The sequence below is a fragment of the Proteus vulgaris genome, from assembly GCF_033708015.1.
GTDB lineage: Bacteria > Pseudomonadota > Gammaproteobacteria > Enterobacterales > Enterobacteriaceae > Proteus.
Window position 1 is genome coordinate 57,672 of the sequence record NZ_CP137920.1, and the last position, 230,686, is coordinate 288,357.

The 230,686-nt window shown below is 40.1% G+C and carries 221 protein-coding genes, 16 tRNA genes, 7 rRNA genes and 1 riboswitch (1 of these 245 running past the window's edge); of the genes, 174 read left to right on the forward strand and 70 right to left on the reverse strand.

The features are described from left to right. The 11 genes from SB028_RS00285 to cpxR all read right to left on the reverse strand — a co-directional run. A protein-coding gene (locus tag SB028_RS00285) for a glycosyltransferase family 2 protein (protein ID WP_049199827.1) crosses the window boundary here: on the reverse strand, positions 1-756 show its 5' portion. Its footprint begins 96 nt before the window's first position; only the first 756 of its 852 coding nucleotides appear in the window; its start codon is at positions 754-756; its stop codon lies beyond the left edge, outside the window. Between the two features lie 9 nt (positions 757-765). Next, on the reverse strand, positions 766-1,920 hold the full coding sequence (locus SB028_RS00290; protein WP_069366862.1) for a glycosyltransferase family 4 protein: 1,155 nt from the start codon (positions 1,918-1,920) through the stop codon (positions 766-768). A 5-nt stretch (positions 1,921-1,925) separates the two neighbouring features. Further along, positions 1,926-3,029: a polysaccharide pyruvyl transferase family protein gene (locus SB028_RS00295; protein ID WP_069366861.1), complete on the reverse strand. Its 1,104-nt coding sequence runs from the start codon at positions 3,027-3,029 to the stop codon at positions 1,926-1,928. Further along, positions 3,026-4,537, reverse strand: coding sequence for a hypothetical protein (locus SB028_RS00300; RefSeq protein ID WP_069366860.1), 1,512 nt, complete (start codon positions 4,535-4,537; stop codon positions 3,026-3,028). The genes SB028_RS00295 and SB028_RS00300 overlap by 4 nt, the downstream gene beginning before the upstream one ends. Continuing rightward, complete coding sequence (locus tag SB028_RS00305; RefSeq protein WP_069366859.1) at positions 4,524-5,612, reverse strand: FAD-binding protein; 1,089 nt, start codon at positions 5,610-5,612, stop codon at positions 4,524-4,526. Before SB028_RS00305 ends, SB028_RS00300 begins: the two co-directional genes overlap by 14 nt. A 1-nt stretch (position 5,613) precedes the next feature. Beyond that, positions 5,614-6,159: a dTDP-4-dehydrorhamnose 3,5-epimerase gene (gene rfbC / locus SB028_RS00310; RefSeq protein WP_069366858.1), complete on the reverse strand. Its 546-nt coding sequence runs from the start codon at positions 6,157-6,159 to the stop codon at positions 5,614-5,616. A gap of 2 nt (positions 6,160-6,161) precedes the next feature. Then, complete coding sequence (rfbA, locus tag SB028_RS00315; protein ID WP_049199271.1) at positions 6,162-7,040, reverse strand: glucose-1-phosphate thymidylyltransferase RfbA; 879 nt, start codon at positions 7,038-7,040, stop codon at positions 6,162-6,164. A gap of 26 nt (positions 7,041-7,066) precedes the next feature. Next, complete coding sequence (gene rfbD / locus SB028_RS00320; RefSeq protein WP_069366857.1) at positions 7,067-7,963, reverse strand: dTDP-4-dehydrorhamnose reductase; 897 nt, start codon at positions 7,961-7,963, stop codon at positions 7,067-7,069. Between the two features lie 502 nt (positions 7,964-8,465). Further along, the gene (locus SB028_RS00325) at positions 8,466-9,359 is read right to left on the reverse strand and encodes an ATP-grasp fold amidoligase family protein (protein ID WP_069366856.1); all 894 of its coding nucleotides are present in this window, start codon (positions 9,357-9,359) and stop codon (positions 8,466-8,468) included. Positions 9,360-9,694: 335 nt separating this feature from the next. Then, positions 9,695-11,086: an envelope stress sensor histidine kinase CpxA gene (gene cpxA / locus SB028_RS00330; RefSeq protein WP_069366855.1), complete on the reverse strand. Its 1,392-nt coding sequence runs from the start codon at positions 11,084-11,086 to the stop codon at positions 9,695-9,697. A gap of 13 nt (positions 11,087-11,099) precedes the next feature. After that, positions 11,100-11,798 (reverse strand): envelope stress response regulator transcription factor CpxR, encoded by a 699-nt coding sequence (gene cpxR / locus SB028_RS00335; RefSeq protein WP_069366854.1) that lies wholly within the window; start codon positions 11,796-11,798, stop codon positions 11,100-11,102. A gap of 198 nt (positions 11,799-11,996) precedes the next feature. Between cpxR and cpxP the strand changes: the two genes are divergently transcribed. After that, positions 11,997-12,539, forward strand: coding sequence for a cell-envelope stress modulator CpxP (gene cpxP / locus SB028_RS00340; protein WP_069366853.1), 543 nt, complete (start codon positions 11,997-11,999; stop codon positions 12,537-12,539). Positions 12,540-12,813: 274 nt separating this feature from the next. On the opposite strand, the gene SB028_RS00345 is transcribed toward cpxP, so the two are convergent. Continuing rightward, the gene (locus SB028_RS00345) at positions 12,814-13,794 is read right to left on the reverse strand and encodes a tyrosine-type recombinase/integrase (RefSeq protein WP_318859718.1); all 981 of its coding nucleotides are present in this window, start codon (positions 13,792-13,794) and stop codon (positions 12,814-12,816) included. 66 nt (positions 13,795-13,860) lie between these two features. Beyond that, positions 13,861-14,154, reverse strand: coding sequence for a helix-turn-helix transcriptional regulator (locus SB028_RS00350; RefSeq protein ID WP_318859719.1), 294 nt, complete (start codon positions 14,152-14,154; stop codon positions 13,861-13,863). Positions 14,155-14,278: 124 nt separating this feature from the next. Between SB028_RS00350 and SB028_RS00355 the strand changes: the two genes are divergently transcribed. The 13 genes from SB028_RS00355 to SB028_RS00415 all read left to right on the forward strand — a co-directional run bounded on the left by SB028_RS00355 (position 14,279) and on the right by SB028_RS00415 (position 22,332). Continuing rightward, complete coding sequence (locus SB028_RS00355) at positions 14,279-14,551, forward strand: Cox family DNA-binding protein (protein ID WP_318859720.1); 273 nt, start codon at positions 14,279-14,281, stop codon at positions 14,549-14,551. Between the two features lies 1 nt (position 14,552). Continuing rightward, positions 14,553-14,741, forward strand: a complete 189-nt coding sequence (locus tag SB028_RS00360; protein WP_036908539.1) for a hypothetical protein — start codon at positions 14,553-14,555, stop codon at positions 14,739-14,741. After that, positions 14,738-14,887: a hypothetical protein gene (locus tag SB028_RS00365; RefSeq protein WP_162556743.1), complete on the forward strand. Its 150-nt coding sequence runs from the start codon at positions 14,738-14,740 to the stop codon at positions 14,885-14,887. Before SB028_RS00360 ends, SB028_RS00365 begins: the two co-directional genes overlap by 4 nt. Positions 14,888-14,895: 8 nt before the next feature. Continuing rightward, positions 14,896-15,291 (forward strand): DUF5347 family protein, encoded by a 396-nt coding sequence (locus tag SB028_RS00370; protein WP_072070669.1) that lies wholly within the window; start codon positions 14,896-14,898, stop codon positions 15,289-15,291. Positions 15,292-15,358: 67 nt separating this feature from the next. Further along, a complete protein-coding gene (locus SB028_RS00375; RefSeq protein WP_318859721.1) occupies positions 15,359-15,667 on the forward strand; it encodes a DUF2732 family protein in 309 nt (102 codons plus the stop codon). After that, complete coding sequence (locus tag SB028_RS00380) at positions 15,660-15,881, forward strand: TraR/DksA family transcriptional regulator (protein ID WP_115370556.1); 222 nt, start codon at positions 15,660-15,662, stop codon at positions 15,879-15,881. Before SB028_RS00375 ends, SB028_RS00380 begins: the two co-directional genes overlap by 8 nt. Before the next feature lies 1 nt (position 15,882). Continuing rightward, positions 15,883-16,191 carry a DUF3850 domain-containing protein gene (locus SB028_RS00385; RefSeq protein WP_142836812.1) on the forward strand — a complete coding sequence of 103 codons (309 nt, stop codon included), beginning with the start codon at positions 15,883-15,885 and terminating at the stop codon, positions 16,189-16,191. After that, positions 16,191-17,018: a Dam family site-specific DNA-(adenine-N6)-methyltransferase gene (locus tag SB028_RS00390; RefSeq protein WP_318859722.1), complete on the forward strand. Its 828-nt coding sequence runs from the start codon at positions 16,191-16,193 to the stop codon at positions 17,016-17,018. Before SB028_RS00385 ends, SB028_RS00390 begins: the two co-directional genes overlap by 1 nt. Further along, entirely contained in the window at positions 17,018-17,341 is a 324-nt protein-coding gene (locus SB028_RS00395; protein WP_318859723.1) for a DUF5405 family protein, read from the forward strand. Before SB028_RS00390 ends, SB028_RS00395 begins: the two co-directional genes overlap by 1 nt. Further along, a complete protein-coding gene (locus tag SB028_RS00400; protein WP_318859724.1) occupies positions 17,341-19,707 on the forward strand; it encodes a replication endonuclease in 2,367 nt (788 codons plus the stop codon). Before SB028_RS00395 ends, SB028_RS00400 begins: the two co-directional genes overlap by 1 nt. A 235-nt stretch (positions 19,708-19,942) precedes the next feature. Further along, complete coding sequence (locus SB028_RS00405; RefSeq protein WP_071548748.1) at positions 19,943-20,725, forward strand: TIGR04255 family protein; 783 nt, start codon at positions 19,943-19,945, stop codon at positions 20,723-20,725. 32 nt (positions 20,726-20,757) lie between these two features. Continuing rightward, positions 20,758-21,405, forward strand: coding sequence for a hypothetical protein (locus SB028_RS00410; protein WP_071548747.1), 648 nt, complete (start codon positions 20,758-20,760; stop codon positions 21,403-21,405). Positions 21,406-21,417: 12 nt separating this feature from the next. Next, on the forward strand, positions 21,418-22,332 hold the full coding sequence (locus tag SB028_RS00415; RefSeq protein ID WP_318859725.1) for a hypothetical protein: 915 nt from the start codon (positions 21,418-21,420) through the stop codon (positions 22,330-22,332). Positions 22,333-22,913: 581 nt separating this feature from the next. Here the strand turns inward: SB028_RS00415 and SB028_RS00420 are convergent. Together SB028_RS00420 and SB028_RS00425 are read right to left on the reverse strand one after the other, a co-directional pair. Next, complete coding sequence (locus SB028_RS00420; RefSeq protein WP_318859726.1) at positions 22,914-23,942, reverse strand: phage portal protein; 1,029 nt, start codon at positions 23,940-23,942, stop codon at positions 22,914-22,916. After that, entirely contained in the window at positions 23,942-25,696 is a 1,755-nt protein-coding gene (locus SB028_RS00425) for a terminase ATPase subunit family protein (protein WP_318859727.1), read from the reverse strand. The genes SB028_RS00420 and SB028_RS00425 overlap by 1 nt, the downstream gene beginning before the upstream one ends. Before the next feature lie 169 nt (positions 25,697-25,865). Here SB028_RS00425 and SB028_RS00430 point away from each other — a divergent pair, with 169 nt between their 5' ends. The 24 genes from SB028_RS00430 (at position 25,866) to SB028_RS00545 (ending at position 43,075) form a co-directional block, all read left to right on the forward strand. Further along, on the forward strand, positions 25,866-26,675 hold the full coding sequence (locus tag SB028_RS00430; RefSeq protein WP_318859728.1) for a GPO family capsid scaffolding protein: 810 nt from the start codon (positions 25,866-25,868) through the stop codon (positions 26,673-26,675). Positions 26,676-26,690: 15 nt separating this feature from the next. After that, positions 26,691-27,833: a phage major capsid protein, P2 family gene (locus SB028_RS00435; RefSeq protein ID WP_318859729.1), complete on the forward strand. Its 1,143-nt coding sequence runs from the start codon at positions 26,691-26,693 to the stop codon at positions 27,831-27,833. After that, positions 27,833-28,504, forward strand: a complete 672-nt coding sequence (gene gpM / locus SB028_RS00440; protein ID WP_318859730.1) for a phage terminase small subunit — start codon at positions 27,833-27,835, stop codon at positions 28,502-28,504. The genes SB028_RS00435 and gpM overlap by 1 nt, the downstream gene beginning before the upstream one ends. A 74-nt stretch (positions 28,505-28,578) precedes the next feature. Next, complete coding sequence (locus SB028_RS00445; protein ID WP_318859731.1) at positions 28,579-29,034, forward strand: head completion/stabilization protein; 456 nt, start codon at positions 28,579-28,581, stop codon at positions 29,032-29,034. Then, positions 29,034-29,240 (forward strand): tail protein X, encoded by a 207-nt coding sequence (locus tag SB028_RS00450; protein WP_318859732.1) that lies wholly within the window; start codon positions 29,034-29,036, stop codon positions 29,238-29,240. The genes SB028_RS00445 and SB028_RS00450 overlap by 1 nt, the downstream gene beginning before the upstream one ends. Before the next feature lie 19 nt (positions 29,241-29,259). After that, positions 29,260-29,574, forward strand: coding sequence for a phage holin family protein (locus tag SB028_RS00455; protein WP_232806239.1), 315 nt, complete (start codon positions 29,260-29,262; stop codon positions 29,572-29,574). Beyond that, a complete protein-coding gene (locus tag SB028_RS00460) occupies positions 29,567-29,971 on the forward strand; it encodes a M15 family metallopeptidase (protein WP_318859733.1) in 405 nt (134 codons plus the stop codon). The genes SB028_RS00455 and SB028_RS00460 overlap by 8 nt, the downstream gene beginning before the upstream one ends. Beyond that, entirely contained in the window at positions 29,968-30,498 is a 531-nt protein-coding gene (locus SB028_RS00465; RefSeq protein ID WP_318859734.1) for a lysis protein, read from the forward strand. The genes SB028_RS00460 and SB028_RS00465 overlap by 4 nt, the downstream gene beginning before the upstream one ends. Beyond that, positions 30,461-30,901 (forward strand): phage tail protein, encoded by a 441-nt coding sequence (locus tag SB028_RS00470; RefSeq protein ID WP_318859735.1) that lies wholly within the window; start codon positions 30,461-30,463, stop codon positions 30,899-30,901. The genes SB028_RS00465 and SB028_RS00470 overlap by 38 nt, the downstream gene beginning before the upstream one ends. Further along, entirely contained in the window at positions 30,888-31,523 is a 636-nt protein-coding gene (locus tag SB028_RS00475) for a phage virion morphogenesis protein (RefSeq protein ID WP_318859736.1), read from the forward strand. The genes SB028_RS00470 and SB028_RS00475 overlap by 14 nt, the downstream gene beginning before the upstream one ends. A gap of 65 nt (positions 31,524-31,588) precedes the next feature. Then, positions 31,589-32,215: a phage baseplate assembly protein V gene (locus SB028_RS00480; protein ID WP_318859737.1), complete on the forward strand. Its 627-nt coding sequence runs from the start codon at positions 31,589-31,591 to the stop codon at positions 32,213-32,215. Then, the gene (locus tag SB028_RS00485; protein ID WP_318859738.1) at positions 32,212-32,550 is read left to right on the forward strand and encodes a GPW/gp25 family protein; all 339 of its coding nucleotides are present in this window, start codon (positions 32,212-32,214) and stop codon (positions 32,548-32,550) included. Before SB028_RS00480 ends, SB028_RS00485 begins: the two co-directional genes overlap by 4 nt. A gap of 1 nt (position 32,551) precedes the next feature. Further along, positions 32,552-33,460: a baseplate assembly protein gene (locus SB028_RS00490; RefSeq protein WP_318859739.1), complete on the forward strand. Its 909-nt coding sequence runs from the start codon at positions 32,552-32,554 to the stop codon at positions 33,458-33,460. Next, positions 33,453-34,064 carry a phage tail protein I gene (locus SB028_RS00495; RefSeq protein WP_318859740.1) on the forward strand — a complete coding sequence of 204 codons (612 nt, stop codon included), beginning with the start codon at positions 33,453-33,455 and terminating at the stop codon, positions 34,062-34,064. The genes SB028_RS00490 and SB028_RS00495 overlap by 8 nt, the downstream gene beginning before the upstream one ends. Further along, entirely contained in the window at positions 34,054-35,733 is a 1,680-nt protein-coding gene (locus SB028_RS00500) for a phage tail protein (RefSeq protein ID WP_318859741.1), read from the forward strand. The genes SB028_RS00495 and SB028_RS00500 overlap by 11 nt, the downstream gene beginning before the upstream one ends. An 11-nt stretch (positions 35,734-35,744) precedes the next feature. Next, positions 35,745-36,104 carry a tail fiber assembly protein gene (locus SB028_RS00505; protein WP_318859742.1) on the forward strand — a complete coding sequence of 120 codons (360 nt, stop codon included), beginning with the start codon at positions 35,745-35,747 and terminating at the stop codon, positions 36,102-36,104. A gap of 92 nt (positions 36,105-36,196) precedes the next feature. After that, entirely contained in the window at positions 36,197-37,369 is a 1,173-nt protein-coding gene (locus SB028_RS00510) for a phage tail sheath protein (protein WP_318859743.1), read from the forward strand. A 3-nt stretch (positions 37,370-37,372) separates the two neighbouring features. Next, positions 37,373-37,888: a phage major tail tube protein gene (locus SB028_RS00515; protein WP_286417173.1), complete on the forward strand. Its 516-nt coding sequence runs from the start codon at positions 37,373-37,375 to the stop codon at positions 37,886-37,888. A gap of 19 nt (positions 37,889-37,907) precedes the next feature. Next, on the forward strand, positions 37,908-38,255 hold the full coding sequence (locus tag SB028_RS00520; protein WP_318859744.1) for a phage tail assembly protein: 348 nt from the start codon (positions 37,908-37,910) through the stop codon (positions 38,253-38,255). A gap of 23 nt (positions 38,256-38,278) precedes the next feature. After that, positions 38,279-38,389 carry a GpE family phage tail protein gene (locus SB028_RS20685; RefSeq protein WP_308807857.1) on the forward strand — a complete coding sequence of 37 codons (111 nt, stop codon included), beginning with the start codon at positions 38,279-38,281 and terminating at the stop codon, positions 38,387-38,389. Continuing rightward, positions 38,382-41,243: a phage tail tape measure protein gene (locus SB028_RS00530; RefSeq protein ID WP_318859745.1), complete on the forward strand. Its 2,862-nt coding sequence runs from the start codon at positions 38,382-38,384 to the stop codon at positions 41,241-41,243. Before SB028_RS20685 ends, SB028_RS00530 begins: the two co-directional genes overlap by 8 nt. Continuing rightward, positions 41,243-41,707 (forward strand): phage tail protein, encoded by a 465-nt coding sequence (locus SB028_RS00535; protein WP_318859746.1) that lies wholly within the window; start codon positions 41,243-41,245, stop codon positions 41,705-41,707. Before SB028_RS00530 ends, SB028_RS00535 begins: the two co-directional genes overlap by 1 nt. Continuing rightward, on the forward strand, positions 41,707-42,804 hold the full coding sequence (locus tag SB028_RS00540) for a phage late control D family protein (RefSeq protein WP_318859747.1): 1,098 nt from the start codon (positions 41,707-41,709) through the stop codon (positions 42,802-42,804). Before SB028_RS00535 ends, SB028_RS00540 begins: the two co-directional genes overlap by 1 nt. A gap of 52 nt (positions 42,805-42,856) precedes the next feature. After that, a complete protein-coding gene (locus SB028_RS00545; protein WP_071233994.1) occupies positions 42,857-43,075 on the forward strand; it encodes an ogr/Delta-like zinc finger family protein in 219 nt (72 codons plus the stop codon). 46 nt (positions 43,076-43,121) lie between these two features. Here SB028_RS00545 and SB028_RS00550 read toward each other — a convergent pair whose 3' ends face one another. The 3 genes from SB028_RS00550 to SB028_RS00560 all read right to left on the reverse strand — a co-directional run bounded on the left by SB028_RS00550 (position 43,122) and on the right by SB028_RS00560 (position 45,195). After that, complete coding sequence (locus tag SB028_RS00550; protein WP_196727311.1) at positions 43,122-43,325, reverse strand: hypothetical protein; 204 nt, start codon at positions 43,323-43,325, stop codon at positions 43,122-43,124. A 146-nt stretch (positions 43,326-43,471) separates the two neighbouring features. Continuing rightward, positions 43,472-44,176 carry a hypothetical protein gene (locus tag SB028_RS00555; protein ID WP_318859748.1) on the reverse strand — a complete coding sequence of 235 codons (705 nt, stop codon included), beginning with the start codon at positions 44,174-44,176 and terminating at the stop codon, positions 43,472-43,474. A gap of 293 nt (positions 44,177-44,469) precedes the next feature. After that, positions 44,470-45,195 carry a glycosyltransferase gene (locus tag SB028_RS00560; RefSeq protein ID WP_171729885.1) on the reverse strand — a complete coding sequence of 242 codons (726 nt, stop codon included), beginning with the start codon at positions 45,193-45,195 and terminating at the stop codon, positions 44,470-44,472. Positions 45,196-45,439: 244 nt separating this feature from the next. Here SB028_RS00560 and SB028_RS00565 point away from each other — a divergent pair, with 244 nt between their 5' ends. Further along, the gene (locus SB028_RS00565) at positions 45,440-46,591 is read left to right on the forward strand and encodes a glycosyltransferase (protein WP_069366851.1); all 1,152 of its coding nucleotides are present in this window, start codon (positions 45,440-45,442) and stop codon (positions 46,589-46,591) included. A gap of 60 nt (positions 46,592-46,651) precedes the next feature. On the opposite strand, the gene fabG is transcribed toward SB028_RS00565, so the two are convergent. Further along, positions 46,652-47,407, reverse strand: a complete 756-nt coding sequence (gene fabG / locus SB028_RS00570; protein ID WP_069366850.1) for a 3-oxoacyl-ACP reductase FabG — start codon at positions 47,405-47,407, stop codon at positions 46,652-46,654. Between the two features lie 531 nt (positions 47,408-47,938). On the opposite strand from fabG, the gene pfkA reads away from it, so the two are divergent. Both pfkA and SB028_RS00580 read left to right on the forward strand, forming a co-directional pair. After that, the gene (gene pfkA / locus SB028_RS00575) at positions 47,939-48,916 is read left to right on the forward strand and encodes a 6-phosphofructokinase (RefSeq protein WP_069366849.1); all 978 of its coding nucleotides are present in this window, start codon (positions 47,939-47,941) and stop codon (positions 48,914-48,916) included. Between the two features lie 265 nt (positions 48,917-49,181). Then, on the forward strand, positions 49,182-50,183 hold the full coding sequence (locus tag SB028_RS00580; RefSeq protein ID WP_069366848.1) for a sulfate ABC transporter substrate-binding protein: 1,002 nt from the start codon (positions 49,182-49,184) through the stop codon (positions 50,181-50,183). Positions 50,184-50,290: 107 nt separating this feature from the next. Here SB028_RS00580 and tpiA read toward each other — a convergent pair whose 3' ends face one another. Then, a complete protein-coding gene (gene tpiA / locus SB028_RS00585) occupies positions 50,291-51,061 on the reverse strand; it encodes a triose-phosphate isomerase (protein WP_069366847.1) in 771 nt (256 codons plus the stop codon). Positions 51,062-51,167: 106 nt separating this feature from the next. After that, on the reverse strand, positions 51,168-51,803 hold the full coding sequence (locus SB028_RS00590) for a DUF1454 family protein (RefSeq protein ID WP_069366846.1): 636 nt from the start codon (positions 51,801-51,803) through the stop codon (positions 51,168-51,170). Between the two features lie 97 nt (positions 51,804-51,900). On the opposite strand from SB028_RS00590, the gene SB028_RS00595 reads away from it, so the two are divergent. Then, positions 51,901-52,332, forward strand: a complete 432-nt coding sequence (locus tag SB028_RS00595) for a DUF805 domain-containing protein (RefSeq protein WP_069366845.1) — start codon at positions 51,901-51,903, stop codon at positions 52,330-52,332. 65 nt (positions 52,333-52,397) lie between these two features. Here SB028_RS00595 and fpr read toward each other — a convergent pair whose 3' ends face one another. Next, a complete protein-coding gene (gene fpr, locus SB028_RS00600; protein WP_069366844.1) occupies positions 52,398-53,144 on the reverse strand; it encodes a ferredoxin--NADP(+) reductase in 747 nt (248 codons plus the stop codon). 336 nt (positions 53,145-53,480) lie between these two features. On the opposite strand from fpr, the gene emrD reads away from it, so the two are divergent. Further along, positions 53,481-54,665: a multidrug efflux MFS transporter EmrD gene (gene emrD, locus SB028_RS00605; RefSeq protein ID WP_069366843.1), complete on the forward strand. Its 1,185-nt coding sequence runs from the start codon at positions 53,481-53,483 to the stop codon at positions 54,663-54,665. A 127-nt stretch (positions 54,666-54,792) separates the two neighbouring features. Here emrD and glpK read toward each other — a convergent pair whose 3' ends face one another. Further along, entirely contained in the window at positions 54,793-56,325 is a 1,533-nt protein-coding gene (gene glpK / locus SB028_RS00610; protein WP_069366842.1) for a glycerol kinase GlpK, read from the reverse strand. A 42-nt stretch (positions 56,326-56,367) separates the two neighbouring features. Further along, positions 56,368-57,183, reverse strand: coding sequence for an MIP/aquaporin family protein (locus tag SB028_RS00615; RefSeq protein WP_069366841.1), 816 nt, complete (start codon positions 57,181-57,183; stop codon positions 56,368-56,370). Between the two features lie 294 nt (positions 57,184-57,477). Here SB028_RS00615 and zapB point away from each other — a divergent pair, with 294 nt between their 5' ends. Beyond that, the gene (gene zapB / locus SB028_RS00620) at positions 57,478-57,720 is read left to right on the forward strand and encodes a cell division protein ZapB (protein ID WP_036933299.1); all 243 of its coding nucleotides are present in this window, start codon (positions 57,478-57,480) and stop codon (positions 57,718-57,720) included. 92 nt (positions 57,721-57,812) lie between these two features. Here zapB and rraA read toward each other — a convergent pair whose 3' ends face one another. The 7 genes from rraA to priA all read right to left on the reverse strand — a co-directional run bounded on the left by rraA (position 57,813) and on the right by priA (position 65,832). Continuing rightward, on the reverse strand, positions 57,813-58,316 hold the full coding sequence (rraA, locus tag SB028_RS00625) for a ribonuclease E activity regulator RraA (protein WP_069366840.1): 504 nt from the start codon (positions 58,314-58,316) through the stop codon (positions 57,813-57,815). Positions 58,317-58,425: 109 nt separating this feature from the next. Next, a complete protein-coding gene (locus SB028_RS00630) occupies positions 58,426-59,343 on the reverse strand; it encodes a 1,4-dihydroxy-2-naphthoate polyprenyltransferase (RefSeq protein ID WP_069366839.1) in 918 nt (305 codons plus the stop codon). 97 nt (positions 59,344-59,440) lie between these two features. Continuing rightward, on the reverse strand, positions 59,441-60,775 hold the full coding sequence (gene hslU, locus SB028_RS00635) for an HslU--HslV peptidase ATPase subunit (protein ID WP_069366838.1): 1,335 nt from the start codon (positions 60,773-60,775) through the stop codon (positions 59,441-59,443). 12 nt (positions 60,776-60,787) lie between these two features. Then, positions 60,788-61,318 (reverse strand): ATP-dependent protease subunit HslV, encoded by a 531-nt coding sequence (hslV, locus tag SB028_RS00640; RefSeq protein WP_023583438.1) that lies wholly within the window; start codon positions 61,316-61,318, stop codon positions 60,788-60,790. Positions 61,319-61,431: 113 nt separating this feature from the next. Next, positions 61,432-62,223 carry an SPOR domain-containing protein gene (locus SB028_RS00645; protein WP_069366837.1) on the reverse strand — a complete coding sequence of 264 codons (792 nt, stop codon included), beginning with the start codon at positions 62,221-62,223 and terminating at the stop codon, positions 61,432-61,434. Positions 62,224-62,293: 70 nt separating this feature from the next. Then, positions 62,294-63,289: a DNA-binding transcriptional regulator CytR gene (gene cytR, locus SB028_RS00650; RefSeq protein ID WP_069366915.1), complete on the reverse strand. Its 996-nt coding sequence runs from the start codon at positions 63,287-63,289 to the stop codon at positions 62,294-62,296. Between the two features lie 341 nt (positions 63,290-63,630). Next, positions 63,631-65,832 carry a primosomal protein N' gene (priA, locus tag SB028_RS00655; protein ID WP_069366836.1) on the reverse strand — a complete coding sequence of 734 codons (2,202 nt, stop codon included), beginning with the start codon at positions 65,830-65,832 and terminating at the stop codon, positions 63,631-63,633. 203 nt (positions 65,833-66,035) lie between these two features. Here priA and rpmE point away from each other — a divergent pair, with 203 nt between their 5' ends. Continuing rightward, complete coding sequence (gene rpmE / locus SB028_RS00660) at positions 66,036-66,248, forward strand: 50S ribosomal protein L31 (RefSeq protein ID WP_069366835.1); 213 nt, start codon at positions 66,036-66,038, stop codon at positions 66,246-66,248. Between the two features lie 389 nt (positions 66,249-66,637). Beyond that, positions 66,638-67,942 carry a type II toxin-antitoxin system HipA family toxin YjjJ gene (gene yjjJ, locus SB028_RS00665; protein ID WP_069366834.1) on the forward strand — a complete coding sequence of 435 codons (1,305 nt, stop codon included), beginning with the start codon at positions 66,638-66,640 and terminating at the stop codon, positions 67,940-67,942. 72 nt (positions 67,943-68,014) lie between these two features. Here the strand turns inward: yjjJ and metJ are convergent, their stop codons facing one another. After that, positions 68,015-68,332 (reverse strand): met regulon transcriptional regulator MetJ, encoded by a 318-nt coding sequence (gene metJ / locus SB028_RS00670; RefSeq protein ID WP_006534139.1) that lies wholly within the window; start codon positions 68,330-68,332, stop codon positions 68,015-68,017. Positions 68,333-68,616: 284 nt separating this feature from the next. Between metJ and metB the strand changes: the two genes are divergently transcribed. The 5 genes from metB (at position 68,617) to ppc (ending at position 76,216) form a co-directional block, all read left to right on the forward strand. Next, on the forward strand, positions 68,617-69,777 hold the full coding sequence (metB, locus tag SB028_RS00675; protein WP_069366833.1) for a cystathionine gamma-synthase: 1,161 nt from the start codon (positions 68,617-68,619) through the stop codon (positions 69,775-69,777). Between the two features lie 9 nt (positions 69,778-69,786). Then, positions 69,787-72,225 carry a bifunctional aspartate kinase/homoserine dehydrogenase II gene (locus SB028_RS00680; protein ID WP_069366832.1) on the forward strand — a complete coding sequence of 813 codons (2,439 nt, stop codon included), beginning with the start codon at positions 69,787-69,789 and terminating at the stop codon, positions 72,223-72,225. Between the two features lie 122 nt (positions 72,226-72,347). Further along, positions 72,348-72,866 carry a TIGR00645 family protein gene (locus tag SB028_RS00685; RefSeq protein ID WP_069366831.1) on the forward strand — a complete coding sequence of 173 codons (519 nt, stop codon included), beginning with the start codon at positions 72,348-72,350 and terminating at the stop codon, positions 72,864-72,866. A 78-nt stretch (positions 72,867-72,944) separates the two neighbouring features. Next, the gene (locus SB028_RS00690; RefSeq protein WP_139152025.1) at positions 72,945-73,106 is read left to right on the forward strand and encodes a YtxH domain-containing protein; all 162 of its coding nucleotides are present in this window, start codon (positions 72,945-72,947) and stop codon (positions 73,104-73,106) included. A gap of 473 nt (positions 73,107-73,579) precedes the next feature. Beyond that, positions 73,580-76,216, forward strand: coding sequence for a phosphoenolpyruvate carboxylase (ppc, locus tag SB028_RS00695; protein ID WP_069366829.1), 2,637 nt, complete (start codon positions 73,580-73,582; stop codon positions 76,214-76,216). A 59-nt stretch (positions 76,217-76,275) separates the two neighbouring features. Here ppc and SB028_RS00700 read toward each other — a convergent pair whose 3' ends face one another. From SB028_RS00700 to proP, 3 genes are read right to left on the reverse strand one after another with little or no spacing between them, the layout of a single operon-like run. Beyond that, a complete protein-coding gene (locus SB028_RS00700; protein WP_069366828.1) occupies positions 76,276-77,253 on the reverse strand; it encodes a glycosyltransferase in 978 nt (325 codons plus the stop codon). Positions 77,254-77,291: 38 nt separating this feature from the next. Then, on the reverse strand, positions 77,292-78,722 hold the full coding sequence (gene phrB / locus SB028_RS00705; RefSeq protein ID WP_069366827.1) for a deoxyribodipyrimidine photo-lyase: 1,431 nt from the start codon (positions 78,720-78,722) through the stop codon (positions 77,292-77,294). 10 nt (positions 78,723-78,732) lie between these two features. After that, entirely contained in the window at positions 78,733-80,235 is a 1,503-nt protein-coding gene (proP, locus tag SB028_RS00710; protein ID WP_069366826.1) for a glycine betaine/L-proline transporter ProP, read from the reverse strand. Between the two features lie 706 nt (positions 80,236-80,941). On the opposite strand from proP, the gene SB028_RS00715 reads away from it, so the two are divergent. After that, the gene (locus tag SB028_RS00715) at positions 80,942-81,955 is read left to right on the forward strand and encodes a LysR substrate-binding domain-containing protein (RefSeq protein WP_069366825.1); all 1,014 of its coding nucleotides are present in this window, start codon (positions 80,942-80,944) and stop codon (positions 81,953-81,955) included. Positions 81,956-82,020: 65 nt separating this feature from the next. Here the strand turns inward: SB028_RS00715 and SB028_RS00720 are convergent, their stop codons facing one another. The 3 genes from SB028_RS00720 to SB028_RS00730 are packed head-to-tail and all read right to left on the reverse strand — an operon-like array spanning position 82,021 to position 84,466. After that, positions 82,021-83,199, reverse strand: a complete 1,179-nt coding sequence (locus SB028_RS00720; RefSeq protein WP_069366824.1) for a M20 metallopeptidase family protein — start codon at positions 83,197-83,199, stop codon at positions 82,021-82,023. Further along, entirely contained in the window at positions 83,199-83,648 is a 450-nt protein-coding gene (locus SB028_RS00725) for a hypothetical protein (RefSeq protein ID WP_006534124.1), read from the reverse strand. The genes SB028_RS00720 and SB028_RS00725 overlap by 1 nt, the downstream gene beginning before the upstream one ends. Continuing rightward, on the reverse strand, positions 83,645-84,466 hold the full coding sequence (locus SB028_RS00730) for a DUF3100 domain-containing protein (protein ID WP_023583450.1): 822 nt from the start codon (positions 84,464-84,466) through the stop codon (positions 83,645-83,647). Before SB028_RS00730 ends, SB028_RS00725 begins: the two co-directional genes overlap by 4 nt. Positions 84,467-85,030: 564 nt before the next feature. Here SB028_RS00730 and poxB point away from each other — a divergent pair. Further along, on the forward strand, positions 85,031-86,755 hold the full coding sequence (gene poxB, locus SB028_RS00735; RefSeq protein WP_069366823.1) for a ubiquinone-dependent pyruvate dehydrogenase: 1,725 nt from the start codon (positions 85,031-85,033) through the stop codon (positions 86,753-86,755). 99 nt (positions 86,756-86,854) lie between these two features. On the opposite strand, the gene argE is transcribed toward poxB, so the two are convergent. Continuing rightward, on the reverse strand, positions 86,855-88,018 hold the full coding sequence (gene argE / locus SB028_RS00740; RefSeq protein WP_069366822.1) for an acetylornithine deacetylase: 1,164 nt from the start codon (positions 88,016-88,018) through the stop codon (positions 86,855-86,857). Positions 88,019-88,118: 100 nt separating this feature from the next. Here argE and argC point away from each other — a divergent pair, with 100 nt between their 5' ends. From argC to oxyR, 5 genes are all read left to right on the forward strand, one after another. Then, positions 88,119-89,123: an N-acetyl-gamma-glutamyl-phosphate reductase gene (gene argC, locus SB028_RS00745; RefSeq protein WP_069366821.1), complete on the forward strand. Its 1,005-nt coding sequence runs from the start codon at positions 88,119-88,121 to the stop codon at positions 89,121-89,123. A gap of 19 nt (positions 89,124-89,142) precedes the next feature. Then, complete coding sequence (argB, locus tag SB028_RS00750) at positions 89,143-89,916, forward strand: acetylglutamate kinase (RefSeq protein ID WP_069366820.1); 774 nt, start codon at positions 89,143-89,145, stop codon at positions 89,914-89,916. Positions 89,917-89,991: 75 nt separating this feature from the next. Next, positions 89,992-91,200 (forward strand): argininosuccinate synthase, encoded by a 1,209-nt coding sequence (locus tag SB028_RS00755; RefSeq protein ID WP_069366819.1) that lies wholly within the window; start codon positions 89,992-89,994, stop codon positions 91,198-91,200. A 78-nt stretch (positions 91,201-91,278) separates the two neighbouring features. Then, positions 91,279-92,661, forward strand: a complete 1,383-nt coding sequence (argH, locus tag SB028_RS00760; RefSeq protein WP_069366818.1) for an argininosuccinate lyase — start codon at positions 91,279-91,281, stop codon at positions 92,659-92,661. A 259-nt stretch (positions 92,662-92,920) separates the two neighbouring features. Beyond that, on the forward strand, positions 92,921-93,838 hold the full coding sequence (gene oxyR, locus SB028_RS00765; RefSeq protein ID WP_069366817.1) for a DNA-binding transcriptional regulator OxyR: 918 nt from the start codon (positions 92,921-92,923) through the stop codon (positions 93,836-93,838). Here the strand turns inward: oxyR and sthA are convergent. Further along, positions 93,830-95,227, reverse strand: coding sequence for a Si-specific NAD(P)(+) transhydrogenase (gene sthA / locus SB028_RS00770; protein WP_069366816.1), 1,398 nt, complete (start codon positions 95,225-95,227; stop codon positions 93,830-93,832). The two genes, oxyR and sthA, sit on opposite strands and share 9 nt — an antisense overlap. A 199-nt stretch (positions 95,228-95,426) precedes the next feature. Here sthA and fabR point away from each other — a divergent pair, with 199 nt between their 5' ends. Further along, positions 95,427-96,113, forward strand: a complete 687-nt coding sequence (gene fabR / locus SB028_RS00775; protein ID WP_069366914.1) for an HTH-type transcriptional repressor FabR — start codon at positions 95,427-95,429, stop codon at positions 96,111-96,113. Then, entirely contained in the window at positions 96,113-96,514 is a 402-nt protein-coding gene (locus tag SB028_RS00780) for a YijD family membrane protein (RefSeq protein WP_069366815.1), read from the forward strand. The genes fabR and SB028_RS00780 overlap by 1 nt, the downstream gene beginning before the upstream one ends. A 123-nt stretch (positions 96,515-96,637) precedes the next feature. Here SB028_RS00780 and trmA read toward each other — a convergent pair whose 3' ends face one another. Next, complete coding sequence (gene trmA, locus SB028_RS00785) at positions 96,638-97,735, reverse strand: tRNA (uridine(54)-C5)-methyltransferase TrmA (RefSeq protein WP_069366814.1); 1,098 nt, start codon at positions 97,733-97,735, stop codon at positions 96,638-96,640. 112 nt (positions 97,736-97,847) lie between these two features. Further along, positions 97,848-98,055: riboswitch (cobalamin riboswitch) on the forward strand. Between the two features lie 69 nt (positions 98,056-98,124). On the opposite strand from trmA, the gene btuB reads away from it, so the two are divergent. From btuB to birA, 10 genes are all read left to right on the forward strand, one after another. Next, complete coding sequence (gene btuB / locus SB028_RS00790; RefSeq protein WP_069366813.1) at positions 98,125-99,981, forward strand: TonB-dependent vitamin B12 receptor BtuB; 1,857 nt, start codon at positions 98,125-98,127, stop codon at positions 99,979-99,981. Further along, positions 99,926-100,792 carry a glutamate racemase gene (gene murI / locus SB028_RS00795; RefSeq protein ID WP_069366812.1) on the forward strand — a complete coding sequence of 289 codons (867 nt, stop codon included), beginning with the start codon at positions 99,926-99,928 and terminating at the stop codon, positions 100,790-100,792. The genes btuB and murI overlap by 56 nt, the downstream gene beginning before the upstream one ends. A gap of 397 nt (positions 100,793-101,189) precedes the next feature. Then, positions 101,190-102,732 (forward strand): 16S ribosomal RNA (locus SB028_RS00800). A gap of 84 nt (positions 102,733-102,816) precedes the next feature. After that, a tRNA-Glu gene (locus tag SB028_RS00805) sits at positions 102,817-102,892 on the forward strand. A 366-nt stretch (positions 102,893-103,258) separates the two neighbouring features. Further along, positions 103,259-106,161: ribosomal RNA gene (locus SB028_RS00810) — 23S ribosomal RNA — on the forward strand. A 116-nt stretch (positions 106,162-106,277) separates the two neighbouring features. After that, positions 106,278-106,393 (forward strand): 5S ribosomal RNA (gene rrf, locus SB028_RS00815). Between the two features lie 43 nt (positions 106,394-106,436). Beyond that, positions 106,437-106,512, forward strand: a tRNA-Thr gene (locus tag SB028_RS00820). 51 nt (positions 106,513-106,563) lie between these two features. Then, a 5S ribosomal RNA gene (gene rrf / locus SB028_RS00825) occupies positions 106,564-106,679 on the forward strand. Together the 16S, 23S and 5S rRNA genes with 2 tRNA genes alongside form the textbook arrangement of a ribosomal RNA operon. Before the next feature lie 162 nt (positions 106,680-106,841). Then, on the forward strand, positions 106,842-107,876 hold the full coding sequence (gene murB / locus SB028_RS00830) for a UDP-N-acetylmuramate dehydrogenase (protein ID WP_069368856.1): 1,035 nt from the start codon (positions 106,842-106,844) through the stop codon (positions 107,874-107,876). Next, positions 107,873-108,835 (forward strand): bifunctional biotin--[acetyl-CoA-carboxylase] ligase/biotin operon repressor BirA, encoded by a 963-nt coding sequence (gene birA, locus SB028_RS00835; RefSeq protein WP_069368857.1) that lies wholly within the window; start codon positions 107,873-107,875, stop codon positions 108,833-108,835. Before murB ends, birA begins: the two co-directional genes overlap by 4 nt. 131 nt (positions 108,836-108,966) lie before the next feature. On the opposite strand, the gene coaA is transcribed toward birA, so the two are convergent. Beyond that, on the reverse strand, positions 108,967-109,914 hold the full coding sequence (coaA, locus tag SB028_RS00840; RefSeq protein WP_069368858.1) for a type I pantothenate kinase: 948 nt from the start codon (positions 109,912-109,914) through the stop codon (positions 108,967-108,969). Positions 109,915-110,351: 437 nt separating this feature from the next. Here coaA and SB028_RS00845 point away from each other — a divergent pair. The 37 genes from SB028_RS00845 (at position 110,352) to SB028_RS01025 (ending at position 128,007) form a co-directional block, all read left to right on the forward strand. After that, positions 110,352-110,427 (forward strand) — tRNA-Thr (locus SB028_RS00845). Between the two features lie 15 nt (positions 110,428-110,442). After that, positions 110,443-110,527 (forward strand) — tRNA-Tyr (locus tag SB028_RS00850). Between the two features lie 82 nt (positions 110,528-110,609). Then, positions 110,610-110,684: transfer RNA gene (locus SB028_RS00855), tRNA-Gly, on the forward strand. A gap of 5 nt (positions 110,685-110,689) precedes the next feature. Then, positions 110,690-110,765, forward strand: a tRNA-Thr gene (locus SB028_RS00860). 121 nt (positions 110,766-110,886) lie between these two features. Beyond that, positions 110,887-112,074: an elongation factor Tu gene (gene tuf / locus SB028_RS00865; protein WP_318859710.1), complete on the forward strand. Its 1,188-nt coding sequence runs from the start codon at positions 110,887-110,889 to the stop codon at positions 112,072-112,074. Positions 112,075-112,286: 212 nt separating this feature from the next. Then, positions 112,287-112,484, forward strand: coding sequence for a bacterioferritin-associated ferredoxin (bfd, locus tag SB028_RS00870; RefSeq protein ID WP_069368785.1), 198 nt, complete (start codon positions 112,287-112,289; stop codon positions 112,482-112,484). A gap of 76 nt (positions 112,485-112,560) precedes the next feature. Next, positions 112,561-113,034: a bacterioferritin gene (gene bfr, locus SB028_RS00875; RefSeq protein WP_069368786.1), complete on the forward strand. Its 474-nt coding sequence runs from the start codon at positions 112,561-112,563 to the stop codon at positions 113,032-113,034. A gap of 327 nt (positions 113,035-113,361) precedes the next feature. Continuing rightward, the gene (gene rpsJ, locus SB028_RS00880) at positions 113,362-113,673 is read left to right on the forward strand and encodes a 30S ribosomal protein S10 (RefSeq protein ID WP_001181005.1); all 312 of its coding nucleotides are present in this window, start codon (positions 113,362-113,364) and stop codon (positions 113,671-113,673) included. Positions 113,674-113,705: 32 nt separating this feature from the next. Then, on the forward strand, positions 113,706-114,335 hold the full coding sequence (gene rplC, locus SB028_RS00885; protein ID WP_023583465.1) for a 50S ribosomal protein L3: 630 nt from the start codon (positions 113,706-113,708) through the stop codon (positions 114,333-114,335). A gap of 16 nt (positions 114,336-114,351) precedes the next feature. Further along, positions 114,352-114,957: a 50S ribosomal protein L4 gene (gene rplD, locus SB028_RS00890; protein WP_023583466.1), complete on the forward strand. Its 606-nt coding sequence runs from the start codon at positions 114,352-114,354 to the stop codon at positions 114,955-114,957. Further along, positions 114,954-115,256: a 50S ribosomal protein L23 gene (rplW, locus tag SB028_RS00895; RefSeq protein WP_004246962.1), complete on the forward strand. Its 303-nt coding sequence runs from the start codon at positions 114,954-114,956 to the stop codon at positions 115,254-115,256. Before rplD ends, rplW begins: the two co-directional genes overlap by 4 nt. Positions 115,257-115,275: 19 nt before the next feature. Next, positions 115,276-116,100 (forward strand): 50S ribosomal protein L2, encoded by an 825-nt coding sequence (rplB, locus tag SB028_RS00900; protein WP_006535497.1) that lies wholly within the window; start codon positions 115,276-115,278, stop codon positions 116,098-116,100. Positions 116,101-116,114: 14 nt separating this feature from the next. After that, positions 116,115-116,393, forward strand: a complete 279-nt coding sequence (gene rpsS, locus SB028_RS00905; RefSeq protein WP_004246960.1) for a 30S ribosomal protein S19 — start codon at positions 116,115-116,117, stop codon at positions 116,391-116,393. Between the two features lie 14 nt (positions 116,394-116,407). Then, positions 116,408-116,740 (forward strand): 50S ribosomal protein L22, encoded by a 333-nt coding sequence (rplV, locus tag SB028_RS00910; RefSeq protein WP_006535498.1) that lies wholly within the window; start codon positions 116,408-116,410, stop codon positions 116,738-116,740. A gap of 17 nt (positions 116,741-116,757) precedes the next feature. After that, positions 116,758-117,459 (forward strand): 30S ribosomal protein S3, encoded by a 702-nt coding sequence (rpsC, locus tag SB028_RS00915; RefSeq protein WP_004246958.1) that lies wholly within the window; start codon positions 116,758-116,760, stop codon positions 117,457-117,459. A gap of 12 nt (positions 117,460-117,471) precedes the next feature. Next, positions 117,472-117,882, forward strand: a complete 411-nt coding sequence (rplP, locus tag SB028_RS00920; protein ID WP_006535500.1) for a 50S ribosomal protein L16 — start codon at positions 117,472-117,474, stop codon at positions 117,880-117,882. After that, positions 117,882-118,073 (forward strand): 50S ribosomal protein L29, encoded by a 192-nt coding sequence (rpmC, locus tag SB028_RS00925; RefSeq protein ID WP_004238624.1) that lies wholly within the window; start codon positions 117,882-117,884, stop codon positions 118,071-118,073. The genes rplP and rpmC overlap by 1 nt, the downstream gene beginning before the upstream one ends. Next, a complete protein-coding gene (rpsQ, locus tag SB028_RS00930; protein ID WP_023583468.1) occupies positions 118,073-118,327 on the forward strand; it encodes a 30S ribosomal protein S17 in 255 nt (84 codons plus the stop codon). Before rpmC ends, rpsQ begins: the two co-directional genes overlap by 1 nt. 176 nt (positions 118,328-118,503) lie before the next feature. Beyond that, positions 118,504-118,875: a 50S ribosomal protein L14 gene (gene rplN / locus SB028_RS00935; protein WP_004246955.1), complete on the forward strand. Its 372-nt coding sequence runs from the start codon at positions 118,504-118,506 to the stop codon at positions 118,873-118,875. Between the two features lie 10 nt (positions 118,876-118,885). Beyond that, positions 118,886-119,200 carry a 50S ribosomal protein L24 gene (gene rplX, locus SB028_RS00940; RefSeq protein WP_006535502.1) on the forward strand — a complete coding sequence of 105 codons (315 nt, stop codon included), beginning with the start codon at positions 118,886-118,888 and terminating at the stop codon, positions 119,198-119,200. Between the two features lie 13 nt (positions 119,201-119,213). Next, positions 119,214-119,753, forward strand: coding sequence for a 50S ribosomal protein L5 (gene rplE, locus SB028_RS00945; protein WP_036933223.1), 540 nt, complete (start codon positions 119,214-119,216; stop codon positions 119,751-119,753). 12 nt (positions 119,754-119,765) lie between these two features. After that, entirely contained in the window at positions 119,766-120,071 is a 306-nt protein-coding gene (rpsN, locus tag SB028_RS00950; RefSeq protein WP_006535503.1) for a 30S ribosomal protein S14, read from the forward strand. A 32-nt stretch (positions 120,072-120,103) separates the two neighbouring features. Then, positions 120,104-120,496 (forward strand): 30S ribosomal protein S8, encoded by a 393-nt coding sequence (gene rpsH / locus SB028_RS00955; protein ID WP_004246950.1) that lies wholly within the window; start codon positions 120,104-120,106, stop codon positions 120,494-120,496. Between the two features lie 14 nt (positions 120,497-120,510). After that, the gene (gene rplF, locus SB028_RS00960) at positions 120,511-121,044 is read left to right on the forward strand and encodes a 50S ribosomal protein L6 (RefSeq protein WP_036933221.1); all 534 of its coding nucleotides are present in this window, start codon (positions 120,511-120,513) and stop codon (positions 121,042-121,044) included. A 9-nt stretch (positions 121,045-121,053) separates the two neighbouring features. Next, the gene (gene rplR, locus SB028_RS00965; RefSeq protein WP_023583471.1) at positions 121,054-121,407 is read left to right on the forward strand and encodes a 50S ribosomal protein L18; all 354 of its coding nucleotides are present in this window, start codon (positions 121,054-121,056) and stop codon (positions 121,405-121,407) included. Positions 121,408-121,421: 14 nt separating this feature from the next. Beyond that, a complete protein-coding gene (rpsE, locus tag SB028_RS00970) occupies positions 121,422-121,922 on the forward strand; it encodes a 30S ribosomal protein S5 (protein WP_023583472.1) in 501 nt (166 codons plus the stop codon). A 5-nt stretch (positions 121,923-121,927) separates the two neighbouring features. Beyond that, a complete protein-coding gene (gene rpmD / locus SB028_RS00975; protein WP_036914634.1) occupies positions 121,928-122,107 on the forward strand; it encodes a 50S ribosomal protein L30 in 180 nt (59 codons plus the stop codon). Between the two features lie 3 nt (positions 122,108-122,110). Then, positions 122,111-122,545: a 50S ribosomal protein L15 gene (rplO, locus tag SB028_RS00980; protein ID WP_004246944.1), complete on the forward strand. Its 435-nt coding sequence runs from the start codon at positions 122,111-122,113 to the stop codon at positions 122,543-122,545. Positions 122,546-122,552: 7 nt separating this feature from the next. Beyond that, positions 122,553-123,875 carry a preprotein translocase subunit SecY gene (secY, locus tag SB028_RS00985; protein WP_006535510.1) on the forward strand — a complete coding sequence of 441 codons (1,323 nt, stop codon included), beginning with the start codon at positions 122,553-122,555 and terminating at the stop codon, positions 123,873-123,875. Positions 123,876-123,917: 42 nt separating this feature from the next. Further along, on the forward strand, positions 123,918-124,034 hold the full coding sequence (rpmJ, locus tag SB028_RS00990) for a 50S ribosomal protein L36 (protein ID WP_071788572.1): 117 nt from the start codon (positions 123,918-123,920) through the stop codon (positions 124,032-124,034). Between the two features lie 146 nt (positions 124,035-124,180). Next, positions 124,181-124,537, forward strand: coding sequence for a 30S ribosomal protein S13 (gene rpsM, locus SB028_RS00995; protein ID WP_036914623.1), 357 nt, complete (start codon positions 124,181-124,183; stop codon positions 124,535-124,537). 16 nt (positions 124,538-124,553) lie between these two features. Further along, entirely contained in the window at positions 124,554-124,943 is a 390-nt protein-coding gene (gene rpsK, locus SB028_RS01000) for a 30S ribosomal protein S11 (protein ID WP_002919257.1), read from the forward strand. A gap of 36 nt (positions 124,944-124,979) precedes the next feature. Beyond that, entirely contained in the window at positions 124,980-125,600 is a 621-nt protein-coding gene (gene rpsD, locus SB028_RS01005; RefSeq protein ID WP_004246942.1) for a 30S ribosomal protein S4, read from the forward strand. Positions 125,601-125,625: 25 nt separating this feature from the next. Next, positions 125,626-126,615: a DNA-directed RNA polymerase subunit alpha gene (locus tag SB028_RS01010; RefSeq protein ID WP_006535513.1), complete on the forward strand. Its 990-nt coding sequence runs from the start codon at positions 125,626-125,628 to the stop codon at positions 126,613-126,615. 37 nt (positions 126,616-126,652) lie between these two features. Then, complete coding sequence (gene rplQ / locus SB028_RS01015) at positions 126,653-127,039, forward strand: 50S ribosomal protein L17 (RefSeq protein ID WP_004246940.1); 387 nt, start codon at positions 126,653-126,655, stop codon at positions 127,037-127,039. Positions 127,040-127,336: 297 nt separating this feature from the next. Beyond that, positions 127,337-127,750 carry a Zn(2+)-responsive transcriptional regulator gene (gene zntR, locus SB028_RS01020; protein WP_069368787.1) on the forward strand — a complete coding sequence of 138 codons (414 nt, stop codon included), beginning with the start codon at positions 127,337-127,339 and terminating at the stop codon, positions 127,748-127,750. A 50-nt stretch (positions 127,751-127,800) separates the two neighbouring features. Next, entirely contained in the window at positions 127,801-128,007 is a 207-nt protein-coding gene (locus tag SB028_RS01025; protein WP_023583475.1) for an alternative ribosome-rescue factor A, read from the forward strand. 3 nt (positions 128,008-128,010) lie between these two features. Here the strand turns inward: SB028_RS01025 and mscL are convergent, their stop codons facing one another. From mscL to def, 5 genes are all read right to left on the reverse strand, one after another. Next, the gene (mscL, locus tag SB028_RS01030; RefSeq protein WP_023583476.1) at positions 128,011-128,418 is read right to left on the reverse strand and encodes a large-conductance mechanosensitive channel protein MscL; all 408 of its coding nucleotides are present in this window, start codon (positions 128,416-128,418) and stop codon (positions 128,011-128,013) included. Positions 128,419-128,534: 116 nt separating this feature from the next. Beyond that, positions 128,535-129,911: a Trk system potassium transporter TrkA gene (gene trkA, locus SB028_RS01035; protein WP_069368788.1), complete on the reverse strand. Its 1,377-nt coding sequence runs from the start codon at positions 129,909-129,911 to the stop codon at positions 128,535-128,537. 112 nt (positions 129,912-130,023) lie between these two features. Beyond that, positions 130,024-131,292 carry a 16S rRNA (cytosine(967)-C(5))-methyltransferase RsmB gene (gene rsmB, locus SB028_RS01040; RefSeq protein WP_069368789.1) on the reverse strand — a complete coding sequence of 423 codons (1,269 nt, stop codon included), beginning with the start codon at positions 131,290-131,292 and terminating at the stop codon, positions 130,024-130,026. A gap of 95 nt (positions 131,293-131,387) precedes the next feature. After that, the gene (fmt, locus tag SB028_RS01045; RefSeq protein WP_069368790.1) at positions 131,388-132,335 is read right to left on the reverse strand and encodes a methionyl-tRNA formyltransferase; all 948 of its coding nucleotides are present in this window, start codon (positions 132,333-132,335) and stop codon (positions 131,388-131,390) included. 26 nt (positions 132,336-132,361) lie between these two features. Beyond that, entirely contained in the window at positions 132,362-132,886 is a 525-nt protein-coding gene (def, locus tag SB028_RS01050; protein WP_069368791.1) for a peptide deformylase, read from the reverse strand. A gap of 130 nt (positions 132,887-133,016) precedes the next feature. Between def and dprA the strand changes: the two genes are divergently transcribed. Genes dprA through SB028_RS01075 form a run of 5 tightly spaced genes read left to right on the forward strand, consistent with a single transcriptional unit; the run spans position 133,017 to position 136,387 of the window. Continuing rightward, positions 133,017-134,162: a DNA-processing protein DprA gene (gene dprA / locus SB028_RS01055; protein WP_069368792.1), complete on the forward strand. Its 1,146-nt coding sequence runs from the start codon at positions 133,017-133,019 to the stop codon at positions 134,160-134,162. 18 nt (positions 134,163-134,180) lie between these two features. Next, positions 134,181-134,738, forward strand: a complete 558-nt coding sequence (locus tag SB028_RS01060; RefSeq protein WP_069368793.1) for a topoisomerase DNA-binding C4 zinc finger domain-containing protein — start codon at positions 134,181-134,183, stop codon at positions 134,736-134,738. Beyond that, complete coding sequence (tsaC, locus tag SB028_RS01065) at positions 134,731-135,300, forward strand: L-threonylcarbamoyladenylate synthase type 1 TsaC (protein ID WP_069368794.1); 570 nt, start codon at positions 134,731-134,733, stop codon at positions 135,298-135,300. The genes SB028_RS01060 and tsaC overlap by 8 nt, the downstream gene beginning before the upstream one ends. A 5-nt stretch (positions 135,301-135,305) precedes the next feature. Further along, entirely contained in the window at positions 135,306-136,130 is an 825-nt protein-coding gene (gene aroE, locus SB028_RS01070; protein WP_069368795.1) for a shikimate dehydrogenase, read from the forward strand. Further along, positions 136,127-136,387 carry a DUF1488 family protein gene (locus tag SB028_RS01075; RefSeq protein WP_069368796.1) on the forward strand — a complete coding sequence of 87 codons (261 nt, stop codon included), beginning with the start codon at positions 136,127-136,129 and terminating at the stop codon, positions 136,385-136,387. The genes aroE and SB028_RS01075 overlap by 4 nt, the downstream gene beginning before the upstream one ends. Here SB028_RS01075 and SB028_RS01080 read toward each other — a convergent pair. After that, positions 136,363-136,926: a gamma carbonic anhydrase family protein gene (locus SB028_RS01080; protein WP_069368797.1), complete on the reverse strand. Its 564-nt coding sequence runs from the start codon at positions 136,924-136,926 to the stop codon at positions 136,363-136,365. The two genes, SB028_RS01075 and SB028_RS01080, sit on opposite strands and share 25 nt — an antisense overlap. A 614-nt stretch (positions 136,927-137,540) precedes the next feature. Here SB028_RS01080 and SB028_RS01085 point away from each other — a divergent pair. The 6 genes from SB028_RS01085 (at position 137,541) to SB028_RS01110 (ending at position 142,954) form a co-directional block, all read left to right on the forward strand. Next, positions 137,541-139,083: ribosomal RNA gene (locus tag SB028_RS01085) — 16S ribosomal RNA — on the forward strand. Between the two features lie 84 nt (positions 139,084-139,167). Beyond that, positions 139,168-139,243 (forward strand) — tRNA-Glu (locus tag SB028_RS01090). 366 nt (positions 139,244-139,609) lie between these two features. Continuing rightward, positions 139,610-142,512, forward strand: a 23S ribosomal RNA gene (locus SB028_RS01095). 117 nt (positions 142,513-142,629) lie between these two features. Next, a 5S ribosomal RNA gene (gene rrf, locus SB028_RS01100) occupies positions 142,630-142,745 on the forward strand. A 49-nt stretch (positions 142,746-142,794) separates the two neighbouring features. Beyond that, positions 142,795-142,871, forward strand: a tRNA-Asp gene (locus SB028_RS01105). Positions 142,872-142,878: 7 nt separating this feature from the next. Further along, a tRNA-Trp gene (locus SB028_RS01110) sits at positions 142,879-142,954 on the forward strand. Positions 142,955-143,201: 247 nt separating this feature from the next. Here the strand turns inward: SB028_RS01110 and hdfR are convergent. Then, positions 143,202-144,023, reverse strand: a complete 822-nt coding sequence (gene hdfR, locus SB028_RS01115) for an HTH-type transcriptional regulator HdfR (RefSeq protein WP_069369931.1) — start codon at positions 144,021-144,023, stop codon at positions 143,202-143,204. A gap of 115 nt (positions 144,024-144,138) precedes the next feature. Between hdfR and SB028_RS01120 the strand changes: the two genes are divergently transcribed. Beyond that, complete coding sequence (locus tag SB028_RS01120) at positions 144,139-144,477, forward strand: DUF413 domain-containing protein (RefSeq protein WP_069369930.1); 339 nt, start codon at positions 144,139-144,141, stop codon at positions 144,475-144,477. Between the two features lie 46 nt (positions 144,478-144,523). On the opposite strand, the gene SB028_RS01125 is transcribed toward SB028_RS01120, so the two are convergent. Next, complete coding sequence (locus SB028_RS01125; protein WP_069369929.1) at positions 144,524-146,056, reverse strand: YifB family Mg chelatase-like AAA ATPase; 1,533 nt, start codon at positions 146,054-146,056, stop codon at positions 144,524-144,526. A gap of 451 nt (positions 146,057-146,507) precedes the next feature. Between SB028_RS01125 and ilvL the strand changes: the two genes are divergently transcribed. From ilvL to ilvA, 6 genes are all read left to right on the forward strand, one after another. Further along, positions 146,508-146,609 (forward strand): ilv operon leader peptide, encoded by a 102-nt coding sequence (gene ilvL, locus SB028_RS01130; protein ID WP_071788577.1) that lies wholly within the window; start codon positions 146,508-146,510, stop codon positions 146,607-146,609. A gap of 130 nt (positions 146,610-146,739) precedes the next feature. Beyond that, positions 146,740-148,389, forward strand: a complete 1,650-nt coding sequence (ilvG, locus tag SB028_RS01135) for an acetolactate synthase 2 catalytic subunit (RefSeq protein ID WP_069369928.1) — start codon at positions 146,740-146,742, stop codon at positions 148,387-148,389. Next, positions 148,386-148,661 carry an acetolactate synthase 2 small subunit gene (ilvM, locus tag SB028_RS01140; RefSeq protein ID WP_023583660.1) on the forward strand — a complete coding sequence of 92 codons (276 nt, stop codon included), beginning with the start codon at positions 148,386-148,388 and terminating at the stop codon, positions 148,659-148,661. The genes ilvG and ilvM overlap by 4 nt, the downstream gene beginning before the upstream one ends. A gap of 10 nt (positions 148,662-148,671) precedes the next feature. Then, positions 148,672-149,598 carry a branched-chain-amino-acid transaminase gene (gene ilvE / locus SB028_RS01145; RefSeq protein WP_069369927.1) on the forward strand — a complete coding sequence of 309 codons (927 nt, stop codon included), beginning with the start codon at positions 148,672-148,674 and terminating at the stop codon, positions 149,596-149,598. 72 nt (positions 149,599-149,670) lie between these two features. Then, positions 149,671-151,521 carry a dihydroxy-acid dehydratase gene (gene ilvD, locus SB028_RS01150; RefSeq protein WP_069369926.1) on the forward strand — a complete coding sequence of 617 codons (1,851 nt, stop codon included), beginning with the start codon at positions 149,671-149,673 and terminating at the stop codon, positions 151,519-151,521. Between the two features lie 2 nt (positions 151,522-151,523). Continuing rightward, entirely contained in the window at positions 151,524-153,098 is a 1,575-nt protein-coding gene (ilvA, locus tag SB028_RS01155; RefSeq protein WP_069369925.1) for a threonine ammonia-lyase, biosynthetic, read from the forward strand. Here ilvA and ilvY read toward each other — a convergent pair. Next, entirely contained in the window at positions 153,084-153,971 is an 888-nt protein-coding gene (gene ilvY, locus SB028_RS01160) for an HTH-type transcriptional activator IlvY (RefSeq protein WP_069369924.1), read from the reverse strand. The genes ilvA and ilvY overlap by 15 nt on opposite strands. Positions 153,972-154,141: 170 nt before the next feature. Between ilvY and ilvC the strand changes: the two genes are divergently transcribed. Next, positions 154,142-155,617 carry a ketol-acid reductoisomerase gene (gene ilvC, locus SB028_RS01165; protein WP_069369923.1) on the forward strand — a complete coding sequence of 492 codons (1,476 nt, stop codon included), beginning with the start codon at positions 154,142-154,144 and terminating at the stop codon, positions 155,615-155,617. Between the two features lie 824 nt (positions 155,618-156,441). After that, positions 156,442-158,466, forward strand: a complete 2,025-nt coding sequence (rep, locus tag SB028_RS01170; protein WP_069369922.1) for a DNA helicase Rep — start codon at positions 156,442-156,444, stop codon at positions 158,464-158,466. 76 nt (positions 158,467-158,542) lie between these two features. Here the strand turns inward: rep and gppA are convergent, their stop codons facing one another. Both gppA and rhlB read right to left on the reverse strand, forming a co-directional pair. Beyond that, on the reverse strand, positions 158,543-160,051 hold the full coding sequence (gene gppA / locus SB028_RS01175) for a guanosine-5'-triphosphate,3'-diphosphate diphosphatase (protein WP_069369921.1): 1,509 nt from the start codon (positions 160,049-160,051) through the stop codon (positions 158,543-158,545). Between the two features lie 3 nt (positions 160,052-160,054). After that, the gene (rhlB, locus tag SB028_RS01180; protein ID WP_069369920.1) at positions 160,055-161,359 is read right to left on the reverse strand and encodes an ATP-dependent RNA helicase RhlB; all 1,305 of its coding nucleotides are present in this window, start codon (positions 161,357-161,359) and stop codon (positions 160,055-160,057) included. A 119-nt stretch (positions 161,360-161,478) separates the two neighbouring features. Between rhlB and trxA the strand changes: the two genes are divergently transcribed. From trxA to SB028_RS01275, 19 genes are all read left to right on the forward strand, one after another. Beyond that, a complete protein-coding gene (trxA, locus tag SB028_RS01185) occupies positions 161,479-161,805 on the forward strand; it encodes a thioredoxin TrxA (protein ID WP_006535838.1) in 327 nt (108 codons plus the stop codon). 564 nt (positions 161,806-162,369) lie between these two features. Beyond that, positions 162,370-163,629, forward strand: a complete 1,260-nt coding sequence (gene rho / locus SB028_RS01190) for a transcription termination factor Rho (protein WP_023583649.1) — start codon at positions 162,370-162,372, stop codon at positions 163,627-163,629. A gap of 406 nt (positions 163,630-164,035) precedes the next feature. Continuing rightward, positions 164,036-165,124 carry a UDP-N-acetylglucosamine--undecaprenyl-phosphate N-acetylglucosaminephosphotransferase gene (gene wecA / locus SB028_RS01195; protein WP_036914738.1) on the forward strand — a complete coding sequence of 363 codons (1,089 nt, stop codon included), beginning with the start codon at positions 164,036-164,038 and terminating at the stop codon, positions 165,122-165,124. 24 nt (positions 165,125-165,148) lie between these two features. Beyond that, a complete protein-coding gene (wzzE, locus tag SB028_RS01200) occupies positions 165,149-166,207 on the forward strand; it encodes an ECA polysaccharide chain length modulation protein (protein ID WP_248620516.1) in 1,059 nt (352 codons plus the stop codon). A 129-nt stretch (positions 166,208-166,336) separates the two neighbouring features. Next, positions 166,337-167,467, forward strand: coding sequence for a non-hydrolyzing UDP-N-acetylglucosamine 2-epimerase (gene wecB, locus SB028_RS01205; protein WP_069369918.1), 1,131 nt, complete (start codon positions 166,337-166,339; stop codon positions 167,465-167,467). Next, positions 167,464-168,726, forward strand: coding sequence for a UDP-N-acetyl-D-mannosamine dehydrogenase (wecC, locus tag SB028_RS01210; RefSeq protein WP_069369917.1), 1,263 nt, complete (start codon positions 167,464-167,466; stop codon positions 168,724-168,726). Before wecB ends, wecC begins: the two co-directional genes overlap by 4 nt. Further along, on the forward strand, positions 168,723-169,790 hold the full coding sequence (gene rffG / locus SB028_RS01215; RefSeq protein WP_069369935.1) for a dTDP-glucose 4,6-dehydratase: 1,068 nt from the start codon (positions 168,723-168,725) through the stop codon (positions 169,788-169,790). Before wecC ends, rffG begins: the two co-directional genes overlap by 4 nt. Before the next feature lie 21 nt (positions 169,791-169,811). After that, positions 169,812-170,693: a glucose-1-phosphate thymidylyltransferase RfbA gene (rfbA, locus tag SB028_RS01220; protein ID WP_069369916.1), complete on the forward strand. Its 882-nt coding sequence runs from the start codon at positions 169,812-169,814 to the stop codon at positions 170,691-170,693. Beyond that, complete coding sequence (rffC, locus tag SB028_RS01225) at positions 170,671-171,384, forward strand: dTDP-4-amino-4,6-dideoxy-D-galactose acyltransferase (protein WP_069369915.1); 714 nt, start codon at positions 170,671-170,673, stop codon at positions 171,382-171,384. The genes rfbA (SB028_RS01220) and rffC overlap by 23 nt, the downstream gene beginning before the upstream one ends. Before the next feature lies 1 nt (position 171,385). Then, entirely contained in the window at positions 171,386-172,516 is a 1,131-nt protein-coding gene (gene rffA, locus SB028_RS01230; RefSeq protein ID WP_069369914.1) for a dTDP-4-amino-4,6-dideoxygalactose transaminase, read from the forward strand. Between the two features lie 2 nt (positions 172,517-172,518). After that, entirely contained in the window at positions 172,519-173,775 is a 1,257-nt protein-coding gene (gene wzxE, locus SB028_RS01235; protein WP_069369913.1) for a lipid III flippase WzxE, read from the forward strand. After that, positions 173,772-174,857 (forward strand): TDP-N-acetylfucosamine:lipid II N-acetylfucosaminyltransferase, encoded by a 1,086-nt coding sequence (locus tag SB028_RS01240; protein ID WP_069369912.1) that lies wholly within the window; start codon positions 173,772-173,774, stop codon positions 174,855-174,857. The genes wzxE and SB028_RS01240 overlap by 4 nt, the downstream gene beginning before the upstream one ends. Then, positions 174,854-176,221 carry an ECA oligosaccharide polymerase gene (gene wzyE / locus SB028_RS01245; protein WP_069369911.1) on the forward strand — a complete coding sequence of 456 codons (1,368 nt, stop codon included), beginning with the start codon at positions 174,854-174,856 and terminating at the stop codon, positions 176,219-176,221. The genes SB028_RS01240 and wzyE overlap by 4 nt, the downstream gene beginning before the upstream one ends. Further along, complete coding sequence (gene wecG, locus SB028_RS01250) at positions 176,221-176,958, forward strand: lipopolysaccharide N-acetylmannosaminouronosyltransferase (RefSeq protein WP_069369910.1); 738 nt, start codon at positions 176,221-176,223, stop codon at positions 176,956-176,958. The genes wzyE and wecG overlap by 1 nt, the downstream gene beginning before the upstream one ends. Before the next feature lie 227 nt (positions 176,959-177,185). Next, a tRNA-Arg gene (locus tag SB028_RS01255) sits at positions 177,186-177,262 on the forward strand. Positions 177,263-177,326: 64 nt separating this feature from the next. After that, positions 177,327-177,402, forward strand: a tRNA-His gene (locus tag SB028_RS01260). A gap of 22 nt (positions 177,403-177,424) precedes the next feature. Then, positions 177,425-177,511: transfer RNA gene (locus SB028_RS01265), tRNA-Leu, on the forward strand. 28 nt (positions 177,512-177,539) lie between these two features. Continuing rightward, positions 177,540-177,616: transfer RNA gene (locus SB028_RS01270), tRNA-Pro, on the forward strand. Positions 177,617-178,518: 902 nt separating this feature from the next. After that, positions 178,519-178,836: a hypothetical protein gene (locus tag SB028_RS01275; protein ID WP_069369909.1), complete on the forward strand. Its 318-nt coding sequence runs from the start codon at positions 178,519-178,521 to the stop codon at positions 178,834-178,836. A gap of 83 nt (positions 178,837-178,919) precedes the next feature. Here the strand turns inward: SB028_RS01275 and hemY are convergent, their stop codons facing one another. The 4 genes from hemY to hemC are packed head-to-tail and all read right to left on the reverse strand — an operon-like array spanning position 178,920 to position 183,094. Beyond that, the gene (gene hemY / locus SB028_RS01280; protein ID WP_069369908.1) at positions 178,920-180,140 is read right to left on the reverse strand and encodes a protoheme IX biogenesis protein HemY; all 1,221 of its coding nucleotides are present in this window, start codon (positions 180,138-180,140) and stop codon (positions 178,920-178,922) included. A gap of 4 nt (positions 180,141-180,144) precedes the next feature. Beyond that, entirely contained in the window at positions 180,145-181,398 is a 1,254-nt protein-coding gene (gene hemX, locus SB028_RS01285; protein ID WP_069369907.1) for a uroporphyrinogen-III C-methyltransferase, read from the reverse strand. Continuing rightward, positions 181,395-182,156: a uroporphyrinogen-III synthase gene (gene hemD / locus SB028_RS01290; RefSeq protein ID WP_069369906.1), complete on the reverse strand. Its 762-nt coding sequence runs from the start codon at positions 182,154-182,156 to the stop codon at positions 181,395-181,397. Before hemD ends, hemX begins: the two co-directional genes overlap by 4 nt. Beyond that, complete coding sequence (gene hemC / locus SB028_RS01295; protein ID WP_069369905.1) at positions 182,153-183,094, reverse strand: hydroxymethylbilane synthase; 942 nt, start codon at positions 183,092-183,094, stop codon at positions 182,153-182,155. The genes hemD and hemC overlap by 4 nt, the downstream gene beginning before the upstream one ends. Positions 183,095-184,091: 997 nt before the next feature. On the opposite strand from hemC, the gene SB028_RS01300 reads away from it, so the two are divergent. Then, on the forward strand, positions 184,092-186,686 hold the full coding sequence (locus SB028_RS01300; protein WP_069369904.1) for a class I adenylate cyclase: 2,595 nt from the start codon (positions 184,092-184,094) through the stop codon (positions 186,684-186,686). Positions 186,687-186,766: 80 nt separating this feature from the next. Here SB028_RS01300 and cyaY read toward each other — a convergent pair whose 3' ends face one another. After that, positions 186,767-187,084, reverse strand: a complete 318-nt coding sequence (cyaY, locus tag SB028_RS01305) for an iron donor protein CyaY (RefSeq protein ID WP_069369903.1) — start codon at positions 187,082-187,084, stop codon at positions 186,767-186,769. A gap of 79 nt (positions 187,085-187,163) precedes the next feature. On the opposite strand from cyaY, the gene lptM reads away from it, so the two are divergent. From lptM to SB028_RS01340, 7 genes are all read left to right on the forward strand, one after another. Next, positions 187,164-187,331: an LPS translocon maturation chaperone LptM gene (lptM, locus tag SB028_RS01310; RefSeq protein ID WP_074454113.1), complete on the forward strand. Its 168-nt coding sequence runs from the start codon at positions 187,164-187,166 to the stop codon at positions 187,329-187,331. 41 nt (positions 187,332-187,372) lie between these two features. Next, positions 187,373-188,197, forward strand: coding sequence for a diaminopimelate epimerase (gene dapF / locus SB028_RS01315; protein WP_069369902.1), 825 nt, complete (start codon positions 187,373-187,375; stop codon positions 188,195-188,197). Between the two features lie 25 nt (positions 188,198-188,222). Continuing rightward, positions 188,223-188,933 (forward strand): DUF484 domain-containing protein, encoded by a 711-nt coding sequence (locus tag SB028_RS01320; protein ID WP_069369901.1) that lies wholly within the window; start codon positions 188,223-188,225, stop codon positions 188,931-188,933. Continuing rightward, positions 188,930-189,853, forward strand: coding sequence for a tyrosine recombinase XerC (gene xerC / locus SB028_RS01325; RefSeq protein WP_069369900.1), 924 nt, complete (start codon positions 188,930-188,932; stop codon positions 189,851-189,853). Before SB028_RS01320 ends, xerC begins: the two co-directional genes overlap by 4 nt. After that, positions 189,853-190,569, forward strand: coding sequence for a 5-amino-6-(5-phospho-D-ribitylamino)uracil phosphatase YigB (gene yigB, locus SB028_RS01330; RefSeq protein WP_318859749.1), 717 nt, complete (start codon positions 189,853-189,855; stop codon positions 190,567-190,569). The genes xerC and yigB overlap by 1 nt, the downstream gene beginning before the upstream one ends. 144 nt (positions 190,570-190,713) lie before the next feature. Continuing rightward, entirely contained in the window at positions 190,714-192,870 is a 2,157-nt protein-coding gene (gene uvrD / locus SB028_RS01335; RefSeq protein WP_069369898.1) for a DNA helicase II, read from the forward strand. 146 nt (positions 192,871-193,016) lie between these two features. Next, on the forward strand, positions 193,017-193,379 hold the full coding sequence (locus SB028_RS01340) for a hypothetical protein (RefSeq protein ID WP_128860792.1): 363 nt from the start codon (positions 193,017-193,019) through the stop codon (positions 193,377-193,379). An 11-nt stretch (positions 193,380-193,390) separates the two neighbouring features. Here the strand turns inward: SB028_RS01340 and rarD are convergent, their stop codons facing one another. Continuing rightward, a complete protein-coding gene (gene rarD, locus SB028_RS01345; RefSeq protein WP_069369897.1) occupies positions 193,391-194,284 on the reverse strand; it encodes an EamA family transporter RarD in 894 nt (297 codons plus the stop codon). Between the two features lie 145 nt (positions 194,285-194,429). Continuing rightward, positions 194,430-194,897, reverse strand: a complete 468-nt coding sequence (locus tag SB028_RS01350; protein ID WP_069369896.1) for a thioesterase family protein — start codon at positions 194,895-194,897, stop codon at positions 194,430-194,432. Positions 194,898-195,129: 232 nt separating this feature from the next. Between SB028_RS01350 and pldA the strand changes: the two genes are divergently transcribed. The 4 genes from pldA to yigL all read left to right on the forward strand — a co-directional run bounded on the left by pldA (position 195,130) and on the right by yigL (position 199,782). Further along, positions 195,130-196,002 carry a phospholipase A gene (gene pldA, locus SB028_RS01355; RefSeq protein ID WP_069369895.1) on the forward strand — a complete coding sequence of 291 codons (873 nt, stop codon included), beginning with the start codon at positions 195,130-195,132 and terminating at the stop codon, positions 196,000-196,002. 114 nt (positions 196,003-196,116) lie between these two features. Then, positions 196,117-197,946, forward strand: a complete 1,830-nt coding sequence (gene recQ / locus SB028_RS01360; protein ID WP_248620513.1) for an ATP-dependent DNA helicase RecQ — start codon at positions 196,117-196,119, stop codon at positions 197,944-197,946. Positions 197,947-197,964: 18 nt separating this feature from the next. After that, positions 197,965-198,969 carry a lysophospholipase L2 gene (gene pldB / locus SB028_RS01365; RefSeq protein ID WP_069369893.1) on the forward strand — a complete coding sequence of 335 codons (1,005 nt, stop codon included), beginning with the start codon at positions 197,965-197,967 and terminating at the stop codon, positions 198,967-198,969. Positions 198,970-198,981: 12 nt separating this feature from the next. Further along, positions 198,982-199,782, forward strand: a complete 801-nt coding sequence (yigL, locus tag SB028_RS01370) for a sugar/pyridoxal phosphate phosphatase YigL (RefSeq protein WP_069369892.1) — start codon at positions 198,982-198,984, stop codon at positions 199,780-199,782. A 68-nt stretch (positions 199,783-199,850) separates the two neighbouring features. Here the strand turns inward: yigL and SB028_RS01375 are convergent, their stop codons facing one another. The 9 genes from SB028_RS01375 to rsgA form a co-directional block, all read right to left on the reverse strand. Next, the gene (locus SB028_RS01375; protein WP_318859750.1) at positions 199,851-200,873 is read right to left on the reverse strand and encodes a fimbrial protein; all 1,023 of its coding nucleotides are present in this window, start codon (positions 200,871-200,873) and stop codon (positions 199,851-199,853) included. A 9-nt stretch (positions 200,874-200,882) separates the two neighbouring features. Continuing rightward, positions 200,883-203,408: a fimbria/pilus outer membrane usher protein gene (locus SB028_RS01380; protein ID WP_318859751.1), complete on the reverse strand. Its 2,526-nt coding sequence runs from the start codon at positions 203,406-203,408 to the stop codon at positions 200,883-200,885. Positions 203,409-203,420: 12 nt separating this feature from the next. After that, positions 203,421-204,080, reverse strand: coding sequence for a molecular chaperone (locus tag SB028_RS01385; protein ID WP_069369889.1), 660 nt, complete (start codon positions 204,078-204,080; stop codon positions 203,421-203,423). A 58-nt stretch (positions 204,081-204,138) separates the two neighbouring features. Next, the gene (locus SB028_RS01390) at positions 204,139-204,660 is read right to left on the reverse strand and encodes a fimbrial protein (protein ID WP_069369888.1); all 522 of its coding nucleotides are present in this window, start codon (positions 204,658-204,660) and stop codon (positions 204,139-204,141) included. 205 nt (positions 204,661-204,865) lie between these two features. Further along, complete coding sequence (locus tag SB028_RS01395; RefSeq protein WP_318859752.1) at positions 204,866-205,471, reverse strand: LysR substrate-binding domain-containing protein; 606 nt, start codon at positions 205,469-205,471, stop codon at positions 204,866-204,868. Positions 205,472-205,597: 126 nt separating this feature from the next. Then, the gene (locus SB028_RS01400) at positions 205,598-205,741 is read right to left on the reverse strand and encodes a LysR family transcriptional regulator (protein ID WP_318859753.1); all 144 of its coding nucleotides are present in this window, start codon (positions 205,739-205,741) and stop codon (positions 205,598-205,600) included. 1,307 nt (positions 205,742-207,048) lie between these two features. Further along, complete coding sequence (gene mscM, locus SB028_RS01405; protein ID WP_069369886.1) at positions 207,049-210,384, reverse strand: miniconductance mechanosensitive channel MscM; 3,336 nt, start codon at positions 210,382-210,384, stop codon at positions 207,049-207,051. Positions 210,385-210,405: 21 nt separating this feature from the next. Beyond that, positions 210,406-211,302: an archaetidylserine decarboxylase gene (gene asd, locus SB028_RS01410; RefSeq protein WP_069369885.1), complete on the reverse strand. Its 897-nt coding sequence runs from the start codon at positions 211,300-211,302 to the stop codon at positions 210,406-210,408. Positions 211,303-211,389: 87 nt separating this feature from the next. Beyond that, positions 211,390-212,448 (reverse strand): small ribosomal subunit biogenesis GTPase RsgA, encoded by a 1,059-nt coding sequence (gene rsgA / locus SB028_RS01415; protein ID WP_069369884.1) that lies wholly within the window; start codon positions 212,446-212,448, stop codon positions 211,390-211,392. A gap of 115 nt (positions 212,449-212,563) precedes the next feature. Between rsgA and orn the strand changes: the two genes are divergently transcribed. The 4 genes from orn (at position 212,564) to SB028_RS01435 (ending at position 213,574) form a co-directional block, all read left to right on the forward strand. Then, positions 212,564-213,109, forward strand: coding sequence for an oligoribonuclease (gene orn / locus SB028_RS01420; RefSeq protein ID WP_069369883.1), 546 nt, complete (start codon positions 212,564-212,566; stop codon positions 213,107-213,109). A gap of 166 nt (positions 213,110-213,275) precedes the next feature. After that, positions 213,276-213,351 (forward strand) — tRNA-Gly (locus SB028_RS01425). 36 nt (positions 213,352-213,387) lie between these two features. After that, positions 213,388-213,463 (forward strand) — tRNA-Gly (locus SB028_RS01430). A gap of 35 nt (positions 213,464-213,498) precedes the next feature. Next, positions 213,499-213,574, forward strand: a tRNA-Gly gene (locus SB028_RS01435). Between the two features lie 731 nt (positions 213,575-214,305). On the opposite strand, the gene queG is transcribed toward SB028_RS01435, so the two are convergent. Beyond that, positions 214,306-215,460, reverse strand: coding sequence for a tRNA epoxyqueuosine(34) reductase QueG (queG, locus tag SB028_RS01440; protein WP_069369882.1), 1,155 nt, complete (start codon positions 215,458-215,460; stop codon positions 214,306-214,308). A gap of 224 nt (positions 215,461-215,684) precedes the next feature. Here queG and tsaE point away from each other — a divergent pair, with 224 nt between their 5' ends. From tsaE to rlmB, 12 genes are all read left to right on the forward strand, one after another. Continuing rightward, a complete protein-coding gene (gene tsaE, locus SB028_RS01445; protein ID WP_023583616.1) occupies positions 215,685-216,152 on the forward strand; it encodes a tRNA (adenosine(37)-N6)-threonylcarbamoyltransferase complex ATPase subunit type 1 TsaE in 468 nt (155 codons plus the stop codon). Positions 216,153-216,165: 13 nt separating this feature from the next. Continuing rightward, positions 216,166-217,497, forward strand: a complete 1,332-nt coding sequence (locus SB028_RS01450) for an N-acetylmuramoyl-L-alanine amidase (RefSeq protein ID WP_069369881.1) — start codon at positions 216,166-216,168, stop codon at positions 217,495-217,497. Between the two features lie 23 nt (positions 217,498-217,520). After that, complete coding sequence (gene mutL / locus SB028_RS01455; RefSeq protein ID WP_069369880.1) at positions 217,521-219,530, forward strand: DNA mismatch repair endonuclease MutL; 2,010 nt, start codon at positions 217,521-217,523, stop codon at positions 219,528-219,530. After that, on the forward strand, positions 219,499-220,440 hold the full coding sequence (gene miaA, locus SB028_RS01460) for a tRNA (adenosine(37)-N6)-dimethylallyltransferase MiaA (RefSeq protein ID WP_069369879.1): 942 nt from the start codon (positions 219,499-219,501) through the stop codon (positions 220,438-220,440). The genes mutL and miaA overlap by 32 nt, the downstream gene beginning before the upstream one ends. A gap of 109 nt (positions 220,441-220,549) precedes the next feature. Continuing rightward, the gene (hfq, locus tag SB028_RS01465) at positions 220,550-220,837 is read left to right on the forward strand and encodes an RNA chaperone Hfq (RefSeq protein ID WP_023583613.1); all 288 of its coding nucleotides are present in this window, start codon (positions 220,550-220,552) and stop codon (positions 220,835-220,837) included. Positions 220,838-220,931: 94 nt separating this feature from the next. Then, on the forward strand, positions 220,932-222,215 hold the full coding sequence (gene hflX / locus SB028_RS01470) for a ribosome rescue GTPase HflX (protein WP_109394715.1): 1,284 nt from the start codon (positions 220,932-220,934) through the stop codon (positions 222,213-222,215). Between the two features lie 92 nt (positions 222,216-222,307). Then, positions 222,308-223,582: an FtsH protease activity modulator HflK gene (gene hflK, locus SB028_RS01475; RefSeq protein WP_069369877.1), complete on the forward strand. Its 1,275-nt coding sequence runs from the start codon at positions 222,308-222,310 to the stop codon at positions 223,580-223,582. A gap of 2 nt (positions 223,583-223,584) precedes the next feature. Continuing rightward, positions 223,585-224,589, forward strand: a complete 1,005-nt coding sequence (gene hflC / locus SB028_RS01480; protein WP_069369876.1) for a protease modulator HflC — start codon at positions 223,585-223,587, stop codon at positions 224,587-224,589. Between the two features lie 456 nt (positions 224,590-225,045). Beyond that, positions 225,046-226,344: an adenylosuccinate synthase gene (locus tag SB028_RS01485; RefSeq protein ID WP_069369934.1), complete on the forward strand. Its 1,299-nt coding sequence runs from the start codon at positions 225,046-225,048 to the stop codon at positions 226,342-226,344. Between the two features lie 427 nt (positions 226,345-226,771). Beyond that, positions 226,772-227,200: a nitric oxide-sensing transcriptional repressor NsrR gene (gene nsrR / locus SB028_RS01490; RefSeq protein ID WP_036914714.1), complete on the forward strand. Its 429-nt coding sequence runs from the start codon at positions 226,772-226,774 to the stop codon at positions 227,198-227,200. A gap of 39 nt (positions 227,201-227,239) precedes the next feature. Further along, positions 227,240-229,732, forward strand: coding sequence for a ribonuclease R (rnr, locus tag SB028_RS01495; protein ID WP_069369875.1), 2,493 nt, complete (start codon positions 227,240-227,242; stop codon positions 229,730-229,732). 92 nt (positions 229,733-229,824) lie between these two features. After that, entirely contained in the window at positions 229,825-230,568 is a 744-nt protein-coding gene (gene rlmB / locus SB028_RS01500; RefSeq protein ID WP_069369874.1) for a 23S rRNA (guanosine(2251)-2'-O)-methyltransferase RlmB, read from the forward strand. The last annotated feature ends 118 nt before the right edge of the window (positions 230,569-230,686 follow it).

Here is a 230,686-nt window from a genome sequence, read left to right on the forward strand (position 1 = left end):
TAAGCTTAGAAAAATAGATGCTGGTAAGATAATAAAATTTCTTAATTTCCAATATAAAGGTACATAGGGTCTTCTAATAAGTAAGAGATAATTTCTAAGTATATAGTAAGTTCTAGTTGGTGAATTCTCTGTTAGTTTAAATAGTTTGAAGTTATAAGAACTCTCACCAAGAACATGTGACATTACTGTATCTTCATCTATATATATATTATATCCCTTACTTATAGCACGCCAGCACCATTCATGATCTACGGCATCAATAAATAGTTCTGATTCCATTAAACCAATATCAGAAAGTGTACTATTATTTATTAACTTACCTGAAGCTATAATTTGGCTTACTTTTGTTAGATTGTTTTCTTCTTCGTGATTTAGCATCACACGTGAGCGCATTTTTTGGGAGCAATTTAAATCGAATACTCTTGGGCCAATACAAGCTGTTTTTTTTATATTATCAAGCTTAATTGATAGGTTAGATATCATATTTTCTGGTACAATGCTATCTTGATCAAATAATATTGAATATTTATAACCCCGTTCTAAAGAAATTCTTAGACCAATATTTTGCGCTTCTGCAATACCAAGATTCTCGCCATTTAGAATTATTTCAGCACTAATATCTGAAAAATCAATATATTCAGGTGTGTTATCAATAATCAAAACATTGGATGATTTTTTTAATGATTCATTCATTAAAGTTAAATGTTTTGTATCTGGATAAAAGCAAATTATTATAGATAATATATTTTTTGACATAATATTAAATTACAAATTTTTTATGAGGTTATATATTTTTTGGCTCGCTATTCCTGAGCTGAACTCATTAGCAAATTTAATTGCATTCTCTCTTATGGTTTGCATATCATTTCTATTTCCATATATGTATGAGATAACATCTACAAGAGAATTTAGATCATTATATTTATATAAAAAACCATTTTTTTTATCACTAATTAGCTCAGGATTGGCACCTGTGTTACTAGCAATCATTATCAACCCTGCAGCCATACCTTCAATAGTTACTCTACCAAATGCCTCAGCTTTTGAGGATATAATACCAATATCGTAGTTTAATCTAACTCTGTTTATATCCTCTCTGAAACCAAGGAAAAAAACATTATTAATTGAGTTTTTTTCTACATAATCAAAAAGATTTTTTGCATATTCAGAATCAATATTTCCTACAATAGAAAGAGAGCATTCAATTCCTTTTTTATTAAGAGCTTCTATTGTATCAATTACAAATTTTTGACCTTTGCCTTCAGAAATTGTTCCTACACTTAATATTTTTAGAGGTTTTTCAATATTTTTATTATTTTTTAATAAGCAATCATGCAATTGAACATCATCATAAACAAGCATCAGCTTGTCATTATTTATGTATTGAGATAATTTATACTTAAGCGCTTGGGATATGACAATAACCTTATCTGAAGTGTTTAACAAATTATAATATTGTTTATCACCAATGGTATGTACACAATTTTGGTCTTCTATTCCAAACTCTCTCACATGCCATATGTGTTTTGCTTTAAGTAAGTTACTTAAAAAGTATCCAGCATAAGTATCTGAAGTGTTAGAATATACTAAATCAATTCTTTCATTTAATTTATTTATTTTTTTAGATATTTTAAATACGGATAAATAAGTGGTGATTATTTTGAATAACCCCCTTATTTTATATTTTATAAAGCTTCTTATTTTTTGAGGAACGGGATGTCTTGCTCCATACAAAGGTGCTTCAAATACACGAACGTTTTTTTTAACTAATAATTCGTACAATCCATCTTTATTATTTGGAATCAAGGCAAATATTTGCAGATCATTTTTTTTTAATAAATTATTTATTATATCTAACATAGAAGCAGTTGCACCGCTTTTAGGTTTAGAATCATGAAAAACAAATAATATTTTTTTCATGTTAACTAGCCTCGAATGTGACGTTTTAAAAAATCTATTGATTTTTTTCTATATTTTTCAAGTAGTAAATTGCTTTCTTCAAAGCTAAATTCTAATGGAAGGTTATCAATGTCTGCTATGCTTTCAATATGTCTTTCTAGTAGATTTACTTGTCCTAATAATGACTCGCTTCGTATATCAGTATCGTTATTAAATTTCAGGGTTAGAAAAGGAACTTCATTTATTATAGAAAATACAGTACCGTGAAAAGATGTCGTAATAACAAAACTAGCATTTGAAAATAATTTTATAAAATCATTAGGTGACGCATCTGTGATATTATTTTTATTGGTATAACAATCCGTTCTAGACGATAATGATACAATACTTAGTCCTAATTTTTTTGATATAAATTCTTTGATTTGTTGGGTTAATGAGTGTTCGTGAACTTCATATATTAATAAATAAGGTTTTTCATCTACATGAATGCTTGCACTATCTTTCAATGACCTCCATTCTGACTTAGAAAGTAGCAATGTTGGGTCTAGAGTAATTTCTGGGTTTAAACTGCTAATTGAGCTTATGTAATTTGCAAGCTTTTCTTCACGAACACCAATGCCATCCAAACCTTCTAAATATTTAATAAAGGTATATTCATCTTCTGAATTTATATTGGATGTTCCCATACTTGCAGCGTATGATATAGTATTATTTGCTGTTAAGTTATCAAATATGCCATAGTAGTGTTTATCGATACCATTAGTATAAGATGTATTCCAAATTTGGTCGCTACCAAGAAATAAATATTCAAACATTCCTTCAGGTTTATGAATGTTTATTTCTTTTTTAATAAAGGTTTCAAACGCAATAAATCTATTTTTCTTTCTTTTATAATCTAGAATGAGATGTATGAAATCTTTAATATATCTTATAAAAGCTGAAATGGATTTTTCTTTTGGTAATTGAGGATATAATTCATATCCTCTACTGATCGATTCTGGTTGATAATCAATGAAAACTGGTTCTAAAGAAAGTTTCTGCAATGATTTTTTAAGCGCGTATGCTTGTAGTAATGCGCCATAGTTATGAGCTCTATGATAAGTAACAATTCCACATTTTTTTTTATTCATGGACTAACTCTTAGTAATTTATTAATTTGTGATAATATGCTCTTTTTTTCTTCATTAGATAATATTATAAAGAAGAATAATATTGAGAATATAATACCATTTATAAGAATATTTAATATTATTGTGTTACAATAAATTAAATTAGTTAATATTAGGGATAGGAACAGAACGAATAGTCCCTTAATAACTACAGAAAATAAATATTCATTAACAATAGAACCAATAATTTTTTTAGCATAGACAAGTCTATACAATAGAGAAATGGACGAAATAATGATACTAACTATATATATATATATATATGTTTCATATAGGCTTACAGTTATATATATTAATGGTATGTTTAATATCATTAAACTACCAATAACTAATTGATATTTTTTTATATTACCGTTTGCCTGAACCACTGATAAAATTGGGTACCCTAAAGAAGTAAGGATAATTTCGATGTATGTAAATTTAAGAAATATAATTGTAATAGGAGGATAACTATCAAGCCATAAGTCTAAAAGATTTTCAGTATTTTCATATAATATGAGTGATATCAAAAATGCGAGATAAATTGTTATTTTTCCACTAAGTATAAAAAGTTGAGAAAAGTAGCTTTCTTCTTTATTGTTTGATTTAACTAGCTGAGGTGCAATAGCTATTTGAACACTGTTTACTAATTGTGTTACTGCTGAGTATATTTGTAAGGATATGGCTCGAGCAGCATTAATTGAGAGGCCAAAAAATATATTTATTAAAAAAGTAACACCTTGAAGAGACATTACAGAAGCTACCCCTCCCCATAAATTCCAACCAGTAAATGAAAGGATAGGTTTAATAATGCTCCAATCATAGGTTAAAGTTAACTGTATATTTTTATATCTATTTTTTATTATTAGAAATAGTATTAATCTAGTAATCAATATAGATATGAATATGGCAATAGTATAGTCTAAAATGCTTTTTGAACCTGTTAAATATAAGCTAAGTATAAAAATTAACTTACTTATAATTTCCAATATCATTATTAGAGCATAATATTTAGCATCCTCAAAAGAGATTAATAGTGTTAGATAAGGTGATGTAATAAAAGAGACTAAAAATGTAGCAATAGATACATAAAATACATACCAAATGATATTTATATTAATAATATCTTGGTTCAGATATAAATTTATATATATTGTTCCAAATAAGATAATTAATAATATAGATAATACACCAAGCATAGTATTAACAATAATACAAGCATTTAGGACATTTTTAGATTCGGTACTTAAAGTTCTACTAAGAGTTTCTCCAATGCTTTCTGATAAATGCCTTTGCATTGATACTGTTGCAACGTTAACTAGGACACCACCAACAATAACAAAGCTAGCTATTATTGTATAAAGTCCAAAAGTATCAACACCAAGGATATCTAAGCTTATTCTTGATATATAGAGTGAAACTAATAGTCCTATAACCATCCTAAAATATAGAAGAACAGAGTTTTTTAATACATTGCTAAATTTTTTCATTTTCTAATATTTTTTTATATTTAGAAATAATATCGTTATAATCATTTTTAGATATAATTTCATATATACTTTTTTCTACTAATTCGTTTTCAAGAAATATGTTTTTTTTATCTATGGAGTTATAAATTGAATATATATAATCAATAATTTCTCTTGTGGAGTTATTTTGATTGCAAAATGTGTTTATATTTTTATGAGAACAATTTACTGTAAGTAGATTTAGATTTTTATCTTTTTTTATTATATTGTTTAATCTTTCATTACTTGGTTTTTTTCGATTAAAAAATCGCATTATCTTATTATAAAATATTTTTCTTGTCAGTTTATATGAGAGCTTGTTTTTAAATGAGTTAAATTTAAAATGATCATATAAACTTCTCGGAGCAGTAAAAATGCTCCCTAAATTTGGCATTGTCCACTCTTGATAGATATGTCTCGCTATATGGAAAGTTTCTATTTTATTTTTTATGTCTTCTAGTGGAGAGTGCAGTAATTGAAATTCTGCATAAAGAATAATTAGATTTTTATATTTAAAGATTGAATTTCTTTTTTCGAAATTTAAACAGGATTTATTTTTGGTAATTACTTCACCATTTTCATTTATATAAGTAACACTGATAAGATTGTCCGATATTTCATAACCATAGGCTCCCGCATTCATTACGATTCCTCCACCTATACTTCCTGGAATACCTTCTAGTCCTTCATATCCTCCATATCCTCTCATGCTAACATCACGAACAAAGTCAGGTAAGGATTTACCTGATTCAACGATTACTGTATTATCTTTAAATTGAACACTATTAACTAGTTTTGTAGATATAAATACCCCATAATTTACTGTATCATTAAATAATATATTTGTTGTTTCGCCGATTACTTTAATATCAAGATTTATATCCTTAGAAAAACATATAATGTTTATTAATTGTTCGTAATTCTTAGGTAAAATAAATCTTTTTACTATCGTTCCTGTTTTGGAATAGCAATTATTCTTTAAATCATAATCTAAGTAATATAGAATACATTCTTTATCTAGCCAATTATCAAGTTGCACTAATATATCTTTCTTCATTTTACATTCCAATCAATTTATTAAAACATATGCCAGTTTTATCTTTTTCTGATAATATTGGTCTATCTTTAATAGGCCAGACTATATTTAAATCAGGATCATTCCAAATAATATTAGATTCACTTTTTTGGTGATAAAAATTAGTTGCTTTATAAAGAAATTCCGCCTCGTCACTTAAAACCAAAAAACCATGAGCAAAACCTTCGGGAATCCACAATTGGCGTTTATTTTTTGCTGATAATATCGCACTAACCCATTTCCCATATGTATTGGATTCAGGTCTAATATCTACCGCCACATCGAAAACTTCACCGTGAACGCATCGTACTAATTTGCCTTGAGCATGTGGTGCTTTTTGATAATGTAATCCTCTTAATACTCCTTTTGATGATTTAGAGTGATTATCTTGAACAAAATTAACTGGATAACCTACCGCATCTTCAAAGATTTTTTGATTAAAGCTTTCATAAAAAAAACCTCTATGATCACCGAATACTTTAGGCTCTAAAATTAATACATCAGGAATTTCTGTTTTTATAATATTCATATTTAATCACTCTGAATCATTCGTAATAGATATTTGCCATAATCATTTTTAGATAAAGGCTCAGCAAGTATTCTTACTTGTTCTTTATTGATAAAACCTTTTCTATAAGCAATTTCTTCTGGACAAGAAACTTTTAATCCTTGTCTTTCCTCTATAGTTTGAATGAAGTTGCTTGCATCAATAAGACTTTTATGTGTTCCTGTATCTAACCAGGCATATCCACGACCCATCATGGCAACTGAGAGCTTATGCTGTTCTAGATATACTTTATTTACATCCGTGATTTCTAATTCACCTCGTGGGGAGGGTTGTAAATTCTTGGCAATATTAATAACATCATTATCATAGAAATATAAACCAGTGACTGCATAATTACTTTTGGGTTTTAGTGGTTTTTCTTCTAATGAAATAGCTACTTTATTTTGATCGAATTCGACAACGCCATAGCGCTCAGGATCATTAACATGGTAAGCAAAAACAGTGGCTCCTTGTTCTTTTTGAATTGCTTGCTCTAATTGTTTTGGTAAATCATGCCCATAAAAAATATTATCACCTAAAACAAGAGCACAATTATCAGAACCAATGAAATCATCACCAAGAATAAATGCTTGTGCTAAGCCGTCAGGACTAGGTTGAACTTTATATTGAAGATGGATACCCCATTGGCTACCGTCACCTAATAGCTGTTGAAATCGAGGTGTATCTTGAGGTGTACTAATAATTAATATATCTCTTATTCCTGCTAACATAAGGGTGCTAAGAGGATAATAAATCATTGGCTTATCATAAATTGGTAACAACTGCTTACTTACTGCCATTGTGACAGGATAAAGCCGAGTTCCTGAACCACCAGCAAGAATAATACCTTTATATTTTTTCATTTTCTGTAAACTATAAGTATTGATATTTATTTGTTATCTAAAATTTCTTTTAGCATTCTATATATGCCAAATTTCCAATGGGGTAATTCTAATTTGAAATTTGTTTCAAATTTCTGTGTGTTTAAACGAGAATTATGTGGTCTAGATGCTGGTAAAGGATATTCTGTGGCAGGAATTGGAGTTAAATTTTTAACTACTAAAGGTAATGAATATTCTCGTGCATATTTAAATATTAATGATGCATACTCAAACCAAGTTGTTGTTCCTTTTGCAGTTAAATGGTACAAGCCATAAAGTGACTTCCCATTATCTAACGTACTTTTAATCGCATGAGCAGTACAATCAGCTAACAATTCAGCACTTGTCGGAGCTCCATACTGATCATTAATTACTGATAGTGAGTCATGTTTTTTTCCTAGTTTAAGCATTGTCTTTGCAAAGTTATTACCTCTACTTGCGTATACCCAACTAGTTCTAAATATTAGATGTTTTTTACAGTTATTAATAATAGCTAGTTCACCAGCTAGCTTACTTTTACCATAAATATTTAAAGGTGCTGGGATATCTGTTTCTAACCAAGGAATATCATTGGTTCCATCAAAAACATAATCTGTTGAATAATGTATTAATAAAGCACCAATTTTTTCAGCTGTTTTTGCAATTACTTCAACGCTTTCAGCATTGATTTTGAATGCATTAATGTCGTCCGTTTCAGCTTTATCTACATTTGTATAAGCAGCAGCATTGACAATAACATCGGGTTTGATAGATAGAATAGTTTTTTCGAGTTTCGAAGGAAATAAAAAGTCAGCGTCGTATTCTGTTGATTTAGAATCTAAAGCAATTACCATTCCTAATGGAGCTAAAGAACGCTGTAATTCCCAACCTACTTGTCCATTCTTTCCAAATAAGATAATTTTCATTATTTAGTTCTTTAATTACCCTAATATTAATATATTATATTTATAGCATTGAATATACAAAGCTACCGCACTGGGTTTACGGCCCCCAGAGCGCCAAAATTCATCTCGAAAAACCCTTATCTCTATGTAATATAAGAGTTTTGTTATATAAGCATACTTTAACAATATGCGAAAAACCGCACTGAGAGTAGACTCTTCAAACCAGTCGGTCAAGTAATAGCTGGGTATTTTAGCATTGATTGAAGATATATAAATATCGGAATAGCGATTGATTCAGCCAGATCATTCTGAATTGCATCATTAGATGCTAACAAAAAGAATATGCCACCTATTCTTCAATAGATGGCAGGATATTTTGATACAATAGTTTAATTACTGAATTATGTATCTGGATTAGTATAAATTTTAACCTTGATGACTTTGCAATATTTTGATTAATATAAATAAAATCGCTCTACATAGTTACTATTCATAGAATCTAAAAGCTATAAAGTAGATAACGTTATTCTTTACTTCCTAAGCTAAACTTCCATTTTTCACCAAACTTATAATCCCAGTCATATGGGATGAATTTATCTATTCCATTACAAGGAGTAAATGTCATTTCACCAAAATAAATTTTATTATTAGCAAGATAGAAGTCTACCCGACAATAATCGAACTCAGCTGATAGCTTCTTAGCAAGATCTAGTAGTTCATGAAGTTGAGTTGGTGCTGGTATTTTTGCTGGTGCGTTTTTATATCCCATTAAGAAAGGCAATAGTTCCCATTGTGTATTATAAATATTGATAAAGCGTTCATTGCCATATCGAGAGAATTGGATCTCTAAAAATTCAGGCTTACCATGAAAACAATGAATTTTGTAGTCTTCAGGTTGAATTTGTTGATGGGTAGAGTTGAATATATCTAGATACTCTGCACATAAAATCATCGGTGTAATATTTTTATAGTGCCATTCTCTGGTTCTGTAATACATGCTTTTTCTTAAGCTTGATCGAAGTTTTTTGTTAGCAAGTTTTTTATTGAAATTTCTTTTATCAGTACAAATGATTGTGCTACCGGCATCATGATTACATTTTAAAACAAATTTCTTGGGTAAAGATTCATAAGGGATTTCAATGGGTGTTTTATAATAGCCCAATATGTTAACTAAATACTTTTCACCTATTTTTTCTTTAACATAATCTCTTACTAGAAGCTTATCTGCTAATTTAGTATAGATGGGGTTACGGTCATATAAAATCCTCGCATTTATCTTCTCATTAAATGTTTGAGGATCTCTTAAGTTTAAGCTCTTACCTAAATTCTTTTTAAAGAGGTACTTTCTATATAATTCATCCGAAACCAAATAAAAAGAAAGAAATGAAAAAATTTTTTTTATTTTGAAGTGAGCCATGATTTATCCCAAAAAGCTATAAGTTGTCTTTGTTGCTTGTTTTATATGATTTTTTAAGTGACTATGCTATGACAGTTATCGTTAGTTAAATTCAGAAAACTTATTACTATGTTAACTAACAGCCTTAACCATGTAGATAATTTGTTACTATGAGATTTTGGAGTTAGTAGTTATAAATATTTCTAATTAGCACTAAAAGCTAATATATATTTTATATTATTCTTAATAGGATTTTTTTAAGTTTTACTTAATTTAATTAGTAAAATGAATAAAAAAATGCCACCTATTCTTCAATAGATGGCAGGATATTTTGATACAACAGTTTAATTACTCTATTAAGCCGTTGGCGATTTATTACTTGCACCCGCCCTTGGCAACCAAATCTCTACTCGTAACCCACCTAATGGGCTATCGTCAGCTTTAACATGGCCTCGATGTTGACTGACTGCTGTTTCAACAATCGCTAATCCTAAGCCTGTTCCACCAGATTCGCGATCCCTTGCTTCATCAGTGCGGTAGAATGGCCGGAAGATATGTTCTCTATCTTCTGGGCTAACACCTGGTCCATCATCATCAACAATAATCGTGATACCTTGGTTCTGTTCAGTAAAGGCAACCTCAATACGAGAATGTGAATAACGTAAGGCATTACGAACGATATTCTCAAATGCACTTGCCAGAGAATAGGGATTGCAGTAAATAGGCCATGCTCCCGGAGGTGTTGTGACTTGTAGCGTTTTATTGCTTTGTTCCGCTTCAAACTTAGCGTTATCTAAAATATCATCCCACAGTTCATTAGCTTTTACGGTCTCGCGTAATAACTCGTTTTTATGTTGGTTGCGTGAAAGCACCAGTAAATCATTAATCATGCCATCAAGGCGCTGAGTTTCGGTTTCGATGCGTTCTAGCTCTTTACTTTCTCCGCTGCGACGACGTAATAATGCACTGGCTAATTGTAGTCGCGTTAGTGGCGTGCGTAGTTCATGAGAAATATCAGAGATCAGTCGTTGTTGTGCTTCAACCATACGTTCAAGCGCACTTATCATCTGATTAAAACTGGTACCAGCAGCTAAAAACTCTTGAGGACCTGTCTCTAGTTCTGGGTGAGGGCGTAAATTGCCTTTAGCCACATCGTCAGCCGCATTTTTAAGTTGCCTTGCTGGTTTTGCCAAGCTCCAAGAGAGCCAGACTAATAGCGGTGTGCTGATAAGCATGGTAAATATCAGTAACAGTAATGGTTTATCAAATAATAAGTTGATAAAGTCAGATTGCGGGCTACTTGAAGGGCGGACAAGATAAAGTTGGTAATGATCTTCGCCATCCCTTACCGAAAAAGGCCCTAACATTTCAGAGCGACCATACTTTTTCTTTTTAGGATGATCGGCATTATCAGATTGGCCAATAAAGTTTCTGACAACCTGCATCTCATTACGTTGAGCACCGATGATCCGACCTTCACTAGTAACAATAATTAAACGTTGGCCAGGAGGCGCCCATTTATCAATGGCTCGAATTAATCGACGCCACCAAAGGAGATCGTTAGCGGGATCTTGCGCTAATTCCGCTTCGATATGTTGTTCTAGCATAACACCCTGACGGTATTCACTCTCTAAAAGAGGGGTAAGCTGGCGCGAGTCCAGCTTGGGAACCATCATAACTAGCACGAGAACTAATGCTAGCGTCAGCCAGAAAATTGCGAAAATACGCGCTGACAGACTATTTATCATAAAGAATAATTTATCAAGTTATTGAAACCATCAGATAACCCCGGCCACGTAATGTTTTAAACCAAGGTTGTCCATCTGTTCTTTCTGGCAACTTACGGCGTAAGTTGGAAATATGCATATCAATTGCTCTATCAAATGGTGTTAAGCGTTTACCTAACACTTCTTGGCTGAGATGCTCGCGCGATACAACTTGTCCTAAATGCTGGGCAAGAAGATAAAGTAGAGTAAACTCAGTTCCTGTTAACTCTAGTGGTTCATTGTCAAAGCTTGCTTCTTGTCTACCAGGGTTAAGTTGTAGCTTATCAACTTGTAATGTGGGAGATGCGTTGTTATCAGTCTGTTTTTGTTCGCTCCAATTTGAACGACGCAAAATAGCTCTGATACGTGCAACCAGTTCTCTATCATTAAAAGGTTTTGGTAAATAGTCATCAGCACCTAGCTCTAAGCCAAGTACTCGGTCAAGATCACTGCCTCTTGCCGTTAACATAATGACAGGGGTCTGGAAATTTTGGCGTAACTCTTTGAGTGTCTCAATCCCGTTTTTACGTGGCATCATGATATCCAGTAATAACAAGTCGATAGATGCATCCAAAAGTTTAAGTGCTTGTTCGCCATCAGAGGCGAGTACAACATTAAAGCCTTCCATTTCAAGCAGTTCTTTTAATAGCGATGTTAATTCGCGATCGTCATCCACTAATAAGATTTTATGCATTCGTCAATTCCTCCAAGAGAAAAATACGATAATAAATAGCGCGAATCTATGACTTTACGTTCTTTTACACGCTCTGACGCTAGTTTGCAGCCGCAACGGTATAGTAATCCACATAGCAAAGAATTACACATATGAATTATACACATTGAGGTCGTATTAATTAGGTCGGTATTAATTTACCGAATTAGGAGTGAAGCAATGCGTAAAGTAGCAGTAGTTGCACTAGCATCAATGTTTTTGGCAGCTCCGACGATGGTATTAGCGGAAACCGCAAATACTAATCCGCCTACTGAGCAACAGTATAATGGTAACTACCACTGCGGTTATGGCTATGGAATGCATGGCGACCGTGATTATAGAGGTCACCGCGGACAACGTGGACATATGATGGATCGTAATTATGGCGAGTCACGTATGTTTAACGGTATTACCTTAACTGAGCAACAACGTACTCAAATGCGTGATTTAATGCGCCAGCATCATCAAGATCGATATAACGGAAATTTCCGTCAGCATCATGAGAATATGCATAAATTAGTCACTGCTGAAAAGTTTGATGAAGCAGCAGTCAGAGCACAGATGCAAGATATGGATAAACAAGCGATTGAACGCCATGTAGAAATGGCAAAAGTCCATAATCAAATGTATCAGTTGTTAACCCCAGAACAGAAAGCGCAGTTGGAAAAGAATTACCAACAGCAAATGTCATATTTTGACCAACAAGGTCAACAAAATCAGTAATGAAGTAAGAGTGTAGTAGTAAAGTAGTACCTAGTTAGAGAGTAAGTAGCAACAACGAAGTTTTTTCCTTGCCATAGACACCATCCCTGTCTTTTGCAGCCCCTCTGGAGAGGGGCTTTTTTTTGCCCTTTTGTTTATCATTCCTTTTAAAACAAAGGGTTAAATTTTATTTTTAAGGGTAATAAAAGTCTAGAAAAGTCTTTAAAGGTGGACGGAAAGTGGACGTTTTTAGCTGTCGGTGGACAGAATGTGGACGCCCAATCTCCTCCTATTTTTAAACTTTTATATCACCTTTTAGTGGGTTTAACTTTATAGCTAACTGCAAATAATCAGGTGCTAAATGAGCGTATGCCATTGTCTGGTTTATACTCGCATGACCTAATATTTCTTTCAGTGCTACGATGTTCCCACCATTCATTACAAAATGACTTGCAAACGTATGGCGTAAAACATGTGTCGCTTGCCCATCAGGTAAATCAGGTTTTACTATTTTTAGTTTTTTGCGGAAGGTTCCATAATCAACATGAAATAGCTTTCCTGTTTTTCTGGTTTTTATCTCTTTTTCAAGAGAGTCAGAAATTGGAATAATTCTTTTTTTACCATTCTTTGTATAGGCAAAAGTTACCCTTCCTTGATGAACATGCTTACTATCCAACATTTCAGCTTCACCCCATCTTGCACCAGTGCTAAGGCATAGTAATGCGATACGGCGATAGTCTCCTGATAATGAATTTAATAAGTGCGATATTTCATCATCACTTAAAAAAGTGAGTTCAGGCGGCTTTTCTTTTAATGGCGGTAATCCTCTCAATGGGTTATCACCTTTGTACATTTCGAGTTTTTTTAATGCGCTTATCATTCCAGATAGACGATACATATCCCTGTTTATCGTTGATGGACTCACTCCATCAAAAAGGCGCATTCCTCTATGTTCTAGTAATGCATGTTTATCAAGTTGGTTCATTGTTGGATCATCAAGCGCATTCACTGTTTTAATTAAATGCCTTTTCTCTATCGAACCGTTTTTTAATGTTTGTCCGTGATATAGCCACCACTTATCAAGTAGCTCACTTAATCGAATTCTTCCTGATTGGACTTTATCGCTAGAAAATTTCTTAGCGTTAACAATTGTATATTTCTCAAAATTTGTAGCTTCTATCTTGCGATCAAATATCCTTCTGACTCGCTGACCATCTTTTCCGTTTGGGCGAATATCCACTTCATAACGACCATCATTGAGCTTCTTAATTGCCATAAGTAAGCCCTCCGATGTAACTGACTGACTGCGACCAACAGTAATCAGCATATTCATATAAAACGTCTAACCAATTTTCTTTTCTGAGTGGGGTAATGTTTCTTTCTCTTGCCCACTGTGTGCGAGGGCTGGTGATATTTGGCCAGCTTCAGGTAGTGTTTTGTCACTAATTAACCAAAGTGCATATTTTTCAAACCTAGGGTGATTAGTTATTTTCATCATTGTTGATAATGCGGGGTCATGATATCCAGCTTCAACCTTTTTTAGCGTACTGATTGATATGTCCATTACTTCACATAATTGCATTTGTGTTAATCCTTCAGCATTACGGATGGCTTTAAGTTTCTCAGAAATATTCATTGACGAGTTCCATTATACGAACTAAGATTGTCAAAAGTTCAAATACATGAACCTTTGAGAGCGTAAAAACCCATAAAACCGAAAATAAAGGGTTTTAAAGGGCTTGATCTAACGAGGGTAGCAAATGAATAAAGAAATAATCAATGTGAAATTCCCTGTAAGTGCGGTGCCACTCGCAAAGTTTGCGGAATTAATAGGGAAAGGTTACGAAGCCACTAGATCAATGGCTAAAGCGGGTAAGTTACCAATTATTGAATTTCGTGATCCTATGAAGCCAGATGCTAGAGCTGGTGAATTATGGGTGAGCATCACCGAATTTAATCGTGGAATGGATGATGCATATTACAATTTACCAAAAGAACAACGTGACGCATGGCGTTTATGGATAGGGCTATAAGATGCAGGTGAAACAAATTACAGAGCATAGTTTTATGTATCGCGGTTTCACAATTATTAAACTGCCAAGAAAAGCAGTAACACCGATAACTCGTTATCACGTTTGGCTAGATGATCAGTCATTCGGTAAGTTTGATGCAATGGCGGAAGCAACTAAATATATCGACTTATTAAAAGGTGACATTCAATGAACCAATTAATTAAGCAAAGAAATAAATATAAATTAAGCAGTGAATCTTTTACTTATAAAAGTAAAAAGTATTCAAAGGCAGATAAAGCAACATTAGTTTTATGCGCCATTGTTATTGTTTCATTTCTTGTGAAAGTTTCTATCTAGGTATTGTTATGAATGCCGCGGAGCTTATTCAAGCAAGAGAGCAACTACAAGGCAATGATGATTTTTATCAGCCTAAAGTGGTAAAGCACTATCGTAATGATGGTCTTTCATTTGATGAGCGCGTCAGTGGTATGAATAAAACAGCAGAAGTTAGGGCTGATTTATTAAGTAAGTTAAATAAAAATAGTGATGATATTCAGGTTAGTGAGTTTCTTGATTATTTAAAGAATGAAAATAGCCGTATATATCAGATGATTTATTACCTTGCTGAGATAGAAAAAGAAAAGAACGGAATAGATTATTTATTATTAAAGAGGAAAGATAAAATAAAAATAATTAATGCACTTCATCAAATAAAAGTATTAAGCGCATTAATCCCGAATAAATTAGCAATGCCTATTTAATTACACCTAAAAAATAAATGACATTTATTGTCAGGATTTTTTATATCTGATTATCAGAGGTCTGATTATGTCTGAAAAAAGTGATTCTTCAACAATAATAAAAATTACACATCAAAGATTTCTAAATGAAATTAGTAAAGTAAAAAACGAAGATAATTCAATCAATACTGTAAATAACATTGATTTAATGACGGATTTAATTAAAGCCGTTCGAGAAGATGAAAGAAAATCTCGGGCGGTTTTTTATACGGTTCGTTTGCATTCATTGATATCAAAAATAACAAGCGAACAAATGGAACTCCCTGAAATAGTTCAGTTAGTGGAAGGGGAAATTGAGAATATCGAACATCAAGCACAGGAATGGAATTATGTCTAAAGAAATGGATTTAGCCTGCGAGCAATCACAGTTATTGCTTGATAAACAAATAAAAGCGGTAACAGGGCGTTATGTAGGTGTTTCTGCCTTTGAATGTGAAGATTGCGGTCGTGAGATACCCGAAAAGCGCCGTATTGCAGTAATGGGATGCATCCGCTGTGCTGATTGTCAGACAGTGCATGAACTGAAATCTAAGCATTATCGGAGTGTTTAAGATGCAACGATATACTCATGAGTTAAAAGTAAAACCTCAATATTTCAAGCAAGCGCTTACAGGTGAAAGAAAAGCGGAGTGTCGCCGAGCTGATAGAGATTTTCAAGTCGGTGATATTTTAGTTTTGCGTGAATTTAATTCTATTCCACCAAGAGAATTCAGACACCTTTTTCATTATGGCGAATATACGGGAAATGTTATTAGAGCAGTTATTACAGATATCACCTGTATTAATTCTATTATTCCAGAGTTAGGAGATAAACCTAAATTTGTAATGCTTTCATTTTCTATTATTGAGGATGATGAGTAATGGCTAATAAAACCATTCTGAAATGGGCTGGCTCAAAAGTTCGTATCATGGATAAATTAATCCCGCATTTGCCAAAAACAAACCGCTTAGTTGAGCCGTTTTCAGGGTCTTGTGCGGTTATGATGAATACAGAATATGAAGAATATTTAATTGCTGATGCCAATCAGGATTTAATTAGTTTATATCGTAATGTCGTAGAACATACTGAAATAATGGCACGTAAAGAGTTCTATGCGTGGGAAGAAAACAATCATAAAAATGATTACATTTCTATTAGAAAGTTATTTAATTCAATTAAGATATTAGATAAAAGCGAGTGTGACCAATATATACAATCTGCTCGATTTCTATATTTAAATCGTCATTGCTTTAATGGTTTATGTCGATATAACAATTCAGGTGAATTTAACGTGCCATTTGGAACATATGGACGCGTTTATTTTCCAGAGGAAGAAATTAGGCAATTTGCTGAAAAAGCCACTAATGCCATTATCGCCTGTTTAGAATGGCAAGATACTTTGTCACTTGTTGACTTCGGTGATGGTGTTTATTGTGATCCTCCATATATGGGTGATGAGAAATGTTTTACTAAATATCATCACACTGATTTTACTCACGCTCATCAAATTGAATTAGCTCAAGCGTTAAAGGCATTAAATCAATCACAAGGTAACCCGATTACCGTCTCTAATTCCATTCATGCAAAAGAGCTGTATGCCGACCTCGGTTTTATTACTCACGAGATTGATGCGCCTCGTTCTATTTCTGCAAATGGAAATCGCCAATCAGCAAAAGAAATTATCGCCGTATTGCCGGAGGTGTGCTGATGGAACAGGGTTATGTTGATATTCAAGATCCAAAAAATGGAGTGCATATTACTGGCACCCGTTTTGCTATCGTTTATTGGAAAAAACGATTTGGATTAATTGAAGTCACTGTTATTGATGGTCGTGTGCGCCGTGAAGTGATTGCGTGGTATGACTCAGCGGTCAATGTAACTGCTGGCGTTGTTGGTGCGCATGTGAGTCGTGTTATTTGCGCAGAAATTAAGTCTATCTCTGAATTGATAGAGATAATGACTCACGTCGCTAAATTGTGCGAAACAGCCATTGAAATTATTGATCCGAAGCGTTTAGGCGGTGTGCTGTAATGGCTAGCCGTCTAATTGATTTTTCTCAGCCTCCTGTTTCCTATCCTGCTGATATGCAATGGACATATTGGTGGAATGGGAAACAGCACGAACCTGTTGTTTATGAAAGACCGCTTACCCGTGAGCAATTGGCTCAGGGGCAAGCGATTTTATTCGATATTGAAAAGCTGCCTCGTTTTCTTAAATCCCGCTTATTTAAATACATCGAACATCTTAGAAAAGAGAAAACACCTAAAGAAGTTCATAACTGGCTGGTGTTTAAGTTTCATAAAAGTGTCTATCAGCGTTTGCAAGCTGTTAATGCGCGTTATGGTTTAGCGAAAGATAAGCGTCAATTCTTGTTAGATAGAGATTTTGATCAAGCTATGTTCTTTAATCGCTTGCCCGATGCGCATGACAAAATATTGCGTCATATGGCGAAGTCATTCGCGAATGCGTGTGACAACTTATTCGATGAATTAGCTGATCAGGCAATTGCTGAAAATAACGGTGATCGTGAGGTTTTACTTAACCTAAAAGTGATTAACCCTATTTATCATCAATTAGGGCAGTTGATTACCTATTTACATGTAACGCCATTGTTTTGGGGAAAAGTGCAAAAAGGGAAATTAACACCCGAAGATGCGTTATCAGGATTAAGTCGGTTAACTAATGAAGATTGGTGGCTGAAAAAGTTAAAGGCTCATCGCCAGCGTTGGCGTGAGTCTTTGCACATTGCCTTTGGTGATGTGAATTCAGATAAGACGCCTTACGCCAGTAAAAATGCAGTGCGTGAAGTCAGAGCGCAACGTTTAGCGAATATGAATTATCTTGAAATGATGGATATTCAAGATGTTGAATCGGGTGATCGCTTTGACTTAATGGAAAAAGTATTAGCAAGTATCGCTAACCCTAAAATTCGCCGTATGGAATTAATGGCGCAAGCCGCAGGTATTCAAAAAGTTGCAGAAGAACGGGGCGATATTGGTTTATTTATTACGTTAACCACCCCTTCAAAATACCATCCCACCAAGCAAATTAACGTTTCTAAAGATGAGAAAAAGAAAAAAGTTCTCATTAACGAGAAATGGAATAACAGCGCATACACACCGAAAGACGGTCAACGTTATTTAGTGAAAGTTTGGGCGAAAATTCGCACTGCTTTTAAAGATAACGATATTAACGTTTACGGGATCAGAGTTGTTGAGCCACATCATGATGCCACACCACATTGGCACATGATGATGTTTCTGGATAAATCTCAACGTGCATCAGCGATTGAGATCATGCGTAAGTACGCCCTTGAAGAAGACGGCGAAGAACGGGGCGCAAAAAAACATCGCTTTGAAGCAAAGCATTTAAATAAAGGCGGTGCTACGGGTTATCTCGCTAAATACATTTCAAAAAATATCGACGGTTATGCGCTAGAGGGCGAAGTTGATGACGAATCGGGAGAGTTATTAACCGAGGTTGCATCAGCCGTTACTGCATGGGCATCAACTTGGCGTATTCCTCAATTTCACATGTTTGGCTTACCGTCTAAAGGCGTATGGCGTGAGTGTCGCCGTGTTCGTGGTGTGAGTATCGCTGATAAGTTGGGGGATATAGCGGAAAAAGTAAGAGCGTCTGCCGATGCAGGAGATTTCGCCGCTTATATCGAACACCAAGGAGGCCCTAACGTTAAGCGTAACCTACAAACATTATTAGTCGCTCGTACTGTTGCCGATGAGCCGAATTCGTATGATGAAGAAGTGATGCGCGTTATTGGGCTATGTTCACCATTGAAAAGCGGTGATTTAGTAAAAACGCGTGAGCGTCAGTATCGTTTAGTCCGTAAATCTAAGCAGGATATTGAGGCAATTGAGCATAGGCGTAAGTTAGAAACGGGTCGTGTTTTGACTTTAAAAAGCGCGATCAGCGCGCCTCGGAGTCCTGTCAATAACTGTGGATCGGGCAGTTCACCCGATATTAAAAACCCACTCAATACCGGCTTAAAATCGCACGTATGGGGGATTTCTGAGCCTGAATATTTCGACCTACGTTCACAATATAGCGATTGGGAGAAATCATTTGGTGAGGTTTTAGAGCATAAAAAGAGTCAGCGAATAATTTCAACAGTGTTATTAAGTGAAAATCAGGAACGTTTGATACCTGAATTCAAAACCTTTGCCGAAAAAATGGGATTGGATTTACCGCCTGACTCAATGTGGCCAATGGTGATGAACGGTATGCGCCTTAGTTATGGTGATGAAGTGATTTGGTTTGAGAATGGTAGGGTACAAATTGCATCAACAAAAAAACAAGAAATAGCAGCACAAAATGAGGCTAGAAGTCAGAAGTATAAACAACGGTGCGCTGATGTATTGGCACGGATTATGAAATTTTAATATATTTTTTTAGTATGATATTTGTGTGTAATTTTAAATTACACACTTATTTAAAAATACGTGATGTTAATCTTGTTATAAGCTAAAAATTATTAATGCGATCTAAGCTTTATTTTTAATCTGTTGATTTTTAAATGAATTTTAAAAGGTATTTTTGTGTAAAATTTCGTCTAATGTATATGAAAAGTGTGTAACTTGATGCTATAATGTTTGCATTACTTATGAGGTGTTGAGAATGGATGATTACGGATTAGTATATATGCTAGTAAAAGTGGAGTTCGGTAGAATTCCAGACAGTGTTTTCTTAGAGAAGATAGGCCACTTTGCCCATAATTTAAGGAAAGACTATATTACTGCACCAATGATGCATATAAAAGCCTTTAAAATGAATATGAATGTTATTAATAATGGGCAACCAGAAGTAACTCATTTTGAAGTGCCTATGGTTACGTTATTGTCACCAAACAAAGATTATGGTGTGCGTGTGGCTCCTGATTTTTTCGTAGTACACACGAGGAAATATCAGAATTTTTCTGATATAAGCGAACGAGTTAAAAAAATATTAGATTCCCTAATTGAGCAGTTCGATATTTCATTTTATTCATTTTTGGGTATGAGATACGTTAATAAAATAAAATATGACAATGAATATGAGTTTTCTAAGGAGATTACTCGTTCTGAATTTTTACAACCGAGAGTATGTGATTGGCCTAGAGCTGGCAGTAATATGTTATCTAATTATTTAGATATGAGTACAGGGGTTGCTGTGACTTTAAATACAGGAATAGTCATTGATAGTGATATTTTGCCACCCGAATTAATGGAGGTAGCTTCTGATATCATAACTCAGCCTAAGGTACTTCAAGGTCCTGTTGCTCACATTGACATTGATGTTAATCTTTCATCTGGAGAAGGTGAATCAAAAGAAATAAATGTTGATGAAATAATTAATAATATGAGTATATTGAGAAATACGGCTAATCGAGCATATAAAAATATAACTAAAAATGAAAATTAATGTTGTAAATTATTCTATATTTTGGAGGGCACATGACAAGTAATACAAACGAGTTTGTTTATGTAAAAAGAAATAGAACCTCTCTGAATATTGAAACAAATAACTCACGTAGAGGGTGGAACTTTATAATCGCTCCTGCGACTCAAAGTAATTTTGTAGGGATAAGTCTGTTAGCTTTGATTCTTAGTGGGCTAATGGCGTTTACATCGTTATCTAATATACATTCATCTAGGGCAGAATCTAATACATTTTACAGCGACAAAAATTCAGTAGATAAAACTGTAACATCAGAAAGCTGGGTAAAAGAAGTTTCATCACTATCAGACTCTCCAGCAGAAAAGAGCGAAGAGCTGCGCCAACTGTTTGGTTTTAAAACAGCCCAATGGGCCGTTATACTAAATGTTGGTAGAAAAACTTTGTACAATTGGAGTAATAATCCTGAGGGTAAAATTAAATCGGAAGCAGAGGATAGACTTAATATTTTAGCTGAGTTCTCAAAAGAGTTTCGTTCAGAGCATAGTCGATACTTTTCAAAGTTATTATTTGGTCGATTTTCGAATAAAAATTTACGTGAAACATTTACAGCTAAAAACTTAGATTTAAATTCTATGTTAAAGGCTTATGATGAGGTTTACGGAGAATTAGATGGTTTTGCAGTAAGAGCAGACTTGTTTAGTTAAGGAATAGTAGTAATGAGTGATATTGATGATGTTGGTATTGATAGAGATAGTTTAGTAAGCTCAGGATGGAAAAGAGGAACGTTTGTTGAACTAAAAAAATTTACCAACATCATTGATGAGCTGCCTCCGAAACTAAGACTGTTTTGTGAGCGAAATGAAACAGTATATTTAATTCCTGTATTATATGACTGTGCATTGATTGAGCCATCTTTGGAAAAAGAGCCTTGGGTTCAGGTTATATTGGCTATACCTTGCCAAGCCGATAATAATTTTAAACATGCTAAAAACCCTAGAAAAATTCATTTGCCTATCCAAGTTGATGGTCATGAATCCTATATAGAAATCACAGCATTGAGTTTTTTTCAGGTTTGTAGAAAAAAACTATTACAAGAATCAATCCCGTCACCAAATATAATGTGGCTAGGCAATGCTAAAAATATGCTTCTTGATTGGATAGCAGAGCGTTATCGTAGAGCGACATTCCCAGATTCTTTTGGGCATAGAATAGATAAAAAATGTCAAAAAGCATTGGATTCCACATGGAAAGATGAAAATTTTAGTAAATTTTGTTCTGGAGTTTATATTAATCTGCATACGGACGATGAATTGCCAGAAGGGCAAGTATATAAAACCGACATCCTGATTGCTGTGCCAGAAGAGGTTAATTTAAGACAAATTCGTAATAATAGAATAGCAGATAAGATGGTGGAAAAACTGAAAAATGCAATTTTGTTAGCAAAGGGTATTCAAATTAGTTCTATAGATTTGATGTCGGAAGATCAGTTTACTAAGAAAATTGAACGTAAATTTAAGAGGTTTTCTCTCGAATATTTTAGTTATAGTTCCAAACATGACTCAGAGGATGAGCCTTCACCTTTACCATCAGAATTTATTGGGAGTAAAAGCTTAAAAACTTCATTTTTTTAAGTCTTTATTATATGACTGAAATATCAGCACTAGTTTATAACGTCAATGTAGGTTATCCATCATTATAGTATTCAATTTACTTAAACATTCATGAATTAAACATATTAGCCGTCGTCATGACGGTTTTTTTATTTTCTAAAATTACCTCATAATTTCGCATTTTTCCGCCCAAATCCGCAAGATCAAAAAAGGATCGTTACCCATGCGGAGCGCCACCACTGGCGCGGTTCAGACGATCTCTTGCAGGTGCATGAAAACCGACCTATTTAGTGGGCAGGCGTGGCGGGGTCACGATTGCGTTTTGATGGGTTTAAAAACATTATTGCTCGCAAATTTACAGCGCGTAGAGCGATTAAAACAAGATAAAGTTATCTAGGTGTCAAATAAATTACGTGCGCTTAAAATGGATTGTAGGCGCATTTAATACAGGTTTGAGAGGGTGAAAATTAGGCGGATTCGCCTTATCAGGGTGTAAACGGTATAATAGAATTGGGTTACTATTATTAGTCAGACCGATACTTATACCTTACAGGTAAAAAAATACCGCCAGTGTCGGCGGTATTGTTCTTTGTGCGGTGAGGTTACTCATCATCTAATGTGTACTTATCAAACTTAATCACTTCCTCACCTAACCAATCATTAATTTGTAATATCTTGCTTTGCAGTGGTGCCAACTCATTACGAAAGAAAACCTTTGCTGCTTTTTCAACGTCACCAAAGCCCCCAGTATTCTGTGGAATGATCCCCATCATTTGAGGTGGTACGCGGTGTGCCGCTAACATATCGTCACGGCTGACATTCTTGATATTAAGAAATTCATCTTTTGCCGCAATCTCACTTAGTGGAATAACTTGTACGCCGTCTTTCTTGCCGTTCGGTGCGTGGATAAACAAGTTGCGGAAATTGCCGGGGCCTTTTGAGTTTTGCATTGCTTTACGGATTTTATCAATGTCGCTTTGGTTTTGTGATGCGTCACTGACGTATAAAATAAATCCCGCATGGCTGCCATTGCGATAATACTTAAGGCGGAATAGGGTAGCGGCTTCATTCAGTAGCACTGACATAGTGGACGCCAGATATTCCGGCAAGCCGTATAACTCTTGATTTAAATCGGGTTCATATAATTGAAACACGCTACCGGGATTAAACTCATAAGGCTGTGAATCATAACCGTAACGCACAAACCAATAGCTATCATCGGCAACACCACGGCGGGTATATTTTGCCAGTGTTGGTGTGAGTTTTAATAAATTACCCACCATATTATTACGTCGTTCAAGATAGGCATTGCCGAATGTTAAGAAGTCGAGCGCAAACCGGCTAAAGTCTAACTTAGAGAGAAAACGGTTAGGCTGGAACGTACTCACTAAAATATTGCGTTTCACATAAATCGCACTGCTATGATGCGTTGCCGCACGAAACAATTTTGATAATCCATCAAAGCTAATCGGTGGCTCATACCAATTATCAATTTGCGCACACTCCAGATAATCAAAAATTTCTCGTTTATCCAACACCGGAACGGGATCACCAAAGGTAAAGGCTTCCATGCTGTTATTGGCGGTTGCCGTTTGTTGTGCTTGAAAATTCTTTTTATTTTTACGGCTCATCAATAAATCTCCACAATGTTATTACTGTTTTCGGTGGTGCCGGTTAATGGTTCGTTGAAAAGGGCGTGCATTGTTGCCCATGCAAGGTCAGCATGTCCGCTTTCTTCACTGCGTGAGGCTTCATAAGTAGGGCGGTTACCGCTTCCGGTGGTAGTACGGCGAATGGAAGTAAAAGATTGAATGATATCAACGCACTGTGCATCGAACTCTAAACGCCCGTGACTAATCACGTCATAGGCTTTAATGACTAAGGCATTTTTAACATTCGGGTTATAAATAAACTCACGCGCAGCAGGGAAAAACTGGATGACATTTTGATAAACACCATGACCTAGCCCAGTGGTGTCAATACCCATATATTCCACATAGAAACGCTCAGTAATTTTTTTAATTGCGTCAGCTTGTGCGCGAAAATCCATACCGCGCCATTGATGGCGCTCCAATATGCGGAATTTCCCTCCTGGTACTTTCGGCGGAGCGATAACCACACAACCGGCACTATCACCATTTTCACCGCCTTTACTTGGGTCGTAACCTACCCAAACCGGATCATAACCGTAAGGGCGTAGCGCTAACGGTTGAATGTCATCCCACACCTCCCAACTGTCCACCATGCAATTTTGCATCATGTTAAAGTTGAATAGGGATTCGATATCATCCATAAAGTGACACATTAACAGGTTGTTATATTCGTCTGGGCTATACTCTTTTTTGAGTTGCTCTAAATCGAATAAATCACAACCGCCCCGCAACGCATCTTCAATATTGACGATTTGTCGCCACTGCCCATCCTCACATAAACGCCCATTCACTAACGCCTCATGTGAGATATCAATATCAACGCGATCTTCTTTTTTGCGTCCGCGGTTATACAGCTTGCCAGACCAAAAGGGGTACGCTTCATGGCTGATGGTTGACGGTGTTGAAAAGTAGGTTTGTCGCCAATGTTTTTGTATGGCCATACCTGAAGTCACTTTGCGTAACTCCTGAAACTTGGGTATCCAAAAGGTTTCATCCAGATATAAATTGCCGTGATAACTTTGTGCTGTGCGGGCATTGGTGCCAAGAAAATAGAGCGTTGCACCGTTACTTAACATCAGTGGGTCGCCTTTTAACTCAACATCAACCTCTAATGCCATTTTGATAATGTATTCACGGAACATATAGGCTTGCGCTTTACTTGCGGATAAGAAAACTTGATTCCGCCCAGTGGTCAGTGCATCAATAAAGGCTTCACGGGCAAAGTAAAACGTTGCGCCGATTTGACGGGATTTTAAAATATTGCGGATGCGGTGATGACCGGCGCGATACCACACTTTTTGATATTCAAACAGCGTATTGCGAAATTCATCTTCTAGCTTTTCAATTTGTTCTTCTGAAAAGAAATTTTTCTCTGGCTGACGGCGTTCGCCTTTATTGCGGTTGGCAATCTTAGGGTTAAGGTCAGTATCATTACCGCCGTTTTGATATTTTCTGATCCGCGCCATGCGTTCAAGTTGACGCCCTAACAAGTCGATTTCTTTAAAATCTTTGCCTTCTTTGCTCTCTTTTAAAATCAGATTGCAATAACGCGCTTCAACGGTTAACTCTGCGCGTTCGGTTGGGTTGATTTCATCCCAATTATCACGGCGTTTCCAACTGTGAATAGTAGACGCCTTTTCGCCTAGCGATTCCGCTATGCGGGCAATGCGGTAACCTGAAAAATACAGGTGCATTGCTTTTTTTCGGTTATCAAATGTTTCTGTAATAGCCATTGCACAATCACTATTTCTTGCTTAAGTTACGGCTAGTCTATTGACCGCTGATCACCGATTCGCTTCATTCCACTTGTGCCATTCCTCAAACAAGCCTTATCCATTGTTTAACGCCCCTTTTAACCGACAACATACAGACCAACGAATAAACGGCAGTCTGGAGTAGTGCATGTCGAAGAAATCAAAACCGGTTCGTCTTTGTGTTGAAGGGGCGACAACGGACGGGCGTCGAGTTGACCGCGAATGGTTAACCCAAATTGCGAAAAACTTTGATCCCGCGGTTTATGGTGCGCGAGTTAATATCGATCACTATAACTATTCATGGGCACCACGATTTGGTGATGTGGAATCGGTGTATACCGAGGAAATCAAAGAAGGGGCGCTGGCGGGTAAGTTGGCACTGTATGGTGTGATCAATCCGACACCTGATTTAATTGAACTCAATAAAAAACGTCAAAAAGTTTATACCTCTGTCGAAATTAATCCGAGTTTTTCAGATACCGGCGAAGCCTATCTGGTCGGTCTTGCAGTGACCGATAATCCCGCGAGTTTAGGCACTGAAATGTTGCAATTTAGTGCTAATGCACAAAGTAGCCCATTTTCAGAACGCAAACAAAGCAAAGATAACGTCTTTACTGCGGCAGAAGAAACGCATCTCGAATTTACTGACGAAAAGCCTGAAAACGGTAAACCGGGTCTTTTTAGCATCATTACAGAGATGTTTTCTAAAAAGCAACACAGTGATGATGCGCGATTTACCGATGTACATCAGGCGGTAGAGCTGTGCGCCAAAGAAGTGCAAACCCTTTCAGCAGAAATTACCGCATTAAAAAGCGCAGACCAAAGCGAAGCGGTAAAAGCACTTACGCAACAACTCACTGAATTAAAAAACCAATTTGAAAATACAGACGCCTCGTTCTCACATCGTCCGCCGGCAACGGGTGGCGAAAATAACGGCGAAGTGCTGACGGATTGCTAAGGTAACGAACAGACCATGAAAAAAGAAACTCGTTTTAAATTTAATGCGTATATGACGCAACTCGGTAAAATTTACGGTGTTAGCGCCCAAGAGTTTAGCGATACCAAAGTACCGATTGAACCGTCTGCTGCTCAAAAATTAGAAACTACGATCAAGCAATCGGCGGAATTTTTAACGCACATTAATATTGTGCCGGTTGATGACCAAGTGGGCGAAGCTATTGGTTTAGGTATTGGCTCAACTATCGCGGGAACCACTGACACAACAGCAAAAGACCGTGAAACAAGTGATCCAATTAAGCTGACAAAAAACAGCTACCATTGCCAGAAAACCAATTACGACACCCATCTCGATTATTCAAAAATTGATATGTGGGCGAAGTTTACCGACTTTCAAACCCGTATCCGTGATGCAATCATCCGCCGTCAGGCATTAGACCGCATTATGATTGGTTTTAATGGTACGCACCGCGCCGATAACTCTGATCGTAAAAAATATCAATTACTGCAAGATGTGAATTCTGGCTGGTTACAAAAAGTCCGTGAACGTGCGCCTGATCATGTGATGGGCAGTATTACGCAAGACGGTACAACAACAGCCAAACCGGTTTATGTTGGTAAAGGGCGCGCGTATCAAAATTTCGATGCGTTAGTCCAAGACACCATTGATAAGGCAATTGATCCAGAATATCAGGACGATACGGGGCTTGTTGTGATTTGTGGACGTAAATTGTTAGCAGATAAATACTTCCCACTGGTCAATAAAGACCAAAACAACAGCGAAAAGCTGGCAGCAGATACCATTATCAGTCAGAAACGTATTGGTGGTTTACCGGCTGTACGTGCGCCATTTTTCCCTGAAAATGCCTTTTTTATTACTCGTCTTGATAACTTGTCGATTTATTTCCTTGCGGATTCTCGTCGTCGCCAAGTGCTGGATAACGCAAAACGTGATCGCATCGAAAACTACGAGTCAGTCAATGAAGATTTCGTGGTTGAAGATTTCCGCGGTGTGGCGCTCGTCGAAAATATCGTTTGCGAAGATGCCGAAGAAACACCACCCGAAACCACTGACGTTATCGCGCCTGAAAATAACACCGGTACAGACAACAGCGCAGTAACGGAAGAAATACTGGCTGAAAATAAAAAGGCGAAATAATGGCGTTATCTCCGTGGGAAAAACACCGCATGAGCCTAAGTGCGCAGCAGTCCACCCAATTGGGTGGGCATGTTAGCCGCAACACGAAAGGCTATCACATGATGCTGTTACGTCTTGCGATAGATAAAAAAGAGCTAAAACATTTTCAGTCACGCGAACGCAAAGAAGCTTATAAGCGCAAGATATTAGCCAATTATCAACCGTGGGTTGATGGAGCACTGTCCGGTGGTAGTGGCGTGCAAGATGATGTCTTAATGACCATCTTGCTGTGGAAAATTGATGCGGGTGATTATGAGGGGGCGTTAGATATTGCTGTTTATGCATTAGCTAACCGTCTAGTGATCCCCGGTGTCAACCGCACTACGGGCACCGTGATTGCCGAAGAAATTGCCGATTCAGCAATGCGAGCGTATGCAGTCAAATCACCAGTTTCATTGGAAATGTTAGAGCGTACACGTGCCTTGACCGATGATGAAGATATGCCCGATGAAGTCAGGGCAAAACTCTACAAAATCTTAGGGTTAGTGCTACGCGATAATAATCGACCACAAGAAAGCTACTGCGTATTAAGCCGAGCCTTAGAGTTAAACATGAATGTCGGGATTAAAACCGAATTAAAACAACTCGATAAAGTGCTCAAAGCCCAGCGTGACGCTGAAAAAGCATTGTGACACCACGTCAGGGCGGCACGGAAAAAGCAACTCGCTTTCTTTCGTCCACCGCCCACATATTTTAAGGTTTTCTCATGGATTATGTTTCTGCTAACCCTGTGCCACAAAAAGACGAAACCATCAAAAATAATGGCTTTTTTCCTGATATTCAAACTCGTGATTTTCAATTGCAAACTCGCGTCGATGGTACGGTGACACCGGAACGACTGAAAAGCACGTTACTGAACGCCATGATTGAAGTGAATCGAGAGTTGTATCAGTGGCGTATTGGTCAATCTGCGAAAACATTAAAAGGCGTACCTGCTGAACAAATTAACGGTGAAAGTGAATTGATGATTTTATATCAACGTGCCGTGTTCTGTTTTGCAAAAGCCAGTTTAATCGAACGTTATCGCGATATTGATACTACCGCACAAGGTAATAAAAAAGCCGACACCATGACACCAGTGATTGATGAAGTGTGGCGTGATGGTCAATGGGCTTTGCAACGTATCAAAGGGGAAACCCATAACACGGTGGAGCTTATCTAATGCGGATTTACACCCAACAAGGGGATACCGTAGATGATATTTGTTGGCGTTACTTTGGTCAGTCATCCTGCATGATTGAACAAGTATTGGAAGCTAATCCGGGGCTGGTTGAATTGGGTGCAATATTACCCACCGGCACTGCGATTGAGTTACCGGACTCGTCACAGCAACACAGCACAACACCGATTTTACAACTTTGGGATTAACCCCTTTAAGGGGGAAGGTATGAAGAAGATGCCCTATAAAGATCCAAGTAATATTAATTGGCTGACTGCGTTATTAGTTAGCTTAATGGCGCTCTTTGGCAGTATCGCCAGTTATGCCAACAAGGTGTTAAAAGGGGAGCCGTTCCGCTTTGGGATTTTAATTGCACAAATTATTGTTTCCATGTTTGCGGGTATGTTTGTTCTGTTAGGTGCCAGTTATTTTCAATGGCAAATGGAAATAGCCGGTAGCTTTGCGGGTATGGCTGGCTGGTCTGGTGCTGCATTGGTGAGTGCATTAGAAAAACAATTCTTAAGGAAGGCATCAGGTGAATAAATTTATCTTCAGTCAGCGCAGTAAAAATAATCTTATTGGCGTTAACCTGTTATTAGTGAAAATTGCTTATCGTGCATTAGAAATTTCTACGGCAGACTTTGCGGTGATAGAAGGTGTTCGCACACTTGAAAAGCAAAAAGAAAACGTTAAAAAGGGCGTTTCAAAAACATTAAACAGCCGCCATTTAACGGGGGATGCCATTGATATATTACCTTTTGCCATTAAACCGGGAATGGAATGGCAACCGCATTTCTTTGAACCGATTTTAAGAGCCTTTAAACAAGCTGCAGATGAAGAAGGGGTGATATTACGTTTTGGCAAAAATTGGAAAAGTGATCCTAACTTACCCGTTGAAACCCGTTTTCCTGATTATCCTCATATCGAGATACTGAAATGAAATTGATCGGTTTGAAGTTTGCTGCAATCACGGGTATTGCGGTGACTATCTTGTGTTTCTTCTTACTTTTGAAAATGAATACATTAGAGGCAGAAAATCATCAGCTTAAGGGTGACAATATCACCCTTAAGCAAAATGTTATCAATCATAAAAATGCGATTGAACACTATCAGGAAGAACTCACCCGCTTATCAGAACTGGATAAACAACATACAAAGGCGCTGACCGATGCAAAAAATAATATTAGCCAGCTTAATGATGAGTTGCGCAATAATACTAAACGGGTGTACATCAAAGCCGATTGCCCCAACCCCGATAATCGCACCACCGCCACCGCCGGCATGGGTGATGCAACCCCCGCACGACTTACCGAAACAGCTCAACAAGATTATTTACGTCTCCTCGAAATGATTGCGGAGAATAAGGCACAAACGGAATATTTAATTGATTACACAAATCAATTATTACAATACATCAATGAGTTAAGCTATGAAAAAGCCTGCAAGCCTACGCGATACCTTAATTAACAAGGTGAGCTATTTAGGGGATAACCCCGATAGGCTCTACACTTTTATTGACGGTGGGGCGATTGTGGCAACCGGTGCCAGAAGCCAATCTTATGAGTATCAATACAATCTCAATATTATTATTGATGATTATCCCGGTGACCAAGATGTGTTAATGGCAGTGATCATTGGTTGGATTGAACAGCATCAACCTGATATTTTCCTCAATCCCGATAAGCGCCAAAGTCATTTTACCTTTGATGCCTTTATTGATAGCAACCAGACCGCCAGTATTAGCATTGATTTAAAGCTGACTGAGCGTGTCCTCGTTAATGTGCAAGCAGGTAAATTGGTTGTCGGTGCAGTTGAAGAGCCGGCTGATCCGTTTGAAAGTTGGGAGAGTGTGGATCATGAACGCCGATGATTTCAGCCCGTTAACCCAAGCGTTAGCCACCATGTTGGCAAAAGCGTCACCCAATGAGCGCAAAAAGCTAGCCCGTGAAATTGCCCGTGATTTACGCAAAAGCAATTTACAACGTATTCGCGCCCAAAAAAATCCCGATGGAACCGCATTCACCAAGCGTAAAGCCTCAACGGTTACCGTTTTGCGAGGAATGAAATTTGTCTGGAAAGGACAGCCTCGCAGTTTAAAAAATTGGCGACTACGCAAAACGAAAAAGGGCGACGTGATCACCGGCTATGATTTGGAAAAGAAAGCCGAACGTAGTTTTTATAAGCGCGATATTCTGCGTTTTATTGAAGTGAAAAAAGATAAAATCAGCACCGCAAAACCCAATAAACAGACTCGCATGTTTAAGCGTTTAGCCACCGCCCGTTATTTGCGAATGTCAGCAAATGATAAAGGTGTTTCCCTCTCTTTTGCCCCTCAAGTTGCGGGCATTGCTGCGGTGCATCATTACGGTTTGAAAGAGCGTGTGCGGGGAAAGTCATTAGAAATTCAATATCCTGAACGAAAGCTATTAGGCTTTTCACCAGCAGATATTAAACATATCGAAAACCAATTACTGGAATTCCTTTCTCGTTAATTGTCCTGTCTTTGAAACAACCCCAACCTCGTGCGTTTTTTTATTTCCCGTTGCACATTGCGGGTATGAATATCGCAGAACTTATCCGAAAAATACAAAATCTGATCCGTACTGGCGTTGTGATTGATGTCAGCGCAGAAAAAGGGTGTCGAGTTAAAACGGGCGACAATGAAACCGACTGGCGCCCGTGGCTTACTGCACGTGCCGGTAATTCGCGTTCATGGTGGGCGCCCAGTATTGGCGAACAAGTGTTATTACTTTCTATTGGTGGTGACTTAACCACCTCGTTTGTGTTACCGGCAATATTTAGTGACGATTTTTCAGAGCCGTCAAGCTCATTAACCGCCCATCGTCAAGAGTATGAAGACGGTGCCGTGATTGAATATGAACCCGCAACCGGGGCGCTAATAGTTACAGGAATTAAAACCGCCGTAGTTGAAGCCAGTGAGTCAGTCACAGTCACATCACCCGACATTACGTGTATCGCAGAAAGCAAAATCACCCTTGATACCCCTACCGTTATTTGCACCAACAACTTAACCACGGGATCACTGACGGTACAAAAAGGCGGCACAATGACCGGTAACATTACCCATACAGGTGGGCAAATGTCCTCTAATGGCGTAGTGGTTTCAACTCATACACACAGTGGAGTGCGTACGGGTGATGGTAATACGGGGAAACCACAATGAACTATCTCGGTATGAATGCACAAACCGGTGAACGTATTACCGATATTGAGCACGTTCGCCAGTCGATGAGAGATATTTTTAACACCCCCATTGGTAGCCGATTGATGCGCCGTGAATATGGCAGTTTGCTTGCCGATTTAATTGACGGTCCGGTTAATGACAAGATGCGACTGCAATTAATGTCGGCATGTTACACAGCGGTTTATCGTTGGGAGCCACGTATTGTGATGACTGCCATTGATATTCATAGCCAACACGAACAGGTGATTGTCGATATCACTGGCTATTACGCCCATAACCAACAACCGATTAATTTCTCTCTACCGGTGACATAACATGCCAACGATTAATTTAAGCCAACTCACACCACCCGATGTGATTGAGTCGTTAGATGCAGAACAGCTCTTACGCGAACGCAAAACGGCGTTGATTGCCGTAATGCCAGTGCATTTACGTGATGCGATTGCTAACACGTTATCGTTAGAGTCGGAACCGCTGACCAAGCTGTTAGAAGAAAATGTTTATCGTGAGTTGTTATTGCGTCAGCGAATTAATGAGTCTGCGCGTGCGGTGATGGTGGCGTATGCAAAAGGGGCAGATTTAGATCAGTTAGCCGCGAATTATAATTTATCGCGTTTAGTGTTACGCCCCGCCAATCCCAAAACCATTCCGCCCACACCGGCAATTTTAGAGTCTGACGATGATTTGCGTTTGCGCATTCCCGCCGCTTTTGAGGGACTAAGTGTTGCGGGTCCGGTGGGCAGTTATGAATTTCATGCCCGTAGTGCCGATGGTCGGGTGTCCGATGTGTCTGCGATCAGTCCAACACCGGCAAATGTCACTATTTCCGTGTTATCTCGTGAGGGTGACGGCACTGCATCAGAAGAATTACTGCGTATTGTTGAGCACGCGTTAAACGATGAAGATGTGAGACCGGTTGCTGACCGCATCAAAGTACAATCCGCTAAAATTATTCCCTATCAAATTGATGCAACGTTATTCCTCTTTCCGGGGCCCGAATCGGAGCCGATACGCAAAGAAGCCAATCAACGGCTGACGCAATACATTACAGAGCAACACCGCTTAGGGCGTGATATTCGCTTATCGGCGATTTATGCCACGTTGCATGTGGAAGGCGTGCAACGAGTGGAGTTAAAACAACCCGCAAAAGATGTGGTGCTGGATAAAACTCAAGCCTCGTATTGCACCCAAAGTACATTAACCATTGGTGGCTCGGATGAATAGCTTGTTACCGTCAGGCAGTAGCCCATTAGAAAAGGCTGCTGCCATTGCCTGTCAATCCTTGCAAATGTTGCCGGTACCTTTACGCCAATTATGGAACGCCAGCACATGCCCCATTGATTTACTGCCGTACCTTGCATGGGCTTGGTCGGTCGATAGATGGGATGAAAACTGGTCTGAATCTGTTAAGCGCCAAGTGGTGCGGGATTCAATGTTTATTCATCGCCACAAGGGAACCATTGGCGCACTTAAGCGTGTGGTCGAGCCGTTAGGTTACATCATCAAAGTCACGGAGTGGTGGCAAACCGACGATCCGCCGGGCACATTTCGACTTGACGTGGGCGTGCAAGAGAACGGTATTACACAAGAAATTTATGACGAATTAGAGCGTTTGATTGCTGATGCACGCCCTGTTAGTCGGCATCTCTTAGGGTTATCTATCAACCTTGATTCGCAAGGTGAGTTTTATCTTTCTGCCGCAACGTTTAGCGGTGATGAGTTAACGGTTTATCCGTATTTTGCAGAAGAAATTACCGTGTCTGGTGCGCCATTAACGGCGGTCGGAGTACACATTATTGATAAAGTTGAGGTCGTACATGAGCGCTAAATTTTTCGCCTTATTAACGGTGATTGGTGCCAACAAACTGGCAAAAGCCACGGCATTAGGCACCACCTTAAAAATTACCCAAATGGCGGTGGGTGACGGTGGCGGAACGTTACCCACACCCGATACACAACAAACTAAACTCGTCGGTGAGAAACGCCGTGCGGGATTAAATACCTTATTTGTTGATCCGAAAAACGACAGTCAGATTATTGCTGAACAAGTGATCCCTGAAAATGAGGGCGGTTACTGGATACGTGAGATTGGTTTATTTGATGATGAAGGCAGTTTAATTGCTGTGGGTAATTGCCCTGAAACCTATAAGCCACAATTGCAAGAGGGCAGCGGACGAACGCAGACTATCCGCATGATATTAACCGTTAGTCATACCGAGTCAGTTGAGTTAAAGGTTGACCCCTCGGTGATATTGGCGACTCGTGAATTTGTTAATGATGCCATTGAAAGCGCCTCAAAACAGACAATGGCAGAGGTAGCTAAGATTTATGCCACTAAAACCGAATTAAGTACGGGTTTAAGTAAAGTACAAAAATCAGCGGATGACGCTAACACGAACGCTAATAGTCGCGTGCCTAGTACCCGTAAAGTTAATAATAAACCCCTGAGCGCAGACATTACTTTAACGGCGGGTGATGTGGGTGCTGCGACACCAGCACAAGTTAACGAAGCCAAAACCGCCGCAAGCAATGCACAGACTGCGGCTAATAATGCGAACACTAATGCCAATAGTCGGGTGCCTAATTCGCGTAAAGTGAACAATAAACCATTAAGTGCAGACATTACTTTAACGGCGGGTGATGTGGGCGCAGCGACGCCAACACAAGTTAATGAAGCCAAAACCGCCGCAAGCAATGCACAGACTGCGGCTAATAATGCGAACACTAATGCCAATAGTCGGGTGCCTAATTCGCGTAAAGTGAACAATAAACCATTAAGTGCAGACATTACTTTAACGGCGGGTGATGTGGGCGCAGCGACGCCAACACAAGTTAACGAAGCAAAGGCTGCTGCATCTAATGCACAGACTGCAGCAAGCGCAGCACAAACCACGGCAAACAATGCGAATAACAACGCTAACGGTCGAGTGCCTAACACTCGCAAAGTGAATGGAAAACCACTAAGTGCTGATATTAGTTTAACTGCGGGCGATGTGGGTGCTGCGACGCCGGCACAGGTAAATGAAGCAAAGACTGCCGCAAGCAATGCACAGACTGCGGCTAATAATGCCAACACTAATGCCAATGGGCGGGTGCCTAGTACCCGTAAAGTGAACGGCAAACCATTGAGCGGAGATATTAATTTAAATGCCGGTGATGTGGGGGCGTTGACGCAAAGTCAAGCGGATAATAGGTATCTACAAGGAAATAGAAAGATAAAAGCACGTTCTATTTGGAAAGGCTTTTGGCAAGATAATAATAAACCACTGATTTTACCAGAAAGTATTCATGATAAATTTTGTCAATTTGCTATTACTGTTAACAGGGAAGCAACCACAACACAATTTATACGTAGTGGAGATACAGGTCGATATCATCTTCATCATGGCAATGGTGCTTATGTTGAAATTAGCGTAAGCACTGACGGAAAATCGATTAATCGTGTTGAAGGCGACAACGGTGCTGTTATTCAAGTTTGGGTTATTGATGGTATTTAAAGGAGTTTGTTATGAAAATTTGGTTATCTAAAGGGGATTTGCAATCTTATGTTATCTCACCCGAACCACCTAACAAAGATGACTTTTACGAAGTGGAACTACCCGATAATAGGGTTGATGGTTATGAATTTAGTCAGACGTCAGATGGTCGTATCACGTTTAATTTTACCGATAGAAATAACAATCAAGAGTATGAGAAAATTCGTTACGCTAAATTAACAGAGGCGAGCATTATCATGCGCCCATTGGAACTGGCATTAATGGCAAACCAAATAACAGATAAGGAGCAACGAAGTTTAAAGGCATGGCAAGATTATGTTATTAACGTTAATAGAGTGACAGACGGAGTTTTTCCACAAAAGCCAGAATAACCTTTGTACCAACCCTCAAACAATCCCGCTTTCGTGCAATTTATCCGCTAATTTTTCATGCTACACGGACACAGTTATAGGAGTCCGTGAGCATGGCACAAGATTATCATCACGGTGTGCGCGTTATTGAAATTAACGAAGGCACCCGCCCCATTCGCACTATCAGCACCGCTATTGTTGGCGTGGTTTGCACCGCTGATGATGCGGACGAAAAAACCTTTCCTTTAAATAAACCCGTCTTACTCACTGATGTGTCACAGGCTATCGGTAAAGCAGGGAAAACCGGCACCTTAGCCAGCACGTTAAAGGCGATTGCAGATCAGGCTAAACCTATCACCGTTGTGGTGCGTGTAGAACAAGGTGAAAGTGAAGCGGAAACCACCACTAATATTATCGGTGGCACCACCGAAGAAGGGCTAAAAACAGGGTTGCAAGCGCTGTTAGCATCACAAGCCCAACACGGCATTAAACCTCGCATTATTGGTGCGCCCGGTCACGACACGTTAGCCGTTGCCAATGAGATTGCGGTGATTTGTCAAAAGCTCCGCGCCTTTGGCTATGTGTCTGCTTACGACTGTAAAAATATCAGCGAAGCAATCAAGTACCGTGACAACTTTGGTCAGCGTGAATTAATGGTGATTTTCCCTGATTTTACGTCATGGGATAGCGTCACCAACAGCGAATCAACCGCTTACGCCACAGCGCGCGCATTAGGTTTACGTGCCAAGTTAGACAATGATATTGGCTGGCATAAAACCCTATCCAATATCACCGTTAATGGTGTGACGGGCATTTCTAAAGATATCTATTGGGATTTACAAGATCCCGCTACCGATGCCGGTTTACTGAATGAAAAAGGCGTCACTACGCTTATTCGTCGTGATGGTTTCCGCTTTTGGGGTTCGCGTACCTGTTCGGATGATCCACTGTTTGCGTTTGAATCTTATACCCGAACGGCGCAAGTCCTCGCTGACACCATGGCGGAAGGGCAGATGTGGGCAATTGATAAACCGTTAACGCCATCTTTAGCGCGGGATATCGTCGAAACCATCAACGCAAAATTACGTTCACTGGTCAGTCAGGGCTATTTGTTAGGCGGTGAATGTTGGTATGACCCGACATCAAATAGCAAAGAAGAACTTAAAGCCGGCAAGCTCACACTGGATTATGACTATACGCCAGTGCCACCAATGGAAAATCTGATGTTACGTCAGCGTATTACCGATAAATACCTGATGGATTTCGGTAACAAAATCAAGGGGTAAATCATGGCGTTACCACGCAAGCTAAAGAATTTTAATTTATTTATGAATGGCGCCAATTATGTTGGCGTTGCGGAAGAACTCACATTACCCAAAATCACCCGCAAGTTAGAAGCATATCGCGGGGGCGGTATGAATGGCTCGGTGCAAATTGATATGGGCCTTGATGATGGTGCGTTAGACACTGATTTTACCCTCGGTGGTGCTGATATTGACGTTTACCGCCAATGGGGCGCATCCACTATTGATGCGGTTCAATTGCGTTTATGTGGCGCTTATCAGCGTGATGATACGGGGGAAACATTAGCCGTTGAAGTGGTTCTCCGCGGTCGTTATAGCGAAATTGATCCGGGTAACTGGAAATCGGGCGATAACACACAAACCAAAGTCACTGTAAAACCCACTTACTACAAGTTAGTGATGGACGGTCAAGAAATCATTGAGATTGATATCGTCAATATGGTGGAAAAAGTGGACGGTAAAGACCTGTTACAAGCACAGCGTGACGCGCTGGGACTTTAATTAAATGCGGAAAGAGAACATGAAAGAGCCAATCGAAGAACAAAACCAAGAGCAAATTGAGTGGGTTGTTGTGAATGGTGACCAAGCCACGGTGACATTAGAGCAGCCGATTGTTCGCGGTGAAACAAAAATTGACAAGGTGACGGTGCTTAAACCCAATTCCGGAGCACTACGCGGTGTGCGTTTACAGCCGTTAATGGATATGGATGTTGATAGCATGATGCAAGTATTACCGCGTATTACTATGCCAACGCTAACCAAAAACGATGTGCTGTCTTTAACCGCAGGAGACTTGGTAAACCTGAGTGTGCAGGTGGTCAATTTTTTATTACCGAAGTCGGTTATGCCCGATTCCCAAGCGAATTAACCACTGATGAACTGGCGGCAGATATTGCCGTCATTTTTCATTGGTCACCGGCAGACACCGGCAAAATGAGCCTTTCAGAATTATTGTCATGGCGCTATCAAGCGGCGAAACGTAGCGGACAACAGGATGAGTAATAACTTAAAATTACAAGTTGTACTGAGTGCGGTTGATAAATTAACCGCACCGTTTCGCAGTGCGCAAGAAAGTAATAAACGACTGGCGTCCGCTGTACGCCAGTCGCGTGACTCGTTAAAAACACTTAATCAGCAAGCCTCACAAATTGACGGCTTTCGCAAGATTAAACAGCAGTTAACCTCCACACAGCAAGCGTATCAATCCGCCACACAACGTGTTGCCACCCTCGCCAAAGAAATTGCCAATACTGAAAATCCGACAAAAAAACAGTTAGAGGCGTTTAAAAAAGCGCAACGGGAAGCGGGGCAACTCAAAACCAAGTATGAGCAATTACAGCAGTCGGCACAGCGACAGAGCTCAGCATTACAAGCCAATGGCATTTCGACTAATCAACTCGGTCAAGCACAACGGCGACTTAATGGTGATATTGAACGCACCACGCAACAGCTCCGCCGGCAAGAAAATCAGTTAAGGCGCAGTGCCGAACAAGAACGGCGCATGGTGGCGGCTAAATCGCAGTATCAAAAGACGCTTGATGTGCGAAATAAAATGGCGGGTGCCGGTGCCACTATGACGGCAACCGGTGCCGGTATGTTGTATTCCGCGAAACAAACCTTAATGCCGGGATACGAGTTTAATGTCGGTATGTCAAAGGTGCAGGCATTAACGCGCTTAGATAAAAACTCCGATGAATTTAAGATGTTGCGTGAGCAAGCGCAGGAATTAGGCGCAACCACAGCATTTACGGCTAACCAAGTGGCGCAAGGTCAAGCATTTTATGCCATGGCAGGTTTTAAGCCTGAGCAAATTAAAAATGCTATGCCCGGAACGCTGGCAATGTCACTGGCGGGTGATATTGATTTAGGTACCACGGCAGATATCGGTTCCAATATTTTAACCGGCTTTAAGCTCGACTCTGACCAAATGGGGCGAGTGAGTGATGTGTTAGTCGGCGCTTTTACCCGTTCAAATACCAGTTTGACCATGCTCGGCGACACGATGAAATATGTCGCACCGGTGGCGTCAGGGTTAGGGGTTGATCTAGAAACTGCTGCCGCCGCAACGGGTAAATTAGGTGATGCGGGTATTCAAGGTTCAATGGCGGGTACTTCATTACGCGCTATCTTAGGGCGTCTTGCTGAACCGCCGAAAATGGCAGCCAAAGCATTAGAAGAACTTGGCATTAAAACACGAGATGCAAAAGGGAACTTAAGAGATTTTCCAGCATTGTTGGCGGAGCTAGATAAAAAAACTGCCAATATGGGTAATGCGCAACGGGCAGGATTCTTTAAAGCGATTGCCGGTGAGGAGGCTTTTTCTGCGTTATCTGTGCTTGCTGAACAAGCAGGAAAAGGAGAATTACAGAAGTTTGTAGATGAATTAAAAAAAGCTAAAGGCGAAGCCCAAAACGTCGCGGGTACTATGACGGATAACCTTGATGGTGATATGAAAAATCTAACATCAGCGTGGGAAGCCTTAGGCATAAAAATATTTGATGGAATTGATAAGCCATTACGTCAAATTTCTCAAAGTATTACAAAGGCAATATCAAAGGTTGAATCATGGGTGAAGGCTAACCCTGAGCTGGCTAAAACACTGACTATGGTGGGTTTAGCCATTGCGGGCATAATTACCACGCTCGGTATTCTCTCGTTATCTATTGCAGCAATGTTAGGACCATTGGCTGCCGCGAAATTAAGCCTGTCAATTTTAGGCATTAAAGGCGGTGGCGCACTCACACTGTTATTAAAACCCATTAAATTATTAGGCAGTGCATTTTTATGGCTGGGTAAAGCCATGTTAGCTAATCCTATTTTGTTAGCTATTGCCGCTATTGCGGGGGCTATTTATCTGATTTATAAAAATTGGGATAAGATTGAACCGTATGTCACTAAGGTGTGGGAATCTGTTAAACAGCGCACCGCTATTGCATGGCAAGCATTGAAAGACACCATTTTAAAAGTATGGGAAGGGATTAAATACATCTTCTTTAACTGGACAATACCGGGCTTAATTGCAAAACATTGGGATAGTATTGTTGGCTATACCAAAACCGCGTGGGCGTCGGTAAAATCTGTGATTTCGGGAATATGGGAAGGCATTAAAACCTTTTTCATGACACAAACGTTACCAGGGATTATTTATAGTAATTGGGATCAAATCGTTAAGTACACCCAAGAAAAATGGGAATTCCTTAAAACAACGATATCGACTAAATGGGATGAGATTGTCGAAGATACCAAAGCATTACCGGCTAAATTTTTACAGTTCGGTAGTGACCTGATTGATTCCATTATTCAGGGAATAAAAAATAAATGGACGGACTTTAAAAATAGCATTGGAGAATTGGCAATCGCCGCTAAAGAAGCGCTGACGCCTGAGTTTGCTAAAACCTCCGATCCGAAAGTGCAGTCTGCATTAGATTCTTACAACAGCAACTTTGCTGGTATGTATGATTCAGGGGGTTATATCCCGCGTGGCAAGTTTGGTATAGCCGGCGAAAATGGTCCTGAAATTGTCGAAGGCCCTGCAAACATCACCAGTCGTAAACATACCGCCATGTTAGCGACAGCTGCATTATCGCTAGGCAGTGCCTTTTCATTACATGCACAAAATGCGCCATTGCATCCGCACAGTTTGCCAGTTGAAAACTATCGCACGTCACCGGCTAACGTGAACATTCAGCAACAACGTTATCAAGGCGCGCCAGCACATTATGAAATTAATATTCACCCTCAACCGAATCAATCCGCGCAAGATATCGCACAACTTGTTATCGCGGAAATTGAACGCCGTGAGCGTGACAAACAAGCACGATTAAATAGCCGTTATCAAGACAGTGAGGTGTGGTAATGATGGCAGCACTTGGGGTATTTGTGTTTGAGTTACGCACCGTACCTTATCAATCGCTACAAAAACAACAAACGTGGCGACATGGTTTTACTCAACGTGTCGCACGCCGACCGGCACAACAATTTATTGGTCCTGATACCGATGTGATCACCTTGTCGGGGGCGCTTTATCCCTCATTAACTGGCGGTAAAGTGTCATTGTTAGCGTTGGAGTTAATGGCGGATAGCGGTAAAGCGTGGTCGTTTATTGATGGTACGGGCACCATTCACGGCATGTTTGTGATCACCGATTTACAACGTACCCACACCGAATTTTTCCAAGACGGTGCTGCCAGAAAAATTGATTTCTCGCTGACATTAAAACGAGTGGATGACTCCATCAGTCAGATGTTGGGAGATTTAAGCGACCAATTAGGCATGATGACCAACGGTGCCGGTGAAGCGATGAAAGGGGTTTTATCATAATGCTGCCAGAAATGATCACCGGTAAAAGTAGCACGCCGGCTTTTGTATTAATTGCCGGTGATGAAGATATTAGCGCCAAAATTCAAGGACGATTAATTTCGCTTTCATTAACGGACAATCGAGGTTTTGAAGCTGACCGGCTTGATATTGAGTTAGATGATTCTGACGGCGCGTTAATGATGCCGAAACGGGGCGAGATATTAACATTACATCTTGGTTGGCAGGGTGAAAACCTTATTCATAAAGGCTCTTTTACGGTGGATGAGATAGAACATTCAGGTGTACCCGATAAAATGACATTGCGTGCCCGTAGTGCCGATTTTAGGGCAACGCTCAATGTGCGTCGTGAAATGTCATACCATCAAAAAACATTAGGCGATATCGTCAGAATCATTGCAGGGCGTAATAATGTTACGGCGGTGGTTGATCCTGGTCTTGATACGGTGAAGATTGAACATATCGACCAGACCAATGAGTCAGACGGCAGTTTTTTAACCCGCTTAGGGCAATTAAACGGTGCCACCGCCTGTGTTAAAAACGGCAATTTGTTGTTTATGGTACAAGGGGGCAACACCACCGCCAGCGGTCAAGCGTTACCTTTAGTGCAAATTACCCGTAGTGTAGGGGATGGGCATCGTTTTTCATTGGTGGATAGAGGGGCTTACACTGGCGTGACCGCCAATTATTTAAATACCCGTAAACCGCAAGAGAAAACACAGTCGCAAATTCGGCGCAGAAAACCAACCACTGATAAACCGAAAAAAGAAGAAGATAAACAAGGAGAGTACCTTGTTGGTGAAGAAGGTAACGTAATGGTGTTGTCTCATACTTACGCGAGTAAAACCAATGCCGAACGTGCCGCGAAAGCCGCGTGGGAAAAAATACAGCGGGGCGTTGCTTCATTTAGCATTACGCTTGCAAAAGGACGTGCGGATCTCTTTCCTGAATTGCCGGTACAAGTTAGCGGATTTAAGCCTGAGATTGATAATGCCTATTGGACGTTGGTCACGGTGAGTCATTCCCTGAACAATAGCGGGTTTACCACCTCGTTAGAATTAGAAGTCAAAAGCAGTGATATAGATATGGATAAGGAATAGTGCCTGTGTATAATTACAGGTAATTTCCACATCATAAAGAGGTAACCCGTTTATGATGATTTGTCCTGTTTGTGGTCATGCCGCCCATACTCGTAGTAGTCAGCAAATATCTTCCGATACCAAAGAACGTTATAACCAGTGCCAGAATATCAATTGTGGCGCGACGTTCGTCAGCCATGAAACCGTAACGCGGTTTATTTCAAAACCTCAATTGATTGAACGAGTAGAGCCACATCTTGATAAGTATTGCCAACAGGCATTAGCGATTTAATGAAAATGCCCGGAGTGTTCCGGGCGTTGTTTATATCTGAAGTGTTCTATTTTTTCTTTGTATCACTTTCATCAGTACAAACTCGTTTTGATTTACTTGTGCTTCCATCATTACAAATAAATTTACCATTCTCACAGTGAGATACACCGCCTTTTTTACCAGAACAAGGGTAGTTTTGAGCGGAGACGGTATTGATTGAAAACAAGCTGAGAAGTGTAATTATTAGGGTTGAAATAATAACTTTATTCATTACAAATATTCCTGTCAGTAAGGTTATTTGAGATAAGTTGAAGAGTTATTATTGTAGTATAAGTTTTGAAATCTGGAGATTCGTTAATCAGATATGAAGTGATCGGGTTATTTGATGAGATGCCCGGAGATCTCCGGGCTCTGTTTTTATTGATTTGTCGTTAATTCATTAAAGAATTTTTCAAAGCCTTTCTTACCGCTATCGTCATAACGTAATTCATTAAACTGTTTTGTAAATGAACAATTTTCATCAATTAAATCATTCAATGAATTGATTGGAATATATTTCTGAGCAATTTTTAACGCTTGATCTTTAGTGAGTGTAGTTGTGTATTCAGGGCTATCTTTAAGTTTTTGGTGATTATCATTATTAATGAGGTAAGACACTACTGTCACATCATTATTATTTGTATTGATAAATGTGCGTAATACTCCATAAATAAGGGCGCGCTTTGCTAAATTATCTTTTACATCAGTTGGATCATTATCGTAAGCGGTTGCTGATAATCGGATTTTTAGAGGAGATTCACTGATGATTTCAAACGCGTTGGTATCAGAAGGATAGTCTCCAAAATCTTCCATCATGCTTGTGACGGTGGGGTAGATTGCGTTTTTATTACTACATACAAAAGTATCGTTTATTGTTTCTTGAGTTTCGGTGACTTGGTTGTTAGGAGTATCGGGAGCGAAATTAAGAACCCCAATGATTGATAAGACGAAGGTAACAAGAAAAGCAATAAATGATTGTTTGCGGTTTTTTAACTTGATGATACTAGGTTTTATCATTCCTAGAGTTATGCAAACGACAGATATTAAAAATAAAAAAATTGATACAATGAATAGAAATTCCATGTTTTTTCCTTTCTAACGATAAACAGAAGAATCTTAAGAATTTCTAATGATGAGACACGAAATGTGGTAAGTAAAGCCCCTAAAGTAAGGGGCTAGTCTTTATATCAATGTGGTCGTTTTTTCGTGGATGTGGACAGTTGGTGGACGGTGTACTATTAGATTCTAATAAAAACAATGAATTAGATTCTATTTTCGGACACCATCCCTGTCTTTTGCAGCCCCTCTGGAGAGGGGCTTTTTTTTTTGTTCGTAACATAATGGTTTTATTGTGATTTAACGAAGAACATCTGATGTCATAAATTAAGTTTATTATTAAAATAGTCATTTACTGCTTTCAAATAGATATCATTTTGGCAGAATTTATATTTTTTATTCTTAATTTTCAATATTACTTTTTTTATTAAATTCAATTTAATTCTTCGAGTATTTTCAATTGATAAACCTTGATTATGTTGAATTTCGTTTATATATTTTAACCCATTAGGATACACGAAAAGTTTTGTACTGGAAAGTTGATAAATTTTGCTTAACCAAATATCATCAGCTAAAGGAGATATAGTGAGGTAATTATCATCATTTATAAATTTTTCTTTTATCATTTCTCTTTTCAAAATAACTCCTCCTATACCTGTAATTATATAGTTATTATCTATTAAACATTGATTACTAATTATAGGGAAGTCATTATATAATTTACCTTTAATTACTTTTCTAACTCTAGTTGCTACTATATATTTAGATTCATTTTTATAGAAAATAGCTACTAACTCTTGCAGCCATTTAGTGCCGTAAATGACATCATCATCAGCGTAAACTAAAATATCATCATTTTTTGCTAACCTAAGGGCTGGTATTATTTTTCTATATGGACCTGTATTTTCTGTCCAAAAAAATGAAAGTTTTATTCCGGTTGATCTAATTTTCTTTGCCCATTCAGGCTCTTCTTGTATACCGGAATCACTCAAATAGGGCTTTTTCGAAACCCATATTCTTAATTCATCTACATGTTGTTCTTGCATACAAATTGACCATGCTGTAGCCGAACATATTTCTAACCTACTTTTTGTAGTCGTTATATTAACTGTTAGCATAATTAACTTATAATTGAGTATAATTTGTTTATTAATTCTACCGCCTTTGCGTTAAAATATCAATAAAATCATTTATAACTATGAGGATTATTATAAACTCCTTAGTTATGATTTTTATTTATAAATATTATTATACTCTTATTTTTTATATAATTATTTTTTCTGGAGTAGTATGAAAGTATTACATTTGATTAATCTACAAGGTTTCGGTGGTGTTGAAAAAAGATTTATTAAATATTTAAATAAGAGTAAGCATAACAATATAGTTATGTGTGTTAGTAATAATATCGATGAAAGAATTGAGGAGCAGTTTTCTAAAAAAGATATTTTATTTGTGAATAGAGTGTTTAATTCTTTTAAAATTAAATGGCCATCATTTTACAGAAAAAAAGTTCTTATAAAAAAAATAGAAAAACAGAATGCTGATGCTATTATTGTTTGGGATTTTATACCAAAATTAATTACCAAACCTCAATGTGGAAAGTTATTTTATTATGATTGTGGATGTGGGTGGAGATATCCTAAAAATGAAAGAACAATGTCTTTTTTTAATAAGGTAGATGGATTTATATCAAATAGTAATGCATCTAAACGAGTCATGCAATTAAGATATCATATTGATAAAGATATAAAAGTTATATTAAATAAATTAGATCTTCCTATAAAAAGAAAACCGAAATCTTTAGATAATAAAAAAAATATTATATTGGGTACGGCATCCAGATTAGTTGGTTTAAAAGGTATTGGTATATCATTACTGGTATTAAAGCAACTTTTAAATAAGGGAATAAATACGAAGCTTATTATAGCTGGATCTGGTGAGGATGAATCAAAATTAAAAGAATTAGCTAACAAACTAGATTTGAATGACTATGTCGAATTTTTAGGATACCAGAGTGAATTATCTGATTTTTATCATAATATAAATATTTATTTGAGTACTCCTATAACAGAAGCATTCGGATTATCTTGTATTGAAGCTTTAGCGAATGGTGTACCTGTTATTTTTCCTAAAATAGATGGTCAAATGGAAGCAATAAAAGATAACTATTGTGGTATTGGTTTGAAACCGCAATTAACACTAGAACAATATTTTGTTTTGACTGGGTTATCTATTAATTTTGATAATCCTATATATGATCCAGAAACTGACAATCTGGTTGATCCTAAGTTATTATTACCAAACGACTGTGTTGATGCCATAGAAAAGATAGTAGAAAATTATAACGAACTTAGTCTCAACGCATTATCATGGTCAAAAATGACAATGAATTTTGATTTATTTGTTGAACAATTTGATGATGTAGTAAATAGTGAATGTTAAGTCTTCATAATATATTGCATACAAGCTTCTAATTCATTTTTAGAAGCTTGCTGATAATACCTACAACAACGCCTCTGGAGATTCAGGTAAAATCTGTCCACCATCGACGATAATTGTCTGACCTGTAATATATTTTGCTTCATTTGAGGCAAAGAACGCGGCGGCGTAGCCGATATCTTCAGGCTCACCTAACGTATGTGTTGGGATTGACGCTTTCATTTGGTTTAAATACGCTTCACCTTGGGCTTGTAAGCCTTCTGTAAGGATATTTCCCGGCATGACTGCATTTATCGTAATACCATGACGTGCATATTCTAGTGCTGCACTACGCATAAAACCTAGTTGTCCTGCCTTACTTGCGCCATAGTGGCTCCAACCTGGATAACCCGTAATCGCGCCTGTAATGGACGAGGTAATGATCACTCGACCTTGTTTTTGTTTCTCCATTACACGTAGTGCCGCTTTAACTAAAAAGAACATGCCTTTTAAGTTTACAGTATGCATTTTATCCCAATCAGCTTCCGTCATCTCTTTAATGGTGGCTTGAGGGAAAATACCTGTATTGGAACAAAGAATATCGAGTTTGCCATGCTCTTTGACAATCTCATCAATCACTTTTTCACAGGCGGATTGATGAGTCACATCAAGGTGCATAAACTCAACATCCCATTCTTGTTTTGTTTTATTGCCTGCAACATCATCAATATCCGCAATGATAACTTTAGCACCACTCTTTTTTAGGGCGATGACAATACCTTTACCAATGCCTTTTGCGCCACCTGAAACTAAAGCGATTTTACCCGTTAAATCAAACATAAAACCTCCTATTAAGTGAAAGTTCCACTGTATCAGTCTAGATTGAAAAGCGGTAAATCAACGAGAGAACTTTGTTGTTGCTCACAAATGTACCCTAGATCTTTTTTTCTTTAAAAGGATGACACCACAAAATAGAGAGATAAACGGTAGATAGAATATCACACCAGAGAAAACTGAATATTTGTCAAAATATGCCGATGCTATTTTTTAGCATAAATAGCGATTCTTTGAGATGAATGCAAAAAGGCAGTAAAGTGTCTGTATAAAAAGTGTTAACTTATTAGGGAAATATATTTGAGATAGATTAGTCTAAACTTTATACAAGCTATCTGATTAGTTTAATGCGCATCAAGTTTATGAAAAAAAATGTACGATAATGATGAACTGGTAAAAAATATGCGTACAATGGTATTGTTGAATCAATTCAGCATTTGTAATATCGGATAATTACACCAGATAAACCGGTATTGAAATAAAAAGTTATTCCAACAATTTTGCAATAATTACATCGAATAAGAATCAGAGGTGATCATGGTCAATAGGATCAAAAGAATTGGGGTTTTAACAAGTGGTGGTGATGCACCAGGTATGAATGCCGCAATCCGTGGTGTTGTTCGTGCCGCGTTAAGTGAAGGTTTAGAGGTTTATGGGATTATGGATGGCTATATGGGGCTATACGAAAATCGCATGAAAAAACTCGACCGCTTTAGCGTATCAGACATGATCAATCGTGGTGGTACATTCCTTGGTTCTGCTCGTTTCCCTGAATTCCGTGAAGACAGTGTGCGTGCTGTTGCCATCGAAAATATGAAACAAAATGAGCTTGATGCCTTAGTCGTCATTGGTGGCGATGGTTCTTATCTGGGTGCAAAAAAATTAACGGAAGCAGGTTTTCCATGTATCGGTTTACCCGGCACAATCGATAATGATGTTGCTGGTACTGATTACACTATTGGTTATTTCACGGCGTTAGAAACGGCGGTTGAAGCGATTGACCGTTTACGTGATACCTCAACGTCTCACAAGCGTATCTCTATTGTAGAAGTGATGGGACGTTACTGTGGTGATTTAACACTGTCTGCGGCAATCGCAGGGGGCTGTGAATTTGTTGTTCTGCCTGAATCTGAATTACCGTTTAATCGTGATGAGCTACTGGCAGAAATCAAAGCAGGTATTGAACGTGGTAAACGTCACGCAATCGTCGCAATCACCGAACACGTCTGTGATGTTCATGAATTAGCGCGTTTTATTGAAGCTGAAACTAAACATGAAACGCGTGCAACGGTATTAGGCCATATCCAACGTGGTGGTTCTCCAGTTGCTTACGATCGTATTTTAGCCTCACGTATGGGTGCTTATTCTGTACAACTGCTATTAGAAGGTTATGGTGGTCGTTGTGTTGGTATTCAAAACGAAAAGCTGGTTCACCATGATATTATTGATGCGGTCATGAATATGAAGCGTGTCTTTAAAGCGGATTGGTATGAAACAGCGAAAAAACTGTATTAATTAATCGAATTTCCGCAATACCAAAATCTTTCTGAGTTCTATCCTTATTCGTGAACTGCTCTGATACACGTTATTTCTGTGTCAGAGTAGCTTCTCGAGTGAAAACATTTCATTTAGTTCTTTCTATCCTTCTTTATTTCTTCTTATCCTCCTTATGTTGGTAGCCATATTCCCGTTGTGCATATCCATCTGTTTTTTGTTATTTCATCGTTATAAAACTTTCTGTCAGCCTAATGAGACATTTAATAATAGGGGATGGAGAGTTATGTTTAAACGATGGGGTTTATTATCAACGACTTTAGTTGCACTGTTTTTTTCCAATAATCTATGGGCTAAAGATATTCAGTTATTAAATATTTCTTACGATCCGACGCGAGAACTTTATCAACAGTATAACCAAGCATTTAGCCAGTATTGGGAACAAAAAACAGGTGATAAAGTCACTATTCGCCAATCACATGGTGGTTCAGGAAAACAAGCAACATCGGTTATCAATGGTATTGAAGCGGATGTTGTCACATTAGCCCTTGCCTATGATATCGATGCGATTGCGCAAAGAGGACGGATTGATAAGCAGTGGTTAACACGATTACCTGATAATTCAGCACCCTATACGTCAACAATCGTTTTTCTGGTGAGGAAAGGAAACCCTAAGCAAATAGTGGATTGGGATTCATTAATTAAGCCGGGTGTTTCCATTATTACACCTAATCCCAAAACGTCTGGTGGCGCAAGATGGAACTATCTTGCGGCATGGGGCTATGGGTTAAAAGCGAATCATCAAGATAGTGAAAAAGCCAAAACTTTCGTTAAAGCACTTTATCAGCAAGTGGAAGTATTAGATTCAGGCGCAAGAGGCGCAACAAATACCTTTGTTGAGCGAGGTATTGGTGATGTCTTAATTGCATGGGAAAACGAAGCGTTATTAGCGATTAATGAATTAGGGGCTGATAAATTTGAGATAGTCACACCCTCAGTATCTATTCTTGCTGAGCCTACCGTGTCGGTAGTTGATAAGGTTGTCGATAAACGAGGAACACGAGAAATTGCCACTGCGTATTTAGACTATCTTTACTCACCAGAAGGACAAGAGATCGCGGCAAAAAATTATTATCGTCCCAGAGATAAAGCAGTAGCAGAGAAATACCAAAGCCGTTTTCCAAAACTAGAACTCTTTACACTTAATGATGTTTTTGGAGATTGGCAATCGGCTCAGAAAATACATTTTGCGACAGGGGGAGTATTTGATGAAATTAGTCGTCGTTGATTAAGTCAAGGTGAGCAAAATAAAAAAAATCACCTTCTGTTTGATATTCAGTAAGGTGATTTTCTCTATTTTTTATCGATTAATGGCATAGGCCAGAAAGACAAAAATTATTTTTTCGCTTTAGCTTGTGCTGCTGCTTTAACGATAACGGCAAATGCGTCAGCTTTCAGTGAAGCGCCACCGACTAATGCACCATCGATATCTGGTTGGCCAAACAGTTCTGCTGCATTTTTATCGTTAACAGAGCCACCATATTGAATGATAACTTGTTCAGCAATAGCGGCATCTTTCTTCGCAATATGATCACGAATAAATTTATGAACAGCTTGAGCTTGTGCTGGAGTTGCAGATTTGCCTGTACCGATAGCCCAAATTGGTTCATAAGCGATAACCGCATCTTTAAATGCAGCCGCACCGTGTGCATTTAACACGGCATCGATTTGGCGAGCACAGACTTCTTGCGTTTTGCCCGCTTCGTTTTCTGCTTCAGTTTCACCAATACATAATACTGGCGTTAAACCTAACTCTTTTAACACGCCGAATTTTTGAGCGATAAACTCGTCAGATTCTTTATGATAAGTACGGCGCTCAGAGTGACCAATGATAACGTATTTAACATCAACGTTTTTCAGCATTTCTGCGGAAGTTTCGCCAGTGAAAGCACCTGATAAGTTAACACCTGTATCTTGAGCACCTAATGCAATACGGCTTCCACCAATTTCATGGCGTGCTTGGCATAGGTAAACTGCCGGTGGTGCGATAGCAACATCGCAACCTGCAACACCGCTAACTTCTTTACGTAGTGCAGCAATTAATTCATGAACCATATGAATGCTGCCGTTGAGTTTCCAGTTACCCATGACTAATGGATGGCGCATAACTTTTCCTCCAACCGAGTGGTTTAAATTTAGTTTGCTAATAAACACGAATTCTGTTGATGCACAACAGTATAGAGAACAATGAATAGAATAGCTTTGTTTTTTATCACGGAATAGCTGAAACGATCTTGCTGTTTAAAGAAAGCTTAATCGGTTCAATGGCGAAGGTGGTTAATTGATTATCTTCATGGGCAATAATATAACGGATCGCGCCCACATCATGGCTAATATAATCAGAAGTTTGATTTTTAAAGGCGAATAAATTAAGAGCCTCTTGAATTTGCTCTTGGGTTATTGACGGGTCAAATTGAGCGACCAAAGTGATAATGTATTGTGTTGTGAGTTCGCGATTTATTTTTTCTAATTCAGGTGAATCAGGAGAGTGGATCAACGTGAGCTGTAAACTTTTTATTTTTTCGCTACCACGCTCTAATATGGCAGATGAATAGAGATTAGGCGTGATACGTGTTGCAGCTCTGACAAGAGGGATTGCAATATCGTGATTAGTGATAATTTTATATTCATTAAGTGATAACAATGGATTTTGTTGATTGAACTTCGCCCTAAGTTCCGGGATCGTTATCTCAAAAATAGGTGCATCCTGTTTAAGATAGCCAATATCATCTTTAGTGGGCTGTTTTTGTGCGACAGACATCTCTGTTGCGAAAACTGAAGTTGGCAAACAAAGCGCAATGCTTATGATTATCAGGTATAACGTAGAAAGAGTGTTTACTTTTATCATCTGTCCTCCGCTTGTCTGTGCTGTTATTGGTTAGTCTGTATTATTTGATACTAAATGGACAGTGTAATTCACAACTTAAGTAAATTATTGAGAATTTATGACTTTACAACATTGGGCATTTTCATTCAAAGGACGAATTGGGCGTCGTGACTTTTGGGTTGGTTTTGGTGTCTGTTTTGCACTGTTTTTAGGCCTGTTTATGATTAATGATATGATTTATCCATTACCTACTATGGTGACGTGGATATTCATTTTCTTTATTCTTTATTCATTGTGCGCAATTTTTACGAAAAGGCTCCATGATAGAAATAAAAGAGGAATATGGCTTTTATTACTGTTACTTGCCGTGATGTTAGGATTAGCCGATACCAGTAGTTTAGAACCATTTTGGCAATGGGCGTTGGGACGTTTTCTTCCCTCTTTTATCGGGATGATTATGTTGCTTGATTGCGGTGTATTTGTTGGTAATGACGGTGAAAATTATTTTGGTAAACAAACCGAGCAAGTAGACTACCGTCGCTGGCGTTAATTTATGATTATTAACATAAAATAAATAAGGGTGAGCGAAATAGGCTCACCTTTATTTTTGCCTTATTACCAATATTGCTCGCTGGTGATATGTCCGGGTTTTCGTCGTAAGTGCTTACGCATTTCCCGTTGTTCTTTTAAGCGTTGTTGAGTGTCTCTGACCATTTGAGGATTACCACAGAGCATAATATGGCTCTCTTCAGGGCTGATGGTTAGGCCAACTGTTTTTTCTAAAGCACCACTTTCAATGAGTGCAGGAATGCGTCCTGTTAATGAGCCAATATGATTTTCACGGCTGACAATGGTTTGAATACGTAATTTGCCTTGATAACGTTGAACGAGTTTTTCCATTAAAGGTAAATAGCTTAAGTCATTAGCATATCGAACAGCGTGGACAAGCACGATATTTTCAAATCGCTCAAGATCGTCTCCTAATTGCAAAATAGAGAGAAACGGTCCAATAGCCGTTCCAGTCGAAAGCATCCAAAGTGTATTTGCTGTGGGAACTTCTTCTAATACAAAGAAGCCACTGGCTTGCTCCGTAACCATTACCTCATCACCGACTTTAAGTGCGCTTAACTTAGGACTTAATTTTCCTTCGGGGACAGTGACAAGATAAAATTCTAAGTTAGGATCATTTGGTGCATTGACATAAGAGTAAGCACGTTGTACTCGTTCGCCATCAATATCTAGCGCTAATTTTGCAAATTGCCCAGCTGTAAACTTATCAATAGGAGCATTGACGACGAGACTTATTAACGCATCAGTCCAGTGATGAACTTGAGTCACTTTTCCATTCACCCAATTAGCCATAGAGATTATCTCCTTTGATAAACATGCTTATGTTGCTTAGTTATTCTAAATAGGAAGCGGTTTTTTATTTATCAAGATGGTGTGGTGATGTGATTAATCTAAGATTTTGTCAATAAATGACACAATATGTACATTTATATTGACAACTATGGTGTATTTCTCTGACATTAATCTTTAAACAAAAATTGCTGGCTATCTCGCAAATTTCTCCAAATTTGTTAACTTAGTCTCATTCTGAAAAGACATGCATTTTGCGGAGTTTATTTTTATAAATTCTCTGTAGTGTGCGTCTGTCCGTTAATTTATTTATCTGAAATTCTTGAGCAAAGAAAAGAAATGAGAAAGTTAGAGCATGCAAATCTATTATTATTGATTATTGCACTGGTTGCTGTGGGTCAAATGACCCAAACTATTTATGTTCCTGTCATTGCTGATATGGCCGTTTACTTTGGTGAGCCAACGGGGGCGGTACAGCAAGTCATGGGTGCCTATCTTTTTTCTTATGGTTTTTCACAGTTAATTTACGGACCTATTTCCGACAAAGTAGGGCGTCGTCCTGTTATTTTAGTTGGAATGACGATTTTTTGCTTATCAACGCTGGTGGCGATTTTCTCACAAAATTTAACCACACTGGTTATTGCAAGTACCTTACAAGGAATGGGAACGGGCGTTGCGGGTGTTATGACTCGTACTCAACCTCGTGATTTATACACAGGAACGGCATTACGTTACGCCAATAGTTTGTTAAATATGGGGGTTTTGGTTAGCCCATTATTAGCGCCAATGATTGGTGGTGTGGTTGCGCACTTCTTTGGCTGGCATGCGTGTTATATCTTCTTATTATTATTAGGAAGCAGTGTCCTGTTTTGTATGTATCGTTGGATGCCAGAAACACGCCCCGTACAAGTTGAAAAACGTAAAATGTTGTCATCGTTTTACTTATTGCTTTCAAACAGTACCTTCAGCGCCTTTTTGATTATGCTGATTTGTGCACTATCGGGTATCGCTGTTTTTGAAGCCTCTAGCGGCGTATTGATGGGGGGCGTATTAGGATTAAATAGTATTACTATCAGTATATTATTTATTTTACCGATCCCTGCGGCATTCTTTGGGGCTTGGTATGCGGGTCGTGAAGGTAAAACCTTTGTGCAACTGATGTGGCACTCTGTTTTTTGTTGTTTATCTGCCGGTATCTTAATGTGGATCCCCGGTTGGTTAAATATTATTAATATCTGGACATTATTGGTACCTGCAGCACTGTTTTTCTTTGGTGCGGGTATGTTATTCCCATTGGCAACGACAGGCGCAATGGAACCATTCCCTTATTTAGCCGGTTCAGCAGGTGCGCTGGTAGGGGGATTACAAAATGTCGGTTCCGGTGTGGCAACATGGTTTTCTGCTTTACTGCCACAACATAACCAATTTAGTTTAGGTATGATTATGTTTGCTATGTCAGTGGCGATAATGCTTTGTTGGCTTCCTTTGGCTCATCGTTTTAGCCATGAAGAACATACGATTTAATGGATTGATACTGTAACTGAAATAAAAAATGCCGAGATAAACATGAACAGGGGTTAGTTCAAAAATCTCGGCATTGGGTTTTGTAGCCTAGGCTACTTCTCTCTCAAATTGTGTTTTACTGCTATTATTAACCGCGATCTTCCCACTCTTGAGCGCGAGCGACGGCTTTTTTCCAGCCGTTATAGCGATAGTTACGTTCAGTGGTTTCAATGCCAGGACGGAATTCTTTATCGATAGCAGCTTTGTTTTTCACTTCATCTAAATCACGCCAGAAACCGATAGCAAGGCCTGCAAGGAATGCGGCTCCTAATGCGGTACTTTCACGAACAACAGGACGTTCTACACGAGTACCTAAAATATCAGATTGGAACTGCATTAAGAAGTTGTTGGCAACAGCACCACCATCAACACGTAGTGATTGTAAACGTGCACCTGAATCGGCTTGCATGGCATCAAGCACATCGCGTGTTTGATAAGCGATGGATTCTAAGGTTGCACGAATAATGTGATTACGGTTAGCACCACGGGTTAAACCAAAAATAGCACCACGAGCATACGGATCCCAATAGGGTGCGCCTAAACCCGTAAATGCAGGAACAACATAGACACCATTAGTATCATTAACTTTAGTTGCGAAATATTCGGAGTCAGTCGCTTCATCAATCAGTTTTAGCTCATCACGAAGCCATTGAATAGAAGCACCACCAACGAATACGGCACCTTCTAGGGCATAGTTAACTTCACCACGTGGGCCACAGCAGATTGTTGTTAACAAACCATGATTAGAGCGAACCGCTTCTTTACCTGTGTTCATCAGTAAGAAGCAACCCGTACCATAGGTATTTTTTGCCATACCGCTTTGTACGCAAAGTTGACCATAAAGTGCAGCTTGTTGGTCACCCGCCATACCTGCGATAGGAATACGTGTACCACCTTTACCCCCAATGTTGGTTTGGCCATAAATTTCCGAAGATGGCACGACTTTGGGGAGCATATTGCGAGGAATATCCAGCAAGTCGAGGATTTTTTGATCCCAATCTAAAGAGTGGATATTAAATAACATGGTACGTGAAGCGTTAGTGAAATCGGTAACGTGAACGCGACCTTGTGTCATTTTCCAAACTAACCACGTATCAACAGTACCGAATAACAATTCGCCTTTCTCTACTTTTTCACGCGCACCTTCGACGTTGTCGAGGATCCATTTTAATTTTGTCCCAGAGAAATAAGGGTCAACCATTAACCCCGTGTTCTGACGAATATATTCTTCAACACCTTCTTTATCTTTTAAGCGAGTGCAGAAATCTGCAGTACGGCGACACTGCCATACAATCGCGTTATAAACGGGTTTACCCGTTTCTTTATCCCATACGATAGTGGTTTCGCGTTGGTTTGTGATACCAATACCAGCAACGTGATCGGAGGGAATATCGGCTTTTGCTAATACTTCCACTAAGGTTGCACTTTGTGTCGCCCAAATTTCCATTGGGTCGTGTTCAACCCAGCCTGGCTTAGGGTAGATTTGGGTAAACTCTCGTTGTGAAATACTGACGATATTTGCATCGTGGTCAATAACCACAGCTCGTGAGCTGGTTGTGCCCTGATCCAGCGCAACAATGTATTTTTTCTCGGTATTCGATGTATTTGTCTCTGTTGTCATGTTAGTAACCTGTTCTGATAATCAACAATATTGCTCTTAATTTTATTTATCGTCTTCGATTTTGCAGGTATCGCAAGGTAAGTGACGGCCAATTAATTTACGGTAAGCCAATGCACCTAAGATACCACCGATAAAGGGAGCAATCATTGGAACTAAGAAATAAGGGATATCACGTCCACCAGTCAGTGCAATATCACCCCAGCCAGCAAAGTACGCAACCAATTTTGGACCAAAGTCACGGGCAGGGTTTAAGGCGAATCCAGTTAATGGGCCAAATGCACCACCAATAACAGCAATTAAAATACCAATCAGTAAAGGTGCTAATGGACCTTTAGGTACACCGTTGCCATCATCCGTTAAGGCTAAAATTAAGCCAACTAAGATAACAGCGATGATAACTTCAACAAAAAAGGCATGTATAACGGAAATTTGAGCCGCAGGATAAGTTGAAAATACGCCAGCAGTGAAGAGACTTTCTTGTGAGCCTCTGACAATGCCATTAACTTGTTCGTAGTCGAGGAAAACACTGTAGTACATAAAGTACACAATAGCGGCAGCAAAGAAGCCACCTAACATTTGTGCAATAATATAAGGGATAACTTTTCTGCGTTCAAAGCAAGCAAATAACCAAAACGCAACAGTCACTGCTGGGTTCAAATGAGCACCAGAGGTACCCGCGGTAAGATAAACGGCTAAGGCAACACCCAGCCCCCAGATAATACTTATCTCCCACAGCCCAAGCTCTGCGCCTGCAATACGTACCGCAGCAACACAACCAAGACCAAAGAAGACTAGCAACGCAGTTCCGATAAATTCAGAAATGCATTGACCCATAAGAGAGGTTTTCGTCTGGCTCATATATTCTATCCTGAAAGAGGGTTATTTATTGTTAGTATTCTTTTCGAATTGAAAAGATAACTGTGAATTTATCGTTAATGAGCGTAAACGAGAATAAGCGAAATTGAAATTTGTGTGTCTCATCAAGAAAATGAGTGAAAACGCTCTTAATTAGTGACTTGATCGACATTTGTAATGTGATCTGACCAGTGTTTTTGATAAATTGAAAAAAGAATGTAATTCCTCGGAAGATGCTAGACAGTTGTTGATAGGCTACTTACAATCGGAAGTATCGATTATATGGGGGATTACAGTATGTCATTTGAAGTTTTCGAGAAGTTAGAATCAAAAGTACAACAAGCAATTGATACCATCACGTTATTACAGATGGAAATCGAAGAGCTAAAAGAAAAAAATGATGCGCTGAACCAAGAAGTTCAAGAAGCGAAAGGATCGCGCGAAGCGCTTGTTCGTGAAAATGAAGAATTGAAACAAGAGCAATCAAGCTGGCAAGAGCGTTTACGTGCACTGTTAGGCAAAATGGAAGACGTGCAATAATTGTCTTTGTTTGCTTAAAACTTAAAAACAAAAGCCACCGTTAGGTGGCTTTTGAATATTGAAATCATCAGAATACAGATAAAAAGTCGCAATTACTCTTCAAGTAAATCTTCATCTAAGCCTAAGGGCTCTTCAGATAAAATAATCCCTGTATTATCAGCATAAAGATAATCACCAGAGAAGAAGGTAACCCCACCGAAGTTAACACGGATATCACTTTCACCAATGCCTTCACTTTGGCAACCCGCAGGGATAGCTGCCATTGCTTGAATACCTATATCAAGCTCTGATAATGCATCAACTTGACGTACTGCACCGTAAACGACAATGCCTTCCCATTCATTAGAAACAGCAAGTTGCGCTAGCTCAGCATCAACTAAGGCTTTACGTACAGAGCCACCGCCATCGACCAAAAGAATACGGCCTTTACCATTTTCCTCGAGTAAGTCATAAAGCAGGCCATTATCTTCAAAACATTTAACGGTGATGATTTGCCCATTAAAAGCACTTTGACCACCAAAGTTTGAGAAAAGCGGTTCTACGACATTGATATCTTCTTGATAGATATCACAGAGTTCAGAAGTATCATATTTCATAGGAGATTACGTCAGGTTGCCACAGGAAAGTCCAGTATATCCCTTAACAGGGGCAGTTGGCAAAAGACTCACTGAAAATTCAGTGAGTCAAATCAACAATAGAGTGAAATTATTCTAAAATTAAACCCAAAGAGAAAAGTACGTTAGTTAACAGTGCTGCTTTTACCATGTGTTCGAGTAGAGGACGCATTGCTTCACCGGAGTGATCGGCATTTACTCGTTTGATATGCAGTAAAAGCATAGGGGTAGCGAGTAAAAATAACCACGCTGTCCAGCGGTGCATATAAAGTAGAGTGAAGATAATCAAGCAGGCAAGAGAGAGAAAAATAACACACGTATGGTAAGTACGTGAACCAGCAGGACCTAAGCGAACAGCTAATGTGTTTTTACCTGCCTGAATGTCACTTTCTAAATCGCGCATATTATTAATGTTTAGAACAGCGACAGAAAGTAAACCACAGGCGGTGGCAGGAAGTAGAGTAACAACATCAAAGGTGTTGGATTGTAAATAATAAGTCCCGATGACACTTAACCAGCCAAAGAAAATTAAAACAGAGATATCACCTAGTCCCATATAGCCATAAGGGCGCTTACCTACGGTATAAGTGATCGCAGCAACAATAGCGAGTAACCCCATCACTAAGAAGCCAATAGCGTCTTCTGGCTTTTTACAGGCGACAATAATCAGGGCAATACCACAGATACAGGAGATAATAACATTTAGGATCAGCGCTTTTTTCATTTGAGCCGCTGTTATTACGCCTTTTTGCATTCCACGAAGTGGCCCTAAACGTTCTTCAGTATCGGTTCCTTTTACGGCATCACCATAGTCATTGGCAAGGTTTGATAAGATCTGTAATGTTCCCGCCGTCAATATAGCAAGCAGTGCAATAGGCAGCTCAAAATGACCCATCCAATATGCTAATGCGGAACCAGTCACAATGGCAATTAACCCTAAAGGTAGTGTTTTGGGTCGTAAACTTTCAAGCCAGGCTTGAGTCCGGCTAGTGGAATTTAGAGAGCTCATGCTGAAATTCGATACTCATGTTCGTTGTTATTATAAAAATAAGAATGGGAGGCAAGCCTCCCACGTAAATATTGCTGATAAGGATCGCACAAGTTGATTATAAAATAAATCGACTCAGATCTTCATCTGCTACAAGCTCATCCAGATGCTGTTTCACATATTCTGCATCAATCAATATTGATTGACCTTGACGTTCACTGGCATCGTAGGAAATTTCTTCCATCAAACGTTCTAAAACAGTATGCAAACGACGAGCACCGATATTTTCAGTGGTTTCGTTTACGCGCCATGCTGATTCAGCAATTTTGCGAATACCGTCTTCAGTGAAGCTAATTGACACACCTTCGGTTGCCATTAATGCTTCATACTGTTTTGTTAACGATGCGTTAGGTTCAGTTAGAATACGCTCAAAATCTTCTGCTGTCAGCGCTTGAAGTTCAACGCGAATTGGCAGACGTCCTTGTAATTCAGGAATTAAATCAGAAGGACTTGAGACTTGGAATGCACCTGATGCAATAAACAGAATATGGTCTGTTTTTACCATACCGTGTTTTGTTGAAACTGTACAACCTTCAACTAGAGGTAAAAGGTCACGCTGTACGCCTTCACGAGAAACGTCAGGGCCAGAACTTTGTCCACCACGTTTACAAATTTTATCGACTTCATCAATAAAGACGATACCATGTTGTTCTACCGCATCAATCGCTTGCTGTTTAAGCTCTTCAGGGTTAACTAATTTAGCGGCTTCTTCTTCAACAATAAGCTTAAACGCATCTTTGATTTTCATCTTGCGCGCTTTTTGCTTCTGACCCGCTAAATTTTGGAACATAGATTGTAATTGATTCGTCATCTCTTCCATTCCTGGAGGAGCCATAATTTCAACACCCATTGGTGTTGCAGATAACTCAATTTCAATCTCTTTATCGTCTAACTGGCCTTCACGTAATTTTTTACGGAAAGATTGACGTGCTGCGGAAGGTTCTGATGCTTGTTCTGTTACGCCCCAGTTATTTTTTGCTGGTGGAATAAGTACATCAAGGATACGTTCTTCAGCCATTTCCTCTGCACGGAAACGATTTTTATCGATAGCTTGGCTACGTACCATCTTGACCGCGGAGTCGGTTAAGTCACGAATAATCGAATCGACTTCTTTACCCACATAACCCACTTCGGTGAATTTAGTTGCTTCAACTTTGATGAAAGGTGCATTAGCCAATTTAGCTAAACGGCGTGCAATTTCAGTTTTACCTACACCAGTAGGTCCAATCATCAGAATATTTTTAGGTGTTACTTCATGACGCAGCGCTTCATCAAGCTGCATACGACGCCAGCGGTTACGTAGGGCAATCGCCACAGCACGTTTCGCTTTATCTTGACCAATAATAAATCTATCAAGTTCGCTGGCAATTTCGCGAGGAGTCATTTCAGACATGCTCTCTAATCCTTACTCTTTTGAAGAGAGTTCTTCAAAGTTAACATTATGGTTAGTGTAAATACAGATATCTCCAGCGATATTAAGTGCTTTTTCAGCAATTTCTCGTGCAGAAAGCTCAGTATTTTCCAGCATAGCTCTAGCTGCTGCTTGTGCATAAGGGCCACCAGAACCGATAGCAATTAAATCGTTTTCTGGTTGAACCACATCACCATTACCCGTGATGATAAGAGATGTATTTTCATCTGCAACAGCAAGTAACGCTTCTAATTTGCGTAGCATTCTGTCTGTGCGCCAATCTTTAGCAAGTTCTACCGCAGCTTTAGTTAAATGCCCTTGGTGAAGTTCTAGTTTGCGCTCAAACAGTTCAAAAAGAGTAAAAGCATCAGCAGTGCCGCCGGCAAATCCCGCAATGACTTTGTCGTTATAAAGACGGCGTACTTTGCGAACATTGCCTTTCATGACGGTATTACCCATCGTCGCCTGTCCATCACCACCGATTACAACTTGGCCCTTACGGCGAACACTTACGATTGTAGTCATGAGTCAGCCCCTGGTTTAATCAATAAAAAATGAGACGGGGAGTGCCTTTATTTAAGATAAAGCACTGCCCGTTGTGTGAATTAGAATTATAGGTGGGGGAGAAAATTTATTTTTCAACCCCCAGAAGCGCGAAGAATACAACCTGATACGCCAGCGCCAGCGGCTTGTCTACTCACGGAGTTGGCTTGTTCTTTACTGTAAGGGCCTGATAAGACGCGTATCCAACCATCATTGCCTTTCGTTACTCGACTTTCAACCCCCGAAAAAGCCAGCGTTGCTCTCACTGATTCAGCTTGTTCAGTATTCTTAAATGAGCCGCATTGCACTAAAAAGCGTGCTTCAGTAACCGCTGATTTAGGCGGTGTAACAATCGCAGGTGCTGGCGGTTGTTGAGTTTGTACGGGCTGTTGTGTAACAGAAGGCGTTGTTGTTGCAGGTGGGGTTATCACCACTTGTGAGCGCGGTACTTCACCATTATAAGGCACTTCTGGCAGTTGTACGGCGGGTTGGCGCTTATCCGCTTCTATTTGTTGTAAGAAACGTAACTGCTCAGGCGAAAGTGTTGCTTTCGGATTAATCTGGCTACCCGATGAAGGATATTCAGGCAGTAAAGGTGTACCTACCTGACGATTTTCCAGTTCTTTAATATATTGCCAACGCTCTTGCGGTTTTGGCGGTAGGGTATTCGCTGGATGTTGCCCAGTGACGGTTGGCGTTGTTTCTACGGCTTCTTTTTTATTATGTGTAATAAAATAGAGGCCGCCGATAAACAGCGCCACAATAGCGATTGCCGCGATAAGCGTCGTTAAAGGCAACCCTTTAGCAGCCTTTTTGCTCTTACTTTTCGTTGTCTTTTTACGACGAGCAGATGTCTGCCCTCGTCCCACATAGTCTCGTTGTGCCACAGTTCGATTCGCTGATAATTAAAGGAATAGGTATCACAATCGATATGTTACTTAACATAGTGTGTTTTGCCTAGCTTTTAAGCCGACATACACTGTCTCTTATAATTAACTCACAATCTAATAAGCGAGAGCCGGGGGCAACAGGTCTACCTTGTAGTTGGTCGAGTAGTAACAACATAGATTCACGACCAATTTGATAACGAGGTTGTTCCATTGTTGTCAGTGCAGGTTCGCTATAACGTGTGATATCAAGATTATCAAAACCAATCACCGAGAGATCTTTAGGAAGCTCTAACCCTAATTTTTTTGCCTGCCACATCACACCAATTGCCATAATATCACTATGACAGAACACAGCCGTGGGTGGCTCCGGTAAAGAAATCAGCTTTTTCAGACTTTCTGCACCGCTTTCATGGGTAAAATCACCACGAATAATATAATCTTCACGCAAAGGGACACCTGTTCTACGCATAGCTTGAATATAGCCTTGTAAACGATAACGACATAAAGGCATATCTTCTGGACCTGTAATACACGCAATGCGTTTATGTCCCATTTGCTGCAAATAGTGCGTTGCTCTAAAAGACGCGGTCAGATTATCAATATGGACAGTGGGGAGTTCGAGTTCAGGTGCAAATTCATTTGCCATGATCATTGGTGGCAGGTTTCTTTGCTCTTCTTTGGAAACATCAAAAGGAATATGTGAACCAAGCAGTAACATGCCGTCAATTTGTTTAGTGATAATAAGATTAATAAAGGCATTTTCATGTTTTTGTTGATGTTTACAATCACCAATTAACACGAGATAACCATGTTGTGCTGCGGTTTCTTCGATACCACACACAACATCAGTAAAAAAGGGATCGCTGATGTTAGGTACGATCACAAGGATCGTTTTTGACTCGTTACGTTTAAGGTTTTTTGACAGGTTATGTGGGTAATAGCCCACATCAAGAACAGCCTGTTCAACTTTCTGACGGGTTTGTGAGGATACTTTTTCCGGATTCATTAAAGTACGTGATACCGTTGCGGTAGACACGCCGGCTGCAAGAGCAACATCTTTCATTGTTGCTTGCGTATTATCTTTATTATTCTGTTGCAAACCCCATACCTCCCTTTTGGATGGTTTAGTTAAACGATTGCTTTTTTATTGCAAAAAAACCGCCAATATTCAAAAAAGGATTTTATCGACGGTTTTTAATTCAAGAAATATTCTAAATTGTTATTCTACCCACTTTTTAAATAGATACTGTTACCTAGTTTGCATAAAAAGTGTGATACCAATCGTTTTTATGAGGTAGTTCGCAAATTTGATAAATAGTCTTGGGTTGTAACGAGTATTGGAACGAAATGGTATCCTCACGATAAGACTGTCTAAAATATATTCACTTTCAGTAAACAAGATCCTTAGCAATCAGTTGGGTCAACATCAATATTCCATTTCACTTTTTTACTCTCGGGTAAGGCGACAATCTGAGGATAAGTGATCGACATTAATTTTTGTAAATACCCTCGTGAAGGATGCTGGAGCAATAATTGCCAACGATAATTTCCACCGCGTTTAGCTTGAATAGCAGGAACGGGCCCCATTACCCATAAATTAGCATCTCGCATTGGATGTTGTTCAAAGAACTGTTTTAGCTGTCGTAAGAACTGAGGTGCACGCTGATTATTGTGATCTTCAGAGCGGATCATAATATGGCTAGAATAAGGGGGTAAAAAAGTTGCTTGTCGCTCTTGTAAAGCTTCCTTAGTGAAAGCGTCATAGCCTTTCTCTAATAATGTCAGCAATAGAGGGTGATCAGGTTGGTGAGTTTGTAGATACACTGCGCCTTGTTTACCCGCACGACCCGCTCGACCCGATACTTGTATATAAAGCTGCGCAAAACGTTCGGCAGCACGAAAATCACTAGAAAACAGAGCGCCATCAACATCAAGTAAAGCCACTAAGGTAACATCAGGAAAGTGATGCCCTTTGGCTAACATCTGCGTACCGATAAGGATACGTGAGCCACCTTGATAAATATCTTCCAGTTGTTGCTCTAAAGCGCCTTTGCGACTTGTTGTATCTTTATCAATTCGTGTCACTGGTGTGTCAGGAAATAATTCACCAATACCTTGTTCAAGTTGCTCAGTGCCTAATCCCACAGGTATTAAATTGGTTGAGCCACATTGTGGGCATTGTGCTGGAATTCGTCGCTGACTATCACATTGATGGCAACGTAACATGCCCTGTTTTTGATGGATCGTATAATAGTGATCACAGCGAGGGCATTCTGCTATCCAGCCACATTCATGACATAACAATGCAGGTGAAAACCCTCGGCGATTTAAAAAGAGCATGACCTGATTACCCGCATTAAGGTGCTCTTTTATCGCTTTAATCAGAATGGGAGACAGCCCTGTTGTCAATGATTGTCCTTTTAAATCAATTAAATGCTCTGTTGCGGGTTTTGCATCACCTGCTCGTTGAGTCAGAGTGAGTTGTTGATACTTTTTTTGTTCAACATTAAAACTGGTTTCAATTGATGGGGTTGCGGTTCCCATCACGATAGGAATATTTTCTTGCTTTGCACGAAAAACGGCGAGATCACGGGCATGGTAACGCCAACCATCTTGTTGTTTATAAGAGCCATCATGCTCTTCATCGATAATAATAATGCCAAGGTGTTGAAACGGAGTAAGAAGTGCCGATCGAGTACCGATAATAATGGCATTATCACCTCGCTTTGCACGTAACCAAACGGCTAAACGTTCAGTATCATTTAAGCCTGAATGAAGTACATCCACTGGGGCATTAAAGCGCGCTTTAAAACGGCGAATTGTTTGAGGTGTTAAGCCAATTTCAGGCACCAGTACCAGTGCTTGTTTACCTTGTGCGAGAATTTTTTCTAATACACTTAAATAAACTTCCGTTTTTCCTGATCCTGTAATACCTAATAATAACCAAGGTGAGAATTGATCAGCCTGCGCGCTAATTGCACCTACTGCAATCGCTTGTTCGGTATTTAATTTAAAGCGTTCACCTTGAACCACAAGATCTTTATGCCAGTGTATAGGAGCAGGTTGAATAGGGCGGAGATCTACAAACGCTTTCTTTTTTAAGTTATTGAGTGTTGCTGTCGTGATCTCAAATTCATCAAGTTGATGGCGATATAAAGGTGTTCGGCGAAGTGCCGCTAATGCTTGTTGCTGTTTTTTCGCGCCTTTTAAACTATTGAGATCGAGATCCATCCCCTCTTCAGTGGCATACCATTGCCATAATGGCGTGAACTCTGCGGGTTTCCCTTGTCGTAATAAAATCGGCATGGCATGAAATAGCACTTCCCCTAAAGGATAGTGATAGTAAGCCGATGCCCAATTTAACATATCCCATAAAACACCAGGAAAGAGTGTTTCGTTATCAAGGATCTCATCAATAGGCTTTAGCTTTTCGATAGGAAACTCACTGTGTGTACTGAGTCCTTTGACAATACCAAGAGAGCGGCGCTTATTACCAAAAGGCACGATCACTCGACTACCAATAACAGGCGCGTCAATTCCTTCTGGCAACAGATAATCAAAAGAGGAGAATAGTGGTACAGGTAAAATTACCTGAACTATGGTCATATCAGGGTTTCCGAGAGTTTTAGCGAAAAGATGATCTTAAGAATATCACAAAAAGTGTGCAGATTTCATTGCGCGTTTCGCGGATATTCTGTATGATCCGCCCCCTTTGGTAGATAAATTACCAAACACTTAATTTCAATCAACACGACGTGTGGTGTTCGGCTGTGGGCTGAATGGCGACACGGCCTTAGTAGAGGTTTTCCATGCAAAAAGATATCCATCCTAAATACGAAGAAATTACTGCATCTTGTTCTTGCGGTAACGTTATGAAAATCAAATCCACTGCAGGTCATAACCTGAATCTGGACGTTTGTGACAAATGCCACCCATTCTATACTGGTAAACAACGTGATGTTGCAACTGGTGGTCGTGTTGATCTGTTCAACAAACGCTTCAAAATTCCAGGCAGCAAATAAGCTATTTGTTGTCACAAGATGTCAGCCAAGTCTGGCATCTTGTAGACAGTTCGGAATTGAAAAAAGCCCAAAGTTTTTGCTTTGGGCTTTTTGTTATTCTTTATCGTCCAAATTATGGTCACTTTGTATCATACTTTAACCGCTTGATTTTTTATTGGTAGTAAGCTTTCCTCTATCTCTATTCATTACCTAGCGTGCTCTCCCAATGATAAAATAGCATATCGCATATACCTCAAAGCGATAGCGCTCTTTTGTATGCGTTTTTATGTAATATCGTAGCCAATACTCGCGCTTTTAATAGTGACAAGACAGATCACAGCTGATAAATTATCTATTCATAATCCTATTCACTTATCTATTCATTAACCTATTTATAAGTAGCTAATATCATGACACAACGAGCAGAAGTCATACGAAAAATACTACGTAATGGACCTGAGCCAGCAAGGCAACTAACTAATATTATGAATATTAGTCAGCCAACCCTGTCTAGGGCATTAAAAATGTTGTCTAATGATATTGTTCAAATTGGCTCGGGTCGTTCTATTCAATATGCTTTACGTGATGGTTCGCGTGGCTTCAACTCTGTACCTATTTATCGCATAAGTGAAGAAGGTAAAATTAAGTTGTTGGGTAAATTGACACCAGTTTATCCAGCCGGTTTTGTTATGGAGCAGGTTGATAATGTCAATCGGTATAGCGAAGGATTGCCGTGGTGGTTATTTGATATGCGTCCACAAGGGTATCTTGGACGTGCTTATGCTGCGACTTATTCCGCTGAGTTGGGTTTACCACATAATCCAGACAGTTGGTCTGACACAGATATTATCAGAGCTTTAATTGCTCACGGTCATGATGCAGTGGGAAATTTGTTAATAGGGGAACAGGCAAAAAAACATTTTTTGACGATGCCGATGCCTGCTGCGGTTGCTCGTTCAACGACTTACCCAACATTAGCTCGAGCGGTTAGTTCAGGGGAAGCTCCTGGCTCATCCGCAGGTGGCGAACAACCCAAATTTTGTACCTATACCGATAGAGGCCATGTCATCGTTAAATTTACGGCTTCTGACAATAATGCTATCAGCGAGCGTTGGCGTGATCTCCTTCAAGCTGAGCATCTTGCCTTAAAGGTGCTAGGCGTTGAAACAGAAATTTTTGATTTTAAAGGGCAACGTTTTCTTGAAATACCGCGTTTTGACCGTGTAGGTGCTCTAGGTCGTGTCGGACTTTTTTCTTTACAAGCATTAGAGGCGCAGTTTGTCGGGCGAGCAAGAGAGCCATGGCCTGTGTTAGTTGATGCGTTAATTGAGCAAAAACAGGTTCAGACTGATGCCTCGGTAAGTACAATGCGACGTTGGGCATTTGGTATGTTGATTGGAAATACTGATATGCACCATGGCAATTTATCGTTTATTAGTCGCCATGGCCGACCATATGCGCTTGCGCCTGCTTACGATATTCTACCAATGGGATTTGCGCCTAAAGTAGGAGGAGAAATAGTCAACACACTGCGACCGGCGACATTACTTGATGGGATCAGCAGTGAAATTTGGCGGGAGAGTTTAGCACTCGCAGAGCAGTTTTATACTTTGCTTACTTATTGTCATGCTCTTTCTAACAATTTTTCTCCCTGCCTTAACGCGTTACGCAATCATCTGGATGAAGCGAGTTCGCGTATCTCTCGTCTAGCGTAATGCACAAATTGAAGCCCAAAGTGTTGGTTTTGGGCTTCTGGTTATATTTTTGCTATCAAAAATAATTTCTGATCAATATTCCCAAGTATCGGGATCAACCCCGCGCTGGCGCATTATTTCTTTTGCCTCTTCAGGGATTTCATCGTTACGTTCTTTACGTAAGTCTTCATCATTGGGGAGAGGCTGTCCGGTAAATGCGTGCAAAAATGCTTCACACAATAATTCACTATTGGTTGCATGTTTTAGGTTATTAACCTGACGGCGAGTGCGTTCATCAGTCAAAATTTTTAGCACTTTCAATGGAATTGAAACTGTAATTTTTTTAACTTGCTCACTCTTTTTGCCATGCTCAGCGTAAGGACTGATATATTCACCGTTCCATTCAGCCATGGATTACCTTAATTAATATCATTTAGTTGAAGTCAGAAGAGGGGGTTAACCCACATTCTGATGGGCAATACCAGTTTATCATGACTTTTCTAAAACCACCGACTCTTCTGGCTGAAGGTGAGAGGAAAAGTAACGGTTACTGGCGATATTTTCAATTTATGTATTATTCCATTACTTAATCTATCCGTAAAGGAGTATAGATGTCTAGATGTGTTGACGTCTTGGTGTCTAATTAGATATGCTGTTATCGACTTTTCCACTTATCGCTGTGACAAGGTGCCTGTATGACGAAGAAAACAGCAACAATGGCTATCCATAATGGGCTGAATGAAGACACACAATTTGGTTGTGTTGTACCGCCTATCTATCTTTCTAGTACCTATAATTTTTTAGAATTTAATCAGCCTCGTGATCATGATTATTCTCGTCGAGGTAATCCAACACGCGATATGGTACAAAAAACATTAGCTGAGCTAGAAGGTGGAGTGGGCGCGGTTGTCACTAGCAGTGGAATGTCAGCAATTCATTTAATTTGTACCGTTTTTCTAAAACCTGGTGATGTGATTGTGGCACCTCATGATTGCTATGGGGGAAGTTATCGCCTTTTTAATAGCCAACAAGCGCGTGGTGCTTACCGTGTGATTTTTGTTGATCAAAATGATGATATTGCACTTAAACGGGCTTTAGCACATCAGCCTAAACTTGTTTTTATCGAAACACCAAGTAATCCTCTTTTAAGAATAACGGATATTCAAAAGATCAGTAAACTTGCTCATCAACAAGGTGCTTTAGTGGTTGCTGATAACACGTTTATGAGCCCTGTTTTGCAAAAACCGTTAGCATTAGGCGCTGATATTGTTGTTCACTCATGTACAAAATATCTCAATGGACACTCAGATATTGTTGCAGGTGTTGTTATCTGTCAGTGTCAGAAACAGCTTGAGGAGCTAAGCTGGTGGGCGAATAATATTGGTGTCACATCGGGTGCATTTGATAGCTATTTATTATTACGAGGTATAAGAACATTAGTGCCTCGAATTCGACTTCAGCAAGAAAATGCACAGGCACTAGTGGCGTTTTTACAAGCTCAGCCATTAGTCGAAAAAATGTATTACCCCGCACTGGAAAATCATGCTGGCCATCAAATAGCAAAAAAACAGCAACAAGGTTTTGGTGCGATGTTAAGTTTTGAGTTAAAAGGAGGGCTGGATGTGATTAAACTCTTTTTATCTCAATTAACACTCTTTACACTGGCAGAATCTTTAGGTGGGGTAGAGACATTAATTTGTCACCCTGCCACCATGACACATGCAGGTATGTCAGAAGAAGCGAAAAGAATAGCAGGGATCAGCCCCTCATTACTTCGCATCTCAGTGGGTATTGAAGATAGTCAGGATTTAATCAACGATTTGCAAAGTGCGTTTGATGCAGCAACTAAAAGGTAACCATGGATCATGAGCGTAGTGGCGATTAAACAACAGGCGGAGCCGATTTGCCGTCAGTTACATAAATTCGGTGGTAGCAGTCTTGCGGACATAAAATGTTATCAACGTGTCGTGAATATCATGACGAACTATAGCCAACCTAATGACTTAATGGTGGTTTCTGCGGCGGGTTCGACGACGAATCAGTTGATTAGCTGGCTGAAACTGAGCCAAAGTGATCGTATTTCTGCCCATCAAGTTCAGCAAACTTTGCGCCGTTACCAGTTATCCTTAATTGAAGGGTTACTTTCAAAAGAGAATGCAGAATTACTTTCTCAAGCCTTTATTGCGGATCTTGAACGTTTAAGTTATTTGTTGGATAAACCGATTACAGACGCAACTTATGCAGAAGTTGTCGGCCACGGTGAAATTTGGTCTGCAAGATTAATGGCGAATTTGCTGACAGAGCAAGGCTTACCTAGCGTGTGGTTAGATGCGCGTGAATTTTTATGTGCTGAAAGAGCGGCTCAACCACAAGTCAACGACACTTTATCTCGCCCATTACTTCAATCATTATTAGCTAAACATCCTGAGCGTCGTTTTGTTGTAACGGGGTTTATTAGTCGTAATCAACAAGGGGAAACGGTCTTATTAGGTCGTAACGGTAGTGACTACTCTGCAACACAAGTGGGTGCTTTAGCTAATGTCGGTAGAGTCACCATTTGGAGTGATGTTGCGGGGGTTTATAGCGCAGATCCTCGCAAAGTAAAAGATGCTTGTTTATTACCCTTGTTGCGTTTAGATGAAGCGAGTGAATTGGCTCGATTAGCAGCCCCTGTTTTACATACGCGTACACTTCAACCCGTTTCAGGCAGTAATATTGATTTACAACTTCGTTGTAGTTATCAACCAGAACAAGGTTCAACGCGTATAGAACGTGTTTTGGCGTCAGGAACAGGCGCTAAAATCGTGACGAGCCATGATGATGTTTGTCTAATTGAACTCCAACTTTCATCTCACCAAAATTTCGAACAAGTGGTGAAAGAGGTTGATGAACGGCTTAAACGTGCACAAATTCGTCCTTTAGCAACGGGTGTGGATAAAGACAGCCAACTTTTACAACTTTGCTATACCAGTGAAGTTGCTAACAGCGCATTAGATGTATTACAAGATGCTGTTTTACCGGGTAAATTACATTTACGAGAAGGCTTCTCATTAGTGGCTTTAGTGGGTGCGGGTGTCTGTAAAAATCCGTTGCATTGTCATCGTTTTTATCAGCAACTTAAAGATCAACCGGTTGAATTTATTTGGCATGCTGAAGATAACATCAGCTTAGTTGCCGTATTACGTAATTATACTGAACACTTACTGCAAGGTTTGCATCAAACATTATTTAGAGCTGAAAAACAAATTGGCTTAGTGCTGTTTGGTAAAGGGAATATAGGTTCACGTTGGTTAGAATTGTTTGCTCGAGAACAAGAGCCTTTATCAGCACGTAGTGATTTTGAATTTATTCTTGCGGGCGTTGTTGATAGCCGTCGTAGTTTACTTGATTATCAAGGTATTAATCCAAGTCGTGCATTGGCTTTCTTTGATGAGGAAGCCACAGAGCATAATGAAGAGTCGCTTTATCTTTGGATGAGAGCGCATCCTTATGATGATTTAGTCGTTGTTGATATTACTGCCAATGAGTCCCTTGCTGCTTCTTATGAAGATTTTGCTAGCTACGGTTTTCATGTTATCAGTGCAAATAAAATTGCTGGCTCGGCATCAAGTGTACGTTATCGTGCAACACGAGATGCTTTTTCCAAAACAGGCCGCCATTGGTTATATAACGCCACTGTGGGTGCGGGTTTACCCATTAATCATACGGTGCGCGATCTACGAGAAAGTGGAGACACTATTTTATCCATTAGCGGTATTTTCTCTGGTACGCTTTCGTGGTTATTTTTGCAATTTGATGGCACAGTCCCTTTCAGTGATTTGGTGGAACAAGCTTGGCAACAAGGGTTAACAGAGCCTGATCCTCGAATTGATTTATCAGGGCAAGATGTAATGCGTAAACTGGTTATTCTGGCTCGTGAAGCCGGTTATGACATCGAACCAGAGCAAGTACGGGTGGAATCTTTAGTTCCGGTACAAGCTGAAACGGGTTCACTAGAAGCGTTCTTTGATAACAGTGCATTGATCAATGAACAAATGGAACAACGATTAGCCGCAGCAAATGAAATGGATATGGTATTACGTTATATCGCCCGTTTTGATGCTAATGGTAAAGCAAAAGTCGGTGTTGAAGCAGTGAGAAAAGATCATCCTCTCGCTTCACTATTACCGGGGGATAACCTATTTGCGATTGAAAGCCGTTGGTATCGTGATAACCCATTAGTCATTAGAGGTCCTGGTGCTGGGCGTGATGTGACTGCGGGGGCTATTCAGTCAGATCTCAATCGCCTTTCTCAACTATTGTAAAAGACTATTTTCTTTTTAATCAAAACTATCAGTGATTTTTTTATTACTGATAGTTTTCTGTGTATTTTTTTCTCTTCTATACTGAAAAAGATGATGATTAATTGTGTAGATAGAGAGGAATTATGAATAGAATTGTAGAAAAATGGATGTATCGCTCTCGTTGGTTATTTGCACCTGTCTATATTGGCTTATCTCTGGGATTATTGGCATTAACGATAAAATTTTTTCAGTCAATGTACGAGATCTTACCCAATATATTTGCCTTATCTGAAGCTGATTTAGTTTTACGTTTATTATCGCTAATTGATTTGGCATTAGTGGGGGGGTTATTGATAATGGTCATTTTCTCAGGTTATGAGAATTTTATTACCAATATGGAAATCGAAGGGGCAAAGGATAAACTCTCTTGGTTAGGTAACATGGATGCAGAATCGCTGAAAAATAAAGTGGCTGCTTCTATTGTTGCTATCTCTTCTATTCATTTGTTAGGGGTATTTATGGACTTAAAAAATATCCCCGATAACAAGTTATTATGGTATGTGGTGCTACATCTGACGTTTGTTTTTTCTGCTTTTGTGATGGGGTATTTAGAGAAAATCTCTAAACGAAGTAAGCGAGCAAATAAAAGCAATCAAGGGTGATAAAATGAGAGCTACGACACGTCGTTATTTTTAACCTTGGCTATACTTAAATCATCTCTAGTCACAAAGGAGCGATTAATGTCAAAAATTGAAAAACATGTTGATCAGCTAAAAGATAAAACGACGGAGGTGAAGCATCGGACAGAAGAAAAATTATCTGAAGTTGCCCACGATATAAAACATGGTGCATCTGATCTTAAAGAAAACGTAGAAAAAAAGATTGATTCATTGAAAAAATGAATATGCTATTTGTTAACACAAGGCGCTGCATAGTCAGCGCCTTTTCTATTTAAGGGGTATTGATATAGTGAAATTAGAGAAAAAATACCAGACAATTTATCAATATTAAAAAAATTTATCTAAATTTTCTGCCAGATAAATTTTCACTTATTTCCCCCTTTCTAGTAAAAAACGCTTCTTAGACGATAAGAAACAAAAAAATGTCCTTATTCTTGACAGAATTGAGCTAGAAAAGCATGAATATTAGCCATTCTTATAAGACTAAAGCCGTAATTAAATTTCAGAAAAATCCCCCAAAACGATTATTTTCTGATATGAATAGTAAGCTAAGTAAAAAAAGCAGTGTGGCTTATCACAAAAATCAAAATAAAGTCACATCAGAAATGAAAGTTAATTACACAACTGGGAGGACATGACTTTTCTAATAGGAAGAAGCATGTTGTTACCGCCACAAAGACAAGGTCAGGAGTCTTATGAATCAACAATATTCGGCTATGCGTAGTAATGTCAGTATGCTTGGCAAGCTACTTGGAGATACGATAAAAGAAGCACTCGGTGAAGAAATCTTAGATAAGGTTGAATCTATTCGAAAATTATCTAAATCGTCACGAGCAGGTAATGAAGTTCAGCGACAAAAATTGTTGTTGACGTTACAAAATCTCTCTAATGATGAATTATTGCCTGTTGCTAGAGCATTCAATCAATTCTTAAACCTGACGAATGTGGCAGAGCAATACCATAGTATTTCGCCTCACGGCGAAGCGGCTAGCAATCCTGTTGCATTGGCAAAACTGATCACTCGGCTAAAAGATAAGAATTTTACCGATGAACAATTAAAAGAGGCGGTAGAGCAAATCTCTATTGAGTTGGTATTAACGGCACACCCAACCGAAATTGCTCGTCGTACACTTATTCATAAGCTAGTTGAAGTTAATACCTGTTTATCTCAACTCGATCATGATGATTTAGCGGATTATGAGCGCACTAATATTATGCGCCGTCTGCGCCAGCTAGTTGCTCAATCATGGCATACTGATGAAATTAGAAAAATTCGCCCAACACCTATTGATGAAGCAAAATGGGGCTTTGCGGTTGTTGAAAATAGCTTATGGGAAGGTGTTCCTGCTTTTTTACGTGAATTTAATGAGCAACTTAAAGAATCCATTGATTACAACTTACCTGTAGAAGCTTCTCCAATTCGTTTTACTTCATGGATGGGCGGCGATCGCGATGGCAACCCAAATGTGACCGCTGAAATCACACGCCATGCTTTACTATTAAGTCGTTGGAAAGCCGCCGATTTATTTTTAAATGATATTCAGGTTCTTGTTTCAGAGCTTTCAATGACAGAAAGTACCCCTGAACTGCGTGAATTAGCAGGGGGATCTGAAGTTGCAGAGCCATATCGTGAAATAGCTAAACAATTGCGTACTCGCTTACAAGTGACCCGTGATTATTTAGAACAACGCATTAAAGGACAGCAATCACTACCTCCTGAAGGGCTATTAATTGATAATGCACAACTTTGGGATCCGCTATACGCTTGCTATCAATCACTGACTCAGTGCGGTATGCGTATTATCGCTAATGGGCAACTGCTAGATACATTACGTCGTATCCGCTGTTTTGGCTTACAGCTAGTTAAGCTCGATATTCGCCAAGAAAGTACCAATCACACAGAAGCACTCTCTGAATTGACACAATATTTAGAACTTGGTGATTATGCAAATTGGTCTGAAGAGCAAAAACAAGCTTTCTTACTTGAAGAATTAAATTCTAAACGTCCACTGATCCCGACAAATTGGCAACCAAGCGCAGCAACGCAAGAAGTTTTTGAGACTTGTCGTGTTATTGCACAATCACCTAAAGATTCCATCGCTTCTTATGTGATTTCAATGGCAAAAGTACCTTCTGATGTATTAGCCGTAAAATTATTACTCAAAGAAGCCGGTGCGAATATTCGTTTACCCGTTGCGCCATTATTTGAAACACTTGAAGACTTGAATAACGCTGAAAGCGTGATGACACGTTTGTTTGATATCCCTTGGTATCGAGATTTAATTGATGACAAACAAATGGTGATGATTGGTTATTCAGACTCAGCAAAAGATGCGGGTGTGATGGCAGCTTCATGGGCGCAATATCGTGCACAAGATGCATTAATTAAACTCTGTGAAAAATCAGGTGTGACATTGACTCTCTTCCATGGGCGTGGCGGTACGATTGGTCGTGGTGGCGCGCCAGCACATGCGGCATTACTCTCTCAACCACCAGGAAGTTTAAAAGGGGGGCTGCGTGTAACGGAACAAGGCGAAATGATCCGCTTTAAGTTCGGATTACCACAAGTCACAATCAGTAGCCTTGCTCACTATGCAGGTGCAATCTTAGAAGCAAATTTATTGCCACCACCTGAGCCTAAAGCGCCTTGGATTGAGGTAATGGATTCCTTATCTGACGTTTCTTGTGCAATGTATCGTGATTATGTACGAGGGCAAGAAGACTTTGTCCCTTACTTTAGAGCTGCCACTCCAGAAGGCGAGTTAGGTAAACTGCCATTAGGTTCACGTCCTGCAAAACGTCGCCCGACTGGTGGTGTTGAAACTTTGCGTGCTATCCCATGGATCTTCGCATGGACTCAAAATCGTTTAATGTTACCTGCTTGGTTGGGCGCGGGTGCCGCATTGCAGCATGAAATTGATAGCGGAAAACAAGCGGTATTAGACGATATGTGTGAGAACTGGCCGTTCTTTAATACACGTATTGCGATGTTGGAAATGGTGTACGCCAAAGCGGATTTATGGTTAGCAGAATATTACGATCAGCGTTTAGTTGAAGAGCGTTTATGGCCATTAGGATCTAAATTACGTCAGCAACTTTCCGATGATATTAAGAGTGTCTTGGCAATTTCAAAAGATGAACACTTAATGGCGGATTTACCATGGGTTGCTGAATCTATTGCACTACGTAATGTATATACCGATCCATTAAACGTACTTCAGGCTGAGTTGTTACAACGTTCTCGTACACATAGCGAGTCAGATCCTCGAATTGAACAAGCGCTAATGGTCACTATTGCAGGTATTGCTGCTGGTATGCGTAATACAGGCTAGTCATCAGTATTTAGATATAAAAACAGCGCTTAACAACAGCGCTGTTTTTTTATGCTTATTTATTTCAATGTGGCGATAAACAGAAGGTAATACACACGACAAATAAACCAGCGTTGATGCCAATTATTCACACCTTTATTGAGTGCGGAAAAAAATGAGTGGGTACGAAATTGTTGTGCAATTAATTTTTGATGTTTTGCATCGCAGTGTTTACGAAAGAGAATAAAGAAACTGCCTAATTCACGCAGTGCTTGTTGGCGAAGTGCTTTTGCTAATAAGGGATCGTGTTGTTTATCTGCAATTTTTAGCAATTGTAGGACTATCTGCATATAACTTTGTGTTCGTTTTGCTTCTTTTTGTGGATTGAGTTTTCGTGTAATAGAGTCAGGATTAGCACAATAATAATAGAGAGTTTGATTATCAAATCCCATTCTTTCTGCGACAAGTGCCAGTTGGGTTGTCCACAAAATATCTTCATGATAAAGACCATCAATAAAGCGTAATTGATGTTTTTTAATTAAATCATGACGAATTAACTGTAACCAAACAAAATGTGGCCATTGATGTTGGTTTACGGCATGAATAATCCACTCACTGCCTTTTATGACTTTTTGATAAGGTTGTCGTTGATGGATTGGTCTTTGGTGCTTTTTAAGATCACTGGGATTGAATCGTTCAGCATTACCAATTAAAACATCAACGTGTTGTGTAACCGCTAATTGGTACCAATGTGAGAGCAATTCAGGCTTAATAAAATCATCACTATCAAAAAAGGCTATCCATTCCCCATTAGCATTTTGTAATCCGTAATTTCGTGCACTGGATAATCCTTTATTGGTTTGATGATAGAGTTTAAAGCGAGCATCTTTTTCACAATAAGGGGTTGCGATTTCAACACTATTATCCGTTGAACCATCATTAATAATAATGACTTCAAATTCAGTAAAAGTTTGAGTAATTAAGCTATCCAATAATCTCGTGATACGAGAGGCTTCATTAAACATCGGCACAATAACAGAGATTATCGGTGTTTTCACAATATTGAACTCATTTTGATAAGCAGTGTGACGCTATTCTACCTTTTTTTTGCCTCTTCATAAGACTCAATAGCTCTTACCCGTGCTTTAGCGTGATCCACTATTGGTAATGGATAATCGATAGAATTATGGGTTTTCGCCGCCCATTCATGAGGCGTGTGAATATATCGATTTGGCACATTGGCAAGTTCAGGAAGCCAACGTCGGATAAATTCACCATCAGGATCGAACTTACGGCCTTGGGTGGTAGGATTAAAAATGCGAAAATAAGGTACGGCATCAGTTCCTGTTGATGCAGCCCATTGCCAACCCCCGTTATTTGAGATGAAATCGCCATCAATGAGTTGTGACATAAAATAACGCTCACCCCAACGCCAATCAATTAACAAGTCTTTGATAAGAAAGCTCGCCGTGAGCATACGTAAGCGGTTATGCATCCAACCTGTTTGGTTAAGCTGTCGCATCGCAGCATCAATAATTGGGAAACCCGTTGAACCTTGCGTCCAAGCATTAAACTCATCTTGATTGTTACGCCACTTGATTTGTTCTGTCCAAAGCTGAAAGGCAATGTGTTTGCATAAATTGGGATTTGCCACAATTAAGTGTTGGTAAAATTCTCTCCAAATAAGTTCATTAAACCAAACAAATGCGCCTGATGTGTTGTTTTCTAAGAAATCAGGTTCCGTTTGATAAAGGCGATTAAAACATTGACGAATAGACAGTAATCCAATTGAAAGATAAGGGGATAATCGACTTGTGCCATCAATTGAGGGAATATCTCGCCATCTTGCATAATGTGAGACGCTTTCATAACAGAACTGTTTTAAGCGTTTAAGAGCCTCTTCTTCCGTAGAGATAACGGATGGTGATCGTGTATTTTCAAGTGAGAATAGCGGTGCTTTTAAAGGTGATACCGCTTTTTGATGCGTCCTGATCTCTGGGATAGGTAATGAAGCGTTATCTTGTGAAAGAAAGCATCGTAAAAATGCATTTCTAAAGGGAGTAAAAACCTTATACATTTCACCTTGTTGAGTGACTACATTACCCGGTGGAATAAACACATTGTCATGATAAGCATAAATGGTTGTTTTATTCTTGAGTCGCTCAATGACTTTTTTATCACGGCGTTGTTCATTAAGAGCATATTGGTGATTGAAGAAAAGCGCAGTGACTTGATGTTGTTGGCAATACTCAGCCACTTTATCGGCTGCAGTTGAATAAGTATCGCTAATCACGACTGTGAGTGGAATATTGAGTTTTGCTAGTGATGTTGAAAGATCCAGCAAAGTATTATGAATGAACGCCTGATATGATAAAGCCATATTGTGGGCTTTCCATTGTTCAGGCGTTACGGTGAAAATAGCATGCACCTGTGCGTGTTTATCTTGGCAAGCGTGAAAGAGCGCCTTGTTATCGGTTACTCTTAAATCATTACGAAACCAAACTAAATGAACAGAAGACGGGTGCATGTAACCTCTCTTAATCTAATTTAGGATGTTGATCGATCAGGGCTTGGCGTTTTTTCTGCAATGCTTCAATTTCCGCTTCGATATCTTCAACACGGTGTTCAATACTATCATAATGCTCAGATAAAATTTCTTTCGCCTCTGATCTATCTGATGCTGCTGGTGTTGCACCTCGTAAAGGTTTATTTGCGGTTTCGATCATCTTGATACCAGTTATCAAACCGACAACAGCGACAATCATCAAATAATAAGCTGGCATATATAAATTACCGGTTGCTTCAACTAACCAAGCCGCCGCTGTAGGTGTTGCCCCTGCAATTAATACGGAAATATTAAATGCGATTGCTAATGCACTATAGCGAATATGGGTTGGGAAAATAGCGGGTAAAATCGATGCCATTACCCCAGTAAAACAGTTGAGTAAAATCGCTAAGATTAATAATCCTAAGAAAATTAAGCCGATTTCATCGCTGTTAATCATCATAAACGCAGGGTAAGCAAGAACAAACAACCCAATACTACCGCCGATAACAAATGGCTTGCGACCAATTTTGTCACTCAGTAGACCAATGACTGGTTGTACAAATAGCATCCCGATCATAATCGCGATGATGATCAGTACACCGTGATCTGCCGAATAATTTAAGTTATGTGATAAATAACTCGGCATATACGTCAATAACATGTAGTAGGTCACATTAGTCGCAATCACTAAACCTACACAGACGGTTAAACTTTTCCAATATTTTGATGCAATTTCACGTAATGAAACACGCGGTGGATTTTCGATAGATTTACGATCATCGCTGTTCATTTCATCAACATGTTGTTGGAATGCAGGGGTTTCTTCTAAAGCGTGACGTAAATATAAGCCAATAAGACCTAATGGTAATGCCAAGAAGAACGGAATACGCCATCCCCACTCATGAAATGCGGTTTCTCCAAGGATAGTAGAGATAAGTACAACAACACCTGCACCCATAACGAAACCAGCAATAGAACCAAAGTCTAACCAGCTTCCCATAAATCCGCGTTTGCGGTCTGGTGAGTATTCCGCAACAAAAATTGCCGCGCCAGAATATTCACCCCCAATGGAGAAACCTTGTGCTAATTTAGCCAGTAATAATAAAACAGGAGCCCAGATCCCAATCGTTTCATAAGCAGGAATAAGACCAATGGCAAACGTACTCAGTGCCATAATAATGATGGTGACAGATAACACTTTCTGACGACCAAATTTATCCCCTAACATCCCAAATACAACACCCCCTAAAGGTCTTACAAGGAATGGAACTGAGAATGTCGCGAGTGCGGCAATCATCTGCACACCCGGCGATGCACCAGGGAAGAAGACTTGACCTAAGACATACGCAAGGAAGCCGTAGACACCAAAGTCAAACCATTCCATGGCATTACCTAACGCTGCCGCAGTAATGGCTTTCTTAAGCTTACTATCATCAATAATAGTTATATCATTGATTTGTAGAGGTTTGTTTCTTTTTTTCTTCATTTTCATATTAAGTGACCTTTATAAAGGTATTTGTGATTTTTTGTTTATCAATTAATGAAAAGAAATGAAGTGACTATTTGTTAGCGAGAAGAGTGAGTAATAAAAATTCACTAAAAAACAGCTTACTTCTACTAAATTTAAATAGTGGTATTAAGCTAATAGATAAGAGAATATTTATTTAGTATAGATGAGATTGAATAAGATATAAGAAAGTTTTCGTTGTTGTTTTGATATAACAAAACAGAGCCTCTATGTATTAAAATGTGATCAATATCATAACGTAATTCTGCTTTTGTGTAAAATCCATGGCGTTAGCGATTAGAAATTTAACTTAGGGGGGCTTTTAATTCTCATAATGAATAGTAAAGAAAAAAGCTAACTTTATACTTTAATAACATTATGTTATGTCATTTCTGTCTTTTTTTGATTCAGGCTAACGCATTTGTATGAGCATTATGCATAATATAAAGGGCGATAGTTAAATAAAAATATTAACCCTTTATTTTACTTTATTATTCTTTCGATGAGTCAAGATGAAAATGTGGATAATAGAATAGATATCGCTATTCTTATTAAGATTATATCAAAGCAGTATGACGGGGTATCACAACCGAGATATTAAAGATAATTTATTTGTGACCCATATTTAGAATAAAAATTTATAAAACTAATAATTAACCGCGCATTTGTGCAGATTAACCCAGGTACCTCTATGAACATTAATCAACTGAAAAGCTTTGTTGAAGTCGTGAAAAATAATTTCAACATTACTAATGCGGCTGAAAAACTCTACACTTCACAACCGACAATTAGTAAGCAACTAAAAATATTAGAAGATGAATTAAGTGTGTCGCTGTTTGTGCGTAAAAATAATAATTTATTAGCACTAAGCCCGATGGGTAAAGAAGTCCATAAGATTGCTTGTGATATCCTTGGGCAAGTTGACCGAATCAAAAGTATTGTGGCTGAAGAAGATCGTAATAAAAAAGTCGATTTACATATTGCGACAACACATACACAAATACGTTATTCATTGCCAAATGTGATTGATCACTTTCGTCGCTATTACCCTAATATTGCGCTACATTTTCACCAAGGTGCACCGGCTCAATTGGCGGAAATGGTTAAAAATGGTGATGTGGATTTTGCTATCGCAACAGAATCGATGCACCTTTATGAAGACCTAATTACACTGCCTTGTTACCGCTGGACTCGTAGTTTATTGGTTCCTTATGACCATCCTCTTGCTTTATTGAAGGACGAAGAGCAGGTTACCATCGAGCAAATGGCTGAGTATCCATTGATTACTTATGTTTTCGGTTTTACCAGAGGATCAAAATTAGACAAGGTATTTTATAAAAATAATCTTAAGCCGAAGGTGGCGCTAACAGCGACGGATACAGAAATTATTAAATACTATGTGAAGCGACATTTAGGCATCGGTGTTATTGCGACAGCCTCTTATGATGCGGCTGAAGATGGTGACACATTAAAATGTATTAATATCGATCATTTAGTACAACCGAGTTATACCCATATCTGTGTCAGTAAACATACTCATATGAAAGATTATATGCATGAATTTATTTCTCTCTATGCGCCACATATTGATAAAAATATTATTCAGATGCCTGAGCAGTGGGAGACCCAATGGCACAGTAAAGAGGTATATCAAGGATTACCGGATTTACGTTCAGTAAATGTGAATAATAGCGTTGCAGAATAGATGTCAGAATAAAAAAGCCCGTTTTTGCGGGGGCAATAACGGGCTTAGGGCAGAATAATAAGCGATTAGCGAGTCAGAATATTAACAAAAATCTGAGCTCCGACGAGTAAACAATCATCATCGACAAAATAAGGATTTGCGTGAAGGTAATTATTAATACCTTTTGCTTGATTACCACTTCCTAAAAAGAACATTGCACCGACTTTACCTTTTGTGGCGTTAACCATATAACTAAAGTCTTCACTGCCTGTCATTGGCTTACCATTCGATTCAATATTCTCTTCTGGTAAGAACTTACGCATTGCATCTAATAAACGCTGATGAGCAGTTGGGTGATTTACAACTGCAGGGTATCCGCTATAGCTTAATGTGGTTTTAAATCCACCCGCTGTACTACGTGCAACGATTTCATCAAAACTGGCTTTCAATACTTGGTCGGTATTTTCATCCATAGAACGGATAGTACCGCGGGCTTGTACGTGATCAGCTAATGCATTAGGGATTGTTCCCCCATTGATCATGCCACAACCAAAGACTGCTGGGCTAAATGGATCTGTCTTTTTCGCAACAACATAATCCATATAATCAATTAAGCGAGTTGCTTCACGAATGGCATCTAACCCTTTGTGTGGTGTTGAACCATGCGCAGAAACACCATAAACATCTAATGTCCATGCTGAACCATAAGATGACATCACGCCATCATTAAAGCGAACACAACCTGTTTCAATCGCAGCATCATTATGAAGAGCGTAAGTTTCGTCAACGCCTTCCATGCAACCGAGTTCAACCATTTTTTCAGCGCCAGGGACACGCATATCTTCTTCAGCCATTTGGAAAATAAAACGAACGTTCGCGCTCATCTCTTCTCTATTCTCGGCAAGATATTTAGCACTGGTTAATGCCATGGTCATATGCGTATCGTGACCACAGTTATGCGCACAACCCGGGTGTATTGAGCTATGTTCATTATTCGTCAAGTCTGGCATTTCTAATCCGTCCATATCAGCACGGATAGCAATTAATGGAAATTCAGCATTAACAATTAAGTCTGCGGTGAAACCAGTATACCCATCAAAAGTTTTAATTTGATAACCAAAACTCTCCATTAATTCACGACAGTATTGAGAAGTTTTATATTCTTCACCTGATAGCTCAGGTATTTTATGCAGGTCTTGTCGTGTTTTTTTACTAAATTCATTTAATTGAAAGAGTTTTTCACTGACATTATAAATATTATTCATTAGATAACTCCCTGGATAGTAAATCCAATTTGCGCGACGATTGATGCGCCAAAGAAACAACAAGTTGAAACAATCATGAAAATAAGAATAACTTTCCATGACATTTTCTTAAGTTCTTCTAATTGACCACCAACAGATAAACCAGCAAATGCTAATAAAGGAACACAACAAGATAAGAAAGAAACTTTACCAATAGAACTAATAAAGAAATCTCTTACCGGCGTTTCGGGTAAACAAATAAGGATCCCGATAATTGTTGCATAAGCAAATGTTGGTAAAGATGAAGGTAAATAATGTTTTGCAACGAGTGAAATAAATACCACTAATGACATAGCAATAAAGCTATCCCACATTGCATAAAGAGCGATCCCTGATGTTAACGTCTGAGTAAACATTGCCAGTAAAATAGCAACGAATACAAACTTCATATCTATAATTATATTTTTCATGCAGTTTTGCCTCTGGTGAAAATTTTATAAATTTTTTCTGAAAGAGGTAAACCTAAATAGGTTAATGACAGTGCGCCTAATGCTGAAGATAATAAGTTAGATGCAGCGGCAACACTTAATACTTGCTGTGCTAATGCTTCATCAAGACCATTAATTAATGCACCTGATGCAGCACTTAACATTGAACCAGAACCCACGCCAGAGCCTGCTGCAAGAGCCAGTGGATGTAATCCAGTTAATGGAGCAATACTACCTAATACGCTAAACCATAAAGTACCGATAACCGAACCACATAAATAAATGGCTAATACACCAATATATTCTTGAGAGCCTGTACCAAATTTACCTTGAATAACAGCAATAGAAGGTTCACGGCTAATAGATGAACAAGCACCAATTGCACGACGACCAAATCCAAATTTAATTGCTAATGGAACTGCAATTAATACTGGTAATAAGTTACCGAGTTCCTGAACAAATAAAGGAATACCGACACTTAAAATCATTTTAATATTAGGAACAATCATTCCTGCATATTGCGTACCTAAAATAAGTAGGCTGAAACCTACCATTTTACCGCAGAAGCCTTCTTCTTTTTCTGTGAATAATTTACCCCATACTTTAATTTTTTTACGGGTAAATCCAGCAGATATACACATACCAATAATGACAGCAAATAGCATTGGCAAAATAGGTATTACTGCAATGCCAATCTTAATTTCTTTTTTACCAATGACATATTGTGAAATAAAAATTAAGAAAAGGACTGCCAGAATACTAATAAAGAAAACCTTTATCGGACTTCTACTTTTGTCCATCCGTTAATCTCCGTTGAAAAATAATCAGGGTTTATTCTAGAGGACAAAAAGCAAAAGGTAGCGTGACCAATGTCATGTTTATTTCATACCTCTTTTTCATGGGGCATGAAATAAAATAATAGTAATATATTTATTAACAATTTGAGTTAAGTGAAATTATTGAGAAAAGACAGAGGGTAAGGCTGAAATGTGTCAGCTATATTGTTAAATAAAATGATAATAGAAAAAAAGCAATTAAAAATTAGTTTAATTATTAAAATAATCCTATAAGTTTATTTTGTCTAGTACTTGATAATTTTAATACAATATAAATGAGAGAGATTCTTATTTAATGCGAAATGAGTCATAAAAGCGATTAGTATATTTATCAATAGTATTATTTTTTATCGTTAATTTCCTTTATTAATTGACCTATCTACCGTGACAATCAATCAAGAGATGTTATTCTTTATATTTGAGTTAATAACACGGTATTCTCTATATGATGTGATAAAAGAGTCGGTTGTTATGTTAGGGGCAGCATGTAGAGAGATTACCCACTAAAATAAAAAGGAAAGGCGTCACATGAGTAAGCAAACAGTTGCAACGTATATTGCTAAAGTGCTCCACAATGCAGGTGTGAAACGTATTTGGGGGGTGACAGGTGATTCATTAAATGGATTAAGTGATAGCTTGCGTAAAATGGGCTCTATTGAATGGATGGGCACTCGCCATGAAGAAGTCGCCGCTTTTGCCGCTGGAGCAGAAGCCGCTATCAATGGTGAATTAGCCGTTTGTGCAGGCTCTTGTGGACCAGGTAACTTACACTTAATTAATGGGCTTTTCGATTGCCACCGTAACCATGTTCCTGTATTAGCGATTGCCGCTCATATTCCTTCGGCTGAAATTGGTAGCAATTATTTTCAAGAAACACATCCCCAAGAACTTTTTCGCGAATGTAGCCATTACTGTGAGCTCGTTTCAAATCCAGAGCAGATCCCTCAAGTGCTTGCCATTGCAATGCGAACCGCTATTTTGAAAAAGGGGGTCGCAGTCGTTGTTTTACCTGGAGATATTGCACTAAAACCTGCTCCAGAAGATGCGCATGAAAACTGGTATCCGTTGCAATATCCCCTCATCATGCCAAATCGTTTCGAAATCGAAAAATTATCTGATGCCTTGAATAATGGAAAAAATATCACTTTAATGTGCGGTGCTGGATGTGCCCAAGCTCGCGACGAAGTGATTAAACTTGCCCAAACATTAAAAGCTCCTATCGTGTTCGCATTACGTGGGAAAGAGCACATCGAATGGGAAAATCCCTACAGTGTAGGCATGACAGGGTTAATTGGATTTTCATCCGGTTATCACGCGATGGAAAATGCGGATACGTTAGTGTTATTAGGTACGCAATTCCCTTATCGTGCATTTTATCCATCAAAAGCTAATATTATTCAAATTGATATTAATCCAAGTAGTCTTGGTTCGCATTGTCATGTCGATATGGCGATGATTGGCGATGTTAAAGCCACACTAAATGCAATACAGCCCCGTTTAAAAGAGAAAACAGACACTACGCATCTTGATGCATCATTAAAACATTATGCCAAAGCACGACAAGATCTGGATGCACTTGCACAACCCAGTGAGCGTGAACTTATTCATCCACAATATTTAGCGCGTCGATTAGGTGAACTTGCAAATGATGATGCTATTTTTACCTGTGATGTAGGTACGCCAACAGTGTGGGCAGCCCGTTATGTGGGAATGAATGGAAAACGTCGTTTATTAGGATCGTTTAATCACGGCTCTATGGCAAATGCGATGGCTCAAGCTATCGGTGCTCAAGCGTTAGATAGAAAGCGTCAAGTTGTGGCTATGTGTGGTGATGGTGGATTTACTATGCTAATGGGGGATTTTATCTCATTAGCTCAAATGAATTTACCCGTCAAAGTGATTATTTTTAATAACAGTGTATTAGGCTTTGTTGCAATGGAAATGAAAGTGGGCGGTTATTTAACGGATGGAACAGATTTACATAATCCGGATTTTGCTGCTATTGCTAATGCATCTGGTATCAAAGGCATTCGAGTTGAAAAAGGTGAAGATCTTGATAGTGCGCTAAAAGAGGCTTTTGAACATGATGGCCCTGTAATTGTGGATGTGGTAACCGCAAAACAAGAGCTTTCAATGCCTCCTGAAGTGAAGTTTGAACAAGCAAAAGGTTTTAGCCTGTATATGATGAAAGCGATTATTAATGGTCGAGGCGATGAAGTCGTTCAACTCGCTAAAACAAATTGGTTACGTTAATCGTTAAACGATACTTGTCATATTTCAAGTTGCAGGAAAGGGTGACGACATTCAGCGCGTCACCTTTCTGTAACTCCAATCCAACCCTATCAATCTTTATTATTGCACGTTCTCAGCTAAACAGAAGTTTTCAATTAATTGTCCCATGAGTTCGCGAGTTGGCTCAATAAATGCCATATCAATAAACTCATCAGGCTGATGTGCCTGTTCAATAGAACCTGGGCCTAACACTAAGGTAGGGCAGAGATCTTGAATAAACGGCGCTTCAGTACAGTAATTCACCGTTTGCGCTTTCTCACCTAATAGTTTTTCGATCACGGCGACCATCTTATGATCGGTTGGACACTCATAACCCGGGATCGGATCGTGTAACGCCTCAATATTTAAGCGATCAGGCCAACGTGTTTTGACGGGGGCTAATGTTTCGTGCAGTAAATCATCCAAGTCTTGTAACGTTAATCCTGGTAGTGGGCGGATATCCATATGTAATTCACAGCAAGCACAAATTCTATTTGCTGCATCACCGCCATTAATATAACCAAAGTTCATCGTTGGATAAGGGATAACAAACGCAGGGTTGTTATAGCGAGTTTTTAACGTATCGCGCAGAGTACTAAGATGGGTAATAGACTCATGCATTAGCTCTATCGCATTCACGCCTTTTTCTGGATCGCTAGAGTGTCCTGATTGTCCTGTAATACGTATTGCATTCGATAAATGCCCTTTATGAGCACGAATAGGTTTCAGCGATGTGGGTTCACCAATAATGGCAAAATCAGGGCGGATGACTGTATTAGCGGCAAAATAACGAGCCCCTGCCATCGAGGTTTCTTCATCTGCGGTGGCGAGAATATAGAGAGGATGAGTTAACGTTTTAGTATCTATATCCCGTAACGCATCAAGGATAAAGGCAAAAAAGCCTTTCATATCGGCAGTACCTAATCCATATAACTTATTTTCTTTCTCTGTCAGTGTAAAAGGATCTTGTGTCCAACGGCCTTCATCAAACGGTACTGTGTCGGTGTGACCACAGAGTAATAATCCTCCTTTTCCAGCGCCTAATGTTGCCAGAAGGTTAAATTTACCTCGCGTTTCAGGTACAGGTTGGATTTCAATTGAAAAACCTAATATTTCCAACCAATTAGCAAGCAAGTTAATCAGCGCTTCATTACTTTGATCGTTTTTAGCGTCTGTAGCACTGATAGAGGGTGTTGCAATTAATTGACGATAAATCTCAATAAATGTAGGTAATTTAATATTCACTGTTGACAGCCTTTCTTCATAATAGTATCAATATTCATGCACTTTTTTTGAATAAAAATACATTAATCGGTTTGTGTTCATAGTACAAGGTAAGAATGACATGTTAAATACTCTGATAGTAGGAGCAAGTGGTTACACTGGCGCTGAATTAGCCGCCTATCTTCAGCAGCATCCTCATGTGAATTTGAGCAGACTGATGGTATCAGCTCAAAGTGCAGATGCAGGAAAGTGCTTTTCTGAACTTCATCCACAATATCGTGGTTTAGTCGATCTTCCACTCGAACCGATGGTTGATGTCGTTAAAGCGGCTGAAAATATGGATATCGTTTTTTTAGCAACAGCACATGAAGTCAGCCATGACATTGCTCCTGTCTTTTTAGAGCAAGGTTGTGTGGTATTCGATTTGTCTGGTGCCTATCGAGTACAAAACAAGCATTTTTATCAACAATACTATGGATTCGAGCATAAGAATACTGATTGGTTATCACGGGCAGTTTATGGGTTGGCTGAATGGAATGCTGACATTATTAGTCAGGCGCAATTAATTGCAGTGCCGGGTTGTTATCCAACCGTCTCTCAGTTGTCACTAAAACCTTTAGTAGAAGCAGGACTTTTAGATACAGCACAGTGGCCCGTTATTAATGCAACTAGCGGTGTGAGTGGCGCAGGTAGAAAAGCCTCTTTAACTAGCAGCTTTTGTGAGGTGAGTTTGCAACCGTATGGTGTGTTTACTCATCGTCATCAACCTGAAATTGCCACCCATCTGGGTATTGATGTGATTTTTACACCTCATTTAGGCAATTTTGCTAGAGGGATCTTAGCCACTATCACCTGTAAGTTACAAGCAGGTGTGACACAAGAGGATGTAAGACAAGCCTTTGATGATGCTTATCAAGATAAACCCTTAGTGCGTGTTTATGAAAAAGGGTTGCCTGCATTAAAAGCCGTGGTAGGAACTGCATTCTGTGATATCGGATTTGCTCAACAAGGTGAACATCTGATTGTGGTTGGTGTTGAAGATAACTTGTTGAAAGGGGCTGCTGCACAAGCAGTGCAATGTATGAATATTCGGTTTGGTTTCGCTGAAACCGAATCACTTATTTAATAATGAGTAGGGAAGTTTCATGGAACCATTAATTATCAAACTGGGTGGCGTGCTCCTTGATAATGAAGAAGCGTTAACTCGATTTTTCACTGCATTACAACAGTATCGCTCAACGCATTCTCGTCCTTTAGTCATCGTACATGGTGGCGGCTGTTTAGTGGATGAGTTGATGGGAAAATTGCAATTGCCTGTGGTGAAAAAGCAGGGGCTTCGTGTCACACCTGCTGATCAGATAGACATCATTACAGGGGCACTTGCCGGAAGTGCCAATAAAACCTTGTTATCGTGGGCAACCAAGTTTGGGCTTAATGGTGTGGGGCTTTCTTTAGGTGATGGACAATTAACGAACGTCACACAAATCAATGAAGAGTTAGGTCATGTAGGAAATGCAAATCCCGGCTCTCCTGATTTACTCAATTTATTATTGGGAGCGGGCTATCTGCCTATTATCAGTTCTATCGGTATGACTGAAAAAGGTGAGCTGATGAATGTGAATGCTGACCAAGCAGCAACCGCTATTGCTGAAACATTAGGCGCTGATTTAGTCCTGCTTTCCGATGTCAGTGGCATTTTAGATGGTAAAGGTCAGAAGATTGCCGAGATGTCAGCTGAGAAAGCACAGATATTAATCGATCAAGGGATTATTACTGACGGCATGATAGTGAAAGTCAATGCGGCATTGGAAGCGGCTAAAACGTTAGGAAGACCTGTTGAAATCGCAAGTTGGCGCCATGCTGAAAAGCTGACGACATTATTTAATGGTGTTGCAGTAGGCACTCGTATTTTAGCTTAACAATAACGCTAGACATCTTATCGCTATTTGATAGTTGGCAGAATTTAAACAAATTGGGAATTGAAGGTTATCACTATGACTAAAGGTATTAAGAAAATCGTATTGGCATATTCTGGTGGATTGGATACTTCGGCAATCATCCCTTGGCTAAAAGAACATTATGATAACTGTGAAGTTGTTGCTTTTGTTGCTGACGTTGGTCAAAGCCGTGATGACTTAGTGGGTGTGGAACAAAAGGCATTAGTATCAGGGGCTTCCGAGTGTCATATCGTTGATTTACGTGAAGAGTTTATTAAAGACTATGTTTACCCAGTATTAAAAACAGGCGCGTTATATGAAGGTAGCTACTTATTAGGCACGTCAATGGCACGTCCTGTTATCGCGAAAGCACAAGTTGAACTCGCGTTAAAATTAGGTGCTGATGCGGTTGCTCATGGCGCAACAGGTAAAGGAAACGATCAGGTTCGTTTTGAAAGTACTTATGCGGCACTTGCCCCACAACTGAAAGTGGTTGCACCATGGAGAGAGTGGGATTTACGTTCTCGTGAAGCACTGTTGGATTATCTAAAAGTCCGTAATATCCCAACAACAGCAACGCTAGAGAAAATTTATAGCCGTGATGAAAATGCATGGCATATCTCAACAGAAGGTGGCGTATTAGAGAGCCCATGGAATGCCTCAAATGAAGATTGCTGGGCGTGGACCGTTGATCCTAAGAAAGCACCAGAAACACCAGAATTAGTGACGGTTACAGTAAAAGCCGGTGAAGTTGTTGCGGTAAATGGTAAAACACAATCACCTTTTGAATGTTTAGACACATTAAATACATTAGGTGTTAAGCATGGTATCGGACGTATTGATATTGTTGAAAACCGTTTAGTGGGAATGAAATCTCGTGGCTGCTATGAAACCCCAGGGGGCACTATCATGATGGCGGCTCTGCGTGGTGTTGAGCAACTGGTGCTTGATAGAGATGCCTTTAAATGGCGTCAGCAATTAGGCTTAGAGATGTCTTATGTCGCTTATGATGGACGTTGGTTTACGCCAATTCGTGCTTCACTACAAGCAGCTGCAGAATCACTGGCAAAGGATGTGAATGGCGAAGTGGTTTTAGAACTTTATAAAGGTCATGTGAATGCTATCCAGAAGAAATCAGATAACAGTCTGTATTCTGAAGAATTTGCGACCTTTGGTGAGGATGAAGTTTACGACCACAGCCATGCTGAAGGATTTATTCGTTTATATTCTCTGCCATCACGTATTCGTGCGCTAAGCAAGAAATAACATAAGGCAATAGAGTGGTGTTCATAGGGCATCACTCTCACTCTTTTTTATTACACAGAATCAATACAGGAAGCGATTATGGCACTCTGGGGTGGACGTTTTAGTCAGGAAGCTGATCAACGGTTTAAACAATTCAATGATTCACTGCGGTTTGATTTTCGACTGGCACAACAGGATATCTTTGGCTCAGTAGCTTGGTCTAAAGCGTTAGTCACCGTTGGCGTATTGTCGCAAGATGAACAAGCTCAACTTGAGCAAGCGTTAAATGAATTATCAGAAGAAGTGATAGCAAATCCACAGTCTATTTTGCAAAGTGATGCAGAAGATATTCATAGCTGGGTTGAAAGTAAGCTTATTGCCAAAGTGGGTGATTTAGGTAAAAAATTACATACGGGTCGTAGCCGTAATGATCAGGTCGCAACAGACTTAAAATTATGGTGTAAAGAAGAAGTGATTCACCTTCGCCAAGCCATTGTTGAGCTACAAAAAGCCTTAGTTATCACGGCAGAACAAAATCAAAATGCGGTGATGCCAGGTTACACTCATTTACAGCGTGCTCAACCCGTTACCTTTGCGCATTGGTGTTTAGCATACAATGAAATGTTAGCCAGAGACGAAAGTCGCCTAGCTGATGCATTAAAACGTATAGATGTCAGTCCATTAGGCAGTGGGGCTTTAGCGGGAACAGCTTACGATATCGATCGTGAACAATTAGCGGAATGGTTAGGTTTTGCGAGTGCAACCAATAATAGTTTAGATAGTGTATCCGATCGCGATCATGTCTTAGAACTATTATCCTCGGCAGCTATTGGTATGGTGCATTTATCTCGTTTTGCAGAAGATCTTATTTTCTTTAACAGTGGCGAAGCGGGTTTTATTGAATTATCAGACAAAGTGACTTCTGGTTCTTCATTAATGCCACAAAAGAAAAACCCAGATGCACTGGAACTTATCCGTGGGAAGTGTGGGCGAGTACAAGGTGCATTAACGGGCATGATGATGACCTTAAAAGGCCTGCCTCTCGCTTACAATAAAGATATGCAAGAAGATAAAGAAGGGCTGTTTGACGCTATCGATACATGGTCTGATTGTTTACATATGGCAACGCTTGTTCTTGATGGGATCCAAATTCGTCGCCCTCGTTGTGAAGAAGCTGCGAAACAAGGTTATGCGAATGCCACTGAGCTTGCCGATTATCTGGTTGCTAAAGGTGTACCATTTCGTGAAGCTCACCATATTGTGGGGGAAGTGGTTGTTTGCGCGATTGAGCAAGGTAAAGCAATTGAAGAACTCCCGCTTTCTGAATTACAGATGTTTAACAGTAAAATTATGATTGATGTGTACGATATTCTATCGCTTCAATCTTGTTTAGATAAACGCCTTGCAAAAGGGGGTGTTTCGCAAAAACAGGTTGCTTATGCGATAGTCAAAGCCAAAGATGCTTTAAATATGAATAAATAAGAAAAGCATTTATCTAAGACAACTTACTGTTATTCAAAAAGAACAGGGTGAATATCACTCTGTTTTTTATTTTAACTCGCTGATAGTACTTATACTCATTTTGAATTCTTTAAAGTATGAAGTCATGAGTTTTGTTTGCGCCATTTATTCAGAAAATATTGACAAAGAGAGGCAAAATAACATTTGGCTGATAGAAAAATTTATCAGTTACTATATTATCTATAGACATTAACTATCAGCAATAAATGTGAGATCTGCAATGAATATCCGTGACTTGGAATATCTGGTGGCGCTAGCTGAGCATAAACATTTTCGTCGTGCGGCAGATTCTTGCCATGTGAGTCAGCCAACATTAAGTGGTCAGATTCGTAAGCTTGAAGATGAACTCGGTGTGATGTTGCTTGAAAGAACGAGCCGTAAGGTTCTGTTTACTCAACAAGGTTTGTTGCTGGTGGATCAAGCGAAAACCGTTTTACGTGAAGTCAAAGTGCTACAAGAAATGGCCTCATTGCAGGGGGAAAGCATGGCAGGGCCTTTACATATTGGGCTTATCCCTACTGTTGGTCCTTATTTATTACCCCATATCATTCCTGAATTACATAAAAACTACCCTAAGTTAGAAATGTATCTTCATGAAGCACAAACTCATAGCTTATTAGCTCAATTAGATAGCGGGAAGCTCGATTGTGCAATTTTAGCAATGGTAAAAGAGAGTGCGCCGTTTATTGAAGTGCCTTTATTTGAAGAGCCAATGAAATTAGCTATTTATGAAGGACACCCATGGAATGAACGTAGGTCTGTGCCGATGGGGGAGTTAGCGGGTCAGCGTTTATTGATGTTAGAAGATGGGCACTGTTTACGCGATCAAGCATTAGGATTCTGTTTCCAAGCGGGGGCAAAAGAAGATACTCATTTTAGAGCAACGAGTTTAGAGACTCTGCGTAATATGGTCGCTGCCGGTAGTGGGATCACCTTATTACCGGATTTATCTGTACCTCAAGAACAAAAACGTGATGGAGTTTGTTATCTAGAATGTACCAATCCCAATCCATCACGTTCTATTATTATGGTTTATCGTCCCGGATCGCCTTTGCGTAATCGTTATGAACAGTTAGCTGAGACAATCCGTGAACATATGACCGCATTTTATGCGGAGAAACAAAACGTATTAAAATAAGCGATTTAAACCATTAAGCGCTGCAACACGATAGGCTTCTGCCATTGTTGGATAGTTGAAGGTCGTATTAACGAAATACTCGATAGTATTGCCTTCACCTTTTTGCTCCATAATTGCTTGACCGATATGAATAATTTCAGCGGCACGTTCACCGAAGCAGTGAATACCTAAAATTTGCTTGGTTTCACGATGGAAGAGAATTTTCAAACTTCCCACATTCATGCCTGCAATTTGTGCTCTTGCCAGATGTTTAAATTGAGAGCGACCCACTTCATAAGGAATTTTCATTGCAGTGAGTTGTTGCTCTGTTTTACCAACAGAACTAATTTCAGGAATGGTGTAAATTCCTGTTGGAATATCTTCAATTAAATGAGTTTCTGATTTTCCTGTTGTGATAGCTAAAGCCGCAATTCGACCTTGATCATAAGCGGCAGACGCCAGACTTGGATAACCAATAACATCACCGACTGCATAAATGTGTTCACAACTGGTTTGGTAATGTGCATTAACAGAAACTTGCCCACGACTATCTGTTTTAATACCGACGTTCTCTAAGCCGAGTGTATCTGTGTTCCCTGTTCGACCATTGGCATAAAGCAGGCAATCTGCTTTGACTTTTTTACCTGATTTTAGGTGAACAATAACACCATCATCGACACCTTCAATGCTTTCATACTCTTCATTATGACGGATAACAATGCCGTTATTCCAGAAGTGATAAGAAAGTGCGTCAGACATTTCTTGATCAAGAAAAGATAATAGGTGGTCTCGTGTATTAATTAAGTCTACTTTTACTCTTAATCCTCTAAAAATAGAGGCATATTCACAACCAATGACACCAGCACCATAAATAATGACATGATGAGGCTCATGCTCTAAGTCAAGGATAGTGTCACTGTTATAAATACGAGAATGAGAGAAATCGACATCTGGCGGACAATAAGGGCGAGAGCCTGTTGCAATAATGAAATTATCAGCTGAAAGAATATCGCAAGTACCATCTGGATAACGCACGCTGATCCGATGCTCATCAATAAACGCAGCTTCACCGGAATACATCGTACAATTATTACGCTCGTAAAAACCTTGGCGCATTTTAGTCTGTTGACTAATTACGGTACTGGCTTGGCGAAGTATTTGAGAAAAAGAGGAATTAATAAGGCGAGATTGGTCACTGTAAAGCGGGTTTTGATTAAATTCAATAATACGGCTTACTGCATGACGTAGGGCTTTTGAAGGAATGGTTCCCCAGTGAGTACAGCCCCCACCGACTTTGTTATAACGTTCTATAACAGCGACGCGCTTTCCTTGTTTAACAAGCCCCATGGCCGCGCCTTCGCCACCAGGACCTGAACCGATCACAATTGCATCGAAATGAGAATGTTGCATAGGAAGAGACCTGTTTTATACAAACCGACAACGCTATATTAACATTAGAATGAATAATAGCCCAACTGACATTAAGGGCATTAGTCACACTTTGTTGAGTTTTTATAAGAATGTGTCTTGAGAGATGATTGTACGCACTGCTTTTTTAACAAAATTTGATATATTGAGTATAAACCAAATTAGAATTATCAGGATTTCTGTGAGTAATAATATTGGCATCAGAGCTAAACAAAAAGAAAAAACCCGTCGCTCTTTAATTGAAGCTGCTTTTAGCCAACTGAGTGCCGAACGTAGCTTTACAAGTCTAAGTTTACGAGAAGTGGCTAGAGAAGCTGGTATTGCACCCACCTCATTTTATCGTCATTTTAAAGATGTTGATGAACTTGGGCTTACTATGGTTGATGAGAGTGGGTTGATGTTACGTCAATTAATGCGTCAAGCACGTCAACGTATTGCGAAAGGTGGCAGTGTTATCAGAACATCCGTAGCAACTTTTATGGAATTCATTGGTAATAATCCTAATGCGTTCCGATTATTACTTCGTGAACGTTCTGGAACTTCCGCTGAGTTTCGTGCGGCTGTCGCACGAGAGATCCAACATTTTATTGCAGAACTGGCAGACTATCTTGAGCAAGAGAGCCATATGCCACGTTATTTTACAGAAATGCAATCTGAAGCAATGGTCACTATTGTATTTAGTGCAGGCGCAGAAGCACTGGATATCGATATTGAAAAGCGTCAACAATTAGAAGAAAGATTAGTTATACAACTGCGAATGATTGCTAAAGGTGCCTATTATTGGTATCGACGTGAGCAAGAAACGCAAATACCTCTACAAGATAACCCAGAAATAAAGAAAAAAACGCATCAGAAAGGAGACAAATGATGGAACAAAATCGCTGTGAAAAAAGCACGCTATTACTTGCCATAGTCATTGGCGTCGCTTTACATGGTACCTATTCAAGCTTTTTTAACCCGTTTATTGAGTCGTGGTCAGTTTTCCCACTCATTAGTTTAATCTTGGCCGTTTACTGTTTATATCAGCGCTATTTAAATCAACCTATGACCGATGGTATGCCTAAGCTGATTTTTTCATTCTTTTTATTAGGCTTATTTGGTTATAACGCTTACACCAGAACTGTTAATCCTGAATGGGGTTCGAATTTCTTTTCTTCCGTTTGTATCGTTATCGTTGCGTTGTGGATTTATCGTCAATTCAAACAGCGTCAACGCTTACGTATACAGGCAGAAGAAGCTGAAAAAGCATCACAAGCAGAACAGTACTAGCCTGTACTTATCTCTTTGTTGTAAACACAGCGAAATTTTGACACCAGCAAGTTATCTTGCTGGTGTTTTTGTTTTTATACGTATTATTGGCGATTTTTTATCTATAACAAATAAAATAAGCAGTTATCTTTTTTCTAATAACACGCCACATTCCATATGGTGGGTATATGGGAATTGATCAAATAATGCTAATTTACTGATTTTATGTGTTTTTATGAGGGTTTCTAAATTTTGGCACAGTGTTTCTGGGTTACAAGAAATATACAAAACACTCGGGTAAGTTTTAACCAATTCTACAGTTTTCTCATCTAAACCACTGCGAGGAGGGTCAACAAAAATAGTTTCACAGTGGTAATCTTTTAAATCAATCCCTTCTAGGCGTTTAAATTCCCTTACCCCATTCATTGCTTGAGTAAAATCTTCCGCGGACATGCGAATAATCTTCACATTATCAATATGGTTCATTGCAATATTATATTGCGCGGCATAAACAGAAGGTTTTGCAATTTCAGTTGCCAGCACACGATCAAAATTACGTGCGAGTGCTAATGAAAAGTTGCCATTACCGCAATACAGCTCAAGAAGATCGCCTTTTGCATTTTCCGTTGCCTTTAATGCCCATTCCAGCATCTTAATATTGACCTGAGCATTAGGTTGCGTGAAGCTATTTTCAACTTGGCGATAAATCATCTTTTTGCCAGCGACCGGTAATACTTCATCGATAAAATCGTTATCAAGCATAATTTTTGTTTTATATGCACGACCGATTAATTGCACATCGAAACCTTGAGCAATTAATGATTGGCGTAATGCCATAGCTTCTTGTTGCCAAGTTTCATCAATTTTCTTGTGGTAAAGCAGCGAAACAATAATTTTATTACTCAACGTAGAAAGATAATCAATCTGGAACAGTTTCTTCCTAAGTGTTGGTTTATCTTTTATTTCTGCCAGCAAGGCAGCCATCATTTTATTTATAAGTTGGCTGGCAACCGGAAATTGATCAACCCGAATACGCTGCTTAGTCTTCTGGTCAAACATAATATGATAGAGAGAATCTTCTTCATGCCAGATACGGAATTCCGCACGCATACGATAATGCTGTTCTGGTGATGAAAAAACGTCTGCTTCAGGCGCATTAAAAGGCGCCATCATTGTTTGTAGGCGTTGGATTTTTTCATTCAGTTGAGACTGATATGTTTGCGTTGGTAATGAATTCTGCATGGTATCTCGCCTTTTTTTGGCAGTAATAAAGTTAAGCGAGCGAAATTGTAGAGATCCTCATGAAGATGTCCAGTATTCTTCATGTTCAATTTCTGGACTCAAAGGATTTGAAATCGTAGCATGGTTATTCGGTCTCCTAATAGGAGTGAAAAGGGAATCTGGTGCAAAGCCAGAACTGACGCGCAGCGGTAATAGGATCAAGGATAATAAAAGACACTACAAAGTACCTAATAAGTACCGTGGGAAGTCATTATCTTAAATAGACAAAATGGTTTATTTAACCTAGAGTCCGAAGACCTGCCGAAGACCTGTCGCATCTTAAATTAAATACGCGCTTTATTTAATTTTGGCGGCATCCTACTACTTATTCTGTTGGATGCAGATTATTCATGAATAATAAAAAAGTTTTTTTCATTTCTAGTGTGGCTTTGAGTGTCATGGTGGGCAGTTTTGACGTGTTTGCGAATAACAGCGATACATTAAGTGTGACAGCAAACCGCTTTCAAGAGCCGAACTCTTCTATTTTAGCGCCTATCACTGTTGTTGAACGCGAACAGATCGATCGCTGGCAGAGCAATAGTGTTATTGATGTATTACGCAGAATGCCGGGTATTGATGTGGGGCAAAACGGTGGAATAGGTCAGATGAGCTCTATTTATGTACGTGGGGCTGAATCTCGTCATGTTCTTATTTTAGTGGATGGTGTGCGTTTAAATCAGGCTAATATATCTGGTAGTTCCGATATTAGCCAAATTCCCCTTTCTCTTGTTCAACGTATTGAATATATCAGAGGGCCTCGTTCTTCTGTTTATGGTTCAGATGCGATTGGTGGTGTGATTAATATCCTCACAGAAAGAAAAACGGAAGGAGGAACGCTTAATGCCACAATGGGTTCTCATGGTTATCAAGAATATGATGGCTCTGTAAAACAGAAAGTCGGGGATAGAACGACATTAACGGCAGCGGGGAGTTATCTCTATACCAAAGGTTATGATGTAGAAGCGAATGGAAATACGGGCGGGCATCCACAGCCTGATCGTGATGGTTTTATGAATAAGTCACTGTGGTTAGGGATTAATCACGATATTAACGATAACGTTTCTTTATATGCACGAGCTTATGGTTTTGATAATCGCACGGCTTATGATGCTTATTATGATAACTATAGCGATATCTTAACGGATACAAGAGCACTATTTAGCCGCACCTATGATGGAGGTGTGAAGTTTTATCGTGATAATTACTCTTCTTATTTAAATACCAGCTATAACTACACTAAAGATTATGACTATGATCCGCGTTATGGTCGTTATGGTAAAGGAAGCCGTTTTACCAACTCCGAACAATATAATGTACAGTGGGGTAATCACCTTTTATTAGGAAATGGTAGTATCGGGGGAGGTGTTGATTGGCAACGTCAATCTATTAAAGCTGGCTCTAGTGGATTCCCTGAGAAAGAACATTTCGATAATACCGGCTTATATTTAACAGGACAGCAAAAGTTAGGTGACATCATTGCTGAAGCCTCAGTGCGTTCTGATAAGCACTCGGAATATGGTTGGCATACGACTTGGCAAACTAACCTAGGCTGGGAGTTTGTCGATGGTTATCGTGTTATTGGGGGTTATGGTACGGCATTTAAAGCACCGACACTGACGCAACTTTATAGTGAGTGGGGAAGTAACCCAGACTTACAACCTGAAGAGAGCAAACAGTGGGAAGGAGGCTTTGAAGGGTTAACAGGACCTTTATCATGGCGATTAACAGCATATCGCAATGATGTAAATTCTTTGATCCAAGGCGAATCGACCTATCCATATCGTAATTACAATGTTGGTAAGGCCTTAATTAAAGGTATGGAATTTACAGGTGAAATGGATACGTGGGTTTTCCATCATACCTTTAGCTTGCAATATATAGATGCAAGAAATAAAGAAACCCATCAACGTCTTGAGCGTCGAGCCCGCCAACAACTGAAATATCAACTTGATTGGCAAGTTGAGAAACTTGATATGGGTGTAACTTACCAATATATCGGTCAACGTACAGATAAAGATTATGGAACTTATGAGACGGTTTCTTTAGGTGGTGTGAGTATTTGGGATTTAACGGCTTCATATCCTATTACATCACATCTCTCAATTCGTGGTAGAATAGCCAACCTGTTTGATAAAGATTATGAGACAGCTTATGGCTATCGCACGCCAGGACGAGAATACTTCCTCACAGGAAGTTACAACTTCTGATGCACTATCTACCGCTAACCCTACTGTATTAGTTTTTGATTCAGGGGTTGGCGGTTTATCTGTTTATCGTGAGATCCGTGAAAAACTACCGGAGGCTCACTATATCTATGTTTTTGATAATGAAGCTTTCCCCTATGGTGAAAAATCACAAGAGTTTATTATTGACCGCGTTGTTCGAATAATTAGCGCGGTTGCTGAAAAACATGATCTCGCTACTATTGTGATTGCTTGTAATACAGCAAGTACAGTAAGTCTTCCTGCTTTACGTGCCAAGTTTACCGAGATCCCTATTGTAGGCGTTGTTCCTGCTATTAAGCCCGCGGCTAAATTAACCTGTAATGGTGTGGTTGGATTATTAGCAACAAGAGCAACGGTTAAACGTCCTTATACCCATGAACTCATTGAACGCTTTGCGACTGATTGCAAAGTTCACTCTTTAGGTTCGGCTGAGCTGGTGGAACTGGCTGAGAGAAAACTTCATGGTGAATCCGTTTCTTTGGATGAGCTTCGTAAAATCCTCACTCCTTGGTTAAAAATGAAAGAGCCACCGGATACTGTGGTATTAGGTTGTACTCATTTTCCTCTATTAGCGGATGAACTACTTTCTGTTTTACCTGATGGCACACGAATTATTGATTCTGGCGCTGCAATTGCACGACGAACTGCGTGGTTGGTCGTAAATCAAGCGAAAATAAAAGGTTCAAATGAAATTAGCTTCGCTTATTGCTTAAAAGAAGATGAGAATAGTGAATCATTAAAACCTGTTTTAGCGAGTTTTGGCTTTGAATCGCTCAGAAAATTGGCGCTTTAAGTGCAATTTGGTGGAAAATTCAACGGTCAGTGAAAAAACGAAAAAAAAGTGTTGCCAGCTTCACAAAACTCCCTATAATGCGCCCTCGTTGTCACGGCAAACCACGCTAAGTGAGTTAGCCGAGAGAACGAAGAAAAAAGTGAAAAGCCTTGAAAATAAACGCTTGACACTCAATGAGGAAGATGTAGAATGCACCTCCTCGCAACAACGCAGAAGACCGGAAACGGCAGCGAATGTTGCATTGCTCTTTAACAAATTATCAGACAATCTGTGTGGGCACTCGCAGAGACGATATCTTCTAAAATATTAGATGTATCAAGTCTTGAAGAGTGAACAACAAAAGTAAATTCATTTATGAATAGCTAAGTTTTCGATTTCTTTGAGCATCAAACACTTTTAATTGAAGAGTTTGATCATGGCTCAGATTGAACGCTGGCGGCAGGCCTAACACATGCAAGTCGGGCGGTAACAGGAGAAAGCTTGCTTTCTTGCTGACGAGCGGCGGACGGGTGAGTAATGTATGGGGATCTGCCCGATAGAGGGGGATAACTACTGGAAACGGTGGCTAATACCGCATGACGTCTACGGACCAAAGCAGGGGCTCTTCGGACCTTGCGCTATCGGATGAACCCATATGGGATTAGCTAGTAGGTGGGGTAATGGCTCACCTAGGCGACGATCTCTAGCTGGTCTGAGAGGATGATCAGCCACACTGGGACTGAGACACGGCCCAGACTCCTACGGGAGGCAGCAGTGGGGAATATTGCACAATGGGCGCAAGCCTGATGCAGCCATGCCGCGTGTATGAAGAAGGCCTTAGGGTTGTAAAGTACTTTCAGCGGGGAGGAAGGTGATAAGGTTAATACCCTTATCAATTGACGTTACCCGCAGAAGAAGCACCGGCTAACTCCGTGCCAGCAGCCGCGGTAATACGGAGGGTGCAAGCGTTAATCGGAATTACTGGGCGTAAAGCGCACGCAGGCGGTCAATTAAGTCAGATGTGAAAGCCCCGAGCTTAACTTGGGAATTGCATCTGAAACTGGTTGGCTAGAGTCTTGTAGAGGGGGGTAGAATTCCACGTGTAGCGGTGAAATGCGTAGAGATGTGGAGGAATACCGGTGGCGAAGGCGGCCCCCTGGACAAAGACTGACGCTCAGGTGCGAAAGCGTGGGGAGCAAACAGGATTAGATACCCTGGTAGTCCACGCTGTAAACGATGTCGATTTAGAGGTTGTGGTCTTGAACCGTGGCTTCTGGAGCTAACGCGTTAAATCGACCGCCTGGGGAGTACGGCCGCAAGGTTAAAACTCAAATGAATTGACGGGGGCCCGCACAAGCGGTGGAGCATGTGGTTTAATTCGATGCAACGCGAAGAACCTTACCTACTCTTGACATCCAGCGAATCCTTTAGAGATAGAGGAGTGCCTTCGGGAACGCTGAGACAGGTGCTGCATGGCTGTCGTCAGCTCGTGTTGTGAAATGTTGGGTTAAGTCCCGCAACGAGCGCAACCCTTATCCTTTGTTGCCAGCGCGTAATGGCGGGAACTCAAAGGAGACTGCCGGTGATAAACCGGAGGAAGGTGGGGATGACGTCAAGTCATCATGGCCCTTACGAGTAGGGCTACACACGTGCTACAATGGCAGATACAAAGAGAAGCGACCTCGCGAGAGCAAGCGGAACTCATAAAGTCTGTCGTAGTCCGGATTGGAGTCTGCAACTCGACTCCATGAAGTCGGAATCGCTAGTAATCGTAGATCAGAATGCTACGGTGAATACGTTCCCGGGCCTTGTACACACCGCCCGTCACACCATGGGAGTGGGTTGCAAAAGAAGTAGGTAGCTTAACCTTCGGGAGGGCGCTTACCACTTTGTGATTCATGACTGGGGTGAAGTCGTAACAAGGTAACCGTAGGGGAACCTGCGGTTGGATCACCTCCTTACCTAAGAGATACGTGTTATGTGCAGTGCTCACACAGATTGTCTGATGAAGAACGAGCAAAAGCGCGTCTGCGAAGCTGACTGAAGTCCCCTTCGTCTAGAGGCCTAGGACACCGCCCTTTCACGGCGGTAACAGGGGTTCGAATCCCCTAGGGGACGCCAATGCGCGGTATGAGTGAAAGGCGTACCACACTATATCTGATGAAAATCAGGGAATAGTTAAGATAATTCAAGCGAGTTATTTTACCTATTATGCTCTTTAACAATCTGGAACAAGCTGAAAAATTGAAAACAAATCAATATATCACCGAGGTATATTGATGAGTCTCTCAAAATCTCAGACCTTGAATTTGTGATACTCCAAGGCGAGTGTCATGAGCGAACAACAGCAATTCTAGGCGGACAGCGCGCAGTAAGCGCAGCATACTTAAGTATGTGAGCATTACGAGCACTGCCCAACAACGAATTGATGCTTGTGTAGCCATGACCTTTAAAGTCGTCTTCGAGAGAAACATCTTCGGGTTGTGAGGTTAAGCGAATAAGCGTACACGGTGGATGCCTAGGCAATCAGAGGCGATGAAGGACGTGCTAATCTGCGATAAGCGTCGGTAAGGTGATATGAACCGTTATACCCGACGATTTCCGAATGGGGAAACCCAATATCCCATGGATATTATCATTAACTGAATACATAGGTTAATGAGGCGAACCGGGAGAACTGAAACATCTCAGTACCCCGAGGAAAAGAAATCAACCGAGATTCCCCTAGTAGCGGCGAGCGAACGGGGAGCAGCCCAGAGTCTTAATCAATAGCAGCATCAGGAGAACGGTCTGGAAAGTCCGGCAGTAAAGGGTGATAGCCCCGTATCCGAAGATGCTGTTATTGTGAACTCGACGAGTAGGGCGGGACACGTGTTATCCTGTCTGAATATGGGGGGACCATCCTCCAAGGCTAAATACTCCTGATTGACCGATAGTGAACCAGTACCGTGAGGGAAAGGCGAAAAGAACCCCGGCGAGGGGAGTGAAAAAGAACCTGAAACCGTGTACGTACAAGCAGTAGGAGCCTCTTTATGGGGTGACTGCGTACCTTTTGTATAATGGGTCAGCGACTTATATTCTGTAGCAAGGTTAACCGTATAGGGGAGCCGTAGGGAAACCGAGTCTTAACTGGGCGAATGAGTTGCAGGGTATAGACCCGAAACCCGGTGATCTATCCATGGGCAGGTTGAAGGTTGGGTAACACTAACTGGAGGACCGAACCGACTAATGTTGAAAAATTAGCGGATGACTTGTGGATGGGGGTGAAAGGCCAATCAAACCGGGAGATAGCTGGTTCTCCCCGAAAGCTATTTAGGTAGCGCCTCGTGAACTCATCTTCGGGGGTAGAGCACTGTTTCGACTAGGGGGTCATCCCGACTTACCAACTCGATGCAAACTGCGAATACCGAAGAATGTTATCACGGGAGACACACGGCGGGTGCTAACGTCCGTCGTGAAGAGGGAAACAACCCAGACCGCCAGCTAAGGTCCCAAAGTCATGGTTAAGTGGGAAACGAAGTGGGAAGGCTCAGACAGCCAGGATGTTGGCTTAGAAGCAGCCATCATTTAAAGAAAGCGTAATAGCTCACTGGTCGAGTCGGCCCGCGCGGAAGATGTAACGGGGCTAAACCATGCACCGAAGCTGCGGCAGCGACACTATGTGTTGTTGGGTAGGGGAGCGTTCTGTAAGCCTGCGAAGGTGTACTGTGAGGTATGCTGGAGGTATCAGAAGTGCGAATGCTGACATAAGTAACGATAATGCGGGTGAAAAACCCGCACGCCGGAAGACCAAGGGTTCCTGTCCAACGTTAATCGGGGCAGGGTGAGTCGACCCCTAAGGCGAGGCTGAAAAGCGTAGTCGATGGGAAACGGGTTAATATTCCCGTACTGGTGGTAACTGCGATGGGGGAACGGAGAAGGCTAGGTTGTCCGGGCGACGGTCGTCCCGGTTCAAGCATGTAGGCAGAGTGATTAGGCAAATCCGGTCACTTAATGCTGAGGTGTGATGACGAACCACTAAGGTGGTGAAGCAATTGATGCCCTGCTTCCAGGAAAAGCCTCTAAGCTTCAGGTTACCAACAATCGTACCCCAAACCGACACAGGTGGTCAGGTAGAGAATACTCAGGCGCTTGAGAGAACTCGGGTGAAGGAACTAGGCAAAATGGTGCCGTAACTTCGGGAGAAGGCACGCTGGCGGTAAGTGAAATCCCTTGCGGATGGAGCCGAAGCCAGTCGAAGATACCAGCTGGCTGCAACTGTTTATTAAAAACACAGCACTGTGCAAACACGAAAGTGGACGTATACGGTGTGACGCCTGCCCGGTGCTGGAAGGTTAATTGATGGGGTTATCCTTAGGGAGAAGCTCTTGATCGAAGCCCCAGTAAACGGCGGCCGTAACTATAACGGTCCTAAGGTAGCGAAATTCCTTGTCGGGTAAGTTCCGACCTGCACGAATGGCGTAATGATGGCCAGGCTGTCTCCACCCGAGACTCAGTGAAATTGAACTCGCTGTGAAGATGCAGTGTACCCGCGGCAAGACGGAAAGACCCCGTGAACCTTTACTATAGCTTGACACTGAACATTGAGCCTTGATGTGTAGGATAGGTGGGAGACTATGAAGTGTGGACGCCAGTCTGCATGGAGTCAACCTTGAAATACCACCCTTTAACGTTTGATGTTCTAACCTAGGTCCATAATCTGGATCGGGGACCGTGTCTGGTGGGTAGTTTGACTGGGGCGGTCTCCTCCTAAAGAGTAACGGAGGAGCACGAAGGTTGGCTAAGCATGGTCGGACATCATGCGGTTAGTGCAAAGGCATAAGCCAGCTTGACTGTGAGAGTGACGGCTCGAGCAGGTACGAAAGTAGGTCTTAGTGATCCGGTGGTTCTGAATGGAAGGGCCATCGCTCAACGGATAAAAGGTACTCCGGGGATAACAGGCTGATACCGCCCAAGAGTTCATATCGACGGCGGTGTTTGGCACCTCGATGTCGGCTCATCACATCCTGGGGCTGAAGTAGGTCCCAAGGGTATGGCTGTTCGCCATTTAAAGTGGTACGCGAGCTGGGTTTAGAACGTCGTGAGACAGTTCGGTCCCTATCTGCCGTGGGCGTTGGAAGATTGAGAGGGGTTGCTCCTAGTACGAGAGGACCGGAGTGAACGCACCACTGGTGTTCGGGTTGTCATGCCAATGGCATTGCCCGGTAGCTAAGTGCGGAAGAGATAACCGCTGAAAGCATCTAAGCGGGAAACTTGCCTCGAGATGAGTCTTCCCTGTCACCTAGAGTGACCTAAAGGAACGTTTAAGACTAAGACGTTGATAGGCTGGGTGTGTAAGCGTAGCGATACGTTGAGCTAACCAGTACTAATGAACCGTGAGGCTTAACCTGACAACACCGAAGGTGTTTTGTCAGAGAGACGAAACGATGAAGTAAGCTTGTTTAAGATTGATATTACTGGTGACGAACCGTTAAAGGGTGAGTGACGAGTAATAAAACAGAATTTGCTTGGCGGCCATAGCGCAACGGTCCCACCTGATCCCATGCCGAACTCAGAAGTGAAACGTTGTAGCGCCGATGGTAGTGTGGGGTCTCCCCATGTGAGAGTAGGGAACTGCCAGGCATTAAATTTAGGCTGTGTCAGCCGGTGACAATAAGCCACTAGTGCTGATATGGCTCAGTTGGTAGAGCACACCCTTGGTAAGGGTGAGGTCCCCAGTTCGAATCTGGGTATCAGCACCATAAAAAATTAATTATAACTACATAAACAGATAGTTATAAAAACAGAATTTGCTTGGCGGCCATAGCGCAACGGTCCCACCTGATCCCATGCCGAACTCAGAAGTGAAACGTTGTAGCGCCGATGGTAGTGTGGGGCCTCCCCATGTGAGAGTAGGGAACTGCCAGGCATTAAATAAGACGAGAAAGCCAACCCAATGGGTTGGCTTTTTTGCGTTCTAAGATCTCTGAAATACAGATGTGAGATCTCCATACTAATCACTTATCACTTTGCTATCCTCAGTGATACTTGGCTGTTAAACTAAGCTATCAGCTAAATGAGGTAGACTTTCATGAAAGAATCGGTTTCATTGCAAGCATTTAATACATTTGGTTTGAGAGCAAAAGCTCACCAAATAGAAACTGCAAATAATAAAGATGAGCTTTGTATTTATTGGCAAAAGGCCCATGAGCAGAAATTACCAACCCTTATTCTAGGTGGTGGTAGTAACATACTATTTACCGAAGATTTTGATGGTATAGTCATTCGCAACTGTATTGCTGGTATTGAAATTACTGAAGATGAGCAATATTGGTCTGTTCATGTAGGAGCAGGCGAAAACTGGCATGCACTAATTGAATATCTGTTAGAACAAAACATCTATGGACTGGAAAATTTAGCGCTGATCCCAGGAAATGTAGGTTCAGCACCAATACAAAATATTGGCGCTTATGGTAAAGAATTAAAAGATGTTTGTGCTTATGTTGATATTGTTGAGTTAAGCACAGGTCATGTTCATCGATTAACTAATAATGAATGTCAGTTTGGTTATCGTGATAGTATTTTCAAACATCATTACCAGCAAGGCTTCGCTATTATTGCTGTCGGTTTACAGCTTAGTAAAAAATGGGCGCCTATTCTTACGTACGGTGATTTATCAAAATTATCATTAGAAACGGTAACACCAAAAGATGTGTTTGTATCTGTATGTTCCATGAGAACGAGCAAACTACCAAATCCTACTATAACAGGTAATGCGGGTAGTTTTTTCAAGAATCCAATTGTTGATATTCGTATTGCACAACATTTAAAAGCAGAATACCCTTTCTGCCCTCAATATGTTCAACAAGATGGTGTAAAACTTGCCGCAGGTTGGCTGATTGATCAATGTGGTCTTAAAGGTCATCAGATTGGTGGTGCCGCTGTTCATATGAAACAAGCACTTGTTCTCATCAATAAAGACGGTCTAGCCACAGGCAAAGACATTGTTAATTTAGCTGCATATATCCGTCAAAAAGTCTTCGAGCGCTTCGGTGTACAATTAGAGCCAGAAGTGCGTTTTATGGGTAAATATGGCGAAATCAATGCAGTGGACGCTATTTCATGAAAGAAACACCAACACCCTTATTATTAATTGAACTCCTTGCGGACGGAAATATCCATTCAGGGGAGCAACTAGGCGATAGCTTAGGAATGACTCGTGCAGGTATTAATAAACATATTCAGACATTACGCAGTTGGGGTATTGATGTTCAAACTGTCGCGGGAAAGGGCTATCAGCTAGATGCCCCGATGAATTTGTTAAATGTGGATAGTGTAAACAAGAACATCAAAGGTGAACCTGCTAGCGTTATTCCTGTTATAGATTCTACAAACCAATACTTAATCCAACGTATTAGTGAGCTAAAATCGGGTGATGTCTGCATTGCTGAATACCAGTCTGCTGGTCGAGGTAGAAGAGGGCGCCAATGGATTTCTCCTTTTGGTCGAAATTTATACTTGAGTATGTATTGGAAACTCGATCAAGGCCCTGCTGCTGCAATAGGATTGAGTTTGGTGGTTGGTGTTATTATGGCTGAAGTATTGCAAAAACTTGGCGCAGATGGCGTTAAAGTTAAATGGCCTAACGATCTCTATTTAAATGATAAAAAGCTTTCAGGCATTCTTGTTGAGCTAACAGGAAAAACAGGTGATGTTGCACATATTGTTACAGGTATTGGTATCAATATAGCAATGAGTAAAAATCAAAATGAAGCGATTAACCAACAATGGATTAATTTAGAGCAGGTTGGCATTAGAATTGATAGAAATGAACTTGCTTGTGAAATTACTAATGCATTAAGAGACGCATTTGTTCAATTTGAAAAACAAGGGCTATCTGTGTTTATTGAACGTTGGAAACGTTTAGATAACTTTATGGATCGTAGAGTGAAGCTTATTATTGGTGAAAAAGAGATCTTTGGCATTGCCAAAGGAATCAATGATCAAGGCGCTTTGCTTTTAGAGCAAGATGGAAAAATTATACCTTATATAGGTGGTGAGATTTCGCTGAGAAGTGCATCGTAATGCTTTAAATAGCACCGAATTTCTAAAACTAAAAAAGCTTTCCTAATCTGGAAAGCTTTTTATTTATCAATACTAATTTTAATAACTAAAATATAATAATATTTATATGAAATGATGATAATTGTTTAGATTTACTTACGTAACCGAACATTAGTGATCGTATGATTTTGACCTTTGGTTAGTATTAGACTTGCTCTTTCTTTTGTTGGCAAAATGTTCTGTTTCAAATTCAAACCATTAATTTCTTGCCAAATAGAAGACGCTATTTCAATAGATTCTTCTCTGCTTAATTTAGAGTAATTATTAAAATACGATTCAGGATCCGTAAATGCACCTTCTCTAAATTTTAAAAAGCGACTGATATACCAGTGTCTTAGCAATGCTTCTTCAGCATCAACATAAATGGAAAAATCGACATAATCTGATACGAAAACATTATGTGGATCATGAGGATAATCCTGATTGCTCTGTAATACATTCAATCCTTCAAGGATTAAAATATCAGGTTGTTCTATAACCTGTTTTTTGTCTGGAATGATGTCATACACTAAATGAGAATAGACAGGGGCAGTGACTTGTTTTTTACCCGATTTTATATCAGAAACGAAAGAGACAAGACTATGCATATCATAGGATTCAGGAAATCCTTTTTTTTTCATTATCCCGCGTTTCTTTAATTCTGCATTAGGTAAAAGAAAACCATCAGTAGTAATTAAATCAACTTTACGATGTTCTGGCCAACGGGTTAAAAGTGCTTGCAACAAACGGGCTGTGGTACTTTTACCGACAGCAACACTACCCGCTATACCAATAATATAGGGGATTTTGGCGCTTCTTGTTCCAAGAAACTGCTCTAAGACCGCTTGACGACGCAAGTTAGAACTTATGTAAAAATTGAGTAATCTTGAAAGAGGAAGATAAATCTCAATTACATCATCAATAGAAATTTCTTCGTTAATCCCTTTTAAATCAGTAATTTCTTTTTCGGTTAGCGTTAAAGGAACGGAATCTCTTAACGTTGCCCAGTGCTTTCTGTCAAACTCTAAATAAGGGGTTATAAAGCGTTCTTTGTTATTCATAAGCCAACATCTGCCTAATATTCGCAGGTTGGACAGGCTGTTTAAAACACCCGTATCCGATAAAAAATAAACAGCATCATAACGAGTGATGTCTCTTAGGCGTAGATATTTTTTAAATTTTTTCTACTTTTTTTGACACGAACTGAATAAATCTATAAAAAAAGTACAAAAAACACTCATGAAAAATAATTTTTTAGCGTAAACTAAGAAAATTATAATTAATTTTTTTCTAAAATTTATTGATGGTTAATAAATTTGGGACTGAATAGCTAAATTAGCTTGCTAATCTATCATGAATTTTTGTTGGCATTTTGGTCGTTTTTTTCCTAAAAAATCAACAATCCAATCAAAAATGAACAAAATCTAAGCAAAAGAACAAATATCGCAATTTTTTTGTTGCATCATGATGAAAGTCCTCCTAGAATGCGCACCACTTAGCCGGCATAGCTCAGTTGGTAGAGCAACTGACTTGTAATCAGTAGGTCCCGAGTTCGACTCTTGGTGCCGGCACCATTAAAAATTAGGTTTGGTGGGATACCCAAGCGGCCAAAGGGAGCAGACTGTAAATCTGCCGTCACAGACTTCGAAGGTTCGAATCCTTCTCCCACCACCATTAATTCCTAACTTAAGTGTTTTAAATTAGTAAACACTTGAGTAGAATACAAAGCTGATTTTAAGTCAGGTAGCCGAGTTCTGCGGGCATCGTATAATGGCTATTACCTCAGCCTTCCAAGCTGATGATGCGGGTTCGATTCCCGCTGCCCGCTCCAGATGTGCTGATATAGCTCAGTTGGTAGAGCGCACCCTTGGTAAGGGTGAGGTCGGCAGTTCGAATCTGCCTATCAGCACCACTCCTTCATGTTCTTGCCTCCCTGATTAAAATCTTAACAAGCACTAGCAAATCGCTAATTTACTTACTGCTTGGTTGATGTGGTGTAACCACCGATTCCGTGTCTTAGAGGGACAATTTAAATGTCTAAAGAAAAATTTGAACGTTCAAAACCGCACGTTAACGTTGGTACTATCGGCCACGTTGACCACGGTAAAACAACTCTGACTGCTGCAATCACTACAGTTTTAGCTAAAACTTACGGTGGTGCTGCTCGTGCATTCGATCAAATCGATAATGCGCCAGAAGAAAAAGCGCGTGGTATCACCATTTCTACTTCGCACGTAGAATACGATACTCCAACTCGCCACTACGCACACGTAGACTGCCCAGGTCACGCCGACTATGTTAAAAACATGATCACGGGTGCTGCGCAAATGGACGGCGCTATTCTGGTAGTAGCAGCAACTGATGGTCCAATGCCACAAACACGTGAGCACATCCTGTTAGGTCGTCAGGTTGGTGTTCCTTACATCATCGTATTCCTGAACAAATGTGACATGGTAGATGATGAAGAACTGTTAGAATTAGTTGAAATGGAAGTTCGTGAACTTCTGTCTCAATACGATTTCCCAGGTGATGACACGCCAGTAATCCGTGGTTCAGCGCTGAAAGCACTGGAAGGCGAAGCTGAGTGGGAAGCAAAAATTGTTGAATTAGCAGAAGCACTGGATTCTTATATCCCAGAGCCAGAGCGTGCAATTGACAAACCATTCCTGTTACCAATCGAAGACGTATTCTCAATCTCAGGCCGTGGTACAGTAGTAACAGGTCGTGTTGAGCGTGGTATTATTAAAGTTGGTGAAGAAGTTGAAATCGTAGGTATCAAAGATACGGCTAAAACAACGTGTACTGGCGTTGAAATGTTCCGTAAATTACTTGACGAAGGTCGTGCAGGTGAGAACGTTGGTGTTCTGTTACGTGGTACTAAACGTGAAGAAATCGAACGTGGACAAGTACTGGCTAAACCAGGTTCAATCAAACCACACACTAAATTCGAAGCAGAAGTTTATATTCTGAGCAAAGATGAAGGTGGTCGTCACACTCCATTCTTCAAAGGCTACCGTCCACAGTTCTACTTCCGTACAACTGACGTAACGGGTACTATCGAATTACCAGAAGGCGTAGAAATGGTAATGCCAGGTGACAACATCAACATGATCGTTGAACTGATTCACCCAATCGCGATGGACGACGGTTTACGTTTCGCTATCCGTGAAGGTGGCCGTACAGTAGGTGCGGGCGTTGTTGCTAAAGTAATTTTAGGTTAATTACTCGCGTAATTCTCCTAGAGAAGGGCATCATTAGATGCCCTTTTTTGTATCTGAAAATGAGGTATTTTAAATTTCAATAAAATATTAATGCCTTTCTTGCTTCACCATCCTCGATGATATAAATACACTTAAGTTAAACAAATAGAAATTGAAATCATAATAATTATCATTTACTATCCTTTTCGTGAGTAGTTAATGAGGTTGTTATTATGTACGTATGTCTTTGCCACGGAGTGAGTGATAAAAAAATTATCTCGACAGTCCATAAACATCAAATCCACACTATTAATGAATTACGTAAGATCTTACCTGTTGGAAGTTGTTGTGGTAAGTGTGTACGTCAAGCTCGTCAACTTATCGAAAATGAGCAAGTTGCTCTTCATCCTCAAATTTCTGAAGTTGCATAACAATTTTAAATTTCCTTTCTCTCCTCTTTGTATAAAAGGTCTACACTAAAAAGACTGGAAGCAAAGGAGCATAAAAATGAAAGGTGATAAAAAAATGATAGCCCACCTTAATAAGTTATTAGGTGGTGAGCTTGTTGCAATTAATCAGTATTTCCTACATGCCCGAATGTTCAAGAATTGGGGGCTTACACGCCTCAATGAAATGGAATATCATGAATCCATAGATGAAATGAAACACGCTGATAAATATATCGAGCGTATTTTGTTCCTTGAAGGCATTCCTAACTTACAAGATTTAGGTAAATTAAACATCGGCGAAGATGTTGAAGAAATGCTACGTTCTGATTTGGAATTGGAATTAGGCGGTGCCAAAGATTTACGTGAAGCCATTGCCTACGCTGATTCAATTCATGACTATGTTAGTCGTGATCTTATGTTAGAAATTCTAACCGATGAAGAAGGGCATATTGATTGGATTGAAACCCAACTTGAACTTATTGAACGAATGGGAATTCAAAACTATCTACAAGCGCAAATGATTGAAGAGTAATCCATCAATTTTAGTGGATTGTTAGACTGTTTTTAAAGCAAAGGTGATGAAGAACGCCTTTGCTTTCTTTATTTTTGAAAAGATAAAATGAATTTTTATCGCTGATTTTTTATTCTTGGCTTGATTTCATCATTCAGGCAAGTATAATGCGCAGGCTCACTGATTTAGTGAGGCTGATTTATCAGCTAATGCAGATTTTTTTATTGCATTAATATAATACTCCCGATTGGGGAGTTATATGCAGAACGATTACACTCTCTCATCAATCGAAATGGGTACGAGTAGTAATCATTTACGTTTATAAAAAATAGTTGGAGCTCTGGTCTCATGCAGAACCAAAGAATCCGTATCCGCCTGAAAGCTTTTGATCATCGTCTGATTGATCAATCAACTGCGGAAATCGTAGAGACTGCTAAGCGCACTGGTGCGCAAGTTCGTGGTCCAATCCCACTGCCGACTCGCAAAGAGCGTTTCACAGTGTTGATTTCTCCGCACGTTAATAAAGATGCGCGTGATCAGTATGAAATTCGCACTCACAAACGTCTGGTTGACATCGTTGAGCCAACCGAGAAAACCGTTGATGCTCTGATGCGTCTGGATCTGGCTGCCGGCGTAGACGTGCAGATCAGCCTAGGTTAATCAGGTCATCAAGCGATTGAGAGGTTGAAACAATGATTGGTTTAGTCGGTAAGAAAGTAGGAATGACTCGTATCTTCACTGAAGATGGCGTTTCAATCCCTGTAACCGTTATCGAAATTGAAAACAACCGTGTTACTCAGGTCAGAGATCTGGAGAAAGACGGTTATCGTGCCATTCAGGTGACTACTGGTAGCAAAAAAGCTAACCGTGTACTGAAACCTGAAGCAGGTCATTTTGCTAAAGCTGGTGTTGAAGCTGGCCGCTTACTACGTGAATTCCGTCTGAATGAAGGCGAAGAATATACTGTAGGTCAAAGCATTAGCGTAGAAATTTTCGCTGACGTTAAAAAAGTCGACGTTACTGGAACATCTAAAGGTAAAGGTTTTGCTGGTACTGTAAAGCGCTGGAATTTCCGTACTCAAGATGCTACCCACGGTAACTCCTTGTCTCACCGTGTTCCGGGTTCTATCGGTCAGAACCAGACTCCGGGTAAGGTGTTCAAAGGCAAGAAAATGGCAGGTCAACTGGGTAACGAACAAGTTACCGTTCAGAGCCTGGAAGTAGTACGTGTTGACGCTGAGCGCAACCTGCTGCTGGTCAAAGGTGCTGTCCCAGGTGCAACTGGCAGTGACCTGATCGTTAAACCAGCTGTCAAGGCGTAACGTCGAGGAGATAGGAATGGAATTGGTAATGAAAGACGCGCAAGGCGCGCTGACTGTTTCCGAAACTACCTTCGGGCGTGACTTTAACGAAGCGCTTGTGCATCAAGTAGTCGTTGCATACGCTGCTGGTGCTCGTCAAGGTACTCGTGCTCAGAAAACCCGTGCTGAAGTTTCTGGTTCAGGCAAAAAGCCTTGGAGACAGAAAGGTACTGGTCGTGCACGTTCAGGTTCAATCAAGAGCCCAATTTGGCGCTCTGGTGGTGTTAGCTTCGCGGCTAAACCACAGGACCACAGTCAAAAAGTAAACAAAAAGATGTACCGTGGTGCTCTGAAGAGCATTCTGTCTGAACTGGTACGTCAAGATCGTCTGATCGTCGTAGAGAAGTTCTCTGTTGAAGCGCCTAAAACTAAACTTTTAGCACAGAAACTGAAAGATATGGCTCTGGAAGATGTTCTGATCATTACTGCTGATGTAGATGAGAATCTGTATTTAGCAGCACGCAACTTATATAAAGTTGACGTACGTGATGCAGCAACAATCGACCCTGTTAGCTTAATCGCCTTCGACAAAGTCGTCATGACTGCTGACGCTGTGAAGCAAGTTGAGGAGATGCTGGCATGATCCGTGAAGAACGTCTGCTGAAAGTACTGCGCGCGCCGCATGTATCTGAAAAAGCTTCTATCGCGATGGAAAAATCAAATACCATCGTTCTCAAAGTTGCTAAAGACGCGACCAAAGCAGAGATTAAAGCAGCTGTACAAAAACTGTTTGAAGTCGAAGTTGAAAGTGTTAACACTCTGCTGATGAAAGGCAAAGTGAAACGTCACGGTCAGCGTATTGGTCGTCGTAGCGACTGGAAAAAAGCTTACGTCACCCTGAAGGAAGGCCAGAATCTGGACTTCGTCGGCGGCGCTGAGTAAGTCGGAGGAGTAAAGAACAATGGCAATTGTTAAATGTAAACCTACGTCTCCGGGCCGTCGCCACGTAGTTAAAGTGGTAAACCCTGAGCTGCATAAAGGGAAACCTTATGCGCCATTGCTGGAAAAAAACAGCAAGTCCGGTGGTCGTAACAACAATGGTCGTATCACTACCCGTCATATTGGTGGTGGTCACAAACAGGCTTACCGTATTGTTGACTTTAAACGCAACAAAGATGGTATCCCTGCGACAGTAGAACGTCTGGAATATGATCCAAACCGTTCAGCTAACATCGCTTTAGTGCTGTATGCTGATGGTGAACGTCGCTACATTCTGGCTCCAAAAGGCCTGAAAGCGGGTGATAAAGTTCAGTCTGGCGTTGATGCTGCTATCAAAGCGGGTAACACCTTACCAATGCGTAATATCCCGGTTGGTTCTACAGTTCATAACGTAGAAATGAAACCAGGTAAAGGTGGTCAGTTAGCTCGTTCAGCAGGTACTTACGTTCAGATCGTTGCTCGTGATGGTGCTTATGTCACTATTCGTCTACGTTCTGGTGAAATGCGTAAAGTTCCTTCTGATTGCCGTGCAACTATCGGTGAAGTAGGCAACTCTGAGCACATGTTACGCGTTCTGGGTAAAGCTGGTGCAAGTCGCTGGCGTGGTATTCGTCCTACCGTTCGCGGTACTGCGATGAACCCAGTCGATCACCCACATGGTGGTGGTGAAGGTCGTAACTTTGGTAAACACCCAGTAACACCTTGGGGCGTTCAAACCAAAGGTAAGAAGACTCGTAAAAACAAACGCACTGAACATTTCATCGTTCATCGTCGTACTAAGAAATAATTAGAGGATAAGCCATGCCACGTTCTCTCAAGAAAGGTCCTTTTATTGACCTGCACTTGCTGAAGAAGGTAGAGAAAGCGGTGGAAAGCGGTGACAAAAAGCCTGTTAAGACTTGGTCCCGTCGTTCAACGATCTTTCCTAACATGATCGGTTTGACCATCGCTGTCCATAATGGTCGTCAGCATGTTCCAGTTTACGTTTCCGACGAAATGGTTGGTCACAAACTGGGTGAATTCGCGCCGACCCGTACTTATCGCGGTCATGCAGCCGATAAAAAGGCTAAGAAAAAATAAGGTAGGAGGAAGAGATGGAAACTATCGCTATGCATCGCCACGCTCGTTCTTCTGCTCAGAAGGTTCGCTTGGTAGCTGACCTGATTCGCGGTAAGAAAGTGTCGCAAGCTCTGGAAATTTTAACCTTTACCAACAAGAAAGCTGCTGGTTTAGTGAAGAAAGTACTGGAGTCTGCTATTGCTAATGCAGAACACAACGATGGCGCTGACATTGATGATCTGAAAGTAGCTAAGATCTTTGTTGACGAAGGTCCTTCTATGAAGCGCATTATGCCTCGTGCAAAAGGCCGTGCAGATCGTATTCTGAAGCGCACCAGCCACATCACTGTGGTTGTGTCTGATCGCTGAGACTCTGGAGACTAGCAATGGGTCAAAAAGTACATCCTAATGGTATCCGCCTTGGCATTGTCAAGCCTTGGAATTCCACATGGTATGCGGGTACCAATGAATTCGCTGACAACCTAGACAGCGATTTTAAAGTACGTCAGTACTTAACTAAAGAACTGGCTAAAGCATCTGTATCTCGTATCGTTATCGAACGTCCTGCGAAAAGCATCCGTGTGACTATTCACACTGCTCGCCCAGGTATCGTTATCGGTAAAAAAGGTGAAGATGTTGAAAAACTGCGCAAAAACGTAGCGGATATCGCTGGCGTTCCTGCGCAAATTAATATCGCCGAAGTACGTAAACCTGAACTGGACGCAAAATTAGTTGCTGACAGCATCACTTCACAGCTGGAACGTCGTGTTATGTTCCGTCGTGCTATGAAGCGTGCGGTACAGAACGCTATGCGTTTAGGCGCTAAAGGTATTAAAGTGGAAGTAAGTGGTCGTTTAGGCGGCGCTGAAATCGCTCGTACTGAATGGTATCGTGAAGGTCGTGTACCTCTGCACACTCTGCGTGCAGATATCGACTACAATACCTCAGAAGCACATACCACTTATGGTGTGCTCGGCGTTAAGGTATGGATCTTCAAAGGTGAGATCCTGGGTGGTATGGCTGCAGTTGAACAGGCGGAAAAACCGGCTGCTCAACCTAAAAAGCAGCAGCGTAAAGGCCGCAAGTAAGGAGAGTCGCTGATGTTACAACCAAAGCGTACAAAATTCCGTAAAGTGCACAAAGGCCGCAACCGTGGCTTAGCTGCCGGTGCGGATGTAAGCTTCGGGACTTACGGTCTTAAAGCTGTGGGCCGTGGTCGTCTGACTGCACGTCAGATCGAAGCGGCACGTCGTGCAATGACCCGTGCAGTTAAGCGTCAGGGTAAAATCTGGATCCGTGTGTTCCCAGACAAACCAATCACTGAAAAGCCGCTCGAAGTCCGTATGGGTAAAGGTAAAGGTAACGTTGAGTATTGGGTTGCCTTAATCCAGCCAGGTAAAGTCCTGTATGAAATGGATGGTGTGCCTGAAGAACTGGCCCGTGAAGCATTCAAGCTGGCGGCAGCAAAACTGCCTATCAAAACCACCTTTGTAACTAAGACGGTGATGTAATGAAAGCAAAAGAGCTGCGCGAAAAGAGCGTTGAAGAGCTGAACACAGAACTGCTGAACTTACTGCGTGAGCAGTTTAACCTGCGCATGCAGGCAGCAAGTGGTCAGTTACAACAGTCTCATCTGTTGAAACAAGTGCGTCGTAATATCGCACGCGTTAAGACTTTACTGACTGAGAAGGCGGGTGCGTAATGACCGATAAAATCCGTACTCTGCAAGGTCGTGTAGTTAGTGACAAAATGGAGAAATCTATTGTCGTTGCTATCGATCGTATGGTTAAACACCCATTATATGGTAAGTTTATCCGTCGTACGACCAAACTGCATGTACATGACGAGAACAACGAATGTGGAATTGGTGACGTAGTAGAAATTCGTCAAACACGTCCACTGTCTAAGACTAAGTCTTGGGCGTTAGTTCGCGTTGTAGAAAAAGCTGTTCTGTAATAAAATAGCCTTTTCGTACGAAATAAACGGCTCAAAACTGAACGAGCCGTTTATTTTTTCTGTCCATATCGAGAATGTGGTGTTATAATGCCGCTCCCTCGTATTATGGGATATTGAACGGCCTCTTCTAATGTGGAAGTGGCTCAGTAGTAGTTGACATTTAGCGGAGCACTAAAATGATCCAAGAACAGACTATGCTGAACGTGGCCGACAACTCCGGTGCACGTCGCGTAATGTGTATCAAGGTTCTAGGTGGCTCGCACCGTCGCTACGCAGATGTAGGTGACATCATCAAAATTACCATCAAGGAAGCAATTCCACGTGGTAAAGTTAAGAAAGGTGATGTACTGAAAGCGGTAGTGGTGCGCACCAAGAAGGGTGTTCGTCGCCCTGACGGTTCTGTCATTCGCTTCGATAGCAACGCTTGTGTATTGTTAAACAACAACAGCGAGCAAGTTATTGGTACGCGTATTTTTGGGCCGGTTACTCGTGAACTTCGTAACGAGAAGTTTATGAAAATAATCTCTCTGGCACCTGAAGTACTCTAAGGAGCAGGCAATGGCAGCGAAAATCCGTCGTGAAGACGAAGTTATCGTGCTAACTGGTAAAGATAAAGGTAAGCGCGGTAAAGTAAAACAGGTTCTTTCTTCTGGTAAAGTTATCGTTGAAGGTATCAATCTGGTTAAAAAACATCAGAAGCCAGTTCCGGCTCTGAACCAACCAGGTGGCATCGTTGAAAAAGAAGCTTCTATCCAAGTTTCTAACGTTGCAATCTTCAATGCGGCAACCGGCAAGGCTGACCGTGTAGGTTTTAGATTCGAAGACGGCAAAAAAGTCCGTTTCTTCAAGTCTAATAAAGAAACTATCAAGTAATTTGGAGTATACGATGGCGAAACTGCATGATTACTACAAAGACGAGGTAGTCCAAAAACTGATGTCTCAGTTTGGTTACCATTCTGTCATGCAAGTCCCTCGGGTCGAGAAGATCACCCTGAATATGGGTGTTGGTGAAGCGATTGTTGATAAAAAACTGCTGGACAATGCAGCAGCTGATTTAGCAGCAATCTCAGGTCAAAAACCTTTGATCACCAAAGCACGCAAATCTGTTGCAGGCTTCAAAATCCGCCAGGGCTATCCGATCGGCTGTAAAGTGACCCTGCGTGGCGAACGCATGTGGGAGTTCTTTGAACGCCTGATCTCTATTGCTGTACCACGTATCCGTGACTTCCGTGGTTTGTCCGCTAAATCATTTGATGGACGTGGTAACTACAGCATGGGCGTACGTGAGCAAATCATCTTCCCTGAAATCGATTACGATAAAGTGGATCGTGTTCGTGGTTTGGATATTACCATTACTACGACTGCGAAATCAGATGATGAAGGTCGCGCACTGTTAGCAGCGTTTAACTTCCCGTTCCGCAAGTAAGGCAGGGCATTCATGGCTAAGAAATCTATGAAAGCACGTGATGTAAAACGTGCGAATTTAGCTGAGAAATTCTTCGCAAAACGCGCAGAACTGAAAGCTATCGTTTCAGATGTGAACGTATCTGACGAAGATCGTTGGAATGCTGTTCTGAAACTGCAAACTATGCCACGTGATTCAAGTCCTTCACGTCAGCGTAACCGCTGCCGTCAAACTGGACGTCCGCACGGTTTCCTGCGGAAATTTGGCCTCAGCCGTATTAAAGTCCGTGAAGCCGCTATGCGCGGTGAAATCCCGGGCCTTAGAAAGGCTAGCTGGTAATTACCATAATTGAATCACGGGAGTAAAGACAGATGAGCATGCAAGATCCCATCGCGGATATGCTGACCCGTATCCGTAACGGTCAGGCCGCGAATAAAGTTGCGGTCACAATGCCTTCCTCCAAGCTGAAAGTGGCGATTGCCAACGTGCTTAAGGAAGAAGGTTATATTGAAGATTTTAAAATTGAAGGCGACACTAAGCCGGAATTGGAAATCACTTTAAAATATTTCCAAGGTAAGGCTGTAGTAGAAAGCATTCAGCGCGTAAGCCGTCCAAGTCTGCGCATCTATAAAAGAAAAGATGAGCTGCCACAAGTTATGGCAGGACTGGGCATCGCTGTTGTTTCTACCTCAAAAGGTGTTATGACTGATCGTGCAGCTCGCCAAGCAGGTCTTGGTGGCGAGATTATCTGCTACGTAGCTTAATTCGGGAGGAAAGAATGTCTCGTGTGGCAAAAGCACCCGTCGTCATTCCTGCCGGCGTAGAGGTTAAACTCAACGGTCAGGTAATTACGATTAAGGGTAAAAACGGCGAGCTAACTCGTACTATCCATAATGCAGTTGAAATTCAACATGCTGACAACCAATTAACTTTCGCTCCACGCGATGGTTTTGCTGATGCATGGGCACAGGCGGGTACTACTCGTTCTCTGTTAAATGCAATGGTTGTAGGTGTTACCGAAGGCTTCACTAAAAAACTGCAACTGGTAGGTGTAGGTTATCGTGCGTCTATTAAAGGCAATGCGGTTAACTTATCAGTAGGTTTTTCACATCCAGTGGAACACCAACTGCCAGCAGGCATCACTGCTGAATGTCCAACACAAACTGAAATCGTACTGAAAGGTGCGGATAAGCAAGTGATTGGCCAAGTAGCAGCTGAACTGCGTGCTTACCGTCGCCCTGAACCTTATAAAGGTAAAGGTATTCGTTACGCCGACGAAGTTGTGCGTATCAAAGAGGCTAAGAAGAAGTAAGGTAACACTATGGATAAGAAAGCAGCTCGTATCCGTCGTGCGACCCGCGCACGCCGTAAGCTCCAGGAATTGGGTGCGACTCGCCTGGTGGTACACCGTACCCCTCGCCATATTTATGCGCAGGTTATTGCACCAAACGGTTCTGAAACTTTGGTGGCCGCTTCTACTACAGAAAAAGCTATCATTGAGCAACTGAAAAACACTGGAAACAAAGAAGCAGCAGCGGTAGTTGGTAAAATTGTTGCTGAACGCGCTCTGGAAAAAGGTATCAAAGTAGTATCATTTGACCGTTCCGGTTTCCAATATCATGGTCGAGTCCAGGCACTGGCAGATGCTGCCCGTGAAGCTGGCCTTCAGTTCTAAGGTAGGAGTGTAAGATGGCTCACATCGAGAAACAAGCTGGCGAACTGCAGGAAAAGCTGATCGCGGTAAACCGCGTATCTAAAACCGTTAAAGGTGGTCGTATCTTTAGCTTCACCGCTCTTACAGTAGTTGGTGATGGTAATGGCCGCGTTGGTTTTGGATATGGCAAAGCTCGCGAAGTTCCGGCAGCAATCCAGAAAGCGATGGAAAAAGCCCGTCGCAATATGAAAACCGTCGCTTTAAACAACGGTACTCTGTTCCACCCTGTTAAAGGTACTCACACAGGCTCACGCGTATTTATGCAGCCTGCTCATGAAGGTACCGGTATCATCGCAGGTGGTGCAATGCGTGCAGTTCTAGAAGTGGCTGGCGTTCGTAACGTACTGGCTAAAACCTATGGTTCCACTAACCCGATTAACGTGGTTCGTGCAACACTGGACGCTTTAGATAGCATGAAGTCTCCAGATATGGTCGCAGCTAAGCGTGGTAAATCCGTTGAAGAAATTCTGGGGTAATGACCATGGCTAAGACTATTAAAATTACTCAAACACGCAGCTTAATCGGTCGTCTGCCTAAACATAAGGCAACTATGACTGGTTTAGGACTGCGTCGCATCGGTCACACTGTAGAACGCGAAGATACACCAGCAGTTCGCGGTATGATCAACTTGGTTTCCTATATGGTTAAAGTTGAGGAGTAAGAGATGCGTTTAAATACTCTGTCTCCGGCTGAAGGTGCCAAGCATGCGCCTAAACGTGTAGGTCGTGGTATCGGTTCTGGCTTAGGTAAAACTGGCGGCCGTGGTCACAAAGGTCAGAAATCTCGTTCTGGCGGTGGCGTACGTCGTGGTTTTGAAGGCGGCCAGATGCCTTTATATCGTCGTTTACCAAAATTTGGTTTTACTTCACGTAAATCATTTGTGACTGCGGAAATCCGTCTGTCTGATTTAGCTTACGTTGAAGGCGATGTAATCGATCTGAATGCACTGAAAGCCGCAAACGTTGTTGGCCCACAGATTGAATTTGCAAAATTAATTCTATCTGGCGAGGTTAACCGTGCAGTGACTATTCGTGGTCTGCGTGTTACCAAAGGTGCCCGTGCAGCAATCGAATCAGCTGGCGGTAAAATTGAGGAATAAGTGACAGATGGCTAAACAACCAGGTTTAGATTTTCAGAGTGCTAAAGGTGGTGTTGGTGAACTAAAACGCAGACTTTTGTTTGTTCTTGGTGCACTTATTGTCTTTAGAATTGGCTCTTTTATTCCTATCCCTGGTATTGATGCCACTGTGCTTGCCAAATTGCTCGATCAGCAAAAAGGCACCATCATTGAAATGTTTAACATGTTCTCTGGTGGTGCTCTTAGCCGTGCTTCTATCTTTGCGCTGGGTATCATGCCTTATATTTCGGCATCGATTATTATCCAACTCTTATCAGTGGTTAACCCTCGGTTAGCAGAGATTAAGAAGGAAGGGGAGGCCGGTCGTCGTAAGATCAGCCAATATACCCGTTATGGTACTTTGGTGCTGGCGATATTCCAATCTATTGGTATCGCAACAGGCTTACCGAATATGCCAGGAATGCAAGGTCTGGTAATCAATCCAGGTCTACCATTCTATATTACGGCTGTTGTGAGCTTAGTCACAGGAACAATGTTCCTAATGTGGTTAGGTGAGCAAATCACTGAACGTGGTATTGGTAACGGTATCTCAATCATTATCTTTGCAGGTATCGTTGCAGGTCTTCCGCCTGCCATTGGTCAAACCATCGAGCAGGCGCGGCAAGGCGAACTGCACTTCCTCCTGTTATTGTTGGTTGCAGTATTGGTGTTCGCGGTTACTTTCTTTGTTGTTTTTGTTGAAAGGGGACAACGTCGTATCGTTGTTAACTATGCAAAACGTCAACAAGGGCGTAGAATATACGCGGCACAAAGTACACATCTACCACTTAAAGTAAATATGGCGGGTGTTATACCAGCAATTTTTGCTTCAAGTATTATCCTGTTTCCTGGTACAATAACCTCTTGGTTTGGCGATGGTACAGGGTGGGGTTGGCTGACAACGATTTCTTTAAATCTACAGCCTGGTCAACCTATTTATGTGTTACTATACGCTGCTGCAATCATATTCTTCTGTTTCTTCTATACGGCGTTGGTTTTCAACCCAAGAGAAACGGCAGATAACCTGAAGAAGTCCGGTGCATTTGTACCAGGAATTCGCCCGGGAGAGCAGACGGCTAAATATATAGATAAAGTAATGACACGTTTAACCCTAATCGGTGCCTTGTATATTACCTTTATCTGTCTCATCCCGGAGTTCATGCGTGACGCAATGAAAGTACCTTTCTATTTTGGTGGTACTTCCCTCTTAATCGTGGTTGTGGTCATCATGGATTTTATGGCTCAAGTGCAAACTCTTCTGATGTCAAGTCAGTATGAGTCTGCATTGAAAAAAGCAAATCTTAAAGGTTAATTACTGATAAGCGATTTGTTTTAGAAGTTACGGAGAGTAAAAATGAAAGTTCGTGCTTCCGTCAAGAAAATGTGCCGTAACTGCAAAATTGTTAGACGTCACGGTCACGTGCGTGTAATTTGCAGCGTCGAGCCTAAGCATAAACAGCGTCAAGGCTAATTTATTGCATTTTTTTCTTGCAAAGTTCGGTTGAGCTGGCTAAATTAGCCAGCCCAATCTTTTATAATATATACAGTATTGTTTGAGTATCCTGAAAACGGGCTTTTCAGAATAGTACTGTATAACTGCTAATTTAGGAGTGCATAGTGGCCCGTATAGCAGGCATTAACATTCCTGATCATAAACATACTGTAATCGCATTAACTTCGATTTATGGTATCGGTAAAACCCGCTCACAGGCTATCTGTGTAGCTGCTGGTATTGCTGAAAATGTTAAGATCAGTGAGCTGTCTGAAGAGCAAATCGACAAGCTGCGTGACGAAGTTGCCAAATACGTTGTAGAAGGTGATCTGCGTCGTGAAGTTACCCTGAGCATCAAACGTCTGATGGATCTTGGTACTTACCGTGGTTTACGTCATCGTCGTGGTCTACCAGTTCGCGGTCAGCGTACTAAGACTAACGCACGTACCCGTAAGGGTCCGCGTAAGCCGATCAAGAAATAATCGGGGTATTTGAACAATGGCAAAAGCACCTATTCGTGCACGTAAGCGTGTAAGAAAACAAGTCTCTGACGGTGTGGCTCATATCCATGCTTCTTTCAACAACACAATCGTTACTATTACCGATCGTCAAGGTAACGCATTGGGTTGGGCTACTGCCGGTGGTTCCGGTTTCCGTGGTTCTCGTAAATCTACTCCGTTCGCGGCTCAGGTTGCAGCAGAACGTTGCGCTGAGGCTGTTAAAGAGTACGGAATTAAGAACTTGGAAGTTATGGTTAAAGGACCTGGTCCTGGTCGTGAGTCAACTATCCGTGCATTAAACGCGGCTGGTTTCCGCATCACTAATATTACTGATGTGACTCCGATTCCTCATAACGGTTGTCGTCCACCGAAAAAACGTCGCGTTTAATAACGTTTTCGTTTTTAGGAAAGTTGGAGAAAGAAAATGGCAAGATATTTGGGTCCTAAGCTCAAGCTGAGCCGCCGTGAAGGTACAGATTTATTTCTAAAATCTGGCGTTCGGGCGATTGACACCAAGTGTAAACTGGAACAAGCACCAGGTCAGCACGGCGCACGTAAACCGCGTCTTTCTGATTACGGTGTTCAGTTACGTGAAAAACAAAAAGTACGTCGTATTTACGGTGTTCTAGAGCGTCAGTTCCGTAACTACTACAAAGAAGCAACTCGTCTGAAAGGCAACACAGGTGAAAACCTGCTGACTCTGCTGGAAGGTCGTCTGGATAACGTTGTTTATCGTATGGGCTTTGGCGCAACTCGCGCAGAAGCACGTCAGATGGTTAGCCATAAAGCAATCATGGTAAATGGTCGCGTGGTTAACATTGCTTCTTATCAGGTTTCCCCGAATGACGTAGTCAGCGTTCGTGAAAAATCGAAAAAACAGTCTCGTATTAAGGCTGCTTTAGAGCTGGCTGAACAGCGTGAAAAGCCAACATGGCTGGAAGTTGATGCTGCTAAGATGGAAGGTGTGTTCAAACGTATTCCTGAACGTACTGATTTATCTGCTGACATTAACGAGCACCTGATCGTCGAGCTTTACTCCAAGTAAGGCTTAGCACCAAAGAGAGGACACAATGCAGGGTTCTGTGACAGAGTTTCTAAAACCGCGCCTGGTTGATATCGAGCAAGTCAGTTCGACGCACGCCAAGGTGACCCTTGAACCATTAGAGCGAGGCTTCGGCCATACTCTTGGTAACGCACTGCGCCGTATTCTGCTTTCGTCTATGCCGGGTTGTGCGGTAACAGAGGTTGAGATTGATGGTGTACTGCATGAGTACAGCACCAAAGAAGGTGTTCAGGAAGATATCCTAGAAATACTGCTCAACCTTAAAGGGTTGGCGGTAAAAGTTCATGGTAAAGATGAAGTTATTCTTACTTTGAGCAAATCTGGCATTGGCCCTGTTATTGCAGCCGATATCATCCATGACGGTGATGTCGAAATCGTCAAGCCGCAGCACGTTATCTGCCACCTTACAGACGAAAACGCATCTATTAATATGCGTATCAAAGTTCAGCGTGGTCGTGGTTATGTGCCGGCTTCTGCCCGAATTCATTCGGAAGAAGATGAGCGCCCTATCGGTCGCCTTTTAGTAGACGCGTGCTATAGCCCAGTTGAGCGTATTGCTTACAATGTGGAAGCAGCTCGTGTTGAACAGCGCACCGACTTGGATAAGCTGGTTATCGAGATGGAAACTAACGGTACTATCGATCCAGAAGAATCGATTCGCCGTGCAGCGACTATCCTGGCTGAACAGCTTGAAGCTTTTGTTGACTTACGTGATGTTCGTCAACCAGAAGTTAAAGAAGAGAAGCCAGAATTCGATCCTATCTTACTGCGCCCAGTAGACGATCTTGAATTGACTGTCCGCTCTGCTAACTGTCTGAAGGCAGAAGCAATCCACTACATCGGTGATCTGGTACAGCGTACTGAAGTTGAATTACTTAAGACGCCTAACCTTGGTAAGAAGTCTCTTACTGAGATTAAAGACGTACTGGCGTCGCGTGGTCTATCTCTGGGTATGCGCCTTGAGAATTGGCCACCTGCAAGTATCGCTGATGAATAAGATCACAGGTTAAGGTTTTACTGAGAAGGATAAGGTCATGCGCCATCGTAAGAGTGGTCGTCAATTGAACCGCAACAGCAGCCATCGTCAGGCTATGTTTCGTAACATGGCAGGTTCTTTAGTTCGTCATGAGATCATCAAGACAACTTTGCCTAAAGCGAAAGAACTGCGTCGCGTCGTTGAGCCGCTGATTACTCTTGCCAAGACCGACAGCGTAGCTAATCGTCGTCTGGCATTCGCCCGTACTCGTGATAACGAAGTCGTGGCAAAACTGTTTACAGTATTAGGTCCGCGTTTTGCGAGCCGTGCAGGTGGTTACACTCGTATTCTGAAGTGTGGCTTCCGTGCTGGTGACAACGCTCCAATGGCTTACATTGAGCTTGTTGACCGTGCTGATTCTGAAACAGAAGCAGCAGCTGAATAATCTAGTTATTATTTAGTGAAGCGAATAAAAAGACCGGATTTTTAATCCGGTTTTTTTACATCTATTGAAAATAATGGCTAGTGAACCTATTTATTAGAGAAATAACTTATCAAGCCATACTCAACCTTTCTATTTGTTATTCCATGCTTTTTTATCTACTCTTGTGTTACATCATATTTATTTTTTGTTATTTCAGCATACTGCTATTTTGGTAAGATAAGCTTCGCACTATATTTCAATTCTATTCTTTTGATTATTTGCTATGCTTATTCATCATTTAGAGTGAGGGAATGATCCATGTATCGTATTGGGCAGGTTGCAAAATTAGCGAATGTGACAACAGATACAATCCGTTTTTATGAAAAACAGGGATTGATGGATCATGATAGGCGAACAGAAGGTGGTTATCGTCTATATACAGAGCAAGATCTCCAACGTTTACGTTTTATTCGCTATGCCAAAGAGTTAGGTTTTACATTAGACGCGATTACAGAGCTACTTTCTATTCGCGTTGATCCTGCTCATCACACTTGCGTTGAATCAAAGCATATCGTTGATGCAAGGCTTGCTGAAGTTGAAATTCGCTTGAAAGAAATGGAAAGAATGCGAGATTCATTAAAAATGTTAAGTAATGCATGTTGTGGTAGTGCTCATGAAAGTACCTATTGTTCTATTCTTGAAATACTTGAATCTGGAGCGACAAAGCAATAGTATCTGTATCGTATTATGTTTTATGTTCTTTAATAATTTAAGAGGTTTTTATGTCTAGCAAATATCAGCACCAAAAAGGTGTTATTAAAGATAATGCTTTAGCAGCGCTTGTTCATGATCCACTATTCAGACAACGAGTGGAAAAGAATAAGAAAGGAAAAGGCAGTTATATGAGAAAAGCAAAACATGATAAGAAGGGCAACTGGGAGGCCAGTGATAACAAAAGATTTTTTCAATTGTTATCACTGGCCTTTTAGTTTTTATTTTTGCTGATTTTTTAATAAATCACGGATTTCTGTTAATAGGGTTTCTTCTGCGGAAGGAGCCGGTGGTGCTTTAGGGGCTTCTTCTGCTTGGCGACGTGTTTTGTTAATTAATTTGATTGCACAGAAAATCGCAAATGCAACAATGGCAAAGTCAAAAACAGTTTGAATGAACATACCATAATTAAGTACAACAGCTGGTACATCCCCGCTCGCATCTCTTAATACAAGGCTAAACTGTTTGAAATCAATACCACCAATTAATAAGCCTAGAGGTGGCATAATAATATCAGCAACTAATGATGAAACAATCTTACCGAAGGCTGCACCAATGATGACACCGACCGCCATGTCAACAACGTTGCCTTTCATTGCAAATTCACGAAACTCTTTGAAAAAAGACATAACCACCCCTTATTTATCTATGCATAGATTTATTATGTAAAAATATAGTAATTTAATATGATAATAGTAGACCATGATAAGTAACAATTACTATTATTCTTATTTCCAGATAGTCTTTATAAGAAAAATGGGCTAGGTTGGAACAGCTTTTCAACTTCAGGGACATATTTTTTATCGGTGATAAACATGATCACATGATCCCCCTGTTCTATAGAGTGACTAGCGTTCGCAATAATAACATCTTGCTCTCTAACAATTGCACCAATAATGGTTCCAGGTGGTAGTTTTATATCTTGTATACGGCGACCAACAACTTTTGATGTATTTTCATCACCATGTGCAACAGCTTCGATTGCTTCTGCAACACCACGTCGTAATGATGAGACGCTCACAATATCAGCTTTGCGTACATGACCTAAAAGTGCAGAAATAGTTGCTTGTTGTGGTGATATTGCAATATCAATAACCCCACCTTGGACTAAATCAACATAAGCACTACGTTGAATAAGTACCATTGCCTTTTTAGCCCCCATTCTTTTTGCCAGCATTGCTGACATAATATTGGCTTCATCATCATTCGTCAGTGCGATAAAGACATCAATTTGTTCTATATGTTCTTCAGCAAGAAGCTCTTGATCTGATGCATCACCATAAAAAACGATGGTGTCATGGAGTAGTTCAGCCAGTTCTGTTGCACGCTGCTGATTATGTTCAATAAGCTTGACGCTATAATCTTTTTCTAATCTAGCGGCTAAACCTGCACCGACATTACCACCACCAACAATCATAATGCGTTTATAAGGTTTTTCTAATCGCTGTAATTCGCTCATTACTGCACGAATATGTTGAGATGCAACGACAAAGAAAACTTCATCTCCAGCTTCAATAATTGTGGATCCTTGAGGCCGGATAGGTCTGTCTTGACGAAAAATTGCAGCAACACGTGTATCGATATGTGGCATATGATCGCGTAATGTTGATAACGCATTCCCAACGAGAGAGCCACCATAATACGCTTTTACTGCAACAATACTGACTTGGCCATCAGCAAAATTAACAACTTGTAAAGCGCCAGGGTATTGGATCAATTTATAAATATAATCAATAACCAAATGCTCTGGTGAGATTAAATAATCAATGGGAATAGCTTCAGGAAGAAAAAGTTTATCTGCTTCACGAACAAATTCAGAGGCACGTATCCGAGCCACTTTGTTGGGTGTATTAAACAGCGTGTAAGCAACTTGGCATGCAATCATATTGGTTTCGTCAGAGTTGGTGACGGCAACCAACATATCTGCATCTTCAGCTCCGGCTTCTCTTAAGACCCTTGGGTGAGACCCATGCCCATTGACTACTCGTAAATCGAATTTATCTTGAAGTTGGCGTAAGCGATCTGCATTAGTGTCAACGACAGTAATATCATTATTCTCCCCGACAAGATTTTCAGCGAGCGTACCACCTACTTGACCAGCGCCTAAGATAATAATTTTCATTGTAATTTCTCAGAGTATTCGATTAACAAATAGAAAAGAAACGCAAGATCTTGATGATCTTGCGTTGAAATAGTAGCGTTTTTTAGATCTGATATCATCTTTTATCACAAGATCATATTTTTTTGATCCGTGCGTAAAAGAATCCATCGCCACCTTCTTCTTCTGGTAAGCATTGGTACTGATAATCACATTGCGCATCTTTCGTTGATGATAAAAACGCTTTAATTTGTTGTGTATTTTCTTCAGGTAAAATAGAGCAGGTTGCATATACCAACGTGCCACCAGATTTTAGGTATGGCCAAATAGCGTGAAGGATCTCTTTTTGAATTTTAGCTAATTGCTCAATGTCGTCATTACGACGAAGCCATTTTATATCTGGGTGACGACGAATAACACCTGTTGCTGAACATGGAGCATCAAGAAGAATTCGGTCAAATTGTTTGCCTGCACACCATTGTTCAGGATAACGACCATCACCACTTTTGACGACAGCATTAAGTTTTAAACGCGTAAGGTTCTCTTGTACTCGTTTTAAGCGTTGTTCATCTATATCAATAGCTAATACCTGAGCTTGAGGCGCTATCTCTAGAATATGTGTTGTTTTACCGCCTGGTGCTGCACATAAATCAAGGATCTGCTCTTTATTTTTGGGTGCTAATAATTCAGCACAACGTTGAGCTGAACGATCTTGAACGGTTACCCAGCCATCAGCAAATCCAGGAAGAAGGCTCACGTTGCATGGATTCTCTAAACGGATCGCAAACGGGTGACTATCATCAGCAATAGCGGGAATTCCTTCATTTTCAAGTAATATTAAATATTCGTCTCGGGAATGATGACGTTGATTTACACGTAACCACATTGGTGGTTTTTGGTTATTACCTTCAATAATACTCATCCACTGTTCTGGATAAGCTTGTTGAATACGAGCAAGTAGCCATGATGGGTGGAGAAAACGATTTTCGTTATTTTGAAAACGTTCGTTCAAGATATCTTGTTGGCGTTGAAACTGACGTAACACACCGTTAATCAATCCTTTTAACTGTGGTTTTTTTAGTGTAACAGCACCATTTACTGTCTCTGCTAGAGCTGCATGAGCAGGAATACGAGTATAAAGAAGCTGATATAAACCAACCATAATGAGGTAGTGTAAAATGCGTTGTTTGCCTTTCAATGGCTTATCCATGAGCTGCTGAATAATCCATTCTAATTGTGGCAATGTACGTAATACACCAAAGCAGATTTCTTGCAACAAAGCTTTATCTTTGTCTGAGATATTTTTCTGAAGTTCTGGTATGACAGTGCTTAGTGATAAACCTTGATCTAATACTTGGTTAATTGCTTTAGCTGCAATGCTACGTAAGTTGTATGACGTTTTCATGATGAGTTAGCGGTTAATATTGAGCGCCACAGATATATTATATTGGCGTGAAAAAAGAGAACCCTGATAATATTAGATATCAGGGTTTAGAATTATCATGGAATAATTTTTCCAGGAGTGAACCAATCTCGCTTGGAATTTAAGAAATCAGCAGAAGCCATAGGTTTCTTACCTGATGGTTGCAACTCAGTGATATTTAGAATGCCGTTACCTGTCGCAATATAAATACCCGTTTTATCGGCTTTTAATATGGTTCCTGCGGCTTGATCTGTATTATCCGCAATAGCTTGTGCTTTCCATACTTTTACAGGTTGTTCGTCTAACATGAAAAAGCTCATTGGCCATGGATTGAATGCTCTTATACAGCGTTCAATCTGTTCTGCTGATAATGACCAATCAATTTTTGCTTCTTCTTTAGATAACTTTTGTGCGTAATTCGCTAAATTATCGTCTTGCTTTTCTGCTTTTATTTTACCTGAGGTAATGAGTTCTAACGTAGTTGTTAGCGCCTTAGGTCCCAGTTCTGCAAGTTTTTCATAAAGTGATGCGCTGGTATCTTCATTTGTAATTGGGCATGACGCTTTATACAGCATATCACCTGTATCTAAACCAACATCCATTTGCATAATTGTGACGCCAGTTTCTTTATCGCCTGCCCACAAAGAACGTTGAATTGGTGCGGCACCACGCCATTTAGGAAGGAGAGAACCATGCACATTAAGGCAACCTAAACGCGGTATTTCAAGAACGGCTTTAGGTAAAATCATGCCATAGGCGACAACAATCATAATATCTGCTTGTTGTGCTGCTATCCACTCATGGTTCTCTTCAGGCTTTAAAGAGGCAGGTTGATAAACAGGAATATCATGAGTTAACGCCAGTTTTTTAACTGGGTTCATGGTCAGTTTCTTACCTCTTCCTGCGGGTTTATCTGGTGGAGTAAGTACTCCTACTACTCGATGTTTAGTTGATAACAATGCAGCTAAATGTCGAGCCGCAAAATCCGGTGTTCCCGCAAAAATAATACGTAATGAATCAGACACGTTCTCTTCCTGTTTCAATTTAACTGTTACTGTCCTGCTTTAGCTCTTTTTTTATCTAGCTTATCGAGTTTTTCAACTTTTTGGCGGATGCGTTGGCGTTTTAATGGAGATAAATAATCTACAAATAATTTACCAACTAAATGATCCATTTCATGTTGAATACAGATAGCTAATAAATCATCAGCTTCTAACTCAAAAGGTTGACCATTGTAATCAAGCGCTTTTACTTTTACGTGCTCGGCACGAGGAATGAAAGCACGTTGTTCTGGGATAGATAAACAACCTTCTTCTATGCCGGTATCACCATTGGCATCAAGAAGTTCTGGGTTTATTAATACCAGTCTTTGATCTCTTGTTTCAGAGATATCAATGACGATAATACGCTGGTGAATATTCACCTGTGTTGCAGCTAAACCGATACCTTCTTCCAAATACATTGTTTCAAACATATCATCGACAATTTTTTGAATTTCGGCATCAACTTTTTCGACTGGCTTTGCAATCGTGCGAAGGCGCTCGTCTGGATAATGTAATACGTGTAACACTGCCATAATTTATTCGGACTGTTTCTAAAATGTGAATAGGATTTAATGTCTATTCTAGACATTTATTGTCTAGATTGACAGTATTTGGTGTGTTTAGCACTTACCCTGTTTACTAAAATTAATATTAGGATAATGCATGGATGCTAGAGAAATATGGATAAGGCTTAATGCTGTTTCAAGACTCCCTATTAATAAAGCGATTCAAATTGCAAAGTATCTACAATCTCTGACTCAGTTAAATCAAAGACTATTAATAGGTTGTGGTCTGTCAGAGCAGCAAAGTCATCAATTTTTAAGACTTCATGCAAATGCTGTCAATGATACATTAAAGTGGTTAGATAAAAATGAATCATCATTATTAACAATTACAGATTCAGATTATCCTTCTTTATTAAAGCAAATTTCATCACCGCCACTTTTGCTTTTTGTTGCAGGAAATAGGCAGCATTTAAAAAGCACACAAATTGCATTAATTGGTAGTCGAGTTGCTACACCATATGGTTCCAAATGGGCTACTTATTTTGCACAGGAATTAGTAAAGAAAGAACTCACTATTACAAGTGGGTTAGCCCAAGGTATTGATGGTATAGGACATAGAAGTGCATTAAAGAATAATGGTATTACTATTGCTGTGCTAGGAAGCGGCTTAGAGCAAATTTATCCGTCATTTCATCGCACTCTTGCAGCACAAATAAAAGAATCAGGCCTTATTATTTCTGAACATTTACCTATGACACCACCGTTAGCTCGCCATTTTCCTCAACGTAATCGAATTATTAGTGGGCTAAGTACTGCACTGCTTATTATCGAAGCGGGAATTAAAAGTGGTTCTTTAATAACAGCAAATTATGCTCTGCAACAAGGTAAAGAATTGTTTGTGTTACCTGGATTATTAGGAGATGCTCATTTTGAAGGTAATCACCAGCTTATTAAGCAGGGTGCAAATTTAGCGTCTTCGCCTGAAGATATTCTGGAATATTTAACTAGCTCTTTGCAATGGCTTATTTGTGATAATGAGCATCAACAAAAACTAATAACGGAAGAAGATACAACGCTTATTAATAATGAAAAACGAGAGGCTAAAATAGAGCAATTTACCTCTGAACAACAACACGCAATGGATGTGATATTGCCTTTTCTATATTTTAATAAAACAATACCTATTGATATTATTGCTCAGAAGAGTGGATTATCTACTTCTGAATTAGCTCCTCTTTTATTAGAACTTGAGCTTATTGAAAAAGTCGCTATTGTGGCTGGTGGCTATATTCGATTGGAATAAGTGTAATGAGGTAAAACAATGGCAAAGAATATGCCGTTTACACAGCAACCTGAACAGGAAAAGTGTCCTGAATGTGGTAGCGCATTAGTGATAAAAAATGGAGGGCATGGTCCTTTTTTAGGATGCTCTGCTTATCCTGAGTGCCACTATATTAAAACACTGAAACCACAAGGTGATGGACAAATTCTCAAAGTGCTAGAAGGACAACCTTGTAAATGCTGTGGTGCTGATTTAGTTTTACGTCAGGGGAAATTTGGGATGTTTATTGGGTGTAGCAATTATCCCGAGTGTGAACATATAGAGCAAATTGATAAACCTGATGAAACTGTTATATCTTGTCCTCAATGTGAAAAAGGAAAGCTATTACAACGTAAGTCTCGGTTTGGTAAAACATTTTATGCTTGTAACCAATATCCTGAATGTCAATTTGTATTAAATAACAAACCTGTTAATGGTAAATGTGAATATTGCCACTATCCATTATTGATGGAAAAAAGGTCTTCTCAAGGAGTAAGATTGGTGTGCGCCAGCAAATTATGTGGAAAGCAACAAACAAAAAGAGAAGAACATGAATAACGAAGCATCACCTGTAAGCAATACGATTATAGAAGCATTAAAAAATAATAAAGTTATCGCATATCCAACAGAAGCTGTATTTGGGGTTGGTTGTGATCCTGATAGCGAGCACGCTGTTATGGCACTATTAATGTTAAAACAGCGTTCAATTGAAAAAGGACTAATTTTAATTGCTGATAACTATGAGCAATTAAAACCTTATATTGATGATAGTGCATTAACACAAACCCAACGAGATAGAATGTTCGCATCTTGGCCTGGACCTGTTACATGGGTTATTCCTGCCAAATCTACGACACCAAAGTGGTTAACTGGAAAATTTGATTCTTTAGCCGTGAGAGTAACAGATCATTCTATTGTTAAAGAGTTATGTTTAGCTTATGGAAAACCTTTAGTTTCAACGAGTGCTAATTTAAGTGGATTACCACCATGTCGTACAGTTGAAGAAGTGAGAAAACAATTTGAAAATACAATCCCTATCGTTGAAGGAATGGTTGGTGGTAGACAGAATCCTTCTGAAATCCGAGATGCATTAACAGGTGAATTGTACCGACAAGGGTGATTGTGATGGAAAAATATTTAGTGATGGGGAACCCTATCGAGCATAGTCAGTCCCCTTTTATTCACCAATTTTTTTCAAGACAAACAGGAATAGAGTATGGTTATGGACGTTTACTTGTTCCTTTAGGTGAATTTGATAAAGTCGCCTCACATTTTTTTTCTAGTGGAGGCCGAGGTGCTAATGTTACTGTGCCATTTAAAGAAGATGCATTCCGCTTTGTGGACAAATTAACAAATAGAGCAAAAGCATGTGGTGCAGTTAACTCTATTGTTAAATTAGAAGATGGATCACTTCTTGGTGATAATACTGATGGACAAGGACTTATTCTGGATTTAGCAAGGCTCGATTTTATTGTGCCTAATAAAGTTAAATCTGTCTTAGTTATTGGCGCTGGTGGCGCAACAAGAGGAATACTACTTCCATTACTTGATTACGATTGTGACATTACTTTAACCAATCGTACATTTACAAAAGCTGAGCAATTAGTAAAAGAGTTTAGTCAATTTGGAACGATCAGAGCAATAGCAGCAGAAGAGGTTGCTGATAGACATTACGATTTAATTATAAATGCATCTGCATCTAGTATGACTAATGATTTACCACCTATCCCTAATGAAGTTTATGGTTTTGAAACAGCATGTTATGACCTTTATTATCAAACCGGAATGACTTCGTTTCTATATAACGCATTAAAACATGGAAGTACGCGTTTGTCAGATGGTTTAGGTATGCTAGTAGGACAAGCGGCTTATGCATTTGAATTGTGGTATGAACTTGTACCAGATATTAACCCCGTCCTTAATATATTAAGAGAAAGATTGAATCAATGAATCAATTCATTCAATTTCCAGATCGTGAAATATGGCTAGCTGAGAATAAGAGCGTTTTTTTTCCTGTCATGATCAATGGAATGCTTTTTGATTGTAAAATTACAGAGCAAGAGCTTATTGAGCGTTTTGGGATGGGTGAGGGAATTTTATTATTTAAACAAAATCGTTGGGACATTGAAGAAGAATTTGAAGAGTTGGTAACAGAGTATGAGTTATCAACTCTCCATCCTATTTATTCTTTATCAATGGTAGATTGATGAGTGGCTAAATAGTTATTTTTCCATCCGACATAATTATTAGCAGAATAGATAAAGTGTTCTATTTCTGCTGATGAAAGAGGGCGAATTTTTTTCACAGGACTTCCTAAGTAAAGAAAACCACTTTCAAGTCGCTTTCCTGGAGGAACTAAACTACCTGCACCAATCATGACATCGTCTTCAACAATTGCGCCATCAAGTAAAATAGAACCCATTCCAACGAGAACACGATCTCCGATTGTGCATCCGTGTAGCATGGCTTTATGCCCAACAGTGACGTTATTACCAATAATAAGAGGAAAACCTTCAGGATCATTGGGGGAGATATGAGTGACATGAAGAACCGAACCATCTTGAATATTTGATCTTTTCCCAATACTCACGTAATTCACATCACCACGAATAACAACCATAGGCCAGATACTGACATCTTCACTAATACGAACATCTCCGATAACAGTTGCTGTCTCATCAATAAAAACATTCTTATCAATAGATGGTGAAAGATGTAAGTAATTCCTGATCATTGATTTCCTCATAATTTAACCTCGTACTTGGTTTCATTTCATTATAAGAAAAGCATAGCAGTGGATAGGGTAGGCTGGCGAGAGCAATGATTTTTAATGGTGCATGACTATTAAAGTCGACAATAAAAGAGAAAGTAGAGCAATAGAGCGTGATTGATAGAATATATCGAATAGACAATAACAAGATAAGGCGTATATTTTTTATACACAAAAGGTGTTTTCCGTATCAAAAATAGACGTAAAGTTCAAAAAGAGAACGAACGGAAAAAAAATTGAAATAAACACTTGCGCTAATCCGAGATCTCCCTATAATGCGCATCCACTGACCGACGATGAGCTGACAACAGCCACGAAGGACAGTGAAGAGAAAAGAAAAAAGTTTGAAAAAACTCTTGACTCTTCAGAGGAACAACGTATTATACGCCTCCTCGCAACAACGCAGAAGACCGGAAACGGCAGCGAATGTTGCACTGCTCTTTAACAAATTATCAGACAATCTGTGTGGGCACTCGCAGAGACGATATCTTCTAAAATATTAGATGTATCAAGTCTTGAAGAGTGAACAACAAAAGTAAATTCATTTATGAATAGCTAAGTTTTCGATTTCTTTGAGCATCAAACACTTTTAATTGAAGAGTTTGATCATGGCTCAGATTGAACGCTGGCGGCAGGCCTAACACATGCAAGTCGGGCGGTAACAGGAGAAAGCTTGCTTTCTTGCTGACGAGCGGCGGACGGGTGAGTAATGTATGGGGATCTGCCCGATAGAGGGGGATAACTACTGGAAACGGTGGCTAATACCGCATGACGTCTACGGACCAAAGCAGGGGCTCTTCGGACCTTGCGCTATCGGATGAACCCATATGGGATTAGCTAGTAGGTGGGGTAATGGCTCACCTAGGCGACGATCTCTAGCTGGTCTGAGAGGATGATCAGCCACACTGGGACTGAGACACGGCCCAGACTCCTACGGGAGGCAGCAGTGGGGAATATTGCACAATGGGCGCAAGCCTGATGCAGCCATGCCGCGTGTATGAAGAAGGCCTTAGGGTTGTAAAGTACTTTCAGCGGGGAGGAAGGTGATAAGGTTAATACCCTTATCAATTGACGTTACCCGCAGAAGAAGCACCGGCTAACTCCGTGCCAGCAGCCGCGGTAATACGGAGGGTGCAAGCGTTAATCGGAATTACTGGGCGTAAAGCGCACGCAGGCGGTCAATTAAGTCAGATGTGAAAGCCCCGAGCTTAACTTGGGAATTGCATCTGAAACTGGTTGGCTAGAGTCTTGTAGAGGGGGGTAGAATTCCACGTGTAGCGGTGAAATGCGTAGAGATGTGGAGGAATACCGGTGGCGAAGGCGGCCCCCTGGACAAAGACTGACGCTCAGGTGCGAAAGCGTGGGGAGCAAACAGGATTAGATACCCTGGTAGTCCACGCTGTAAACGATGTCGATTTAGAGGTTGTGGTCTTGAACCGTGGCTTCTGGAGCTAACGCGTTAAATCGACCGCCTGGGGAGTACGGCCGCAAGGTTAAAACTCAAATGAATTGACGGGGGCCCGCACAAGCGGTGGAGCATGTGGTTTAATTCGATGCAACGCGAAGAACCTTACCTACTCTTGACATCCAGCGAATCCTTTAGAGATAGAGGAGTGCCTTCGGGAACGCTGAGACAGGTGCTGCATGGCTGTCGTCAGCTCGTGTTGTGAAATGTTGGGTTAAGTCCCGCAACGAGCGCAACCCTTATCCTTTGTTGCCAGCACGTTATGGTGGGAACTCAAAGGAGACTGCCGGTGATAAACCGGAGGAAGGTGGGGATGACGTCAAGTCATCATGGCCCTTACGAGTAGGGCTACACACGTGCTACAATGGCAGATACAAAGAGAAGCGACCTCGCGAGAGCAAGCGGAACTCATAAAGTCTGTCGTAGTCCGGATTGGAGTCTGCAACTCGACTCCATGAAGTCGGAATCGCTAGTAATCGTAGATCAGAATGCTACGGTGAATACGTTCCCGGGCCTTGTACACACCGCCCGTCACACCATGGGAGTGGGTTGCAAAAGAAGTAGGTAGCTTAACCTTCGGGAGGGCGCTTACCACTTTGTGATTCATGACTGGGGTGAAGTCGTAACAAGGTAACCGTAGGGGAACCTGCGGTTGGATCACCTCCTTACCTAAGAGATACGTGTTATGTGCAGTGCTCACACAGATTGTCTGATGAAGAACGAGCAAAAGCGCGTCTGCGAAGCTGACTGAAGTCCCCTTCGTCTAGAGGCCTAGGACACCGCCCTTTCACGGCGGTAACAGGGGTTCGAATCCCCTAGGGGACGCCAATGCGCGGTATGAGTGAAAGGCGTACCACACTATATCTGATGAAAATCAGGGAATAGTTAAGATAATTCAAGCGAGTTATTTTACCTATTATGCTCTTTAACAATCTGGAACAAGCTGAAAAATTGAAAACAAATCAATATATCACCGAGGTATATTGATGAGTCTCTCAAAATCTCAGACCTTGAATTTGTGATACTCCAAGGCGAGTGTCATGAGCGAACAACAGCAATTCTAGGCGGACAGCGCGCAGTAAGCGCAGCATACTTAAGTATGTGAGCATTACGAGCACTGCCCAACAACGAATTGATGCTTGTGTAGCCATGACCTTTAAAGTCGTCTTCGAGAGAAACATCTTCGGGTTGTGAGGTTAAGCGAATAAGCGTACACGGTGGATGCCTAGGCAATCAGAGGCGATGAAGGACGTGCTAATCTGCGATAAGCGTCGGTAAGGTGATATGAACCGTTATACCCGACGATTTCCGAATGGGGAAACCCAATATCCTATGGATATTATCATTAACTGAATACATAGGTTAATGAGGCGAACCGGGAGAACTGAAACATCTCAGTACCCCGAGGAAAAGAAATCAACCGAGATTCCCCTAGTAGCGGCGAGCGAACGGGGAGCAGCCCAGAGTCTTAATCAATGGCAGCATCAGGAGAACGGTCTGGAAAGTCCGGCAGTAAAGGGTGATAGCCCCGTATCCGAAGATGCTGTTATTGTGAACTCGACGAGTAGGGCGGGACACGTGTTATCCTGTCTGAATATGGGGGGACCATCCTCCAAGGCTAAATACTCCTGATTGACCGATAGTGAACCAGTACCGTGAGGGAAAGGCGAAAAGAACCCCGGCGAGGGGAGTGAAAAAGAACCTGAAACCGTGTACGTACAAGCAGTAGGAGCCTCTTTATGGGGTGACTGCGTACCTTTTGTATAATGGGTCAGCGACTTATATTCTGTAGCAAGGTTAACCGTATAGGGGAGCCGTAGGGAAACCGAGTCTTAACTGGGCGAATGAGTTGCAGGGTATAGACCCGAAACCCGGTGATCTATCCATGGGCAGGTTGAAGGTTGGGTAACACTAACTGGAGGACCGAACCGACTAATGTTGAAAAATTAGCGGATGACTTGTGGATGGGGGTGAAAGGCCAATCAAACCGGGAGATAGCTGGTTCTCCCCGAAAGCTATTTAGGTAGCGCCTCGTGAACTCATCTTCGGGGGTAGAGCACTGTTTCGACTAGGGGGTCATCCCGACTTACCAACTCGATGCAAACTGCGAATACCGAAGAATGTTATCACGGGAGACACACGGCGGGTGCTAACGTCCGTCGTGAAGAGGGAAACAACCCAGACCGCCAGCTAAGGTCCCAAAGTCATGGTTAAGTGGGAAACGAAGTGGGAAGGCTCAGACAGCCAGGATGTTGGCTTAGAAGCAGCCATCATTTAAAGAAAGCGTAATAGCTCACTGGTCGAGTCGGCCCGCGCGGAAGATGTAACGGGGCTAAACCATGCACCGAAGCTGCGGCAGCGACACTATGTGTTGTTGGGTAGGGGAGCGTTCTGTAAGCCTGCGAAGGTGTACTGTGAGGTATGCTGGAGGTATCAGAAGTGCGAATGCTGACATAAGTAACGATAATGCGGGTGAAAAACCCGCACGCCGGAAGACCAAGGGTTCCTGTCCAACGTTAATCGGGGCAGGGTGAGTCGACCCCTAAGGCGAGGCTGAAAAGCGTAGTCGATGGGAAACGGGTTAATATTCCCGTACTGGTGGTAACTGCGATGGGGGAACGGAGAAGGCTAGGTTGTCCGGGCGACGGTCGTCCCGGTTCAAGCATGTAGGCAGAGTGATTAGGCAAATCCGGTCACTTAATGCTGAGGTGTGATGACGAACCACTAAGGTGGTGAAGCAATTGATGCCCTGCTTCCAGGAAAAGCCTCTAAGCTTCAGGTTACCAACAATCGTACCCCAAACCGACACAGGTGGTCAGGTAGAGAATACTCAGGCGCTTGAGAGAACTCGGGTGAAGGAACTAGGCAAAATGGTGCCGTAACTTCGGGAGAAGGCACGCTGGCGGTAAGTGAAGTCCCTTGCGGACGGAGCCGAAGCCAGTCGAAGATACCAGCTGGCTGCAACTGTTTATTAAAAACACAGCACTGTGCAAACACGAAAGTGGACGTATACGGTGTGACGCCTGCCCGGTGCTGGAAGGTTAATTGATGGGGTTATCCTTAGGGAGAAGCTCTTGATCGAAGCCCCAGTAAACGGCGGCCGTAACTATAACGGTCCTAAGGTAGCGAAATTCCTTGTCGGGTAAGTTCCGACCTGCACGAATGGCGTAATGATGGCCAGGCTGTCTCCACCCGAGACTCAGTGAAATTGAACTCGCTGTGAAGATGCAGTGTACCCGCGGCAAGACGGAAAGACCCCGTGAACCTTTACTATAGCTTGACACTGAACATTGAGCCTTGATGTGTAGGATAGGTGGGAGACTATGAAGTGTGGACGCCAGTCTGCATGGAGTCAACCTTGAAATACCACCCTTTAACGTTTGATGTTCTAACCTAGGTCCATAATCTGGATCGGGGACCGTGTCTGGTGGGTAGTTTGACTGGGGCGGTCTCCTCCTAAAGAGTAACGGAGGAGCACGAAGGTTGGCTAAGCATGGTCGGACATCATGCGGTTAGTGCAAAGGCATAAGCCAGCTTGACTGTGAGAGTGACGGCTCGAGCAGGTACGAAAGTAGGTCTTAGTGATCCGGTGGTTCTGAATGGAAGGGCCATCGCTCAACGGATAAAAGGTACTCCGGGGATAACAGGCTGATACCGCCCAAGAGTTCATATCGACGGCGGTGTTTGGCACCTCGATGTCGGCTCATCACATCCTGGGGCTGAAGTAGGTCCCAAGGGTATGGCTGTTCGCCATTTAAAGTGGTACGCGAGCTGGGTTTAGAACGTCGTGAGACAGTTCGGTCCCTATCTGCCGTGGGCGTTGGAAGATTGAGAGGGGTTGCTCCTAGTACGAGAGGACCGGAGTGAACGCACCACTGGTGTTCGGGTTGTCATGCCAATGGCATTGCCCGGTAGCTAAGTGCGGAAGAGATAACCGCTGAAAGCATCTAAGCGGGAAACTTGCCTCGAGATGAGTCTTCCCTGTCACCTAGAGTGACCTAAAGGAACGTTTAAGACTAAGACGTTGATAGGCTGGGTGTGTAAGCGTAGCGATACGTTGAGCTAACCAGTACTAATGAACCGTGAGGCTTAACCTGACAACACCGAAGGTGTTTTGTCAGAGAGACGAAACGATGAAGTAAGCTTGTTTAAGATTGATAATTACTGGTGACGAACCGTTAAAGGGTGAGTGACGAGTAATAAAACAGAATTTGCTTGGCGGCCATAGCGCAACGGTCCCACCTGATCCCATGCCGAACTCAGAAGTGAAACGTTGTAGCGCCGATGGTAGTGTGGGGCCTCCCCATGTGAGAGTAGGGAACTGCCAGGCATCAATTAACGCATTAGTGTTAAATAACATTAATCGCAAAAGAATACGCGGAGCGGTAGTTCAGTTGGTTAGAATACCTGCCTGTCACGCAGGGGGTCGCGGGTTCGAGTCCCGTCCGTTCCGCCAACTATTTAGGGGCGTAGTTCAATTGGTAGAGCACCGGTCTCCAAAACCGGGTGTTGGGAGTTCGAGCCTCTCCGCCCCTGCCAGTTACCAATTAAGTAATAACAAAATTTATACTTCTTTGTAGCCCAGTTAATTAACTGGGCTTTTTGTTATCTACATATTCTCAATATTTACTGCACTAAATTCCTATTCACTAGCTGACTAATGTGTCTCTTTTACCAATACCTATCGGTAATATTCCTTGTTATATGTAATAAAGATTCTAGAGATAAAGCTTAAACCCGACGATGACTCGTTAATATCATAAATAGCTATGGGGGAATTTAAGCTTTACTGATGATTTATCGGCTGTTTTAGTAACTGTTGTATCAATACTTGTTGATCACTTGTATTTAGCCAAACAGCAAATAAAGGTTTTTGAATAATTTCTGTTGAGGCAGGCGCTAGATCTGAATAGAGATCAAGCCAATGTGTTGGCAGAAATGCAACTGCTTGATTTGTTTTCATTAACTGATAAGCAATCATTGCAGAGTTAGTGGTTAAAATAGGATCAATTTTTTGTACTGCGGCATTAGGAACAAAAGGTTGAAAGTCAGCGCTCCATTCAATTTTAATAAATTGTGTTATTTCTTCTGTTTTATTTGCTGCTATCTTCATCAACTGAAAAGTAATATCACCAATAATTTTGCTTTCTAATTCATCCATCTTTGGTGCTTCAGTCGTAAAAAGAAGGTCAAGCTCTCTTGCATGAAGTTGTTTTACAAGGGATTGCCTTGTAGAGACTCTAGATTCGATTCTAAGCTCTTTTCTTTCTAGATAAGATTCCTGTAACCACGATGTTAGATATGCTTCCCAGAGTGATGCTGTGGCGCCAATTGATAGCTCTGAATGTTGAGATGCATGGCTAATCTCTTTTTTAGCGAGAAGCCATGTATTCATTAACGATTCAGCATAGGGGATCAGTCTTTCACCCGCAGCAGTTAGACGAATATTATTACGATGGCGAGTAAACAGATTTGTGCCTAATTGTGTTTCTAATTGTCGTATTCTAAAACTAACCGCAGACTGCGTTAAATAAAGAGATTCAGCGGCTCGTCCAAAGTGTCTAGTCTTACTGACTTCCAAAAAGGTTTTCAGTAATTCGGTATCCACATCTATCTCCAAAAAAATTTGTCGTTACGATTTAAATATTTTGTTTTACAGAACCGCATGACTATCTAATACTCCGCGCCATAAGTATGACGATAGAGAATTAGGAGTGTGTCAGATGGCAGAAAGTTTTATCACGACTAATCGTTTTTTTGACAATAAACATTATCCGCGTGGTTTTTCTCGTCATGGCGATTTCACTATCAAGGAATCCCAGATATTGGAACGTCATGGTCAAGCCTTTAATGAGCTCGATTTAGGCAAACGAGAGCCTGTAACTGAAGCGGAAAAATTATTTGTTGCCATGTGTCGTGGCGAACGAGAAGCAGCAACAATCGAAGAAAAAATTTGGAAAAAATATACTAGTCGTATAAGTCGTCCAAAACGTTTTCATACATTATCGGGTGGAAAGCCACAGCTCGATCCATCTGATGACTATACCGACTCTGATGATTAATATCATTAGTTTTAGTTAAAAGGAGCGTTTTTTCGCTCCTTTTTATTTACCCATCTAATTGCTTTTGTAAATAGATCATTAATCTATCCATTGCACGAAAGCTTAATGCTTCAATTAAATGATTTCTCTGTATTTTCTCTTCATTTGCAAGATCGGCAATAGTTCTCGATACTCTTAAAATTTTATGCCAAGCTCGTATCGATAATCCTAGTTTATTTAATGTATTTTCAAGAAAAGTTGCATCACTGGTATTCAATGAGCAATAGCATTCAATCTCTTTGCCAGTTAAATATGTATTTACTTTCCCACATCGTGCAAATTGTCTTTCTCTTGCCTTTAAAACGCGTTTTCTAATTGTCGTACTATTCTCTGTGGTAAATGTAGGCTGAATAAGCGCGCCTTGTGGAAGAAGTGGCATTTCGACAGATAAATCAAACCTATCTAAAAAAGGCCCAGAAACTTTACTTAAATAGCGTAGGATCTGCTTTATGGGGACTCGATTGTGATTGCCTTGATAATGCCCTGTTGGACTTGGATTCAATGCACCGACCAATAATACATTAGCAGGGTAGCTTATTTTGGCTTTTGCGCGTGAAATAGTAATTTCTCTAGCATCTAGAGGTTCACGTAATGCATCGAGTACACGACGCTCGAATTCTGGCAGTTCATCTAAAAATAAAATACCGTGATGTGCTAATGTAATTTCTCCTGGTCTAGGAAGCGAACCTCCCCCCGTTAAAGCAACACTAGAGGAAGTATGATGTGGAGCTCTAAATGGTCTTGTAGGCCATTTTCTTTCATCAAATGTCACGCCTCTTAAACTACTAATAATTAATACATCAAGTGCTTCTTTAGCCGTCAAAGGTGGAAGAAGTGTACTTATCCTTTGTGCTAACATTGTTTTTCCTGTTCCTGGCGGTCCAAGAAATAAAATATTGTGATTTCCTGCAGCTGTGATTTCTGCTGCTCTTTTTGCATTATTTTGACCAATTATATCGCTCATATCTTTATTATCTTGATTTTCAATTTCATCATTAATAATAAAACTTTCTGTTTCAATTAATGGCGTATTATTTTCTAGATGATGACAAATCTCTAAAAGATGAGAGGCTAATAAAGCTGATTTATTGGGTAATAATGAAACTTCAGTTTGATGTTCTGTTGATACAATGCATATTCGATGATCTTTTGAAGCACTAAGAATTGATGGGATCACTGCATTAACTCGTTGTAATTTTCCAGAAAGTGCAAGCTCTCCAATAAACTCATAACACGCTAATTTATTTGATGTTAGTTGTTCTGATGCAATGAGTATTGCCAGTGCAATAGGCAAATCATAACGCGCACCTTCTTTAGGTAAATCGGCAGGTGAAAGATTAATCGTTATTCTTTTTGCAGGATAAATATATCCGCTATTAATTAATGCACTCCTTACTCTGTCTTTTGCTTCTTTTACGACAGTTTCAGGTAATCCAACTAATGTTAATCCGGGTAATCCCTGACTAATATGAGCCTCGATAGTAATAAGCGGAGCTGATATTCCTAAAGAAGCGCGCGTATATATTATTGCTAATGCCATTTTTTATTCTCCATTATTTTTTTCTTTTTAAATTATTTTTTCTTTTGTGTTAAATGAAGATTTAAATAAATGCGAGACATCTCTAAATAAACTTAACGTATTGAAATGTAATAATTAATTTATTAAATGAATAATTTAATAAATTAATATAAATATAATGAAAAATATTATTTGTTTTGAATTTGAAATAATAAAATGCAATAGTGAAAAAAATAAAATAACGTGTCCTTTCGTAGTATTAATAACTATAAAATAAATATTTTATAGATTAAAGCTCTAGTGTGTATTTGTGTTATAAAAAAATACATAAAATTCATTATGTTATGTTTTTTTTAAAAATAAACATTGTCAATTCTAAAATATCATGATAACTCTAAAAGGACAGAGTGAAAGAAAACACAACACAACATTAGAAACATATATTTTAAATAAGAAAAGAAGTTATAAAACTATGAATACTATCGTCCTAGTGATTAGCCTAATTATTGTCAGCGTGGTGGTGATTATTAACCCACCGTGCGGGGCTGCACTAGGACGAAGAAAGGCTAACTAAACTAGCCGGATCTCTTAAAAACCCCCGCACCGAAAGGCGCGGGGGTTTTTTTTGAGCCTAAGTTTGAAAAAGAGATTAAATAGAAAATAAACTCAAATTAAACAAGAAGTTAAGATGGAAGGGTGAAAGAATGAATGGAGCACAGTGGTTAGTACAGGCATTACGAAAACATCAAGTCGAAACAGTCTTTGGTTATCCTGGCGGTGCGATCATGCCTGTTTACGATGCCCTTTATGATGGAGGTGTTGAGCATGTTTTATGTCGCCATGAACAAGGTGCCGCAATTGCTGCTATTGGTTTTGCTCGTTCTACTGGTACGACAGGTGTTTGTATCGCGACATCAGGCCCAGGCGCTACTAATGTTATCACTGGACTTGCTGATGCATTGTTAGATTCTGTGCCTGTTGTTGCTATCACTGGGCAAGTCGCTTCCAATTTAATTGGTACTGATGCATTCCAAGAGATTGACGTTTTAGGTCTTTCATTAGCGTGTACAAAACACAGTTTTTTAGTTTCGACCGTTGATGAATTACCAAGGGTGTTATCAGAAGCATTTTCTATTGCATCTCAAGGTCGCCCTGGACCTGTTTTAATTGATATTCCTAAAGATGTTCAATTGGCTGATGCTTCCCATTTATCAAATTATGAACTACCAGAAGAGCAAGAATTTCCTTATCCAACGAAAGAGTTGACTCAAGCTAAGCAGATGTTAGCGGAGGCACACAAACCCATTTTGTATGTCGGTGGTGGTGTTGCTATGAGTCATGCAGTGGAAACACTAAGAGAATTTGTGAAGCAAACAAAAATACCCGTTGTTTCTACCTTGAAAGGGCTAGGCTGTGCCGATGCATTCGATGCTAATTATTTAGGTATGTTAGGTATGCATGGTACTAAAGCGGCAAATTATGCCGTGCAACGTAGTGATTTATTAATCGCTGTTGGTGCACGTTTTGATGATCGTGTTACTGGGCGATTAAATACTTTTGCACCTAATGCCAAAGTTATCCATATCGATATTGACCATGCAGAATTAAATAAATTGAAACAGGCGCATGTTGCGTTATTGGGTGATGCGAAAGTGTTATTACCTGCTTTGTCTCAGCCATTATCTATCGCTTCTTGGCAACAAGAAGTACAAGAATTAAAAGCAGAACATGCGTGGCGTTATGATCATCCCGGCGCTGCAATTTATGCTCCATTATTATTAAAACAATTATCAGATGCAAAACCTGAAAATACGGTTGTGACAACGGATGTAGGTCAACATCAAATGTGGTCAGCACAACATATGACATTTGATGCGCCTGAAAATTTTATCACTTCAAGTGGTTTAGGCACCATGGGATTTGGTATCCCAGCGGCAGTTGGTGCTCAAATTGCGAGACCTGATGCATGTGTTATCTGCGTATCTGGTGATGGCTCTTTTATGATGAATGTGCAGGAATTGGGCACAATTAAACGTAAGCAATTACCTATTAAATTAGTGTTATTAGATAACCAACGCCTTGGTATGGTGCGCCAATGGCAAGAGTTGTTTTTTGAACAACGTTATAGCGAAACAATTTTAACAGATAATCCAGACTTTGTTGCCTTGGCAAAAGCTTTTGATATTCCAGGGCAACGCATCACAGAAAAAGCACAGGTTGCTGATGCAATAAAATGTTTATTAGAGAGCGATGGCCCTTACTTATTACAGGTATCTATCGATGACGCAGAAAATGTCTGGCCTTTAGTCCCGCCGGGCGCAAGTAATGATGAGATGATGGAGAAATCAAAATGAACCAACACAATATCACAATTGAAGCCCGTTTTTGTCCAGAGATCTTAGAACGTATCCTGAGAGTTATTCGTCATCGTGGTTTTCATATATGCTCAATGAATATGAATATCACTGAAAGTAATAATATCAATTTAAGTCTGACAGTGAGTAGTCAGCGACCATTAGAACTTCTGTGCAGCCAGTTAACAAAATTAGCTGACGTTGCAGGTATTCAAGTATCACATCAACAGAAAGAAAAATTACGATTCATGAATGCACTAAGTGCCATGTAAGGATAAAAGAATGACAAAGCAAGCTGATTATATTTGGTTTAACGGTGAAATGGTTCCTTGGGCTGAGGCAAAAGTTCATGTGATGTCTCATGCATTGCATTATGGAACTTCTGTGTTTGAAGGTGTGCGTTGTTATGATTCTCATAAAGGCCCAGTGGTCTTTCGCCATCGTGAACACATGCAACGTTTACATGATTCAGCCAAAATTTATCGTATGCCTGTTGAACAAAGCGTTGATGAGTTAATGGAAGCATGTCGTGAAACCTTACGCAAAAACAAATTAGTCAGTGCTTATATTCGTCCATTAGTTTTTATTGGTGATGTTGGTATGGGTGTAAATCCACCTGCGGGTTATAAAACAGATGTGATCATTGCAGCATTCCCATGGGGGGCATATTTAGGTGAGGAGGCGTTAGATAAAGGGATTGATGCGATGGTTTCTTCTTGGCATCGTGCTGCACCAAATACTATTCCAACTGCAGCAAAAGCGGGTGGCAACTATTTATCTTCACTCTTAGTGGGAAGCGAAGCTCGTCGTCATGGTTATCAAGAAGGGATTGCATTAGATGTCCATGGCTACTTATCCGAAGGCGCAGGTGAAAATCTATTTGAAGTAAAAGATGGTGTTATTTTTACACCTCCATTTACTTCATCAGCGCTACCTGGGATCACACGTGATGCCATCATCAAATTAGCAAAAGATCTCGGTTATGAAGTGCGTGAACAAGTCCTTTCTCGTGAATCACTTTATCTTGCAGATGAAGTCTTTATGTCAGGTACAGCCGCAGAGATAACACCAGTACGTAGTGTTGATGGTATTCAAGTCGGTATCGGACGTTGTGGACCCGTGACTAAAGCAATTCAAAAAGCATTCTTTGGTCTGTTCACCGGTGAGACAGAAGATAAATACGGCTGGTTAGATCCAATCAATTCATAAGCATAATCAAATAAATTTATTTAGCGGGTAGCTCGTTCCCTACTCGCTTTCTTTACCGCAGGAGTGTGAAAAATGCCTAAATACCGTTCAGCGACAACGACACATGGTCGTAATATGGCGGGAGCCCGTGCCTTATGGCGTGCAACGGGAATGACGGATGCTGATTTTGGTAAACCTATTATTGCAGTGGTGAACTCATTTACGCAATTTGTGCCGGGTCATGTGCATCTGCGGGATTTAGGAAAACTCGTTGCTGAGCAAATTGAAGCCGCGGGTGGTGTAGCTAAAGAATTTAATACCATTGCGGTTGATGACGGTATTGCAATGGGACACGGTGGCATGCTTTATTCGTTGCCATCGCGTGAGCTTATCGCAGACTCTGTTGAATATATGGTTAATGCACACTGTGCTGATGCGATGGTGTGTATCTCAAACTGTGACAAGATCACCCCAGGAATGTTAATGGCGTCTTTACGCCTAAATATCCCGGTTATTTTTGTTTCGGGTGGCCCTATGGAAGCCGGTAAAACGAAGCTTTCAGATCAACTGATCAAATTGGATCTCGTTGATGCCATGATCCAAGGGGCAAATCCAAATGTCAGCGATGCGGATAGTGAGCAAATTGAACGATCTGCTTGTCCGACATGCGGATCGTGTTCAGGTATGTTTACCGCAAACTCCATGAATTGTTTAACCGAAGCTCTCGGATTATCTCAACCCGGAAATGGCTCACTATTAGCGACACACGCAGATCGTGAAACACTGTTTATCAACGCAGGTAAACGCATTGTTGAATTAACTAAACGCTATTATGAAAAAGATGATGAGTCCGCATTACCGCGCAATATTGCTAAGAAAGAAGCCTTTGAAAATGCGATGATCTTAGATATTGCCATGGGTGGCTCGACGAATACGGTTCTGCATTTATTAGCTGCTGCACAAGAAGGTGAGGTTGATTTCACTATGGAAGATATCGACAGACTTTCTCGCCAAGTGCCTCATTTATGTAAAGTGGCGCCAAGTACACAAAAATATCATATGGAAGATGTTCACCGTGCTGGTGGGGTTATGGGGATTTTAGGTGAATTAGACAGAGCCGGATTACTTAATCGTAATGTGGGTAATATTTTAGGGTTAAGCTTGCCAGAAACATTAGCACAATATGACGTGATGTTAACGCAAGATGAGCAAGTAAAATCAATGTTCCAAGCAGGTCCTGCGGGTATTCGTACAACGAAGGCATTCTCTCAAAATTGTCGTTGGCCAACCTTAGATACTGACCGTGAAAACGGATGTATCCGCAGTAAAGAACATGCTTATAGTCAAGATGGTGGATTAGCTGTTTTATCCGGTAACTTAGCCGTAGATGGTTGTATTGTTAAAACAGCAGGTGTTGATAACGATAACTTAATTTTTAGTGGTCCTGCAAAAGTATATGAAAGCCAAGATGATGCTGTTGAGGCTATCTTAGGTGGGAAAGTTGTGGCAGGCGATGTGGTTATTATTCGCTATGAAGGTCCTAAAGGTGGGCCGGGTATGCAAGAGATGCTGTATCCAACCTCTTATTTAAAATCAATGGGATTAGGTAAAGCTTGCGCACTTATCACTGATGGACGTTTCTCTGGAGGAACATCTGGCTTATCTATCGGGCATGTCTCACCAGAAGCAGCAAATGGTGGTGTCATTGGTTTAGTGGAAGAAGGTGATATTGTTTCTATCAATATTCCAACTCGAGAAATTTCATTAAACGTAGATGATAAAACGTTATCTGCACGTCGTGATGCACAAAATGCTCGTGGTGATAAAGCGTGGACACCACAAAATAGACAGCGCCAAGTTTCGTTTGCCTTACGTGCTTACGCCTCTTTAGCCACTAGTGCTGATAAAGGTGCGGTACGTGATAAATCTAAGTTAGGGGGCTAAGAATGGCTGCTTTTAGACCTTTAAATTCGGCACCAAGTAGCGCTGAATATTTAAAAGCGGCGCTGAGTGCACCTGTTTATGAAGCCGCAATAGTGACTCCACTCCAAGAGATGACAAAAATCTCGGAACGTTTAGAAAATACCATTTTAGTTAAACGTGAAGATCGACAACCTGTTCACAGCTTTAAATTGCGTGGTGCTTATACCATGATTGCAGGGTTGACCCCTGAGCAAAAAGAGAAAGGTGTTGTGACAGCGTCTGCTGGTAATCACGCGCAAGGCGTTGCGTTGTCTGCAAATCGAATGGGTGTAAAGGCGTTAATTGTGATGCCAGTGGCAACGGCGGATATCAAAGTTGATGCTGTTCGCCAATTTGGTGGAGAAGCACTGCTTTATGGCGCCAACTTTGATGAAGCAAAAGCGAAAGCTATCGCGCTATCTGAAGAAATGGGATACACCTTTGTTCCGCCTTTTGATCATCCAGCCGTCATTGCTGGGCAAGCAACATTGGCAATGGAACTCTTACAACAAGATGTTCATCTTGACCGTATTTTCGTCCCCGTAGGTGGTGGAGGTTTAATTGCTGGAGTTGCTGTATTAATCAAACAGCTTATGCCAGAAATTAAAGTTATTGGTGTTGAAGCAGAAGATGCAGCATGTTTAAAAGCAGCATTAGAGGCAGGACATCCCGTTGAATTAGCTCGAGTAGGCTTATTTGCAGAAGGTGTTGCGGTTAAGCGTATTGGTGATGAAACTTTTCGTTTATGCCAAAAATATGTTGATGATGTTATCACCGTAGACAGCGATGCTATTTGTGCAGCGGTAAAAGATTTATTTGAAGATGTGCGTGCGATTGCAGAGCCTTCAGGGGCATTGGCATTAGCAGGGCTTAAAAAATACGTAGAAGAGCATCAGATAAAAGGTGAACGTTTAGCACATATACTTTCCGGCGCAAATGTGAATTTTCATGGGCTCCGATATGTTTCTGAGCGCTGTGAGCTAGGCGAAAAACGTGAAGCATTATTCGCTGTGACGATCCCTGAACAAAAGGGGAGTTTTTTACGTTTCTGCCAAATCTTAGGGCAACGTGTTGTCACTGAATTTAATTATCGTTATAGCGATGCAGATCCTGAAAATGCACGTATTTTTGTCGGTGTGCGTTTAAGTCAAGGACTCACAGAGCGTAAAGATATTTTGCGTGAACTTACGACTGCGGGTTATCAAGTTGCTGATCTTTCTGACGATGAAATGGCAAAACTTCATGTACGTTATATGGTCGGTGGTCGCCCTCATAAACCACTTAAAGAGCGTCTATTTAGTTTTGAGTTCCCTGAGTCGCCGGGTGCTTTAATGAAGTTTTTAAAAACATTAGGGACTTATTGGAATATCACATTATTCCACTATCGTAGTCATGGTACTGATTATGGGCGTGTGCTGGTGGCATTTGAATTACCCGAAACGGAAGGGCGTTTCGAGCGACATTTGGATGCGTTAGGTTATGAATATCATGATGAGACAGGAAATCCTTCTTTTCAGTTATTCCTGTCACCACAAACGACAAGCTTAGTCGTGGAGTAATCGCCAAAAAGCGTTGATCACTGGCTCTTGAAGGCGTTTGTGTGATCCGCAAACGCCTAATTCGAAAGGTTCTACCATTGAAATATTATCTAATAAAGAGATGCGGTTACGAACGGGCTCAGGGCAGTTATCAACGACAACTTGTGGAATAAGTGCAATACCACAACCTAACGCAACCATTGAGACAATGGCTTCATGTCCTGAAACAGTCGCATAAATTAAGGGATTAAGGATACGGTGGCGTTTAAACCATAATGCAATTCGTTGTCGCGATGGCCCATGTTCAGGAATGATAAATGGAATATTGAGCCAATCGGGTTTCTCTTGTGTTACTAGATGACGAACATTACAAGGCAGAGCGGGTGCAATCAGTACCAATGGGATCTCGCCTATTTTTTCAAAACAGATATTTTCAGGCAGTTTTTCAGGTTTTCCAGCAATACCTAAATCGGCTTCATCAGATTGCACTTTATCGACTGCATCAGCCGCATCGCCAGTGGTGAGTTTTATTTCAACCAATGGGTTTTCTGCACGAAAACGGTCAAGAATCGGGGGTAAATGGCTATAAGCCGCGGTTACAGAGCAAAATAGGCGCAATTCGCCAGAAAGGCTTGGGCTATTTTGATTTAGCGTGTGCTTAAGCTGCTTGTATTGCAATAAGGTTTGTTGAGCATAGCGTTTTAACTGTTCGCCTGCCTCGGTGAGAGCCACTTGTCTGTTATCACGTAAAAACAGAGGATGGCCTAAACTTTCTTCTAGACGTTGAATTTGCCGAGAGAGTGTAGAAGGACTGACGTGCATAGCTTGTGCCGTCTTGGTGAAGTGACAGCTTTCAGCTAAATGCAGGAAAAGTTTTAGATCACGAATATCCATTGCCAGCCACCTTAGGTGATAAAAAAGAACGTTGCATTTTTTGCAATACTATCTTGTAAATATATCAATTTAAGCAATGGCTTTCATCCCATATAGTAAAGTCATGCAACACCTCACAGAGCGTGAGGATAATAACAGCAAACACATACACAACGATTTTGGAGTCTTCTATGACAAATTATTTTAATACATTGAATCTGCGTCAGCAGTTGTCGCAATTAGGTAAATGTCGCTTTATGTCACGTGAAGAATTTGCTGATGAAGCAAATTACCTGAAAGGCAAAAAAGTCGTTATCGTTGGTTGTGGCGCCCAAGGTCTGAATCAAGGTTTAAATATGCGTGATTCAGGCTTGAATATCGCGTATGCCTTACGTCAAGAAGCGATTGATGAGAAACGTGCATCATGGCGTCGTGCAACCGAAAACGGTTTTGAGGTTGGAACCTATGAAGCGTTGATCCCTCAAGCAGATTTAGTTGTTAACTTAACGCCAGATAAACAGCATTCTGCTGTTGTTCAAGCCGTTCAGCCGTTGATGAAATCAGGTGCAGCATTAGGTTACTCCCATGGCTTTAATATCGTTGAAGTAGGCGAAAAAATTCGTGATGACATCACTGTTGTGATGGTTGCACCAAAATGCCCAGGTACAGAAGTTCGTGAAGAATATAAGCGTGGTTTTGGTGTTCCCACTCTGATTGCTGTTCACCCTGAAAATGACGCAAAAGGTGAAGGTATGGCGATTGCCAAAGCATGGGCCGCAGCAACAGGGGGGCATCGTGCCGGTGTTTTAGAGTCTTCTTTCGTCGCTGAAGTTAAATCAGACTTAATGGGTGAGCAAACTATTCTGTGCGGTATGTTACAAGCTGGCTCTCTGTTATGTTACGACAAAATGGTTGCAGATGGTGTTGAACCTGGTTATGCAGGTAAGTTGCTCCAATTTGGTTGGGAAACGATTACAGAAGCACTCAAGCAAGGTGGGATCACCTTGATGATGGATAGATTATCTAACCCTGCGAAAATGCGCGCTTATGCATTATCAGAACAACTGAAAGAGATTATGGCCCCTCTGTTTGCGAAACACATGGATGATATCATTTCAGGTAAATTCTCTGAAACTATGATGGCTGATTGGGCAAATGATGATAAAAACTTGCTGACATGGCGTGAAGAAACGGGAGCAAGTGCATTTGAAAATTACCCTGAATATGAGGGTAAAATCAGTGAACAAGAGTATTTTGATCACGGTGTATTAATGGTTGCAATGGTTAAAGCCGGTGTTGAATTAGCCTTTGATACCATGATTGAAGCAGGCATTTTTGCAGAGTCAGCTTATTATGAATCACTGCATGAGTTGCCATTAATCGCGAATACCATCGCTCGTAAGCGTTTATATGAAATGAATGTGGTTATCTCTGATACTGCAGAATATGGTAACTATTTGTTCTCATTCGCTGTTGTTCCTATGCTGAAAGAGTTTATGACAACATTGCAACCTGGTGATTTAGCGAAGAAAGTTCAAGATAATGGTACCGATAATGCACAATTACGTGATATCAATGACGCTATTCGTCAGCATCCAATTGAAGCTGTAGGTAAAACCTTGCGTGGATATATGACGGATATGAAGAAAATTGCCGTCGCCAACTAACTTTCCGATTTTTCGTCGCTCTTTACGCGATAAGTGCGTTGGCTATGCTCGGTTATCCTAGTCACATACTAATTTTTCGTCGCTCTTTACGCGATAAGTGCGTTGGCTACACTCGGTTACCCAAGTCACATACTAATGTATGCTCCTTGGGATAACCTCCTTTGCCGCCTTCTTCTCACGTAAATAGCTTAGAAAAATAAGCAAAAAATGAAGGTTGTATTTTATTGAAAACCGTATTTCTTAATGAAGTACGGTTTTTTGTTTTTTATCGTTTCAGGAAAATTGAAAGAGAGAATGTATGCTATTGTAACTATCCTTTGTCGCCTTCTTCTCTCGCAAATAGTTTAGAAAAATAAGCAAAAAATGAAGGTTGTATTTTATTGAAAACTGTATTTCTTAATGAAGTACGGTTTTTTATCGTTTCAGGAAAATTGAAAGAGGGAGTGTATGCTATTGCAACTATCCTTTGTCGCCTTCTTCTCACGTAAATAGCTTAGAAAAATAAGCAAAAAATGAAGGTTGTATTTTATTGAAAACCGTATTTCTTAATGAAGTACGGTTTTTTGTTTTTTATCGTTTCAGGAAAATTGAAAGAGAGAATGTATGCTATTGTAACTATCCTTTGTCGCCTTCTTCTCTCGCAAATAGTTTAGAAAAATAAGCAAAAAATGAAGGTTGTATTTTATTGAAAACTGTATTTCTTAATGAAGTACGGTTTTTTATCGTTTCAGGAAAATTGAAAGAGGGAATACTCAAGACTTTGGTTGGTTTCTGCTACAATTATCCCCCGTCATGTTCTTGGTTAATTGAAGTTTGGAAAACGTATGCGATTAAATCCTGGTCAGCAAAAAGCAGTGGAATATGTGTCAGGCCCTTGTTTGGTCTTGGCAGGTGCAGGATCAGGTAAAACACGGGTTATTACCAATAAAATTGCACATCTTATTCGTCAATGCCAATACTCAGCAAAGCAGATCGCGGCAGTTACGTTTACCAATAAAGCTGCGCGTGAAATGAAAGAGCGTGTCGCTCAAACCTTAGGTCGCCAAGAAGCGAAGGGATTGATGATCTCAACGTTCCATACCTTGGGATTAGAAATTATTAAACGTGAATATAAAGCGCTAGGTATTAAAGCGAAATTTTCATTGTTTGATGATCAAGACCAATCGGCATTACTCAAAGAATTAACGGCTGATTTATTAGAAGAAGATAAAGATTTACTTTCTCAGTTAAAAAGCCAAATCTCTAACTGGAAAAATGATCTTCTCACGCCAGAGCAAGTCATAGGAATAGCGAGATCGCAGCAAGATCATACCTTTGCAGAATGTTTTCGACGTTACGAGCAACACCTGCGTAGTTGTAACGTGCTCGACTTTGATGACTTAATTAGCCGACCGACCATGTTATTACGTACGAATGAAGAAGTGAGAGAACGTTGGCAACGACGTATTCGTTATTTGCTGGTGGATGAATATCAGGATACTAATACAAGCCAATATGAATTGGTCAAATGGTTGGTCGGTGAAAGGGCTCGCTTTACGGTTGTTGGTGATGATGACCAATCAATTTATTCATGGCGTGGCGCTCGTCCTCAAAATCTAGTGTTATTACAAAAAGATTTTCCACAACTTAATGTGATTAAGCTGGAACAAAATTATCGCTCTTCTGGACGTATTCTAAAATCAGCGAATATCTTGATTGAAAATAATCCCCATGTTTTTGAAAAACGGTTATTTTCAGAATTAGGTTATGGTGATGAACTGCGGGTTTTAACGGCAAATAATGAAGAGCATGAAGCTGAACGTGTAGCTGGTGAATTAATTGCTCATCACTTTATTAATAAAACTAATTATAAGGATTATGCGATCCTTTATCGTGGTAACCATCAATCCCGTATTTTTGAAAAATACTTGATGCAAAATCGTATTCCTTATCGCATTTCAGGTGAAACTTCTTTTTTCTCACGAGAAGAGATAAAAGATATTTTGGCCTATTTGCGGGTCATTACTAATCCTGATGATGATGCGGCATTTTTACGTATTGTGAATAAACCGCGTCGTGAAATCGGGCCTATGACCATTCAAAAGTTAGGTGAGTGGGCAAAAATTAGAGATAAAAGCTTATACAATGCCTGTTTTGATTTGGGATTAAGTCAAACATTAACAGGTCGAGGATTGAATTCATTACAAGCATTCTCACAATGGATGTCGCGTATAGTACAGAAATCAGAACGAGAGCCACTATTAGCCGTACGTGACTTATTGCATGAAATGGATTATGAAAGTTGGTTATATGAAACCTCAAGTAGTGCGAAAGCCGCAGAAATGAGGATGAAAAATATTAATCAGCTATTTTTATGGATGAGTGAAATGCTTGAAGGTGATGAATTACATGAGCCTATGACGCTTTCTCAAGTCGTTAACCGTTTTACCTTGCGCGATATGATGGAGCGAGGAGAAACAGAAGAAGAGTTAGATCAAGTTCAGTTAATGACTTTGCATGCTTCTAAAGGTCTTGAATTTCCTCATGTGTTTCTCGTTGGAATGGAAGAAGGGATATTGCCACACCAAAGTAGTATTGATGAAGATAATGTAGATGAAGAAAGGCGTCTTGCTTATGTGGGAATTACGCGTGCACAAAAAACACTCACGTTTACATTATGTAAGGAAAGACGTCAATACGGTGAATTAATCAAACCTGAACCAAGCCGTTTTCTTTATGAATTACCTCAAGATGATTTGAATTGGGATACCAATAAAAAGAAAGCATTAAGTGCTGAGGAAAAACAAGAGAAAGGGCAAAAAGGTGTTGCAGGATTAAGAGCTATGTTAGCAAGGCATAAACCTGAATAGAATAAAAGTGGTAGATAAATAAACCCCTTGACATATTGATGTCCAAGGGGTTCTTATTTTTGTATAAGTAAAAAGGCTAACTTATACGAGAGCTATTTTGTTCTTCAATTATTAAAGACCAATGAACATAACTCTGAAGTTGGATCTCTTCTTGGAGATTTTCAGCGCGTAACGGGTGCTCATTAAGCCATTGATATGGCAATGTAATAATGAGTTTTTCATCTTCAGTGCGTAATCGCAATGCTGGGAGAGTATCATCACGGCGACGACTAGCAAAAATGATGGCTAACCGCAGTAAACGCACTAGTTGAGTAGCTTGAGTGATCGGTAAGGCGTTTTGATGATTAAGAGGCGCAAGATCGATGATCCCTGTTTGGTTTTTTAGCAAAGAAGCCAATAAACGTCGTTGTGCAGGTGTGTATCCTGGTAAATCAAGATGAGAGATCAGATAGCTCGCATGTGAAGGGGCTTGGCGGAAATCGACACTTAGGCCGATTTCATGTAATGCGCAGGCACTATTAAGCAACTCACGGCAACGATTATCTAACTGCCAATTCTTGCTGACTTGGATAAAAAAGTGTTCTGCAAGTTGTTGAACTCGGTGTGCTTGCTCAATATCAATCTGAAATCGACGCTGAATATTACGAAGAGTACGTTGGCGGATGTCCTGCTCAATAGGAAGATGTAACATTCCATAGACTAAGCCTTCTCGTAATGCACCGCCTGCTAAAATCATATTGTCGATATGTAATGTTTCAAATATAGCGATTAAGATGGCAAGCCCACTCGGAAACACTAAGGCCCGTTCAAAAGTCAGCCCTTCAATTTCCAATTCTTCCAGTTTTCCACATTCAATGGCTTTGTGCTTGAGCCGTTCAAGCTTAGGTAAGGTGATTAATTCATCCATACCTTGAGCTATCATGATTTCTTGCAACGCTTGTACAGTACCAGAGGCGCCCACACACACTTGCCAGCCTTGTTCAATTAATTTATCCGCCACGGGGGCGAGTATCGCTTTAGCTGCTTCTTGTGCTTTCGCAAAATTTTCTTGAGTTAAAGAGCGATCAGTAAAATAACGCTCTAACCAAGTGACACAGCCCATACTTAAGCTCATTAATTGTGTCGTTTTAGCGCCTGTACCAGTAACCAGTTCGGTGCTGCCTCCACCGATATCGACGACTAAACGTTGTTCTGCACCACCAGTGGTATGTGCAACGCCACGATAGATAAGGCGTGCTTCTTCCTCACCACTAATAACATGAACAGTATTGCCTAATATTTCAGACGCTTTTGCGACAAAAATATCTGCATTTTTAGCAATACGTAATGTGGCTGTTGCGACGACTCTGATTTGTTCAGCCGGAATATCACGTAGATATTCAGAAAAAAGTCGTAAACATTGCCAACCGCGTTCCATTGCCTGCTCTGACAATTCATTTTCACTGTTTAGGCCAGCTGCGAGTCGAACTTTACGTTTCACGCGGGAAAGGACTTGTATAGAGCCCGCGATTTCTCGAACGACTAACATATGAAAACTGTTAGAACCTAAATCAATAGCAGCATAAAGTGATGAGGATTTCAGCATAATTTATGGATGACTCGGGCGTTTATTTCGGTTGTTACGGTGAGTATTATTTCCTCTATTATTTCGCACTGACGCATTATTGCGACGAGGCTGACCTTGTCGAGGACGATGACGGCGTTTAGGCTCAGGAAGATCAGCTAATAACGCATCACTATTATATTTACTCACTGGGATAGCATGTTGAATATAAGTCTCAATTGCAGGTAAATTTAGCGCATATTCTTCACACGCAAGACTGATTGAGTTACCACTATTTCCAGCACGTCCCGTTCTACCAATACGGTGAACATAGTCTTCGCAATCATCAGGTAAATCATAGTTAAAAACATGAGTGACCGATGGAATATGGAGCCCCCTAGCGGCAACGTCAGTGGCGACCAGAATATCAATATTACCTTGGGTAAAATCTTCTAAAATGCGTAGACGTTTTTTCTGAGGAACATCACCTGTTAATAAACCAACACGGTGTCCATCTGCGGCAAGATGTGCCCAAATATCGTCACAACGATGTTTTGTATTGGCGAAAATAATACAGCGATCCGGCCATTCTTCTTCAATTAGTGTTTGAAGAAGACGCATTTTCTCTTCATTTGAAGGATAGAAGAGTTCTTCTTTTATGCTAAAACCTGTTTTTTGTTCAGGTTCAACTTCAACATACTCAGGGTTATTCATCTGCTCAAAAGCCAGCTCTCTTACGCGGTAAGAAAGTGTCGCAGAAAACAGCATATTCATACGCTCAGCAGCAACTGGCATCCGACGGAAAATCCAACGAATATCTTTGATAAAGCCAAGATCGTACATTCTGTCAGCTTCATCAAGCACCACAACCTGGATTGCGTTAAGGTTAATATGACCTTGCTTAACGTAGTCAATTAAACGACCTGTTGTGCCAATAACAATATCGACACCATTACTTAATACTTTGAGTTGTTCGTCATAGCCATCGCCACCATAGGCGAGACCCATTTTAATTCCTGTATGTTGCGCAAGCTCTTTAGCATCAGAATAAATCTGCACGGCTAATTCGCGTGTTGGTGCCATAATAAGAGCACGAGGTTGATTAGTTTCATGCCCTTCTTTAGCAGGGTGTGTTAAAAGATAATGGAACGTTGAGGTTAAAAACGCCAACGTTTTGCCTGTTCCTGTTTGGGCTTGCCCGGCAATGTCTTGACCTTTCACAGTGATAGGTAACGTCAATGCCTGAATTTGTGTACAATTAGAGAACCCTTTTTTCTCAAGGGCTTCTATCACTTTTGGATGCAAGGCGAAGTCGGAAAACTTCTTTTCTGTCAAATATGTTTTGCTCATAATGTAATAGAATATCAGTTATGGGTTGCATTACAAAAGTTTATCCGCTGAAATGCAGACAGACTTTTGTTATTTAATGTTACACTGGTACGGTCAATATTATTCTTTGGAGTAGAACAATGAGCGATAAAATCCTTCACTTATCTGACAGCAAATTCGATGCTGATGTATTAAATGCAACCGGCCCTGTGCTCGTTGATTTCTGGGCTGAATGGTGTGGCCCATGTAAAATGATTGCTCCTATTCTAGATGAAGTTGCAACAGAATACGCTGGTAAATTAACAGTTGCGAAGCTAAACATCGATCAAAACCCGCTGACAGCACCAAAATACGGTATTCGTGGTATTCCTACACTGATTTTATTCAAAAACGGTGCAGTTGCTGCGACTAAAGTGGGCGCATTGTCAAAAACTCAACTAAAAGAGTTTTTAGACGAAAATATCTAATTTGATTTAGATATCAAAAATAAAGTAGGACGTTTAGATCTTGTCAGTATTTCTGTTATTGACCGCTAGACGTCCGCTTCGAAGCATGATAAGTTAGCGCCACTTACTTACATAATATATCGGATCTACTCGTCAATATGATTAGACACGATTAAATAAGTCTGAGATATTGAATATCAAGCGTGCAAAGTAATAGAATTGAATAACATGATATGGTATTTAATCTATATGATATTTAATATAAGTAATCTGAATTCATCTAACCAGTCAAGTTGCCTTAGAATAATCTATAGTATTCAAGGGATATAAATTTTTCCAAAATATGTTCCTAACCCATAAGTTGAAAGTACACTCATGTATCACGAAAATGAATGTCACTTTTTTGGGATAAAGCTGACTGGTCTAATAGTATTAACACTCTCTAACATAATCATTTTAGTTATACCTTGTGTTAGAAAGTTATAATCTGTAATTTTACACATGACGAAACTGACAGCGATTCGCTGTTATACTATTCACGTTCATAGTTCGAGAGTTACCCCGAGTTATTAAGAACCCACCATTATGAATCTTACCGAATTAAAAAATACGCCGGTATCAGAACTGATAGCACTTGGCGAAAATATGGGGCTAGAGAACCTGGCTCGAATGAGAAAGCAAGACATTATTTTCTCTATCTTGAAGCAACACGCGAAAAGTGGAGAAGATATTTTCGGTGACGGTGTGCTGGAAATATTGCAGGATGGCTTCGGCTTCCTACGTTCCGCAGACAGTTCCTACCTTGCTGGTCCCGATGATATCTACGTTTCTCCTAGTCAAATTCGCCGTTTTAACCTTCGCACTGGTGACACTATCGCAGGAAAAATTCGTCCCCCTAAAGAAGGTGAACGTTATTTTGCCCTCCTAAAAGTTAATGAAGTTAACTTTGATAAACCAGAAAATGCCCGCAGTAAAATCCTCTTTGAAAACTTAACACCTTTACATGCTAATAACCGTTTACGCATGGAACGTGGTAACGGCTCAACAGAAGACTTAACCGCGCGTGTTCTTGACTTAGCGGCACCAATTGGTCGTGGTCAACGTGGTCTTATCGTTGCTCCACCAAAAGCAGGTAAAACCATGTTGCTGCAAAATATTGCAGCAAATATTGCTCATAACTACCCAGATTGTGTATTAATGGTACTTCTAATTGATGAACGTCCAGAAGAAGTGACAGAAATGCAACGCTTAGTAAAAGGGGAAGTTATCGCTTCAACCTTTGACGAGCCCGCTTCCCGCCATGTGCAAGTTGCAGAAATGGTGATTGAAAAAGCGAAACGCTTAGTTGAGCATAAAAAAGACGTTATCATCCTGTTAGACTCCATCACACGTTTAGCGCGTGCTTATAACACCGTTGTTCCTTCATCAGGAAAGGTGTTAACAGGTGGTGTGGATGCAAACGCATTACATCGTCCTAAACGTTTCTTCGGTGCGGCGCGTAATGTTGAAGAAGGTGGTAGCTTGACCATCATTGCAACAGCATTAGTCGATACGGGTTCTAAGATGGACGAAGTTATCTACGAAGAATTTAAGGGTACAGGTAATATGGAATTACACCTGTCTCGTAAAATTGCTGAAAAACGTGTTTTCCCTGCGATTGATTATAATCGTTCTGGTACACGTAAAGAAGAGTTACTGACGTCTCAAGATGAGCTACAAAAAATGTGGATCCTGCGTAAAATTATTCATCCAATGGGTGAAATTGACGCAATGGAATTCCTCATTAATAAGTTAGCAATGACTAAGACAAATGAAGAATTTTTCGATTTTATGAAACGATCATAAAGTGTATTAACAACGTGATTGAGCTGAGAATAGGATTAAAATATTAAAATAGTGTGCTCTGTTACAGAATAAGTAATATCACCTCAATTTATATGCTGTTAAGCTCGTTTACTTTGTAAGAATGACGATATGATGAAAACGCCACAATAGTTGTGGCGTTTTTTGTTTTTTATGGGTGTAATTCAATTTTAGATTGCAATATTTTAGCGAGATGTTGGTATATATATTGCATGATTTTGTAATTGATAAAAATAGCGATGGCATCAATGAAAATAGTTAAGGAAAATTTATAATTGATGAAGGGTGGTGAGTTTTGAATAAACTCGTCGTGGTGAAGCTGGAAAAAAGAATAAAAACACATGGAAGCGTAAAATAACCAGCTATATTTATTATAGAGAACAGTACTGTGGATATACTAAAAATGAGCACAAGCGTTTTTTATGTGTTCTTATTTTCTTTCGCATTTTTATTCTTGGCTCGTAAAATTGCAAAGAAAATCGGACTCGTGGATAAACCGAATTATCGTAAAAAACATCATGGATTGATCCCTCTCGTTGGGGGAATATCAGTCTATTTTGGTATTGTTTTCGCATTTTATATTTCAGATATCTATATTCCTCATAAGGAATTATATCTGGCATGTGCGGGGCTCCTTGTTTTTATCGGCGCATTAGATGATCGTTTTGATATTAGTGTCAAAATTAGAGCGACAATCCAAGCTTTTGTTGGGATTGTGATGATGGTCGGGGCGGGGCTAAAACTTGATACACTAGGGCATGCTTTTGGTCCTTGGGAAATGCATTTAGGGCCTTTTGGCTATATTGTTACACTTTTTGCTGTTTGGGCAGCAATCAATGCCTTTAACATGGTTGATGGTATTGATGGGCTATTAGGTGGCCTTTCTTGTGTTTCTTTTGGCGCACTTGGTATTTTATTATATCAAGGTGGTAATTCAGCGCTCGCATTCTGGTGCTTCTCATTTATTGCGGCAATTTTACCTTATATCCTTTTAAACTTGGGGGTTTGCGGTAAAAAATTCAAAGTCTTTATGGGGGATGCGGGAAGTACACTGATTGGATTTACCATTATTTGGTTATTGGTCGCGTCAACACAAACTCAGCCCCGCCCTGTTAAAGCAGTCACCGCATTATGGATAATTGCTATTCCTCTTATGGATATGGTCGCAATTATGTACCGTCGTTTACGCAAAGGAATGAGTCCTTTCTCTCCAGACCGTCAACATATCCATCATTTGATTATGCGTGCAGGTTTTACCTCCCGCCAAGCTTTCATACTAATTACACTGTCAGCCGCGTTATTAGCCGCGATTGGTATTATCGGTCAAAACCTATCATTTGTACCAGAATGGTTTATGTTGGCATTATTCTTGCTTGCATTTGTTATGTATGGTTATTGCATTAAACGCGCGTGGCGAGTCGCTCGTTTTATTAAACGACATAAGCGTCGCTTACGTAGAGCAACACAACAGCATTAATATAAGCAGAGGTTTTTTAACGTGATGAACTCGGAAAATAACGCCTCCCGACAGGGTAATCAGCCAGATAATGAACTCGATATTCGAGGTCTTTTTTGTGCACTTTGGTCAGGAAAAAGCTGGATTATAGGGTTCGCTCTGCTTTTTGCAGTGATTGCACTCGGTGCATCTTATTTGATGCAACCTAAATGGAGTGCAATCGCAATGACAGAGAAACCAACGATTAATAACTTAGGCAGTTATTATTCGCAATCTCAGTTCTTGCGCAATCTTGATACACAGATTAATCCAGCAGCACAAACCTCAGCTTTAACTATTTCAGATGAAGCTTATCAAGAGTTTATTACTCAAATCGCGGCGTTTGATACACGTCGTGAATTTTGGTTGCAAACGGATTATTTCAAACAACGCAAAGAGAGTGATGAACAGGCTAATGCTGCGTTATTGGATGAGTTAATTAACAATATTCAATTTACGCCCGCCGATGAGAAAAAATTAGTTAATGATCAACTGAAACTTATCGCAGAAACGTCAAAAGAAGCGAGTCAATTATTAAATGAGTATATTGCTTTTGCTAATAAGAGAGCATCGACCCATCTTAATGATGAAGTGATAACCGCTTGGGCAACTAGAACTCAATCAATGAAAGCGCTAGTTAAACGTCAAGAAATGGCGGCTCAATCTGCGTATCAACGCCAAATTAACTTATTAGAGCAGTCAATCAAAGTGGCTGAGAAACAAGGTATTTCTCAAAAACAAACCTCAATTGCGATTGATGAGTTACCCGATTCTAAACTGTTTCTGTTAGGTGTTCCTCTGTTGCAATCACAGCTAGAAACTTTAGTCGCAACAGGTGCTGATTTTGATAGTGATTACGATCAAAATACGGCAATGTTAGCGACCCTTGCTGTGGGTGCAAAATTACAAGATAACTTCCAAACTTACCGTTTTCTACGTACTCCTGAAGATCCTGTGAAACGTGATAGTCCTCGTCGTGCCTTTATGATGGTACTTTGGGGCGCTATTGGTGTTCTTGCGGGGGCAGGCGTTGCATTAGTAAGACGCAGTTCATTAAAAAAATAATAATAATTAAATGTTGTCATTGATAACAATAACGAGACATCAGGTGTTTCGGCACCTGATGTATTGAGAATAAGGGCATATCGCTTTCCCAAAAATAAGCGATATAACAATGAAAAAAAGAGAGCCACTGTGAAAGTGTTGACTGTTTTTGGCACACGCCCTGAAGCGATTAAAATGGCACCTTTAGTGCACGCTTTAGCAAATGATGATTCGTTTGAAGCGAAGGTATGTGTTACGGCCCAACATCGAGAAATGCTTGATCAGGTATTAAATCTTTTTGAGATCAAACCAGATTACGATCTCAATATTATGAAACCAGGACAAGATTTAACGGATATTACCTGTCGTATTTTAGAAGGGTTAAAACCGGTATTAGCGTCATTCCAACCTGATGTTGTTTTGGTACACGGTGATACAACAACGACCATGGCAGCAAGTTTAGCCGCATTTTATCAACGAATTCCGGTTGGCCATGTGGAAGCAGGGCTACGTACTGGTAATCTTTATTCCCCTTGGCCTGAAGAGGCTAACCGTACCATTGCAGGGCATCTTGCAATGTATCATTTCGCACCAACAGAAACGGCAAAATTAAATTTGGTACGAGAAGCGGTTGCGGATAAAAATATTTTTGTCACGGGAAATACGGTAATTGATGCGTTGTTTTGGGTAAGTGACAGAGTGATGGGCAATCAAACGCTCTTAAATGAGCTTGCTGTCAACTATCCATTTATTCAGCCTGACAAGAAAATGATTTTGGTAACAGGACATCGTCGGGAAAGCTTTGGTGGCGGTTTTGAACGTATCTGCCAAGCTTTAGCTGAAATTGCATTAGCACACCCAGATGTAGAAGTGGTCTATCCTGTTCACTTAAACCCTAATGTGAGTGAACCAGTTCAACGTATCCTTCATGGTATTGATAATATTAAGCTAATACAGCCACAAGATTATCTTCCATTCGTTTATTTAATGAACCACGCTTACCTTATTTTAACCGACTCTGGTGGCATTCAAGAAGAAGCCCCTTCATTAGGTAAGCCTGTTCTTGTAATGCGAGACACTACAGAGCGTCCAGAAGCTGTTGAAGCGGGCTCTGTTCGTTTAGTGGGAACAGATACTAAACGTATTGTGAGCGAAGTAACCTCTTTATTGACAGACGAAAACGCGTATCACCAAATGAGTAAGGCAACAAATCCTTATGGTGATGGTCATGCCTGCCAACGTATTCTTGAAGCATTGAAAAAAAATCAGGTGACATTATGAGTTTTGAAACTATTTCTGTTATCGGCCTCGGCTACATTGGTTTACCTACAGCGGCAGCTTTTGCCTCTCGTAAGAAAAGCGTCATCGGTGTTGATGTGAATCAGCATGCAGTTGATACGATTAATAAAGGTCAAATTCACATTGTTGAGCCAGATCTTGATAAAGTGGTTAAACAAGCCGTTGAAGAAGGTCATTTAAAAGCCTACACCACGCCACAGCCGGCAGATGCTTACCTTATTGCTGTGCCTACACCATTTAAAGGTGAGCATGAGCCTGATTTGGCTTATGTTGAAGCTGCTGCACGCTCTATCGCCCCTGTATTGAAAAAAGGTGATCTTATTATTCTTGAATCAACCTCACCCGTTGGCTCTACTGAAAAAATGGCAGAATGGTTAGCTGACGCTCGCCCAGACTTAACATTCCCTCATCAACAAGGTGAAGATGCTGATATCGATATTGCTTACTGCCCTGAGCGTGTATTACCAGGTCAGGTAATGATTGAACTTATCCGCAATGACCGTGTTGTGGGGGGCATGAACCGTAAATCATCAGAGCGTGCAAGCGAGTTATATAAGATTTTCCTTGAAGGTGAATGTGTTATCACTAATGCGCGTACTGCGGAAATGTGTAAGCTGACAGAAAATAGCTTCCGTGATGTTAATATTGCGTTTGCTAATGAATTATCACTGATCTGTGCTGACCAAGATATTAATGTGTGGGAGCTCATTAGCTTGGCGAATCGCCATCCTCGCGTCAATATTTTACAACCAGGCCCAGGCGTTGGTGGACACTGTATCGCTGTTGACCCTTGGTTTATCGTGTCACAAAACCCAAAACAATCTCGTTTAATACACACGGCACGTTTGGTTAATGATGGCAAACCGGTATGGGTTATCGATCAAGTTAAAGCTGCTGTTGCAGATTGTCTTACTGAGACGGGCAAACGTGCAAGTGAAATCAAGATCGCCTGCTTTGGTTTAGCTTTTAAGCCTAATATTGATGACTTACGTGAAAGCCCTGCGATGAATATCACTAAACAAATAGCGGATTGGCACAGTGGTATGACATTAGCCGTTGAGCCCAATATTCATGAGCTACCAACAAAACTGAAAGGGATCACAGAGTTAGTATCAACAGAACAAGCGCTGAAAGACGCTGATATTGTTTTAATGCTAGTTGACCACCAACAATTTAAAGCGATCCCAGGTAGCAAAGTCACCCAAAAATGGATTGTAGATACTAAAGGAGTATGGCGTTGAAACGCATTCTAGTGACAGGTGGAGCTGGTTTTATCGGCTCTGCTGTTGTTCGACATATTATTGAAAACACCAATGACAGCGTTATTGTGGTGGATAAACTGACTTATGCCGGTAATTTAGAGTCATTAGCAACAGTAGCTAACAGCGAACGCTATGCCTTTGAGCAAGTCGATATCTGTGATAGAGCAGAGCTTGATCGCTTATTTGCTCAATATCAGCCAGATGTTGTTATGCACTTAGCGGCAGAAAGCCATGTAGACCGTTCTATCGATGGTCCAGCTGCGTTTATTGAAACCAATATTGTGGGTACTTACACCTTATTGGAAGCGGCTCGCCACTTTTGGCAAGTCTTGCCTGAAGGGAAGAAAGCCGCATTTCGTTTCCACCACATCTCAACAGATGAAGTGTATGGCGATTTAGAAGGTACTGATGATTTCTTCACAGAAACCACGCCTTATGCGCCAAGTAGTCCATATTCTGCTTCTAAAGCGTCAAGCGACCATTTAGTTCGCGCTTGGTTACGTACTTATGGTTTACCTACGGTGATCACGAATTGCTCGAATAACTATGGTCCTTACCATTTCCCTGAAAAATTAATTCCATTAATTATTTTAAATGCAATTTCAGGAAAACCATTACCTGTTTATGGTAAAGGTGAACAAATCCGTGATTGGCTCTATGTTGAAGATCATGCTCGTGCCCTCTATTTAGTCGCAACAACAGCAACACCGGGTAAAACTTACAATATTGGTGGACACAATGAGCGTCGCAATATTGATGTTGTTAAAACGATTTGTGCGCTATTAGAAGAGCTATATCCAGCAAAACCGGAAGGTGTTACTCAATATACTGATCTCATCACTTATGTGAAAGACAGACCCGGTCATGACTTACGCTATGCGATTGATGCAGCGAAAATTGAAGCAGAATTAGGCTGGAAACCAGAAGAGACATTTGAGTCTGGCATTCGTAAAACAGTTTTGTGGTATTTAAATAACGAAACTTGGTGGAAACGTGTGTTAGATGGATCTTATGCCGGTGAACGTTTAGGGCTTGGGAACTGATTAAGTAAAAAAGGATAAATGATGAAAGGTATTATTTTAGCGGGTGGCTCTGGTACACGACTGCATCCGATAACCAAAGGGGTATCGAAGCAGTTATTGCCTATCTATGATAAGCCCATGATCTATTATCCGCTTTCCGTTCTGATGCTTGCTGGTATTCGAGATATTTTGATCATCACAACACCCGATGATATGACCTCATTTCAGCGATTATTGGGTGATGGTTCTGCATTTGGTGTTCATCTTCAATATAAAATTCAGCCATCGCCTGATGGCTTAGCCCAAGCCTTTATTTTGGGCGAGGAGTTTATTGGTGATGATCATTGCTGTTTAGTTTTAGGTGATAACATCTATTTTGGTCAAGGGTTTAGTCCAAAATTAAAACAAGTTGCTCAACGTGATCGTGGTGCGACAGTGTTTGGTTATCAAGTGATGGATCCTGAGCGATTTGGTGTTGTTGAATTTGACGATGACTTCAAAGTATTGTCGATTGAAGAAAAGCCAGAACACCCTAAATCTAATTGGGCAGTGACAGGGCTTTATTTCTACGATAACCGTGTGGTTGATTTTGCCAAACGAGTTAAACCTTCGATTCGTGGTGAACTCGAAATTACGTCGATTAATCAAATGTATCTTGAATGTGGTGAACTTAATGTCGAACTGCTGGGACGTGGTTTTGCGTGGTTAGATACCGGAACTCACGATAGCTTAATTGAAGCCAGTACCTTTGTTCAAACTGTTGAAAAACGCCAAGGGTTTAAAGTTGCATGTCTTGAAGAGATTGCTTGGCGCAATGGTTGGCTCAGTGATGACCAAGTAAGAGAAAGCGCAAAATCACTGTCTAAAACAGGTTATGGTCGCTATCTATTGGATTTATTACATGTCCGTCCTCGCCAATATTAATTATCTTGAGTGGGAAAGTGAGTATTTTTCCCTCAACACAGGGCGTCTTGAGTTTGATACACAAGCGCCCGCATTAACAAACGAACAGCTTGACGCTTTTGCTGTGGTTCAAGCTAAAGTCGCATCTCATGAGCTTTCTCTTATCGATAAACTCAGCCAATTAGGTTTTCAATTTGCGGAAGGTGAAATTGATTTTAAACTTTCAATTGGCACAGAAAATGCTTGTAAGAAAACGACAGGATCTTTTTTTAGAAAAGCGACTGAAAATGATATCGATTTATTGATGGCAACAGCCTCAGATGCTTTTGTACAAAGTCGTTTTAGAACACCTTGGTATAAAGAAGGTGATAGCAGTCGTTTTTATGCATTATGGGTTAAAAAAGCGGTGTTAGGCACGTTCGATGATATCTGCTTACTGACTTATGATGCTGAAAATAATGTAAGTGGTTTTGTCACTTTACGCCATCTATCTGAACGTGAAGCAAGAGTGGGATTACTCGCAGTAATGCCCAACAGAATAGGACAAGGCATTGGTAAACAACTGATGTCGGCCGCGAAGATTTGGTGTCAACAACAAGGCGTTTCAACCTTATATGTTGCAACACAGATCAGCAATATTGCTGCTTCGCGTTTATACACACACAGTGGGGGCTTAATAGAGAGCACCACTTATTGGTTATACAGGGGATAATATGATTCCGTTTAATAAACCACCGGTTGTCGGCACAGAATTAGACTATATGAAACAAGCTATGGAAAGTGGCAAGCTCTGTGGTGATGGCAATTTCACAAAAAAATGTGAAAAGTGGTTAGAAGAACAATTTCATTGTCATAAAACGCTGTTAACGCCTTCTTGTACAGCATCGCTTGAAATGGCCGCCATCTTATTAGATATCAAGCCTGGCGATGAAGTCATTATGCCAAGTTTTACCTTTGTTTCGACCTCTAATGCGTTTGTATTACGTGGCGCAACAATTGTTTTCGTTGATATTCGTCCAGATACAATGAATATTGATGAAACAAAAATTGAAGCTGCGATTACAGATAAAACTCGCGCTATTGTTCCTGTTCATTATGCCGGTGTTGCGTGTGAAATGGATACGATTATGGCGATTGCGAAAAAACATAATCTGTTTGTTATCGAAGATGCTGCACAAGGTGTCATGTCAACTTACAAGGGTAAGGCGCTTGGTACGATTGGTCATATTGGTTGTTATAGTTTCCATGAAACGAAAAACTACTCATCAGGTGGTGAGGGTGGGGCAACGTTAATTAATGATCCTGATTTAATCAATCGTGCCGAAGTTATCCGTGAAAAAGGGACTAACCGCAGTCAATTTTTCCGTGGTCAGGTAGATAAATATACTTGGCGTGATATTGGTTCTAGCTATTTAATGTCAGACTTACAGGCAGCCTACTTGTGGGCTCAACTTGAAGAAGCTGAAAAAATTAATGAGCGTCGTTTAGCATTTTGGCAGATTTACTATGATGCATTGATTCCATTAGCGGAAAAAGGCTTATTAGCGCTTCCAATCGTTCCTGAAGGGTTAGAACACAATGCACATATGTTCTATATCAAACTGAAAGATATCGAGCAACGTAGCGCGTTTAATGACTATATGAAAGAGCATGGTGTCCTAACGGTATTCCACTATGTGTCATTACATACTAGCCCTGCGGGGATGAAGTTTGGTCGCTTTGATGGTGAAGATATTTTCACTACGCAAGAAAGTGAGCGTTTAGTGCGTTTACCTATGTTCTACAATATGACAGAAGAAGAGCAACAGACTGTTATTGGTCATATTCGCGACTTTTTTGCTTAATTATGTCATTAGCCAAAGCATCAATTTGGACAGCGGGATCAACCCTGATAAAAATCGGGGCTGGTCTGCTTGTTATTAAGTTACTTGCTGTCTCTTTTGGACCAACAGGAGTCGGATTAGCGGGTAACTTTCGTCAATTAATTACTGTACTCGGCGTTTTATCTGGTGCAGGTATTTTTAATGGTGTGACGAAATTAATCGCACAATATCAAGATGATGATATTCAACGCAAAAAAGTGTTGGGGACTTCATCATTTATGATTTTGCTGTTTTCCACATTATTAGCGATTTTATTTCTTCTTTTTTCTGCTCCCATTAGCCAAGTGTTATTTGGTGATGATTATCATCAATATCAGGATATTGTAAGAGCCGTTGCTTTTATTCAAATGGGGATAGCATATAGCAATTATTTTCTTGCTATATTAAAGGGTTATCGTGATGCGGCAGGTAATGCTTTATCTGTGATTGCGGGTAGCGTTATTGGCGTTATTGCTTATTATTTATGCTATTTATTAGCGGGTTATCACGGTGCATTAATAGGGCTAGCCTTAGTGCCTGCGCTTATTTTATTTCCTGCTACATTTTTAGTAGTCAAGCGTAAACGTTTTGCTTTAAGCGAGCTTAAACCTCATTGGGATAAGGCAATAGCAAGTCATCTTGGTAAGTTTACCATTATGGCAATACTGACATCGATTACATTACCTGTTGCTTATATCATGATGCGTAATTTACTTGCTGAGCATTATAGCTGGGAAGACGTGGGAATTTGGCAAGGGGTGACCAGTATTTCAGATGCTTATTTGCAATTTATTACCGCATCTTTCTCTGTTTATTTACTGCCAACACTCTCCCGACTAACGCAAAAGAGTGATATCACCAAAGAGATCGTTAAGTCACTGAAGTTTGTATTACCTGCGGTAGCTGCTGCGAGTTTGATGGTGTGGTTATTACGCGATTTTGCGATTTGGTTACTGTTTTCAGATAAATTTACCGCTATGCGTGATTTATTTGCATGGCAACTTGTTGGCGATGTTTTAAAAGTAGGCGCTTATGTCTTTGGTTATCTCGTCATTGCAAAAGCGGCGTTACGTTTTTATATCCTTACAGAAGTCAGCCAGTTTGCTTTATTAACGTTATTTTCGCGTTGGCTTATTCCTGAGCATGGTGCACTGGGCGCAGCTCAAGCCTATATGGCAACGTATATTATTTACTTCCTTCTCTGTAGTTCTGTTTTCGTGATTTATTGCAGGCGCAAATGACAACTTTGATTTACGTACTAGGTTCAGACATTGTGCATCATAACAACACAATGTTACGGTTTTTTAACGACCAGCTCGTGACTGAGGCGGGGTTAACGTATAAACCCCGTTTTATCGTTGCCAGTAAAAATACCTCACTGCAAGAAAGCTACCCAGCTTTAGATATTGAGTGTTTAGCTGATAAAAAGCAGGTTGCTCAGAGAGTGGTCGCATTGGCAAAAGCGGATACTCATCAACGATTCCTTTTTTTAGGTCAGTTTAATGCGCCTATTTGGTTGGCATTATTGACGGGTAAGATTAAACGCCATCAATTTTGGTGGCATATTTGGGGTGCTGATTTATATCAGGATGCTAAACAGCTAAAATTTAGACTCTTCTATTTTCTTCGTAAACTCGCTCAAAAGCGTGTGGGACGGGTATTTGGTACACGAGGCGATCTGAATTACTTTGCACAATTTAACGTTAATATTCCAGCTAGTTTGCTCTATTTTCCAACAAGAATGGATCCTGCACTCACGGTGATAGAAAAAGCACCTATTGATGAAAAACAACTTACTATTATTGTGGGTAATTCAGGAGATAGATCGAATCGTCATATTGAAGCTTTACAGGCAATAGCAGAGCAATATGGAACACGTGCCAAAGTGATTATTCCTATGGGATATCCTGAAAATAATCACGTTTATATTGATGAAGTCACCCAAGCAGCGAGTCAGTTGCTTCCCTATAATCAGGTTGAAATATTACGTGATAAGTTGGCATTTGATGATTATCTTGCGTTATTGAAAACATGTGATTTAGGCTATTTTATTTTTCATCGTCAACAAGGTATCGGCACGCTTTGTCTGCTTATTCAATTTGCGATCCCTTTTGTTATTAGTCGTCAAAATCCATTTTGGCAGGATTTAACTGAGCAAAATGTGCCTGTTTTTTTCTCGGGTGACAAATTAGATGTAGCGCTGATTGAAGAGGCTAAACGCCAATTGCTAATGCTTGATCGCCAAACTATTGCCTTCTTTGCCCCTAACTTTACGGACGGCTGGAAAGCGTTAATTGAGATGAGTACAGGAGAGCCGCAATGACATTGGCGGAACTGGGTGGCTTAGCACTTGTTTATTTTATCTCTTTAAGCTTTATTTTATTGCTCACTTATCAAGAGTTTCGTCGAGTTCGCTTTAATTTTAATGTTTTTTTCTCAATGCTCTATCTGCTGACCTTTTATTTTGGTTTTCCACTGACTTGTCTGTTGGTATTCCAATTTGATGTCGCAGTTGTACCGGTTGATTCATTATTATACGCGCTATTAGCCTCTACCAGCTTCTATGCAATTTATTATGTAACTTATAAGGTGAGACTGAGAAAATCGGTTGACGGCGCTTCTAAGACGTTATTTACGATGAATAGAGTCGAAACCAACCTCACTTGGATTTTGTTGGCATTAATCGCATTTGTAACCGTAGGTATTTTCTTTCTACAAAATGGCTTTTTACTCTTTAAGCTCAAAACGTATAGTCAAATTTTTTCAAGCCAAGTATCAGGTGTTGCGCTTAAGCGCTTTTTCTATTTTTTTATTCCCGCGATGCTGGTGGTCTATTTCTTAAAACCGACTCAACAACGCTGGATTTTCTTTCTTTGTGCGACGGTGGGGTTTGGGATATTAACTTATATTATCGTGGGTGGAACTCGCGCTAATATCATCATCGCTTTTGCGTTATTTTTATTTATTGGAATTGTTCGTGGCTGGATAACCTTGTGGATGCTGGTTGCAGCAGGGGTTATGAGTATCGTTGGAATGTTCTGGTTGGCATTAAAACGTTATGGGCTTGATGTGAGTGGTGCTGAGGCGTTCTATACTTTCTTGTATCTCACCCGTGATACGTTTTCTCCTTGGGAAAACTTAGCTTTGTTACTTAATAATTATGACAAGATTGAGTTCCAAGGGCTTGCACCAATCATTCGTGATTTTTATGTCTTTATACCTTCTTGGGTATGGCCAGAACGCCCTGATGTTGTACTGAACTCGGCAAATTATTTTACATGGGAAGTGCTTAATTACCATGCGGGTCTTGCTATTTCGCCGACCTTAATTGGCTCTTTGGTTGTCATGGGGGGCATTGCCTTTATCCCATTAGGTGCAATTGTTGTGGGGCTGATTATTAAGTGGTTTGATTGGCTATATCAGCAAGGGCTCAATGAAAGCAATCGTTATAAATCGGCTATTTTGCAAGCTTTTTGCTTTGGGGCTATTTTTAATATGATTGTTTTGGCGCGGGAAGGTGTTGATTCTTTCGTTTCTCGCGTTGTGTTTTTCTGTTTAATTTTTGGTTTATGTTTGGTGGTCGCCAAACTGCTTTATTGGTTATTTGAAAGTGCGGGATTAGTGCGTAATTACGTTACTCGTCAAATACAAAGTGAACCTCGTTGTTTAGAGAAAAAGGAAAAGTAATGGGATCCAATTCAATTCCGAAGTATTCAATCCGCGGACATAATATCTGGGGATTTCGCGATATGGCTCATTTTCTGGATTATCTCTATGAGGGGACGCAAATAAAAAGTGGTTCTCTGATTGCTATTAATGCAGAAAAAATTCTCACCGCAGAAACAGATTCAGCACTCAATGAGCTACTCAATGAAGCTGATTATCTTTATGCAGACGGCATCAGTGTTGTACGAGGCATTCGTCGCAAATATCCTGATGCAAATGTTTCTCGTATTGCTGGTGCGGATTTATGGGAAGCATTAATGGAAAGAGCGGGTAAAGAGGGAACCCCCGTTTTTCTTGTCGGGGGAAAACCTGAAATTCTTTCTCAAACCGAAAATAAACTTAAAGCGCAATGGAATGTAAATATTGTAGGTAGCCAGAATGGTTACTTCACACCACAAGATAGAGAAGCGTTATTTGAGCGTATAAAGGCCTCTGGGGCGAAAATAGTGACGATTGCCATGGGATCCCCTAAGCAAGAGTTATTTATTCGTGCATGTCGTGAGATTCACCCTGACGCTTTATATATGGGTGTTGGTGGAACTTATGATGTATTTACAGGCCATGTTAAAAGGGCGCCTAAAGCATGGCAAAACCTTGGACTAGAGTGGTTATATCGTTTGTTATCACAACCAAGCCGAATTAAGCGTCAATTTAAACTGTTAAAATTCGTTGGGTATTACTATTCCAATAAATTGTAATCGCAATAGTCTCTTTTTTTGTTAGGTCTGGCTGATTAAATGATTTATTCACGCTTTTATCTAGCATCTTGGCTGTTTAATTATTATACTGAAGGGGCGTTCAGCGTATAAAAATGCTCCATTTATCGACGAAATGCACAAACTATCGTCAAACAAACTTTTTTTTTCAAAAAGCACTAGACAGACAGAGCGTAAATCCGTACTATCCTCTCCCGCAACGGCGTGAAGCGCCCGTAGCTCAGCTGGATAGAGCGCTGCCCTCCGGAGGCAGAGGTCTCAGGTTCGAATCCTGTCGGGCGCGCCATTAAAGCGTGCTAAGAGTTACGGTGAAGAACGTTGTTGTAAGAAGTAATAAGATAGCTGTTATGGTGGCTATAGCTCAGTTGGTAGAGCCCTGGATTGTGATTCCAGTTGTCGTGGGTTCGAGTCCCATTAGCCACCCCATCTTATCTTAGTTATTGTTTATGCGAGGGTGGCGGAATTGGTAGACGCGCTAGCTTCAGGTGTTAGTGTCTTAACGGACGTGGGGGTTCAAGTCCCCCCCTTCGCACCAATAAACAAGGTAAGAGCAGTGATACAGACGGCGAGTAGCGCAGCCTGGTAGCGCAACTGGTTTGGGACCAGTGGGTCGGAGGTTCGAATCCTCTCTCGCCGACCAATAAGAAAGAGCCTCGATTTTATCGAGGCTTTTTCGTATCTACGACTTACCTTTTTAAACGCTGCCATACCACTCCTATTTCTATAATTCATTAATTCATTACTCTTACCCGTACTTTTATTTTTTGTTCTGTGTTCCAGGTAAGAAAACCAAAATGATCTTTTTAACAGAAATGTCATCCTTGTTACTTATAAGGGTTATTAATAATTTAATTTATTGCCGAATTTTAGTCTTTATAAAAAGGTGAGTTAAATGCATAAAATAATAACTATTAACTGCATGAAATATAAGAACTTTATTTTATTTGTCGGTAAATGCCAACACTCTCTATTTTTAATGTCGCCAATAGGAGACATATAACATGCTGATTTTAAATAATTAAATATTTGATGTGTTTTCTTGTCGTGAAAAAGAGACGTATTATAAGACCCTATATTTTCTTTTTTATTTAGCAATAGCATGGTGAAAGTACAGACCATAGCTTCTTTATTATTAAAAATGAGTAAAGTTGGAAAGAAAAACTAAAATTCAATACGTTACATTATTCATTTTAGAGATAAGGGATATTTTTAATAAAAAATGAAAAATTGGCACGTTACATGCAGTATGTATAGTGTAGATGCTCATTCCACTCCTTATGACAGCATATGGCTTCATAAACCTAGGAATGATGCAGAGCCGATTATTCGGTGCCTACGTCCACGTTAACGATGAACATCATTCATCATCAACAGGACGAAACGTTGAGTGAGGCACCATCCGTCTGTAGACCTGATTGTATATTTATACGCCTGTATATTTTTATGCAGGCGTTTTTTTATCTATTAATAGACAGCTATTTTGTGTTCACTGCATTATCACGCTATTATCCAGTGCAAGGGTAGATTGGAAATATTATCAATATGATAAATAAGCAAAAAGCATATCTTGCACAAGAAAAACTCTTTCTTATAGAGAAATTTGGTCCATTATTGTTCTTTTTGATCCCGCTTATTATGCTCATTGTTGGGGGGAAATCATGGGCTAAATATGTGGCTTTTCTTTGTCAGGGGATTGCACTGATTTATATCATCGTGTTTTATCAAGCGAGAAAACATTACCTGTCATTTAAGCAAGAAAATGAGAAAGGAATACCCACTCGTTTTTATCGTATTGCTTGGGTGTATGTCTTTTTGACTTTATGTGCAGAAGTGGTGCTGTTATTTCAATATGGCTTTTAAATCAAATAAAAAACCCTCAATATAAAGAGGGCTTTTAATCTGACGATCAATCTGATTATGATCGCGTTTATTATTGATTGAGTTTATTGACTTTTTTTAGGCTCTTCAAAAATGACTGAATCCTTTTTCAGTGTCATTAATAAAGCATCTTTACGCACTTTCGCCGACTCTTCAGATTTTTTCTGTTTATCTAATACATCAGCAAGCCACGCAAAGTCATGAACATCAGGACGTTGTTTTAACGCATTACGAAATGCCTCTTCAGCTTGAGCCCATTGCCCTTGTTGCATTGCTATCTGACCTAATGTGCTATTGAGTAATGGGGTTGGTCCATGTTGTTTAATTAATGTATTAAGCACTTTTACAATAACATTGGTATCTGTATTTTTTAAACGAGGCAAGAGTAAGATCAAACGCTCATCATATTGACGTTTAATACCGTCTAAGATGATCGTTTGAGCCGTATTTGGATCGTTGCACTCGATAAGGTGTTCAGCCAACACAACACGCAATGCATTATCATGATGTACTTTACGAGGCTGTGCTTTCCACCAGTTTTTCAGCCCATCACAGCCATTTTCGGACATTTTCTGTCCCATAATTCCGATATAAGCTTTTTGGCGTAATTGTTCTAGTTCATCATCCGTGTGTAATGCAATTTTTTGCATGGAAGGAATGATATCAAGTAATGCTTGCCAAGCCGCTGTTCGTGTATAAGCAACCTCGGCAAGACGTAACACTTCTGGATGGCGGGGGGCTTGATTTAATAATTCATCAACGCCAGTACGCGCTGCATGATTTTCATTTTGTGCTAATAAAATACGCACTCGTGTGATATCAACTGGGAGCTGATTAGTATCAGCAAGCTCAGCTGCGCGTTCAAGATGTTGTTGAACTCGGAATTCATCACCTCGCTGTTGTGCGGCTTCAGCAGCTAATAGGTAGTTTACAACAGGTTGTTCTGCATAATCTGCATTACGGCTCATCAGTTTTTCAACTTCTTTAAAATCACCTTCCGCTAATTTCATTAATGCCATGCTAGTTTGTTTGCGTGCCCGATTACGTTTACGGAAAGAAAACCAACTATATGCTTTTGAGCCTGTACCAATAAAGCGACGATAACCCCAACCAATCAGTAGTAGGGCTAATTGCAGTAAAATAAATATAATGACAAGGCTAGTCACACTGGTTTCGATATCCCAATCATCAGTTTGTATAAGCACATAACCTTGATGACCAGCCAATAGTGGGCCAAAAATGATGCCCGCAATAAGCACGACAAAAAGGAGCAGTATTTTTAACATAAACTTATTCTCCTTGTTGTGTTACGGGTGCATCAACCGCTGTACTATCAGCAGCGGCATCTTGTATGCTTTCTGATGCATTATGTTCAACGTCTACTGCTTGAGCATCTTGGGCTTCTGCAACTTGTGGCTCTGCGTATTCATTTTGAGCCAGTAAATTGCGGATTTGCTTTTCTACACGTTTTTCTAGCAGTATCGGGCTCTTCAATTCTGATGGCATTGCAAGCGTAATAGGCTGTTTTTCTAATTCAGATATCGTATCTAAAAATGCAGTTGTACTTGGATCTGAAGTATCAAAATAAGCACGTACCCAAGTGGATACAGCTTCCAGTGATTGCTGATAAGTTTCAGTTTGGTGACGAGGTACTGCTTGAGAAGCAATTAATAAACGTGAACGGATATTCTCACGTAGGTAGACATCTTGATTCGGTGCTAATAAAGGAACGGCTGCGGTATCACGACGACGAATGGTAATAAAATCATCCATAAAGCTTTTCCAACTTTTGCTGAGATTCTGTTTCCAATCAGAAAGTGAACCAGAAATGGTTTCGTCGTTTTTATCCATGGGTGAGCCGTTACGCTCCAAACCGGCTAAACGGAGATTATCAATCTGATTTGCTAACTGGTTTAATTGTAAAATGATGCCATCATTATCAATTTTGGTGAGAGCAGCTAAACTGCTGATATCCTCATTAATAGCACGACGGATCTCAAGTAAACTCGGATCGTTCATTTCCGCTAAGCTACTATCCGCACCTTTTAGTAGACTTACCGCGGTCACAACATCTTGATCATTCCATAACTTACGACCTGCCATTTTCACCATAAAATCGGCTTGTGCTAATAGCCAACTTTTGACATCTGCACTGGAAATAGCAGCAAAGCGTGTTTGTAGATCTTGAATTTGGCGCTCTGTCGTTTGGCGCTCGTGTTGTAACTTATCGATAGTCTGCTTTTGTGAGTTAAACATACTATCAATATTGTCAAAGCGTTGTTGATAAGTATTTTGGCGTTGTTGTAATTGGGCAAGCTCAGATTTGAGTGATTGATTTTCTACACTCAGCTTTGATGCTTGTTGATTGGTGTAATAGTAAAGACCACCACCGATTGCCAAAATAACAAGGATTGCAACAGCACTTCCAATTAGGCCTGAGCGCTTGTTATTAACAGGTTTGACTTCCTGATAGCGGACATTCTCATCAGCTTTAGCTGCATCTTTTGGCAAGTCATTATCATTTGTATTTTTCTGTTCCGTCATATCGGCGTCTCATTTAGGTTCTGTATTAATGCATGAAATAAAGCATCATTATTGGCACTTTCAGCAACGGTGACGGTTTCCCACCCTAATGTTTTTGCTATTGTTGCTAATCGTTCACTAACCACAAATAAATGGCAGTTTAACAGCCATGCTTTTTTAGATTCAGCGACCAGATCAAAGAGTTGTTGTAACATTTCACCGCTAGTGACAACAAGCGTATCAACCTGTGCTTTTTCCCATTGAAGCGCAAAGTCTTCGGGGGAATAATTAATAAATAGGCGTTGGTAACATTCGCATTCATCAACAATTGCGCCTCGTTGACTCAATGTTGTTGCGAGTAAATCACGACCACCGTTACCTCTCAGCAGTAATATTTGCTTGTTTTTCACCTGATTAAGCGCAGGAAGGTCAAGAAGATCTTCACTGGTTTCTCCTTGCTCAGGGTAGCAAATTGGAAGACTGCTTAAATGTTGGAAATCTTTCGCTGTGCTTTGACCTATTCCATAATAGGATAGCGTATCTGGCCATGATTGCTGTAATTGATTTAGTTGCCAGTTTGCGTATGACACCGCATTTTTAGAAAGTAAAAATACACAATCACCCGCCCTTAATCCTGTTAGTTTAGCATTTAATAAAGGGAGTTCACGACCTGCGGTGATCTCTATCAAAGGTGCTTGAAAAGCTGTTTGCCCTGCATTAATTAAACGCTGGACTAATGCCTTTCCTGCTGGGTTGGGGCGAGTAACTAAAATACTCATGCAGGTGTGCTACCTTGATACACTGCCGTTAAAATCGCGCGAGCCCCTTTATCTAAAAGCTCTTCAGCTAATGAGATACCTGCAGTTTCAGCGTTATCTGGCGTGACTAAACGTTCGCCACGTAAAATAGTTTTGCCATCAGGAGAACCGACTAAAGCCCGCAACCAAATTTTGTCATCTTGCCAAATGGCATAGCTTCCAATAGGAACTTGGCAACCGCCTTCAAGGCGAGTATTCATTGCACGCTCTGCTTTAACGCAAATTGCAGTGCGTGAGTGATTGAGGGCATCTAAGCGTTGGCGAGTTTCCTTATCATCTAAGCGACATTCAATTCCCACTGCGCCTTGCCCAACGGCGGGTAAAGATTGCTCAGCAGATAATGGCGTGCGGATCCGCTCGTTAAGACCTAGGCGTTTTAAGCCAGCAACAGCAAGGATAATCGCATCATAATCGCCATTATCTAATTTCCCTAAGCGAGTCCCTACATTACCTCGCAAATCACGAATAATTAGGTCTGGGCGCTGTGCTTTTAATTGACATTGGCGGCGTAAACTGGATGTTCCTACAATGCTACCCGCAGGTAGTTCTTCTAAAGAATCATAATGATTAGAGACAAAGGCATCACGAGGATCTTCCCGTTCACAAATAGTCACTAATCCTAAGCCTTCAGGAAAATCAATAGGAACATCTTTCATAGAGTGAACGGCAATATCTGCACGTGATTCAAGTAGAGCAAGTTCTAACTCTTTTACAAATAGCCCTTTGCCACCTACTTTTGCTAAAGGTGTATCTAAAATGATGTCACCTTTAGTGACCATCGGTACTAATTCAACGACTAAACCTGGATGAGTAAGTTGTAGTTGTTCTTTCACATAAAGTGCCTGCCACATAGCAAGAGGGCTTTGGCGGGTAGCAATACGGATGGTACTTTTTGACATAATAGTATTATCTCTTCCGAGCGATTAGCGGTATTTTTGTTTAGAAATAAGGCATTGTTTTAACACTTTAAGGCTCAATTTTCCAGTTAAGGCGTTTTGTGTCGTAAGAACAATGAAAGAAATGAGGGCATTATCGAAAAAGAAAAAAAGAAAGAGGAAATAAAAAATAAGTAAATTATTAATGGATACTCTATGGTTTAGTTATTTTCATCATTTTATTATTTTTATATCTATATAAAAAGTGTGGTTATTTACAAAATGAAAACATTAACTTAATACTGTTAACATTTTGTCAATAAAAAGTGATGTGGTAATTATGTTTAATCTGAACATATTGATAAAACAACCATTATTTTAAATTTACTTTTTTTTCTTATTGTTTTTTTATATATAAAAACGCTATAAATTTTAACAAAATTATTTTTAAATAAAAGAAAGAGAGGTAATAGAAATAGAAAAATAAATTTAGTCTTAAATTAAATAAATAATTAATAAAATTTAAATATTATTTTAAATATTATTATCGCAATACTAAGAATAAGATCCTTATTTTAAGTGTAAAAATAAAAAATAATTAAAAAATATAAATAATTCATTATTATCAATCGGTTATTTCTATTTTCACTTTTTTATCTATTTTTTATGTTTTGTCAAAATTTATTTTTAGTTTCATCATTGAGTAAACAGAGATTTTTGTGGGTTAAAAGAAGGATTGAGCGATTTTTTTTATCATTTTCTCTAGAAATAAAATAGCTTATCTTTATGATTATAAAGATATTTAATTGATGGCTTTACACGATTAAGCACTTGAATATCATTTTTAGATCTTGGTGCTATATTTTGAGTTTCTCTTTACGCCTTGCGTTCAAGGTGTTAAATTGATCACGTTTCCGAGATTTTGTTAGTAAAGTTTTATCTATTAATATTACCTAACTCAACCTTGGTTACTTATAAACTCAGATTCTACTATCTTCTTAGTATTGTTCAGGCGAAACTCTTGTATCTTTATATTGAAACACTGAAGCAACGGCTGGATGCGATTAATCAACTCAGACTGGAACGAGCATTTGCATCGATGAGTGATGTTTTTAAACAGGTCTATGGTTTAATTCCTGTTTTATTGCATTACCACCATCCTGAGTTGCCCGGCTACATACAAGGAAATGTTCCTCACGGCACATGTTTCTTTAAACCTGATGACATGCAACGTCAATGGGCGAATAGTCTGGTTAGCGCATTATGTAATGATCCGATGGATGGATACGCCAATGGAGAGTTGCCAATTACTGGTATCTATTCAATGGGGAGTACCTCTTCTATTGGTCAGAGTCACTGTTCTGATATTGATATTTGGGTCTGCCATCAATCATGGCTGGATCAAGATGAACGTGCACTTTTACAACGCAAATGCCAATTGATTGAACAATGGGCGGGCGAACTCGGTATTGATGTTACGTTTTTCTTAATTGATGAAAATAGATTTCGTCATCACGCAAGCGGTAGCTTGGGTGGAGAAGATTGTGGTTCTACTCAACATATTCTTTTACTTGATGAGTTTTATCGTACTGCGGTACGCCTAGCAGGTAAGCGGTTGCTATGGGCGATGGTGCCTATTGAAGAAGAACATCATTATGACGAATATGTTAACTCCCTTTATGCTCAAGGTGTATTAACGCCAAATGAGTGGCTAGACTTAGGGGGGTTAGGTGAACTTTCTGCTGAAGAGTACTTTGGCGCAAGTTTATGGCAACTCTATAAAAGTGTCGACTCACCTTATAAAGCAGTACTAAAAAGTATTTTATTAGAAGCCTACTCAGCGGACTATCCTAATGGAAAGTTGCTGGCATTAGAAATGAAACAACATCTACATCGTGGCGAAATCGTTAATTATGGGTTAGATGCTTATTGTATGATGCTGGAGCGTGTCACTCGCTATTTGGTTTCTATCAATGATTTAACTCGTCTTGATCTTATCCGTCGCTGTTTCTACCTGAAAGTATGTGAAAAATTATCTAACGAAAAAACACAAAACGAACCTGAAGGTTGGAGGCGACAAGTCTTATCGCAATTGGTTACTCAATGGCAATGGGATAATGAGCGCTTAACAGTACTCGATACGCGTGATAGTTGGAAAATCGAGCGTGTCCGTGATGCACACAATGAATTATTAGATACGATGATGCAAAGTTATCGTAATCTTATCCGTTTTGCGCGTCGCAATAATTTAAGTGTCAGTGCAAGCCCGCAAGATATTGGTGTTTTAACACGTAAACTCTACGCTGCGTTTGAAGCATTACCCGGAAAGGTCACACTGGTTAATCCACAAATTTCACCTGATTTATCAGAGCCACATTTAACCTTTATTTATGTACCACAAGGTCGAGCAAATCGTAGTGGGTGGTATTTATATAACCGAGCCCCTAATTTTGAAAATATCGTTGGACACCAACCATTAGAATATAATCGCTATTTAAATAAATTAGTGGCATGGTCTTACTTTAATGGGCTGTTAACGAAAGAGTCTCGAGTTTATATTCATCAAGGAGGATCTTCTTGTGATGAAATTAAACTGCATGAACTTGTGAGGGATATGTCGAGCCATTTCCCCATTCGTTTACCTGCACCAACACCGAAAGCACTATATAGCCCTTGTGAAATTAGACACCTCGCGATTATTGTTAATTTAGAAACTGACCCAACAGAGCGTTTTTCTGATCAAGTGGTTCACTTTGATTTTAGAAAACTCGATGTCTTTAGCTTTGGTGAAAAAGAGCAGTGTCTTATTGGTAGCATTGATTTGTTATATCGTAATTCTTGGAATGAGGTGAGAACCCTTCATTTTAGTGGCACGCAATCTATGTTGGAATCGTTAAAAACGATTTTAGGTAAAATGCACCAAGATGCGGCTCCACCTGCCTCTGTTGAAGTATTTTGTTATAGTCAACATTTGCGTGGTTTGATCCGTACTCGTGTTCAGCAGTTAGTCTCGGAATGTATTGAATTGCGATTATCAACAAATCGTTTAGAGCCGGGGCGTTTTAAGGCGTTACGCATTGCTGGGCAAACGTGGGGGTTGTTCTTTGAACGCCTTAATGTGTCGGTGCAAAAATTAGAGAATGCTATCGAGTTTTACGGTGCAATTTCATATAACAAGCTTCATGGATTGCCAGTTAAATTAGATAAAGATGCTCGCTATTTACCTGCAGTGATTGATGGTTTTGCTTGTGAAGGGATCATTCAATTCTTTTTTGAAACCACAGAAGATAATAATGTCTTTAATATCTACATATTAGATGAAGCCAATCGTGTTGAAATTTATTCTCATTGTGAAGGAAGTAAAGAAGAGCTAGTGAAAGATGTTAGCCGTTTCTATTCTTCTTCTCATGACCGATTCACATACGGCTCCAGTTTTATTAATTTTAATTTACCGCAGTTTTATCAAATAGTGAAAGTGGAAGGATTAACACAAGTGTTGCCTTTTGCTGGCGGATCCTTTGGTAAGTTATCCGACCTAGGTAGCAAAGAAGCTCAACCTGAGATGAATGTTGTTGCCCACGGATTTACAGATTATAAAGCGGTGCAACACTCTTAATTCAGAACATGCCAATACATAATCTAATACACAATAATGGGCGCGTTGATAGCGCCCATTATTGTCGTTAACTTTGCGCCTTAGAAAGAAAACGCTTCCCCACTTTGTTCCGTTATTGCTTGTGCTAGCATGGCTAAAAATTCACCGCCACTTCTATCACAAATCCATTGTGCATCTTTCCAATCAAAGTGATAGCCACCAGAGCGCGTTGCTAACCAAACTTGATGAAATGCTTCCTGACGATTAATAATAATTTTACTATTATTTTCAAAGGTTAATGTCATTACACCGCCATTGATTTCACAATCAATATCTGCGTCACCTTCGTAATTATCAATAGTTTGTTCTATTTCTGACAAGAGTTCATCAGCTAATTGGTGAAATTCACTGTCGTTCATCTTCATTTCCTATTTGCTTTTCGAGATCTAACTGCGATTATAGAGGATATTAACCAAATAAATGACAGGCAGATTTCGAATGAAAACGTATTTACGTTGCACTCTTGCTATAATAACACTGATTTCTCTTTCTGGTTGTGGCTTGAAAGGCCCTCTTTATTTCCCTCCTGAAGATACTCAGGCAAAAATGACACCGTCATCCCAGCCAACCCAGCAAGTTGAGAGCGCCTCAACTCAGACCAATTAGTCAATCTTAGAAACGGTAATTTCGTTTCAGGCAGGGGCAAGATGCAATTTTCAAAAATGCATGGTCTTGGCAACGACTTTATGGTGGTCGATGCTGTGACTCAAAATGTTTATTTTTCACCAGAATTAATATGTCGATTATCGAATCGCCATACTGGTGTTGGGTTTGATCAATTATTGGTGGTTGAAGCACCTTATGATCCTGAACTCGATTTCCATTACCGTATTTTTAATGCAGATGGGAGTGAAGTTGCGCAGTGTGGTAATGGTGCTCGTTGCTTTGCTCGATTTGTGAGATTAAAAGGTCTTACAAATAAAAGAGAGATCAAAGTCAGTACACAGTCTGGCAGGATGACCTTGCATGTTATGGATAATGATGATGTGTGCGTTAATATGGGCGAGCCTGAATTTGAACCTCAAAAAATCCCTTTTCGTGCACAAAAGGCAGAAAAGACCTATATTATCAGGGCAATGGAACGCACTGTATTATGCGGTGTAGTCTCAATGGGAAATCCTCATTGTGTTATTCAGGTTGAAGACATTAAAACAGCAGAAGTTGAGTTGTTAGGACCTGTATTAGAGCAACATGAACGTTTTCCTGAACGTGCTAATATTGGTTTTATGCAAATCGTAGACAGAAGTAACCTCCATTTACGGGTGTTTGAACGTGGTGCAGGTGAAACAAATGCCTGTGGTAGCGGTGCTTGTGCCGCTGTTGCAATTGGTATTTCACAAGGCTTATTAGACAAACGTGTGAACGTCACTTTGCCGGGTGGATCATTGCTAATTGAATGGAAGGGAGAGGGTAACTCTCTTTATATGACTGGACCGGCGACACATATTTATGATGGGATCATTCAGCTATAATATTATTTTTTGAGAGGTTATCTGTATGACGGATAAAAATGAGCAGTTCTGTTGCCCTGAAACAAACGAACTTAATGATCAACAAGTGATCCGTTACCTCAGGGAACATCCTGGTTTTTTTATCCGTAATGCAAGCTATATTGAGCAAATGCAAGTTCCTCACCCCGTCAGAGGAACCGTTTCTTTAGTCGAATGGATAATGTCGCGTCAACGTAATCGCATCCATTATCTTGAAGAAGATATGCGTTTGCTGATAGAACAAGCCGCTGAAAATGAAGCTCTGTTTAGCCAACTCTTATTATTAATTTCTGAACTCTCCAACAGCACTTCTCTTCACGAAATGCTAGAACGCTTAAACCTTTGGGCGAAGGGATTAGGACTTTATTCAGTTCAATTACGTCTATTTACCGATCGTTGGCAATTACAACCCCCTTTAGATGCACAAGACCTCCCATTATCTCGGCAAGCATTTGAACATTTTCGCATTCAACGTATGGGCGATGATAATCATTATTTAGGCCCATTAAATGGGCAAGAAATAATGTTATTGATGCCTAATGTACGACGCTCAGGTTCTGTTGCGCTTTCATTGTTAGGGCATTATGGTGATTTAGGCGTGATTATTTTTAATAGCCGAGATAACCAACATTTTCAGGAAGGGATGGGAACCGTAATGCTGGATAAGCTTGCTCATATTTTACCCGAATTGTTACTTCGTTGGATTGCAAGGCAATGAACCAACCAATAGATATTCCAGAAACACTTTCTACCGCTATCGAGCAATTTTTGCGTTATATTCAGGTTGAACGCCGATTAAGCCCTGTCACAGTAGAAAATTATCATCGCCAACTAACGGTATTAGCCCAAATGATGGTGGCGATGAAAATCACACAATGGATATCACTTGAAAGCCAACATGTACGCATGCTATTAGCGAAAAGTAATCGTAGTGGATTACAACCGACTAGCCTTGCTTTGCGCTTTTCTGCGTTACGTAGCTTTCTTGACTGGCAAGTAGCACAAGGAATGTTAGCGGTTAATCCAGCAAAAGGCATTCGTACACCTAAATCGGGTCGCCACCTTCCTAAAAATATGGATGTCGATGAAGTTAGCCAATTGATGAATATCGATTTAAAAGATCCTCTTTCTGTTAGAGACAGAACCATGCTTGAAGTGATGTATGGTGCGGGATTACGCCTATCAGAATTGGCTAACTTAAATATTAACGATATTGACATGAATGAAGGTGAAGTTCGTGTTTTAGGGAAAGGAAGTAAAGAACGAAAAGTACCATTAGGAAGAAAAGCGCTAGAGTGGTTACAAAACTGGTTTCCTATGCGAGAGCTCTATGCCCCTGAGGATAAAGCTGTCTTTATCTCAACCCAAAGTGGTAAGCGTTTATCCGTGCGCAGTGTACAAAAACGGTTTGAACTTTGGGGCATTAAACAAGGACTCAGTAGCCATGTGAACCCTCATAAATTACGCCACTCGTTTGCGACACATTTATTAGAATCCAGTGGTGATTTACGGGCTGTACAAGAGTTATTAGGACACGCTAATTTATCGACCACACAAGTTTATACCCACTTAGATTTTCAGCATTTAGCGAAAGTCTATGATGCTGCTCATCCAAGAGCTAAGAGAGAAAAATCATAATGCGCTTTTACAGAACTCTGACGCCAATTGCAGCGATGACTTTTGATTTAGATGATACGCTGTATGACAATGTGCCAGTGATGGACAAAACGGAAAAAGAGACACTGGATTTTATTCGTCAATATGATTTGCGTTTTAATCATTTCACTGAAAAAGATGTGAATGCTTATAAAAAACCACTGATAGAAAATAATCCTGATATTTTTCATGATATTACACAATGGCGTTGGCTTGCGGCGAGAAATATGTTGTTAGATTACGGTTACAGTGACGCCAAAGCACAACAAGGTGCTGATGACATTATGGCGCACTTTGCTTATTGGCGTAGCCGCATTAATGTGCCTAAAAATACTCATCAAGTTCTCTCTGAATTGGCGCAGAAAATCCCATTGATTGCGATTACAAATGGTAATGCAAACCCATTAAGTTGTGGCTTAGGGCAGTATTTTTCACATATTTTAAAAGCAGGCCATGATGGTCGCTCTAAGCCTTATCCTGATATGTTTGATAAAGCCGCCTCACTGTTAAATCTTCCTCATGAGAAAATCTTACATGTGGGAGATCACCTTGTTACAGATGTTGAGGGTGCCGTTAATAGTGGACTACAAGCGTGCTGGATCAACCTTGATAACCGTAGTTTGTTTGAAGAAGGTGAAACCAGAGTCATGCCGCATATTGAAATTACAGATTTAAGCAAACTGATAGAATTAGTTTAATGTGATATTTAGTAAGAATGGTGCAGATAAACGCGGTTAAAAAGGGCTTTATTTTGCATAGCGCGTAAATTCCTGTTAGTTTGTTGCTTACTCTCTATTTCTGTATATATCCACAGTATTTTCTTCACTAAATGATTGGTAATTATGGACGTCTCATATCTGCTAGAAGGCCTTAACGATAAACAGCGCGAAGCAGTAGCCGCACCTCGTATTAATATGCTGGTGTTAGCTGGCGCAGGCAGTGGTAAAACACGGGTACTGGTGCATCGTATCGCTTGGTTATTATCTGTTGAACAAGCTTCTCCTTTTTCGATTATGGCTGTGACGTTTACCAATAAAGCCGCTGCAGAGATGCGTCATCGTATTGAAGACTTAATTGGTACAAGCCAAGGCGGTATGTGGATTGGCACTTTCCATAGCCTTGCTCATCGTTTATTACGTGCACACTATCTTGATGCAAATTTGCCACAAGATTTCCAAATTATTGACAGTGATGATCAATATCGCCTTATTCGCCGTATTGTTAAATCAATGAACCTTGATGATAAACAATGGCCTGCCCGTCAAGGTATGTGGTATATCAATGGAAAAAAAGATGAAGGTTTGCGACCGCAACATATTCAAACTTATGGTAATCCTGTTGAAGCAACATGGTTAAAAGTATATCAGGCATACCAAGAAGCATGTGATCGCGCGGGTCTGGTAGACTTTGCGGAGCTTTTATTACGTGCCCACGAACTTTGGCTTAATAAACCTCAAATCTTAGAGCATTATCAAAACCGCTTTACCAATATCTTGGTTGATGAATTCCAAGATACTAACCGTATTCAATATGCATGGATAAGAATGTTAGCAGGTCAAACTGGTAAAGTGATGATTGTAGGTGATGACGACCAATCTATTTATGGTTGGCGTGGTGCACAAGTTGAGAATATTCAAAATTTCTTAAATGAGTTTCCTGGCGCAGAAACTATCCGATTAGAGCAAAATTATCGTTCTACAAGTAATATTCTAAAAGCGGCAAATGCACTCATTGCCAATAACAGTGACAGATTAGGTAAAAACCTATGGACTGAAGGGGCTGAAGGTGAGCCTATTTCGCTGTATTGTGCTTTTAATGATCTGGATGAAGCGCGTTATGTTGTCGGTCGAATTAAGCGCTGGCAAGAAGAAGGTGGTGCGCTAACCGATTGTGCCATTCTTTATCGTAGTAATGCCCAATCTCGTATAATGGAAGAGGCGTTATTACAAGCGGCGATGCCATATCGTATCTATGGTGGTCAGCGCTTCTTCGAGCGCCAAGAGATCAAAGATGCCCTCTCTTATATGCGATTAACGGCTAATCGCCATGATGATGCTTCTTTTGAACGCGTGGTGAATACACCAACACGGGGCATTGGTGATAGAACATTAGACATTGTTCGCCAAGTCGCAAGAGATAACCAAATTACCTTATGGGAAAGTGCATTACAGGTTATCGAACATAAAATGCTAGCAGGGCGTGCAACAGCCGCAATACAACGGTTCTTAGAGTTAATTGAGACGTTGGCTTCTGAAACCGCAGACATGCCACTACATGTACAAACAGACCGAATTATTCGTGATTCAGGTTTAAAAGCGATGTATGAGCAGGAAAAAGGTGAAAAAGCGCAAGCCCGTATTGAAAACTTAGAAGAACTGGTCACGGCGACTCGCCAATTTAGCTATCAAGATGAAGACGAAGATTTAATGCCATTACAAGCGTTTCTTTCGCATGCCGCATTAGAATCAGGCGAAAGCCAGGCGGATGCGTATCAAGATGCCGTACAGTTAATGACGCTTCATTCGGCTAAAGGGCTCGAATTTTCACAAGTCTTTATTGTGGGTGTCGAAGAAGGCATGTTCCCAAGTCAAATGTCGCTAGATGAAGGTGGACGTTTAGAAGAAGAGCGTCGCTTGGCTTATGTTGGTGTCACGCGAGCAATGAAAAAGTTAACACTCACTTATGCTGAAAATCGTCGTTTATATGGAAAAGAAGTCAGTCATCGACCTTCTCGTTTTATTGGCGAATTACCTAAAGAGTGTGTTGAAGAAGTCCGTTTACGCGCGACAGTTTCACGCCCTGTTAATCATAGTCGTTTAGGCACTCCGATTATCGGCAATGATACGGGTTATTCGCTTGGACAACGTGTGAAACACCCCAAATTTGGTGATGGCACCATTATTAATATTGAAGGTAGTGGTGAACATTGTCGATTACAAATCGCTTTTAATGGTGAAGGTATTAAATGGCTGGTGGCAGCATTTGCTCGACTGGAATAAGCCTCGATTAGAGTGAATGAATATTATTCTAATATAAAAACACCCTTAGTGATTAGATAGATACACGGGGGTGTTTTTTTTTAAGGGAAGCTTGCGTCGGTTAAGGAATAATCTCGTTATCTATTCTTACTTAACGGGATCTCTTAATGAAGCTCACTAGTTTGTCGCATACCAACGCTTTTATTACACCAGTTACACCTTGCTCGAAAACGTCGTCTGTCTCTTTTTCGAGTAATGAATTATTGATCGAAAATATTGAGGAGATCCTTCTTGATACTTATTACCACTGTGAACCGATCAATAAATTTGAAGAAGATTTGTATTGCAAATTATTGAGACACCAGCGTGATTTTGTTCCTCGTATTAATCTCTATTACAGTGTTGTGATTAACCATATTCAATGGATTAATAACACAATATCAACAAGTGCGTATTTGTTAAAGAAGAAGAATAAAAAGAGAAAATTCTCTTCCGCGTTTATACAAATCTGTAACTTAGCGGAAGAGTGAGTGTTAGAGAGTTAGCTACGTCTTAAATGGCGTTGTGTATAAAGTGCATCAAGCGTAAAGAGGATCAACGCAACCCAAATAAAACCAAAGGTGATTAGGCGTTCTGCATCTATCTTCTCGCCATATACCATTGTCGCAAGAATAAACATCAAGGTTGGGCCAATATATTGGAAAAAGCCCAAGGTTGATAAACGTAGATGATGCGCCGCTTCTGTAAAGAGTAGTAATGGTACAGTCGTAATAATACCGGCTGCAATTAATAAGGTATTTAATGACCAACTGTTTTCCAGCATATTGCTAGTCGGCGAATGTGTGAAAAATAAAATATAAATTAAAGCAACAGGAAATAGCCATAATGTTTCTACTAGCATACCTGTTTGTGCATCGACACCTAATTTTTTACGCAGTAATCCATAAAGACCAAAAGTCACGGCGAGGCTTAACCCAATCACGGGTACTGAACCAAAGTGCCAGAGTTGAATAAATACGCCCGTAAATGCTAAACCTACCGCTATCCATTGCATACGGCGGAAGCGCTCGCTTAAGAACAGCATACCAAACAACACGTTAACCAGTGGGTTAATAAAGTAACCAAGGCTGGCTTCTAGCATATAGCCATGGTTAACCGCCCATATATAGGTAAGCCAGTTAGTTGCGATAATGACAGCCGTTAGTGCTAAAAGAAAAATTTTTTTAGGTTGACGTATTAACTGGCGCAAATAAGGCCAATGACGACTGATAGTCATTAGAATCAACATAAAAAAGAACGACCATAAAATACGGTGCGTTAAGATCTCTTCTGCGGGCACTTCTTGAATGCTTTTAAAATAAACAGGGGCAATACCCCAGATCAAATAGGCGCCTAAGGCACATAAAACGCCTTTCATCGTGTTTTTCTGGCTCATGCTATCTCTGGTATTGATGGAAAGGAAAAGTGTGACGGGGTTATCATACCCAATGACATTATCTAATGTGTCATTAGGCATGTATTTTTACAAGTAATTAATACTAATCTAAGCATTATCGCGCGCAATGAATTTTAATAAAGGCTTAACCTACAATATAGGTTGCAGTCCCACTTGCAATATGAACTTGTTTTTCATTATGTAATTCAACACGAGCAACAGACACCTTATTGCCACTGCGTAAAATATGGCTACTTGCAGTAAAATATTCTCCACGTCCTGGTCTTAAATAATCAACACGTAAGTCAATTGTGCCCATATTAGCGAGTTTTTGCTCAAGTAGCTCTTGGGATATTGGTGCTAAACGTGTTAATGCATTACCGACACAAACCAACCCTGCACTGACATCAAGTACAGACGCAATGAGTCCGCCATGTAAGATACGTTGAGCGATATTACCAACAAGTTTATCTTGATAGCGAAATTGAATTTCCGCATAGTCTTGTTCAAAGCGAACGAGCTCTAAGCCGATTAATTGATTAAAGGGCATCTTATAAACAAAAACATGACCAATTAGTGTTTGAGCCTCTTCTAATGTTAACTGTTTTTCCATTTTTAGAACCTCTGTTATCACGTCATTAAGTTAATACTATGTTAATAATACATGACGAAGTCGTAATTGCACATTCGTGCTATAAATATAATGATGTAAAAATATACGAGATTTAATGGCGATTACGTGTAAAATATGGTCGCAAACGTGTAATAAAGCATATATATAAGAATTAATTCGAAAGTAAGTACTAACTTCTATATTATTCAATAATGAAACAGGATCATTAACTATGCGTTACATCCGTTCTTTACTTGCGGTGGTTTTATTCTATCCAGCATGGGGATTTACATCCGAAATACAAGCATCATCTCCTGCACCGCTTGTTCAGGGCAGTATCATTTCTGGTTTATTACAAGAATATGATTCACCTTTTGTTCTTTATCCTTATGAATCCAATTATATTATTTACACTGATACCTCTGATATGAATAAAGAGGCTATTCAAAGTTATGATTGGGGTAATAAGGCTAAAAAAGATGAGGTGAAATTTCAGCTCAGTTTGGCTTTCCCTTTATGGCGCGGTATCGCGGGTGAAAACTCTGTTTTAGCGGCATCTTATACTCAACGCTCTTGGTGGCAATTAAGTAATAAGAAAGAATCGGCTCCTTTCCGTGAGACAAATTATGAACCACAACTTTTTCTAGGGTGGGCAACAGATTATAAATTTGCGGGGTGGACACTTCGTGAAATAGAAGCGGGTTTTAACCACGAATCGAATGGCCGATCAGATCCCACCTCTCGTAGTTGGAACCGCGCTTATGCACGTTTTATGGCACAAAAAGGCAATTTACAGCTTGATCTAAAACCTTGGTATCGCTTTAGTGAAAGTGCTGAACGTGATGATAATCCAGAGATTAATCGCTATATGGGTTATTACCGTTTAAAAGCGGGCTATCGGTTAGGCGAAAGTGTGATCACTGCGACTGGGCGTTATAACTGGAACAGTGGTTATGGGGCGGCTGAATTAGGCTGGAGTTACCCAATTACTAAACATGTACGCTTTTATACCCAAGTATTTAGTGGTTATGGTGAATCAATGATTGATTATAATTTTCGTCAGACACGAGTTGGTGTTGGCGTGATGCTTAATGATATGCTGTAATTTTCCCCGTTCTGGGTTAGCATAGCCTTATAAATGATGATGGCACCTTCACATTGGTGCCTTTTCTTTTACTCCTCATCATAGTTTTTATCAGCAGCTTTTCAGAGGAACGGTGTGTCCACAGCAGAAGTTCTTAATTCAATGCCATCAGCACAGGCTATTTTGCGAGAAACCTTTGGTTATCAGCAATTTCGTCCTGGTCAGCAAGAAATCATCCATACTATTACAACGGGAAGAGATTGCCTCGTCGTGATGCCGACAGGGGGGGGTAAATCCCTTTGTTATCAGATTCCAGCATTATTGCTCGATGGGGTGACGGTGGTTATTTCTCCACTAATCTCACTGATGAAAGATCAGGTCGATCAACTTTGCCTTCATGGTATTGAAGCTGCTTATTTAAATTCAACCCAAACGCGAGAAGAGCAGTTTGATGTTCAAATACGTTGTCAAAAGGGTGAAATAAGACTGTTGTATATTGCTCCTGAACGCTTAATGATGGAAAGTTTCCTTCAGCAATTAGTGCAATGGAAACCAGCATTACTTGCTGTTGATGAAGCTCACTGTATTTCACAATGGGGACATGATTTTCGTCCTGAATATCGCGGTATAGGGTTATTAAGGCAATATCTTCCGGATGTTCCCATTATTGCATTGACGGCAACAGCCGATAATACAACACGTTACGATATTATTAATCAGCTAGCGTTGCGTGATCCTTTAATTCATATCAGCAGTTTCGATAGACCGAATATCCGCTACACTTTAGTAGAGAAATACAAACCACTAGATCAGCTTTGGCTATTTATTCGTGGTCAGAAAGGAAAATCAGGCATTATTTACTGTAATAGTCGCAGTAAAGTCGAAGAAACAGCAGCGCGTTTGAGTAAACGCGGATTAAGTATTGCGGGTTATCATGCTGGAATGGAAATGGCACAACGCGCTAAAGTACAAGACGCTTTTCAACGTGATGATTTACAAATTGTGGTTGCCACTGTCGCCTTTGGTATGGGGATAAATAAACCTAATGTCCGATTTGTGGTTCACTTTGATATTCCGCGAAATATTGAGTCTTATTATCAAGAAACAGGACGTGCTGGGCGAGATGGACTGCCCGCAGAGGCGGTATTATTTTACGATCCTGCTGATATGGCGTGGTTGCGTCGTTGCTTAGATGAAAAACCAGAAAGTGATCAAAAAGCCATTGAAATGCATAAGCTTAATGCGATGGGGGCATTTGCTGAAGCTCAAACTTGCCGACGGTTAGTACTGCTAAATTACTTCGATGAACATCGACAGAATGCCTGTGGTAACTGTGATATTTGCCTTGATCCCCCTAAGCAATATGATGGTTTAGTGGATGCACAAAAAGCATTGTCCTGTATTTATCGTACGGGTCAGCACTTTGGTATTGGTTATATTGTTGAAATTTTAAGAGGCGCGAATAATCAGCGTATTCGAGATTTGGGACACGATACATTACCAGTTTATGGTATTGGTAAAGCGCAAAGCCATGAACATTGGGTAAGTGTGATCCGCCAGCTTATTCATTTAGGTATGGTGACACAAAATATTGTCCATCGCTCTGCATTACAACTGACAGAGATGGCAAGACCGATCTTACGTGGTGAAGTGCCATTACAATTAGCCGTACCGAGATTATTAAGCCCGACAAAAAGCCGTAATCAACAAACAAAAAGTACCCATAGACAGTATGATAGAAAACTCTTTGCGAAACTACGTAAATTACGTAAGTCTATTGCTGATGAGGAAAATATTCCGCCATTTGTCGTCTTTAATGATGTCACATTGATTGAAATGGCAGAACAATGCCCCGTTTACCCAGATGAATTGTTATTAATAAACGGTGTTGGACAACGAAAATTAGAACGCTTTGGACCCGCTTTTATGACACTCATTCGTGACCATATTGAGGGCTTCGAATAAAGCCAATAAGGAGAGCCAATGACAGCCACTCTGTTTAAATATTCGTGGTTATCGCGTGAAAAGCAGTTTTCTGCATTTACGAATGGCGTCTTATTAGATTTTTGGGGGCAACGTGAAGAGGGTGAGTTTGTTGGTGTCGATGGCGTCAAAATTCGCTATGTTCATTGGCGCTCACCATCGCACAATAAAGCACTGGTTATTGCTTCAGGCCGTAGCGAAAGCTATGTAAAGTACCCTGAAGTTGCATTCGATTTCTTTCACTCAGGCTATGATGTTTTTCTTCTCGATCATCGAGGACAAGGGCTTTCTGGCAGATTATTAGAAGATACGCAAAAAGGGCATGTAGAAAAGTTCAGTGATTATATCGATGATTTCTCGACGTTCGTCGAAACGGTAGTGCTACCTTTTCAATACCCACATTATTTTGCATTAGCTCACTCAATGGGCGGTGCTATCTTAGCGGGATATCTTCTAAAGCAAACTCATGTTTTTAAAGCCGCGGCATTAAGTGCGCCAATGTTTGGTATAAAATTACCCATCCCTCGCTGGGTGGCTAATTTTTTAGTTAACCGAGCAGAACAAAGTCAATCTGAAAGAAATAACTACGCGGTATCTACAGGTAAATGGTTTCCACTGCCTTTTATCCTTAATGTGTTAACACATAGTCATGAGCGATATCGCCGATATTTACGTTATTATGCTGATTTTCCAGAACTACGATTAGGCGGTCCTACTTATCATTGGATGGGGGAAAGTCTAAAAATGGGAGATGGGTTAATTGAACATGCGGGAGAGATTAATACCCCTCTATTAGTGCTCGAGGCAGAGCAGGATAAGGTGGTAGATAATCAAGAGCTAAGGGCTTTCTGTGAACGTTATAGTCAGTCCAGAACAAGAGAAGAAAAGCAAAAATTGCCACTGGTGATTGAAGGTGCGCATCATGAAATCTTGTTCGAAATAGATAAGCTACGCTCACAAGCATTAAATGAAATCTGTGAGTTTTATGATAAGCATTTATTTTAATCAGGAATGTGTATGTATTCGATAGTCGCTTCAGATCTTGATGGCACATTGTTATCACCTAATCATGTATTAACTCCCTATACGCAAGAAACTCTGCACCTACTTATTAATAAAGGCGTGCATTTTGTATTTGCAACAGGCCGTCATCATGTCGATGTTGCTCAAATTCGTGATGGATTAGGCATTAACGCGTATATGATAACGTCTAATGGTGCACGAGTGCATAACACTCATGGCGACCTTATTTTTAGCCAAGATCTTGAGCCTGAAATTGCTTATGATTTGGCGCTTATGGTTTTTGATCACCCTGAAATTGAAACTAATATTTATGCCAGTGACTACTGGTATGTTAATAAGGAGATGCCAGGGGCTTGTGAGTTTTTTCGAGAATCAGACTTTGGCTATGAGCTATATTGTAAAACAGGATTTCCAACCACTCATGTCTGTAAGGTCTTCTTCACCTCTGATGATCATGAACTATTACTGAAACTAGAAAATGAAATTAATCAGCGTTGGGGTGATAAGGTTAATGTAAGTTTCTCACTGCGTAATTGCTTAGAAGTGATGGCAGGCGGTGTATCTAAAGGTGAGGCATTAGAGAAAGTGGCTGAACTGATGCAACACTCTGCGAAAGATGCTATTGCATTTGGTGATGGTATGAACGACAAAGAGATGCTACAGATGGCGGGTAAAGGTTGTATTATGGAAAATGCACACCAGACATTAAAAGATCTGCTACCTAATATGGAAGTGATTGGCACGAATGCCGATGACGCCGTTCCTCATTATTTACGTAAGCTATATCAAGTGTGATCCCTTCTAAAAAAAGGCGAGCAAAATATGTTGTTCGCCTTTTTCTTTTTAAATCCATCTACATCTCGTCAGTGATATTGCATTGTAAACTGTAATGTTCCGTTTGCTTTACCTGCACTCGTTGTATCTGATGTTTGAATATAACCGGCTTCTAAAGGAATAGAATAATTTCCTGCACTGCTATTTTTTTCACTGACAGTAATTAATTCCCCCAGTTTGATAGGCTGATTTTTATATTTAACTTGGATACCGTACCCCTTGGCAGTATTGTTGTCTGTTGGATTACTTAAGCTAATCGTTCCAGCAGTTTGTTGATCATCCGCAACACCATTAAATCGGATCTTAATGGGCGAAACCGGATCACAACTCAAATTAATATTAAAATCTTTAATACTTTCGGGACTTACAGAGCCAACACCACTAAAACTCGATTTAGGCACAGTACCTAATGGCACATTAATATTATTATTCACAACATCGCAGCCACTAGAGACAATATTTAAAGAGGATAGATTAATTACAGGCTCAGTTTTTCCTACATAGTCACTGGTGATAAAGCCATTATTGTAGATAATAAGCATAGCGACCCGTGATGCAGGGATCGTTTGTGATTTTACATTATCTCGTAATTTATAAAGCTTCATTTCTAATGAAACAGAATAATTTCCACTGGTAGCATAGGTTGTGCAAATTAGGCGATTGCTGAAGTTACCATCAATGTTTTGCTGACCATCGACATAAGCAGCGCCGCTACAACCCCCACTAATGGTGCCATGTAAGGTATACCCCACACCACTACTGTTAAATTCTTTGACATATGCGCCATTAACTCTAGGACTAGACGTATTAAATGAACCCGGTAAATAAATTCCTGGTCTGACAGCATTTCCAGAAAGGTTCCACCATGTCCATGCGTTCATCGTTCCTAACGGGATCGTCGCAATTTCCGTTAAAATTGGTGCCGAACGTGAGACATAAATGGGCGCGGAGTAGGTGACGGTTTTAGTGGTAAACTCTGCCCTAAATTCTGCAAATGTGGTTGGTGTATACAAAATAGCAGACAGACAACCTAGGATTATATATTTATTCATTATGCTCACCTATCTGCATTCAAGTTGTAAAAATTGGATTTTTTCTAAGGCAAGATCCACATTTAACGTTGTTTGGCACCGTTCAACAGCACTATTACCCCACTTAGCGCGTAGTTGGCTGTGTTCAGGTACACCATTTAAGAAAACCTCACCATCATTGGCTACAATTCCACTTGAAAGCAGGTGGTCGTCTTTATAAATCTCAACTTGAGTACCAAATGGTAATGGTGTTCCGTTGTAGTGTAAGTTTGCAAGCACACGAGCCCCTTTTCTTGCTTTGAAATCGGCTAAGACAATGGCGCCTTTGGTTGGAATAACGGTTGTCGATGTTAATTCAACGTCGTTATTACCTGTTAAAGAAGCGGGATCAACAGTCACTTTATTACGTTCATAACGTGAAACATTAGGAATGACTGCATAACCTTGTGCATTGGTATACAAACTTTGTGCGCTACTGACTTTTAAGTTATCAATATCTTCTGCTTTAATTAAAATGGCAGAATCGTAAATGGTACGAGATGGTGTGATCCCACCTTGATGAACTAAAAGTGCGCCAGTCGCGCCCCAATTCATTGATTGATAGCGTTTGTCGTAACTGTAACCTGCGCTGATCTCCCCTCCAGAAGCGCTGTAAGTGCCGTTAACAGCGCCACTGTATTCTTGACGAGAATGATTGTAGTTTTGTGAAATATCATATTGCAGATTGTTATCGTCCAACTGAGTACCACTTAAACTCACAGAACTAATAGAATCACCTTGTTTACTGGTGTTATAGCGATAACTTAACCAGTTGTTATTCTGACCAATATTAAATGGAAGACTAAAACTAATAGATAAAATCTGATCGGTTAATCCGCTTTCTTGACGTTTGTTATAGGCATAAGAGACGCTATAGCTTAATGCACGATAATTTGAGTTAAAACTCACATTAACATTACGATCGACCCTGTCTTGATACCAATAATATTGCTGATAACCATTTAATGAGAGATAGCCCAAATCGCCTAAAGATTGAGATACAGATAATTGGAACTGTTTTTTCTTACGATATAGATGAGAAAAACGCTCATTAGCTGCTGAGAAATCGTAATAATCTTTTGTTGAATAGCGATAGGAAGCGAGTGAAAAACCAGTTTTAGTATCAGGTAAATATTTAGAATATTGAATACGATAAGATTGCCCTTGGGCTTCATCGTCATTTATTAGCGTTGTTTTCGCATGAGTAATATCCGCAGAAACGGCACCTAAATAGCCAAGATTAACGCCTGTGCCTAACGCATAAGCTTGATAATCAGCAGAGATTAATGTGCCACCATAAATGGATAAATTATAAGGAAGCCCATAAATAGCCGAGGTTTGAAAGAAATTAGGTTTTCTTGCGGCCGTATCTACATGATATTTACCAATATCTACACTGTATTTTAAGTTACCTGCACGTTGCATCATGGGAACAGCAGAAAAAGGTTGTGAAAAAGTACGGGTTGTTCCATCGGCCTCTTCAATCGTAACCTGTAAATCACCACTGTAAGACGTGGGATACAAATCTGAAATGGCAAACTCACCCGGTGGAACGGAAGTCTGATAAATGATGCTGTTATTTTGTCGAACGGTGACAACGGCATTACTTTGCGCGATACCTCTGACGATGGGAGCAAATCCACGTTGGCTTTGTGGCAACATGCTTTCATCAGAAGCTAATTTAATGCCACGATAAGGAATACTCTCTAATACATCATTATCAGACGCAGTTTCACCTATAGTTAAGCGACTTTTTAAACTACGAATATCTCGCTCAACATAAGTCTGTAAGCTATTCCATTGAGATGAGTTATCACCATTTTTATTGTAGTTACTGTGGTTACGTAAACGCCAAGCACCAACGTTAACGCCACTACGTAACCCTAAGAAAATAGAGTTACTATTATCTTGGTCACGATACCAATACTGATTTTGACGATAAGAATAGTTAACAAAAGCCGCATTTATGCCATCGTTCCACTGTGCTGGTGGAATATAACCTTGCCCATAATTGTATAAAGCAATTTGTGGTATAGAAAACGACAGACGTGCTCGTGAAAAATCATACTGATACTTTGCATTCGGAATAACGTTAGCAATATCGGTAATTATTGATGTGCTTGCTTGCTGACTAAATTGCGAAGTTGCAGATTCTTTCACCCCCCAATTTAATAAATCTTGTTTGGTGAGCTCTGGTGTCAGTGCTTTTTTTTCTTCATCAAAAATAAAACGGACTTGGCGATTGTCGATTAGTTTATTATTGAGATAAATATCAACAGAATAGACACCAGGAAGCTGTCCTCCGGTATAAGAAAAATAATCAAGGTTATTAATATCTGCGATTTGGTTTTCTATTCCTAAATTGAGTGCATCAGGATTAAATTTCTCTTCAGCAATCACCTGATAAGGAAATAAAATAGAGGTTATCGCCATGGCAAGTAGACAATGGCGACAGAGATTATCGGTAGGAAAGACCGATAATTGCTTTGTAGATAATGCGATGATGGATAAAGTCATAACTTTACACTCTTAATTTAATACTTTATCTACAGTTGCACCGTAGTCATTAATAAACTGCACAGTGACTTTCTGAGAAATGAGACTCTCTTTAAGTAACACCACTTCTTGATGAGGGTTGATTAAAGGGTCGTAAGGGTAGCGTTTGTCATCAATAAAAATATGTTTAATTGTTAGGTGATAAGGTGTTTTATTATTAAGCACTAAGCCTTGGCTTTGTTTTGACAATTCGACGTTATTAAAATTAAGTGGCTCAATATCATTAGAGCGTAAAAAGAGTTTAAATTGAGAATTAATGACGAGTTGTAATTGATTTTCAGGGCTTTTTTCAACAGGTGGAATTGATTTTATATTTAGCCAATAGACGACTTCAGTATTTGAATTTAACGGTTCACCCGTATAGGAAATACGTGCAGTTCCTGTGCTATCAGGTTCGATACGAAAAAGCGGTGGCGTTGCAATAAAAGGTGTTTTTTCTGTACCTTGAAAAGCAGAAACCCAACTCTGGATAAGATAAGGTTTTTCTTTATCGGTATTAAGAATAGGAATGCTTATTTCACGCGCATTATCGTTATAAACAAACCGAGTTCCCCCTACACTGACTCCTGCAGCATGGCTTTCCGTTATGAGAGAAAATAATAAAAATAGAGTTAGAAGGATATTCTTTTTCATAAATGGCGCCACAAAGTTAAGAGAAATAAGAGGGTAATAAGTATTACCCTCGTTTTTATTATTTATATTGGATGCTATAAACAGCAGATCCATTTGCTGGGCCAGGTGTTGCTTGGGCTGTTGCTTTGTAACGTGCAACATAGTCTAAGTTAATTTCTGTCCCTGTGATTTCGACTTCTTTTGAATCGTCATATAGTTTGATTGGAGACACGGCATCTTTTTCAAAGAGAGCGATACCCACATTTGTTGCGCCACCAGAGACTTGCTCGATCGCTAAAATATCGCTATCAACGGCATCGCGATTTCCACCAAAACGGACAGCCACAGTGGTATTCAGTGGGCAATCAATGAGTTTAATTGTGAAGTCTTTTAAGCCTGCAACTTCACCTTTAGCCGCTAAACTTTTTGATGATACTTTTCCTAAATCTACGGTTAGATTTTTAGATGAACTATCGACAGTACAGGCTTGATCTGTTATTTCTCCGATAAAGTTAATTGTGCCCGATGCAAAAACAGCAGGTGTAGAAAGTAGAGAGAGACTCATCCCTAATAAATAGAGTGATTTATTTAATTTGCTCATGATCGGTCCTATATAAAAAGTAGTTATTTTTACTTTTTAATTTATTTATAAGTATAGATTTAAGTATTAGTTTATTTGCATAAGAAATATGCAAATAAAATATAACATCACAAAAAATTTAAGTTAATAAAGATTTGCATGAGTTTTTTTTGCCTTCATATCAAATTATTTAATGTTCGTTTTTAAAATTAAAAATAATGTTTAATTAATCACTAATTAAATTTTGATGTGGATTATTTATTAAGGACAATAAGTTTTTTATATCTCCTGCCGAAAATGAATTTTTATTCAGGTAAAGATAGAACTTATATTCTTTATCTTCATTGTGTGTTTTTAATTGCTTGATTGTATTTTTATTCAATTCTTCCTGAACAACCGTTAAGGGAAGTCGAGAATAACCAATACCTTGCTTGACTAAGTTTATTGCTGTTTCCACTGAGCCAACATGAATAACTTGGTTATTATGATCGACATTTGAACTATCAGCGAGTAAAGAAATATAGGTATGTTGTTGTAATTCCTTAGATAATTCATCATGTTGAAGATGTTGTAAAACACTCTTAGGGTGTGTTACTAATACGGTTTTAATGCTTTCTAAATCAATGGGTTGTAATGATTTTATATTATAATGTGTGATCACCAAATCGTGATCTTTTTGCGCTAAAATATCTGATTTACTGAGTGCAGTTTTATGAATATTAATATCATAATGTCTATTCTCTTTAATAAATTGAGATAATTTATTCCAGAAAGCACCTGAAATATATAAAGGATCGATGAGTACATTTATCTTTAACTTATTGTTAAGCAATAAGTTTTTTGCCTTTTTCTCTAACGAGATTGCTTTTTCAGTAATTTCTCTAGAAAGTTCAAGTAATAATTTACCCTCGTGAGTAAGTACCGCTCGTCTTTTCTCTAAAGAGAGGATTTCAACGCCTCAAGTCTGCTCTAATTTATTGATAGTATAGCTAATTGATGATTGTGTTCTATGTAATGCATCTGCGGCCTGAGCAAAGCCACCGTAGTCAACGACGGCTTGTAAGGTAATCCACTGATCGAGAGTCGTTCGGGATTTTTCCATAATGGAACCTTTATATTATTGTTTATTTAATACTCATTAAAAATGAAGCTAGCAATATATCTTAGCATTGTTAATAGGTAGTAATACTCATTTTTAAATCAAGTTTAAAAAATATTAACATTACAGCTTATAATGTTATTTATTAATAATTAGTACAATTTTTAGAGGAAATATTTAATATTTTTTATTTTAATTTTTTTATTTAATAAATTAGATATAACTAATCTGACTATTTTTTAAAATGACTTGTTTAACTAGATAGTATTATATTTAACGATAGCGAAGACTTTTTATTTATATTGTTATTTTTTATTTTATCTTTATTTATAGATTTGAATTTATGAAATTATAATATTAAATGTAATTTATATTTATCTTGTTTTAAATAATTCTTTATTTATTTTTATAATCTTTTTATTTTTTGTTTTTTTATTTTTTTCTTATTATTTTTTAATATAAAAAATGAGTATTTTAAATATTTTATATTTCTTTAAGGGAATTAAATCAAGGCAAAGAAGGCTGCTTTTGATGATAAATACTATATGATAATCTAAATTAGATTATGTTTAGTGTTAAATATGGGGGTGTAGATATATTGCGATATGTAAAGCTATGGGTGTTTTAGAATCGGATGTTAAGTATTGTACGCTATAAATGACTTAATCTATTTAACTTAGGGAAACGAAACGATCAGATAGAGGCAATAATTTAAAAGCTAGAATCCAAAAAACGCAATTTCTACTCATTCTATGAGTTAAATTAAGTATAAAAATGTGAAAATATGATTTAGATCAATAATTGAGGTGAGAATTTTAGTTAAGCGCTCGATTTCGTTAATAGCGTGGTGAAATAATAAAAGCGAAACAAAACATATTTCATCTTAAGGTAAATTAAATGCCTTATCCAAAATGGCATGTTTCTCTCTGATTAAATGAGTATTCTGTTAGAAAAATATACGACATTAAAAATACTCATCTGAAAAAGTAACATTCTCTTTATGATGCTCACTTTATTATCTTCATATTGCTATCAAGTGATAGATAGTTTCTTTTCGTTATTACTTATCAATTTTATTAAACAAAAAATTAAAAAATAATCTTCTTTTTTTTCTAGAAATAAGGGGTTAGGACGAAAATATGAATTAATTTGGTGCAATCAATGAGCTATGAGAGAAATAGACAAATAGGATAAGGCGAAAAAAGCATCATAGAAAAGGATGAAAAGAATGAGGCAAAAAGAATAAAGCCATTATCTTTCGTTTTTTTTGAGAAAATAATGGCTTTTTATCAAATTAATTGATGTAGGACTTATAATCCACCCACTTCTCTTGGTGTTGCTCGCATTGAGCTACGAATTGTATTGCCCATCATGTCCACTCTTGCTTGGAAGGGGGGGAATGGTAATGGAATACCGTGCTCTGCAAAGGCTAAGAGAATATTTTGGTGGATCTCGTGTCTTGCCGGCATTCTATGTCCCATCTCTGCAGCATAAACGCGTAATTCAAAAATCTGAATTCCTTGCTGTAAATCGACGAGATAAACTTCAGGTGCGGGATTTTCTAAAATCATTGTAGAGCGTTTTGAGGCTTCTAATAACACATTGGTCACTTGCTCACTATTGCAGTCTGCGGGAGCGGGGATTGTCATGACGATACGCGTAACGGAATCTGATAGAGACCAGTTAATAAATTGCTCTGTAATAAAGGCCTTGTTCGGTACGATAATTTCTTTTCTATCCCAGTCGGTTAACGTCGTTGCCCGTGTGTTGATCTTAGAAATGTTTCCGGTCAAATTACGAATGGTGACGGTATCGCCAATACGGATTGGCTTTTCAAATAAGATCATCAAACCTGAAATAATGTTGGCAAAAATTTCTTGTAAACCAAAACCTAACCCGACCCCCATTGCGGCGACTAGCCATTGTAATTTTGACCACTCGATCCCTAATAAAGAGAAGCCCACAATACTACCAATTAAGGTGATGGTGTATTTGGTCATAGTGGTAATGGCGTAACCCGTACCTGGCGTTAAATCAAGATGCTGTAAAATAGCCAACTCAAGTAAAGCTGGAAGGTTTCGAACTAATTGGGTTGTAATAATGATGACGAGGATCGCCACTAAAATAGAGCCCATCGTGATAGGTTGCACCGTGTTAACGCCATTCACCGATGACGTGACGTCCCAAAGTCGGATATTGTCGACGAAAGAGAACGCTGTGTTTAATTCAGACCATAGTAAGATCATCGAGACTAATGCAATCATAGTCAGAATAGAGCGAACTAAACCAATAGATTGCGCGCTAATCGCATCAAGGTCTATTTCTTGAGCTTCAATTTCAAGTCCGACTGTGCTCTCACCACTGCTTCCGATAATTGTGTTTTCATCTTCCCCTTTTGCACGTTGAGCGAGAATTTCTGCACGCTTTTGTTTAGCACGTTCAAAGGCTAATTTCCGGCGCTGAATAAGCATCCATCGCTGAATAATATGGTAGATAATCAGTAGCGCAAACCAAATGGCGACAGACATTTCTAAACGACCGAGTAAGACAATCGATGTAGAAAGATAACCTAAGACAGCGGCTAAACCAGCAATAACAGGAGCAACAAGTAAGAACCACCATAAAATGGTGTTGATGAGGTTATCGCCAGATCCATGTTTATCAAGATAAAGCGGGACATGCGCTTTTTTAAGGCTAGACGTAATAAAACTTAAGGCGATACAGAGTAGTAAGAAACAGAAGCGCCCGACTGTTGGCGCAAATTCTCTATCACTATAATATTCAAAGGTAATTAATGACATCATCAGTGGAACGATGACAAAAATAGAAAGTTGGTAAAAGCGCATTGCTTTTTTAACACGGCTCTCTTTCCATTTAAATTGAGCAATAAAGAGACCGTTAGGACGTGCAAACGTTGCGCTGATCATAAATAACCACAGTACAGGTGCTGCGGCTGTTACCCCATATCCAATAGCGCCAGCCATTGGATAACGCCATTCAACACTTTGTAAACCATAACCCACCGCAGACCATAACAGAGGTAATGGTAATGCAATTAAAATAGACCAAAAGACCGTGCGTATTGTCAGAGAAAAGTGATCTTGTGTGACTTTACCAATACGATTGCTGACTCTTTCAAGAAATGCGTTGTAATGTTTTCGCGTGCGTAGGCTAAAACCGACAATCGATAAAGTGATAAACAGGAATAGGAATGTATCCTGATTTTTAAGCATACTGACAGCTGCATGACCTAATTGTGAAAAGGTATCTAGCGAAAGAAGTCGAGTGATATCTTTGACTAATAAAACCGGATAATTAAGTTTGATAGGACTAATATCGGCAACCCAGAACATATAACGGTTTGTTGCGTCTTTTGTCTCTTTTAATGCATCCGCTAATTGCGTTGTCGCAACTTTTAGTTTTGTTAACTCAAGAATTTGAGAGTCATAACCAGATAGTAGCGAATTCAGTAATTCATGTCGTGCTTGGATAAGAGAATCAAAAATATATTGCTGAGCTTCAGGCAATTTAGAGCCATCGGCAGTTTCTGGAGGCTGGATCTTACTTAAGTTTTCCAGCATATCCTCATAGCCTAAACGTTCGACACGTAACTGAATGATATCTCTATCAAGTTCTTGTGAGCGAGGCATTTCGGGTAAGCGGGCTAGTTGTGTTCTTAATGCTTCACCTAATGCTGTAGAGCCACTTAACCATTGTGCTTGTTCTCGAATCGTGGTGAGCGTTTGACGAACTTGTTGTGTTTGCTGTGTCGTAATGCGTTGCTTTTCTGACAACTGACTCATTTCCTGTGTCTGTTTATTCAGGATCTGAGAGAGTTCACGGTTAGTTTGGATCTGCTTTGTCAGAAACTCAGGAAGCTCGCCTCCTTTCTCTGCTAGCATCTCTGTTTTTTCTAATGCGAGATCCGCTACTTCTTGGCGTTTTATATTTAATAAGCTGCGTAACTGTTGTAGTTGTACATCAAGACGTTGATAGCGTTTTTTAAACAATTCTAAGCGAAGGCGAGCGATTTCTTGGCGGTTATTCGCTGAAAGTTGAGCCATTTCTAGCTCATTAACCATGGCTTTACGCGCGGTGACTTCTGCTTGTGTGAGCTTATTTTGTGCTTCTGTTAACGGTGTTGTTGATGCACTGACCGTCGCGAGTCTTGCTGTTGCATCACTAAGTAAACGGCGCGCTTCAGAAAGTTGTTGAGGCAATAAGTTTAAAGATTCGCTAATTTCACGGCTTTTATCTTGCTCTTGTTGTTGAAGCCTTGCTTGTTCCATTAATTGGCTACTGACTTGAATAATTTTCTGTTCTAAATCAGGGATGCTAATTTTTTCAGGGATAGTAGGAACAGCGTGGCTTTCCTCAAGAAGTTTCGTTCTTAGCTCTTGCGTAATTTGAGGGTAATCATCAATGGTTTTTTGATAGCTATCTGCGTTTGTTTGCGCTTTTTCACCGTCATTAATCCAATTGATCGTGCCTTGTAGCGCCTGAACTGTCTCAATATCTTGAGGATTGGTGCTTCCTTCAAGTTGTTTAATATCTTGACGTAATTTCTCTACATCTGCTGATATTGCGGATGTACTTAATGAAAGTGTCAAAAAGAGCGAGAGGAAAAGACTGATTATCAGGCGCACAAAGTTACTCCGAATTACGAGTTATTCACTGATGGCATTATTGTCATTACCAGCGACATTGATGATGGAACCCAGTTGTTCCCCCATTAATGTAACGGAGCCATTCATAAGATCTTTATTCAATTGAACGGTATTTTCTGGGAAAAGGTTGATGACAGTTGAGCCTAACTTAAATCGGCCCATTTCTTCACCTTTCTTCAAGAATATCGCTCCTGCTTTATCCGCTTGAGGATATGTCCAACGTTTAATAATACCTTCACGAGGTGGTGTTACCATGCCACACCAAACCGTTTCAATACTACCCACAATAGTTGCACCCACCAGAATTTGTATCATTGGGCCAAATTGAGTTTCAAAGAGACAGATAATACGTTCATTGCGTGCAAATAAATTAGGAACATTAGCTGCCGTTAATGGATTAACAGAGAAAAGATCGCCGGGAACATAAATCATCTCTTTTAATAAGCCATCACAAGGCATGTGAACACGGTGGTAATCACGAGGTGAAAGATATGTCGTAATAAACTGACCATTACGGAACTTATCTGCCAACATAAAATTACCAGCAAGTAATGCTTCAAGAGTGTAGTGATGTCCCTTGGCTTGCAAGATTTGATCATCTTGAATTAGACCAAGTTGACTGACTGCACCATCAGCTGGTAGTGCAAGTTTGTCATTCCCTTCAACGATAGGGCGTGCACCGTCTTTTAACGCACGAATAAAAAAGTCATTGAATGTAGAATAAGCTTGGAATTGGCTGTCTTTCGCTTCATTCATATCGACTTTATAAGCTTTCGCAAACGTCTTGATAACAAACTGGGTGATGGCGCCCGCTTTTTTATTTGCGAACCAACCTGCTAATTGTGTTAGCCATAATTTAGGCAATAAATACTGTAGTTTAATTTTTAGCTTGTCCAAAATGGCAACCTCTGGGATTAAACGATAAAAATAGACAAAAGGGGTCTATTGTACCCACCCTTAATAGGGTTGTCAGTGAATCAATTATTAAGAGTCTAAATTAATATTCTTACGAACTTTCACCTGACTCATACTTTCTAAAATTCGATGGTAGTTTTCAAATCGTGTTTCTGCGATTTCGTTGTTTCTTACTGCTTCACTGATTAAACATCCCGGATCGTCTAAGTGCTTACAATCACGGAATTTGCAGCCACCAAGATACGGCCTGAATTCAATAAAACCTTTTGTTACTTGCTCTGGCGTTAAGTGCCATAAACCAAATTCACGTACTCCCGGAGAGTCAATCACATCTCCGCCTTGTGGGAAATGGTAAAGGCGTGATGCGGTTGTCGTATGTTGGCCTAAACCCGAGTTATCAGAGACTTGATTAACAACAATGCTTTCTTCCATTGGGGGTAACAGCGTATTAAGTAAACTTGATTTACCGACACCGGATTGCCCAGCAAAAATAGAGATGCGTCCAATAAGTTCTTGAGTCAGCGCTTCTAACCCTTCTTTAGTATAGCTAGAGACTTCAAGGACACGATACCCAATATCTTTATACGTTTGCATCCATTCACTTACCGTCTTACGGCTTTCTTCATCTAACATATCGATTTTATTGAGCACAATGAGAGGTTCAACGTTTAAAGTCTCACATGCGACAAGGTAACGGTCGATAATATTTAAAGAAAGTTCAGGCAAAATAGCCGAAACGATAATAATTTGATCAATATTAGCGGCAATTGGTTTAATACCATCATAATAGTCAGGTCGAGTAAGCACTGAAGTTCGTTCGTGTACGGCTTCAACAATACCATTTACGCGGACATTTTCTTGTGTTTGTAGCGCAGGGCGCCAAACAACTTTATCACCTGTTACCAGTGATGAAATTGTGCGTCGAATATTGCATCGTGTAATTGTGCCGTCAGCAGCTTCGATATCTGCATGTTGACCAAAACGGCTGATGACTAAGCCTTCGGTTGCCTCGCCTAATTGCGTATCGTCTAATTCAACGTGGTTTTTTTTCTCTTTGCTCTGCAAACGCTTTTTATGATTTTCTTGTACTCGGCGTTGCTGGCCTTTAGATAATTTACGTTTTGTCACCGATCCTCACTTGTATTCTTCGGTTAGATGTTCTTCTGTCGTGCTTATTGAGTAAACGCGCTATGATAAACGCTAAAATATCATGTCTCACACTTAGAAACAGCTAGGATATATTATGTCAAAAAGCGAGAACAATCTGATCTGGATAGATCTGGAAATGACAGGTCTAGATCCTGAATGTGACCGTATCATCGAAATTGCCACTATTGTGACAGATCCTCAACTTAATATTTTAGCCGAAGGCCCAGTAATTGCCGTCCATCAATCTGATGAACAATTAAGTTTAATGGATGAATGGAATACACGTACCCATACCGCTAGTGGCTTAGTTGAGCGCGTAAAAGTCAGTTCATATGATGATAATTCAGCACAAAAAGCGACACTTGAATTCCTAGAAAAATGGGTACCAAAAGGTGTATCACCTATTTGTGGTAATAGTGTGGGGCAAGATCGACGTTTTCTATACCGTTATATGCCAGAGTTAGAGCAATATTTTCACTATCGTTATCTTGATGTAAGCACATTAAAAGAATTAGCACGTCGTTGGAAACCTGAAATTTTAGAAGGCTTTAAGAAAAAGAATACGCATCAGGCATTGGATGATATTCGTGAATCGATTGCAGAGCTTGCTTATTATCGTAAAACTTTTATTAAAGAGTAAAAAACGTGCATTAATGATTCATATTGCATCATTGTGATGGTTTTATCAGCATGTAATCAAAAAAACGTATTTTTTTGTTGATAAAGGCTTGCGGTTAAGCATTTTTCTCGTATAATGCGCTTCCCGTACCGATGAAGAATTTTGTTTGTACGGGTGTAAGAAAGACGCGGGAATAGCTCAGTTGGTAGAGCACAACCTTGCCAAGGTTGGGGTCGCGAGTTCGAGTCTCGTTTCCCGCTCCAATCTTTCTTAGACAATTATTAGTCGTGTTATGCGATGCGGGAATAGCTCAGTTGGTAGAGCACAACCTTGCCAAGGTTGGGGTCGCGAGTTCGAGTCTCGTTTCCCGCTCCAAATCTTTTACTAGTCATTGTCAAAACTTACCAAATGCGGGAATAGCTCAGTTGGTAGAGCACAACCTTGCCAAGGTTGGGGTCGCGAGTTCGAGTCTCGTTTCCCGCTCCAAGTTTTTTTCCTCTGTTTTACCAAATCTCACTTTTAATCCCCATACTTTTAATCCCCATAAAGAAATTTTAAGTTTTTTCTCTCACTTTTTTTAATATCAACTACACTGTTTTAGGGTGCAGATTAAGTAATTTTACTTAATGCGCACAAAAAGCGTGTTCGGGATTATTGTTCAAAAAAGAAAATATTATTACTACATGTAAGATCAAGCTATTTTTTTGTGATCTATCTTTGATCTTTGCTTGCATTTCTATTTTGACGGCACTAGAATGTGCGCCTTTCCTCATTTAGAGGGGAAACTTGAGGTAAGATCATTTTTTAGGATTTAGGCCTTTATTCTGTTAAACATGCATTGAATAGTATTTTAGAAAAAGAAAAGAGTTTCTCTGACTTTTCTGTAAAAAAAAGTGATATATATTCTACTATTCTTAAAATCTTCCCAAATCGATTTATCCACAGCAAGATGCTAATAATCACCGCATCTAAACACTATTTATTTTTTTACTGCACAGAGTTATCCACAAGTTCGTATTCTTAGGTGCTAAGAATATTATTCTCTTTAATAAATTGATTGGTTTTTATATCTAATTGATAACTAAGTTTATTTTAATTTTTTTAATTTTGAGTCTTAGTTCGCTTGAATTTTTTTTTCATGTTGATAGGCAAGGGATTTTTATTTTATTCACAGAGGAAATTAATGATTACTCGTAATGCGTTTATTCTGTTAAAAATTAAGCGTCGCGAGGCAAGCCTTTAGTTATCGCCCTTACTAAACGTTTTTGTTGTGAAGTCTGTATTTTTACTTCTTTTTCATTTCTCTTTGCTGTCTGTTGTGCAATCGCCCAGTTTAAATGTTCATCTAAAACATCACTCAATCCAAAACGTTTTTGCAAGGCAAGTATAATTTTATCTTGGTAAGGTGCATTTCCTAGCGCCACGCTAATATTTCTCAGCCAGCGTAAATAGCCAATACGACGGATTGGCGAACCTTCAGTGATACGCAAAAATTTATCTTCACTCCATTGAAAGAGATTGAGTAATTCTGGGGTATGAAGTGCACTTCTTGGGGAGAAATCTTCTTCGTCAGTCAGTGATGAAAAACGATTCCAAGGACAGATAAGCTGGCAATCATCACAACCATAAATACGATTACCCATCAGAGGGCGAAACGCTTCAGGAATGGCTCCCTCAAGTTCGATAGTAAGATAAGAAATACAGCGACGAGCATCAATAGTATAAGGTTCAACAATGGCACCTGTCGGGCAGGTTGTCATACAGGCGACACATTTACCGCATTGCTCTTCAACAGGGCTATCTATCGGTAATGGTAAATCAATCAGTAGTTCACCAAGGAAAAACCAAGAGCCTGCTTGATTGTTAATAACAAGTGAGTGTTTACCAACCCAGCCAAGCCCAGCTTTAACGGCTAATGGACGTTCCATGATAGGTGCTGAATCAACAAAAGGACGAAAATTGACGACTCCTTGATATTCAAACTGCTGACAATATTGTGAAATTCTTTCGCCAAGTTTTTTAAGACGCTGCCTTAATACTTTGTGATAATCCCGACCCAGCGCATAACGGCTGATATAGCCTTGTTCTGGATTATTTAAGGTTCGTGCAAATGCGGCATCCGTAGGGAGATAATTCATTCTGACACTGATAACACGTAATGTCCCAGGCACCAATTCATGAGGCCTGGCTCGAGTCATTCCATACTTTTCCATCCATGCCATTTCACCATGATATTGTTTATCTAACCAGGCTTGTAGGCGAGGTTCTTCAAGTGATAAGTCAGTATCACATATCCCTGTTTGTTGAAAACCTAGCTCAGAACCCCATAATTTAATGTTTTGAGCGAGAAGATTAAGATCGAGTGATGACATGAATAAACCGAATCAATAGGTAAGAGGTGAGTCCTAAGAGCGCGCAGTGTATCATAGTGAGGCTGTAGGAAAAATCCTCACAATAAATAGATTTATGGTATGGTTATTTGATAGTGATTTCGATAACTATTTGCCTTAAGAAAACATATAAAGCTTAGTATTTGATGTTCTCCAACGATCTCTCTTTATTAAGCCGTTATAACTTAACAATAGATTATATAAATATGAAAGAATGGGTTGTTACATTAGAAGATGAAGCGGCAACAGTTGAACTCGGGCGTACTGTTGCAATGGCGACTAATCATAGCGGATTGATCATTTATTTATATGGCGATCTGGGCGCTGGAAAAACAACCTTTAGCCGAGGCTTTTTACAAGCGCTTGGTCATCAAGGGCATGTAAAAAGTCCAACGTATACATTAGTTGAACCCTATATGCTTTCACCAAATCCTGTTTATCATTTTGATCTTTATCGTTTAGCTTCTGCTGAAGAGCTAGAGTTTATGGGAATACGCGACTATTTTGAGCAAGACGCGTTATGCCTTATTGAATGGCCATCGCAAGGCGAAGGCTTTTTACCTAACGCGGATTTAGAGCTTCATTTAAGCTACGAAGACGAAGGTCGAAAAGCGCGTTTTGTTGCCCTTTCACAAAGAGGGAATACTGTTTTATCCCGTATTCAGTCTGCATAAAGGAATATTGATTATGTCGAGTCTCATCACCATTGTGAGTCAAAGTCAGCGTTATGTTGTTGCCTTTCTGTTGGTTGTTTTGTCTTTATTTTTTGTGCAAGCAGCACAAGCCGCTACTGTGACAGAAGTAAAAGCAGAAAACGGTATTTCAGCAACAACCCTCACATTCACGTTTAGTGATGGGAAGCCGAGTTATCGATATTACTCATTAAAAAACCCTGACCGTTTAGTGATGGATTTTAAACAAAGTACAAAAATCACGGGATTACCGGCAGCATTAGGTAATGGGCAGTTAGCCCATAAAATTCGCTCAACGCAATCAAAAGATAGTCAATACCAAAGTTTGGTTGTTGAGCTTGCTCAGCCTGTGGTGGTTACTGAACGTTTGATGAATGCAAGTGGTGGCTATAAGTTAGTGCTTACTATTAAGGCTCTGAATGGTCGACAAAATAGCAATACCCAATCCACCGTCAGTATTGTTGCGTTATCACCAAGTGCGACCGTCACTACATCAAATTCAAGTTTAAATACTAATCGGGAAATGGCCCCTTTAATTACCCAATCAACACCCGAGGTTACCCCTGTTGCGCCTATTGTAAAACCACGAACCACATCGTCAAAACCACAAGCCGGTTCACGCCAAATTATTATTGCGATAGATGCGGGGCATGGTGGGCAAGATCCGGGAGCGATTGGTCAGAAAGGTAATCGTGAAAAAGACGTAACGCTAAGTGTGGCAAGGAAGTTGGAAGCTCGCTTACGTAACGATCCTATGTTTAAACCCGTTCTAACACGCAGTGGTGATTATTTTATTTCAGTTGCAGGGCGCTCTGAAGTTGCCCGTAAGCAGAGCGCGAATATGTTAGTGTCTATTCATGCAGACTCAGCCCCCAATCGTAGTGCAAGAGGTGCTTCTGTCTGGGTGCTTTCTAATCGTCGCGCAAACAGTGAATTAGGTAAGTGGCTCGAACAAAGTGAGAAACAATCTGAATTACTCGGTGGTGCAGGTGATGCATTAGATGGTGCAGATCCCTATTTAAGCCAAGCAGTACTCGATTTGCAGTTCGGTAATTCACAGCGAGTAGGTTATGACGTTGCTGTTGCTGTATTGTCTGAATTAAGGAAAGTGGGTTCATTACATAAGAAAACACCAGAGCATGCGAGTTTAGGTGTTTTACGTTCACCTGATATTCCTTCCATTTTAGTTGAAACAGGTTTTATCAGTCACGCGTCAGAAGAGCAGTTACTCATTTCCGACGCTTATCAAGAGAAACTTGCGGCATCTATTCATGCAGGTTTAAAAAATTATTTTCTGGCTCACCCTTTACAAAATGCGCCTAATTGATTGAGTAAAATGGAATAAAGGTCATGGCGATAAATTTATTACCTCCTCAGCTTGCAAACCAAATTGCCGCAGGGGAAGTTGTTGAAAGACCGGCCTCTGTTGTTAAAGAGTTGCTGGAAAATAGTTTAGACGCAGGTGCGACCTCGATTGATATTGATATCGATAAAGGCGGCGCGAAGCTTATTCGTATTCGTGATAATGGGTGTGGTATCAATCGCGATGATTTGAAGTTAGCACTTGCTCGCCATGCAACTAGCAAAATATCAAGTCTGGACGATCTCGAAGCCATAATGAGTATGGGCTTTCGTGGTGAAGCGTTAGCGAGCATTAGCTCAGTTTCTCGTTTAACGTTGACATCACGTACTCAAGATCAAGAAGAAGCATGGCAAGCTTATGCTGAAGGCAGAGATATGGCTGTCGCTGTTAAGCCTGCGGCTCATCCTGTCGGAAGTACGGTTGAAGTGCTTGATCTCTTTTATAACACGCCAGCAAGACGTAAATTTTTGCGTACTGAAAAAACAGAGTTTGCACATATTGATGAAGTGGTTCGTCGCATTGCGTTATCGCGTTTTGATGTTTCTATCAATCTGACTCATAACGGTAAACGCGTTCGGCAATACCGTGCAGTAAAAGATGAAAATCAGCAAAATCGCCGATTGAGTGCAATTTGCGGTAATAATTTTGTTAATCAATCGATGTTGTTATCGTGGGAACATGGTGATTTAGCAATAAAAGGTTGGGTAGAACACCCTTTATCACCGGTGCAAAGTAGTGAAATTCAGTATTGCTATGTGAATGGACGAATGATGCGTGATAGATTAATTAATCATGCTATTCGCCAAGCTTATGAAGGTTATTTACAAGGAGAGCAGCAACCTTCTTACATCTTATATTTAAGCGTTGATCCTCACCAAGTTGATGTTAATGTCCACCCAGCTAAACATGAAGTTCGCTTCCATGAATCTCGTTTGGTTCATGATTTTATCTATCAAGGTGTGTTGAGTGTTTTACGACAAGCAACGCAAGAGCCTTTATCTCTGGATTCGGATGATGAAGAAGAGCACGAAATAGCTTTAAATTTCCCTGAAAATCGTCAAGTTGCAGGTGAAAATGTATTTTCTCAGCCTTATCAAGCACCAGTAACTCAAACTCAGCCAAATACACCATCACATCAATACAGTGAACGAGAGCACAACAATAACTCACATCAAAAACAAGCCTCTCAATTTGGAGATCGCCGTCAATTTGGTGAAAGCTATCAAAGGACACAGGGTGCGCTTTATCAAAAAATGATGCAAGAAAGTGTATCAACATCAGAAGATAGAGAAAAAATACCACTATTTCCTGAGCGTGCCCCATTGAATTTAGGCGAACTCGTTCATACAACTAATAATATCAAAGAAGATGCTATTTCGGTGATGCCTCGTTCCGTCAATGCGAAAGATGGACAAACTGATTATACTTTTGGGCGAGTATTGGCAATTTATCAGCACAAATATGCGTTAATAGAATCTTCACAAGGTCTTGGGTTGTTATCATTGGAAGAAGCTGATTTTCTGTTAAAATGTGCGCAATTACTGCCTAAAGATGAAACATTGAAACCACAACCTTTGCTCGTGCCTTTAAAGTTGGCATTGAGTAAAGAGGAGATTAGTGTATTTAATCAGTTTCAATCGCTAATCAGCCATTTTGGGATCATTATCGAAATTTCTCACGGTAAAGCAACGATACATGCGGTGTCGTTACCTTTGCGTCAGCAAAATTTACCTGTGTTACTGACGGCATTATTAGCCTATTTGTCAGAAGAGCAATCTTGTACCGAGCAACAGCTTGGGCAGTGGCTAGCAAAACAATTAGGGGCAGAGCAGGTGCAATGGTCGCAAGCTCAGGCCGTAGGATTATTGGCTGATATTGAAAGACTTTGTCCTCAATATGTCAGACAGCCAGCAAAAAACTTATTACAATTAATTGATTTACAACCGGTGGTAGTGGCATTAAATAATGAGCGATGTGAACACGCAAATAAAACCTAAAGCAATTTTTCTAATGGGACCTACAGCGTCAGGTAAAACAGCATTAGCAATTGCACTGAGACAGAAACTGCCTGTAGATATTATTAGCGTGGATTCAGCTCTTATCTATCGTGGTATGGATATCGGTACAGCAAAGCCAGATGCGAATGAGCAATCGCTTGCTCCACATCGATTAATTGATATTCTAGACCCTGCATTTCCCTATTCTGCTGCGGATTTTCGACGTGATGCACTCAATGCAATGGAAGAAATTACCGCAGCTGGACGAATTCCACTATTAGTGGGTGGGACTATGCTATATTTTAAAGCGTTACTTGAAGGTCTATCGCCTTTACCTAGCGCTAATTCAGATGTTCGTGCTGAAATAGAAAAAAAAGCAGCAGAGCAGGGGTGGGAGGCAATACATAAAGAGTTAGCATTAGTTGATCCCGTTGCAGCACAACGGATCCATCCTAATGATCCTCAACGACTTTCACGTGCGCTAGAAGTTTACTTGATTTCAGGTAAGACAATGACGGAATTGACCAAAATATCAGGCGAGTCTTTGCCTTATGATGTTTATCAATTTGCGATTGCTCCGAAAGATAGAAATGTTCTTCACCAACGCATTGAAGCCCGTTTTAAACAGATGTTAACGTGTGGATTCGAAGATGAAGTAAAATCATTATATGAACGGGGCGATTTGCATGAAGATCTACCTTCTGTACGTTGTGTCGGTTATCGCCAGATGTGGTCATATTTATCTGGCGAAATAGATTATGATGAGATGGTTTATCGAGGGATCTGCGCTACCCGGCAATTAGCGAAGCGACAAATCACTTGGTTAAGAGGTTGGAATGATATTCACTGGCTTGATAGTGAAGATCCAAAACAATCTCTTGACACTGTTTTGCAGGTAGTTAGTGCATAGATGGTAGGTTTGTGTAAAATTGATAGTTGCCAAAGCGCAATTTTTGAGTAGTTCATTTTTCGAACCCATTGGGTTCTAATATAAAACAACAAAATAAGGAAAACATAGAATGGCTAAGGGGCAATCTTTGCAAGATCCTTTCCTGAACGCATTACGTCGTGAAAGGGTTCCCGTTTCTATCTATTTGGTAAACGGCATTAAATTGCAGGGTCAGATCGAATCTTTTGACCAATTTGTTATTTTGCTGAAAAACACAGTAAGTCAGATGGTATACAAACATGCTATCTCTACCGTGGTACCTTCGCGTCCTGTTTCTCATCATAGCAACACAGGCACGAACCAAACGGGTACAGGTTACAATGGTGGCACTGCTCAGCAGGATGATGTTGCAGAATAATAATCCAATATTATTCTTGATATAAGAAAAACATAGGTAGGGAGACTTTACCTATGTTTTTTCCTGTTTTTATAAAGTCCAAGAGGTTTCGCCTTTGTTTGATCGTTATGAAGGTGGCGAATTAGCCGTTTTAGTGCACGTCTTCTTTTCTCAAGAAAAGGACGTTGATGATTTGCAAGAATTTGAATCTTTGGTGACATCTGCGGGTGTTAAACCAGTTCAGATTATTACTGGCAATCGAAAAGCACCTCATCCTAAATATTATGTGGGTGAAGGTAAAGCAGAAGAAATTGCCGAAGCTGTAAAAGCAAGTGGTGCAGATGTTGTTTTATTTAATCATGCACTGACACCTGCACAAGAACGAAATCTGGAAAGACTTTGTGAATGCCGAGTGGTTGATCGCACGGGAGTTATCCTTGATATCTTTGCTCAAAGAGCAAGAACCCATGAAGGAAAGCTACAGGTAGAACTTGCCCAGTTACGTCACTTATCAACCCGTTTAGTCAGAGGGTGGACTCACCTTGAAAGACAAAAAGGGGGGATTGGGTTACGAGGACCAGGCGAAACTCAGCTAGAAACAGACCGCCGCTTACTCCGAGGTAAAATTAGTCAAATTTTAATGCGATTGGGTAGGGTTGAGCGTCAGCGTGAACAAGGACGACAAGCGCGAAGTAAAGCTGATATTCCGACATTATCCCTTGTTGGTTACACAAATGCAGGAAAATCGAGTTTATTTAACCATATTACCTGTTCAGATGTGTATGCAGCAGATCAGCTCTTTGCAACATTAGATCCAACACTCAGACGTATTCAAGTTGATGATGTGGGAACTGTTGTATTAGCCGATACTGTTGGATTTATTCGACATTTACCTCATGATCTTGTTGCTGCTTTTAAAGCTACTTTGCAAGAAACGCGAGAAGCAACTTTGCTTCTTCATGTTATTGATGCAGCAGATAGCCGTTTTGAGGAAAATATTCATGCAGTTGAAAGTGTATTAGAAGAGATTGATGCTCAAGAAATACCAACACTGCATGTTATGAACAAAATTGATCTTCTTGAAGATTTTACTCCAAGAATAGATCGAAATGAAGAAAACTTACCCGTTAGGGTTTGGGTTTCGGCACAAACAGGCGAAGGTATTCCGCTGTTATATCAGGCGTTGACAGAACGTCTTTCAGGTGAGATCGCACACTTTGAATTACGTTTACCGCCAGAAAATACAGGGCGCTTACGTAGTCGTTTTTATCAATTACAGTCAATAGAACGTGAATGGATTGAAAAAGACGGTAAAGTTGGGCTAATCATACGTATGCCTATGGTAGACTGGCGCCGCCTTTGCAAGCAGGAACCAAATTTATTGGATTACGTGGTCTGATATTCGGCCATAATAATGAACATTAACTGAGAGCTGGCGACGAAATCGGCTCTTAAGCCTGATAAATCTAATCATAATAATGGAGCTAGAACATGGCGTGGAATCAGCCCGGTAACAACGGACAAGACCGCGACCCGTGGGGTAACCGAAACAGCGGCAATAATAATGGCGATGGCAACGGTAACTCCAACGGCAATCAAGGAGGTCGGAATCGCGGAGCATCAGATCTCGATGATATGTTCCGTAAACTGAGTGAAAAACTTGGTGGTTTCGGCGGCAAAAAAGGTGGAAACTCCTCTTCTGGCCAAAATGGCGGTCCCCGTGGCAATGCTGGAAATCTTTTGATTTCTCTTGCATTAGGTGCGGTTGTCGTGGTTTGGGCTGCAAGTGGTTTTTATACTATCAAAGAGGCAGAACAAGGCGTAGTGACTCGTTTTGGTAAATTTTACCAAATCGTTGAACCTGGTCTGAACTGGAAACCGACTTTCATTGATGAAGTTCAGCCTGTTAACGTAAAAACTATCCGTGATTTAACCACGGGTGGCATGATGTTAACGTCAGATGAAAACATGGTTCAAGTTGAGATAAACGTGCAGTATGTTGTCTCTGATCCAGAAACATTCCTGTTTAACCTGACAACACCAATTAACAGCTTAGGTCAGGCAACTGACAGTGCAGTCCGTGGCGTTATTGGTCGTTCAGAAATGGAAAAAATTCTGACTTCTAATCGTTCAGAAATTCGTGACCAAACACGTCAAGAATTAGAAGAGACTATTCGTCCTTATAACATGGGTATCTCGATTGTGGACGTCAACTTCCAAGTTGCTCGCCCACCAGAAGCGGTAAAAGCGGCATTTGATGACGTAATCGCGGCACGAGAAGAAGAACAAAAAACTATTCGCCAAGCTGAGGCTTATAAAAACGAAGTGTTACCGTTAGCAAAAGGTAACGCACAACGTATGATTGAAGAAGCGACGGCTTATAAAACCAGTGTGGTGATGAAAGCAGAAGGTGAGGTAGCAAGCTTTGCTAAAATCTTACCTGAATATCGTGCTGCACCTGAAATTACTCGCGAGCGTCTTTACATTGAAACGATGGAAAAAGTGCTATCAAAAACACGTAAAGTCATCGCTAATGATAAAGGTAACAGCATGTTAGTGTTGCCTTTAGAGCAAATGTTACGTCAGCAATCTCAATCCGCATCATCAAATACAGTTGAGGCGCCTGCGCGTATTAGCACACCTGCTCCAACTGTAAATCCAGCACCGGCACAAAAACCCGCAACAACGACTTATGGTAATGGTGGATATGGTAGTCATAATGGCGGTTATGGTCAGCCTTACGGCAATAATCAAGGAGGACAATAATCATGCGTAAAGTTATCGCTGTTGTTGCAGTTATTATTTTAGCGTTGTTGTACTCTTCTGTGTTTGTCGTTCAACAGTATGAGCGTGGTATTATTTTACGCTTTGCGAAAGTTGTACGTGATGCTGAAAATAAACCTGTTGTTTATGAACCTGGTCTTCACTTTAAAATTCCATTTATTGAGAATGTGAAAAAACTGGATGCACGTATTCAAACTATGAACATCCAGCAAGACCGTTTCTTATCAGGTGAGAATAAAGACTTATTGGTCGATTCTTATCTGAAATGGCGTATCAGTGATTTCAGTACTTACTATTTGGCAACAGGTGGTGGTAATACAACGCAAGCAGAAACATTATTGCGTCGTAAATTCAGTGACCGTTTACGTTCTGAAATTGGTCGTATGAGCGTGAACCAAATTATTACGGATTCTCGTGGTCGTTTAACCATTGATGTTCGTAATGCACTGAATGAAGGTACACCTTCTCGTGATACAAGTGCTGCTGATGATGCAATCGCTATTGCTGCTAAAAAAGTGGCTGAAGAAACTAAAGGTCAAGCTCCTGCTATCAACATGAACAGTATGGCGGCATTAGGTATTGAAGTGATTGACGTTCGAATCAAGCAAATCAACTTACCTATGGAAGTTTCGGAAGCGATTTATCAGCGTATGCGTGCAGAGCGTGAAGCCGTTGCTCGTCGTCATCGTTCACAAGGTCAAGAGCAAGCTGTGAAAATTCGTGCTGCTGCGGATAAGACGGTAACAGAGACACTTGCTGAGTCTGAGCGTGAATCATTACGTCTTCGTGGTGAAGGTGATGCCCAAGCGACTAAACTATTTGCTGATGCGTTCAACCAAGACCCAGACTTCTATGCCTTCATTCGTAGCTTACGTGCCTATGAAAAGAGCTTTAACCAAGATGGTAATGACGTCATGGTGTTAAGCCCAGATAGTGATTTCTTACGCTATATGAAAGCACCAACAAAAGCACGAGCAATTGAAGAATAATTTCTGAACGTATTAAACCGTTTAAGTAAATAATAAAATCCTCCACCTTTAAAAGTGGGGGATTTTTTTTGATATCAATAAGATAAATCTAGTAACTAGGCTAAGAAATAAATAATTGTGCATAAAAAGATGAAAATTTACGCTTAATGGTTTCCAAAATGGTTTTAGCTGGGATAGTATAAAGTGAAAATTGCATTTCAAGATAAACCTTCGGCAATACCGAAGCGTCTTCTTCGCCATTTTCACTTTTATGTCACTCTGCTTCCTGTTTTTGCGATCAAAACTGTTGATAAAATTCACAATACGTCTGTGGTGCGGATTTTTCGGGCAAAAATATTGACAATGGCAAGATAATCTATTGCTTAAAAGCGGGGATGGCATAATTAGATAAAATCTACTGTAACTCTTGAATTGAGATGGTAGAATCCTTTTTTAAGCAACCGAGTGTATTTTGAAATGAGTAATAACGTTGTCGTATTGGGCACCCAGTGGGGTGACGAAGGCAAAGGCAAGATAGTCGATTTGCTGACAGAACGCGCTAAATATGTTGTTCGCTACCAAGGTGGCCATAACGCAGGTCACACTCTAGTCATCGACGGTGAAAAAACCGTTCTTCATTTAATCCCATCAGGCATTCTCCGTGAAAATGTTGTTAGCATCATAGCAAACGGTGTCGTTTTATCGCCAGAAGCACTGATGAAGGAAATGACCCAACTTGAAGATCGTGGTATTCCTGTTCGCTCTCGTTTACTTCTGTCTGAAGCTTGCCCATTAATCCTTCCTTATCATATTGCATTAGATAATGCGCGTGAGAAAGCGCGTGGCGAAAAAGCTATTGGTACAACAGGCCGTGGTATTGGACCTGCTTACGAAGATAAAGTGGCTCGTCGTGGTTTACGTGTTGGCGATCTATTTGATAAAGAAACGTTTGCACAAAAACTTAAAGAAATCATCGAGTATCATAATTTCCAACTGGTCAACTACTACAAAGTTGAACCTGTTGATTACCAAAAAACCTTAGACGATATCATGGCAATCGCTGATATTCTGACAGGTATGGTTGTTGATGTTTCGGACTTACTGTACAAAGCAACACAAAACGGTGAGTTAGTGATGTTTGAAGGTGCACAAGGTACTTTATTAGACATCGACCACGGTACTTATCCGTATGTCACCTCTTCAAACACAACCGCTGGTGGTGTGGCAACAGGCTCAGGCTTAGGTCCTCGTTATGTTGGTTACGTATTAGGTATTATCAAAGCTTACTCTACTCGTGTAGGTGCAGGTCCATTCCCAACTGAATTGTTTGATGAAGTGGGTGACTTCTTACGTGAGAAAGGCCAAGAATTTGGTGCAACCACAGGTCGTAGCCGTCGTACAGGTTGGTTAGATATCGTTGCTATTCGTCGCGCTGTTCAAATCAACTCACTGTCTGGTTTCTGCATGACTAAACTGGATGTGTTAGATGGTCTGAAAGAAGTGAAACTGTGTGTAGGTTATCGCTTACCAAACGGTAAAGTGATTGATACCACACCTTTAGCCGCTGATGATTGGGAAGGTATCGAACCTATCTATGAATCAATGCCAGGCTGGAATGAAACGACGTTTGGTGTGAAAGATCATGCTCAACTGCCACAAGCCGCTCTGAACTATATCAAGCGTGTAGAAGAGTTAACGGGCGTTCCTGTTGATATCGTTTCTACTGGTCCAGATCGTTCAGAAACGATCATTCTCCGTCATCCCTTTGATGCATAATCTGTATTAAATTGGTTTGATGTGAAAATCGTCCCTGAAAATGACAGGGGCGATTTTTTCGTATCTGTTTGTTGGTTAAATTGAGATAAAAATACGCGTTACACACATAAGATAAGATAGTGTTACACTCGGTTTTGCTTCTGTTTTATCAGTAACGAGTAGAAATAATAAGACAATGTTATTGCTGTAATGTCAGAAATAGAAAAGCGATCTGTTGAAAATCGACAGTATCGCTTTTTCTTTGCCTGTGATATCGCTATTATTTTGTTAATAGTCAAGTGAGAGAGGGAAATCACTCACTTTTGAGCATATCTTTGCTAAATGTCCAAAAATTAAACATAATATTGCTTAATAAAATGATATTCTCATTAATAATTACTTATCCCTTAATGACTTTAAGAGGGAAAAACACTTTTCAGAGGTCATTGTGCAATTAACCAGTTTTACAGATTATGGATTGCGGGCATTGATATATATGGCTTCACTGCCAGAAGGCAAAATGACGAGTATCACTGAAGTGACACAAGTCTATGGTGTCTCGCGTAACCATATGGTGAAAATTATTAATCAACTTAGCCATTTAGGTTTTGTTGAGGCTATTCGTGGTAAAAATGGAGGGATCCGTTTAGGCAAGCCTGCAACAGACATCATTGTGGGTGAGGTTGTTCGTGCTTTAGAGCCACTTTCATTAGTAAACTGTAGTGCTGAGTTTTGTCACATTACCCCAGCGTGTCGACTAAAATTAGTGTTGAATCAGGCGATTGAGCAGTTTTTGAAAGAGTTAGACCGTCACACACTCGCAGAGCTAGTTGAAAATAATAGCTCCTTATATAAATTGTTATTAGAAGATGTTTAAGTCGACTATTTCATCAAATCTGATAGCTTGGAGGTCATAATGTCAAAAGATCCTTTTCAGGATAGAGAAGCAGAAAAATACGCCTCTCCAATTGCTAGTCGCGAATATATTTTAGAAGAAATGAAAAAACGCACGGCACCAATGAGCCGTGAAGATTTAGCACAAGCGTTAAAAATTTCAGGTGAAGAAGACTTAGAAGCGTTGCGTCGCCGTTTAAGAGCAATGGAGCGTGATGGTCAGTTAGTTTTTACTCGTCGCCAGTGCTACGCATTACCTGAGCGCCTTGATTTATGGAAAGGCAAGGTCATTGGTCACCGCGATGGTTATGGTTTTTTACGTGCAGAAGGTCAAAAAGATGACCTCTATCTTTCACAAGATGAAATGAAAAAAACAATGCATGGCGATGTTATCCTTGCTCAACCTTTAGGTATGGATAGAAAAGGTCGCCGTGAAGGTCGTGTTGTTCGTGTTATTGAACCACGAAATAACCAAATTGTAGGTCGCTATTTTATTGAGTCAGGGATGGGATTTGTCGTCCCTGATGATAGCCGTTTAAGCTTTGATATCCTTATTCCTAAAGAAGATATCATGGGTGCACGAATGGGAAATGTGGTGGTTGTTGAAATCACAACAAGGCCAACTCGCCGCACTCAAGCCGTAGGCCGTATCGTCGAAATTTTAGGTGAAACTATGGGAACGGGTATTGCGGTAGAAATCGCATTACGTACTCATGAAATTCCGTATACATGGCCTGCAAAAGTGACAAAAGAAGTGGCAGATTTAAAAGAAGAGGTGCCTGAATCTGCTAAAGAAGGACGTGTTGATTTACGTAATTTGCCTTTAATTACTATTGACGGTGAAGATGCGCGAGACTTTGATGATGCCGTTTATTGTCAGCGCAAAAAAGGGGGAGGCTGGCGTTTATGGGTTGCGATTGCTGATGTTAGCTATTATGTCCGCCCACAAACAGCATTAGATACAGAAGCACGTAGTCGAGGAAACTCTGTTTATTTCCCTTCTCAAGTCGTACCGATGTTGCCAGAAGTTCTATCTAATGGATTGTGTTCATTAAACCCACAGGTTGACCGCTTGTGTATGGTCTGTGAGATGACCGTTTCTGAGCAAGGGCGTCTTTCTTCTTATAGATTCTATGAAGCGGTGATGAGTTCTCATGCACGAATGACCTACACGAAAGTGTGGAAAATTATTCAAGGTGATGAGGAACTGCGTGAACACTATAAGCCCATCGTTAAAGATATTGAACATCTGTATGAGTTATACCAAGCATTAGATAAAGCACGTGAACAACGTGGGGCGATTGGTTTTGAATCAGAAGAAGCGAAGTTTATCTTTAATGCAGAGCGTCGAATTGAACGTATTGAGCCTGTTGTTCGTAATGATGCACATAAATTGATTGAAGAGTGCATGATCCTTGCTAATATCGCAGCCGCTCGCTTTGTTGAAAAAAATGAAGAACCTGCACTTTATCGTATTCATGATAAACCCAAAGAAGACAGCGTCCTGAATTTACGCTCTGTCTTTAATGAACTCGGTTTAACGTTGCCTGGCGGCTTAACGCCAGAGCCAGCAGATTATGCGCGAGTCATGAAAGAGGTTGAAGATAGACCTGATCGCGAAATGCTACAAACCATGATTTTGCGCTCAATGAAACAGGCAATTTACGATCCTGAAAATCGTGGGCACTTTGGTTTAGCATTAAAATCTTATGCGCACTTTACCTCACCAATTCGTCGCTATCCTGATTTAGCTCTGCATCGTGCAATTAAATATCAGATTGCGAAAGAAAAAGGTCACGGTTCGCAACGTTGGACCCCAACAGGTGGCTACCACAGTGATATGGATACCATGTTGCAATTAGGTGAGCACTGCTCTTTAACCGAGCGCCGTGCTGATGAAGCTACACGAGATGTGGCTGATTGGCTGAAATGTGACTTTATGCTGGATCAAATTGGTCAACAGTTTACCGGTATTATTACCAGCGTAACGGGCTTTGGTTTCTTTGTTCGCTTAAATGATCTGTTTATTGATGGTCTGGTGCATGTTTCTACATTAAATAATGATTACTATCAGTATGATAATGTAGGGCAACGCTTAATTGGCGAGTCTTCAGGACAAGTTTATCGCCTTGGCGATGAAGTGGAAGTGAAAGTTGAAGCTGTCAGTATGGATGAACGTACTATCGACTTCTCTTTAATTTCAACAACACGTACTGCGCGTAATCCGGGTAAAACAGCCCGTGTTCGTGGTCTAAAAGGTGAAAAAGACAAGAAAAATGCCAGTTCTAGCAAATCTCGTCGTCGTGATGCAAGCAAGGATAAAAACTTTGAGCCAGATAGTGCCTTCAAAAAAGGCAAATCATCAGGTCGAGGTAATGCGAGCAAAGACAAAGCGGTAAAAGACCAAGTCGCGAAAGACAAAGCCAGTAGCAAACGTAAGAAAGCATCATCACAAACCAAAAAGATAGAGGCAAAACTTAAAGCTAAACGCGCTGCCAAACGCGATAACGCATAAAGTTTCGTTCTTCTGGTTCTCTTTTTAAAAGGCGGAGACCCCGCCTTTTATCTGTTTTGTGCCTTTTTATTTTTTAATGAGTAAATACCGCTATGAGCGAAGAAATTATTTATGGTATTCACGCAGTAACCGCATTACTTGAGCGTGATCCTGCACGTTTTAAAGAAGTTTATGTATTAAAAGGGCGTGAAGATCGCCGTTTAACACCTGTTATTCATGAATTAGAAGCACAAGGTATTCTGGTTCAAGTGGCGAATCGCCAATGGTTGGATAGCCAAACAGAGGGTGCTGTTCACCAAGGTATTATTGCTAAAGTAAAACCAGGTCGTCAGTATCAAGAACAAGATTTACCAGACTTATTAGCTAGTGTTGGTACGCCTTTCTTATTAGTGCTGGATGGTGTCACTGATCCCCATAATTTAGGGGCTTGTTTACGTAGTGCAGATGCCGCTGGTGTGCATGCTGTTATTGTCCCGAAAGATCGTTCTGCACAATTAAATGCAACGGCCAAAAAAGTGGCTTGTGGTGCGGCAGAAAGTGTCCCTTTAATTAAAGTGACTAACCTTGCTCGTACATTGCGTTTTCTGCAAGAAGAAAACATTTGGATTGTCGGCACAGCTGGCGAGGCAGACCATACTTTATATCAAAGCAAACTTACAGGCCCAATGGCATTAGTGATGGGCGCTGAAGGTGAAGGTATGCGCCGTTTAACACGTGAGCATTGTGATGAGCTAATTAGTATCCCTATGGCGGGTACCGTGTCTTCACTTAATGTTTCTGTGGCAACGGGTGTCTGTTTATTTGAAGCGATGCGTCAGCGTATTAGTGTAAAATAATCGCTTAGTCTATTTTATTCTCTATACTCCCTTGAGTTTTATTGACCGCGGGGGTATAGTGACGCGTCAATTTTTTCAGTCACAACTTAAACAAGTTCCTTGCCTCCATGGGTGGTGA

Excerpts from the sequence above, each read along its gene's own strand:
- SB028_RS00290 (WP_069366862.1), bottom strand. The coding sequence starts at position 1,920 with ATGAAAAAAATATTATTTGTTTTTCATGATTCTAAACCTAAAAGCGGT.
- SB028_RS00295 (WP_069366861.1), bottom strand. The coding sequence starts at position 3,029 with ATGAATAAAAAAAAATGTGGAATTGTTACTTATCATAGAGCTCATAAC.
- SB028_RS00300 (WP_069366860.1), bottom strand. The coding sequence starts at position 4,537 with ATGAAAAAATTTAGCAATGTATTAAAAAACTCTGTTCTTCTATATTTT.
- SB028_RS00305 (WP_069366859.1), bottom strand. The coding sequence starts at position 5,612 with ATGAAGAAAGATATATTAGTGCAACTTGATAATTGGCTAGATAAAGAA.
- rfbC (WP_069366858.1), bottom strand. The coding sequence starts at position 6,159 with ATGAATATTATAAAAACAGAAATTCCTGATGTATTAATTTTAGAGCCT.
- rfbA (WP_049199271.1), bottom strand. The coding sequence starts at position 7,040 with ATGAAAAAATATAAAGGTATTATTCTTGCTGGTGGTTCAGGAACTCGG.
- rfbD (WP_069366857.1), bottom strand. The coding sequence starts at position 7,963 with ATGAAAATTATCTTATTTGGAAAGAATGGACAAGTAGGTTGGGAATTA.
- SB028_RS00325 (WP_069366856.1), bottom strand. The coding sequence starts at position 9,359 with ATGGCTCACTTCAAAATAAAAAAAATTTTTTCATTTCTTTCTTTTTAT.
- cpxA (WP_069366855.1), bottom strand. The coding sequence starts at position 11,086 with ATGATAAATAGTCTGTCAGCGCGTATTTTCGCAATTTTCTGGCTGACG.
- cpxR (WP_069366854.1), bottom strand. The coding sequence starts at position 11,798 with ATGCATAAAATCTTATTAGTGGATGACGATCGCGAATTAACATCGCTA.
- cpxP (WP_069366853.1), top strand. The coding sequence starts at position 11,997 with ATGCGTAAAGTAGCAGTAGTTGCACTAGCATCAATGTTTTTGGCAGCT.
- SB028_RS00345 (WP_318859718.1), bottom strand. The coding sequence starts at position 13,794 with ATGGCAATTAAGAAGCTCAATGATGGTCGTTATGAAGTGGATATTCGC.
- SB028_RS00350 (WP_318859719.1), bottom strand. The coding sequence starts at position 14,154 with ATGAATATTTCTGAGAAACTTAAAGCCATCCGTAATGCTGAAGGATTA.
- SB028_RS00355 (WP_318859720.1), top strand. The coding sequence starts at position 14,279 with ATGAATAAAGAAATAATCAATGTGAAATTCCCTGTAAGTGCGGTGCCA.
- SB028_RS00360 (WP_036908539.1), top strand. The coding sequence starts at position 14,553 with ATGCAGGTGAAACAAATTACAGAGCATAGTTTTATGTATCGCGGTTTC.
- SB028_RS00365 (WP_162556743.1), top strand. The coding sequence starts at position 14,738 with ATGAACCAATTAATTAAGCAAAGAAATAAATATAAATTAAGCAGTGAA.
- SB028_RS00370 (WP_072070669.1), top strand. The coding sequence starts at position 14,896 with ATGAATGCCGCGGAGCTTATTCAAGCAAGAGAGCAACTACAAGGCAAT.
- SB028_RS00375 (WP_318859721.1), top strand. The coding sequence starts at position 15,359 with ATGTCTGAAAAAAGTGATTCTTCAACAATAATAAAAATTACACATCAA.
- SB028_RS00380 (WP_115370556.1), top strand. The coding sequence starts at position 15,660 with ATGTCTAAAGAAATGGATTTAGCCTGCGAGCAATCACAGTTATTGCTT.
- SB028_RS00385 (WP_142836812.1), top strand. The coding sequence starts at position 15,883 with ATGCAACGATATACTCATGAGTTAAAAGTAAAACCTCAATATTTCAAG.
- SB028_RS00390 (WP_318859722.1), top strand. The coding sequence starts at position 16,191 with ATGGCTAATAAAACCATTCTGAAATGGGCTGGCTCAAAAGTTCGTATC.
- SB028_RS00395 (WP_318859723.1), top strand. The coding sequence starts at position 17,018 with ATGGAACAGGGTTATGTTGATATTCAAGATCCAAAAAATGGAGTGCAT.
- SB028_RS00400 (WP_318859724.1), top strand. The coding sequence starts at position 17,341 with ATGGCTAGCCGTCTAATTGATTTTTCTCAGCCTCCTGTTTCCTATCCT.
- SB028_RS00405 (WP_071548748.1), top strand. The coding sequence starts at position 19,943 with ATGGATGATTACGGATTAGTATATATGCTAGTAAAAGTGGAGTTCGGT.
- SB028_RS00410 (WP_071548747.1), top strand. The coding sequence starts at position 20,758 with ATGACAAGTAATACAAACGAGTTTGTTTATGTAAAAAGAAATAGAACC.
- SB028_RS00415 (WP_318859725.1), top strand. The coding sequence starts at position 21,418 with ATGAGTGATATTGATGATGTTGGTATTGATAGAGATAGTTTAGTAAGC.
- SB028_RS00420 (WP_318859726.1), bottom strand. The coding sequence starts at position 23,942 with ATGAGCCGTAAAAATAAAAAGAATTTTCAAGCACAACAAACGGCAACC.
- SB028_RS00425 (WP_318859727.1), bottom strand. The coding sequence starts at position 25,696 with ATGGCTATTACAGAAACATTTGATAACCGAAAAAAAGCAATGCACCTG.
- SB028_RS00430 (WP_318859728.1), top strand. The coding sequence starts at position 25,866 with ATGTCGAAGAAATCAAAACCGGTTCGTCTTTGTGTTGAAGGGGCGACA.
- SB028_RS00435 (WP_318859729.1), top strand. The coding sequence starts at position 26,691 with ATGAAAAAAGAAACTCGTTTTAAATTTAATGCGTATATGACGCAACTC.
- gpM (WP_318859730.1), top strand. The coding sequence starts at position 27,833 with ATGGCGTTATCTCCGTGGGAAAAACACCGCATGAGCCTAAGTGCGCAG.
- SB028_RS00445 (WP_318859731.1), top strand. The coding sequence starts at position 28,579 with ATGGATTATGTTTCTGCTAACCCTGTGCCACAAAAAGACGAAACCATC.
- SB028_RS00450 (WP_318859732.1), top strand. The coding sequence starts at position 29,034 with ATGCGGATTTACACCCAACAAGGGGATACCGTAGATGATATTTGTTGG.
- SB028_RS00455 (WP_232806239.1), top strand. The coding sequence starts at position 29,260 with ATGAAGAAGATGCCCTATAAAGATCCAAGTAATATTAATTGGCTGACT.
- SB028_RS00465 (WP_318859734.1), top strand. The coding sequence starts at position 29,968 with ATGAAATTGATCGGTTTGAAGTTTGCTGCAATCACGGGTATTGCGGTG.
- SB028_RS00470 (WP_318859735.1), top strand. The coding sequence starts at position 30,461 with ATGAAAAAGCCTGCAAGCCTACGCGATACCTTAATTAACAAGGTGAGC.
- SB028_RS00475 (WP_318859736.1), top strand. The coding sequence starts at position 30,888 with ATGAACGCCGATGATTTCAGCCCGTTAACCCAAGCGTTAGCCACCATG.
- SB028_RS00480 (WP_318859737.1), top strand. The coding sequence starts at position 31,589 with ATGAATATCGCAGAACTTATCCGAAAAATACAAAATCTGATCCGTACT.
- SB028_RS00485 (WP_318859738.1), top strand. The coding sequence starts at position 32,212 with ATGAACTATCTCGGTATGAATGCACAAACCGGTGAACGTATTACCGAT.
- SB028_RS00490 (WP_318859739.1), top strand. The coding sequence starts at position 32,552 with ATGCCAACGATTAATTTAAGCCAACTCACACCACCCGATGTGATTGAG.
- SB028_RS00495 (WP_318859740.1), top strand. The coding sequence starts at position 33,453 with ATGAATAGCTTGTTACCGTCAGGCAGTAGCCCATTAGAAAAGGCTGCT.
- SB028_RS00500 (WP_318859741.1), top strand. The coding sequence starts at position 34,054 with ATGAGCGCTAAATTTTTCGCCTTATTAACGGTGATTGGTGCCAACAAA.
- SB028_RS00505 (WP_318859742.1), top strand. The coding sequence starts at position 35,745 with ATGAAAATTTGGTTATCTAAAGGGGATTTGCAATCTTATGTTATCTCA.
- SB028_RS00510 (WP_318859743.1), top strand. The coding sequence starts at position 36,197 with ATGGCACAAGATTATCATCACGGTGTGCGCGTTATTGAAATTAACGAA.
- SB028_RS00515 (WP_286417173.1), top strand. The coding sequence starts at position 37,373 with ATGGCGTTACCACGCAAGCTAAAGAATTTTAATTTATTTATGAATGGC.
- SB028_RS00520 (WP_318859744.1), top strand. The coding sequence starts at position 37,908 with ATGAAAGAGCCAATCGAAGAACAAAACCAAGAGCAAATTGAGTGGGTT.
- SB028_RS00530 (WP_318859745.1), top strand. The coding sequence starts at position 38,382 with ATGAGTAATAACTTAAAATTACAAGTTGTACTGAGTGCGGTTGATAAA.
- SB028_RS00535 (WP_318859746.1), top strand. The coding sequence starts at position 41,243 with ATGATGGCAGCACTTGGGGTATTTGTGTTTGAGTTACGCACCGTACCT.
- SB028_RS00540 (WP_318859747.1), top strand. The coding sequence starts at position 41,707 with ATGCTGCCAGAAATGATCACCGGTAAAAGTAGCACGCCGGCTTTTGTA.
- SB028_RS00545 (WP_071233994.1), top strand. The coding sequence starts at position 42,857 with ATGATGATTTGTCCTGTTTGTGGTCATGCCGCCCATACTCGTAGTAGT.
- SB028_RS00550 (WP_196727311.1), bottom strand. The coding sequence starts at position 43,325 with ATGAATAAAGTTATTATTTCAACCCTAATAATTACACTTCTCAGCTTG.
- SB028_RS00555 (WP_318859748.1), bottom strand. The coding sequence starts at position 44,176 with ATGGAATTTCTATTCATTGTATCAATTTTTTTATTTTTAATATCTGTC.
- SB028_RS00560 (WP_171729885.1), bottom strand. The coding sequence starts at position 45,195 with ATGCAAGAACAACATGTAGATGAATTAAGAATATGGGTTTCGAAAAAG.
- SB028_RS00565 (WP_069366851.1), top strand. The coding sequence starts at position 45,440 with ATGAAAGTATTACATTTGATTAATCTACAAGGTTTCGGTGGTGTTGAA.
- fabG (WP_069366850.1), bottom strand. The coding sequence starts at position 47,407 with ATGTTTGATTTAACGGGTAAAATCGCTTTAGTTTCAGGTGGCGCAAAA.
- pfkA (WP_069366849.1), top strand. The coding sequence starts at position 47,939 with ATGGTCAATAGGATCAAAAGAATTGGGGTTTTAACAAGTGGTGGTGAT.
- SB028_RS00580 (WP_069366848.1), top strand. The coding sequence starts at position 49,182 with ATGTTTAAACGATGGGGTTTATTATCAACGACTTTAGTTGCACTGTTT.
- tpiA (WP_069366847.1), bottom strand. The coding sequence starts at position 51,061 with ATGCGCCATCCATTAGTCATGGGTAACTGGAAACTCAACGGCAGCATT.
- SB028_RS00590 (WP_069366846.1), bottom strand. The coding sequence starts at position 51,803 with ATGATAAAAGTAAACACTCTTTCTACGTTATACCTGATAATCATAAGC.
- SB028_RS00595 (WP_069366845.1), top strand. The coding sequence starts at position 51,901 with ATGACTTTACAACATTGGGCATTTTCATTCAAAGGACGAATTGGGCGT.
- fpr (WP_069366844.1), bottom strand. The coding sequence starts at position 53,144 with ATGGCTAATTGGGTGAATGGAAAAGTGACTCAAGTTCATCACTGGACT.
- emrD (WP_069366843.1), top strand. The coding sequence starts at position 53,481 with ATGAGAAAGTTAGAGCATGCAAATCTATTATTATTGATTATTGCACTG.
- glpK (WP_069366842.1), bottom strand. The coding sequence starts at position 56,325 with ATGACAACAGAGACAAATACATCGAATACCGAGAAAAAATACATTGTT.
- SB028_RS00615 (WP_069366841.1), bottom strand. The coding sequence starts at position 57,183 with ATGAGCCAGACGAAAACCTCTCTTATGGGTCAATGCATTTCTGAATTT.
- zapB (WP_036933299.1), top strand. The coding sequence starts at position 57,478 with ATGTCATTTGAAGTTTTCGAGAAGTTAGAATCAAAAGTACAACAAGCA.
- rraA (WP_069366840.1), bottom strand. The coding sequence starts at position 58,316 with ATGAAATATGATACTTCTGAACTCTGTGATATCTATCAAGAAGATATC.
- SB028_RS00630 (WP_069366839.1), bottom strand. The coding sequence starts at position 59,343 with ATGAGCTCTCTAAATTCCACTAGCCGGACTCAAGCCTGGCTTGAAAGT.
- hslU (WP_069366838.1), bottom strand. The coding sequence starts at position 60,775 with ATGTCTGAAATGACTCCTCGCGAAATTGCCAGCGAACTTGATAGATTT.
- hslV (WP_023583438.1), bottom strand. The coding sequence starts at position 61,318 with ATGACTACAATCGTAAGTGTTCGCCGTAAGGGCCAAGTTGTAATCGGT.
- cytR (WP_069366915.1), bottom strand. The coding sequence starts at position 63,289 with ATGAAAGATGTTGCTCTTGCAGCCGGCGTGTCTACCGCAACGGTATCA.
- priA (WP_069366836.1), bottom strand. The coding sequence starts at position 65,832 with ATGACCATAGTTCAGGTAATTTTACCTGTACCACTATTCTCCTCTTTT.
- rpmE (WP_069366835.1), top strand. The coding sequence starts at position 66,036 with ATGCAAAAAGATATCCATCCTAAATACGAAGAAATTACTGCATCTTGT.
- yjjJ (WP_069366834.1), top strand. The coding sequence starts at position 66,638 with ATGACACAACGAGCAGAAGTCATACGAAAAATACTACGTAATGGACCT.
- metJ (WP_006534139.1), bottom strand. The coding sequence starts at position 68,332 with ATGGCTGAATGGAACGGTGAATATATCAGTCCTTACGCTGAGCATGGC.
- metB (WP_069366833.1), top strand. The coding sequence starts at position 68,617 with ATGACGAAGAAAACAGCAACAATGGCTATCCATAATGGGCTGAATGAA.
- SB028_RS00680 (WP_069366832.1), top strand. The coding sequence starts at position 69,787 with ATGAGCGTAGTGGCGATTAAACAACAGGCGGAGCCGATTTGCCGTCAG.
- SB028_RS00685 (WP_069366831.1), top strand. The coding sequence starts at position 72,348 with ATGAATAGAATTGTAGAAAAATGGATGTATCGCTCTCGTTGGTTATTT.
- SB028_RS00690 (WP_139152025.1), top strand. The coding sequence starts at position 72,945 with ATGTCAAAAATTGAAAAACATGTTGATCAGCTAAAAGATAAAACGACG.
- ppc (WP_069366829.1), top strand. The coding sequence starts at position 73,580 with ATGAATCAACAATATTCGGCTATGCGTAGTAATGTCAGTATGCTTGGC.
- phrB (WP_069366827.1), bottom strand. The coding sequence starts at position 78,722 with ATGCACCCGTCTTCTGTTCATTTAGTTTGGTTTCGTAATGATTTAAGA.
- proP (WP_069366826.1), bottom strand. The coding sequence starts at position 80,235 with ATGAAAATGAAGAAAAAAAGAAACAAACCTCTACAAATCAATGATATA.
- SB028_RS00715 (WP_069366825.1), top strand. The coding sequence starts at position 80,942 with ATGAACATTAATCAACTGAAAAGCTTTGTTGAAGTCGTGAAAAATAAT.
- SB028_RS00720 (WP_069366824.1), bottom strand. The coding sequence starts at position 83,199 with ATGAATAATATTTATAATGTCAGTGAAAAACTCTTTCAATTAAATGAA.
- SB028_RS00725 (WP_006534124.1), bottom strand. The coding sequence starts at position 83,648 with ATGAAAAATATAATTATAGATATGAAGTTTGTATTCGTTGCTATTTTA.
- SB028_RS00730 (WP_023583450.1), bottom strand. The coding sequence starts at position 84,466 with ATGGACAAAAGTAGAAGTCCGATAAAGGTTTTCTTTATTAGTATTCTG.
- poxB (WP_069366823.1), top strand. The coding sequence starts at position 85,031 with ATGAGTAAGCAAACAGTTGCAACGTATATTGCTAAAGTGCTCCACAAT.
- argC (WP_069366821.1), top strand. The coding sequence starts at position 88,119 with ATGTTAAATACTCTGATAGTAGGAGCAAGTGGTTACACTGGCGCTGAA.
- argB (WP_069366820.1), top strand. The coding sequence starts at position 89,143 with ATGGAACCATTAATTATCAAACTGGGTGGCGTGCTCCTTGATAATGAA.
- SB028_RS00755 (WP_069366819.1), top strand. The coding sequence starts at position 89,992 with ATGACTAAAGGTATTAAGAAAATCGTATTGGCATATTCTGGTGGATTG.
- argH (WP_069366818.1), top strand. The coding sequence starts at position 91,279 with ATGGCACTCTGGGGTGGACGTTTTAGTCAGGAAGCTGATCAACGGTTT.
- oxyR (WP_069366817.1), top strand. The coding sequence starts at position 92,921 with ATGAATATCCGTGACTTGGAATATCTGGTGGCGCTAGCTGAGCATAAA.
- sthA (WP_069366816.1), bottom strand. The coding sequence starts at position 95,227 with ATGCAACATTCTCATTTCGATGCAATTGTGATCGGTTCAGGTCCTGGT.
- SB028_RS00780 (WP_069366815.1), top strand. The coding sequence starts at position 96,113 with ATGGAACAAAATCGCTGTGAAAAAAGCACGCTATTACTTGCCATAGTC.
- trmA (WP_069366814.1), bottom strand. The coding sequence starts at position 97,735 with ATGCAGAATTCATTACCAACGCAAACATATCAGTCTCAACTGAATGAA.
- btuB (WP_069366813.1), top strand. The coding sequence starts at position 98,125 with ATGAATAATAAAAAAGTTTTTTTCATTTCTAGTGTGGCTTTGAGTGTC.
- murI (WP_069366812.1), top strand. The coding sequence starts at position 99,926 with ATGGCTATCGCACGCCAGGACGAGAATACTTCCTCACAGGAAGTTACA.
- murB (WP_069368856.1), top strand. The coding sequence starts at position 106,842 with ATGAAAGAATCGGTTTCATTGCAAGCATTTAATACATTTGGTTTGAGA.
- birA (WP_069368857.1), top strand. The coding sequence starts at position 107,873 with ATGAAAGAAACACCAACACCCTTATTATTAATTGAACTCCTTGCGGAC.
- coaA (WP_069368858.1), bottom strand. The coding sequence starts at position 109,914 with ATGAATAACAAAGAACGCTTTATAACCCCTTATTTAGAGTTTGACAGA.
- tuf (WP_318859710.1), top strand. The coding sequence starts at position 110,887 with ATGTCTAAAGAAAAATTTGAACGTTCAAAACCGCACGTTAACGTTGGT.
- bfd (WP_069368785.1), top strand. The coding sequence starts at position 112,287 with ATGTACGTATGTCTTTGCCACGGAGTGAGTGATAAAAAAATTATCTCG.
- bfr (WP_069368786.1), top strand. The coding sequence starts at position 112,561 with ATGAAAGGTGATAAAAAAATGATAGCCCACCTTAATAAGTTATTAGGT.
- rpsJ (WP_001181005.1), top strand. The coding sequence starts at position 113,362 with ATGCAGAACCAAAGAATCCGTATCCGCCTGAAAGCTTTTGATCATCGT.
- rplC (WP_023583465.1), top strand. The coding sequence starts at position 113,706 with ATGATTGGTTTAGTCGGTAAGAAAGTAGGAATGACTCGTATCTTCACT.
- rplD (WP_023583466.1), top strand. The coding sequence starts at position 114,352 with ATGGAATTGGTAATGAAAGACGCGCAAGGCGCGCTGACTGTTTCCGAA.
- rplW (WP_004246962.1), top strand. The coding sequence starts at position 114,954 with ATGATCCGTGAAGAACGTCTGCTGAAAGTACTGCGCGCGCCGCATGTA.
- rplB (WP_006535497.1), top strand. The coding sequence starts at position 115,276 with ATGGCAATTGTTAAATGTAAACCTACGTCTCCGGGCCGTCGCCACGTA.
- rpsS (WP_004246960.1), top strand. The coding sequence starts at position 116,115 with ATGCCACGTTCTCTCAAGAAAGGTCCTTTTATTGACCTGCACTTGCTG.
- rplV (WP_006535498.1), top strand. The coding sequence starts at position 116,408 with ATGGAAACTATCGCTATGCATCGCCACGCTCGTTCTTCTGCTCAGAAG.
- rpsC (WP_004246958.1), top strand. The coding sequence starts at position 116,758 with ATGGGTCAAAAAGTACATCCTAATGGTATCCGCCTTGGCATTGTCAAG.
- rplP (WP_006535500.1), top strand. The coding sequence starts at position 117,472 with ATGTTACAACCAAAGCGTACAAAATTCCGTAAAGTGCACAAAGGCCGC.
- rpmC (WP_004238624.1), top strand. The coding sequence starts at position 117,882 with ATGAAAGCAAAAGAGCTGCGCGAAAAGAGCGTTGAAGAGCTGAACACA.
- rpsQ (WP_023583468.1), top strand. The coding sequence starts at position 118,073 with ATGACCGATAAAATCCGTACTCTGCAAGGTCGTGTAGTTAGTGACAAA.
- rplN (WP_004246955.1), top strand. The coding sequence starts at position 118,504 with ATGATCCAAGAACAGACTATGCTGAACGTGGCCGACAACTCCGGTGCA.
- rplX (WP_006535502.1), top strand. The coding sequence starts at position 118,886 with ATGGCAGCGAAAATCCGTCGTGAAGACGAAGTTATCGTGCTAACTGGT.
- rplE (WP_036933223.1), top strand. The coding sequence starts at position 119,214 with ATGGCGAAACTGCATGATTACTACAAAGACGAGGTAGTCCAAAAACTG.
- rpsN (WP_006535503.1), top strand. The coding sequence starts at position 119,766 with ATGGCTAAGAAATCTATGAAAGCACGTGATGTAAAACGTGCGAATTTA.
- rpsH (WP_004246950.1), top strand. The coding sequence starts at position 120,104 with ATGAGCATGCAAGATCCCATCGCGGATATGCTGACCCGTATCCGTAAC.
- rplF (WP_036933221.1), top strand. The coding sequence starts at position 120,511 with ATGTCTCGTGTGGCAAAAGCACCCGTCGTCATTCCTGCCGGCGTAGAG.
- rplR (WP_023583471.1), top strand. The coding sequence starts at position 121,054 with ATGGATAAGAAAGCAGCTCGTATCCGTCGTGCGACCCGCGCACGCCGT.
- rpsE (WP_023583472.1), top strand. The coding sequence starts at position 121,422 with ATGGCTCACATCGAGAAACAAGCTGGCGAACTGCAGGAAAAGCTGATC.
- rpmD (WP_036914634.1), top strand. The coding sequence starts at position 121,928 with ATGGCTAAGACTATTAAAATTACTCAAACACGCAGCTTAATCGGTCGT.
- rplO (WP_004246944.1), top strand. The coding sequence starts at position 122,111 with ATGCGTTTAAATACTCTGTCTCCGGCTGAAGGTGCCAAGCATGCGCCT.
- secY (WP_006535510.1), top strand. The coding sequence starts at position 122,553 with ATGGCTAAACAACCAGGTTTAGATTTTCAGAGTGCTAAAGGTGGTGTT.
- rpmJ (WP_071788572.1), top strand. The coding sequence starts at position 123,918 with ATGAAAGTTCGTGCTTCCGTCAAGAAAATGTGCCGTAACTGCAAAATT.
- rpsK (WP_002919257.1), top strand. The coding sequence starts at position 124,554 with ATGGCAAAAGCACCTATTCGTGCACGTAAGCGTGTAAGAAAACAAGTC.
- rpsD (WP_004246942.1), top strand. The coding sequence starts at position 124,980 with ATGGCAAGATATTTGGGTCCTAAGCTCAAGCTGAGCCGCCGTGAAGGT.
- SB028_RS01010 (WP_006535513.1), top strand. The coding sequence starts at position 125,626 with ATGCAGGGTTCTGTGACAGAGTTTCTAAAACCGCGCCTGGTTGATATC.
- rplQ (WP_004246940.1), top strand. The coding sequence starts at position 126,653 with ATGCGCCATCGTAAGAGTGGTCGTCAATTGAACCGCAACAGCAGCCAT.
- zntR (WP_069368787.1), top strand. The coding sequence starts at position 127,337 with ATGTATCGTATTGGGCAGGTTGCAAAATTAGCGAATGTGACAACAGAT.
- SB028_RS01025 (WP_023583475.1), top strand. The coding sequence starts at position 127,801 with ATGTCTAGCAAATATCAGCACCAAAAAGGTGTTATTAAAGATAATGCT.
- mscL (WP_023583476.1), bottom strand. The coding sequence starts at position 128,418 with ATGTCTTTTTTCAAAGAGTTTCGTGAATTTGCAATGAAAGGCAACGTT.
- trkA (WP_069368788.1), bottom strand. The coding sequence starts at position 129,911 with ATGAAAATTATTATCTTAGGCGCTGGTCAAGTAGGTGGTACGCTCGCT.
- rsmB (WP_069368789.1), bottom strand. The coding sequence starts at position 131,292 with ATGAAAACGTCATACAACTTACGTAGCATTGCAGCTAAAGCAATTAAC.
- def (WP_069368791.1), bottom strand. The coding sequence starts at position 132,886 with ATGGCAGTGTTACACGTATTACATTATCCAGACGAGCGCCTTCGCACG.
- dprA (WP_069368792.1), top strand. The coding sequence starts at position 133,017 with ATGGATGCTAGAGAAATATGGATAAGGCTTAATGCTGTTTCAAGACTC.
- SB028_RS01060 (WP_069368793.1), top strand. The coding sequence starts at position 134,181 with ATGGCAAAGAATATGCCGTTTACACAGCAACCTGAACAGGAAAAGTGT.
- tsaC (WP_069368794.1), top strand. The coding sequence starts at position 134,731 with ATGAATAACGAAGCATCACCTGTAAGCAATACGATTATAGAAGCATTA.
- aroE (WP_069368795.1), top strand. The coding sequence starts at position 135,306 with ATGGAAAAATATTTAGTGATGGGGAACCCTATCGAGCATAGTCAGTCC.
- SB028_RS01075 (WP_069368796.1), top strand. The coding sequence starts at position 136,127 with ATGAATCAATTCATTCAATTTCCAGATCGTGAAATATGGCTAGCTGAG.
- SB028_RS01080 (WP_069368797.1), bottom strand. The coding sequence starts at position 136,926 with ATGAGGAAATCAATGATCAGGAATTACTTACATCTTTCACCATCTATT.
- SB028_RS01120 (WP_069369930.1), top strand. The coding sequence starts at position 144,139 with ATGGCAGAAAGTTTTATCACGACTAATCGTTTTTTTGACAATAAACAT.
- SB028_RS01125 (WP_069369929.1), bottom strand. The coding sequence starts at position 146,056 with ATGGCATTAGCAATAATATATACGCGCGCTTCTTTAGGAATATCAGCT.
- ilvL (WP_071788577.1), top strand. The coding sequence starts at position 146,508 with ATGAATACTATCGTCCTAGTGATTAGCCTAATTATTGTCAGCGTGGTG.
- ilvG (WP_069369928.1), top strand. The coding sequence starts at position 146,740 with ATGAATGGAGCACAGTGGTTAGTACAGGCATTACGAAAACATCAAGTC.
- ilvM (WP_023583660.1), top strand. The coding sequence starts at position 148,386 with ATGAACCAACACAATATCACAATTGAAGCCCGTTTTTGTCCAGAGATC.
- ilvE (WP_069369927.1), top strand. The coding sequence starts at position 148,672 with ATGACAAAGCAAGCTGATTATATTTGGTTTAACGGTGAAATGGTTCCT.
- ilvD (WP_069369926.1), top strand. The coding sequence starts at position 149,671 with ATGCCTAAATACCGTTCAGCGACAACGACACATGGTCGTAATATGGCG.
- ilvA (WP_069369925.1), top strand. The coding sequence starts at position 151,524 with ATGGCTGCTTTTAGACCTTTAAATTCGGCACCAAGTAGCGCTGAATAT.
- ilvY (WP_069369924.1), bottom strand. The coding sequence starts at position 153,971 with ATGGATATTCGTGATCTAAAACTTTTCCTGCATTTAGCTGAAAGCTGT.
- ilvC (WP_069369923.1), top strand. The coding sequence starts at position 154,142 with ATGACAAATTATTTTAATACATTGAATCTGCGTCAGCAGTTGTCGCAA.
- rep (WP_069369922.1), top strand. The coding sequence starts at position 156,442 with ATGCGATTAAATCCTGGTCAGCAAAAAGCAGTGGAATATGTGTCAGGC.
- gppA (WP_069369921.1), bottom strand. The coding sequence starts at position 160,051 with ATGCTGAAATCCTCATCACTTTATGCTGCTATTGATTTAGGTTCTAAC.
- rhlB (WP_069369920.1), bottom strand. The coding sequence starts at position 161,359 with ATGAGCAAAACATATTTGACAGAAAAGAAGTTTTCCGACTTCGCCTTG.
- trxA (WP_006535838.1), top strand. The coding sequence starts at position 161,479 with ATGAGCGATAAAATCCTTCACTTATCTGACAGCAAATTCGATGCTGAT.
- rho (WP_023583649.1), top strand. The coding sequence starts at position 162,370 with ATGAATCTTACCGAATTAAAAAATACGCCGGTATCAGAACTGATAGCA.
- wzzE (WP_248620516.1), top strand. The coding sequence starts at position 165,149 with ATGAACTCGGAAAATAACGCCTCCCGACAGGGTAATCAGCCAGATAAT.
- wecC (WP_069369917.1), top strand. The coding sequence starts at position 167,464 with ATGAGTTTTGAAACTATTTCTGTTATCGGCCTCGGCTACATTGGTTTA.
- rfbA (WP_069369916.1), top strand. The coding sequence starts at position 169,812 with ATGAAAGGTATTATTTTAGCGGGTGGCTCTGGTACACGACTGCATCCG.
- rffC (WP_069369915.1), top strand. The coding sequence starts at position 170,671 with ATGTCCGTCCTCGCCAATATTAATTATCTTGAGTGGGAAAGTGAGTAT.
- rffA (WP_069369914.1), top strand. The coding sequence starts at position 171,386 with ATGATTCCGTTTAATAAACCACCGGTTGTCGGCACAGAATTAGACTAT.
- wzxE (WP_069369913.1), top strand. The coding sequence starts at position 172,519 with ATGTCATTAGCCAAAGCATCAATTTGGACAGCGGGATCAACCCTGATA.
- SB028_RS01240 (WP_069369912.1), top strand. The coding sequence starts at position 173,772 with ATGACAACTTTGATTTACGTACTAGGTTCAGACATTGTGCATCATAAC.
- wzyE (WP_069369911.1), top strand. The coding sequence starts at position 174,854 with ATGACATTGGCGGAACTGGGTGGCTTAGCACTTGTTTATTTTATCTCT.
- wecG (WP_069369910.1), top strand. The coding sequence starts at position 176,221 with ATGGGATCCAATTCAATTCCGAAGTATTCAATCCGCGGACATAATATC.
- SB028_RS01275 (WP_069369909.1), top strand. The coding sequence starts at position 178,519 with ATGATAAATAAGCAAAAAGCATATCTTGCACAAGAAAAACTCTTTCTT.
- hemY (WP_069369908.1), bottom strand. The coding sequence starts at position 180,140 with ATGTTAAAAATACTGCTCCTTTTTGTCGTGCTTATTGCGGGCATCATT.
- hemX (WP_069369907.1), bottom strand. The coding sequence starts at position 181,398 with ATGACGGAACAGAAAAATACAAATGATAATGACTTGCCAAAAGATGCA.
- hemD (WP_069369906.1), bottom strand. The coding sequence starts at position 182,156 with ATGAGTATTTTAGTTACTCGCCCCAACCCAGCAGGAAAGGCATTAGTC.
- hemC (WP_069369905.1), bottom strand. The coding sequence starts at position 183,094 with ATGTCAAAAAGTACCATCCGTATTGCTACCCGCCAAAGCCCTCTTGCT.
- cyaY (WP_069369903.1), bottom strand. The coding sequence starts at position 187,084 with ATGAACGACAGTGAATTTCACCAATTAGCTGATGAACTCTTGTCAGAA.
- lptM (WP_074454113.1), top strand. The coding sequence starts at position 187,164 with ATGAAAACGTATTTACGTTGCACTCTTGCTATAATAACACTGATTTCT.
- dapF (WP_069369902.1), top strand. The coding sequence starts at position 187,373 with ATGCAATTTTCAAAAATGCATGGTCTTGGCAACGACTTTATGGTGGTC.
- SB028_RS01320 (WP_069369901.1), top strand. The coding sequence starts at position 188,223 with ATGACGGATAAAAATGAGCAGTTCTGTTGCCCTGAAACAAACGAACTT.
- xerC (WP_069369900.1), top strand. The coding sequence starts at position 188,930 with ATGAACCAACCAATAGATATTCCAGAAACACTTTCTACCGCTATCGAG.
- yigB (WP_318859749.1), top strand. The coding sequence starts at position 189,853 with ATGCGCTTTTACAGAACTCTGACGCCAATTGCAGCGATGACTTTTGAT.
- uvrD (WP_069369898.1), top strand. The coding sequence starts at position 190,714 with ATGGACGTCTCATATCTGCTAGAAGGCCTTAACGATAAACAGCGCGAA.
- SB028_RS01340 (WP_128860792.1), top strand. The coding sequence starts at position 193,017 with ATGAAGCTCACTAGTTTGTCGCATACCAACGCTTTTATTACACCAGTT.
- rarD (WP_069369897.1), bottom strand. The coding sequence starts at position 194,284 with ATGAGCCAGAAAAACACGATGAAAGGCGTTTTATGTGCCTTAGGCGCC.
- SB028_RS01350 (WP_069369896.1), bottom strand. The coding sequence starts at position 194,897 with ATGGAAAAACAGTTAACATTAGAAGAGGCTCAAACACTAATTGGTCAT.
- pldA (WP_069369895.1), top strand. The coding sequence starts at position 195,130 with ATGCGTTACATCCGTTCTTTACTTGCGGTGGTTTTATTCTATCCAGCA.
- pldB (WP_069369893.1), top strand. The coding sequence starts at position 197,965 with ATGACAGCCACTCTGTTTAAATATTCGTGGTTATCGCGTGAAAAGCAG.
- yigL (WP_069369892.1), top strand. The coding sequence starts at position 198,982 with ATGTATTCGATAGTCGCTTCAGATCTTGATGGCACATTGTTATCACCT.
- SB028_RS01375 (WP_318859750.1), bottom strand. The coding sequence starts at position 200,873 with ATGAATAAATATATAATCCTAGGTTGTCTGTCTGCTATTTTGTATACA.
- SB028_RS01380 (WP_318859751.1), bottom strand. The coding sequence starts at position 203,408 with ATGACTTTATCCATCATCGCATTATCTACAAAGCAATTATCGGTCTTT.
- SB028_RS01385 (WP_069369889.1), bottom strand. The coding sequence starts at position 204,080 with ATGAAAAAGAATATCCTTCTAACTCTATTTTTATTATTTTCTCTCATA.
- SB028_RS01390 (WP_069369888.1), bottom strand. The coding sequence starts at position 204,660 with ATGAGCAAATTAAATAAATCACTCTATTTATTAGGGATGAGTCTCTCT.
- SB028_RS01400 (WP_318859753.1), bottom strand. The coding sequence starts at position 205,741 with ATGGAAAAATCCCGAACGACTCTCGATCAGTGGATTACCTTACAAGCC.
- orn (WP_069369883.1), top strand. The coding sequence starts at position 212,564 with ATGTCAAAAAGCGAGAACAATCTGATCTGGATAGATCTGGAAATGACA.
- queG (WP_069369882.1), bottom strand. The coding sequence starts at position 215,460 with ATGTCATCACTCGATCTTAATCTTCTCGCTCAAAACATTAAATTATGG.
- tsaE (WP_023583616.1), top strand. The coding sequence starts at position 215,685 with ATGAAAGAATGGGTTGTTACATTAGAAGATGAAGCGGCAACAGTTGAA.
- SB028_RS01450 (WP_069369881.1), top strand. The coding sequence starts at position 216,166 with ATGTCGAGTCTCATCACCATTGTGAGTCAAAGTCAGCGTTATGTTGTT.
- mutL (WP_069369880.1), top strand. The coding sequence starts at position 217,521 with ATGGCGATAAATTTATTACCTCCTCAGCTTGCAAACCAAATTGCCGCA.
- miaA (WP_069369879.1), top strand. The coding sequence starts at position 219,499 with ATGAGCGATGTGAACACGCAAATAAAACCTAAAGCAATTTTTCTAATG.
- hfq (WP_023583613.1), top strand. The coding sequence starts at position 220,550 with ATGGCTAAGGGGCAATCTTTGCAAGATCCTTTCCTGAACGCATTACGT.
- hflK (WP_069369877.1), top strand. The coding sequence starts at position 222,308 with ATGGCGTGGAATCAGCCCGGTAACAACGGACAAGACCGCGACCCGTGG.
- hflC (WP_069369876.1), top strand. The coding sequence starts at position 223,585 with ATGCGTAAAGTTATCGCTGTTGTTGCAGTTATTATTTTAGCGTTGTTG.
- SB028_RS01485 (WP_069369934.1), top strand. The coding sequence starts at position 225,046 with ATGAGTAATAACGTTGTCGTATTGGGCACCCAGTGGGGTGACGAAGGC.
- rnr (WP_069369875.1), top strand. The coding sequence starts at position 227,240 with ATGTCAAAAGATCCTTTTCAGGATAGAGAAGCAGAAAAATACGCCTCT.
- rlmB (WP_069369874.1), top strand. The coding sequence starts at position 229,825 with ATGAGCGAAGAAATTATTTATGGTATTCACGCAGTAACCGCATTACTT.